This window comes from Tardiphaga robiniae (assembly GCF_001618955.1).
Lineage (GTDB): Bacteria > Pseudomonadota > Alphaproteobacteria > Rhizobiales > Xanthobacteraceae > Tardiphaga > Tardiphaga robiniae_A.
In genome coordinates, this window is the sequence record NZ_LVYV01000053.1 from 1 (window position 1) to 230,686 (window position 230,686).

Below are 230,686 nucleotides of genomic sequence, written 5' to 3' on the forward strand. Positions count from 1 at the left end.
ACTGTTCGATCAGACAAAACAGGCGAGATGCCCATGCCGGGTTACGGCCGATCGGGCCTGGAATCTAACGGGCTATCTCCGCCTGCCGTCACTATGCGCGTGACAGATCGACAGATACAGGAATCTCGACCTGTTCAGCGCAAAACACTTCGGGATTCCGGGTTCGCGTCCGGCAAGTGCCGGCCGCGCCCCGGAATGACATCGTGCGGGGCGTGCCCGCGCGATGTCACTTCACCCTTGCGAGGAAATACGCCAGCTCCACGATCTGCGCCTCGGAGATGGACTGCATCACATCGGCCATCGTCGCGTCATAGCCGTGGCGGGAGTTGTCCTTGTATTCGCGCATGGTCTTGGCGAGATAATCTTCGCGCTGATTGGCGATGCGCGGAATGTTGTCGCGGCCGGAGAAATCTGCGTTGTGGCAACTATCGCAGCGGAATTGCGAGGTCAGCGCCTTGGCGGCCTGCATCCGCGCGGGATCGCTAGCGATCCCCTGGGGATCGCCCGCCTCCAGCGCCGCCGGCTTCGGCAGCGTGGCCAGATAATCCGAGAACAGGCGCAGGTCGTCATCGGTGAAATCCTTCACCATGTCGTTCATCGGCTCCGCGACGCGGAGCTTCTCGCGAAACATGTAGATCTGGATCAGGGAATAAGCCGGCTGCTGCGCACCGAGCGACGGCGTGTTCTCGGTTTCGGAAACGCCCTTCTCGCCGTGACAGGCAAGGCACGGCGCGGCACGCTCGGTGATGGATTCGGCTGACAGGGACGATGTAGCGAGGCACGACAACGAGACGAGCGAGAGGGCGATGACTGCAAACGGGCGCATCGGAGGCTTCTTTCTTTTGGACCTGGCTCGTCATTCCGGGGCGCTGAAGCGACAACGTCGCGCAAGCGAACCCGGAATCTCGATGTGAGTCACACTGCAAGATTCCGGGTTCACGCGCGCGGAGATGCGCACGTGCCCCGGAATGACAGTGCTTGGCTATTTCGCGCCCGCCACCTTCTGCTTGCCATAGGTGATGCGATAGATCGCGCCGTTCCAGTCGTCGGAAACCAGCATCGATCCATCCTTCATCTGCAGCACGTCGACGGGGCGGCCGACATATTTGTTATCCTCGATGAAGCCGGTGAGGAACGGCTCGACAGACTTTACCGTGCCATCCTTGTTCAGCTTCGCGACAACGACATCACCGCCGAGCTTCGTCGTCTTGTTCCAGGAGCCATGGCGCGCGATGAAGATCGCATCCTTGTAGGCCACCGGGAACATCCTGCCGGTGTAGAACCGCATGCCTAATGCCGCCGTATGCGAACCGAGCAGGCCGACCGGCGCGGTGTAGTCGGCGCAGGACTTGCCCCAGCCGAATTCCGGATCGAGGATATTGCCCTGCAGACAATATGGCGCGCCGAAGTCTTCACCCGCCTTGGTGACCCGGTTGAGTTCATCCTCGGGCACCGCTTCCGACATCCAGTCGCGGCCGTTGTCGGTGAAGTACATCTGCTTGGTGGTCGGATTCCAGTCGAAGCCGACGGTGTTGCGGACGCCCTTCACATAGACCTCGGCGCCGGTGCCATCGAGATTCATGCGGCGGATCTGGCCATGGGCCTCGTCATGCAGCACATTGTTGCCGGGCTGGCCGACCGGCACATAGAGCTTGTTGTCCGGCCCGATGCCGATGAACTTCCAGCCATGGGCTTCGTCCTTTGGCAGGTTGTCGTAGATCATCACCGGCTTCGGTGGATTTTCGAGATTGTCTTCGACCTTGTCGATCTTCGAGATCTTCGACAGTTCGGCGATGTAGAGCGTGCCGTCCTTGAAGGCGAGACCGTTCGGGCGATAGAGGCCGGAGGCCAGCACCTTCACCTGGCGCTTGCCGTCCTTGTTCATGATAGCATAGACCTTGTCGACGAGGCGCGAGCCCACAAAGACCGTGCCCTTGTCGCCTTCGCGCATCGAGCGCGCATTGGCCATGCCGGCGGCATAGACTTCGATGTTGAAGCCCGCGGGCACCTTCAGCTTCGCCGTCGGCAGCTTGTCGACGGCGGACGGAATCGGCGGCGGCGCGACCGGCGCGAGCTTGGCTGCTGCGGCGCCATCAGGACGGCCGATCAGCGGCGAGCCGGGCGGCAGTGCCGGCGCGGCGGCAACGGCTGGCGCTGCTGCAGGTGCCGGTGTTGCAGGTGATGTATCGGATTGCTGGGCAAAGGCGCCGCTTGCAAAGACGCCGATGAACGCACTGGCAAGCAATGCCTGACGTGCGGACGTGTAAACACTCATGGATCTCTCCCCTTTTTTACGGAAGCCTTCTTTGCTCGCAGCACATGAGATGCACCGCCCCCGAGGCTTTCCGGATCGCACTGTTGGATATTTTTATGGCGCTACGCAATCAAAACATGACGCGCGAGCAAGTCTACGCGGATTCCCGCAATCGACTTTCTCGTTTGAGCATCATCTCTCGACAAACGATCTCGTTTGTCGGCGAAAACCGGCATCCACTTTTCGGGATCATGCTCTAGTGCCGCGTCGCGGACTCGTCGGTGGCATCGAGCAGCGCTTCGGTGAACGGAAATTCGAGCACGATCTCGCCGTCCTTGTCCGTGACTTCCAGCACCGCCTTGAGCAGATCGCTCGGCGTGCCCTCGGAGTGCAGCAATTGCAGGATCATCGACCGCGCCACATCCCAGGCATGATCGGGATTCCGCAGTTCCTCGCCTTCGGGATCGACCACCAACTCGTCGTTGATGCGTGTGTTGAAGAAATAAAGCGGCATGGCAATTCTCTTGGCACTGGGCTTGGGCGCGGACGCAGAATACCTCAGACCACGCGAATATCCCGGAAGATGCGGCGGGCTGAGTACGAATCGATGCCTTTCAACCAAAGGCCTTCGCTATCTATGGAACGTTCTCGCCAATGCAATGTTGCAGCGCAATCGATTGTGCATTGCACGCATATTGTACCCCCACCGCTTCACATTGTGATGACGAAGTTGTTGGCGAACCTTTGAGCAGGGATTAGAGTTGTGGTTATGCAGTACCTGACTGCAGACAAGCGGGAGAGAGATATGGCCTGGAAAGCACCGAAGATCATCGAAGTTGCAGTCGGCATGGAAATCAACATGTACGCCTGCGCGGCGCGCAAGTAAGACGTGAGCTCAAGCTAAGATCTTAAGTTTTGGGGCGCCTTCGTCACTGATGGGCGCCCCGCGTCTTTTTACGAGACGCGAATTGGCCGGGATTCAGGGCGATCTCATGTTGCGTGTTGTCGTTCTTGGAGCCGCGGCCGGCGGCGGTGTTCCGCAGTGGAATTGCGGATGCCGGATTTGTTGCGCGGCGCGCAGCGAGCGGCCCGAACTGCAAAGCGGCCAGGCCTCTATCGCGGTGTCCACCGACAATGCCAACTGGTTTCTGGTCAATGCCTCGCCGGACCTGCGGCAGCAGGTGACCGATACGCCCCAGCTTCATCCCCATCCGGAGCATCTGCGCCACTCGCCGATCGCCGGTGTGATCCTCACCAATGGCGAGGTCGATGCGGTGGCCGGGCTCTTGTCGATGCGCGAAGGTTCGCCATTTACAATCTATGCGCATATGCGTGTGCTGGCGATCCTGAAAGCCAACAGCATCTTCAACGTGCTCTCGGACAAAAACGTGCGCCGCGAAGCCATCGAGATTGATTCGTCTTTCGAACCGAAGCTGCAGGACGGCACGCCATCCGGCCTCGAAGTGCTGCCCTTCACCGTGCCCGGCAAGAGCGCGTGGTATCTCGAAGGCCAGGCACATCCGGCCGGTGAGGATGGCGACGGCGATACGCTGGGTCTGCGGATCGCCGAGAAGGCCACCGGCAAGCATTTCTATTTCATCGCCGCCTGCGCGCGGGTGACGCCCGAACTGAAAGCGCGCATAGCAGGCGCGCCGCTGGTGTTCTTCGATGGCACCGTCTGGCGCGACGACGAATTGATCGCCGCGGGATTGGACCACAAGACCGGACAGAGCATGGGGCATCTGTCGATGTCCGGCGCGCAGGGTGCAATCAGCGAACTGGCCGACGCCAGCATCGGCAGAAAATTCTTTCTGCACATCAACAATTCGAACCCGGCGCTGCTGCACGATTCCACCGAGCGCGCCGCACTGACCACCGCCGGCTGGCAAATCCCCGGCAATGGCATGGAGATCACGCTGTGACTGCGATCGGCGCCAACGCCATTTCCGCCTATTCGATTTCAGCAACAGTGCCGCTCGACAATGCCGCGCAACTGGAAGAGACGCTGCGGCATATCGGCGCGACGCGCTATCACAGCCTGCATCCGTTTCATAAATTGTTGCACGGCGGCAAGCTCAACAAGGGCCAGGTGCAGGCCTGGGCGCTGAACCGCTACTATTACCAGAGCACGATCCCGATCAAGGACGCGGTCGTGATCTCGCGCTTCCGCGACCGCGCCACGCGGCAGGAATGGCGGCATCGCATCGAGGATCACGACGGTGATACCGGCGCAGAAGGCGGCATCGAGCGCTGGCGGAAGCTGACTGAAGGGCTCGGCCTCGACTCAGCCTATGTGGAATCCACCGAAGGTATCCTGCCAGCAACGCGCTTTGCCGTGGAGGCCTATGTGCATTTCGTGCGCGACAGGACGCCACTCGAGGCCATCGCCTCGTCGCTCACGGAACTGTTCGCGCCGAACCTGCATGAGGAGCGCATTTCGGGGATGCTGAAGTATTATGACTTCGTCAATCCGGATATCATGAGCTATTTCAGCCGCCGCCTGACCCAGGCGCCCCGCGATGCCGGCTTCGCGCTGGATTACGTCAAGCAGCATGCCACCACGCCGGCCGAGCGCCGCGCGGTTTGCAATGCACTGATCTTCAAGACCAATGTGTTGTGGGTGCAGCTCGATGCGCTGTATCATGCCTATGTGGATGGCCACGTGCCGCCGGGCGCGTTCGTCCCGGCCAAGTAAGAAGGCAACGATGACGGAGTTGCGCAGCAATCGTCGGATCAGTGTCAGCGAGGCCAGCAAGCCGATCTTGCCGCGCCACGCCAGGCTGAAGTTCGACGAGACGCGCCAGCGCTGGGTGATCCTGGCGCCGGAGCGCGTGCTGGCGCCGGACGATATTGCCGTCGAAATCCTGCAGCTTTGCGATGGCGAACGTAACGTCGCCGATATCATCGACCTCCTGGTGGCCAAATATGCCGCGCCGCGCGACGATATCGGCACCGATGTCGTGGCCATGCTGCAGGACCTCGCCGACAAGGGCTTTCTCACGCAAGCGCGGGAGAAGACAGCATGAGTCCTACGCTTACCGACGCCAGTCCCGTCTTCACCGATCCCGCCGACAGTCTCGCGATCATGGAGCGCACGCGCTCAACCGCAGAGACCTTCGGCATTCCCCTCGCCGTGCTGGCTGAACTCACCCATCGCTGCCCGCTGCAATGTCCATACTGCTCCAATCCCGTGGAGCTCGACCGCGGCAGCACCGAGCTGACCACCGACGAATGGAAGAAGGTGCTCTCGGAGTTGGCCGAGATCGGCGTGTTGCAGATCCACTTCTCCGGCGGCGAACCGACCGCGCGCAAGGACATCGTCGAACTGGTGCAGCATGCGACGGATGTGGGTCTGTATTCCAATCTCATCACCTCGGCGGTGCTGCTGACGCTCGACAAACTCTCCGCGCTCGCCGATGCGGGGCTATGCCATGTGCAGATCAGCTTCCAGGGCAATGAGCCCGTGGTGGCCGACCGCGTCGGCGGCTATCGCAATGGCCACGTGAAGAAGCTCGAAGTCGCCAAATGGACGCGCGAGCTCGACCTGCCGCTGACCGTGAATGCGGTGATGCATCGGCAGAACCTGCATCAGCTCGCCGATATCATCCAGATGGCCGTCGATCTCGATGCCGACCGGCTGGAGGTCGCGAATGTGCAATATTACGGTTGGGCGCTGAAGAACCGCGCCGCCCTGATGCCGACCATCGATCAGATCGACGAAACCAGCCGCATCGTCGAGGATGCGCAGGTGCGCCTGAAAGGCATTCTCGATATCGACTATGTCGTCCCGGACTATTACGCGCTGCGACCGAAGAAATGCATGGGCGGCTGGGGCCGGCAGTTCTTCAACATCTCTCCATCAGGCAAGATCCTGCCCTGCCATGCCGCCGAAACCATCACCGGGATGGAATTCGAATCCGTGCGCTCCAATCATTCGATCGCCTGGATCTGGCAGAATTCCGAAGCCTTCAACCGCTATCGCGGGACCGGCTGGATGCCCGAGCCGTGCCAGAGCTGCGAATTCAAGGAAATCGACTTCGGCGGCTGCCGCTGCCAGGCCTTTGCGCTGACCGGTGATGCCGGCAATACCGATCCCGCCTGCACGCTGTCGCCCCGCCACGCCGAAATCTTCAAACTGGCCGAGACGGAATCCACTGAGGGCCGTGACCGCTTCATCTATCGCAACTTCAAAGGCGGCACACTGGAGCCGGACGCGGACGACGTCCATGGCCGCTGATGTCCCCGCCCCGGCGAGCGCGGACCTGTTCGCGCCGCTGACCTCGGAACATCTCGATGTCGGCGACGGTCACGCAATCCATGTGGAGAGCGTCGGCCGCAGCGACGGCATTCCCGCAGTCTATCTGCATGGCGGCCCCGGCTCCGGCTGCCAGCCCGATCACCGCCGGCTGTTCGATCCGCAGCGTTTTCACACCGTCTTGTTCGACCAGCGCGGCGCCGGCCGCAGCAAGCCGAAAGGACTGCGCGAGGCGAATACGCTGCCGCATCTGATTGCGGATATGGAAACGATCCGACAGACATTCGGCTTCGACAAATGGCTCGTGGTCGGCGGCTCCTGGGGGGCAACGCTGGCGCTCGCCTATGCGCAGGCGCATCCAGATCGCGTGACCGGCATCGTGCTGCGCGCAACGTTTCTCGGCACGCGGGAAGAATTGCATGATGTCTTCAACGTCATGCTGCCGCGGCATTATCCCGGCCTGCATGGAGATTTTCTGAGCGCCCTTCCCGAAGCCGAGCGCGCCGATCCGCTGCCGAACTTCTATCGCCACATTCTCGATGCCGATCCGGCCGTGCATGTCCCGGCGATCCGCGCCTGGGGCGGCACCGAAGCCATCCTCTCGGAAATCGCGCCGAAGCGCGCGCGGCTCGACCGTGCCGAACTCGGCAACACCACGCGGCCGATGCCGGCCACGCCCGCAATGGAAGCGCATTACTTCAAGCACGACTGCTTCATGCGGCCGCAGCAGCTCATGGAAGACGCGGGCAAACTCACCGGCATTCCCGGCGTCATCATTCAGGGCCGTTACGACTTCCTCTGCCCGCCCGCCACATCGCACGCCCTGGCCAGGCGCTGGACGGATGCCGAGGTGCGCATCGTTGAAGGCGCCGGTCACAGCCTGTATGACCCCGGCATGCGCGATGCGGTCATGAAGGCCATCGCCGACGTGGCGTCGAAATTGAAATAGGACTTCTGGAATGCCGATCAAAGGCACGGGAATGTTAATGACGTCGATGGATATCGACGCCAGCCATGAGCAGGAATTCAACGCGTGGTACGACCGCGAGCATCTCGCCGAGCGCGTCGCCATCGAGGGCTTCGTCGAGGCGAGGCGCTATGTGGCCGTGAACGCCAGGCCGAAATATCTCGGCCTGTATTCGACCAGGACCTTCGATGTGCTGGACAGCGACGCCTATCGCACGGCGCTGGCGAACCAGACCAAGTGGTCGCTGACCAATATCGGCCGCTTCCAGAACATGCTGCGTTCGGTGGCGCGGATCACTGTCAGCCGCGGTCAGGGCCGCGGCGCGGCGCTGGGACTGGTGCGCATCCGGCCACCCGCCGAAGGCGCTGACAAACTACGCAGCGCTATCGAAGCACAACTCGATCCTGGCGATATCAACGGCATCATCTCGATGCATCTGATGGAGAGCGATCCCCGGTTGTCGAAGCCGCTGACCGACGATCCTGCCGCGCCCAATCCCGCCGCCCGCGACTGGTATGTGATGATCGACGGCACGGATGTAGAGGCCGTCGCCTCGACCATGAAGGGCCGCTTCGATGCGGCCATCACGGCGGCAAAGGCGGAGCTGATTTCCGAGGGGACCTACCGGCTGATGTGGGATCTCGCGAAGAGCGATCTTTAAAATCGTGAGCTAATGTTGCCTTCTCAACCTCTCCCCCGCTCTTTGCGGGGAGAGGTTGACCAGCGAAGCTGGTCGGGTGAGGAGCATGGCACGTCGAAGCTACACATTCATCGTCTCGGATCGGGCTCTCCATCGACCCGCATCTGCACGATGTTTTGGACCGTCGTGCCCTGCCCCTCACCCCATCCCTCTCCCCGCGCAGAGCGGGGAGAGGGAGCGCACCTACAGCGCCCCGCAGCTAGGACGCCGATCTCTCTTTGAACGCATCCCGCTTCTGCCGCGACCAAGGTGAACTGGTCCGCAACGGGCCGCTTACCTTGCGAGACGTCGATGACCATCCGTGTGCTGTCCCTTCTGGTTCTCACCGCCACCCTGATCATCGGCAGCCCGCTGGCTCGTGCCGAGGACGAGCCGGCCAAGGTCGATGCGGTGAAGTCAGCCGAATTCAACAAGCGCATGTTTGCCGGCCCGCTGGGTCCGAAGCTGACCTATGCCTGCTTCGTCCGGCGCTATGACGCCGAGCATCTGGCGCGGCATCCCAAACAGAAGGTCAGCACCATGAAGCTGCTGGTCGTCGCCGGGCATCCGCCCGAAGAAAGCTATACGCCCTACTCGTTCCGGCTCGGGTTCAAATATCGCCATCGCAAAGGCGACTGGGATTCCAGCGGCTCTTGCGGCCAGATCCAGGATACCGACAAGGGCCAGGAGGTGAAGTTCGCATGCAGTGTCGATTGCGATGGCGGCGGCATCGCGATCGGCCTGGCCAAAGACATCGACGCAACGCTGGTGCGGGTCGAGCGGGTCCGCATCTGGCAGAACAGCAAGCCCGATGAAGAACCCGGCACCGATGCGCTCACCGGCGGCGAAGATGACAAGATTTTCCGGCTCGACCGTACGAGTCTAAAGGAATGTGAATCCTTGATCACGGACCGCAAGGAACTCGCGGCAATGCGCAGCAAGTGAGCGTGATTGACGCCAAACCGGAGCAGGTCATGAACCGACGCAGCCTCATCTGGACTGCCCTGTCCTCGATCGGAGCGGGAGCGTTCGCCTCGCGGGCCAACGCGGCTGCGACTGATGCGACGACGCCCGCCAAGCTCAAGGTCGTCTACCACCTCGCCGATGCGGACCGGGTGAATTTCGCGCTCGGCAATATCCAGAATCATGTCGACGGCGTCGGCGGCCCCGACAACGTTACCATTGCACTGGTCGTGCTTGGCCCGGCGCTGAAGTCATTTGCTCGGGCTTCCGCCAATCCCGACATTACCGCGCGGGTTAGCAAATTCACCAAGGCCGGCCTGCAACTGGCCGCCTGCAGCAACACCATGAAGGCGCAGGATGTGACGCTGGACGGCCTGCTGCCGGGATTCACCATCGCCGACCGCGGAGGTGTGGTCCGGATCGCGGAGCTGCAGTCGCAGGGCTATCTCTACATTCGTCCGTGAGCCCTCCCGGCGCATCGAACCGACGCACAAAATTTGCACAATTGTCATGCCGCCGGGCCAATCTGGCGAACACGGAATTGCGATCCCGCGAGTGTGAGCCTGAATGGAACCGTTCGGCTTGCCATGCGTAGGGGTTTGGGGCGATCATTGGAACCGGGCCGCGGAGCGTTGCGCGCGGCGATTGGCCTTTGGATAATTACGAACAGAACAAGGCATCATGAATCCCGTCAAAGCACTCGAATCCCATGGTCAGGCCGTCTGGCTGGACTTCCTCGCCCGCGGCTTCGTCGCCAAGGGCGACCTGAAGAAGCTGATCGACACCGATGCCGTGAAAGGCGTGACGTCGAATCCGGCGATCTTCGAGAAGGCGATCGGAAGTTCGGACGAATATGATGCCCCGATCGCGCAGGCCTTGAAGTCCGGCGACAAGTCGCCTGCCGACCTGTTCGAGTACATTGCGGTCGAGGACATCCAGCATGCCGCCGATGTGCTGAAGCCGGTTTACGACATGATGAAGGGCGACGATGGCTTCGTCAGCCTCGAAGTCTCGCCCTATCTCGCCAATGACACCAAGGGCACGGTCGCCGAGGCGGAGCGCCTGTGGTCGAGCGTGAAGCGCCCGAACCTGATGGTGAAAGTACCGGCGACGCCGGAGGGGCTGCCCGCGATCCAGCAGCTGATCGGCGAAGGCATCAGCATCAATGTCACGCTGCTGTTCGCGCAGAAGACCTATGTCGAGGTCGCGCAGGCCTATCTCAGCGGTCTGGAGAAATACGTTGCCGGCGGCGGCGACCCCTCGCATGTGGCGAGCGTCGCCTCGTTCTTTGTCAGCCGTATCGACGCACAGGTCGACAAGCAGCTCGACGACAGGATCGCCAAGGCCAATGATCCATCCGAAAAGGCGCGGCTCAAGGACTTGAAGGGCAAGGTGGCGATCGCCAATGCCAAGCTGGCCTATCAGGAATATCTGGAGCTGTTTGCCGGCCCGCGCTGGGAAAAACTGAAGGCAAAAGGCGCCAAGCCGCAGCGTCTGCTCTGGGCTTCGACAGGCGTGAAGAGCAAGGACTATCGCGATACGCTCTATGTGGAAGAGCTGATCGGCAAGAACACCGTCAATACCGTGCCCCCTGCCACGCTGGACGCCTTCCGCGACCACGGCGAAGTGCGCGACAGCCTCGAAGAGAATGTCGAGGACGCGAAGAAGGTGCTGGCCGATCTCGCCAAGACCGGCATCTCGCTCGACGCGATCACAACCCATCTTGTCGAGGACGGCGTCAAGCTATTCGCCGACGCGGCCGACAAGCTCTATGGCGCCGTGGCGCACAAGCGCGCGACATCGCTTGGTGGTGGCATCGGCGCGCAGAAGCTGGCGCTGGGCGACGGCATCACGAAGAAGGTCGCAACCTCGACCGAAGAGTGGCGCAGTCAGGCAAAGATCCGCCGGCTCTGGCACAAAGACAAATCGGTCTGGACCGGATCGGATGAAGACAAATGGCTGGGCTGGCTGAACAGCGCCTTCGGCGAGAAGGCCAAGCTCGCCGACTACAACGACTTCGCCAATTGGGTGAAGGCGCAGGGATTCACCGATGCGGTCGTGCTCGGCATGGGCGGCTCCAGCCTCGGGCCGGAAGTGCTGGCGCAGACTTTTGCCAAGGTGTCGGGCTTCCCGAAGTTGCATGTGCTGGATTCCACCGATCCCGCACAGGTACGCGCCATGGGCGCCGCGGTGAAGATCGCGACCACGCTGTTCATCGTCTCCAGTAAGTCCGGCGGCACCACCGAGCCGAACGTGATGAAGAATTACTTCTTCGAGGAGGTGACCAAGGCGGTCGGCGCCGACAAGGCCGGCGGTCACTTCGTCGCCATCACCGATCCCGGCTCATCGCTGGAGAAGGTCGCGAAGACCCAAAAGTTTGCCCGCATCTTCCATGGTGATCCCACCATCGGCGGCCGCTACTCGGTGCTGTCGCCGTTCGGTCTGGTGCCGGCGGCTGCGGCCGGTGTGGATCTCGCCAAGCTGCTCGATCTCACGCTGTCGATGGTGCGCTCCTGCGGACCGGACGTGCCGCCCGCTGAAAATCCCGGCGTCCAGCTCGGACTCGCGATGGGCAATGCAGGCCTGGACGGCCGCGACAAGGTCACGATCCTGTCCTCAAAGAAAATCGCCGATTTCGGCGCATGGGCCGAACAGCTCATCGCCGAATCCACCGGCAAGGACGGCAAGGGCCTGATCCCGATCGATGGCGAGACGCTGGGCGAACCCTCCGTCTATGGCACCGATCGCTTCTTCATCGATCTGCGCACATCGGGCGAAGACGACAAGGGACATGACGACAAGCTCGACGCGCTTGAAAAGGCCGGCCATCCCGTTGCGCGCATCGTGATGCCGTCCATCGATCATCTCGGCCAGGAATTCTTCCGCTTCGAAATCGCGACGGCCGTCGCGGGATCGATTCTGGGCATCAACCCGTTCAACCAGCCGGATGTCGAGGCCGCCAAGATCAAGACGCGCGAGCTGACGGAATCCTTCGAGAAGACCGGGGCGCTGCCGCCGGAGACGCCGGTGGTGTCGTCGAAAGAGGCCGATCTCTATACCGACGACAGCAACGCCGAACTGCTGAAGAAGGCCGGCGCCAATAGCGATCTGACCTCGTGGCTGAAGGCGCATTTCCGCCGCGTCACGCCCGGCGATTACGTCGCCCTGCTGGCTTATGTGGAACGCGACGGCGCGCATATCGACACGCTGCAGCAGATGCGGATGGCGGTGCGCGACAAGAAGAAGGTCGCGACCTGCGCCGAATTCGGACCGCGCTTCCTGCATTCCACCGGGCAGGCCTACAAAGGCGGGCCGGATACCGGCGTGTTCCTGCAGATCACAGCGGACGATGCCAAGGATCTCGCCATCCCGGATTACCGCGCCTCGTTCGGTGTCATCAAGGCGGCACAGGCGCGTGGTGACTTCGGCGTACTCACGGATCGCAACCGCCGCGCCCTGCGTGTCCATCTCAAGGGCGATCTCAAGGCCGGACTTGCTGTTCTCGACAAGGCGATTACTGCCGCATTGAACTAAACGACGACTCGCATGGCCCGGACATTGCTTCGGCTCATGCGCAATTAATAAAGGACATCACACAATGCAGCTCGGGATGATCGGCCTCGGCCGAATGGGCGGAAATATTGTCCGCCGCCTGATGAAGAACGGTCACAGTGCCGTCGTCTACGACAAGGATGCCAAGGCCGTCAGCGGCCTCGCCTCCGAAGGTGCCACCGGCGGATCGTCGCTCGAAGATTTCGTCAAGAAGCTCGACAAGCCGCGCGCGGTCTGGGTGATGCTGCCCGCCGGCAAGATCACCGAAACCACCATCGATGCGCTGACCAGGCTGCTGGAGCCCGGCGACACCATCATCGATGGCGGCAACACCTTCTGGCAGGACGACGTTCGCCGCGGCAAGGCGCTGAAGGAGAAGGGCCTGTATTACATCGACGTCGGCACCTCCGGCGGCGTCTGGGGGATTGATCGCGGCTACTGCATGATGATCGGCGGCGACAAGACGGTCGTCGATCGCCTCGATCCGATCTTCAAGACACTGGCACCGGGCATCGGCGACATCCCGCGCACGCCGGGCCGCGACAACAGCGATCCGCGCATCGAGAACGGCTATATCCATGCCGGCCCGGTCGGCGCCGGACACTTCGTCAAGATGGTTCATAACGGCATCGAATACGGACTGATGCAGGCCTATGCCGAAGGCTTCGACATCATGAAGAACGCCAATATCGAGGCGCTGCCGGAAGCGCACCGCTTCGATTTGAATTTGCCTGACATCGCCGAAGTGTGGCGCCGCGGCAGCGTGATCCCGTCCTGGCTGCTTGATCTCACTTCCATGGCGCTCGCCAAGAACGAGACCCTCGACACTTATTCGGGCTTCGTCGAGGATTCCGGCGAAGGCCGCTGGACGGTGAATGCCGCCATCGACGAGGCCGTCCCCGCTGAGGTTCTGACTGCTGCGCTGTTTGCGCGGTTTCGCTCGCGCAAGGAGCACACATTTGCAGAAAAGATTCTATCCGCGATGCGCGCCGGTTTCGGCGGCCACAAAGAGCCAGATCAGCATCCGGATCCAAAACGGCAGGACGCGCCTGATATCATCAAACCAAAGGCGTAGCCCGCATGACCGAGATACAAGCTCCAGGCCCTGCCAAATCCAAGAAGAAGCCAGACCCCTGCGCGTTCGTGATCTTCGGCGTCACCGGCGATCTCGCCCACCGGCTGGTCATCGCGGCGCTGTATAACCTGCAGGCGGCCGATCTTCTGCCGGAGAAATTCTGCGTCGTCGGCATCGCCCGCAAGGACATGACCGGCGCGGAACTCCGCGACGACCTGATGAAGGGCCTGAAGCAATATGCGACGCGCCCGGTCGACGACGCCATCGCGCAGAAGCTGCTCAATTGTGTCACCTGCATCGAAGCCGATCCGGGCGAGCCGGAATCCTTCGATCGCATGCGCGAACAGCTCGACAAACTCGAGGAAGCGCGCGGCACCGGGGGCAATCGCCTGTTCTATCTGGCAACGCCGCCGTCGGCCTTCGCGCCGATCGCGCGCCAGCTCGGCCGCACCGGCATGCTGAAGGAGAATGGTTCGTGGCGTCGTCTTGTAGTCGAGAAGCCGTTCGGCACCGACCTCGCCTCCGCCAAGGCGCTGAACAACGAGCTGCTCGGCCTGATGAACGAGCAGCAGATCTACCGAATCGACCACTATCTCGGCAAGGAGACGGTGCAGAACATCCTGGTGCTGCGCTTTGCCAATGGCATGTTCGAGCCGATCTGGAATCGCAACCATATCGATCACGTGCAGATCACCGTGGACGAGAAACTTGGCGTCGGCCATCGCGGCTCGTTCTATGACGCCACCGGCGCGCTGCGCGACATGGTGCCGAACCATCTGTTCCAGCTGCTGTCGTTGGTAGCCATGGAGCCGCCCGCGCGTTTCGAGGCAAACGCGGTTCGCTCCGAGAAGGCTGACGTTCTCGCTGCCATCACCACGCAAACCGAAGAGGAAGCGCTGAAGAATTCGGTACGCGCGCAATATGTCACCGGCCATGTGAGCGACGACGATATCGGCGACTATCTCAAAACGAAAGACGTCAAGGAGGGCAGCACCACCGAGACCTATGCAGCGATGAAGCTGTCGATCGACAACTGGCGCTGGGCCGGCGTTCCCTTTTATCTGCGCACCGGCAAGGCACTCGGCATCAAGCGCACCGAAGTGGCGATCAAGTTCAAGCAGGCGCCATTCGCGATGTTCCGCGACATGTCGGTGGAAAGCCTCGCGGAGAACTTCCTCGTCATCGCCGTGGAGCCGAATGAAGGCATCTCGCTGAAGTTCAATACCAAGGTGCCCGGCCCTGCCGTGGAGATCGACGGCGTCGAGATGAAGTTCCGCTACAAGGACTACTTCCAGGCCGCGCCGGCGACGGGCTACGAGACGCTGATCTATGACTGCATGATCGGCGACAACATCCTGTTCCAGCGCGCCGACAGCGTGGAAGCCGGCTGGCGCGCCGTGCAGCCGTTCCTCGATGCCTGGAAGAAGGCCGGCAAGGATGGGCTGAAGACCTACAACGCCGGCAGCGAAGGTCCCGAAGAAGCCAACGACCTGCTCAAGCGCGATGGTCGTAGCTGGCGCGTGCTGAGCTGACGCCATGACAGCGCCCAATCGCCATATCGTCGTGGTCGAAGATGCGGTGGCGCTCGCCGAGGCCGCAGCCGACCGGCTGATCGAGCGCATCGAAGCCAATCCCGGCCGCATCGCCATCTGCATGACCGGCGGATCGAGCCCGAAGCGGCTCTATGAACTGCTCGCCACCGAACCCTATCGCAGCGAAATCCCCTGGGATCGCGTGCACTGGTTCATCGGCGACGACCGCTTCGTGCCGTCAGGCGATCCGCTCAACAACATGACCATGGCGCGAACTGCGTTTCTGGATGCATGCGCACCGCTTGCGAATGTGCACCCGATCAAGACCGACGTGGCCAATCCGGATGAAGCCGCGGCGCTCTATGCGCGCGAGCTGCAGTCTTTCTACGGCACCGACAAGCTCGATAAAGCCAAACCGCTGTTCGATCTGGTGTTGCTCGGCGTCGGCCCCGACGGCCATGTGGCGTCGCTGTTTCCCGGCTATCCCGCCATCGAAGTCAAGGATCGCTGGGTCGTCGGCGTGCCCGAAGCGCATGTGAAGCCGTTCGTGCCGCGCGTCAGCCTGACGCAGCCGGCGCTGGCCTCATGCCGCGAGATGCTGTTCCTGATGAGCGGCGAGGACAAGCGCGCGATCCTGACGCGCGTGCTAAAGGGCCAGGATCTGCCAGCCAACCGCGCGAGGTCGGACGGCGAAACCGTGTGGCTGTGCGACAAGGCCGCCCTGCCGGACGACGCGCGTGGCTGACACCGTGCCCAAGACTCTGGCACCCAAGGCTCTGGTGGTGATGGGCGTCTCCAGCTCGGGCAAGAGCACGATCGCGAAGACGCTTGCTGAACGCCTCGGCTGGCGCTTCGCCGATGGTGACGATTTTCACCCGAAGGCGAATATCGAGAAGCAGCGCGCCGGCCAGCCGCTCACCGACGACGATCGCTGGCCCTGGCTGCAGAGCATTGCCGACGAGATCGATCGCGCCATCGCGTCCGGCGAGAAAATCGTGGTTGCCTGTTCTGCGCTCAAGCGCGCCTATCGTGATCTGCTGTTGCACGGCCGCGACGACATTCGCATCGTCTATCTCAACGGCTCCAAGGAGTTGATCGCCAAACGCATGGCGGCACGAAAGAATCATTTCATGCCGCCGACGCTGCTCGACAGCCAGTTCAAGACGCTCGAAGTCCCTGGCCCAGACGAACGCCCGATGACAGTATCCATCGACGACGATGTCGACGGCATCGTCTCCGCCATCATCAAACAACTGCCGGCCTGAAGGATCAGACCATGACCAAGATCGCTCTCGTGGTGTCCGATGTCGATGGCACGCTGGTCACCCACGACAAACGCCTCACCGACACGGCCAAGGCGGCCGCGAAGAAACTGGAAGACGCCGGCATCGGTTTCACCATCACGTCGAGCCGCCCGCCCGTCGGCATGCGCTTCCTGGTAAAGCCGCTGGGGATCACGCTGCCGATCGGCCCGTTCAACGGCAGCTCAATGGTGGACGGCGACCTCAACCCCATCGTGCAGCACCTGATCCCGGAATCCGCCACCAAGCGCGCCATTGAAGTGTTGGAAGACCACGGCGTCGATATCTGGATTTTCACCAATGACGAATGGGTGATCAAACGCGACGACGGCAAATATGTGCCGCATGAGCGCGACACCATCCAGCATGAGGCCGTGATGGTGGATGACTTCTCGCCCTATCTCGCCAAGGCCTGCAAGATCGTCGGTGCGAGCGCCGACTTCCCGCTGCTGGAACGCTGCGAGGGCGTCATGCAGAAGGCGCTGGGCGATACGGCTGTCGCGGTACGCTCGCAGAACTATTATCTCGATATCACGCCGCCCAATCAGAACAAGGGCACCTTCGTGCAGGCGATGGCGCAGCGGTTGGGCATCTCCCTTGAGGCCATCGCCACCATCGGCGACATGCGCAACGACCTGCCGATGTTCAAGGTGTCGGGCATGTCGATCGCCATGGGCAATGCGAGCGACGATGTGAAATCGCAGGCGACGGATGTGACATCGTCGAATGAAGCGGAAGGCTTTGCGGGAGCGGTGGAGATGATTTTGAAAAGGAATGCGGGCGGCTGACGCGCAGGCGCAATGGCCTCCCTCCCCCTTGCGGGGAGGGTCGGCCGAGCGAAGCGGAGGCCGGGGTGGGGGTGCCACAAGCGACGGCGCTTGTGGCACCCCCACCCGACCGGCCTTCGGCCGGCCACCCTCCCCGCAAGGGGGGATAAGAAAGAGCGCCCTCGCCTCAGCCCTACTTCGCCCGCTCCACCTTCTTCTCCTGCGGACGCTTGGCGCTCGCCAGATTATGCGCCACGGCGATCAGCGCGATATGGGTCAGCGCCTGCGGGAAGTTGCCGGTCTGGCGTTTGACGCCGCTGTCATATTCTTCCGCAAGCAGGCCGACATCATTGGCGATCGCAACGACGCGATTGAACAGCTCTTCTGCCTTGGCGATCTCGCCCATCTTTATATAGGCCTCGGCCAGCCACAGGCTGCAGGCGAGGAACGCCCCCTCGGCGGGCTGCACCTCGCCGGTGACCTCGCGCGGATCGTGGCGCAGTACGAAGCCGTCGCGTATCAGATATTTCTCGACCGCTGCAATCGTGCCCTTCACGCGAGGATCGTCGGCCGGAAGAAAACCCAGAGCCGGCAGCAACAGGATCGCGCCATCGAGCACGTCCGCGCCATAGGATTCCACGAAGGTGTTTTCGCGGGGATCGAACCCTTTCTCGCAGACGTCGCGATGAATCTCCTTGCGCAGCGCCTTCCACGTGTCGATAGGGCCTTCGAGATTGAAGCTCTCGGCGCTTTTGATGGCGCGGTCGAACGCAACCCAGCAGCCGACTTTCGAGAGCACATAGTGCTTGCCGGGGCCGCGGCGCTCCCAGATGCCGTGATCGGGCTTATTCCAGACCGAGGCGAGATGTTCGAGGATCACGCATTCGACCGCCCAGGTGTCACCATCGAGTTCTAGTTTGGCGACGCGGGTCTGATGGAAGGCATCGATCAGTTCGCCATAGACGTCGAGCTGCAATTGCGCATGCGCGGCATTGCCGACGCGCACCGGCAGCGCGCCGCCATAGCCGGGCAACCAATCGGCCTCCCATTCGAGCAGGCGGCGCTGGCCCATGATGCCATACATGATCTGCATCTCGGCCGGTGCGCCGGCGACAGCGCGCAGCAGCCAGCGATGCCAGGCGCGCGCCTCATCGGTGTAGCCGCTGTTCATCAGCACCAGCAGCGTGAGGGTGGCATCACGCAGCCAGCAGAAACGATAGTCCCAGTTTCTGGAGCCACCGAGCTTTTCGGGCAGCGACGTGGTCGGCGCCGCGACGATGCCGCCGGACGGCGCATAGATCAGCGCCTTCAGCGTGATCAGCGAGCGCATCACGAGATCGCGGTGCTCGCCTTTATAGGTGCAGCGGCTGCTCCATTCCTTCCAGAATTCTTCGGTGTCCTTTAGTGCCTCGTCGACATTGATCGGCGCAGGCACTTTCAGATGCGAGGGCCCATAGGTCAGCACGAACGGGACGCTGTCGCCCTGCTTGACTTCGAATTTCGCGACGGTCGTGAGGTTCTCGCCATGGGTCTCGATGGGCGTGTGCAGCACGGTCATGTCAGGCCCGCAAATCGCCAGCACTCCGCCGTCCTTGTCGCGCTTCACCCAAGGGATGGCCGCGCCAAATCCGAAGCGGATGATCAGCTCCATCCGGACCGTCACCGTGCCGCGATCGCCGCGGACGATGCGCACCACATCGGAGGCGGCGCCGCGCGGCGGCATGAAGTCGATCAGCGTGATAGCGCCGTCGTCCGTCTCCAGCGTGGTTTCCAGAATGAGGGAGTCGCCGCGATAGCGCCGTTTGCACGCCTTGATCGGAGCGTCGGGCGTGATTTGCCAGCGGCCGTGATCCTTGGTGCCGAGCAGCGCGGTGAAGCATGCGTCGGAATCGAAGGCCGGCCAGCACAGCCAGTCGATCGATCCGTTGCGGTTGACGAGAGCGGCGGTCTCACAATCGCCGATCAGCGCGTAATCTTCGATATTGCTGTACAATGTCTTTCCGCCACCTGACAAAATTTACGTCAATGCGGACGAACTCCTGTCCGCGGTTGCAATGTGCAGCGCGTCACGATCGATCGAAGTGGCCATCGTCTCCACCGTGGCGGGCAGCCGCTGCCGCCAGTTCGGGTGCTCATTGATGGTACCGGGAATATTCGGCTGATCGATCACACCCAACAGGTCTTCCAACGCGACGGCCAGCAAACGGGTCCGCGTGCGCGCGAGAAAGTGAGCGACGGCGTAGAAGTCTTCGGTATTGATGCCCTGCGCCCGCAGCGCCTCGCCGAGCATCTGCAGCGCGTAACGGCGGGCATCGTCGCTCTCGCCGGGATCGATGCCCAGCGAGCGCTTCAGCTGCAGATCGTACAGGCTCCGCCAGCCGGCATAGGTCGGCAGATCGTGGGTATTGAAGGTTACCAGCGCATTCGGCTGGTAATAATCAACGCCGCGGAAGGCATAGCGTTCATCACGCTCGAACATCATGACCAGATACGACCATATGCCCCACGATGCGAGATGATCGCGGAAGCCGTCTGGCACGGTACCTAGGTCCTCGCCGATCACCACGCAGCGATTGGCGACGCTCTCCTGCGCCGTCACAGCCAGCAGTGCTTCCAGCGGCATCTTCACATAGGCACCATTGTCGGCGTCATAACCATGCGGCACGACGTAGAGGCGATTGAGGCCGAGCACGTGATCTAGCCTGACGGCGCCGGCATAGCGCATCGACGCGCGCAGCATGTCCTTGAACGGTGCAAAGCCCTGCACTTCCAGTCCTGCGGCATTGAAACCGGCCAGGCCCCAGTTCTGTCCGGCAGGCTGCAGCGCGTCCGGCGGCGCGCCGACGGAGAGATGACGCGAGATCGCAATCTGTTCGTTCCAGGCATCGAAGCCGCCTGATTGTACGCCGACGGCGACGTCGAGATAGAGGCCGACAGGCATGCCGAGCTTAGTCGTTAGATCGAAACAAGCCTTGAGCTGCAGGTCGGCATTCCACTGCACATATTCGATATAGGTGACTTCCTTGCCGTCCGGTCCGGCGCGGAAGGCGTCACAGGTCGCGTCATCGGGCAGCAGCCATTCCGACGGCCAGTCCCACCACGCGGTCTGGTGCTGATGGCGCAGCACTTCGAAACAGGCAAAGCGTGTCAACAGCGGCGCACGCTCGGCGCGGAAGGCGGCGAAGGCCTTCTGACGCCCGGATGTCGGATCGGCATAGAAAGCCTCGAAGGCCGCGCGCATGCCCTTCGACTTCGCCGCGGCGATATCAGGGTAATCGACGAACTTGCTGTCGCGCAGCCTCGACAGCGTGTCGCCGCTGTCATTGGCCGCATATTCGGGCAACGCCTCGACATCGATATAGAGCGGATTGAGAAACAGCCGGCTGTTCGGCGAATACGGGCTGCATTCGGCCGGCCGGTCGTCGAACAGCGCATGCAGCGGATTGAGCCCGACACCGCCGGCGCCCATACTGGCGGCCAGTTTGATCAGGTCCTGCAGATCGGTGAAGTCGCCAATGCCCCAGTTGCGCTCCGAACGCACCCCATAGAGCTGTACGGCGAGAATCCAGGACCGATCGAATTCGCCGGGGAATGCCTTGGACGGTGCCACGATGAACGGCGCTTCGTCGGGGAATTTCTTGGCGTCGATCAGCCTGAGCCTGTGCACGCCGGCCGGCAGATCCCGCGGCCAGGTAATCTCGCGCCCCTCCGTCGTTCCCTCGGCGATAACCTTAACCCCGTCGAGGATTTTCCAGCTCAGGGGAAACGTGGCAGCCTCATTGAGGACCGTGCGGGCCCCCTCTCCGGCCCGGACCACAACCGGACTCTCCACAAAACGGTGCGGCGTGCGCACCGGCATCGCGTCCAGAATGAGCTTAAGGGCGGCTTCGCCTGTGGTGTGCCACTGGCCCTGACCGTCGTGAAAACCGGTCTGGATTCCCAGTTCGGCAGCTTTGGTGAAAAGGTCCATTCGGCACGCTGTTTGCAGAGCAACAATCGAAAGTTGCTGGGAAATTTCTGAATTTGCGGAAGAGGATAGCCGATTTCAACGCGTCGATCTAAGCTGAGTTCCATGGGGAACCAAACCCCTGTCACGGGGCTTTGTATATGATCGCACCGTCTCTTTTTGAAAAATCGAACAGGGACGACACCTCATGTTGATGGCATCACCGTGAACAAAACATCCCAAATCGTGGACACCGCCGGCATCGGCGCGGCCTTCCATATCGAAAACATCTACCCGATCATCGACGCCGGCCGTTTCCCGGTCAAACGCATCGTGGGCGAGCCGATCGCTGTCTATGCCGACCTGTACCGCGATGGTCACGAGATCATCGCCGCAGCGGTTGTCTGGCGCCGCGAGCAGGACCGCGAGTGGAATCGGGTCCCCATGACGCTGGAAGTCAACGACCGCTGGGGCGGCTCATTCACCCCCGATGGCATCGGCCGCTATGTGTATGCGATCGAGGCCTGGACCGACGAATTCGCGACCTGGCGCCACGGCTTCGAGCTGAAGCTGAAGGCCGGACAGGATGTCACGCTGGATGCGCTGGAAGGCGCCGGCCTGATGACCAAGGCGCAGAATGGAGGGCCCGAGGCTTCGGCGCTCATCCTCAAACAATGCGAGAATTTTCTGCAGACCGGCGACAATGAGCCACTGCTGTCACCTGAACTGCGCACCGCCATGGCCGAAGCGCAGTTGCGCCCGGACCTGACGCGCTCGCCGCTGCTGCCGCTGATGATCGACCGCACCCGTGCCCGCAACGGCGCGTGGTACGAGATGGTGCCGCGCAGCCAGAGCACGGTGCCCGGCCAGCACGGTACCTTCCGCGACTGTATCGCTAGGCTGCCTGACGTGCAGGCCATGGGCTTCGACGTGCTGTATTTCACGCCAATCCACCCCATCGGCAAGACCAACCGCAAGGGCAAGAACAATTCACTGACCTCCGAGCCCGGCGATGTCGGCAGCCCCTATGCCATTGGCGGCGCCGAGGGCGGCCATGACGCGATTCATCCTGAACTCGGTACCATGGAAGATTTCCATGCGCTGATCGCTGCGTGCAAGGAACACGGTCTGGAAGTGGCTATCGACGTCGCCGTGCAGTGCTCGCCGGATCATCCGTGGGTCAAGGAGCATCCGGACTGGTTCAAGCGCCGGCCGGACGGTTCGATGAAATATGCCGAGAACCCGCCGAAGAAATACGAAGACATCCACAATCCCGACTTCGACTGCGAGGACGCGGGATCGCTGTGGAACGCGCTCCGCGACATGCTGCTGTTCTGGTGCGATCAGGGCGTGAAGATCTTTCGCATTGACAATCCGCACACCAAGCCGCTGCGGTTCTGGGAATGGGCGATCCATGAGGTGCAGATCAGGCATCCGGACGCGCTGTTTCTGGCGGAGGCCTTCACGCGTCCGAAGCTGATGAAGGGCCTCGCCAAGCTCGGCTTCTCGCAATCTTACACTTACTTTACGTGGCGGACGCAGAAGTGGGAGATCGAACAATATCTCAACGAGCTGTGCGGCTATCCCGAGCGCGAATTCTATCGCCCGAACTTCTTCGTCAACACGCCGGACATCCTGCCCTATCACCTGCAATCCGGCGAAGCCTGGATGTTCAAGGCGCGGGTGGCACTGGCGGCCGCGCTGTCGTCGACCTATGGCATCTATAACGGTTTCGAATTGCTCGAACACGAGGCCATCCCGGGCAAGGAGGAATATCTGAACTCGGAGAAATACGAGATCAGGACCCGTGACTGGAACGCGCCGGGCAATATCAAGCCCTACATCACCGCGCTCAATCACGCGCGCCGCGCCAACTCGGCGCTGCAGCAGACATCGAACCTGCGCTTCATGCCGGTCGACAACGACAACATCATCGGCTTCGTCAAGGAGTCGGTGGATGGCACCAACACCGTTGCCGGCGCCATCGCGCTGTCGCGCGATCCCTATGAATTCTGGCTGCCGATCGACACGCAAGTCACAGTCGATGACGAAAAGCGCAACGTCGCCGCCGTCGAGAACATCATTACCGGCGAGCGCCATGGCGTCGAATGGGGCGGCATCCGCCTGCGTCTCGATCCCCAGCGCGATCCCGCCATCTTCTTCCGTTGCCTCGCCTGAAAGCGTTGACATGAACGTAATGACCGATATCGACGTCAAAGCGAAACAGCGTGCTGAGGAGATCGACAAGCTCTGGTACAAAGACACGATCATCTATCAGCTGCACGTGAAGACCTTTGCCGACAGCAACAATGATGGCATCGGCGATTTCGCGGGCCTCACCGAAAAGCTGGATTACCTGCAGGATCTCGGCGTCACCACCCTGTGGCTGATGCCGTTCTATCCGTCGCCCGGCCGCGACGATGGCTACGACATCGCCGACTACGGTACGATCCATCCCGACTTCGGCACGATGAAGGATTTCAAGCGCTTCATCCATGAAGCCAAGCGCCGTGGCCTGCGTGTCATTACCGAACTCGTGATCAATCACACGTCCGACCAGCATGACTGGTTCAAGCGCGCACGCCGCAGCCCGGCAGGCTCGTCCGCGCGCAATTGGTATGTCTGGAGCGACACCGACCAGAAATACGACGGCACCCGCATCATCTTCACTGACACCGAGAAGTCGAACTGGACCTGGGACCCGGAAGCCAAGGCCTATTACTGGCACCGCTTCTTCTCGCATCAGCCGGATTTGAATTTCGACAATCCGCGTGTCGTCTCCGCCGTGGTGCAGGTGATGAAACGCTGGCTGGATGCCGGCGTCGACGGATTCCGCCTGGACGCGATCCCCTATCTGGTCGAGCGCGACGGCACCAATAACGAGAACTTGCCGGAGACCCACAAGGTCATCAAGCATTTGCGCGCCGAACTCGACGCCTATGCGCCGGGCAAATTATTGCTGGCCGAGGCCAATCAGTGGCCGGAGGACGTGCAGGAATATTTCGGCAACAGTGATGAATGCCAGATGGCCTATCACTTCCCGCTGATGCCACGCATCTATATGGCGCTGGCGCAGGAGGACCGTTTCCCGATTACCGACATCATGCGCCAGACGCCGGATATTCCCGGCGATTGCCAGTGGGCGATGTTCCTGCGCAATCACGACGAACTGACGCTGGAAATGGTCACCGACGTCGAGCGCGACTATCTGTGGTCGACCTATGCGAACGATCCGCGTGCGCGCATCAATGTCGGCATTCGCCGCCGCCTGGCGCCCTTGATGGACAACGATCGCCGCAAGATCGAGCTGCTGGATTCACTGTTGCTGTCGTTCCCTGGCACGCCGATCATCTACTACGGCGACGAGATCGGCATGGGCGACAACATCTATCTCGGCGATCGCAACGGCGTGCGCACACCGATGCAATGGGCGCCGGACCGCAATGGCGGCTTCTCGCGCGCCGATCCCGCACGGCTCTATGCACCGCCGATCATGGATCCGATCTACGGCTACGAGTCCGTGAACGTGGAGGCGCAGTCGCGCAGTCTGTCGTCGCTGCTGTCGGCGACCAAACGCCTCATTGCTGTCAGGAAATCAACACTCGCTTTCGGTCGCGGCACCATGACCTTCATTCGCCCCGACAACCGCTCCGTTCTCGCTTATGTGCGCCAACTCGGGGACGAAGCGATCCTCTGCGTCGCCAACCTGTCGCGCGCCGCGCAGGCCACCGAACTCGATCTGTCGCCGTGGAAGGAACGCGTGCCGCTGGAAATGCTCGGCCGCACCAAATTTCCGCCGATCGGCGATCTGCCTTACATGATCACGCTGGCCCCTTACGGCTTCTACTGGTTCCAGCTGCAGTTGCGCGATGTCTCCGAACATTCGCAGCCGCCGGTGGTGCCGGAATTCGAAACGCTGGTGGTGCCGCTTGGCTCGACCTGGATGACTCTCGCCCGTACGCGCGGTGTGTTCGAGCGCGACGTGCTGCCTTCCTTCCTGGCGCGCAGCCGCTGGTATCCGGAGCGACAGCCAAAGGCGATCCAGCCCGTGCTTACCGGCGCGATCCCGTTCTGCGAGATCGGCGACAACCGTCCATGGCTGGTGCTCTTCGAAACCACGCAGCGCAATGTGGCGACGCGCTATCTGCTGCCCATGCAGATCGAGTGGACCCGCTTCGACCGCGAACGCTACAATCCGAAGGCCTTTGCCGCGGTTCGTCAGGGCGCGCGCGAAGGTACCCTGCTCGACGTCGCCACCGACCACATCTTCATTGCGCTGCTGCTGCACAATTTGCGAATTTCACTCACGGTCGAAGAAGAGGGGAACCGTCTGGAATTCCGGCCAACGGCCAAGCTTGCCGAAAAGCCGGCTGCGCCGCTGGAGAACATCCGTGCGGTCGAGACCGAACAGTCCAACAGCACTGCATTGGTCGACAACGATTACGTCGTGAAGATCTATCGCAAGCTGCAGGCTGGCATCAATCCGGAGATCGAGGTCAGCCGTTTCCTGACCGACATCGCCGGCTTCACCAATACGCCGGCTTTGCTTGGCAGCGTCGAATTGGTCGAGAGTGATCAGCGCACCGCCGTCGCCATCGTGCATGCCTTCGTGCAGAATCAGGGCGATGCCTGGACGGTGACATCGGCCTATCTTGACCGTTTCGCCGATGAGCAGCGTCTGCTGGCGGTGGATGACCACGCGCCGCACAGTGAAGAGCAGGTGCCATATCTGCTCTATATGTCGCAGACCGGCCGCCGCGTCGCCGAGATGCAGATGGCGCTGGCCAGCCGCGACGACATCCCGGATTTCAAGCCGGAGCCGACGTCGCCCGACGATGTCAGGCTCTGGATCAATGAAATCGTCACGCGTGCGGAGCCGGTATTTAGTGCGCTCGCCCAACGTCGCAATGCTGCAAGGGATTCGGATCGCGCGCTGATCGATCAGGTGCTGGAACTGCGCAACGGCTTGCGGGGGTGGCTGACTGAGCTTCTGCCGGAGAATATCGACGGACTGAAGATCCGCCATCACGGAGATTTCCATCTCGGCCAGATGCTGATCGTCAAGGATGATATCTTCATCATCGACTTCGAGGGTGAACCGCGCAGGCCGATCGATGAGCGCCGCCGCAAGGCGCCCGCTGCACGTGATATCGCCGGGCTCATTCGCTCGATCGATTATTCGGCAACGGCAGCGCTGGAACGGGCGCTCAAGGTAACTTCGGACGACACCGGCAAGCTGGCTGCCGCACTGGACGCCTGGCGGGAACGTGCCACCACTGCATTCGTTGACGCCTATCGCGAGACCATGACCGATGCGCGGCTGTGGCCGGCAGGCGCGGGAGCCACCAAAGAAATGCTGAACTTCTTCCTTCTGGAAAAGGCGCTGTATGAAATCGAATACGAGCTCGCGCACCGGCCAGATTGGCTGCGGGTGCCACTGACTGGCATTCTGCGCATTCTAAATCAGTATTCTGAGGAGGCCGTATGACCAATTTGCCCGCGGAGGCCTACGCAATCGTCGAAGGCCGCCACTCCGATCCATTTCACTATCTCGGCCCCCACAAGGAAGCCGACAAGACGGTCGTGCGTGCTTTCCTGCCGGAAGCTGTGAAGGTCGATGCCATTGATGATCACGGTGCGACGACCGCGTTGGAGCGTGTGCATGATGCCGGGCTGTTTGTCGGTGCGCTGGCCAACGGCTCAACCAAATATCAACTGCGGGCGCGTTATGGCGACAGGTCCATCGATCTTGAGGACCCTTATCGCTTTCCGCCAATCCTGACCGAATTCGATCTCTATCTGCTCGGTGAAGGCACCCATCAGCGGCTCTATGACAAGCTCGGCGCCCATCCGATGGTGCTTGAAGGCGTCAGCGGCGTCGGATTTGTGGTGCTCGCCCCGAATGCAAAACGCGTCAGCGTGGTCGGCGATTTCAACTTCTGGGATGCGCGCCGCCACCCGATGCGCGTGCGCGGCGCCGGCTACTGGGAGCTGTTCGTTCCCGGTGCCACGCCCGGCGATCACTACAAGTTCGACATTATCGGCCCGCATGGTCAGTTGACGCAGAAATCCGACCCGATGGCCTTCGCCGCCGAACTGCGGCCCTCCACGGCATCGATCGTGCTCGACGAAACCAGGATCCCGCATCCGCGCCCTGCCCCAGATCACATCAATGCGCTGAACAGGCCGATGTCGATCTATGAGGTGCATCTGGGTTCGTGGCGCCGCAAGGGCGACAATGACTGGCTGACCTATCGCGACCTCGCGGAGACGCTGCCGCGCTATGCTCGCGATCTCGGCTTCACCCATGTGGAATTCCTGCCGGTCAATGAGCATCCGTTCGACGGCTCGTGGGGCTATCAGCCGACCGGCATGTATGCGCCGACCAGCCGCTTCGGTACGCCGGCAGAATTCGCATGGCTGATCGACGCCTGTCATGCCGAGGGGCTCGGCGTGCTGCTCGACTGGGTGCCCGGGCACTTCCCGGACGATCCGCACGGCCTCGGTAATTTCGACGGCACGGCCCTTTATGAACATGCCAATCCGCTGCAGGGCCGGCACATGGACTGGGGCACCCTGATCTACAATTACGGCCGGACGGAAGTGGTGAACTTCCTCGTCTCCAACGCGCTGTTCTGGCTTGAGCGCTACAACGTGGACGGACTCCGCGTCGATGCCGTCGCCTCGATGCTGTATCTCGATTACAGCCGCGAAGCCGGCGCCTGGATTCCGAACAAATATGGTGGCCGCGAGAATATCGAGGCCGTCAGCTTCCTGCGCCGCTTCAACACCGAAGTCTTCGCCAAATTTCCGAATGCTACCACTGCAGCGGAGGAATCCACTGCATGGCCGCAGGTGTCGCGCCCCGTCGATTTCGGTGGGCTCGGCTTCGGCTACAAGTGGAACATGGGCTGGATGCATGACACGCTGAATTACATCAGCAAGGATCCAATCTATCGCAAGTACCAGCACAACGACATTCTGTTCGGGCTGCAATACGCCTTCTCGGAAAATTTCGTGTTGCCGCTATCGCATGACGAAGTCGTGCACGGCAAAAAATCGATCCTCGGCCGCATGCCCGGCGACGACTGGCAGCGGTTCGCCAATCTGCGTGCGTATTACGGCTTCATGTTCGGACATCCCGGCAAGAAGCTGATGTTCATGGGCTGCGAATTCGCCCAGGAGCGTGAATGGAATCACGACAGGTCGCTGGACTGGCACCTGCTGGAGCAGGACAAGCATGCTGGCATTCATTCGCTGATCCGCGATCTCAACGAGCTGTATCGCAACCAGCCGGCACTACATGAACTCGATTGCGATCCCGCCGGCTTCGAATGGATGATCACCGACGACGCCGGCAACAACGTGTTTGCGTGGCTGCGCAAGGGCGCCAACCCGCGCACGCAGTGCCTCGTGGTCGTGAACTTCTCGCCGAACGTCTATCATGATTACTGCGTTCGCGTGCCGTTCACCGGCACCTGGCGCGAGGTGTTGAATTCCGACGCCGCGCATTATGGCGGCAGCAATGTCGGCAATTCGGGCGAAGTCATTGCCAAGGGGCTTGTCCCCGAACTCAGTCTGACCCTTCCACCGCTCGCCGCACTTTTTCTCGTACCGGAATTCTAGAGCATGAGACTATCCGCCGGCATGCCCTCCCGCCTCGGCGCAAGCTGGGACGGACGGGGGACCAACTTTGCCTTGTTCTCTGCGAACGCTACCAAGGTCGAACTATGTCTGTTCGACAGCCAGGGGCGGCGCGAGCTCGAGCGCATCGAACTGCCGGAGTATAACGAGCACGTCTTTCACGGCTATCTCAACGATGTCTCGCCGGGCCAGCTCTATGGCTATCGCGTGCACGGGCCCTATGAACCGGAGCATGGGCACCGCTTCAATGCGCACAAGCTGCTGCTCGACCCCTATGCCAAGAAGCTGGCCGGGCGTCTCGTTTGGAGCGATGCACATTTCGGCTATCGCACCGGCTCGTCGCGCGAGGACCTGTCCTTCGACCGCCGCGATAATGCGCGCGGCATGCCGAAGGCCGTGGTGGTCGACGAGACCTTCAACTGGGGTCGCAAGGAAGCGCGCCCCAGTATACCCTGGGAAGACACCATCATCTATGAGGCTCATGTCAAAGGCCTGACGCAGATACGCAAGGATGTTCCTCCGGGGCTGCGCGGGACCTATCGCGGACTGTCGTCGCCGTCGATGATCGAGCATCTCAAACGGCTTGGCGTTACCACCATCGAGCTGCTGCCGGTGCACAGCTTTGTCGATGACCGCCGGCTGGTGGAAATGAAGCTGGTGAATTACTGGGGTTACAACACCCTCTCCTTCTTCGCCCCGGAAGCGCGCTACGGCACCGACAATCCGCTCGATGCGTTCCGCACGACGGTCGCGCGGCTGCATGACGCGGGCATCGAGGTGATGCTCGACGTGGTCTATAACCACACCGCCGAAGGCAATCATCTCGGCCCGACGCTGAGCTATCGCGGCATCGACAACGCCTCCTATTACTGGCTGATGCCGGACAATCCACGATTCTATGACGACTTCACGGGCTGTGGCAGCTCGATGAACCTTACGCATCCGCGCGTGTTGCAGATGGTGATGGATTCATTGCGCTACTGGGTCGAGGTGTGTCACGTGGATGGCTTTCGTTTCGACCTTGCAACCACGCTGGCCCGCGGGCCGAATGGCTTCGATCGCAATAGCGGCTTCCTCACCGCCATCCGGCAGGACCCTGTCCTCGCGAACGTCAAAATGGTCGCCGAGCCCTGGGATCTCGGCATGGGCGGCTACCAGGTCGGCGCATTTCCGTCGCAGTGGTCGGAATGGAACGACAAATATCGCAGCGCCATGCGCCGCTACTGGAGCGGCGAAGGCTCGCTGATCGGCGAAGTGTCCAGCCGCATGACAGGTTCGTCAGACGTGTTCAACCATGACGGCCGCAAGCAGCGCGCCGGGATCAACCACGTCACCGTGCATGACGGTTTCCCGCTTGCCGACCTCTTTGCCTATAACGAGAAGCACAACGAGGCCAATGGCGAGGACAATCGCGATGGCTCCTCGGATAACCTCAGCAACAATTTCGGCGTCGAGGGCCCGACCGACGATCCCGAGCTGCTAGCGCTGCGCCGACAGCTGCGCAAGAACCAGCTCGCCTGTCTGTTCCTCGCGCAGGGCGTGCCGCTCCTGCTGGCCGGCGATGAGGTCGGCAACACGCAGGGCGGCAACAACAATACCTATTGTCAGGACAATGAAATCGGCTGGGTCGGATGGGACAATCTTGGCGACAAGGACGACGATCTCACCGACTTCATCGGTCATATGGCGCAGCTACGACAGCGCTTTCCGCAGATCACCACCCAGCGCTGGCTCGACGGCCGCCGCACCGATGGCAGCTATGGCGTGCTGTGGCTGACGCCCTCGGCCGACGAGATGACTGAGACGGACTGGGCGTTTCCCGACGGCCGTTTCCTCTCCTATGTACTTAGCGCTTCCGGCGACAACACCAATCCGATCTTCATCGTACTGAACGCTGCGCCCGAGGGCATTCCGTTCAAGCTGCCGAAGATGCTGGAATACAAGAACTGGCGGCAGGTGCTGAACACCGCCGACGAAAAGCTTTCCATCGCGATCCTGCCCCCCGGTAGCGACATCGATGCGCCGCCGCGCTCGGTGCTTGCCTTTGCGGGGACGCCAGCATGAGCGCTCATTCGTTCGGACCACGGCTGACTGAGAAAGGCGCGATCTTCCGCCTCTGGGCGCCGGCTGCGCAACGCGTCGACGTGGTGCTTAGCGATCAATCCCATCCCTTAAAGCCTAGCGATGACGGCTGGTTTATCGCGGAGGTCGCAGGTGTCGAGGCTGGCGACACCTATCGCTTCAGGATCGACGACAAGACCGACGTGCCCGACCCGGGCGCACGCTTTCAACCGAACGACATCGCCGGCCCGTCGCAAGTCATCGATCACAGGACATATGCGTGGCGCGCGGCGGACTGGCGCGGGCGGCCGTGGGAAGAGACCGTTCTGATCGAGACGCATATCGGCACCTACACGCCGGAAGGCACCTACCGCGCCATGATCGACAGGCTCGATCATCTCGTCGCCACAGGGATCACCGCACTCGAACTGATGCCGCTCGCCGATTTTGCCGGCAAGCGCAACTGGGGCTATGACGGCGTATTGTGGTACGCGCCGGATGCGATGTTCGGCCGCCCGGAGGACCTGAAGGCCTTGATCGACGAAGCGCATCTGCGCGGGCTGATGATGTTTCTCGACGTCGTCTACAATCACTTCGGGCCGGAAGGGAATTATCTCGGCCTCTATGCGCCGGACTTCTTCGGCGGCGCCGACACACCATGGGGTTCGGCGATCGACTATCGTCTGCCTGAAGTCCGCGCTTATGCCATCGAGAACGCCGTGGCATGGCTGCGCGACTATTGTTTCGACGGACTGCGGCTCGACGCCGTTCACGCCATCGTCGAACAGGGCGAGATCCCGATGCTGCATGAGCTGAGCCGCGAAGTCGGCAAGCTCGCCGCCGATACCGGCCGGCACATCCATCTCGTTCTGGAAAACGACGACAACCGTGCCACACTGCTCGATCCCGCCACCAACCCGCCGCGCGGCAAATATCGCGCGCAGTGGAACGACGACTATCATCACGCCTGGCACGTGCTTCTGACCGGCGAGGATAGAGGTTATTACAGCGACTACGCGCAAAACCCACTCGATCATATCGTGCATGCGCTCGGCTCCGGATTCGCCTATCAGGGACAACCCTCAGCGCATCGCGCGGGCGCTGAACGCGGCGAACCATCAGGCGAACTCGCACCGGCGGCCTTCGTGAATTTCCTGCAGAACCACGACCAGATCGGCAATCGCGCGCTTGGCGATCGGCTGGAGACCTTGGCCAGGCCCGAGGCCATCGAAGCTGCGCTGACCGTTACATTGCTGGCGCCGATGGTGCCAATGCTGTTTCAGGGCGAGGAATGGGGCTCGAAAGTGCCATTCCCGTTTTTCTGCGATTTCGAAGGCGATCTCGCCAATGCCGTGCGCAATGGCCGCAAGAAGGAATTCGCCAGCGCCTACGAAAAGTATGGCGACGAGATTCCCGATCCGCTGGACGAGAGCTCCTTCCGCTCGGCCTTCGTGGATTGGGGCAATCGCGAAACGACCACGGGTAAGAAGCGGTTGACGCTAGTCCGTGAGCTGCTCGCATTGCGCAAGCAGCATATCGTGCCGCGCCTCGCTGGCGCACGGTTCGGCCAGGCTGAGGCGAGTGACGACGGTTTGCTCACGGCCTTCTGGAAGATGGGTGACGACAGCAGGCTGCATCTCACGGCCAATCTTTCCGACAAGGCCATCAACGCAGCTCCGCCGAGCACAGGCACGACAATCTGGGGCAACACCAGCACCGGCGTGGGGACGCCGTGGTCCGTCATATGGCGGATCGGAGACAGATAATGGCGCCAGCGATTCCCATCGCGACCTACCGTATTCAACTCACTAAGGATTTCGATTTCGATGCCACCGCGGGCATCGTGCCCTATCTGAAAGCGCTCGGCATCACCCATCTCTATGCCTCGCCATTCATGAAATCGCGCGCGGGCTCGACCCATGGCTATGACATTGTCGATCACACCAAGCTCAATCCGGAGCTGGGCGGCGAAGACGGCTTCGAGCGCTTGAGTGCCGCGCTGAAGGCCAACGATATCGGCCTGATCCTCGACTTTGTGCCCAATCATGTGGGTGTGCATTTCGCTGACAATCCGTGGTGGCTCGACGTGCTGGAATGGGGACAGGCCTCGCCGCACGCCGTCTCCTTCGACATCGATTGGGACACCCTGCCCTATCGCGCACGCAGGGGTGTGCTGCTGCCGATCATCGGCAGCTCGTATGGCCAGGCGCTGGACAATGGCGAGATCGAGCTGAAATACGACGCCGAGGAAGGCAGCTTCTCGGCCTGGTATTTCGAACATCGGCTGCCGATCGCACCGGAGCGCTATAGCGAGATGCTACGCACCATCGTCAAGGAAGCCGATGCCGGCAACACGCCAGCCGGCCGGGCAATCCTGACACTGGCGGCCAAGCACAAGGGCCTCCGCCATCCCAACCGGCGGCAAGCACCAGCCTTCAAGCAGCAGCTGGCGTCGATCGACGGCACTGCCGAGGTTATCACGCGCGGCCTCGACGCCTATCGCGCCGGGCTGGATCGGCCCGCCCAGATTCAGGCCATGCACATGCTGCTGGAGCGCCAGCACTACAAGCTTGGCCAATGGCGTCTTGCTTCGAGCGAGATCAACTACCGCCGCTTCTTCGACGTCAATACGCTGGCTGGTCTGCGTATCGAGGACGCCGATACGTTCGAGGCGATCCATTCGCTGGTCAAACGGCTGATTGCCGAAGACAAGCTGCAGGGGTTGCGGCTGGACCACATCGACGGCCTTCACGATCCCTCGCAATATTTCCAACGGCTGCGCCGGCTGATCCGCGAGGCGCATGGCAACAGTACCAAACCGTTCTATGTCGTAGTGGAGAAGATTCTCGGCGAGCACGAGAAGCTGGTGCCTTTCGCCGGCGTGCATGGCACCACCGGCTATGAATGGCTCAATGTGATCACGCAGGTACTGGTCGAAGAAAAAGGCCTAGAACCACTGGGCGAAACTTGGCGACAGGTGAGCAACGTCTCGCCGAAATTCGAACCGCAACTGGTGGAAGCCAAGCGCCGCGTGCTCGATACGCTGCTGCTCAGCGAATTCACCGTGCTGACGCGTCTGCTGGCACGGATCGCCAACGGACATTATTCGACGCGCGATTTCTCTGCCGACACGCTGCGTCAGGCTTTCGAACTCTACGTGCTGCATTTCCCGGTCTATCGCACCTATCTCTCCACCGCCGGTCCATCTGCCCTAGACCGGCAACTGATCGCCACGACCATCGAGAAGGCTCGCGCCGACTGGTTCGCTGCCGACGAAGGCTTGTTCGACTTCCTGCGCGACGCTCTGACGCTGGACCTGCTGAAGCCCGGCCGCCCCGCGCATAGCAAGCCGCGGGTGCGACGCTTTGCATTGAAGGTACAGCAGTTCACCGGGCCGACGATGGCGAAGTCGCTCGAAGACACTGCTTTCTATCGCTATCATCGCCTGCTGGCGTTCAACGAAGTCGGCGGCGAGCCGGCAGCGGAAGCGATACCTGTCGCCACGTTCCACGAGATAATGGTCGCGCGCGCGCGCGAGCGGCCGCATGGCATGACCTCGACCGCCACTCACGACACCAAGCGTGGCGAGGATGCCCGCGCGCGTTTGCTGGCGCTGGCCGAAATGCCCGGTGAATGGGCCAGTACGGTCAGTCGCTGGAAGGTGCTGAACGCGCCGCATCTGGTGGTCTACGGCGAGATGCGCGCGCCCTCCGCGGCGTTTGAGTATATGTTGTACCAGGCGCTTATCGGCGCCTGGCCGCTCGGCGGGCAGGACAATTCCTTCCTCGAACGCATGCAGGCCTATGCGCTGAAGGCGGCGCGCGAGGGCAAGCAGGAAACGAGCTGGCTCAACCCGAACGACGCCTATGAGAAGGGTCTGCGCACGTTTCTGGAGCGCATTCTCGACCCGGCCCAGTCGCCGGAATTTCTTGCAGCGCTTGAGACCTTTGCCAAACGCACATCGCTGATCGGCGCATTGAATTCACTCAGCCAGATCACGCTGAAAGCGACCATTCCCGGCATGCCGGACTTCTATCAGGGCACCGAATTCTGGGATTTCTCGCTGGTCGATCCCGATAACCGCCGCCCGGTGGATTTCGCCGAACGCGCGAAAGTGCTGGAGATACTGCAGCAGCCGGATTGGGCAGCGCTGGCGCAACACTGGGATGATGGCCACATCAAGCTCGCCTGGACGCGCGAGCTGTTGAAACACCGCACCGAGATGGCAGCCGTCTTCACCGATGGCGATTACGAACCACTTGAAGTGACCGGACCTCATGCCGCGCACATCATCGCCTTTGCTCGGCGGCATCAGCGCGACGCGGCGATCGTCGTGATCCCGCGCGCCTTTTTCGAAGCGACGCAAGGCGGGCGGCATTGGCCGGAGGCAACGGCCTTCGACGCGACAGTGATCGCGCCCGGCTACATCGTTGAAGGTTCTCCGCCAAAGAACGGTGCGAGCGAGCTTTCCGTTGCCAAACTCTTCAGGCAGATTCCGATGGCGATCGTAAAGGCACATGCCGCGCCGAAACGCTTTCGTTCGACGCGTTTGCGATAGCACACACGACAAGGCCGCCCGGGATCAACGGCCGGACGGCCTGGCGGATATCGTGCCGACTCGAGAAAGGTCGGTTCCCTTCCTCCGCGTGCTCAAAGCTTTTCATCAAATTATTTGCGAGTGGTTTACGATCAAACTCGCGTGCGCCGCACTATCGCAGGATATTTTTATGCTGCACTGCAGCAGGCATTGAAGATGTGTGAGATTCTCTGCACGCCCCAATCGCCGCTTCAACTCTTTTTCGTGAGCAGCAGATTTCCGCGCGATTTGATCGCTGCCTGCGCCACTTCGGCGAAGCGCTGCAGCAACCAGGGCAGCACCACTTCAACGGTGACATGATCCTCGGCCACATCGACATGACCGGACGCCGCCTGCCCCATGGCACGGACGCGGAAGATCATCCGGTCGCCGTCCCAGCGCTCCTCGTCAACTTTCAACATTGGTACATTAGTTGCTGCGCGTGTCAGTCCTGTCTTGAGCCGGCGCGCAGCTTCCTCGCGGCCGAGCCTGTGCGGAATGGAAACGACGAGCGGTGCAGACATCTCATGATCCTTTGTTAGTTAAGGTCGATGTAAGCGCGAAATCGTCCAACGGTAGTCGTAATGAAGGTTTCAACCCTGGAACCTTGCGGGCGCCTGCGCGTTTTTACCGCATGAAGGCAGCCGGCTCGTCCGTCTGCCAGGCTGAGGAGACATTCATGTCCATTGGTACGATTATTCTGATCATCCTGATTATCGCCTTGCTTGGTGGTTTCAGCGGTATCGGCGGCGGTCCGTTCTACGGCACCGGCTATTACGGCGGCGGCGGTCTCGGCCTCATCGTGGTGATCCTGCTGATCCTCCTGCTGCTTGGTAAGCTGTAAGAGCGAATATTGATTTCAAGGCGCGCGATCCGGAAGGGTCGCGCGCTTTTCCATGCACGTACGCTCTCACCGTCATCACCCGCGAAAGCGAGTAATGACGGTGAGAGTCATTTCATTTTCCCGATCGCCGCCTTGATCGACGACGCGGCATCCTCGTAACCCGCCCACGCCTTGCTCTTCGCCAGTAGCGCCGGGACGCTCCGCACGGTGAAATTCTTCGGATCCAGATCTTTACGCAGCTGTGACCATGTCAGCGGCATCGACACCGTGGCACCCTTACGCGCCCGCGGCGACAGCACCGAGACCGCGGTCGACATCCGGTCATTGCGCAGATAATCGAGGAAAATCTTTCCACCACGCAGCTTCTTCGACATGTTGAGCAGGTAGCGCTCAGGGTCGTCGCTGGCCATCTGCTGGCATACGGCCTGCGCAAAAGTCTTCGCCGTCTTCCAGTCGACCTTGTCCTTCGCACCATACAGCAGCGGCGCCACCACATGCAGGCCCTTGCCGCCGGTCGTCTTGCAGAAACTCTCCATGCCAAGGCTCGAGAGCCGTTCGCGCATCTCGCGTGCCGCATCCATGACGGCAATGAACTCCACATCAGGCGCCGGGTCGAGATCGAACACCAGACGCCCCGGTGTATCCGGAGCATCAGGCGCGCAATTCCACGGATGCAGTTCGAGCCCGCCGATCTGCGCTACGGCCGCAAGACCCTCGACGCGATCGATCTGCAGGTAAGGCTTGCGGTCGCCGGAGACTTTCACCAGTTCGAGCAGGTTCGATGTCCCCGGCATTGCGTGGCGTTGGAAGAACTGCTGCCCGTCGATGCCGTCGGGTGCGCGCACGATCGAACACGGGCGGCCCTTGAGATAGTCCATCATCCAGTTGCCGACGGTTTCGAAATACGCCGCGAGATCGCGTTTGGTGACCGGCTCGCCATCGCCAGCATCCGGCCATAGCTCCTTGTCGGGTTTGGAAATCGATACGCCCATGACAACGGCATTGCCTGCCGCAGCTTTTGCGGGCGCGGCTTTTCTTGCGGAGCTTTTGGCAGTCTTCTTCGCGCCACGCTTCGGTGTCGGCTCAGCAAGTTCGGTCTTCTTGGGAGTTTCGGCCTCGACCTCATCGGCCGGCTTGTCCTGCCGCAGCCCCTTGAACGACGCCTGACGGACCATGCCGGCGCCGGTAAAGCCTGCGAATTCGATCTCGGCCACCAGTTCGGGCTTGAGCCAATGCACGTCCCGGCCACCCGGTGGCGTCTCCTTGCCGCCGAACGGGCTGGTCTTCGCCGCCGCTTTCTTCAATGCCGGCATGATGCGCGTGACCTTGTCCTGGCCGAAACCAGTGCCGACCACGCCGACATAAGCGAGATGACCGCCTCTGTTGACGCCGACCATCAGCGAGCGGAATTTGCCGTTGGTGGTCTTCCATGCGCCAACCACAACCTCGTGGCCCGCGCGGCATTTGGCCTTGGTCCAGTTTTGCGAGCGGCCGGACACATAGGGCGCCGACAGCTTCTTGGAGACGATGCCTTCCAGTGACAGTTTGCACGCCGACTGCAGGATGGCGTCGCCGCCCGTCTCGAAATGATCGACGTAACGGATCAGGCCTTCCTTGCGGCGACCACGGGCCTTGTCGAGCAGCGCCTTCAATCGCTCCTTGCGCTCGCCGAGCGGCAGCTTCCGCAGGTCTTCGCCTTCGGCGAACAGAAGGTCGAACACGAAAAAAATGAGCGTATCGGTCTCGCCATCCGACAGCGCCGCCTGCAGCGCCGCGAAATCCGGCGCGCCGTGGGCATCGAGGCCGACAATCTCGCCATCGACGATCGCATCCGGCAGGCCGGTGGCCTCCCTGGCGATGGCCTGAAACTTCTCCGTCCAGTCGAGCCCCTTGCGTGTCTTCAGCGTGGCCGCACCGTCTTCGACGCGGATCTGCACGCGATAGCCGTCGAACTTGATCTCATGCGCCCAGCCATCCGCGGAGGGCGGCCGATCCACGATGGTGCAAAGTTGAGGTGCCACGAAGCCGGGTATCTTTGCGACCTTGACCGGCTTCACGGAGGTTTTGGCTACCTTCTTTGTCACGGCGCTCTTTGCTGCAATCTTCTTGGTCGCACGCTTGCCGACATCCGCCTTGGTCTTCACACCCTTCTTCGCACGCGCATCAGCAGCACTCCCCTCGCTGGAATCCCACACCGCATCCGGCTTGATCTTCGCCGTCTTAACAATCATGAACGGCTTCGGCGCCTTGCCTTTTCCTGACGCGATGGCACTCATGCTGCGGCCAGACGCCACTGACTTATCATCGTCGAGGGTAGTGTTGGCCTTGCCCTCCCTCACAAACTCATCGCGATGCTTGATCAGCAACCAGTTGGTGCGCTTGCCGCCATTGCGGTCATGCTTCATGCGCACCAGCACAAAGCCGCCATGCAGCTTCTCGCCGTCCAAAGTGAATTTCAGATCGCCTTGCTTGAAGCCCTTTTCCGGGTCGTCACTCTCCCAATAGCCGCGGTCCCACAGCTGCACCGTGCCGCCGCCATATTGCCCTTTGGGGATGGTGCCTTCGAAATCGCCGTAGTCGAGCGGATGGTCCTCTACCTCGACAGCGAGGCGCTTGTCGGCGGGGTCCATCGATGGCCCGCGAGTCACGGCCCAGGACTTGAAGACGCCGTCCATCTCCAGCCGCAAGTCGTAATGCAGCCGCGTGGCATCGTGTTTCTGGATCACGAAGCGGCGACGCTTCGCCGGCGCGACCACGATCTGACCGGAGGGCTCATTGGTGAGCGCGAAATCACGTTTCCGGCGGTAAATCGATAGCTGCTTGTCGGCCACACCGTCCCCCACTCAACGCATTGGGCGCATGATCCGGCCCGGAACTAAAACCGACAACTGCCGTTGAAGTTCCTGGAAATCCGCGCAGGCGCAATACTTTGCGGCCTGTGCGGTTTATTTGTAGATCGAGTTGGAGGACGAGTATGGCCCCGCCCCGCGCCTATTGGAAAGGCTCTCTCAAGCTGTCGCTCGTCACCTGCCCGGTGGTGCTGTATCCGGCCGCGACCTCGGTCGAGAAAACAAAATTCCACATGATCAACCGCGAGACCGGCAACCGGCTGAAACAGCAGATGGTGGATGCCGAGACCGGCGACATCGTGGAGAAGGAGCAGAAGGGCCGTGGCTACGAGATCAGCAAGGGCGAATATGTCGAGATTGAGAAGGAAGAGCTCGAGGCCGTGCAGATCGAGAGCAATCACACCATCGATATCGATAATTTCGTGCCGCGCGACGAGATTGATCGACGTTATCTGAACAACCCCTATTACATCGCGCCCGACGGCAAGGCCGGCGCCGATGCGTTCGCCGTGATCCGCGATGCCATGAAGGACAAGGATCGCGTGGCGCTGGCGCGCATCGTGCTCACCAATCGCGAACACATCATCGCCATCGAGCCGCTCGGAAAGGGCCTGCTCGGTACTACGCTGCGCTTTCCTTATGAGGTGCGCGACGAAGAGGATTATTTCGACGATATCAAGTCGCCGAAGATCTCCAAGGACATGATCGACCTTGCGGTGCATATCCTCGACAGCAAGGCGTCGCATTTCGATCCCAGCAAGTTCAAGGATGAATATGAGACAGCGCTGAAGACGCTGGTGAAGCGCAAGGCTGCAGGCAAGCCGGTGAAGGTCGTCGAGAAGGAGGAGAAGCCGGACAACGTCATCAACCTGATGGATGCGCTGAAGGCGAGCCTCAAGGGTGGCAAGGGCAAGTCGACCAAACGCGCTTCGTCGTCACGACCACATGTGGCGCGCAAGCGTCCGGCCAAGAAGGCTGCGCGGTCATCGGCGCGACATCGCAAGGCAAGCTGAGAGCATGAAGGTTTTGGGAATGATCATAGGCGTCGCGTTGATGACGACCGAGGCAGCGCAGGCACAGCAACTGCAGACACGGGAATGCAACGCCTCGAATATCGCCTTCGTCGCCGAAGCCATCGCAAAAATGGCCGATGGCAAGCAAAAGAAGACCGCTTCCGACGAAATCGGCCTGGCCAGCGAAGCAATGGTGGAGGGCAAGGACGATGAATGCAAGGACCACCTGCTGAAGGCGACCCTACAGACAAAGTGACCTGCAGGTCACCGTCGATCTGACTGAGATCAAGACTTCTTCTTCGAGGTCTTTCTGGATTTCCTCGTCTTCTTCGTAGTTTTCTTAGCTGCCTTCTTGGCCGCGGTTTTCTTCTTCACCGTCTTTTTCTTCGGCGCCTTCGGCACTTTCTTGCCCTCGGCGCGAGCTTCGGACAGGCCGATGGCGATCGCCTGTTTGCGGCTGGTCACCTTCTTTTTCGAACGACCACTTCTCAGCGTGCCGGCCTTCGCCTTCTTCACCGCTCGCGCGACCTCCGCGGCGGCCTTCTTGGAATATTTCGCCATTCCATGCTCCCGTTATGATCGAAAAGTTCAATCGTCATCATCGGCGATCGTTCCGGGTGGGTGATGTACGAACGGACGCACTTATGAAATCCCTATAACGCGGTACCGCCGCTCATCTCGTTTTCAAACGGGCGGCCGATCATCTTGCAGACATTCGCTCAAGCGAATGAACTGGAGACTGCAAGTGATCACCATCGAACCTCCCTCGTGTAGCTCATCCCTCGTTTTCATCGGCAAGAACTGCCGCGGCCAGTGGGTCGCGCAAGAGCAAAACGGCCTGTTCGGCGGTCTGTTCGTCAGTCGCGCGAATGCCGTGCGCTACGCGCTGTTCGAGAACGGTCATCGCCCCGAAGCTATCATCGAGATGGCGGGCCTCATCGAACTCGATATGAACGCCCTGCCTTTCACGGCAGCAACCCGTGTCGAACTGTCACAACAACGGCGTGTCGCCTGAGCTTCGCGCATGTCCACAGTTGCTCTTCGGGCTCATGCCCTCCCGCAAGCTCATGCCTCCCATCACGCCAACGACTGGCTGCACGGCATCATCGCTGATGTGCCGACGCCGTTCGACGCGCATGGCACGCTCGATCTTCTCACTTTCGCGCGGTTGTGCGAGCGACAGGTCTACGCCGGCGCTGGTGCCATCGTCGTCGGCGCGACCACCGGCGAAGCCGACACGCTCACCTCGAACGAGCGCATCACGCTGATCCGGACTGCCGCCGGCGTCGCCCGCGGACGCATCCACGTCATTGCCGGCGCGGGATCGAACTGCACCAGCCGCGCCATTGAATCGACGCGGCTGGCATGGGCCGCCGGCGCCGATGCCGTCATGTCGGTCGTGCCGTATTACAACCGCCCGACGGCAAGTGGCATCGCAGCGCATTTCCGCGCGATCCTGGAGGCGACATTGCTGCCGGTCATCGTGCACGACGCCCCCGCGCGTTGCGCACGTGCGCTGGCGGACGACACGCTGCTCGGTCTCGCCGCTTCGCCAAGGCTGATCGGCCTGCGCGACGACACCGGCGACGCCGGCCGCCTGGCGCGCTTGCGGCCGCTGCTGCCGGCGGGTTTCCGGATGCTGACAGGACAGGACGCCGCGGCATTGCCTTATCTGCTGCTCGGTGGCGATGGCGTGGTCTCGGCGATGGCCAATGTGGCGCCACAGCTCTGCCGCGGCATGTATTACGCGGCCCGCCAGGGATGCCCCCGCTATGCGACGACCATCTCCGACATGCTGGCGCCACTCGCAGAAGCCCTGCCGCCGGATCAGGTCGCATCGGCGGTGAAATTTGCATTGAGCTTGCGGGGATTGGGGAATGCCGCCGTCCGCCTGCCGCTGACGGAGCTCACCGAGACCGAGCAGCAGCAGGTCTATTCCGCGATGGAAGCGATCTGGGCGCAGCCTGACGACGCGCCGCCCCTGCGCCGCGCCCGCTAGGATTGCGGACGCGCCCGTTCGTTCTTCTCACGACATTTCGGGCCGGGTCCGCGCATATAATGCGCGGCCGGCCGATAGACGGCAGGTCCAATGACGAAACGCCATAGCCGGGCGAGGATGCCCGGCATGATGGTCGCATAGGTGGCGATGCGCGCGAACAGCGCTGCAGAACGGTCTTCCCTCATGGCACGCTCCGGCGATCCGGAAGCACCGGCGTATCGGCGGCGCGCACACGGACGCGCGCCAGTTCACGCCGCGCGCGGCGCATCTTGTCGGCCACCAGGGCCATGTGGATGGCGGCGAAGAAGCCCTTGATGTGGTTACGCGTCAGCCTGATGGCTACGCAGAGCCGTTTCCACTGGACATCGCCCGAGTGATGGACGATCGGCGGCTGATTGCGGCTGATGAGATAGGAGCGATAGGCGCTGTCAGCCGAGAAATCGTGCAGCTGCGTATCGCGATTATAGAACATCGTCATGGTCGTTGTCCGTCTTCTCAACTCCCTGGCGCATGAGCGCGTCGGGATGATGAGAAGATGCGGACATCGCCATATGAAATCGAGACGAGCAGCCGCGCTCGTTCATAAGCGCGGCATATAGATCAGGCTGGTGCCCAACAGGAATATCAGCTTTTGGCCATGCAGTCTTCGATGTAGAACCAGCGGTCGTCGCCGGCGAGACCCTTGACCTTGACGTCCTTGCGGCAAGCCTTGAGCTTGCCCTTGTTGGCGCTCCACTTCGCCTTCATGTCCTTCAGACTCTGCTTGTTCAGCTTCATCTTGGCGGGCGCAGCAGGGGTTGCCGGCGTCGCAGGCGCCTGTGCCGAAGCAACGCCCATTGAAGTCACAACGAACAGTGCGGCCACGAGGCCCGTAGTGATGCGTGTCATCGTTATCCCCGAATGTGCTTGTTTTGAAGATTGTTCGTCAGATGTGAAACGGGACCGGAAGCTTGCGCTGCCGATCCCGCGCAGGTTTTACTGGAAGATGCGCACGGCGCTCTGCAGCGTCAGCCAGACGCCCCAGCACAGCGGGATTCCGACGAAAGCCCAGAAGGCGATGGCGCTGCCATCGAAACCGCCCTTGCCGATCCCGTAGGAACCACCACTGGCCGATGCCGCAGCAGCACCCTTGGCCTGTAGTGCTGCGACTTCCTCCGGCTTCATGAACCAATGCGGCGCCAGCGGCCTCACCAGCATGTTGCAGATCAGGCCGAGCACCAGCATGCCGGCGAGGATATACATCGTGAAATCGTAGACCTGCGCCCGCGGCACGCCGGCGGCGATCTGGAATTCACGGATGTAGTTCACCACCACCGGACCGACGATGCCCGCCGTCGCCCAGGCCGTCAGCAGCCGGCCGTGGATCGCGCCGACGAACTGGGTGCCGAAGATGTCGGCGAGATAGGCAGGGATCGTGGCGAAACCGCCGCCATACATCGAGAGGATGACGGCGAAGGCCGCGACGAACAGAACCTTGCTGCCCATCGCCGCGAAGGTCGGCACCAGCGCATACATGATGATGCCGAGGATGAAGAACGTGTAGTAGGTGTTCTTGCGGCCGATCTTGTCCGACAAAGACGCCCAGAAGAACCGGCCGGCGATGTTGAACAGCGAGATCAGGCCGGCGAAACCGGCGGCAATGCCGGCGATCGTGGTCTTCTGTGCAGCCGAGAGCTGGCTGAAGGAGAGGTCAGGCGCACCGATCAGCTTGCCGGCGAAGATTTCTTGCAGCATGGGCGATGCCATGCCGATGACGCCGATGCCGGCGGACACATTCAAGCAGAGCACGCCCCAGATCAGCCAGAACTGCTTGGTCTTGTGCGCATTGTCGAGATGCACGTGGCCGGTGGTGATCATCGCATTCGCCGTAGCCGGCGGGGTCCAGCCTTCCGGCTTCCAGTTCGGTGGCGTGATGCGATAGGAGAACGCACCAATGGTCATGAACACGAAGTAGATGACGCCCATGGCCAGGAAGGTCTGCCAGACGCCGACATCGGTTGGGGTCTTGAAATAGTTCATCAAGAGGTTAGCGAGCGGCGAGCCGATCATCGCGCCGCCGCCGAAGCCCATGATCGCCATGCCTGTCGCCATGCCGCGACGATCCGGGAACCACTTCACCAGCGTCGATACCGGCGAGATGTAGCCGAGACCGAGACCGATGCCGCCGATCACGCCGGAGCCGATCCACAGCAGCCAGAGCTGATGCGTGTAGACGCCGATCGAACCGAGCACGAGACCACCGCACCAGCACATCGCCGAGACGAAGCCGGCCTTGCGCGGACCGACGCGCTCGAGCCAGCCACCCCAGATCGCGGCGGAGACGCCCAGCAGCACGAAGAACAGCGTGTACATCCAGCCGAGGCTGGCGACCTTCCAGTTGCAGGTCGTGGTGAAGAGTTCGGTGGCGAGGCTCATGCCGTCGCACACTTCTTTCGAGGCAGGTGTCGTGATCGCCTGCGACAGCGGCAGCCAGAACACGCTGAAGCCGTAGGCCATACCGATGCAGAGATGGATACACAGCGCAGCAGGTGGAACCAGCCACCGGTTGAAGCCGGCGGTCGCAATGATGCGTTCGCGTTCCAGCAATCCTGGCTTGGTGCCAGACAGTGTTCCGGCGTTGCCCACACTTGTCATGAAAGTTCTCCCCTGCAGCCGACCCTTCTGAGCCGGTCTACGATTTGAAAAAGTCGCTTCGTCAATTCCCCTGCGGCGCGCGGACAAAGATTCACGCGCACTCGCACTTTGGAACAGGGCCAGAAGCGACCGCGGGAGTCGATAGTCCAAAGGTATCAGGAGCGTAAATTTCTCAATGATTTCCACTGCATCGCAGCAACTCAATCGCGATTTGCAATCGCAGCATTTCGTTTTTCGATGAAGAAAACGATCACGTCACCGCTGCGTTCGGAGGCTTCGATCTGATCGCCGCTTTGTTGGATCAACGCAGGGATGTCGACCACTGCGAGGGGGTCCGTGCAGTGGACTTCGAGCCGATCACCCACCGACAGTGCCTTCATCGCCTTGCGCGTCATCAGCGCCGGCAACGGGCATTTCAATCCGGTCAGGTCGAGCTTGGTCACGGGCATCGCGCGATTCCACTTGGTGCAACTGCGTTATATCGGGCTGACGTCAAATGTCATATGCAGCGGTATGGCGATGACGAACACATATCCGGCCACTCCGGGCGTGCTTCTCGCGGGCGGTCTCGCGCGCCGGATGGGCGGCGGCGACAAGCCGATGCGTGAGATTGGCGGCACGACGATCTTGGCCCGCGTGATCGCGCGCATCGCACCGCAATGCGACGGACTGGTGCTGAACGCCAATGGGGATCCTGCGCGGTTCGCGTCCTTTGCCCTGCCGGTGATTGCCGACGACGTTGCGGATTTCCCCGGCCCCCTTGCCGGCATTCTCGCAGGCCGGGAATGGACGGCCGCCAACCGACCGGACGTCACGTGGATGCTGAGTGCCGCCGGCGATTGCCCGTTCCTGCCGCGCGATCTCGTCTCGCGTTTACATCACGCCCGCATCGCGGAGAATGCGCAGCTTGCCGTCGCGTCATCGGCCGGACAGTCGCATCCCGTCATCGGACTGTGGGACGTCGCCCTGCGTCACGAGCTGCGCGATGCACTCGTCAATGAAGGTATCCGCAAGGTCGGACGCTGGACGGCACGCTATCGCCTCGCCACCGTGGAGTGGCCAGCCGATCCCGTCGATCCATTCTTCAATACCAATACGATGGACGACATCGCCGAAGCCGAGCGGCTTGCATTGCTCGACGACCGGGGCTGACCTAAGCTCACTTCCATCACGCGGCCGAAGTGTCGCGACATATGGGAGAAACTTTATGCGCGGTACTTCGCTGTCCGTGATCTCTGGTCTTGCATTCGCATTCCTCGCCTCAACCGCCTCGGCGCAGATTTCCGACGACGTCGTCAAAATCGGCGTGCTTACCGACATGAACGGCCCGGCCTCGACGCCATCCGGCCAGGGCTCGGTGACCGCCGCGCAAATGGCCGTGGATGATTTCGGCGGCACCGTGCTGGGCAAGCCGATCAGCATCATCATCGGCGATCATCAGTTGAAGCCCGATATCGGCGCCAGTCTCGCGCGGCGCTGGTATGATGTCGATCAAGTCGACATTATCGTCGACGTGCCGGTGTCTGCCGTTGGCCTTGCCGTTCAGAACGTCGCCAACGATCGCAAGAGACTGTTCATCACCCATTCGACCGGCGCCGCGGACTTCCACGGCAAATTCTGCTCGCCCTATACGATGCAATGGGTATTCGACACCCGCGCGCTCGCCGTCGGCACCGCGCAGGAAGTGGTGAAGCGCGGCGGCGACAGCTGGTTCTTCATCACCGACGACTTTGCCTTCGGCCATGCGCTGGAGCGCGACGCATCTGCCGTCGTCACCAAGACCGGCGGAAAGGTGATCGGCTCAGTGCGCCCGCCGTTCGGCGCGTCGGACCTCTCGTCCTTCGTATTGCAGGCGCAGGCCTCAAAGGCCAAGATCATCGGCATTGCCGGTGGACCGCCGAACAACATCAACGAGATCAAGACCGCCGGCGAATTCGGCGTGTTCAAGGGCGGTCAGCAGATGGCCGCGCTGCTGGCGCTGATCACCGACATCGACTCGCTGGGCCTGCAGACCGCACAGGGCCTGCTGCTGACGACCGCTTTCTACTGGGACATGGACGACAAGACCCGCGCCTGGTCGAAGCGCTTTTTCGAGAAGACCAAGCGGATGCCCACCATGTGGCAGGCTGGTGTCTATTCCTCCACCATGGTTTATCTCAATGCCGTCAAGGAAGCCGGCACCGACGAACCGCTGAAGGTCGCTGCCAAGATGCGCGAGAAGCCGATCGAGGATTTCTTCGCGCGCAACGGCAAATTGCGCGAGGACGGCTTGATGGTGCACGACCTGATGCTGGTACAGGTCAAGTCGCCCGAGGAATCGAAATATCCGTGGGACTACTACAAGATCCTCGCAAAGATTTCCGGCGAGGAAGCATTTGGACCGCCAGACCCGGCTTGTGCATTGGGGAAGAAGTAGAAGGCACACAGATGTCTCTGATCTTCCCTCTCCCCTTGTGGGAGAGGGTGCCGGAGCGCAGCGAAGGCGGGAGAGGGTAGCAGCCAAGCGCGGTGCCTGTGGTGCCCCCTCTCCCGTCTGCGCGCCTTTCGGCGCGCATCCACCCTCTCCCACCTGCGAAGCTTCGCTTCGCGGGGGAGAGGGAAAGCAAGAGAGCTTCACTACGCTACTTCACCAACCCAATTTCCCGATAATACTTCAGCACGCCCGGATGAATCAGCGCCACATCAGGTGCTGACGCCATCGTATTCGATGCTGTCGTCTCCTTCGCCTGCGCCAGCCGCGCGCCGAGCGTGGCCTCGGCGCCATGCAGCGTTTTCGCCAGCCGATAGGCGACCTCATCCGGCAGCGTTTCGCGCGCCAGGATGTAGCTCCACGAGCCCACCGACGCGATCGGCACCGGCTGGTTCGGATAGCTGTTGGCGCCCACCAGCATCGGCTTGAGGAAGGTGTGCTTGGCACGGATCTGCGCGATCTCCGCCGCACCGGGCGCAATGAAGCGCGCGCCGCCGGGGCTTTCGCTCATCGCCTTGAAGCCGGGCCAGCCCAATCCTGCGCCCCATAATGCGGCGACACGGCCGTCCTGCACCATCGCCGGACCGTCGCCGGCGCGGTCGAGATAGACCGCCTGAAAATCCTTGTCCTGATCGAGGCCGATCCCGTCCAACACATAGCGCGACAGGAACACGAGGCCGGAGCCTTTCGCACCGAAGGCGATCGGCTTGCCGACAAGATCGCGAATCGTCCTGTAAGGACTGTCGGCGCGCACCACAAACATGCCGGGATTGGAATAGAGCGCGGTGATGATCCTCAGCTTCGTCGGCGCCCGGCCGATGCCCTTGAACGCCTCATAAGCGGGCTCGCCGGCCACCAAAGCGAGATCGAGCTGGCCGGCTTCGAGCAACGGGATGTTCTCGGTCGAGCCTTTTGTATTGCGCGTCACGAGCGTCAGCGACGGATCAGCCTTGTTCATCACCTCGGCAAAGGCGTCGCCATAGAGCGGGAAGCCGCCGCCGGGCGTCGCCGTGCCGAGGCTAAGACTAAGACCTGGCGTGGTGGTCGACATCGGTTTGGCTCCCTCCTGCGCAGTGGCCGTCGTGACAGTCAGGAATGCTGCGCAAACAAGCGGCATCATTTTCATGGGCACCTCGACGTCGATCAGCCTGCATCGTTCGACCAAGCTTGTAGGCAAAATCCGAATTCTATGAAAGCATGGAGGTAACGGGTGGCAAGCCCGATCGAACGACGTCGCGCATCAGCGCTGCGATTTTCATGTCTGGGAGGAACTATGATCGCTTTTCTGCGTGCTGCTGTGCTGTGTCTCGTCGGCCTCGCGAGCCTTACCACGACGACCCTCCCCGCCTCTGCCGCCGGTTATCCGGATCGCCCCGTGCGCTGGTTGATCGGCTTCGCTGCCGGCGGCCCTGTCGATATCGTGGCGCGCATCATGGCGCAGTGGCTGTCGGATCATTTCGGCCAGCAATTCGTCGTGGAAAACCGCGCTGGATCGGGCGGCAATCTGGCCGCCGCCGCGGCCGTGACCTCGGCGCCGGATGGCTACACGCTGTTGTTCGTCGCGCCGAACAACGCGATCTCGGCCTCACTCTACAAGAAGCTGCCTTACGATTTCATCCGCGACACCGTGCCGGTCGCCAGCATCATGCAGCTCACCAATATGCTGGTGGTGTCGAATGGCATGCCCGTGAAAACGGTCCAGGAGTTCATCGACTACTGCAAGGCCAATCCGGGCAAGATCTCCTATGCGTCGTCGGGCAATGGCACCTCGGTGCATATGTCAGCCGAATTGTTCAAGGCGATGACCAAATGCGACATGATCCACGTGCCCTATCGCGGCTCGGCGATCGCCTTTCCCGACATCATCTCCAACAAGGTGCAGTTGATCTTCGACAACCTGCCCACGGCGCTCGAACAGTCGCGGGGCGGCACCGTCCGCGCGCTCGGCGTCACCTCGCCGCAGCGCTGGCCCATCGTGCCGGATGTCCCGGCCATTGCCGAGACGGTGCCAGGCTTCGAGTCCATCGGCTTCTACGGCATCTCCGCGCCGAAGGGCACGCCGCCGGAGGTCATCGCCACCCTCAACAAGGCCGTGGGCGAAGCGCTGAAGGATCCGAAGCTGATCGCACGGCTCGCCGAGACCGGCGGCGTGCCGAAGCCGATGACGCCCGAGGAATTCGGCAAGCTCATTGCCGCCGAAACCGAGAAATGGCGCAAGGTGGTGGAATTCGCCGGCGTGTCAGTCGACTGAGCCAGGGCCGATTGATGCAGGGCGCCTGACCTAGACGCTCACCGCGACCATGGCGGGCAGCAGCTCAGAACTGCTGACCGCCCCGGCGACCAGATAGGCGAAGCCCAGCAAAGCCAGGAAGCCGAGGAAGAACAGCCCAAAGAGGATGATCGAGAGCTTCTTGGCGAAAGCCGAGATGTTGGTGAGGCCGAGACCGCCGGCAATCAGGGAAATGATCAGACAGATGACAGCCCAGCGAAACACCCGCGCCTCCCTACATTGAAATTGCGCAGACAAACGCCACCGCCCAGCCAAAGTTCCGCCCCGGGAACGCGGCATTGCCCACAGGCGATGGCCGATATAAGGAATGCCTGCACCGCCGTCCCCGGTTCTCAGACCCGCTGGACGCCGGCGGGGCCTGTAGCTCAATGGTTAGAGCCGACCGCTCATAACGGTCTGGTTGCAGGTTCGAGTCCTGCCGGGCCCACCACTCTTGTGGAATAATGTACGGACTACGAAAGAACGACTCGATATGGCCAACTCGGTGCATATGTCCGAGTGGGCGGCCAAGCACGATATCGACATGGAACGGTCATCGGGTCCCGCCGGCTGATATCAGCTGTTCAAACTCCTCCATTGTCTCCACCGGCAGGTGAACCCTCTCCTCATCCATATGATCGGGACGCGTGAACGCACCGCCGGTATCGAACCGGACAACGTCGAGCGGATGCGTCCGCAATCCTTCCCCCACCCGCGGCTCCGAGCGTCGATCGCGACAACGTATTCGACGAGCTCCGGATGGAGCGTCCGCCGGCGCTTCTTTTTTGGCGACTTTCGGTTTTGTAGACATGCGCCACAGCAGACGCGAAACGCTCCCGCCCGCTTGAGGCCAACCTTCTCGCGATCAAGCCAGCCATCTGCTGCGAGTCGGGACATCGCGGTGCGCACCACGCTGCCATCGATCTCCAGCATCTCCAGAAATGCCAGCAATGTGCCGAGCCACACCGATCCGCCACGCGGCAAGATCGCGTCGCCATAGAAGGTAATGATCAGTGAGCCGGTGCGTGAGGGTTCTCGCTTGAATCGGCTGATAATGCGAAATAGCGGATGCTGCGACATGACGCATCCGTAAAACATTGCGGCGCGATCACCAACCCGCCGCCCCCTGCATTTTGATCGATAGTATGAGATCCTCCGTGTACCGGCAGCCCGCCGCAAATATCTGGATCCCACGAAATGCTGGAGTTTTGTCCAGGTTTAACTGCCATGGCCAGTTTCCCATCGGTCGGCTTTGCGCCAGAAGCGGTCGTCGCAAGACTGCTCTGACCCAGCGCCGCCGTTCCGTCTCGACCTAACGAGGCGCAACGAAACCTAAAAACGCAATCATCATCTCGGTGGCGTGCCGGCGCCGCTGAGCTCTCCAGGACGGCGACGAAAGGTTAGTGCCGAACAAATGCGACAAGGTCGGCGCGTTGGAAATGTGGACATAGCTCATCGCTACCATGCTGACGTAAAGTTGAAGCGGATCGATGCCGCGCCGAAAGACCCCCTCCTTTTCACCTCGTGAAAGCACTTCCTTGATCGCCAGCAACAGTGGCGATGACAGCGTCGAGACGCGTTTAGACCGCGTCAGGAATTTCGCGCCAAGAAGGTTTTCGCTGGCGAGAATCCGAATGAAGAGCGGATTCGCCGCGAAATGGCTGTAGGTAAAATCAAAGAGCTTTATCATGGCCTCCAGCGGCGCCATGTTGTTCAGCTTGAGCCGCTGTTCCTGCACGCGGATATCGTTGAACACGGTTTCCAGCACCCGGATATACAGCGCATCCTTGCTGCCGAAGTAGTGATAGAGCATGCGCATATTGGCATCGGCGCCGCGGGCGATGGCATCGATCCGCGCGCCGGCATAGCCGTTCTCGGCAAATTCGGCGATCGCCGATTGCAGGATGCGTTCGGCGGTGGCCGCGGCATCGCGCGGCCGTTGCGCCGGCTTGGCCGGGCGCCCCCGCGCCGGTGCCGGCTTGGCGGCAACCGCCGTCTTGCGGTCCTTCGGTTGTGTCGCTGGCTTGGCCATCCGTCGCGTCTTCCCCAGAGCCGTCATTCGGCGTGGTCTTTCTTCAGGGCCTCAAGGGCTGCCAGCACCTTGTCCGGCGATAGTGGCAACGAGGTGATGCGGACGCCGACAGCGTCCTCTAGCGCATTTGCAATGGCACTGGCTACGCCGAGAATGCCGGCCTCGCCCACGCCCTTTGCGCCCAGCGGCCCGTGCGCCAGCCCCTGTTCGAGCGTCACCGATTCAAAGATCGCCGGAACGTCCGACATGACAGGCACCCGGTATTGTTGCGGGGTCATGCTGACCAGGCGGGCGCCATCAAATACGAGTTGCTCGAACAGTGCCTGACCCAGTCCCTGGATGGCGCCGCCTTCGATCTGGCCGCGCACCGCCTCGGGGACCAGGGCTCGTCCCGCGTCCGCGATCGACACCAGCTTGAGCACAGTGATCTTGCCGGTCTCGGTGTCGACCTCGATTTCGGCGGCGACCCAGTTCGGCATCCAGTAAACAATCGGGGCATTGAGCGCGGCGGCGGAATCCACCTCGACCTTGAATTCGCCGTCGCCGGAAAACTCCGCGCCCATGCCGCCGTAGTAGCCGCGCATCAGCACCACCAGCGGCGTGGCGGTGTTGCCGCGGACGACTTGGCCTTCGACAAGATCGAGTTCCTCCTTGGGGCAACCGAGTTGCCCGGCGGCGAAGGTCAAAACCTTGTCGCGCACCTCTACCGAGGCGCGCCGGATCGCTTCGCCGGTGACTGCCGTCGCCGAACTGGCGTGGGTGCCCTGGTCGAAGGCGGTCTGGTCGGTGTCGATCGCCGCCCGCGCGATCCGCTCCGGATCGAGCTTCAGCACCTCGGCCACGATGCGGCGGAACGCTTCGGTCGCGCCCTGCCCCATGTCGACCGTCGCGCAGTTGATGATCGCGCTGCCGTCGGCGGTGACCTTGACGCGGGCCTGGGCGAACCGGCCCTGGCCGCCGCCATCCTTGAAGCCAATCGACAACCCCTTGCCGCGCGACAGATGCCGCCTGCCCGGTGGCGCGCGGCTACCCCAATCAATCTTTTGCGCGGCCAGCTCCAGTCCCGCGACGAGATCGCAATCGATGGTACTGTCGCCTGCGCGATAGGGCTCGCCGGGCGACAGGAGATTGCGGCGCCGAATCTCGAACGGGTCAATGCCGAGCCGGCGCGCGATCATGTCGACCTGGCTCTCCGACGCCCACGATGCCTGGGTACCGCCGAAGCCGCGAAACGAGCCCGCCGGCACGGTGTTGGTGCGGACGGCGATCGCCCTGCTGTCGAGCGCCTGCCAGCGATAAGGACCGCCGATGCGATAGCCTACCTTGTCGGCAACCAGCGGACTGGCATCAGCATAAGCGCCACCATCCAGCACGATGTCGGAACGGCGGGCGAGGAAATCGCCGTCCCGCGATACGGCGGTTTCCAACCGCAACGTCGCCGAATGCTGCGACAGCGATGCAAAACCTTCATCCATTGTCTGCGTCAGCCGCATGGGCTTGTTGATCTTCAGCGCCAGCAGCACGACCAGCGGTTCGATCTTGCAATAGCTCTTGGCGCCGAAGCCGCCGCCGATCGGCAGCGTGCGGACCCGCACCGCGTGCTCGGGCAGGCTGCAGATCTCCGCTATTTCCTGGCGCAGCAGGAAGGGATCCTGGTTGCACGACCACACCTCGACGCCATCGCCAAGCGGACGCGCGGCGGTCACCGATGGCTCGAGGTGGACATGCGCCATCCGCGAGAACGCGAAGTCGTCGGTGAAAACGTGATCGGCCGCGGCAAAGGCGGCATCGAGATCGCCGAGCCGGTGATGAAATTCATACAGCACATTCGGTGCGTGCTCCATCGCGGTGGTCACGCTGACGCCGTGTGCCGGAATGCCGCCGCGGCTTGGCGTCTCGAACAGCAATGGCGCGCCGGTGGCCATCGCCTCGTCGGGCGTCGCGACTGCGACGAGCACGTCGTATGATACGGCGATCAGCGACAGCGCCCGGATCGCGGTGGCCGCGTCCACCGCAGCCACGGCGGCGACGGGTTCGCCGACGTGCCGCACACGGTCGATCGCGAGCAGCGGCTGGTCCTTGATCCACAATCCGTAGGTATGGACCGGGAGCCTGCGCAGGTCGTCGCCGGTGACGATGGCCAGCACGCCCTCCAGCGCCAGCGCCGGTGCCACATCGATCGCCACGATGCGCGCATGCGGATGCGGGCTGCGAAGGAGCTTGATCTCGGCGCCACCGGCTGTCGGCGTATCGACGAGAAAGAATGCTTGGCCGGTCACCTTGGCGGTTTCCTCCGGGCGCCAGCGCCGGCCATCAGGCGCTGCCCGACCCTTCATCGCGATGGCCCTGACGACGGCTTCCTCGATCACCTGATAGCCGGTGCAGCGGCAGACATTCGCGCTCATCCAATTGCGGATCTGCTCGCGGCTGGGTTCCGGATGGCGTTGCAGCAGGGCTTCAGCGAGCAGGATCATGCCGGGGGTACACATGCCGCACTGGAATGCGTGAGCCTCGACAAAGGCGCGCTGCATCGCGCTCGGCGCCGCGCCGGCCGGCTGCAACCCCTGCACTGTGGTGACGTTACTACCCGCCACCGTGTCGACCAGCGTGCTGCAAGACGTCACCGGCAGGCCGTCGACCAGCACGGTGCAGGCGCCACAGACGCCATGGTCGCAGGCGACGCGTACGCCGCTGCGCGCGCAGCTTTGCGACAGCGCGTCGGACAGCACGCGCGGCGCGCCTCTGGCGAGCGTCACTTGCTCGCCGTCGAGCGTAAAGGACAGCGTAGTCTCGGTAATGCTCACGCGGCGACCTCCCGGATCAGGCGGGACAGCAGAACCGACGCCACGGTCTCGCGATAGTTCGCGACCCCGAACCACGGCACCGTCGGCTCCGGCATCTGCCGGACCGCGCTCCGCGCCGTGCCGTCGGCTTGCGCATGCAGCTCAGACAATGCGACGCCGGCAACTGGCAGGTCGCAGGCGAACGGCCATCGATGGCACCCACCTATCACCGCGCACGCGCTCACCACCGCACCGCCGGCGCAATCAATGCGCAGCGCCACCGTCAGGATCGGCCGCAGGCTGCGATCATAGAGAAGCCGCCGCGTCGTCCCCGCCATCGGCAGAGGCACGCGCAGTTTCTCGACCAGGCCGCCGCGCTCGAAAAATGAATCCGCGGCCTCGCCGAACTTCCGCACCGCGATCATGTCGCCGCGAGAATCGCGTGTCGAATACACCATGGACGCGCCGAGCGCCGACAGCAGCACGGCGCCTTCGTAGCCGGACATCAGCGCGAGCAGATTGCCCGCCACCGTCCCCTGCATCCGAATCCGGATATTCGCGATCCGCTCCCAGCATCGCGCGAGATCGGGAAGCCATGCGAGCAGCACGTCACTGTTCGCCACGGCATCATGGCGGGCGCCCGCGCCGACCTCGATCGCGTCGCGCTGCGGCGACAGGCGGATGGCATCGATATCGGCGACGCCGCCGAGGAGCACCAATGCCGGGGGTGCCAATCCATCCTTCATGCGGTTGACGACATCGATCCCACCGGCCATCGCCATCGCCCCCGGCTCGCGGGCAAGCATCCCGCGCGCCTCATCGAGGTCACGGGGACGAAGCAACAGGAAATCGGGAATTCGGCTGCGCGATCGATGACTGGCGACATATGAAGAGTGTGACATGGCTTCCAATAATGTGGGCCGTTCCCAGTTTCGGCACCGGACTTGCAAAGACGTTTGCACCCTCCTTGCAAAGGGCCTGCCAACACAGAAGGCTTGCGTAATGACAGACAGACTTGGCTACCGTCTCAAGATCGGAATCGTAATTCCATCGACCAACACGACGGTGCAGCCGGAGACCGACGGAATGCGTCCGACCGGCGTCACCAATCACATCGGGCGCATTCATATTCCCGATCTGCCGCTCGGCAATGATGCGGAGTTCGAAACCATGGTCGACGCCATCGGTCCCGATCTCTATCCTTGCATCGACCGCGTGATGACCTGCAAGCCGACGCATCTGGTGATGGGGATGTCGATCCCGACATTCTGGGGCGGCAAGGCCGGCAGCGAGCGGTTGCTCGTCCGTCTCGAAGAGCGCGCGAAAGTGCCGGTCACCATGGGCTCCGCAGCATGTATTGCAGCGTTGAAGTGCTTTCCGGCCGTCAAACGCATCGGCCTTCTGACACCCTATCAACCGGTCGGCGACGCCAACGTAGCGCGCTATTTCAGCGACCATGGATACGAGATCGCCGCGGTGCATAGTTTGAAACGACCGAGCGAAGTGCAGATCGCCCACGCCACCGAGCTCGACATCATCGACGGGTTCAAGACGCTTGCGGCAATCGGCGTGGACGCCATCGTTCAGGCCGGGACGGATCTCGCGGCGATCGATCTTGCCGCTGAAGCCGAGCGATGGCTTGGCATTCCCGTGATTGCGATCAACGCCGCCACTTACTGGCGCGCGCTTCGCCGCAGTGGAATCGACGATCGCATGGACCACTGCGGTTCTCTTCTCGCACTTCACTAGTCGTCGCGGCGCTGTTTGCACAAGGTTCGTCCATCCGACGAGAAAAACGCGTGTCCCATAAGCAGAAACGCTGCAAAGCCCCCTCATCCGCTCGTGCCAACGCTTTCTCCGCACACCGCCCTTCACCACAAAATCCAACGATCATAGAGAGTTATCGTCATGCTCCATCTTCCCGGTGCCGTCAGGACCTGCTGCATAAGTAAGCATGTTATGCGTACATACCAGACCCCGTTGACCTCCCTCGCTCGACAGGCCCTGCAGCAGGAACCAGCGCAATGACCAGAAACGCCGAAGCACAACTCCGCGCCCTGGGCCTTGAACTGCCACCGGTGCCACCGGCGCGAGGCGCGTTCAAACCGTATTCGCGATCGGGGTCGCTTATCTTTCTCGCCGGCCAGATCTGCGAGTGGAACGGCGAGGTCCGCTTCGCCGGGCAGGTCGGGGTGATGCATGATCTGCCGACCGGACAGAAGGCCGCGCAACTGTGCGCGTTAAATCTGTTGGCTTCGCTGAGCCTTGCGCTCGATGGCGAGCTTGACCGCGTAGTTTGCTGCCACCGGCTAGGCGGCTTCGTTTGCGCGCAACCCGGCTATCCCGATGTCCCCAAGGTCGTGAACGGCGCTTCCGATTTGATGTTTGCCGTATTCGGCGAGCGCGGTCGCCATGCGCGCACGGCCGTCGGCGTCGCCACGCTTCCCGCCGGAGCCAGCGTCGAGGTTGATGGAATCTTCGAAGTGTCCTGACACCAAAATGAGCACGCGTCCAACTGGCACGTTTCTCGCTAGAGATCGTTCAGCCGTAAGTAAGCGTCTTCTGCATTCAAATCGTGCACTCACCCAGAAAGCAGTTCAGTCATGACCGATGATACGCGCCATCCTACCTCCCTCCCGCATACCGGCCTTACCCGACGCTCGGCGCTTAAGGCCGCCGCCGGGCTCGCCGTTGCCGGCGCCACGACACGTTTAGCAGCGCCGGCACTCGCGCAGGCCGCTCGGCCCGTCAAGCTGACGCTGCCGTGGCTGGCCAACGGCTCGACGCTGTTCACTTACGTCGCCAAGAACCAGGGCTTCTTCAAGAAGCGCGGCATCGACATCACGATCAGCCGCGGCTTCGGCTCGGTGGCAGCCGCTCAAGCGGTCGGCGCCGGCGAGTTCGATTTCGGCTTTATCTTCGCCGGCGGTACCATTCTCGGCGCCGCCCGCGGCCTTCCGCTAGTAGCGGTATCGACGCTTGGCTACGACGCGACGATGGGTATCGCCCTGCGCGGCGACAGCCCAATCAAGACGGCGAAGGATTTGCAGGGCAAGAAGATCGGCACCGTGCCGACCTCCGCGGAGTCGCCGTACTGGCCTGCGTTCGCGCGCAAGGCCGGGATCGATACCGGTGCCGTCACCATGGTCCAGATGGACAACCGGGTGCTTGAGCAGAGCCTGGTCAACAAGCAGGTCGATGCCATCACCGCGATCGGCACGTCCAGCATCCCCGTGATCATGGCCATGAAGGAGCCATGCCGTTTCATGCTGTGGAGCACGGCGGGCATCACGCTCTATGCCGGCCAAGTGGTGACGCGGCAGGATGTGTTCGCCAAGGACAAGGAACTGTGTCGCGCCGTCAACGACGCGCTGACGGAGGGATTGGCCTACGCGCTGAAGGATCCGGAAGCCGGCGTCGATATCTTCCTCAAGGAAATTCCGGAAATGGGCATCACCGCGGGCGGGAAGGAAAACGCCAGAATCTCGCAGGGTTTAATGCACTACACCGTAATTTCGAAAGAAGCCGAAACGCAGTCGATCGGCTATACCGACATGGCGAAGGCCAGCGAAATGGTCGACATGGTGATGGAATTCGGCGCGCCGAAGGATGCCAAGAAGCCGGTGGTCAGCGAGTTGTTCACCAACGAGCTGGTGGGTTCGGTGAAGTTCTCGCCGGAGGAATGGGCGAAGGTGAAGAAGAACGTCGCCGAATACGCCGCGATCCTCGGCTGATCGCATGCTGGCCCAGGTCGAGACATTCAAGGCGATCACCGCCGCGCGGGTTCGCAAGGTCTATGAAACCCCCTCCGGCCCGGTGGAAGCCGTGGCGGAGGTGGACTTTGAGATCGCACGGGGCGACTTCGTCTCCATCCTCGGTCCTTCCGGCTGCGGCAAGAGCACGCTGATGCTGATGATCGCCGGATTGGAGTCCACGACATCGGGAGCCATCACCCTGGACGGGCTGCAGGTGTCAGGACCGCAGACCGACGCCGGCATGATGTTTCAGGACCCAACGCTGCTGCCGTGGCGCAGCGTGCTGGATAATGTGCTGTTCCCGATCGACATGCGCGGCGCGGTATCTTCCGAAAGCCGGACGCGCGCCGAAAGCCTGTTGCGGATGGTCGACCTGTGGGCCTTTCGCGACAAGCGACCGCGCGAACTGTCCGGCGGGATGCGGCAGCGCGTGGCGCTGGCGCGCGCACTGGTCAACGACCCCCGCATCCTGCTGATGGACGAACCGTTCAGTGCGCTGGACGCCATCACCCGCGACGAGATGGGCTATGCGCTGGCCCGCATTTGGGACACCACGCGCAAGACTGCCATCTTCATTACCCACTCCATTCGCGAGGCGATCTTCCTGTCCGACCGCGTGCTGGTTATGGGGCGCCGTCCGTCTACCATCATCGAGGATGTCAGAATTCCGTTCGAGCGCCCGCGCGATCCGTCCATCGAGGCCGACCCGCGCTTCAACGAACTTTATCTTCATCTGAAGGCCTCGATTCACCGAACCACGGGTGTGCAGTGAACGGGATTGTAAACAATTCAGATCTGGCGCCGACGAGCGCGGCTTCCGCGCGGGCACCCCTGCCGGCGCCGAGTCGGCCGTCGCGCCTCGGCGTGCTGCGCGGGCAGGCCCGCTTGGTCGTGCTGCCGGTCATCGCCGCGGCGCTGGTGATCACGGGCTGGGAAGCCGTGGTCCGCATCAAGCAGATCCCCAACACGCTGCTGCCCGCGCCGTCCGCGGTGGCGATCCGTCTGACGGAGACGTTGCCGTTTCTGCTCGGCCAGGCCGTGCCGACGACGCTGGAAACCATCGCCAGCTTTCTGATCTCGATGGTGCTCGGTATCAGCCTCGCGGTGCTGATCTGCAAGTCGCGGCTGATGCGCGACGCGCTGTATCCGAACATCGTGCTGTTCCAGTTGATTCCGAAGATCGCGCTGGCGCCGCTGTTCATCGTCTGGCTCGGCATTGGCAGCACGTCGCGCATCACCTTCGGCGTGTTCATCTCGTTCTTTCCGGTGGTGGTAGCGACGCTGACCGGCCTGATGTCGGTCGACCGCGACCTGCTGCGGCTGTGCAAGGCCGTCGGCGCGGACGAGTCGCGGATCTATGCCAAGGTCCGGTTTCCCGCGGCCGTGCCGCATCTGTTTTCCGGACTGAAGATCGCCATCACCTTCGCCATGATCGGCGTCATCGTCGGCGAATTCATCACCGCGCAGGCCGGGCTCGGCTACATGATCCTGTTCGCGGCCTCGCAGGCCGAGATGACGCTGATCTTCGCGTCGATTGTCGTGCTCTGCGTGATCGGTCTCGTTCTCTACGGGATTATCGTCATGGCCGAAGCCCTGGCGCTCAAGAAGTATGGAGCCTGATCGATGGACTCATCCAGCCCGGCCATCGTCCTGTCGCACGCCGCGGATGCCGTGACGATCACGGCTGAACCGGAGAGCCTGACCATCGGCCTGGCGACCACGGCGCTGGTCGTGGTCGACATGCAGAATGCCTATCTGTCCAAGAGCGGCTATCTCGACCGCGTCGGTTTCGACGTCTCGACCAGTGCGCCGGTGATCGACAAGGCGGCAGCCGTTCTGGCGGCCGCGCGCGGTGCCGGCATGTTCGTCATCCATCTGCAGAACGGCTTCGACGCGCTGCAGACAGAAGCCGGCGGGCCGACGTCACCTGTCTGGCACAAGTCGAACGCGCTGAAATACATGCGCGCCAATCCGGCCGAGCGCGGCAAACTGATCACCCATGGCACCTGGGACCATGACTTCGTCGAGCCGATGCGCCCCGTCGCGGGCGAGGCGGTGATTGCCAAGGCGCGCTACAGCGGCTTTGCCGGCACCCACCTCGAACAACTGTTGCGTGCGCGCGGCATCACCACCATCGTGCTGGTCGGCGTCAACACCAATGTCTGCGTCGAAGCCACCCTGCGCGATGCCTATCATCGCGAATTCTTCGCGCTGATGCTTCCGGACGCCACCTTGCAGGCCGGATCCAATTCGATCTTCGAGGCAACGGTGTTCAATGTCACTCGCTTCTTCGGCTGGGTGACCTCAAGCGAAAAAATGATTGCCGCACTGGCGGCCTTACCCAAATGAGCATGACAATGCCGGATTTTCTCGATCGTCCCGACGGGCGCCTGGCCTACGAGGTCAATGGCAGCGGCCCGCCGCTGTTGCTGGTAACGGGGCTGGGCGGATCGCGGCGCTACTGGGCGAACGTGGTTCCGGCGCTGGCGCACGAATTCACCGTGATCACCCACGACCACATGGGCATCGGCGACAGCCAGGGCAACCGCATCGCGCACACGGTGGAAGCCCTGACCGATGACGTCGTGGCGCTGATGGACCACCTCGGACTTCCGCGGGCCAACCTGCTCGGTCATTCGACCGGCGCCGCCGTCGGTCAGATCCTGGCCCAGGATCATCCACAGCGGTTGCTCAAGCTGGTGCTATCTGCCGGATGGGCCGGTCCAGATCCTTATTTTGAACTGTGCTTCGAAGCCCGAAAATCACTGTTGCTGGGATCTGGCATCGCCGCCTACCAGCGCTCCTCCGCCATATTCCTGTACCCGCCGTCCTGGATCAGCGCGGATGCCGCGCGTCTTGAAGCGTTGCTGGCCGGCTTCATCGCGTCGACGCCCCCGGCCGATGTGCTTGCCGCCCGCATCGACATGATCATGGCGTTTAACCGCCGCGCGCGCCGGCAGGAGATCGCCGCACCGACCCTGGTGATCTGCGCCGCAGACGACCAGTTGACGCCGATGCATCTTTCCGAGGAGCTTGCCGCCGGCATCCCGCAATCACGGCTGGTGCGCCTCGCCTGGGGCGGCCATGCCTCATCGCAGACCGCTCCGGAAGACTTTCTGAACGCTGTGCTCGAGTTCTTGCGAACTTGATTGACATTCTCGATCCGAAAAACGCGGTCGCAAGGGATCCCAACGATTGGCGGCTTTGCGCCAGCAGCTGACATTCAGTGAGCATGTTCAGGGATGCTGCCTACTCGCCCCCGAGCCCCAGCCGGTTCGGCATCCGCTTCTCGACATTGAATTTCAAAAGCGCGGCAGACCGAAAGATGCCGTGGGCGAACTTGCCGTAAGGCAATGTCAGGAACAGCGCCATCACGGTGCCGAGATGGATCGCAAGCCATAGCGCCATGAAGCGCGTGTCGCGCAGCAGTAGCAGCGCAAAGCCGGTGGCGCTGACCAGCAGCAGCAGCATGATGAAGCCGCGGTCCATGGCATTCTGCTTGCTGTCGGCGCGTAGCGCATCGCGCTTGAGATTGAGCCACAGCAGTCCGATCGGACCGATGATGAGACCGATGCCGCCGAGCGAGCCGAGAATGACAGGTGCGCTGGTGAAGGCGTAGGGCGCGTGGAGATTCCACAGATAGTGATACAGCGTCGCCACGCAGGTTGCCGCGAAGCACAACAGGAATCCGCACAGCGTGAAATGGTGGAAGCGCCGTCGCCACAGCGTAAAATTATCATCTCCTTCGTTGCAACCGTCGCCATGCCCACCGCCGAGATAGCGCATCCGCGCCACGTCAGTGATGGCTTCGGCCACAGCCGGCATCCGCGCTCTGGCGGCCGCGGCGATATCGGCGGGATTGCCGTCTTTGGTCGGCGACACCTCGCGCCAGAATTTGACCACGCCGATCGCGAGCGCCAGCATCGCGAACAGGAACACGACGCCGAACAGCAGCGCCAAGAAGTTGTGCGGGAAGATCGCGTAGAAATTCCCGGCCAACGGTTCGTGGATCAAGCGGCCGTTCATCGCGATCGCCAGGATCATGAACAGCGCGAGACCGCCCGAGAGCGCGAAGGCGACCGTCAGTCCGGCGCGCTCATAGAGACGACCGAAAGCGCGCGGCCACGCATAGTCCTGATAAGTGCGCACGCGCACCTTGGCCATCGCCTGCGGGACATTGACTGCAAATTCATGCGGCGGCGCATATTGGCAAGCGTAAAGGCAGGAACCGCAGTTATGACAGAGATTCGCAAGGTAATGCGTATCGGCCTTTTTGAATTCGAGCCGCCGCGTCATCGCCGGGAACACCGCGCAAAATCCCTCGCAATAACGGCACGCGTTGCAGATCTGCATGACGCGTGCGATCTCGGCCTCGCCGGCGGTGAGCGCATCGGCGAAACTGACGCCGCCCTCGCAGGCGCCGCCGGCGACGGGCGCTTCCAGATCAGTGACCGGCGGCATAGTCGAGCTCCTCGTGGAATGTGGGATGGCGATGCCCAGCGCTCGCCGCGGCATTGACGCCGGCGATGCGGCCGAACGCCGTGCCGATGCTCATGCCGACGCCGGCGGTGTAGCCCTTGCCGAGCACATTGCCGGCGACCATCTCGCCGGCGGCAAACAGATTGGTGCTGGCGACGTCGTTGAAGCGGCAGGCCGCCGTGGCATCGGTCTTCATGCCGAGATAGGTGAAGGTGATGCCGGGCTTGAGCGGATAGGCATAGAATGGCGGCGTGTCGATCACACGGGCCCAGTGGGTCTTGGCCGGGGTGAGGCCGTCGGTGCGGCAATCGTCGAGCGCGGTGTGATCGAAGGTACCGGGACGGCAGGCCGCGTTATACGCCGACAGGGTCTCCATGAAGACCCCAGGATCGACGCCGATCTTCACCGCGAGTTCATCCAGCGTATTGGCCTTGGTGCCGTCGAACACCGGCGGCATAAAGCGGCCGATCGCCTTCTGGTCGATGATCGACCATGCGGTCTGACCGGGCTGCTGGGCGACGAGGCGGCCCCAGATCGCATAGCGCTTCGGCCAGAAATCCTCGCCCTCGTCATAGAAGCGCCTGGCCTCGCGATTGACGACGACGCCGAGCGAGACGCAATCGATCCGCGTGCAGATGCCGCCATCATAGAGCGGCGCGCGCGCATCGATGGCGACGCAATGCGCCTGCGTGGGATCGCCGATGGTATCGGCGCCGGCATCGATCATGAACTTCAGCAACACACCCTGATTGAAGCGGGTGCCGCGGATCAGGAAGTTCTCCGCGGTCCATTCACCGCGCTCGTTCTGCCCCCAGGCCTCGCGCTGCCATTCCAGATTCGATTCGAAGCCACCGCAGCCGAGCACGCAACTTTTTGCGGTGATGCGCTCGCCACTCTCGGTGATCGCGGCGACAAACGCGCCATCCTTCAGCTTGAGACTCTTCACAGGCATATCGTAGCGGATCGCGATACCCAGCGCCTCGGCGCTGCGATAATACGCATTCACCAGCGCCTTGCCGCCCCCCATGAAGAACGCATTGGTGCGCGCCACATGCAGCGCGCCCGACAAAGGCGGCTGGAAATGCACGCCGTGCTTGCTCATCCATGGCCGGCAGCGCGACGAGTGCCGGATCACCATCCGCGCCAGTGGCTCGTCAGTCATGCCGCCTGTGACCTTCAAGAGGTCCTGCCAATACTCTTCCTCGGGATAGGCTTCGACCAGCACGTCCTGCGGTTCGTCATGCATGCAACGCAGATTGCGCACATGCATGGAATTGCCGCCGCGCCATTCCTTCGGCGCGGACTCGAGCATCAAGACCGAAGCGCCTGCCTCGCGCGCCATTAGCGCCGAGCACAAAGCCGCATTGCCGCCGCCGATCACGAGCACGTCAGGCATGGATGTGGATGTCTTCACGCGATGGGCTCCGATGCGACGTGGCGCCCTGCGAGCCAGCCGAATGTCAATGCCGGACCGAGGGTGATGCCCGGGCCGGGATAGGCGCCTTCCATAACCGAGGCCATGTCATTGCCGCAGGCATAGAGGCCCGAGATCGGTCGACCGCCTGTGGCGAGCACGCGGGCCTGATCGTCGGTCACGATGCCGGCGGACATACCCAGATCCGCCGGCTGCACCGCAACGGCGTAGAATGGCCCATCCTTCAGCGGCGCGACGCACGGGTTCGGTTGCTGATCCGCATCGCCGAGCGAGCGCTGATACACATTGCTGCCGCGTCCGAAGGCTGGATCTTCCCCGCGTTCGGCATCCTTGTTGAAAGCGGCGACGGTGTGCTCGAGTGCCGTCGACGGCGCACCGATCTGTCTGGCGAGTTCGCCGAGCGTCTTTGCGCGCTTGAGATAACCGGACTGGACATCCGAGCTAACCGAAGCAGTGAACGGCTTGATCTTGCCGAGCCCGTATTTCCAGAGAAAGCGGCTGTCGCAGATCAGCCAGGCCGGGATCGCACTATTGGCATGCGCAAGCTGAGCGCGGACGAATTCATGATAGGAGACGGCTTCGTTGACAAAGCGCTGGCCGTTGCTATCGACAGCGATCAGACCGGGTTTGGCACGATCGGTCACCGTATGCGGATAGACGCCGCGGCTGCCATCGGCGCGGGTGAAAGTCGAGGCCGGCACCCAAAAGGCGCCGTCGCGGGTCGGCGCGGAGAGCTGCGCACCGATCGCCATCGCCAATCGCGCACCACGGGGCGCATCGCCGGCGGAAACCGTTGCTGTCAGCGCACCGGCACTGTCCGGCACGAAATCGCGACGCAAGTCTGCGTCATGTGAGATGCCACCGGTCGCCAGCACCACGCCGCGGCGCGCGCGCACACGATGCAGCCGCGCCGAGGCATCGCGCGTTTCCAGCATGGCGACGCGTCCATTGGCGTCGGCTTCCAGACGATTGACCGTGTTGCAAGTCCGGACGGTGACACCGAGATCCAGAGCGGATTTTAGTAACCGCGCCACCAGCGCATTGCCGAGATAGAGCGTGGTGCCGCGGCGCGCGCCGAGCCGCTGCAGCCCATATTTGAACAGCAGTTTCGCCACATGCAGCGCCGAGCGCGGCGACTTCGCCATGCGGCGCAGATGCGGGATGTCCTGACGGCTGATCATCATGCCGCCGAACAGCATGAATTCCGGCAGCGGATCGCGCACCAGCGCGAACGCCTTGCCGAGCGAGCGCGCGTCGAAGGGCACCGGCTCGAGCACGCGGCCGCCTGCCGTCGCGCCGGGCAGATCCGGATAATAATCGGGATAGGTGACGACGGGCTGCAAACGCAGGCTGGTGCGTGCTTCGAGATCGCGGATCGCCGCATCGCCGCTCGTGATAAACGTCTCCAGCCGCTGGCGGTCGGTGCCGGGCACCGTTTCGGCGAGGTAAGTACGCGCGGCGTCGAGACTGTCGGGGCGTTGCGCAGCAGCGGCCTTGTGATTGGCGGGAATCCACACCATGCCGCCGGAGATCGCCGTCGTGCCCCCCACAACGTCGGCCTGTTCCAAAAGTAAAACCGAGCAGCCCTGCGCGGCCGCGGTGCTGGCAGCGGTCAGGCCGCCGGCACCTGCGCCTACAACGACGACGTCGAAGACGTCTTCCGGTGCGTCAGGGCTCGCTGGTGTCATACCATGCCGCCGTTTGGCTGCACGATCTGGCCTTGCACCCAGGATGCCTGATCGGAGGCGAGAAAGCGCACGACCTCCGCGATCTCCTCCGGGCGCCCGATGCGGTTCAACGGACTGAAGGCGGCCATGCGCTGCTTCACTTCCTCGGTCTTGCCGGCATTGAAGAGATCGGTATCGACGGGACCGGGCGCGACGCCGTTCACGCGCACGCCGCGACCGGACAATTCCTTGGCCATCGCGCGCACTAGGCTCTCAACCGCCGCTTTGGTTGCCGCATAGGGACCGGTACCCGGCACCACATGACGCACCAGCGAGGTCGTGATAGCGACGATGGCGCCCTTATCCTTCACCTTGCGCGCGGCTTCAGCGAGCACGTTGAAAGCGCCGACCACATTGACATCGAGTAACTCACGGAAATTGTCCGGCGAGAAGGTCGTCAGCGGCGCGCCAGGAACGTTGATTCCGGCATTGGCGATCACCGCATGCGGCGCCGAACCGAAGTCGGCCTCGACCTGCTCGAACACTTTCGCGACCGCCGACGCATCGCGAATATCGACCTGATAGCTCTTGCCGGGACCCGATGTTGCCTTGGTCGCATAGGTCGAAGCGACCTGCCAGTCGGCATCCGCAAAGGCCTTGACACAGGCAGCGCCGATACCGCGCGAACCACCGAAAATGATTACAACGGGAGATGATGTCGACATGGGTTAGTCCTCAAAGGAGTTAGCTGAATTGGCGAAGAGTTCCACCCTCCCGGCGAGGGCATGGTGGGTCGAGCGCCGATGTTGGTTCGTGTTGTCAGGACGACGACGTTCCGTTCATGCGTTCGCGCGTTGCCGCGATGGTCGCCTCGATGCCACGCTGCAGATCGTAGCGCGGCGCGTAGCCGAGTTCGGTCCGCGCGCGGCTGATATCGAGCGCACCTTTCACCGCGCTCAAAACCTTGCCGCCGTGATGGTAAGGCCCGCCGTCGCCGACCGTGATCTTCGCGCCCGGAATGGCGCGATTGACGGCCTCGGCCGCGTCGCGCAGCGTCGGCGCTACGCCCGTCGCAATATTGTAGGCATCGTAACTGTGCTTCGACTTATCGAGCGCGAGCAGCGCTCCCGCAACAGTGTCGTCGATATAGACCTGATCGACCGCAAGATTTCCACCATCGGGCTGGTGGAACGGCTCGCCACGCAATGCCGCCTCCACGAAGGTTCGTGGCATTCGCAAGCGGGGCAGATGCGGGCCGTAAACCCAGCAGGTCCGCACATTGATGCATTCAAGACCATGGTCGCGTGAATAGACACGGCCATAATGTTCGGCGGCGAGCTTGGTAAGGCCGTAGATGCTGAGTGGCTTCTGCGGATGATCCTCGTCGATGACCGGGCTCAGGAAGTCGCCATAGGTCTCTTCGGTGCTGATATGGACAACACGCTTCACGCTACTGAGGCGCATTGCCTCGAACAGGTTGATCGCGCCCTCGATATTGACGCGCTGCGCCCTGATCGGGATATCGGCGGCTTGGATCACGCCGACGATGGCCGCGGTATGGATCACCGCGTCGGGACGATGCGTCTCGAATAGCCGCATCACCTGATGCCATTCGCCGAGATCGGCAACCACCGGGGTCAGCCGCTGATCGCACGCAGCAATGGCCGCGATCGACGGCGATACGCCAAGGTCGGTCGCGATCACGGCATCGCCGCGCTTCAGCAGCGCTTCGACGATGGCGCTGCCGAGCCAGCCGCTACCACCGGTGACGAGAATTTTCTTTCTCATGATATTCGCCTTTACCGCGGCTTCGGTTCGTCGTCCGTCGGCGGGCAGGTAATGACGAGGAAGGTCAGCGTGTCGGTGCCCGTACAGTGGAATTCATGCACCACGCCAGGCGGGATGTAGGTGACGTCATTGGCACGCACCAGGCGTCGCTCGCCGTCGACGGTGAGAATGCCCTCGCCGCTTAGCACGTGATAGATCTGCTCCTGCACCTTGTGCGAATGGCTTTCCACATGCGCACCTGGCTCATAGCAGGAGATGCGGTGGTCGAAGAAGCGGCTGCCGACAGTCTCGGGCGTCACGATCGCCTTCGACAGCGCCTGATTGAAATGGCCGGGATACTGGATCCAGAGCAGCTCACCGAGATTGCGGGTGACCGCGTATTTCTTCTGGCCGGCATCGGCGAAGGCGTTCGGTTCGGGAGAGACGAAGGTCATTGAAGTGCTCCTCAAGAGAATGCAGGCAGGCCGGCAAGCAAATGCCGCTGGTCATATTCTGCGACGAATCCCAGGCGTTCGGCTGCATGGGTCAGATCGTAAAGCGGCGCGAACGGCTGCTTGGCATAAATCTCCGGCGCACGGATCTCGACGCTCCCGCCATGCAGCCGGCGCAAGCGATCCAACGTCGGTTCCGGCGACAGCGTCACTTGTGCCGAGAGATAAAAGCGCTCGAACGCGCCGGGTTGCATCGGCAGTTCGAAGGCGAGCCGGAACGCACGGGCGAGGTCTCTGGGATCGATATGGTGATGCAGCGGCCCGCCACCGGCGGATGATGGCCCACCGACCATTGGGCCACGGTAATTGTCGGGATCCTTGGCGCGGGCAACGATCTCACCGACCATGTCGGGATAGGCGACGAATACGGTGCGCAGCGCCACCACCGACATCCCGCGCAAGGCGTAGGCGCGAACCAGATCCTCGCCCGCCACCTTGCTGACGGCATACGGATCGGTCGCCAGCAGCGGATGATCGAGATCGAGCGGCGCATAATGCGGCGCCAGCATCTTGCCCTCGCGCACCGTATAGCCGGCGACGGAATCACTAGAGCAGAACACCACGCGCTTGACGCCTGCCGCCTCTGCCGCATCGAGCACCGTGTAGGTGCCGAGCAGATTGACGCGCATGATGGTCTGGCCATCGCCCGACCAGATATTCGGGATAGCTGCGATATGCATGACGGCATCGGCACCGGCCGTGGCGCGCTGCACGAGCTCGGGTGATGTCACGTCGCCGACATGCCAGTCGATGTCGGCATCGCCATGGCGCCGGTCGAGACCGCGCACGCTATGGCCATGCGCCAGCAGGTCACGAACGACGAAGAGGCCGAGCAAACCGGCCGCGCCGGTGACGAGAATCGTGCTCATGCGCTCGCTCCTGCCTTGCAGGGCGCGAAGCCAAGCAGCTCCAGCGCCCGATGACTGCGCAGGATCGCGGCGTCGGGATCGTGGTCGAGAATCTCCAGCGTCACAGCGCCTTCGAAACCGACGGCATCGAGTGCCTTGACCACGTCCGCAAAAGGCACGGTGCCAGTGCCGATCGGATCATGCCGCCATTTGTCCTGGCCGGTATCCGAGAAATGGACGATGCGCAGCAGATCGGAAAGCTGCCTGACGCCAGCAGCGGGATCTTCATCGATGAAATGCGCATTGGCAGCATCGTAACAAACGCCGATGGCCGAAGACGTGAAGCCACGCACGAAGCGTTCCAGCGCTGCGGCATCAGGGAACGCCGCGAACGGCACATTTTCGATCGCGAGACCAACGCCGCGATCCTCGGCACGCGGCAGAAGTTGCGAGACCCCCTCGCCGACCCAGGCGAAGCGGTTCTCGACGCTCGGCGGAAATAGTGGGCTCATCCGGCCCGGCACCACCACAACCGTCTCGGCACCGATATCGGCCGCAAGATCGATGGTGTCTTCGAACATCCTCACCGACGCCGCGCGGGCGCGTGAAAATGGACTGGCAAGATTGTGATCGAGGCTCGGCAGGTTGATCGCCGTCTTAGTGGCACCGATATCCTGCAGAACCGCACGTAGCTCGCGCCGTGCTGCCGACCCAAAATCGTCGAATGACAGATGCGGCGGCTGCAACAGGAACTCGATCTGACGATAGCCGAGCTTACCCAGACGGCGCACGCAGTCCACCGCCGGGATCGACCAGATATAGCCGTAGGTGTTGACGCCGATGTCACGTGCCATCAGACGGCTCTCAGGCTCGGAGTAAGATCGACGGCTTTGGTGATCCCCAGCAGCCGCTCCTGCAGCGCGACATCCGCCGCCAGCGTTTCCGCGTCGCCACTGAAGGCCACCTTCCCATTGACCAGGACATAAGCCCGATCCGCCATCGCCAGCACGCTCTCGGCATGATGTTCGACGATCACGAGGCTGGCCTTGGTGGTGAGCTTGGCCACGGCTTCGCGCACTTCCTGCACGACCGCAGGCGCAAGACCTTCGAACGGCTCGTCGAGCAGGATCAGCCGGCTCGGTACCATCAGTGCGCGCGAGATCGCCACCATTTGGCGTTCACCGCCGGACAGATTCTCGGCACGCTGTCGCATCAGGAGACGCAGCTTTGGAAACAGGTCACAGATCTCTTCCTGCGAGGCGCCTCCACGGCGTGCCGCAAGCTTGAGGTTTTCCTCAACGGTCAGGTTGGGGAACAGACGACGCCCTTCAGGCACCAGCGAGATACCGAGACGATTGATCTCGTCAGGACGCAATCCGCCGATCTCCTTGCCGTTGAAAGTGATACGTCCGGACGACAGCGGCAGCACGCCAGTGATGGCGCGCAGCGACGTGGTCTTGCCGACGCCGTTACGACCGAGCAACGCAACAACCTCGCCCGGCTGCACCGTGAGGTCCAACCCATCGAGCACCGTGCCACCGCCGTAACCGGCGCGGACACCCTCGACCTTGAGCAGCGGAGCCGCGGCAGTACCGATCTTTGGGATCGAGCGATCGGCAGCCGCGCGTGGCGGCGGAAGCGTCTTGCCATGGGCGCTACCGAGATAGGCGGCGATCACTTCCGGATGCCCTGCCACTTCGGCCGGCTTGCCATCGGCGATCAGGCGGCCCTGATGCAGCACAGTGATGCGGTCCGACATCGACAACACGCGATCGATATCGTGTTCGATCAGAAGCACTGCGTAGGATTTTGCGAGGCGCTGGATAAGTTGACCGACGACCTTGCGGTCGGATTCTGCCAAGCCTGCCAGCGGCTCATCGAGCAGCAGCAGCTTCGCTTCGGTCGCCAGCGATACGGCGATCTCAAGCAGCCGCTTTTCGCCATGGGCAAGCGATGCACAGGCCTCGCCTGCCCGATCCGCGAGACCCACGGCATCGAGCAGCGACCACACTTTGGCATTCGCGGCATCGTTGTCGTAGGCATCCCGCCAGTAACCGCCCCATTGCCGCTGCGCGGCCTGCACAGCGATACGCACGTTTTCGAACGCGGTCAGGTTAGGAAATACGCTCAGGATCTGGAAAGAGCGCGACATGCCGAGCCGGGCCCGCTTATGCGAGGCCAGATTCTGGATCGGCTTGCCTTCGAACAGCAATGCGCCTGAATCGATCCTGTGAACGCCGGTCAACAGGTTGAACAAGGTCGTCTTGCCGGCCCCGTTCGGACCGATCAGACTGTGCAAGCCAGTCCGGCTTACTTCCAGCGAGACATTGGCCTGGGTGACGATCGAACCAAAACGCTTCGAGACGTTCTGAATCACAAGGATCGGCGTCGATTCCTGCTGACTTGCTACCTCCGACACCAGCGGCGCTATCGTCGCCGGCCGTTCAGGAATGACGGCACGCGTCAGCGTCCAGCGGTTACGGCCGATGACGCGCTGGAAGATGCCCTGCACGCCCTCATGCGAGAGCAGCGCGAAAGCGATGATGATCGGCGCGAAGAACAGCCACCAGTTTTCAGTGAAGGCGCTAAGGCGGTCTTCAAGCGTGATGAAGATGATCGCGCCCCATAGCGGACCGAGGAAGTGATGTACGCCGCCCAGTGCCGCCATCAGCACGGGATCGCCGGCATGCTGCCAACTGAGATTGTTGGCGTAAACGCCCTGCAGCAACAGCGACATCAGCCCGCCGGCGACACCGATCACGCCGCCCGCCACGATCAAAGCGATCAGCTTTGTGCGGTACGTGTCGAAACCCAAACTGATCACGCGTTGCTCGTTGTCACGGATGGCCTGCATCAGGCGCCCGAAGGGCGCGTGGACGAGGCGCCACATGACCCAGCAGGTTCCGATGACCATCACCAGCGAGAAAATGTGGAACGACATCGCCGAGCCGAACAGCGGACGCTCCACATTCTGCAACCCATTTTCGCCGCCGGTCACAGCGGTCCACTTGAACGCGATTTCGAATGCGATCTGCGAACAGGCCAGCGTCAGCAGTGAAAAGTACAAACCGCGACGGCGCAGGATGATGGCGCCGACAACCAGCGCCAGCAGTAGCGAGAACACGATGGCAATGACCATGCCGGTAAGTTCGTTACCGCCGAGCATGCCACCGCCGATGGCGAGTGCGTAGCTGGCGCAGCCAAAGAAGAACGACGCGCCAAAAGGCACCAGGCCGAGATAGCCGATCAGGAAGTTCACACCGCCGGCATAGAGCGTATAGACGGCGATCTGCGTGATGCGATGGATCGGCATGCCGGTGGCCAGCGCGATACCGGTCGCGGCAAGGAGCACCACCGTCATAACGACGATGGGGTGATCCCAAAGACGGAACAGGATTGAGCGATTGGTTGTCATTCGAAGCGCTCCCAGCGCTCGCCGAACAGGCCACGCGGCCGGAGCAGCATGATTGCAAACATTAGGGCATACATCGAAGCTGCAGCAGCTTCGGGCTTGAACTGAATGGTGAGCGACGTGACGATGCCGACCGCAAGACCGGCAACCACCGCACCACGGAACGAGCCAAGACCGCCGATCGCCACCACCACAAAGGCGGGCATCACAGCATTGGCGGCCATCGACGGCGACACCGTCCACAGCGGTGCCGCCAGCACGCCGGCAATGGCGGCAAGCGCGCAACCGAGGCCGAATACGGCCGTCAACACGCGCGGCAGGTTGATGCCGAGCAACTCGACCATTTCAGGATCGCGGCTGCCGGCACGAAGAACGCGACCGTAAGGCGTCCATTCCAGGAAGGCCCACAGACCGAGTAGCGTGGCTATCGTGGCGCCGAGCACGGCGACGCGGTATTTTGTAATCAGCAACGGGCCGATCTCGACGATGCCAACCAGGAACGGCGGTGGATTGAACGGTTTGCCGTCCGCCCCCCAGGCGAAGCGGATCAGCGCTTCAATGAGGAGAGCCAATGCAAACGTCACAATCAGACTGAGCAGCGGCTCCTTGCCGTAGAGGCGACGAATGATTGTCACCTCCACCAGCATGCCGACCAGACCGACCAGAACCGGCGCAAATATCACCGCCGGCCAGCCAAACAGCTGGAACAGCTCCCATGCCGCATAGGCGCCCAGCGCGAAGAACGCGCCGTGCGCAAAGTTGATCACACCGAGCAATCCGAACGTGATGGAAAGTCCCACGGCAATCAGGACGTAGATAAAGCCAAGGACGAGTCCATTGGCCGTCTGTGAGACGAGGGTATCAAGCATGTTTCCACCCGTTCGGAAGCTATGACGCGACGAGAAGAAGGGTTGCTATGCCGGCTCAGAGAGCCGGCATGTTGCAACCAACTTCTTCCTTGGTGCCGAATGCCTTCTCGGTATCGGCAGCTGATTCGGACGTGTTCTTCAGCACATCGAAGTAATCCCACTTGTCGGAGATCTGCTTCTTGACGCCGACGATGACCGCAGGGCGCACCATCTGGTGATCCCAGTCGCGGAAGAAGAACGGGAACGCCTCTTCCGAGTTCTTCCACTTCTCGAGCTCCGTCACGATCGCCTTGGCATCGGTCGACTTGGCGGCTTCGATCGACTCGAGCAGAGCGCGCATACCCATCCAGCCGGACCAGGTCTTGTCCGATGGCGGCTCGTTGTACTTCTTCTGGAAGTCAGCGCTCATCTTCTTTTCGGCTTCGGTGTTCTTCGTATTTTTGAAGTACCAGGGCTTCACATAGATGCCGGTCGAAGCCTGGGTGCCGACATCCCAGAAATCGGTGTCGGTGACGGCGATCGCCGCATACGGGATCTTGTCCTTCATCCCCATCTCGTTCCACTGCTTCAGGAAGTTCGAGAAGTCGCCGCCCACGAGACCGCCGACAACCACGTCCGGCTTCGCCTGACGAATTTTCAGAATGTAAGAGCTATAGTCAGCGGTGTTGATCGGCACTTCATCGACGCCAACTTCGGTTGCGCCGACCTTCTTGAGCAGCGCGCGCGACGCACGCAGGATGTCCTGGCCGAACGCGTAGGACGCCGTGATGAAATAGACCTTCTTGCCGATCTGCGAGACATACGGCATCAGGCCTTCCATCTGCACAGGCACGGTGGCCTGGGTGCGGAAAGTGTAGCGGCTGCAGCTCTTTCCTGTGATTTCGCTGGCGGCGGCGCCGGTGAGGATCAGCGGAATCTTCTCACGATTGGCGACGCTCATCATAGCCAGCGCCGACGAGCTGTAATTGCCGCCAACCACGGCGACCACTTTATTCTCGTCGATAAGGCGCTGCATGTTCTGCTGGGAGACCTGCGGATTGGGTTCATCCAGCCAGACCAGTTCGATCGGGCGCCCGAGCACCTTGCGGCCAGCCTGCTCGACGGCAAGCTCGCTGCCGCGCTGCAGGTATTGACCGATCGCAGCACCTGGGCCCTGCTTAGAATAGATCAGGCCGATGCGGATCGGTTCGTTGGACTGAGCATTCGCAACCTCGCTCAATCCAAGACCGGACAGTGCTGCGACGCCCGCCATCGCACATATGAAGGACCGTCTATTTGCGTTCATTCTCATCATCCTCATTCCCTCCGGTGGTTTTTGCTTTGTTTTTGTCTTAGGTCGTGCGGTGCGGTTTGCCAAAGACCGGTTCCTTGTAGGGAATAGGAGGCAGCTCCCATGTGCCGGTCGATGGCGGCCGCACTTCTGAGTCGACATGCAGATCGATGACGCATGGCCGACGGTTTTTGATGGCAGTTTCCACGGCGCCGCGGAGATCCTCGCTGCGCGTGACGGTCACGCCGTCCGCACCGCAGGCACGTGCCCAGGCGGCGAAGTCGGGATTGTAGCGATCACCGCCGGGGCCCTGATTGCCCTTGTAGAAGGCGGTACCGAATTCACGTCCTTCGAACAGCCCGTATTGCAGATCGCGGATCGCGCCCCAGGCGAAGTTGTTCCAGACGATCCAGACGCAGGGCAGATCATATTCGACGGCCGTGGCGACCACATAGGGTGCCATCATGAAACCACCGTCGCCGACAACCGCCACGCAGGGACGATCGGGAGCTGCGAGCTGTGCGCCTAGAACGCCGCAGACGCCGAAGCCCATCGACGAATAGCCCCAACTGTTGAGCATGCTCTGCGTGCGCTTGGGCTTCCAGAACTGCATGAACCAGTTGTGATGCACACCGGAGTCGAGCGACAGGATGACATCATCCGGCAGTACGTCGAGCAGCGCGCCGACGACATATTCCGGACGGATCGGCGTGGTCACCGCGCTGAAATTCGGCCGAATGAAGGCTTCCCATTCAGCGGTCCAATTCGCGACTTCCTCACGCCATGCTCCAAAACCTTCGCGCGTGATCTCGCGGCGCTTCGGCAGCGCGGCGATAAGCTGCGCTGCGAACACCTTGGCATCCGCGATGATGCCGAGGGTCGGCGGATAGTTGCGGCCCAACTCTGCTGGATCGATATCAACCTGAAGCAGCTTCGTGCTTGGGAAATTCCAGGAATAGCCGGGATGCCAGCTCGACGACGAACGATCGTCGAAGCGCGTGCCGATACAGATCACAAGATCCGAGAAGCGTCCGGCCTGGTTTGCGGGATAGGCACCGTTGCGACCGATGAAGCCGAGCGTGAGCGGATCATCCGCGGGAACGCAACCCATGCCATTCGGCGAAGTGATGACCGGAATGCCGAGCTTCTGCTGCAGCTCGGAAATCTCCGGGCCGGCTTCAGCAAGCGTCGTGCCGTGCCCGATGAAGAAGACCGGACGCTTGGCCTGCGACAGCAGATCGAGCGCGATCTTGATGTCGTTGTCGCTGGCGCTGGGGCGATGACCGCCATGCACATGAGACAGCGCCGGCAGTTCGACGTCATCCTCTTCCTGGAAGACGTTGTAGGGGATGTCGAGATTGACCGGCCCCGGACGGCCCGTGACCATCGTATCGAAGCCCTGGCGCAACGCGAGCGGAAGCATGTCGACGCGGCTTGGCTGGAACGAGCGCTTTACGACGGGGCGCAAAACCTGGGCGAAGTCCGACTGATTGTGCGCGTAGAGTTCCTGAAACGGGCCGCGATTGGCTTGCGAGGTCGGCACGTTGGCGGTGATCGCCAGAAAGGCAGATGAATCCGACAGAGCAGTCGCCAGCGACATCACCATATTGGCCGATCCCGGCCCGGTCGACGTCAGCGTTGCAACCGGCTGATGCTTCACGCGAAAATACGCATCCGCCATATGCCCGGCGCACTGTTCATGACGCGGCGAGATCAGCTTGATCTTGTCGCGCACAGCGTGCAGCGCATCCAGGATGCCGACATTGCCGTGTCCGCAGATCCCGAAAACGAAGGGCACCTTCTGTTTGACGAGATATTCGGCGATAACTTCGCCACCCTTCATCTTAGCCATTACTTCTTCCCATCTTTTTTTTGTTCAAGGCTCTCAGGCCAGGATGGTGACCATACGTTCTTCGCTCATCTCCCGGATAGCGTAATGCGGACCTTCGCGTCCGAACCCGCTGTCCTTGGAGCCGCCATAAGGCATGACATCGACGCGCGAGCTCGGTGTCTCGTTAATGTGAACGCCGCCGACCTGCAGCTTGCGCGCGGCCTGCAGTGCAACATCGATACGCTTGGTGAAGATGCCGGTTGCAAGGCCGAACGGCGTTGCATTGACGCGTGCAATCGCCTCGTCGATCGCGTCGAAGGGAGCGATGCACAGCACCGGCCCGAACACTTCCTGGCAACCGAGTGGCGTGCTTGCATGAACATCCGTCAGCAGCGCCGGAGGAACCACAGCACCTTTGCGCTCGCCGCTGACAAGAAGACGCGCGCCACGTTCAACCGCGTGCGCAACCCACGACTCGATGCGCTTGGCCGACGCTTCGCTGATGACGGGACCGACCACCGTCGTGTCATCAGCCGGATCGCCATAGGGCAGCGCCTTGACCAGCGGAACAAGGCGATCAATCACCTGCTGCAGCAGCGGACGCTGTACCAGCAACATCTGGATCGAGGTACAGACCTGCCCTGCCTTGCGATAGCTGGCATTGATCACCTTTGGCAGCGCCACATCGAGATTGGCGTCATCGCAAATGATGCAATGCGCGATCGAACCGAGCTCCATCTGTGTCCGTCGCAGTCCGGCGGCCGACTGAATCGCGCGGCCGACTTCAGTGCTGCCGGTGAAGGCATAAAAGCGGACCAATGGCTCTTCGAGCAACCACTGCGCCACCTCGGCATCGCCATGCACGACCGACATCAAACCTGCCGGCAGGCCTGCTTCGAGGAGACATTCCGCCATGATGCAGGACGACATCGGCGTATGCAGCGACGGCTTGAGAACCAGCGCATTGCCGGCCGCGAGTGCCGGACCCACTTTATGCGCCACAGTATTGAGTGGCGCATTAAACGGTGTGATGGCGCAGACTACGCCGAGCGGCACGCGGAGCGTGAAACCAAGACGTCCGGCCTGCCCGGCGGCCCCTTCGATCGGGACCGTATGACCGCGGAAATTCCGCGCTTCCTCGGCCGACAGCCGGAACGTGTTGGCCGTGCGCTGAACCTCGCCCATCGCATCGCGGCGCGGGAAACCCGCCTCCTTGCCCAACACATCGGCGAGTTCCGACGCCCGCTTCTCGATCAATGCAGCGGCACGTTCGAGGATGGCGCCGAGCTCATGCGGCGTCAGTTTGCTGGCCTGAAATGCGGCATCAGCCGCGGCAATACAGTCCGAGATTTGTTCGCGTGACGGCAATTGAGCCTGCATGCACGGCATGAGATGGAACTTGTCCATCACTGCCACGGCCTTCGCGCCATTCGTCCAGTGGCCACCAATCAGCAGCCGGCACGTTGGCAAATCCGCCGCAGTTTGCGGGGCCAAGGCATCCGCCATTGCGTTCAACTCCCTCAGATTTTCTTGTCTCATTGCGGATTAGAGCCGAATTGACATAAGCGAAAATACTGATTTGCATTGGGTGCTATAAGGGATGCATATAGCTCCTCCCAAGTTCCTCCTTTCGCCGGTGTCCCATGGATCTGCGTCAGCTGCGTTATTTCGCCCAGATTGTTGAAAGCGGGAGTCTTTCAAAAGCTTCGCGTTGCCTGTTCGTGGCGCAACCGGCGCTGAGCCAACAGCTGGCCAAGTTGGAGGACGAAGTCGGTAAACCGCTCCTGAACCGCTCTGCGCGCGGCGTCACACCAACGGACAATGGGCTCGCGCTCTATCACCACGCACGCTTCATGCTGCGCCAACTCGACCAGGCCCTGTCGATTGCGCGCCAGGAAGCCGGTGAGGTCCGCGGCATGGTCTCGCTCGGCCTGCCATCGACAACGCTAGTCGCACTCGGCCTGCCATTGATGCGACGAATTCACGAGAAGTATCCGGGCGTTCTTCTCAATGTCGTCGAGGGGATGAGCGGGCACATCGCGCAGATGATGCGTCTGGGGCAGCTGGATCTGGCGATCCTCTTCACCAACGATGTTTCGTCGAAGCTCGACGCCACCGCACTGCTGGATGAAGAACTCTTCGTGCTGCTGCCGCGCGACAACACGCTCGTGCCGGCCGATCAAACCAGCATCACGGTCGCCGATGTCGCCAAACTCCCACTCATTCTCCCCACCAGCACACACGGCCTGCGGCGACGCGTGGTGGCGGAACTCGAGCGTCGCGATCTGACGCCGCATGTCGTTGCCGAGATCGACTCACTGACCTTGCTGATGAACTGCGTCTATGACGGGATGGGCGTCACGATCAAACCGATGTCAGCCCTTCAACATGAAGGCGAGCGCGGTCGGAACTGGCGCGCCTTGCGCATTTCCGACGCCAATCTCGCGCGCCGCAATTACATCTATTCGATCGGAAAGAGCTTGATGTCACCTGCGGCATCCGCGGTCGCGATTGAACTTCGCGATACGGCGCAGATGCTGGTGACGTCGGGAACGTGGCAAGGCGTCTCGCTAGTGGAACCTAAACAAGAGAGTCAGAGCGTGTTGCAGGTAGCGGCCGAGTGAATGGCGAGATCAACGACGCTGTGTTACGGCAATGTCGTCGATCCTTGGTTCTCAGCTCCACCGCAACGTCCGCTTTGCGCCAGAAGAATCCATCGGCACAGTTCTGCACCTGACCAGGCGCCGCTGCCGTTTCGTCTTCGATCTAACGAGACGGCACGAAAGCGAAAAACGCGATCCAACAACGCTTCCAGACTGTCGATATCGTTGCGAAATCGCATCCTAATACACCTCAGCAGCCCGAAAGCGCGGCTACCCCTGGCGTCGCCGTGGCACCCGTGGCATTGGCAGCCGCCATCATTCCGGGGGCGGCAAGGTTCATCGAGACGGTCTCATTGCAGGCCGTCGCATTCGGTGTAGGCATCGTCGCCGACGGGGCGATACTGGTATCGCCGAGGATGGCAGTCGGCGCCTCAAGCGTGCCGGGCAGGACGCTGGAAATCAGCGGAGTGGTGAGCGGCAACGATGAAGGGTCGCTTGGGCTGGTATTCCCGTTCAGGATACAGCTGCTGGAGTCCAGCGGGCTACCAACCGGCGTGGTCGGGGTGACCGTACCGGTCGCGCTACCGAGATTCGTCGTCGAGATCGTTCCCAGGGCGGCGGCGGGTGTCGCCGCACTTGGCGCTGTGGTTGGCGCGCAATTGATAACGGCGCCCGGCGTTGTTGGGTCCGACGCCAGCGGCACCGGAGCCAAGCTGGTATCCGCCGCCCCCGGAAGCGTCGCCGCGGAGAACGGACTCGGGCCGTTGAGCGGCGAGGAAACCATCGTACCAGGAGTGGTTGGAAGCCCCATCGACGTCGTGCCCATGGTCGAGACCTGCGCCAGAACCGCATCGCAGCCCAACAGCGATAGCATCAAAACGCCCAACAGTCGCACCATGGCTACGTTTTCTTTCCTGCTCACGCCGCCTGCTTGTGGGCCTTCACCTTCTGACCTTCGGCCAGATTCACCATCGGATTCAGTACCACCTCGTCGCCTGCCTTGATGCCATCACGCACTTCCAACGAGGTGCCAAAATCGCGCGCGATGACGATCTTGTGCATATGGACGATGCCGTGCTCGGCTACGGCCACTTGCGTGCCCCCGGCGTTGAAGATCACAGCATCTGCCGGCACGATAAAGGCCGGCGTCTTGCGCGGAACGTGCAGATCCACGGTGCAATAGATTCCCGGGCTGAGAGCCCCGTCCGGATTGGGGATGTCGACTTCGGTCAACAAGGTCCGGCTGCCGGGCTGCAACGCAGAGGCGATCCGCGTGACCGTGCCGTCAAACACCCGATTCGGAATTTCCGGAACGTGGACGCTCGCTTTCACGCCGGGAGTCACACCGAACGCCGCGTCCTGCGGCACGAATAGCTGAACGCGGACGACATTGCTGTGCATCAGCGTATACATGAACGTGGATCCGGACTGAACCAAGCTGCCATTGTCGATATTGCGCTGGGTGACAACCCCGTCAAACGGTGCGACCACGCGCTGATAGGCCTTCTCCTGCGTGAGAATCCGGATCTGCGCCTCTTGCGCGGCGATATTGGACTGCGCAACTCCGACCGCCGCCTGCTGGGCCGCCAGTGTCAGCCGGTCGTTGTCGCCCTGCTGCAGCGTCAGCCAACCCTGCTTCACAAGCCTGCTGTCCCGGCCGTTGGTGGCGTCCGCCAGATCGCGGCTGGCCTGTGTCTGCTGCAACGCAGCCTGGTTCTGCTTCAGCGTGGCCTGGGCTTGAGTGATTTGATGATCGAGTTCCGGCGCGGTGATTTCGGCCAAAAGGTCGCCGGCCTTGACCCGATCGCCAATGTCAACATAGCGCTTTTCAACATAGCCGCTGGTGCGGGCAAAGATATTCGCCGCTTCGAACGCCGTGGTGGTGGCCGGTAGTGAGATGTCGTTGCTGACGGTGCTGTCGCTGATAACCGCGACCTTTACGTCCGGGATGAGATTCCGGAGTTCCTTTGCTGTGTCCGCAACGGCCTGCTGCGCCTGCTCATGCCGCCAGAAGCCGAAGCCGAGACCGCCGCCGAGTAACAGCAGGACCGCCAGAACCAGCATCAGCCGGGCCTTTGAGCGAGGCCGCACCGGCGGCGGATCCGCCTGCCGATTTACCACGGACGGCCCCTCCTGCGTCCGCGCCTCATGCAACCTCTGAATCCCGGTCATGAACTAGCCTCCTCAAAGACGCCGTGTTGCGGCTGGCCGTCGACGCGTTTGCGCAACAGCGAAAACAAGTACGGCACGATCAAAAGCGTGGTCGGCGTCGCAAACAGCAATCCGCCGATCACCGCGCGAGCGAGCGCTGCATTCTGTTCCTCCCCGGCGCTGCCGATCGCCATAGGAATCATGCCGACGATCATCGCCGCAGCGGTCATCAGCACCGGCCGGATCCGGGTGTGGCCGGCTCTGATTGCGGCCTCGAACGCAGAATGGCCCGCGAGTTGCTGCTCGCGCGCGAAGGTAACCAACAGGATCGAATTCGCCGACGCCACGCCGACTGCCATGATCGCGCCCATCATCGACGGCACGTTCAGGGTCGTACCCGTGATGAACAGCATGGTGACGATGCCGGTCAGCGTCGCAGGTAGCGCCAGCATCACCACGAACGGGTCGCTAAAGTTCTGGTAGTTCACCACCATCAGGAGGTAGACGAACACGGCAGCGAACAGCAAACCGATACCGAGGTTGACGAAGGCATCGTTCATGCTCTGGATCTGCCCCAGTACGACAATGCTGTTTCCGGGCTTCATCTCCTTCTGCAAATCGGCCGTTACCTTGTTGATGTCGGCGGAGATCGCGCCGAGGTCGCGGTCCTGTGCGCTGGCATAGACGTCGTAGACCGGCTGTACATTGGCCTGGTTCAGGTTGGTGGGCAGCGGCTCGCGCTTGAAGGTCGCGACGTTGCTGAGCATTCCCGGCACCGGCTGGCCGCCGACGGTCAGCGTGCTCGACACCGGCGTATTGCCGTAGGCGTTGAGCGAATTGACTCGGTATTCGGGTGTCTGCACGGCGAGATAATAGGGAATTCCAGATGTCGGATCGGTCCAGAAGTTCGGCGACACCTGCGACGAGGAACTCAGGCTGACATTGATATTCGTCGCAATCGTACTGGCATTGAGTCCCAGCTGCGCCGCGCGGGTGCGGTCGATCTCGGTATAAAATGACGGCGCGTCAGTTTCCTGCTGAAGATGCGCATCGACAATGCCGGGGATCGCCGCGATGCGCTCCCGTAGCTTCTGCGCGATGGCAAGGTCACCGGGATCGTATCCGACGGTCCGGACGTCAATCTGCGCCGGCAGCCCGAAATTCAAAATCTGCGTTACGATATCGGCGGCCTGGAAGTAGAACACCTCTTCAGGGAATGCGGCCGGCAGCACTTCACGCAGCTTGCGGACATAATCCGCCGTAGGCTTGTGACCTTCTTTGAGCTCCACCTGGATAATGCCGTCATTGACACCGATGGTTGAGCCGTCGGTAAAGGCAAGATTATAGGGTCGCGCAGGCAGGCCAATATTGTCGACGATCAGACTGCGCTCGCTCTCCGGAACGATCTGGCGGATCTTGTCCTCCACCTGCTGAAAGATTTTTTCGGTGGCGTCGATCCGCGTACCGGCGGGGGCACGGACGTGGAGCTGGATCTCGCCGCCGTCGATCAGCGGGAAGAAATCGCGGCCGACTGAGACCAGCATGACGCCGCCGAGGCCGATGATCAGCACTGCAGCCACCGGCACGGCGACGCGATTCTTGAGTAACTGGGTCAGCAGCGCAACGTAGCCAGTACGCGTCCGCTCGAAGCCGCGCTCGAACGCACTCGACAGCCGCGCGAACAGCCCCTTCGGATGGCCATCGTCTGGGCCGTGCTTTTCGTACCGCAGCAGCAGCCCGATGGTGATCGGGGTGAGCGTCCGCGACAGGCCGTAGGATGCCAGCATGGCGAATACGACCGCCAGGCCAAGCGGCGTGAACAGATATTTCGCGGGGCCATCGAGGAACACCACCGAGGTAAAGACGCAACTGATAGCCAGCGTCGAGACCAGCGTCGGGATCGCGATGCCGGCTGCGCCATGCAGGGTCGCGTCCGGCAGCGCCATGTGCTCCTCGGTCAGCAGCCGATGCGTGTTCTCGATCGTCACCGTGGAATCATCGACCAGAATGCCGACCGCAAGCGCGAGGCCGCCCAGTGTCATCGTGTTGAGCGTCTCGCCGAGGAAATACAACACGACGAGCGACGACAGGATCGCCAGCGGGATCGAGATCATCACCACAAGCGTTGAGCGCCATGATCCCAGGAAGAGCAGGATCATCAGCGCCGTCAGGCCGGCTGCGATCGCACCTTCGTGCAGAACGCCCGTCACCGATGACTTGACGAATACGGACTGATCGAACAACTCGTTGATCTTTAACCCGGCGGGCGCTGCTGCCCGCGCCTGTTTAAGCACGTCCTTGACTGCGTTGACCACGGTCAGCGTCGAGGCGTTGCCGTTCTTGATGATACTCAACAACACCGAACGCCGGCCGTCCTGACGCACGATATTCTGCTGCACTGCCGACCCGTCGCGAACCTGGGCAACGTCTTTCAGAAAGATCGTCGCGCCGTTGACAAACTTGACCGGGATCATGTTGAGGTCAGCGATGCTGGCCGGTGTTGCGTTTGTACGCATCGTATACTGCTTGTCGCCGATCTTGGCCGTTCCGGTCGGCAGCGTCAGGTTCTGAGTGTTGACCGCGTTGACGACATCGAGCGGCGTCAGTCCGCGCGACAGCAGTTTATCAGGATCGAGATCAACCATAATCTGGCGATACTTGCCGCCCGCCGGCGTAGGTAGCGTCACGCCATGCACCGGCGCCAGCTGTTGCCGGACCCTGTAGATGCCGAAATCATACAACTGCTGTTCGTTCAGCGTATCGGAGTTGAGGCTGAGCTGCAGCACCGGAACGCTGGAGGCATTAAATTGCACCACGATTGGCGGCTGGATGCCAGGCGGCATCAGCGCACGGATCGCATTTGTAGCCGAAACGATCTGCGAAATTGCGAGGTCGAGATTAACGTCGGGTTGGAAGTAAATCTTCTGAATCGAGAGCCCGTTCAGAGTCTGTGCTTCGATATTCTTGATGCCGTTGACGTTGGCGCTGATGGAGTACTGGCTGTAGGTCGAGACCCGATCTTCCATCTCAGGTGTCGAGAGCCCCGTGTAGCTCCAGATCACCGTTACGACGGGAATTCGGATCTCTGGGAAGATGTCGGTCGGCATCGAACGGATGGCAACACCTCCGAGGAACAGGATCAGCACCGCCACCACGTAATAGGTATACGGAAATCTCAGTGCAAACCGCACGATGCCCATTGCTCGCTCCCAGATAGTCCGTCCGTGGATGAATCCTACGACTGCCCCTAAGCGCCGCGTGAAAGCTGAACCTCAGCAGCGGCAGATGTTCAGTGACTTATCGAGTTGTTCGTCGAGCAGATGCTGCCGCGCATCGAACGTTGAAAGTCGCTGCTGTTCGTCCGCGTTCGCATCTTCGTCTGACAGAAAGCCATTCGGGGTCGGCTGGGCGTGCCCCGCCGGAGCCGGCAGGGGTTTCGATGCGATGATCGACTCACGAGCCATAGCAGCATTCGGAGCTGCCGCGATGGCGATCAACGCGATGAAGACTGCTGACACTACTGGCGTGAGATTTGGGTGCATTGGATCATTCCTTCCTTGGCGCCAGACCGGATTGGCGATCCAGCGGCGCGCCATCGTTACGTCTTTGGAAGAAATAGTGATGCGATGCCACGGGCCAACTAAATAACGATTTAGGAAACGGTGCGCCGAGCAACGGACAGCGATCTCGCGGCGATGTGATCGCGGTCTAAACTTTTATCTCGGAAGCGTCAGGGAATCCGATTTCGATCACACATCCCTCCCCCGAAAAGATCGTCAACCGAAAGCCGTGCAATTTGGCAATCGTGGCAACAAGAGTAAGGCCAAGCCCAAGACCTGGTGTCTTGCGAAACGCATCGGAACGGTAGAACCGCCGCAGCACCGCACTACGCTCATGTTCGCTTATCCCCGCGCCGGTGTCCGTGATGCGCAGGATACTCTCGCCGTCCCCGGACACCGTCGTGATCTGGACCTGCCCACCCCGCGGCGTGAACTTGACGGCGTTATCGACCAGATTGGCGACCGCTTCCATCAGCAGGTCACGATCTCCCTCCACGATCGGGGCATGAACGATATCGGTGCGCAGCGTGATGCCCTTGTCTTCGGCGATCGGCGCATAGAGATCGCGGACCTCGTGCAGCAGTTCCTCCAGTGCGACCTTGCCGAACCCGGTGGAGCGACGGCTGTTCTCGATCTCGGCCAGCCTCAGAAGCGCCGCGGCAATCGCTAGCGACTGGTCCATGCTCGCGATAGCCTTGTCGACCACAGATCGCAGTTCGGGCAGCGTCCTGGCGTTGTTCCGGCCGCGCTCCAGCGCCAGGCGTGCCCGGGTCAATGGGGTCCGCAGGTCGTGCGCGATGTCATTGCCGACTCCGGCAATCGCGTGGATCAGCGTTTCGATCTCGTCCAGCATGCTGTTGACCATGCCGGCGAGTTGAGTGAACGGATCGCGACCGCGATTGACCGGGAGCCGTTCGTGCAGACTGCCCGCCACGATGCGCTGAATGCGCTCATTAACGCCGGAGATCCGACGTTCGGCGCGCAGACTGAGCAGTGCGCCCAGCGCGAGGCATAGCAGCAGAGCCGGGATCAGACCGAGAGCCAGAGCCTGGCTGACAACCATCAACAGCTGAATCGCCTCATCGACATAGCGGCCGATCACCAATATCTCGCCGTCCGGCAACTGCTGGCCGATGGCCTGAACGGTTATTTGCTCCGGGCCAGCGGGGCGCTGCCTTATGATCTCGACAGTCTGCACTGTGGCATCCAGCCGCAGCGTCGCCGGCGGGCGCTCGAGATTGCCGGCGACCCGGCTTCCATCCGCCCGGAACAGGCCGATGAAATGCACGTCGCGCGAATCCTGGCTGAGTTGAAGATGAAGCGCGTCGAGCCTGCGTTCATTCGGCAATGCCGCCACCGTTTGCAGCTGCAAGGCGATGACATGGTCGGAGCGGGTCACTAGCAGGCGGTCGGTCTTCCAATAGATGAAGCCGAACAGGACCAGCACGAACAAAGAAAGCGCGACAGCCGCGACCGTAGCGGCGCGGAAGGTTGAACTACTCGCAAACTCGGCCAGATTCATCGCGTGAGCGGCCCGTGAGGGACATTTGGACCGCCAACATAACGGATTTCCCGCGCTTGCACGATTCGTCATCGTCCGCCGGAATGACGCAATTCAATGCGTTGCCAGCGCCGGGGCGCGGGTGTGACGTAGATCGTGCGAAAGCTTGCGCGCCGCCGACTGCACCTTCTCGAACGCCCGCTGCTCGATCTGGCGGATCCGCTCGCGCGACAGCCCATAGTGCTGCGCGAGGTCTTCGAGCGTATCCGGCTCGTCGGCGAGATAACGCGCCTCGAAGATGTGCCGCTCGCGCGCATTGAGTACGTCGATCGCGCGCACCAGAACCTGACGTCGATGATCGATTTCGTCCTGCTCGACCGCGATCAGCTCTGGTGTGGGCGCCTGGTCGATCAGATAGTCCTGCCACTCGGTGGCGCCCTCGTCATCGTGCACCAGCGCGTTGAGCGAAGCATCACCGCCGAGCCGACGGTTCATGTCGACGACGTCCTTCTCGGGCACGCCCAGATCGGTGGCTATCAGGGTCACCTGGTCGGGCCGCAAGTCGCCGCCTCCCAATGCCGAAATCCTGCTCTTGGCCGAACGTAGCTTGAAGAACAATTTCTTCTGACTCGCGGTGGTGCCGATCTTCACCAGCGACCATGAGCGCAGGATGTAGTCCTGGATCGCCGCACGGATCCACCACACCGCGTAGGTGGAGAAGCGGAATCCCTTGTCCGGGTCGAACCCGTCAAGGGCCTGCATCAGGCCGAGATTGGCCTCCGACGTGATCTCCGACAGCGGCAGGCCGTAACCACGATAGTTCATGGCCATCTTGGCGGCGAGGCGCAAGTGGCTGGTGACAAGTTGCTCGGCTGCAGTACGGTCACCATGATCGCGCCAGCGTATCGCCAACACGTATTCCTGCTCGCGCTCGAGCATCGCAAAACGCCGGATGTCGGTTCGGTAATTCAGGGCGGTGCCGGCTGCCGCGGGCGACCGCAGCCCGATCCGAGTCGCCAGACCAGACGCCGGTGTGGAATACTCCGTCGACGTTCCATCGGTATTCATGTCAGCCCCTCCGCTATGATTGATCTGTTGCTGATCGATGTCCGGGGCCGATGTCACGGCCTTTGCGGACGATCCTGAAAAGATAGCGGCGGCGATCACGGGAACCATTAAATTACAGGTTAAGGATATAAATTCGAATTCAGGTTCGGCTTGCAGCACGAACAAAGCCGGCGTGACGTGGCTTCCGCAACGTCACGCCGGCGATGCCTTGCAGGACGGTTCGTCAGCTGCAGCCGGCGACCCAGGGATAATGGTTGGGATGCAGCGGGCCGTAAACATACGGACAGCCGTAGCCGTAGTCATCGTAGTAGCCCGGGAAGCCGAAGCCACGGCCGGTATGTCTGACGAGGTGATGTCCGGCAAAGGTGTGCGATCCGAATCCGCCTCCTCCGAAACGCTGGCCGCCTATTCCACCTACATGACCGGCGGCGATGCCGCCTGCCATATGGCCACCGCCGACACCGGGTCCGAAGCCGCCCATGTGACCACCACCGAAGCCGCCGCCAAAGCCGCCCATATGGCCGCCACCGCCGCCGAAACCACCACCGTGGCCTCCACCACCACCGCCGCCGCCCGCATCAGCGGCGGTAGCCAGCAGACTCAATGCCAGCGCAGCCGTTGCGAATACCTTGAATGTACGTCCTTTCATGATCTCATCCTTTCCATCGATGCCGCTGTTGCCGTGAACATCCATCCGGCGTCTAGGCAACAGCGCGATCTACGAAACATGGTGAGCGGGTACGGCGAGGCGATTAAAATGCGCTTTAGACAAATCACCTTTCCGGCAATGGACAGGCGATCTCCGCGACGCAGCCGGGACCGGTCGACAACGTCAGCCGGAAGCCGTGCAGCTTGACGATCGCGGAAACCAGGCTGAGGCCAAGACCAGTGCCGACGGTCCTGCGGCTCTTGTCGGAGCGATAGAACCGCCGCAGCACCGCTTCGCGCTCGTCTTCTCCAATGCCCGGACCGGTGTCCGATATTCTGATAATGACATCGCTGGGCCCTCGCACGAGCGCCAGCCGGACGCATCCGTGGGGCGGCGTGAACTTGACCGCGTTATCGACCAGGTTGATGACGGCCTCCTGCAGCAGATCGCGGTCGCATCGGACAATGGCATCGTCGTCGACATCGACGCGTAGGCTGACCTGCTTGTCTTCAGCGATCGGTTCGTAGAGGTCGCAGGCCTCATGCAGCAAACCCGCCAGCACCACATCGCCGAACCCCCTGCGGTCACCATAATGTTCGATCTCCTGGATACGCAGCAGGCTGGTGATAATGGTGAGCACTTCGTCAACGCCAGCGATCGCGCGGTCGGCGACCGCCTGCAGGTCCGCGACCGTCGTGGCATTGGCGCGGCCGCGCTCAAGGCCGACGCGGACACGGGTCAGCGGCGTGCGCAGATCATGCGCGATCTCGTTGCCGGTCCCCGCCATTTCGGTGACCAACACCTCGATCTCGTCGAGCATACCGTTGGCGATGATCGCCAGCTTGTCGAAAGGGTGGTCGAGGTTGGCCGTGGGAAGTCGCTCGCGCAGGTCAGCATCAATGATACGCCTGACCTGCGCATGGAGTTCATCGACACGACGCTGCACCCGCAGGCTGAGCACGCCACCGATCGCCAGGCTGAGGGCGCCCGCCACCGGCAGACCGAGCAGCAGGGCGCGGCCGATCGCTGCCGCCAGTTCCTTGAGTTCACCGCTATGGCGGGCGATGACCAACACTTGGCCGTCGGGCAAGCGGCGACCGATGGCGCGCACGGACATCGACTCCGGTTTGCGCGGATCGATCCTGACCACCTGCGTCGCATGAATCCGAGCGTCGATCGCCAATTGCGGCGGGATATCGCGCAGATTGCCGGCGATCCGTTTTCCGTCGGCGGTAAACAGACCGGCCAACCGGGTCCGACGCGGATCGGCCGCCAGGCGGTCCTCGATGGCGATGACCCTGCGCTCCGGCACGTCCGAAGCGATCGCCTGGCTCGCCTCCGCGATCGAAGCGTCCATGTCGGCCCGCATCGAACTGCCAGCCTCCCAGTACACGAAGGCTGAAAACAAAAGAATGCAGAGCGCAATCGCAATGGACGTCCACCGGAACGTCGTCGTGCGGACGAAATCAGGAAGGCGCACGAAGAATAAATCCTGCGCCGCGAACATTATGGATCATCGGCGGATCGCCCGGCGTGTCCACCTTGTGCCGCAACCGCCCCATATGGACATCGACAAGATTAGTGTCTGGGACGAATTTATAGTTCCAGACCTCCTCCAGCAACATCGCCCGCGTCAGCAGCTGCTCGTTACGCTGCATCATGTATTCGAGAAGGCGGAATTCCCGCGGCAGCAATTCGATCTCCCGCTCGCCACGCCGCGCGGTGCGTTCGATCAGGTCGAGTTCGAGCGGTCCCACCCGCAACATGGTTTCCCGCGTTTCGATTGGACGGCGCAACAGGGCCTCGATCCTCGCCACCAGTTCGACGATCGCAAAAGGCTTGGTCAGATAGTCATCACCGCCCATACGTAATCCGCGGACGCGATCATCGACCGCTCCAAGCGCGCTCAGGATCAGCACGGGCGTGCGAATCTGGTCATGCCGCAGCGCCTCGACGATGGTGAGTCCGTCCATTCCCGGTAACATGCGATCGACGATCATCAAGTCCGGCTTGATGAAGCGGGCCTTGTCGAGTCCCTCGATGCCGCTCGCGGCATGTTCGACCTCGAAGCCGCGCTGCGTCAGTTCGGCCACGAGTTCCTCGGCGGTCTCACTGTCGTCCTCGATCAGCAGAATCTTGGTCATCTGGAGTATCTCGGGCACCGTTTGATCTGAAGACACGATAAGGTGCGCACCCGCCGTAGCGTAACGGAAAACGTCGCCATTTTGCCGAAACTCGGTCATTTCGTCCATCCGGTGGGCCCAAACCTCGCCGTTGCGACAGGTACCGAAGATCCCGGGATCGCGTACGGCATTGCTCCGGCATCTGCATGTCGTGTCGCCATTATCTGCCGGGCCAAGCGGCGGAGCTTTTCCTCGTGCCCGTAGCACAGCACGGCCTGCGCCATGTCGATTACGTCCGGCCCTCGCGATACCAGTTCCGCAAACACATCCTGATCCCCGTCCGCCATCGGCCGGAGATTGATATCAGCGACCATCTTGTCGGACGCAGAACAGCTGTTGAGAGCGAGCGAACTCGCTCCAATGAAAACGGCCGCGGTGGCCGGGCGACGCTCAATCGCTGCCGGTTGAAACGGCGGCGACTTGTGCGGCGGACGCGCCACCGCAAATGCGGTTGCGGCAAGCAACAGCGATCCCCCTAGCGAGATCGCACATTGTCGAACGAACGACGTCAGAATTCCAAGCATCGACCCACCTGCGGACGGCCCTTACTGATGCAGCAGCCATCGGAACGCGCCCAGCCGGACGGCGGACCAATGGCCACAACATCTTCGAAAGGCTTGTGTTCTTCAATTAAATACGAATTTAACTTGCGACGCAGCGACGTCCCATGCGCAACGATTGCCGGCCAGACACCTGTCATCGACACCCCCGGCAGCGGCCGAAGCAGAGCGTCGGCCGATTCTTAAATCGCAATTTAATCGCTCCGCGGACTTTCTTCGCTATCTCGACCTTCATCGGCCGGCGCTCGTTTCGGCGGAGGCATACGGAGGGACTCCCTTGCCAGTAGTTTATATCAATCGTGTCGCAACGGCTGTGCCGCCTTACGACGTTCATGATGCCTTTCGCCGCTTCGCACAGTCGACGCTCCATCTGGCCAGCCCCCGTCAGGCGCGGCTGTTCGAACGCATGGCCGACAAGTCCGGTATCGAGCACCGCTTCTCGTGCCTTACGCCGAGCAACCGGCCGGAAGGCGACCATTTCGATGCCGGCGGCTTCTATGCCCGTAGTGATTTTCCCGATACGGCGACGCGGATGGAGCAATATGAGCGACACGCGCCCGAACTGGCGCAAGCCGCCGTCGATCGCCTGCATCTCGGAGCGGATCGTGACCGCATCACACACCTGATCGTCACCAGTTGCACAGGCTTCTCCGCGCCCGGCCTCGACCTCGATCTCATCGCGCGTTGCGAGCTTCCGACGACGGTCGAACGCACCGTGATCGGCTTCATGGGCTGCTACGCCGCCATCAACGCGCTGAAGCTGGCCTATCACATCGTCCGCTCCGAGGCGGCGGCGCGCGTACTGGTCGTCAACCTCGAACTCTGTACGCTGCATCTCAAGGAAACCGCCGATCTCGAACAGATGCTCTCGTTCCTGCTGTTCGCCGACGGTTGCGCGGCAAGCCTTGTGAGCGCCGAGCCGTCCGGCATCGCGCTCGACAGCTTCCACGCAATGCTGGTCCCCGATACCCGTGAATTGATCACGTGGAACATCCGCGACGCCGGATTCGACATGGTGTTGTCGGGACGCGTTCCGGCCGTCATCCAGGATGGCCTGCGGCAAAGCGGCGAGCGAATCCTCGCCGGCGCGCCCGCCACGTCAATTGACCTGTGGGCGGTGCATCCCGGCGGCCGGACCGTTCTCGACGCGGTGGAGCGAGCTTTTGCTCTCGCGCCGACGGCGCTGGCGGCGTCGCGCGACGTGCTGCGCCGTTATGGCAATATGTCGTCGGCCACGGTCATGTTCGTAATCGAGAAGCTGATGCGCTCGCGCGCGCGTGGCCGCAGCGGATGCGCGATGTCGTTCGGCCCCGGAGTGGTCGCGGAAACCATGCTGTTCCGGACTGGGGCGTGACACCATGAGCACATTCAGTACCACCCACGCTGTAGCAACGGACCTGTCGCAGCGGAGCACCGAAGCCGAATGGCTGGACAGTGCCGATGCAAGTCCGGAAGAGCTCGAACTTGTGCTGCGCGACCTCGCCCGCTTTAACGGCGCGATGCTCGGGCACCGGGCGGTGATCGCCTGGCTGGACGCCGCCATCCAGCGGATACCTGAAGGTACCGAGCTCACGCTCGTCGATGTCGGTTGCGGCTATGGCGACCTGCTGCGGGCGATCCGCAGCTGGGCCGCCGGGCGCGGCCGGCAGATCAAGCTGATCGGGCTCGATCTCAATCGCGAGACGGTCCGCATCGCGCAGTCGGCGACAGGAAACGATCTCAACATCGAATATCAGGTGATGGACATCTTCGACTTCATCCCGCCCTTCCCCATCGACTTCGTCGTCAGCAGCCTGCTCACGCATCATATGTCCGACAAGATGATCGTGACGTTCCTGCGCTGGATGGAGGGGACCGCGCAGCGTGGCTGGATGATCTATGACCTGCAGCGCCACCGGGTGCCGTTCCATTTCATCGGCCTGATGGGTTGGCTGACGCGGCTGCATCCCATTGTCATTCACGATGGCCGGATCTCGGTTGCGAGAGCCCTCACCCGCGCCGAATGGACGGCACGGTTACGCGATGCCGGGATTGCGCCGCGCGCGGTGCGCCTGCGGTGGTTCCTGTTCCGTTTCGTGATTGGACGCGTGCGATGATCCGGGTCGAGACGATCGTCATCGGCGGCGGGCCGGCCGGCAGCGCGGTAGCCTGCGGTCTGGCCGGTCATGGCCATGACGTCATGCTGATCGAGCGCACGGCCACCTCCCAGCATAAAGTGTGTGGCGAATTCCTCAGCGTCGAGACACAGCTGCTGCTACGGCGGCTGGGCGTCGATCCGCTGGCGCTCGGCGCCGTGCCGGTCGATGAGGTGGCATTGTATTCCTCGCGCCGCAGCGTGACCTCGGCACTACCGTTTCGCGGGCTGTCGCTGTCGCGCTATCGACTCGACGCCGCGCTGCTGCGACACGCGCATTTCAGCGGCGCACGCCTGCATCGCGACGTGACGGTGAAAACGGCGAGACCGGATGGATCCGGCTGGCTGGTCGTGTGCGACAACGGCCACACAGTCAGTTGCCGGAACCTCGTATTAGCCACCGGCAAGCTGGGTCTGCGCGGCATCGACGACACGCGCGACGGCTCGCAGGTCGGTTTGAAAATGCACCTGCGGCCTGCCCCCGACATTCGCCGAGCGCTCGAGGGCCGGGTCGAGCTTTACTTTCTGGAGGCCAGCTATATCGGCCTCGAACTGGTCGAAGACGGTATCGCCAACCTCTGCATGGTGCTGCCGGGTGAAACCATGAGCCAGTTAGGATCCGGTTGGCCCGCGCTACGCAACCATGTGGCGGCGGCGCTTCCCGCACTGGCGGAGCGGCTGGCAGACGCCGAGCCGCTGTGGGACAAGCCGAAGGCCGTGGTCTGTCCCAGCGGCGGGCATCTTCATCGCGAGCGAAACGCTGCGGCCTATCGGGTCGGCGACCGTCTCGCCCATATCCCACCCTTCACCGGTGATGGCGTTGCCATCGCCCTTGGATCGGCCGCGCTGGCGGTCGCGCATATCCGGGAGGGCCTTTCACCTGATGTCTATCTGGCAGCCGCGCGAAAACTCACGGCCGGTCCGATCCGACTGGCGAGCATCGTCTCCTGCCTTGCTGGCCATCGCATCAGCCGAAACCTGATGTTCGCCGCGGCCACGCGCGGCCCGGGCCTGATCGGCTCGATCGTCCGCCGCACCCGACTGACCCGCGCGCTGGATGGCCTTGACCCTGCCGTGCTGCCTACCCCGCCGCTCGTGAGCCCATGACGACCCTGCGCACCGAACTGCCCCTCGCGGACACCCGGACATGGCTCGGCTTTGTCCTGATGTGTCTTGGGATGTTCATGGCGATCCTCGACATTCAGGTCGTCGCAACATCGCTGCCGACCATTCAGAATGCCCTCGCCATCTCCCCGGAGACGATGAGCTGGGTCCAGACCTCCTATTTGATTGCCGAGATCATAGCCATTCCCCTGACGGGCTGGTTGACGCATGTGCTCTCAATGCGCTGGCTGTTTGCCGCCGCCCTCGCGCTATTCACGCTGGCGTCGATCGGCTGCGCCGCGAGCGGCACCTTCGCCGCCCTCGTGTCGTTTCGTGTGCTGCAGGGATTCGCGGGCGGCACGCTCATCCCGGCGGTGTTCGCCGCGGTCTTCCTGCTGTTCCCGCCGCGCAGCCAAGGTATTGCCACGACGATCGCCGGCATTGTGGCGGTGCTGGCGCCGACGGTCGGACCTGTGGTCGGCGGCTGGATCACGCAGACCTGGTCCTGGCACTGGCTGTTCCTGATCAATGTCGTTCCCGGGCTGATCGCTTGCGTTGTGGCGCCTCCTCTGCTGCCCCGGCAGCAGCTGAACTTTGGCGACCTTGCGGAAATCGATTGGCGGTCGCTGGTTCTGATGGCGATGTCGCTGGCCACTCTGGAGATCGGACTGAAGCAATCCCCCCATGATGGCTGGGTGTCGGTCACCTGCACGGGCCTGTTCACAATCAGCGCGCTCTGCGGCGGCCTGTTCGTCCGACGCACATTGCGCGCTGCCCATCCGGTCGTCCAGCTTGGCCCGTTCCGAAACCGCTCATTCGCGATCGGATGCGCGTTGAGCTTTTGCCTGGGCGTGGGCCTGTACGGCTCGGTCTATCTCATCCCGGTTTTTCTGGCTTACGTCAGGGGTCACGACGCCCTGCAGATTGGTTCGACGATGCTGGTGACCGGCGCCGCGCAACTGGCGATGTCGCCCATCGCCGTCGCGCTGGAACGGCGACTCAATGCGCGCTGGCTGACCGCCGCAGGTTTTGCGGTGTTTGGTATCGGACTCGCCCTCAGCATGTTTCAGACACGCGACACCGATTTCAACCAGATGTTCTGGCCACAGGTCGTTCGCGGCGTCGCCATCATGTTCTGCCTATTGCCGCCGACCCGCCTGGCGTTGGGTTCGCTGCCGGAAGCGCAGGTGCCGACAGCGAGCGGCCTGTTCAATCTGATGCGCAATCTGGGCGGCGCGATCGGCATCGCGCTGATTGACACCATCCTATACACCCGCGCTCACATCTACGCCGCTGCGTTGCATATGCGGTTGTTATCGGGAGACCCCACGGCGGCAACGGCCATTGGCCTCGATCCCGCATTGCTGACAAGCGGTCTCTCCGGCCCACCCACTCCTGCCATGGAAGCCCTGGTCCAGCCCATGATCGAAAAGACAGCCTTTGTCTGGAGTGTGAACGACGCTTGGGCAATGCTCGCAGCAACAGCGCTGCTTGCTGTGCTGCTGGTACCATTCGCATGGGTCGGGCGCGAACGGTAGTTCGGTCCGGGCGAGTGGCGCTGCCGCCGCCATCTCGAAAAGCGATAGACGTGTTACGGCATCTCCCTTTCAAGATGATCTCGTTTTCCGCACAAGAGATTATTATCGACCGGGCCGTGCCGCTCGCAAAGGCGCTCAGTACCGGGCACGCCACCCGTCAGGCGTCCGCTCATAACTACCGCGGAAATCGATGTTCTCCACGCAGTTGGCGTGCATGTCGGCCGCGGCCTGCAGACATTCCTGATAATCATAGTAGCCGCAGATCTGCGGTGCTCCCCCTGGACCATTGGATGAGCCCGGCAACAGACAGAACGGCGACGCGTCACGGTGCAGTGGCGTAGCTTCGGCGGGTTGCGGTCTCAGCGCTGCAAACGAAAGCGCGACGGCAACGGCAAAAGCCGCAGTGAGATACCTGGGTTGTCGATCGAAAATCATCATCCATCTCCATCTGCTGTGAACCTCAAAGCGTGCCGCTCGCGGTCCCGCAGTCGCATCGATCGGGAAATCGCGATTGCAAAGCCTGCAAGATGGGCAGCCGAGGGCTACGTTTCCGAGATCATCGTGCGCTGGAAATTCAAGATTTTCTTCGCACAGGTCTCATACCGAAGAGATAGGAAACTCTATGTATTTCCCGAATAAATACGTGTTTAACTTTCGAAAGCGCTCGGAGCGCGCCCGATCGACGTTCCCAATGAAGGTCTGACTGACAGCGGGAAGTCGACCTCTCGAATCTTCCGCAGGGTTTCCAAGAGGGGGCCATCATCTTCGGCACAAAGCGCCATTCACGCTTAAAAAGGGTAATTAGCCCGCCCAGCGTCCACGGTTGTGCCATTTCACGACGTTTGGTGACTACGACCTCAAGATACTGACTAGGCGACCACCATTCCCCCGGCTGCGTTGTCTTTCGATCAGCACGTAAAATGTCGGCTTCCAACGATTGCTGCGGGCTGCATCGTTCGTCACGACTGCCCCTGTCCGACTTAGAAGCGCGTACGATGTGCTCCAGGCCGAAACGCCAACACATGCTGTGCTCGATTTTGCCCTTGGTGGCGGGAGCGTCGCTTACGGAAAGTTGGGGCGACTGGTGCTCGGGACGATCGGGGTCATCTCATTGGGAGTCATCCCAATCATTGAGTGCCTCCATGGTAGGTTTCCTCTGGTGCGGATGGAGGTTCTGCACTTGATCAACGCAGATCAGTCGAAGCACTCCTTGCCCGTCGCATACTGGCCAGGACTCACGCCTTCCCTCGTGCAAACTTGAGGGTGTATCGAGGCAGGTCGGATCAGACCGGCATTTTCACACCACAGCAAGATGCCAACGGATATTGACGTGGTTGTTGTCAGAGAGGGCAAGAACTGGCTCGCTGTATCTCGTCGAAGCCTTCATCGTGCATTTGACGAGGTTCTGGGTATGGGACCGGTGACGTTCCTACGCCACAAGCGCTTGTGCGACATTCATTCTATCCTGCGAGAAAGCGATCCGACGCAAACCACAGTGGCCAAAGTCGCAATCGAACATGGATTTATCGAATTGGGGCGTTTCGCCTACTACTACCACACTCTTTTCGGAGAGCATCCGTCGAGGACGCTCGGCACTCGTCCCTCTACGCATCGCTCGCTGTTGCATGACATTAGCCCGGTTCCAGATCTGTGGCTTTGAAATTGCATCTCGGAGTCACCTAGCGCATCCAGGACGATGATCGCGCGCTTGATCACGGCCTTCAGGGCGGCGTGCAGTTGCTGCGTGTCATGCCGGCACCCATTGCGTATTGCCGGCTCTGTGGCACGATAAAGCGAATTTTCAGCAGTCGGTTTGTGTGCAAATGATCTTTGAGCCAATTCGATTGATGCCTGAGGCGCCCGGGCAAACCCCGGCGAAGAACCGCACGATCTTTTCTCTCCTGGCGGCGATTAGATGGGTCCAGCGTTACGTTGACAGCGAAGCCAAGACAACGCCGCGGTGGGCGAAGCTGATCGCTGTTCTTGATGAGGCGACTGTCGGGGAAATTGAGCCGCCCGACGTTCGAGCCGCGCTCCATGTCGCTTTGATGGCTGAAGGATGGGCGATGCCAGACGAGCTTGAGCAGCCAGATATATTCACATCTGGCCGAGTGGATTCCCCGTAAATCCACCGGTGGCGGCGCCACCTTCAAGTGGACGCCGACATCTGTCATAGTGCAAGCCTCACTGCTCGGAGAACGCTCATGTTGTTCCCTGTCGGTAGTCTATGGCTCGCAGCAGTTCTCGCGCTGGCATTTTGCACCAGCGCAAGCGCCGACGATGTGCTCTTCGAAAATGTTCGAATCTTCGACGGAAGAAGCGCCACTCTTTCCGCTCCGTCACATGTGCTGGTCAAGGGTAACGTCATCGAGCATATCTCTGCGGCGCCGATAGCAGCCGCAGACGCTCAGCGTGTCGCAGGAAACGGGTATACGCTGATGCCCGGCCTGATCGACAATCATTGGCACGCGATGTTGGTGCGGGTGACGCCGGCACAGGCTTTCGGTGACGTCGGCTACAACAATCTGCTGGCCGGCAACGAAGCGACTGACACTCTCATGCGCGGCTTCACCACGGTTCGCGATGTTGGCGGGCCGGTGTTCGGCCTCAAGCGCGCCATCGACGAGGGCATCGTCAAGGGCCCGCGCATCTATCCCTCAGGCGCCATGATCACCGTCACGAGCGGGCACGGGGATTTCCGTCAGCTGACCGATCTGCCACGCACGATCGGCGGCATGCTCACCCGCATGGAGCAGGTCGGTGGCGCGATGGTCGCGGACAGCCCTGACGAGGTACGCCTGCGCGCGCGCGAACAACTCATGCAAGGCGCCTCCCAGGTCAAGTTGACGGCGGGCGGCGGAGTGTCGTCACCTTTCAGTCCGGTCGACGTGACCACTTTCACCGAGGCGGAACTACGCGCCGCCGTTGAAGCGGCCGAGAACTGGGGCACATATGTCGCCGCGCATGCCTTTACTCCGGCTGCAATCCAGAGAGCCGTTGCCGCTGGCGTGAAGTGCATCGAACACGGCATGCTGATGGACGAGGCAACCGCCAGGCTGCTTGCCGAGAAGGGCATCTGGTTGAGCTTGCAGCCCCTCCCCGAGGACCTGAGGCTTGGCTTTCCGGAGGGGTCAGTCCAGCGAGCCAAGGCGGATGAGGTCTGGCCCGGCATAGCGAGGTCCTACGAGTTTGCCAGGAAGTACAAGATCAAGACGGCGTGGGGTACCGACGTGCTGTTCTCTCGCGCGCTGGCGCAGCAACAGGGCGCAATTCTGGCCTCGCTCACGCGCTGGTACACCCCCGCCGAAGCGCTGGTCATGGCGACATCGACAAACGCCGAACTGCTGGCACTGTCCGGCAAGCGCAACCCCTATCCCGGCAAGCTCGGCGTCGTGGAACAAGGCGCACTTGCGGATTTACTGCTTGTCGACGGCAATCCGCTGGACAACATCAACCTGATTGCAGATCCCGCGAACAACTTCAAAATCATCATGAAGGACGGCGTCATCTACAAGAACACTTTGAGCAAGTGAGCCTACGTCAAACCAGGCGATGTTATGCACAAATCCGTCGGAGTGGCGGGATTCCAGCGTCTGCCGCTAAAACCGATCGGGCGTCTCGGGCGTATCTTGGTTGCTGGGCCGCGATCGACGATGGCAGCTCATCTTGATCTGTCCCGCGCCAGTCGGAGGCGTAGTCGTTCCGAGACAAAGCAGGTGCCCGCATGCGCAGCCTCCTCTTTTTGATCGCTATAGTGATCGGCCTCGCATCGCCTGTCCGTGCTGCGGATGATGTCGCGGCGGCGCAGAAGATCATCAGCTCCCAAGCCGATGCGCTGGCGCGCGACGACGCTGTGACTGCCTATGGATTCGCGGCCCCCGGCATCCAGAGCATTTTCACCGATCCCGACAGCTTCATGGACATGGTGCGCAACGCCTATGCGCCCATCTATCGCCATCGCAGCTTCGAATTCACCGAGAGCAATACGTCCGGTGGCACGATCGAGCAGAAAGTCCATATCGTCGATGCCGATGGTGTGCCGTGGGATGCGCTCTACACGCTGGAGCCCCAGCCGGATGGCAGCCTGAAGATCAGTGGCTGCATGTTGCTGAAGGTAGGCCAGGCTGTGTGACACCTCACAGCGGCATTCACATTCGCACCTCACATCATCTATAATAGGTCCTGCACGTCTCTCGTCCTACGGTTGCTTCCCGGGTGAATTTGTTGCGGTATCTGTCCCTCAGCGCACTGTCTCCGATTGTCCTGGGCAGCCTGTTGGCGTGCGGGGTGTCGACCATCGCGATGGCTGACGCGCGTCGCCTATCCCTGATGCCTGATCCGCGCGGCGAGTTCATTCGGCTCTGCGCGCCCTTCATGGTGTCGCGCTATGCGCATCCCGAAGCGATCTGCGACTGCGTCCGCACCGCGCTGATCAGCGAAATCGGCGATCGCGATATTCTCGACGCTATCCTCTACGGCGTCACCGAGCGCGGCGTCCCCACGCTGAACCAGAACTGGCTGCCACCGGACAAACAAACCTTGATCCCGCGGACCATGACGGCGATTGCCGAGCCGACGCTTGATTGCATGTTCGGTAACGGACCGGCCAAACGCGCGCTCGAAAACGTACCGATCGATGGATTTCCGGCGATGCCGCCAGTGCAGGATCTGACGCCTTAAGCGACAGACGCGCCCGGCGCGAAAGCCGTGCGGCGACGCGCGCGCAACATCAGCGCCGTGATGATGGTGACGTTAAGCGCGTTCCAGGCAAGGCCGTTCATGAACGCTGCCGCGTAGGAACCCGTGGCGTCGAAGATGACGCCGGACATCCAGCCGCCAAGTGACATGCCTCCTACCGTGCCCAATATGACAATACCGACACGCGTAGCCGCCTGCGATGCAGGCATCGCCTCGCGGATGACGATGGCATAGGCCGGCACGATGCCGCCCTGAAACAGGCCGAACATCGCGGAGATGATGTAGAGCGAGGCAAGGCTGTCGAAGAACAGATAGAACAGCAGCGCGACGCCCTGCGCGATCGATCCCACCAGCAGCGTGCGGATGCCGCCGATGCGATCAGCGAGGAATCCCGAGCCGACGCGACTGATGATGCCAAAGGCAAGCATCAGCGACAGCATCTCGGCGCCGCGCGTCACGCCGTAGCCGAGATCGCCGCAATAGGCGACGATGTGGACCTGCGGCATCGCCATGGCGACACAGCAGCCGATGCCGGCCACGAAGAGAAGCGTTGTCAGCGTGTTGTTGCTGAGCTGGAGATCGACCTTGGGCGGCGGCGCATTGACGTGACTACGTCGTGTGACCGTACCCATCTGCGCGCGCAGAACCGCAAGCATCAGGAGCATCAGGACGGTCGTGACGACCCCGACACTGATATGCGTCGACCGCCAGCCAAAAGTCAGAATGCCCCAGCTGACAATCGGCGGCCAGAGCGTGCCGCCGATATAGCTGCCAGTCGCAGCGACAGTCACCGCAATGCCACGCCGGCGCTCGAACCAGTGCGACGCTTCCGCCATCAGCGGCCCGAAGGTTGCCGACGACCCTGCCCCGATCACCACGTGAATAAGATTGAACTGCCAGAGCGCCGTGGACCGCGACGCGAGAAGATAACCGGCACTCATCAGCACCGTCGCGAGCGCAATCGTGGCCACGATGCCAAACCGGTCCGTGAGCCTGCCGGCGATCACGCCGCCGAGGCCGAAGCCGACCATGGTCAGGGTAAAGGCCAGCGACGCCGCGCCGCGGCTGGCCGCGAAATCGGCCTGCACGGCCGGGAGCGCCACCACCACCGACCACATGCCCACTGACCCGAGCGAGCCGATGATCAAGGCAAGCGACAGCCGGATCCAGGCCTGACGGGAGTCAGGCAGGAACGGCGTCGAATCTGAAGTGGGGGTCGCGATCGTCACGGCGGCAACATCCTCGGCGTGTGCCCACAGGTCAAGCGATATGCCGAAGGATTAGGCATGCAGAAGCAGCGCAACAACAGCGGGCCGCCAAACTGGCTCCGGGCTTGTGGCAAAGCCGCGCAATAACGCCTCGTTAACCCTTTGCTAACCATACACACGGCAAAAATTGCCGAGTGGAGTCGCGTCTCGTCAGCTGACCGGGGGAATGCCCGTGGATGCCAGTGCGGTGCCTCACTTGCGGATCGGCGGCCCTTCGGCCGCTGCGCAGACGTTCGGCAGTCGCGAACGACATTCGCGCGGGGAAGCGGCATCGATGACGGATTTGATCGCGGGTCAGGGTCTGGGCGCACCCAAGAGCGGCGGTTTCGACTTCGCCAGCATCAAGACGAACGTCCTGCGCGGCGATATCGGCCTCGCATTTGGCGTTCTGATCATCCTTGTCGTCCTGATCATGCCACTGCCAGCCATCGTGATGGATCTGTTCCTCGCGATCTCCATCACCATGTCGGTGCTGATCCTGATGACGGCGCTGTTCACCCAGACGCCGCTGGAATTCTCGTCGTTCCCCACCGTGCTGCTGATCTCGACCATGTTGCGGTTGTCGCTGAACCTCGCCTCGACCCGCCTGATCCTGTCGCATGGCCACGAAGGCACCGCCGCCGCCGGCCACGTCATCGAGGCGTTCGGCAATTTCGTAATGGGTGGCAACTTCGTCATCGGCATCGTCGTGTTCGCGATCCTGGTGATCGTGAACTTCATCGTCATCACCAAGGGTTCGGGCCGTATCGCCGAAGTCGCGGCACGCTTCCAGCTGGACTCGATGCCCGGCAAGCAGATGGCGATCGACGCCGACCTCTCGGCCGGCCTGATCGACGAGGCCACCGCCAAGGCGCGCCGCAAGGACCTTGAAGACGAAAGTGGCTTCTTCGGCGCCATGGACGGTGCTTCCAAGTTCGTCCGCGGCGATGCCATTGCCGGCCTGCTCATCACCGCCATCAACGTCATCGGCGGGATCATCATCGGCGTCGCGCAGCAGGGCCTGTCGTTCTCGGAAGCCGGCCGCACCTATACGCTGCTGACCGTCGGCGACGGCCTGGTCACACAGGTTCCGGCGCTGATTGTCTCGACCGCCGCAGGCCTGCTCGTCTCGAAGGCGGGCATTACCGGCGCCGCCGACAAGACGCTGATCAAGCAATTCTCCGGCTATCCGCAGGCGCTGGGCATGTCGGCCGGCGTCATGCTGACGCTGGCGCTGCTGCCGGGCATTCCGATGCTGCCGTTCCTCGCGCTCGGCGGCGGCGCAGCCTATCTCGCCGTCACTGCCAACAAGCGCAACAAGATCGCCCGCGCGGAAGTCGCGCATCAGGCCGCAGCACCGGCCGCGGCCGCCGCCGCACAAGCCGCCGCCGCGGACGAGCCGATCTCCGCATCGCTGAAGATCGACGATCTCAAGATCGAGCTGGGCTACGCGCTGCTGCCGCTGGTCAATGGCCCGGACGGCACCGATCGCCTGACCGAACAGATCAAGGCGCTGCGCAAGTCGCTCGCTGTCGAAATGGGTTTCGTGATGCCGTCGGTCCGAATTCTGGACAACGTGCAGCTCGAAGCCAACACCTACATCATCAAGATCAAGGAAGTAGACGCCGGCACCGGCCGCATCTGGCCGAACCAGTTCATGGTCATGGATCCCGGTGGTAATCAGGTCAATGTCCCGGGCATTCACACGACAGAGCCGACCTTCGGCCTGCCCGCGACCTGGGTCGATGCCGGCCTGAAGGAAGAAGCCTCGCTCAAGGGCTACACCGTGGTCGATGCCGCCACGGTCTTGTCGACGCATCTGACAGAGCTGCTGAAGGGCAACATGTCGGACCTGTTGTCCTATGGCGAAGTCCAGAAACTCCTGAAGGATCTGCCGAAGGAACAAGGCGAACTGGTCAAGGACATCGTCCCCTCGCTCATCACCGTGTCGGGCATCCAGCGCGTACTGCAATTGCTGCTCACCGAACGTATTTCGGTGCGCGATCTCTCGACCATCCTCGAAGGCATTGCCGACGCCCTCGCCTTCTCGCGCAACCCCTCGACCATCGTCGAGCATGTGCGTGCGCGCCTCGCGCGACAGATCTGCGCGCAGAACACGTCCTACAACGGCTACCTGCCGCTCATCGCACTGTCGGCGCAGTGGGAGCAGGCCTTCGCGGAATCGATCATCGGCACCGGCGAAGAACGCAGTCTCGCGATGCAGCCGTCGAAGCTGTCGGAGTTCATGACCACCGTGCGCGATCGTTTCGAACAGGCCGCGCGCGAAGGCGAAGCGCCGGTGCTGGTCACCTCGGCCTCGATCCGGCCGTTCGTGCGCTCGCTGGTGGAACGGTTCCGCGCACAAACCACCGTGCTGTCCCAGGCGGAAATCCACCCCCGCGCGCGCCTGAAGACCGTCGGAAGCGTCTGAGTCGGCGGCAAGAGGCCAGCAACCTTGCCCGAAACCGATGTAAATTCGTCACAGACAAGAGATTTGCTAGAATGTCGCATCCCGAGGCCATTTCGGGGCGACGGCACGAATCACTCTCAACGCTCTGATAATAAATAATAATTTATGAATTTCAGGACCAAGCCGGGTGCTTCAATCGCGCCGGATCACGTCTTATCACTGCCTTGTGATCGACTATTTGGAACGGAACGACCCAACACCACGTTTCCTATGCGTGATGAGTTGAACCTGCCGACGCGGACACGACACAAACGGTCGTAGGCAGAGTAAGACGGCAGGGAGCGTTTCCAATGAACCACTCGATTTACAGCGCGGATCGCATGACCCACCTCAAGGTGGTGATCGTTGCTCTGGTCGCCGGTATCTTCGTGGCAGGCTTCGGAATCTCGGCCCGCATGAATGCTGACGAAGGCTACAGCCAGACCGCCAGCGCTCGTGTGATCAAAGCAGGCCAGCCGGTTGCTGTCACCACTTCGAACGCCAGCATGGTCCGCTAAGGAATTCAGGAATTCGCGTGGCGATGTCCCCCAAGGTCGTCAGGTGAATACATAGAAGCTCCACTTCCCCCCGAGTGGACTTCTGAATGGAAAACGCCCGCTCCCCACGGGCGTTTTTCTTTTGTGGGGTGCTTTCTTGCTTTCCCTCCCTCAAGCAGCGCAGCTGCGCAGTGGGAGGGATATTCTGCGCGCCAGCGCGCCATCACAGATCAAATTTCAAACAGCCACGCTCTCGCAGTCTCGCGGCGCTTGCGCGTCCGAGGTATGAGCAGTGCCCCTCATCAAACATGAGGGGTGGCGGCGCGCCGTGAGGCGCGAAGGGTGGTATCTGTCGCGATCCGCTCCACCGGAACGCCGGCAAGCTGCAACCGCGCAACGCCTCACGGCGCGCCACCGCGGCGATTTCTGTCCCCGGGACCGTTCTTCCGGGCAAAGGCGCAGAGCTCCGCACTCCGCTGATCCCGACGGTTTCCCGCCGTTCACCAATGCCACGTCCAGCCAGCATGAGTGGCAGACCCCCCCGTAGTGGGGCCGGACGGTGACCCAAGGCCTCCCGAGTGCGCGGGGTACGTCACCCCACACCCGCAGGCGCCGCAATCCAGATCCCACCTCAAGACGCCTCATGAAGCGCCCCTCGCGAACCGGATGAGCGGAGGATAATCCTGCTGGGGATATTGTCAAGATAAAATAGGAAGAAATGTTTAAGCCCTATTCTCTCGATTGTCATTCCGGGGGCGCTCTTGCGCGAGCCCGGAATCCATAACCACGATCGCGCGTATGGATTCCGGACCTGCCCCCAGCCGGCTACGCCTGTCGGGCGCGTCCCGGAATGACAGCCAGTGAGCTCAAAATCGCATCGCACCTAGCTGCGCGAACTACACTTTCCTCACCAAAGCCCAACACCGATAATCGCGGTGATCGCAATGACGTATTACGTCTATCTGCTGGCCAGCCGAAAATACGGCACGCTATACATTGGCGTGACGAACGACCTTATACGGCGAGTCTACGAGCATCGTAGTAAGGTGGTTGACGGCTTCACGCGACGTTATGACGTCGACAAGCTCGTTTGGTTTGAGGTCTACGATGACGTCCTGTCGGCCATTGCGCGTGAGAAAGAACTCAAGAAATGGCGCCGCGACTGGAAGATCCGATTGATCGAAGAGCAAAATCCAAACTGGATGGATTTGTATCCGGTGCTTTCCGGCTGACGTGGAGTTTATGGATTCCGGGCCCGCGCAAAAGCGCGTCCTCAGACACACCAATTGGTGTGTCGGGGAATGACAATTGAGAGGTTTGCATTACAGCGACTGCGCCGCTTTCATGCGCCCCGGAATGACCAACATTGGGGCCACTGCCGGATGACGAGAGAGCCAAACGATCACCGCGCCGGCGGCACCGTTTCGATCAGCTTGCCGGTGAAAACGATCGGGCCCGTGGCTGCACCGGTTGGCGAACCGCCTTCCGGCTCGACGGTCACGGCATAGGTGGCCTGATTGACGACGTCGGGATCATAGGCAGCGAGTGCAGCGCGCGATGTGAAGTCGTTGCTGCCGATCACGCCGAGCGAACGCGGACGCTGCAGCTTGTCGGACACAATCCAGAGCTCGTAGCTTTTGCCGGCCTGCGGTTCGGCGCCAACCTTGCGCACTGTAAAGTTTTTGGTCGCTGCATCGACAGTGAGGATGAATGCGGGTGACGCAGCGTCGGTCTGCAGCAAGGCGACGTATTGCGACTGAGCTGCTGCGGGCGGCGCGACCGGCGCTGGCGCCTGCACCACCTGCGTCGCTGCCTTCGGGCGTAAACCTGCCGGCAGCAATTCGGGGCGATAGGCCTGCACGGCGATCAGCGCAACAAGCATGGCGGCAATCGCGGTCATGCCGGTGGCGACACCGCGCCAGCGTTTTGCCTGGACCGAGAAATCAATCACATTCGAACGATCGAGCGTCGGACGGTCAACTGTCGAACTATCAATGGAAGATGGTTCAGCGACAGCTGCAGCGACCGGCTGCGGCGCTTCCGGATGCACGATCGCTTCTTGCGTATCGGCCAGACCGATCGCAACGCGGATTTTCTCCCAGACTTCAGGACGCGGCTCGACAAGGCCGACCATCTGATTCAAAACGCCGAGCTTGCGCTCCCACGCCTCGACCACCGCGGCAAAATCCTTGTCGACGGACATCATGGTCTCGACCTGCACGCGCTCTTCGGCACTGAGCGTGCCAAGCGCGTATTCCGCGGCAAGCGCGATATGGTCTTCGCTATAGGCCATCATGTCAGTCCCAGACACTCCCGGATGTCCATCATACTGCGGCGCAGCCACGTCTTCACTGTATTGACCGGCGCTTCGAACTTCGTCGCGAGTTGTTCGCGGCTCCAGCCATTGTAGTAAGCAAGCAGCACCAGTTTCTGCCGGTCCGGTTCAAGCCGGCCCACGCACTCCAACAAGCGCTTCAATTCTTCGGTCATTTCCTGACGCGCGAGCGGGTCAGGTGTATCGGCTGCCACTTCCATTGCAGCCGGCTCTTCCTCGATAGACGTTTCGCTTCTCTTGCGAACTACATCGATGGCCCGGTTACGAGCGATCGACGCCATCCACGTGATCGGCGAGGCAACACCGGGATTGAATTGCCCGGCGCTGTTCCAGATCTTGACATACGTCTCCTGGATGACTTCCTCGGCGAGATCCTGTCTGCGCAAGATACGGAGCACGACACCAAAGAGTTTCGCGCGCGTTGCTGCATAGAGTCGCTCGAAGGCGACTTCATCCCCTTTGGCAACTGCGGCAAGAAGCCAGACCAGTTCAGCCGGCGTCAGCATTACGTCTCCCCAACCTCAATATACCTTTCGCCTTACGGAGGTGCCGCCCGGCGGTATTACCTGTCGTAACATAGATTATAGCAAGCGGGCCATGTCGCTGTTTATGCTGTGGATAGACCACAAACAGCAAACCCGGACCTCGCGGCCCGGGCTTGATGACTTCAATCTTTGAGGCTCGTTGGCTCGCCGCTTCTGCGGATCAGGCCACTGCGCCGATGCGGGCACGCATCAGGCCAATGCTGTCGAGGTCGGCCTGTTCGCGTGCGTTCTCTTCGTCGCGCGCGCGGGCCTGGTCGCGCTCGTCGAGCAGTTCGACCTTCTTGAGTTCCTCGAATGCTTCACTCAGCAATGCCTTCGCGTCTTCGAGCTGAACACGCAGCTCATCGGCCGAACGCGTCAGGTTCTCGCGACGCTGGATCGCGGCCTTGGCGTAGGTCGGGTAGGCAAAGTGGGTGGGATCCTGAATACCGGCGCGATCCTGTTCGGTCTGGATCTCGCGCTCGAGATCGACCGACATGCGCTGGAAATCCGCGATCATGCCTTCGATCTGATTGACCCGGCGGCGCTTCTCATCGACCTGGAACTTCTTCAGGCGGATCAGGGTGTCACGTGACTTCATCGACTCATACTCCCCAGAAGTCCCAGTCTCAACGCGGGACACAACCGGCCGGCCGCAAGGGGCAGGCCGGCCGAAACTCGTCTCTGAGGGTCATGATGGCCTGACAAAGTTAGCGTTCCGTTTCCAAACTACCAACGATCTGTTGCAGTTGCTGATAACCTTGGGCCAGTCCGCAGACTTCGTCCTTCCGTTGTCGCAGGAATGCCTCAAGCGGCTCATGGAGCCGGATCGCCTCGTCCACTTCCGGACTGGAACCGGCGCGATAGGCGCCGAGCCGGATCAGCTCTTCCATATCCGAATAAGTCGCCATGATCTGCCGGGCCCGCGTGATCGTCGGCAAATAGGCCGGATCGCAGGACCGCGGCATGGTTCGCGACACCGACTTCAGGATATTGATAGCAGGATAGCGGCCGCGCTCGGCGATACCGCGTTGCATCACGATATGACCGTCGAGAATGCCGCGCACGGCGTCAGCAACGGGTTCGTTGTGATCGTCGCCGTCGACCAGCACCGTGAAGATGCCCGTGATGGAGCCTTCATCGGTGCCCGGCCCTGCCCGCTCCAGCAGTTTCGGCAGTTCGGTGAACACCGTCGGCGTATAGCCTTTTGCAGTCGGCGGCTCGCCGACGGACAGACCGATCTCGCGCTGCGCCATGGCGAAACGCGTGACCGAGTCCATCATGCACATGACGTCCTTGCCCTCATCGCGGAAGAACTCCGAGATCGACAGCGTCAGATAAGCCGCTTGGCGCCGCATCAGTGCAGGCTCGTCCGAAGTCGCCACGACTACGACGGCGCGTGCGAGACCTTCTTCGCCCAAGTCCTCCTGCAAGAACTCCTGCACTTCACGGCCACGTTCGCCGATCAGGCCGATGACCGACACGTCGGCATCGACATTACGTGCCAGCATCGACAGCAGCACCGACTTGCCGACGCCGGAGCCCGCAAAGATGCCCATGCGCTGGCCGCGGCAGCAGGTCAGGAAGGTATTGAGCGAGCGCACCCCGAGATCGAGCGGCGCGCCGACGCGTTTGCGAGAATGCGCCGGCGGCGGAGACGCGCGATATGGCATCGGTGCCGGACCCTGCAGCAACGTCCCCTTGCCGTCGATCGGCTCGCCCATGGCGTTCACGACGCGGCCGAGCCAGGCGATCGAGGGCCGCACCTGGCTGGCGGCATTGGCGATCACCGCCCGGCAGCCGCGACGTACGCCTTCCAGTCCGGCGAAGGGCATCACCACGGCGTTGTCGCCACTGAAACCGATCACCTCGGCGGGGATGGAACGGCTTGTGCCGGTCTCGATGGTAATTCGGGCACCGACCGACATCGCGTGGATCGGCCCGGCCACCTCAACCATTAACCCGCGAACACCGACCACCCGGCCGTAAATATTGACGCCATCGAGGTCAGTAATCTGTTCCGCAAGGGCTTTCATTGCAAAACCCTTAAGTTTCGCTTCATTGCCGGCTCGGCCTTAACCCCGTGTTTACCCGCATCGTTAATCATTACGTCACTGTCTTGGATGACTGAGAGCATTCGCGCCATCAGAATGAAGGGGCGAGTCGATGGAGTCGGTTAGGTCCGGCTCTTAATGTGGAGCTTGAGCGGGTACGGGTACAAAAAGAGTCTTTGCTGCAACATCTTATGGCGATTCGACAAAAATTGCACGATTAGAGCTTGCGCTGAAGAATCAGGTTTTGTTAACCATATCCAGTCAGGATCCGAATCAGTTGTTCGTAGGCGTTTTTTGGTGCCGCAAGTATGGCGGCCGACCTGACGCCCGGAGCGGCGACTAAAGGGGACTGGCATGCGCGTTTTGCTAATTGAAGATGATAGCGCCGTTGCGCAGTCGATTGAGCTGATGCTCAAATCCGAGAGTTTCAACGTCTATACGACGGATCTCGGAGAAGAGGGCGTCGATCTCGGCAAGCTCTACGACTACGATATTATCCTGCTCGATCTCAATCTGCCGGACATGTCCGGTTACGATGTGCTCAAGCAGCTGCGGGTGTCCAAGATCAAGACCCCGATCCTCATTCTCTCGGGCCTCGCCGGCATCGAGGACAAGGTCAAGGGTCTCGGCGTCGGCGCCGACGACTACATGACCAAGCCCTTCCACAAGGACGAGCTGGTTGCCCGCATTCATGCAATCGTGCGCCGCTCCAAGGGCCACGCCCAGTCGGTCATCCAGACTGGCGACCTGGTGGTCAATCTCGATACCAAGACGGTGGAAGTCGGCGGTCAGCGCGTCCATCTGACGGGCAAGGAATACCAGATGCTGGAGCTGCTCTCGCTCCGCAAGGGTACCACCCTCACCAAGGAAATGTTCCTCAACCACCTCTATGGCGGTATGGACGAGCCCGAACTGAAGATCATCGACGTTTTCATCTGCAAGCTGCGCAAGAAGCTGGCGAATGCTTCCGAAGGCCGCAACTTCATCGAAACCGTCTGGGGCCGTGGCTATGTGCTCCGCGAGCCGCACGAAGAAGAGATCCGCATCCCGGCTTGAGTTTCAAGCCGGCATAAGCGTCACTCCCCGAAAGTTCTCACGAAACCCCGCCAGCAGGCGGGGTTTTTGTTTGCGCGGATGAACTCTCCCATTGCTCGCCGAGACGAATACAATGAGCGGTATCGAGCGATGTCGCTTGAAGCGCATTCGGGGGCGGAATGGTTCTGCAATCTCTGGTCGGGCTGCCGGCCTTTCTGGTCTACTTCTGTACCGGCATCGTCGCCGTGATGCTCTATCTGTTCGTCTATCTGCGCGTGACCGCACATGACGAGTTCGCACTGATCCGCAAGGATTGCGCGCCGGCTGCGATCGCGCTCGGGCTCAGCCTGCTCGGCTTCGTGCTGCCGGTGGCCAGCGCCATCGTCCACTCCGCCAATGTGGTCGACTGCCTGATCTGGGCGATCATCGCGCTGATCGTGCAGATCGCCGTCTATTTCATTCTTCGCATTCCGGTGCCGCAATTGTCGGATCGCATAGCCAATGGCGAGATGGCCCCGGCCCTCTGGCTCGGCCTCGCCTCCCTTGCTGCCGGCGTGCTGAACGCTGCCTCCATGGTGTATTCGCCATGACCAGCGGGCCCGCAAAGAACTTCGGCAAGCGCCAACCCGTGCAACCGATGCATGAGGAAGCTCCGTCGCGCAAACGTTCCAACCATGTGGCGCTCCTGCTCATGGGCACCATGGCCCTGGGCGGCGGTGCCTATGCGCTGATGCCGAGCGAACATTGCGACCCGAACCGCGCGGCCATCGCCGGCCAGCAGCAGGAGTGTCAGCAGCGCAGTTCGTCGTCATCCTCCGGCGGCCATGGTTATTCAGGGGGCAGCAACAGTTCCTCCGGACGCAGCAACTTCGCCAGCACCGGATCGTCATCCAGCGGCGGATATGACAGCTCGTCATCCAGCAGCAGCCACGTAACCCATGGTGGCTTCGGCTCCTTCGCCTCGCATTTCTCCGGCGGCGGCTAGTTTTTCATGCAACGCATCGCATGTTCCGAGCGTGACGATTGGCAGGCCACAGCGGCCGCGACGGGCTTCGTATTTCATACCGAGGCCGGCGACCGCTATTGGGACGAGCGCGCCTACTACGCCTTCACGCTGGATGAGATCGAGCGTCAGATCGAAGCCCCGACCGCCGAACTCAACGCGATGTGCCGCGAGCTGGTGAGCCGTGCGGTCAAGGATGAGCGCTATCTGCGGCTACTGAAGATTCCGCAGGCCTACTGGACCTTCATCGCCGCAAGCTGGCAACGGAGCGATCCCAGCCTCTACGGCCGCTTCGATTTCCAGTTCGACGGCAAAGGTCCGGCAAAGCTGCTCGAATACAATGCGGACACGCCAACCTCACTGTTCGAGGCCGCGGTGTTTCAATGGACCTGGCTCGAACAGGCGATCGAGCGCCAGATCATCCCGAAGCGGGCCGATCAATACAACTCGCTGCATGAGCGGCTCATCGAGGCCTGGCGCAAGATCGGCGCCGACAAAGCCATTCATCTCGCAGCCGCCATGGACAATGCCGAGGACCGCGGCACAGTGCAGTACCTCGCCGATGTCGCGCAGCAAGGCGGCCTCACACCGGCGCTGATCGACATCAAGGACATCGGTTATGCCGACACCGGGCACTTCGTCGATCTCAAGGACCAGCCGATCGACCTGATGTTCAAGCTTTATCCGTGGGAGTGGATGTTCCGCGAGGCATTCGGCAGCCGTCTGAAAGGCGCATCGACGCGCTGGATCGAGCCACCGTGGAAAGCCATTCTGTCCAACAAGGGCATCCTGCCGCTGCTATGGGCGATGTTTCCGAACCACCCGAACCTGCTGCCGGCTTATTTCGACGATGATGCTGCAGCCACCGAGCTCGGCACATCCTATGTGCGCAAGCCGCTCTATTCGCGCGAAGGCGCCAATGTCACGCTGGTGAGCGGCGGCAGCGCCATCGATGCGCAGCCCGGTCCCTATGGCGAAGAAGGTTTCATTCGGCAGATGCTAATGCCGCTGCCGAACTTTGCGGATCAGTATCCGGTGCTGGGCAGCTGGCTGGTCGATGACGTGCCATGCGGGCTCTCGATCCGCGAGGATGAGAATCCGATCACCGGCAACATGTCACGCTTCATTCCGCACGCGATCCTGTGATGGCACTCAGCGTGCCGGCGAAGCTGCGGCCTTGAGACCCACAGGTGTCATGCTCGGCACGATCGACGGTGCGGCACGCAAAACGTTCGGGCGGTACAGGCCACGCTTGTCGGCATACGGCTTGAACGCATCGGTCAGACCGACAACGGTCTCTGCGGCACCCAGCGCCAGGAAGCCATCAGGCTCCGTGCACTTGGCCAGACGACCGAATATCTGCGTCTTCATCTCCTGATCGAAATAGATCAGCACGTTGCGGCAGAAGATGATGTCGAATTTGCCCATGCTGGAGAAGTCCTGCAGCAGATTGAGCGGCTTGTACTGGATCATCGACCGGATCTCCGGATTGATCTGCCACATCTCGCCGGTCTGCTTGAAGTATTTGACCAGCAGCTGGATCGGCAATCCGCGCTGGACTTCGAACTGGGTGTAGATGCCCGACTTCGACTTCTCGAGCACCTGCTGCGAGATATCCGTGCCGATGATCTCGATCCGCCATCCGGCGAGCTGGGCGCTCATTTCCTTGATGGTCATCGCGATCGAATACGGCTCCTGACCGGTAGACGCAGCCGCACACCAGATTCGCAGGCTCTTGCGGGCCGCACGTGCCTGGATCATCTCCGGCAGCACGACATCGCGCAGATGGTCGAATGGAAGCTTGTCGCGGAAGAAGAAGGTTTCGTTGGTGGTCATCGCCTCGACCACGTCGGACGCTAGCGTCGACGAGCCGTTCTTGATCTTCTGAACCAGCTCATCAAGGCCCGACAGATTGGCCTTGCGTGCGAGCGGCATCAGCCGGCTTTCGACCAGATACTGCTTGTCAGCAGACAGATCGAGACCCGAACGTTCCTTCAGGAACTTGCGCAGGAAATCGTAGTCTGCCGGTATCATGACCGATCTCCCGAGAAAAGACGAACCACTTTCGAACCGATCTGATTGAGCGGCAGGATAGCCGAGCAAATGCCCGCATTGGCGGCAGCGCCGGGCATACCCCACACCACGCTCGATGCTTCGTCCTGCGCGATGACATTGCCGCCAGCCGCGACGATATCCTTGCCGCCGCGCATGCCGTCCGAACCCATGCCTGTCAGCACGACGGCGAGGATGGCGCCGTGCCAGACGTCGATGGCAGACGTGAACAGTGGATCGACAGCAGGCTTGCAGAAATTCACCGGCGGACCGTCATCAAGCGCGATGGCAATGTTGGCACCCTGCTTGACGGCGCGCATATGCTTGCCGCCTGGCGCGAGGTAGATCTGACCGGCCTTGACGAGTTCGCCATCGACACCTTCGCGAGCCGGACGCTTGCTGGCGCGCGCAAGATGTTCGGCGAGAATGGTCGTAAAGGTCGGCGGCATATGCTGCGTGATCAGCACCGGCACCTTGTCGATCACAGCGCCGATTTCGGCAACCAGCGTCATCAGGGCCTGCGGACCGCCAGTGGACGAACCGATCAGCAGCGCGCGTGGCATAGTGGCACTGAAAGGACGCTTCACAAGCTGCGCCTGCGCGGCGATTGATGTGACGGACCGGAATGACGGCGCAGCCTCACGCGCCGCGGGAGATGGCACGATCGACGGCGTCGTCGCCGACTTGAGGCGGCGAACCTTCGCGCCAAGATGACGTATCTTCTGCAACAGGTCGTGCTTGAAGATGTCGGCTGCGGAAATCTCCCGGGTGCTCTCCGGTTTCGGAATGTAGTCGGCGGCGCCGAGTGACATCGCCTTGAAGCTGATCTCCGCGTTGCGGCGGGTCAGCGTCGACGCCATGATGATAATGAGATTCCGCTTCTTCGCCAGCAGCTGCGGCAGCGCCGAAATGCCATCGAGCTCCGGCATTTCGATATCGAGAATCGCAACGTCGGGATTGATGCGCTCGATCTGGTTGACGGCATCGAGACCGGTGCGGAGCGAGGCCGCGACGGCCATGTCCGGCTCGGCCTCGATCCAGCGTGAGATCAGGCCGCGAATGACCACGGAGTCGTCCACCACCATGACTCGCAGTGGCTCATACCGCGAATCGACAACAGGAGGACTTATCACATCAACACTCATGAACTCACCGGACGCAACACAACGCGACAAATGCACTGAAAAAATGCACAAACAAAAAGACAGGCGCCGGAAGTCAAATAAAGAATTCCGGCGTGGATTTTAGATCAGGCCGACTTCCTGAAACTTCGCCGACACGATTTCCTTGTCGAACGGTTTCATGATGTATTCGTTCGCGCCGGCGTGCAGGGCGCGCGCGATGTGAGCCACATCGTTCTCCGTCGTGCAGAACACGACCTTCGGAACGTCGCCGCCAGGCATACGGCGCAGGTTGCGCAGGAACTCGTAACCATCCATCACCGGCATGTTCCAATCGAGCAGAACAGCGTCCGGCAGGTTCTGCTTGCAGATTTCGAGCGCTTTCTCGCCGTCTTCAGCTTCGGTGATCTCGAAATCGAGACCTTCGAGAATCCGACGGGCGACCTTACGGATGACACTGGAGTCATCGACAACCAGACACGTCTTCATGTGAGCCTCATTTCCACCGCGGACAAAATTGTCCAAGTGCTGGTCTTAGGCGGCCAGCTTGTCAGGCGAGATTTCAAGGATGCGATCAACGTCGAGTACGACCATCAGTTGACCATCGAGACGATGGACGCCATCGGCCATCTTGGCCATGCGCGGATCCAGATTGACCGGGTTCACTTCACGGCTCTCATCGGCGAGCTTCAGGACTTCGCCGATCGAGTCGATCAGCAAGCCGTAAGATTCACCGCGGAGATCGACGCCCACAGCCATCGGCGGCTTGCCGTCATCGTTCTTCGGCAGGCCAAGGCGCGAACGCATGTCGATCGCGGTCACAATTCGACCGCGCAGATTGAGCACGCCGGCGACGTCGCTGGAGGACAGCGGCACGCGGGTCAGACGCTCGGGCATGAACACGTCCTGCACGCGCGAGATCGGCATGCCGAACAGCTGTCCACCGATCATGGTGGTCACGTATTCGGTGATCGCGCCGTCAGCGCTCGGAGCCTTGGTAGTGGTGGTGCTGGTCATTGCGATTTCCCTCACGCAGCCTGACGAACTTCAGTGGTTTGTTCTTTGAGCGCCGCAATCAGGCCGGGGCGATCAAACTTGGCGACGTAATCATGGAAACCTGCGAGGCGACCGCGCTCGATGGCCGCCGGGGAGATCATCGCCGACAGGGCGATAATTGGCGTGTGGCTCAGCCTCTGATCCGCCCGGATGGTTTCGGCGAATTCGAAACCGTTCATGTCGGGCATTTCGATGTCGGTGAGGATCACGTCGACCTCCTGACCTGAACGCAGGAAAGTCAAACCTTCCTGCGCGTTGGTGGCGACGCGCACCTTATAGCCCGCAGCCTTGAGCACGGGCGAGAGCATGTTGCGGAAGAACGCGGAGTCATCGACCAACAGCACCGACTGTGCCGTCGCGGAAACACGCATTTCCTTGCGGCTGAACCAATCGGCGAAAGCCATCGGCAGGAAGTGACCGACGTCGATCACTTCGGTCGCGAGACCCTTGATGACAGCCGAGCCGAGGATCCCCTCGCGACCGCTGGCCACTTCGATATGCAGCCGCTCTTCGACGATATCGACGATTTCGTCGACGACGAGACCCATCGAGCGACCGTCGTCTGCGAAAACGAGGATCGGCTGGGTGCCCGACGTACGGACGGTCACGCCTTCCATCTGCACCAGCGGCATCAGCTGATCGCGGTACTGGACCATGTAGCGACCGTTCGACAGCTCGACTTTGTCAACGGTCACTTCTTCGAGACGCGTGACGAGACCGAGCGGCACCGCCTTGGGCTGTGCGGAACCAGCGCGGAACACCAGCAGCGACGTCAGCTGTTCTGCATTCATCGCGCGCATCGCGGCATTCTCGTCGGCGATCTCGTGGGCGTTCGACGCCAGAGCACCAAGCTCCTGCGCGATGCCGTTCGGATCGACGATCATGATCACCGCGCCATCGCCCAGGATGGTGTTGCCGGAGAACATGCCGATGTGACGGAGCTTGGTGGACATCGGCTTGACGACGATTTCTTCGGTGTGGAAGACGCCATCGACGACGATGCCGAAGGTCTGGTTGCCCACCTGGGTCACGACGATGAAGCCGTTCTCCGGATCGGCAGAGCTGCCATCATCGATCTGCAGCAGCTTCTTCAGATGCATCAGCGGCAGCAACTTGTTGCGCAGGCGGAGCACCGGGGTGTCTTTGATGCGCTCGATGCGATGTTCGGAGTTGGCGCGCGCACGCACCAGTTCGACGACCGCGAGCTGCGGGATCGCGAAGCGATCACCACCGGCTTCAACGATCAGCGCCGACACGATGGCCAGCGTGAGCGGGATCTTGATGGTGACACTGGAGCCCTCGCCGGCCACCGACTTGATGTCGATGGTGCCGCCGATCTGATCGATATTGGTGCGTACCACGTCCATGCCGACGCCGCGACCGGAGACGCTGGTGACAGCGGCCGCGGTCGAGAAGCCCGGCGCGAAGATGAACTTGTGAATCTGCGCTTCCGACATCTTCTCGATATCGGCTTCGGTGGCCAGACCGTTCGAGATCGCCTTCGCCTTGATCCGCTCGGTGTTGAGACCGCGGCCGTTGTCGGCGATGCAGATCAGAATGTGGCCGCCTTCATGATAGGCGGACAGACGGATCGTGCCCTGCTCCGGCTTGCCTTCGGCAGCGCGCTCAGCCGGCGTTTCGAGGCCGTGATCCGCCGAGTTGCGCACCATGTGGGTGAGCGGATCCTTGATAAGGTCGAGCACCTGGCGATCGAGTTCGGTATCGGCGCCGTGCATCTCGAGTTCGATCTGCTTGCCGAGTTCGCCGGCCAGATCACGCACGATACGCGGCAGCTTCTGCCAGGCATTGCCGATCGGCTGCATGCGCGTCTTCATGACACCGTCCTGCAGTTCGGCCGTCACGGTGGACAGGCGCTGCAGCGGCACCTTGAATTCGGTGTCTTCATGACGACGGCTGATTTCCAGCAGCTGGTTGCGGGTCAGCACCAGCTCGGAGACCATGGTCATCAGATGTTCGAGCGTGTCGACATTCACGCGGATCGACTGGTTCGCGACCTTGTCAGCTTCTGGCTGGTCGACCTCGACCGCGGTCTTCTTGGCAGCAGGCTTCGGAGCAGCAGCCTTCGGCGCGGCGGGCTTTTCAGCAACCGGAGTCGGTGGCGCGACGGCGGCTGCAGGCGCAGGCGCGGCAGCTGCCGGCGGTGCGACTTCGATGGCGGTTTCCTGGAAGGCGCGCTCAAGCTCTTCGAGCGAGACTTCACCGGGACGCAGCTCACGCTCGAGGGTTGGAACGATCAGCGGGGCCGGCTCCGCAGCGACAGGCGCTTCCGGTGCGATCGGAGGTGCGGACTCAGTCATCGATTCCATGCCTTTTTCGACCATGTGATGCAGTTCGCCGATCAGATCTTCGTCGACGCCTTCAGGCTCCACTTCCGTGGCTTCGAGCTGACTGAGAATTTCCTTGATGCGATCGATCGTGGTCAGGATGAGCGTAACCGCCTCTCCGGTGACCGGCATTCCATCGCGGAATTTGCCCATGAGTGTCTCGGCGGCGTGGGCCAAAGCTTCGAGACGGGGCAGTCCGAGAAATCCGCACGTGCCCTTGATGGTGTGAACGAGACGAAAAATATTATCGAGAATTTTCGCGTTATTCGGGTCCTGTTCGAAGCGGACCAGCTGATTGTCAACCGTATCCAGGCTCTCGTTGGTTTCCGTCAAAAACTCGCGGAGAAGATCATCCATGAAAATAGGCCTTCACACTCCAGGCTCGCGACTTTCGCTACGCCTTTCGAAGTCTGGCTACTTTCCCCGCAAAGCGTTTAATATTAGTTGAGCATTCCCAAAAACAATGAATGCGACATTTAGCTATATGCTCGCACACGCACGAGCCCGCCAAACGGCGGACTCGTAAAGAGTTCATTAAGAGTTGAATGAGTTTGCGATCAGATCGCGGTGACGACGATGGCGTCGCCTTCGGGCACCAAGGTCACCTTGAGGCCGCAAGCCTGCGCCAGCAGCCGCGTGTAGTAGGGCTGCACGGCATGGGCATCGATGCTGCCAACTTGTTCCGAGGCCAGCATATCGACGATGGCCTGCGGCAGGCGCGCGTTGAGGCCTGCAGCGGTGATCTTGAACCCCTGCGGCTCACCTTCGCCGATGCCATCGATCTTGAGCACGCCGCCGCGCGGAATCGTCTGCTGTGCGATTACCAGCATGTTGAGCAACAGCTTGACCTTGTTCTTCGGCAGCAGAAGCCGCGGCAGATTCCATTCGATCTTGGTCTTGGCGTCTTCCAGATGACCGCGCGACATGGTCTGCGCGTCCCCAAGATCGATCTGCGCGCCAGCCGAGCCAGCGGCACCGAAGGCGAGCCGGCAGAACTGCAGGCGGGCCGATGCGGTCTTGGCGCTCTTCCGGATCAGATCGAGCGCGAATTCCTTGTCTTCCGGTTTGGGATTGTCATCGAGCACTTCGAGCCCGTTGACGATGGCGCCCACGGGGCTGATCAGGTCGTGGCAGACCCGCGAGCAGAGCAATGCCGCGAGTTCAAGGGCATCGGGGGCCGGACCTGGCGTGGGAGTGTCGGACATGAAATGCGCTCCTGGGGCCACACAGAATGAACGGCGAATCAAGCATTTGCTTTACGGTTAGATACACCGCAGATGGTGGCGCGACCACAACAAGGCTGGCACAGTCCACCGGTGCAACAGGCGCGTGTAGAAATGAACGGGGATGACATGCAGAGGATGAAGGCTGGTCGATGACGGATGATTCGCGACCTCGCATGGATGCCGCGCGGGCTGCCACCCTGATGGAGCCGCTGACCGAGCTCGCCGCACAGGCCGGCGCTGCCATCCTCAAGGTCAACCGCAATGTCATGACCGTGGATGGCAAGGCGGACGGCTCGCCTGTGACCGAAGCCGATCTCGCGGCCGACCATGTCATCGGCGAAGGACTGGCCCGGCTGTTTCCGGGAATCCCGTCGCTGTCCGAAGAGCGCCTCCATCTCGCCACGCCCCCCTATGCCGGCACACTGTTCCTGATCGACCCGCTCGACGGTACCAAGGAATTCGTCGCCGGCCGTCAGGAGTTCACCGTCAATATTGCATTGATCGTCGATGGCACTCCGCTGCTGGGTATTGTCGGTGCCCCAGCCCTCGGGCTGATCTGGCGCGGGCTGGTGGGGCGCGGCGCCGAACGTGTCGAACTCGCGCCAGACCTGTCCATCCGCAAGATCACACCGATCCAGACCCGCGCGGCGCCTGCTCCGGGCGCGGCATGGACCGCTGCGGTCAGCCGTTCCCATGGCGACCAGCGAACCGAGGCTTTCATCGCCAGCCGCCCCGGTGCTGTCAGACAGGAGTTCGGCTCGGCGCTGAAATTCTGCCGCGTGGCAGAGGGCCAGGCCGACATCTATCCACGGCTGGCGCCGACTTGCGAATGGGATGTGGCCGCCGGCCATGCCGTGGTGGTCGCTGCAGGCGGCAAGGTGACGGACACCTTTGGCAAGGCGGTTCGCTTCGGCGGCGACCGGGAAGACTTCATCGTGCCGGAATTCATCGCCTGGGGTGACCCCAGCGTGAGCACGCGCGGCTGAACCCGCACTATTTCGCGAGGATATCCTGCACGCCCGGCCAGCGCTTGCGCGCGCCGGGCAGATATTTGGTCGGTGCCGCAGCAAAGGCGTCGCGGGTCTCCTCGCGGCCGAACAGGTAAAGGCGTTCGCCCGTAATGAGCCACAAACGCGGATTGCCGGCGAAGGCGACCCCGCGGGCGACATCGACGGGATCATAGCCACCGAATTGCGGACCGTAGATGTCCGGATGCGCGGCGAAGGAGGCGCGGTTGCCCTCATTGCGGAAGCGCCAGACGGTGCCCTCTTCCGACATTTCGAAGTCCGGCTGCCCCAGCGTCGGGCGGCCTTCGGTGAAATAGGCCACTGGATCGAAACCGCTGATTGCGAGACCCGTATATCGGTCAGTGACCACGCGTTCACTGGTCGCAGCCTGCGCGCCCGCCGGGACCAGAGCGGCCGCCAGCAGCAGAATCAAGGCAATTCCACGGCTCCAGCCTGACAATTCCCGCCGTTGTGCCGTCATAGTTGATACCGATAGTATAGGGAGTCGGGGACAATGACTGCAGAGTTAAACCGTGCTTCTCAGCATCCGGTTAAAGCCGCGGTCGCAAATTTGAAATACCAGGGGTTCTTTTCATGACCTTCGCATCACGCCTGGCAGCGGTCGCGCTAGCCACGTTCACGCTCGCCTTCTCGCCGGCCTCTGCGCAGCAATCACCGCGCGGCCAGGCCGCACCGGACACCTACCGGTCCGAAGAACTCATGACGGCCGGGCACCGGTTTTTCGGCAACGTCTCGCGCGGCCTTGCTTCGGTGATCGAAAAGGCCGTCAGCCAGTGGGGGCTGCCGAACGGCTATATTCTGGGCGAGGAAGGCAGCGGCGCAATCGTGGCAGGCCTCCGTTACGGCGAAGGCACGCTCTATACGAAGAATGCCGGCGATCTACGCGTCTACTGGCAGGGCCCTTCGGTCGGCTTCGACTGGGGCGGCGACGGCGCCCGCACCATGACGCTGGTCTATAACCTGCCTGCCACCCAGGCGATCTATCAGCGCTTCGCCGGTATCGACGGTTCCGCCTACATCATCGGCGGCTTCGGCATGACGGCACTGACTGCCAACAACGTCGTGCTGGTGCCGATCCGTTCGGGTCTCGGCCTGCGGCTCGGCGCCAATATCGGCTATCTCAAATATACCCCCAGCGCGACCTGGAACCCGTTCTAAGCCCTCGATCGCGCAGTCCTGCGATCAAGCGCTTCTGAACGGCTGAATAAAGGTTAACGAGGCGTTACGCTGTCTTTGCCGGCGGTGCCATGGCATGCTAACCGCTGCATTTTGAGAGCGTGGGAGCATTCGTCATGGTTGAACCGATCATGTATCTGGCGATCGGTTTTCTGGTCTCGATGCTCTGCGGCCTGATGATCATGCCGCTGGTGCATAACCGCGCCGTCCGCCTCACCACCCGCCGGCTCGAAGCCGCGACGCCGCTGTCGATGGCGGAAATCCAGGCCGACAAGGACCAGTTGCGCGCGGAATTCGCCATGGCGGCACGCCGACTGGAAATGAGCGTCGACCAGCTCAAGAACAAGACCACCAGCCAGCTCGCCGAACTCGGCAAGAAGTCCGACGCCATCAACCGCATGAAGCTTGAGCTCGGCGAAAAGAACGCCACGATCTTCGCGCTGGAAGCCCGTGAAGCCGCCGTGAAGGAAAAACTCGGCCTCACCGAGGCCGACTTCACCAGCAAGACGGAAGCGTTGCGCGCCGCCGAACAGGCCCTGAGCGACAAGCAAAGCGAGCTCGCCAAGCTGAACCACGACCTCTCGGATCGCTCCATGGTGGCCGACACCCGCCAGGTCGAGCTCATCGCCGTGCGCGCGCAGGTCGAGGAATTGAAGGGCCGCGTCGGCGATGCCGAAAAGGATTTCGCCAATACGCAGCACCGGCTGGAGCTGCAGCGCGGCGAGTCCGACACCGCGACGCGCGAACTGACCGAGGCGCGCGCGCGCGTCGAGAATCTCAGCCAGCGCGTGACTGATCTCGATCAGCAGCTCACCATCCAGGTGCGCGAAGCCGAACAGCTCGGCGCCCGCGTCACCGATCTCGAGAGCCAGCTCTCGACCCAGACCAAGATCCTGGCAGAGCGCGATTTCGAGAACAGTCAGTTGCGCCAAGCCAATGAAGCCGCCGAACAGATCGCGCGCGACCTGCGCGTCGAACTCGCCGCCATGAACGGCGCCAAGGGATCCCCTGTTCTCGAGAAGCTGCGCGCCGAGAAGGCCGCGGTGGAGACCGAACTCGCCACCGCCCGCGAAGAGCGCGCGAAGCTGCAGCGCGACCTCAACGGCGTCCATCAGCAGGCCGAGAGCGCATGGGCCACCGAGCGCATGGAAAATGCCCTGCTGCGCGAGCGCATCAACGACATCGCCGCCGAAGTCGCCAAAATGGCGATGACACTGGAAGGGCCGAATTCGCCCATCGAGGCAATTTTGGCTGCCGAACCGACGCCTTCCGCCCAGCCACGCGCGGCCAATGACGCCGGTTTCGCGCCCAACAACACCCTCGCCGACCGGATTCGGGCGCTGCAGTCCCACGCCTCCCGCGCTCCGCAGCCCGGCTAGAGCCGCCCCGGGAACCGGATCGGCCCAACCGGCCGGATGGGAGACTTATTGTGCGGATGTGCGGCAGGGTTCGCTTGACACCCCTGCCCCCTATTCCCTAAATCGCGCCACTGACGTCAGTCCCCGCCGGGCATTACCGCCCGGCCTTTTGGTCTGTACGGCATCCCGGGCGCATAGCTCAGCGGGAGAGCGTTCCCTTCACACGGGAGAGGTCCAAGGTTCGATCCCTTGTGCGCCCACCACCTAACTGCTGATTTTCCTTATCTTTTTTGAATTAGGTATGATCGTTCTCGGCAACTGCCGGCAGAACGATACGCAAACATAACGCATGCAACCGGGGAAAAACTGCGGAGTTTTGTTCCGGGAACGTTCACTGCAGCACCACTAGTCAGGGGCGTGCAGCGACGGCGTCGCGCGCATCGACGAGGTTCAAATCCTGGACTCGCAACCACCGATACCGACATTCGCTGATAGTGGCTGTTTGACGAGTCCACCCTTGGCATTTTTAGCCAGATTCGTGGAAAACTCTCAAATTCAACCGGTTAGTGGCACTGGTTCGATTCCGGCCAGGGGCACCAACTAGGCTGTTCAAGCCCGTTCCAAAGCGTCCGCAACCGTCCGCACAGTGCTCGGAAACCGCCACATCGCCCCGTTTTCTACGCAGGCCTCGCAGGCAGGCTGAGTCAGAATCTTGGTTAAACAAGCTGGGCGTCTCGCCGGATTTGGGCAGCGATCGTCGCGCGGAGCCCAAGCAATGCAGTATTGTCAGCAGCGGCAGCGCGAGCGTTAGCCAGCTCAGCGTCCACCAGAAGCCGCCTTCGCCGATCAGGCTAGCGAGCAGCCCGAACACGGTCGATACCGCGAGGATGATCGGCCAAAGCCACTGCCGCCCGAACGTGCTCATGCGGCGGCCGCCAGCCGCTTTGCGATTGCACCGCTCACAGGCCGCCACCGCTTCGCCCACCACAGATACAATCCGCTGACGAGTACAGCGATCGTCACGATATCCAGCAACGCCCAGATGATCTTGAGCGGCAACCCGCCATAGTCGCCGAAATGCAGCGGCTGCGACATGAACAGCGCCGTCGCATACCACGGCATATCGCGCACGGAGACCACGCGACCGGACGATGCATCGGCGAGCGCGGGCTTCAAAACTCGGTTCGTGATCGGCGTGTTGCCGGTGAGGAAGACCGCCACATGGGACGGTGTCGCGAACGGCGTGCCTGGAAAGGCGACCGTCATGACATTCATCCCCGGCACCGCAGCGCGCACCTCGCTCAGCACGTCGTCGAGCGACGCACGCCTCGCCGCATTCACTGCTGGCTTGGCCTGCGACGCCATCTCGACGAGCTGACTCGCCTGCCAGGCCATTTCGATCGGCGCCGCCAGCGTGTTGATCACGCCGGTGAAGCTGACGACACCGAACCACGCCAGCGTGCCGATGCCGAGCAGGTTATGCAAATCGAGCCATCGCAGCCGGCGACCGCCATGTCTGCGGACAGCGCCGAAGTCGAGCCGCCGCGTGAACGGGCCATAGAGCACGACGCCCGAGACGATGGCGATGCACAGCAGCAGGCCCATGAAGCCGAGAAACAACGTACCCCAGATGCCGGCGAACATGTCGAGATGCAGCCGCAGCATCACATGGAGGAAGCCCTCATTGGGCTGCGGAATCTCGATTTGCCGCCCGGTCCGGGTGTCGAACACCTGATAGTGGAAGTCGGCGGGGTCCGTGGTCATCGCGGGCGCCGTCGGCACTTTCACGATGGGGTGGTCGCGGTCGTAAAACAGATAGGGCACCACCTGCCCCGGCCACGCGGCCAGTGCCCGCGCGACGACATCGTCCATCGAGGCCGTCCCCGGCGCCGTGCTGACGGTTTCGAGCTTGAGGTCTGGGCCGAGCTCATCCTTGAAGATCAGCGGCAGGCCGGCGACGCAGAGCAGCAGCGCGAAGATCGTGCAGACCAGGCTGCTCCAACGATGCAGCCACGACCAGACCCGGATCGTGCGCGGAGTCATTGCACCGCCGCGCCCGAACAGCACCGATTATGATCGTTACGCCTCACCACCGATACCGCATCCCCGCCAGCACTGTGCGGCGATTGGCGTATTGGCAGTAGAAGCCCGACGAGCAGCTCGAATAATATTCCTTATCGAACAGGTTGTTGACGTTCAGCGTCAGCGACATGCCCTTCAGGCTGCGGGTGAGATTACCCAACTCGTATTTTAGCGCGAGGTCCGCAACCGTATAGGCCGGCGTACGCAGGGTGTTGTAGTCGTCGCCGAAGGTAGAGCCGACATGGCGGACGCCGCCGCCAAGCGTCAGGCCTGTCACAGGCCCCGTGCGGAACGTGTAGTTCGCCCACGCCGAGCCGTAGAAATCCGGCACCGCCTGCGGGCGCATGCCGAGCAGGAGTGCGTCGGTGGATTTGGTGACGCGGGTGTCAAGGAAGGTCAACGCGCCAACCAGTTCGAGACTGTCGGTGAAGTTGCCGCGCACCTCGAACTCGGCACCGGTAGAGCGCACCTCGCCCTGCTGGACGAAGAAACCAGCGACGGCGGCAGGCGACTGCACGTTCTGCTGCCGGATGTCGAACACCGCCGCGGTGAGCAGGATCGGCAGGAACGTCGGCTGATATTTGACGCCCGCCTCATACTGCTCGCCGGTGGTCGGCACGAAAGGCGAATTGTTGACATCGACGCCGGCCACCGGCTCGAACGATGTCGAATAGCTCACGTAAGGCGCCACGCCATTGTCGAACAGATAGAGCAGCCCGGCGCGATAGGTCGTCTTGTCGTCGGCCTGGTTCGAACGCGACGACGCGATCCGGTTCTCCGTGCTCTGGTCCGCCCAGTCATGGCGGATGCCAAGGGTCGCACGCCAGCCGCCGAGGCTGATCTGGTCCTGCGCATAAAGGCCGGCCTGCGACAGGTTCTGGCCATTATTGATGAAGGTCGCGAAAGCGCCGACGGGCTGATAATAGATCGGATTGACCACGTCCAGCGCGGTCGCACCGCCGATCTCGTAGCGCCAGTTGCTGCGGGTTTCCTGATAATCCACGCCGGTGATGATCTTGTGCTGCAGGGCGCCGGTAGCGACGTCGAATTGCAGGCGATTGTCGGCCGACAGACCATTTACATTTTCCGTCGAGCGGATGGCCCAGCGCGGCAGCTGACCGGTGGCGGTCAGCGGCGCGTTCATCTGCAGCGACTGGAAGTCGATATCGACGTGCGAATAACGCATGCTGGATTGCAGGCTGACGACGTCCGTCAGTCGCTTCTCAAGCTGATAGCCGACGCCATATTGCTCGCGCCTGAAGCTGTCGAAGCCGGGATCGCCAACATTCAGCTTCGAATTCAGGTAGGGCTGATACTGCGCGGGCGCGAGCGACTTCGCATAGATAGAGTTGAAATAGCCGCCCTTCGGATCGTTCTGATAGTAGCTCTGGATCGTGAAGCGGGTGTCCATGTCCGGCGCCCAAGTCAGCGACGGCGCCACGGCGACGCGCTGCTCATCGACGCCGCCGTAGCGCGTGCCGGACGAACGGCCGATGGCGCTGAGGCTGTAAAGCCAGTGGCCTTCCTTATCCAGCGCGCCCTGGCTGGTGACGCCCGACTGGATGCGACCATAGCTGCCACCTTCGACGCGGAATTCGTTGAAGGGCGTGGCGCTCGGCATCCGGCTGACCTGATTGACGAGGCCGCCCGGGTTGCTCTGCCCGTACAGCATCGCGGAAGGCCCCTTCAGCACGTCGATGCGATCGAGCAGGAACGGATCGATGGCGGCGACGGCAAAGGCCTGGCCGCGTGGCAGCTTCAACCCGTCGAAATAGCTGACATAGCTGGTGGTGAGGCCGAACGAGCCAAATCCGCGCATAAAGATGCTGTCGTAGCGCGAATTGGTGTCGGCATCAGACAGCACGCCGGCGGTGTAGCGCAGCGCGTTACCGACGGTCTGTGCGTTCTGGTCGTCGATCTGGCGACGGGTGATGGTGGAGATCGACTGCGGCGTCTCCAGTACCGGCGTGTCGGTCTTGGTTGCGGTGCCCGAAGTCTTGTCGAGATAGCGGTCCGACGTATTGGTGGGGTTGCTCACGCTACGCGTCGGCCGCTGTGCCGCGGGCGCCGCCCGTCGTGCTGTGGCCAGCGGTGCGACGCGTGGACGCACGGCCGCGCGCCGCGCCGAGCGATTGGGCGGCTGCTGCACCGTCACCGGCGGCAATGCGACAGACGCATCCCGCGGCGCCGGCTGCGCTTCTGCGGGCAAAATACCCAGCGTTGCCGCAGCAAAAGCCGCCCACACGATCGATTGACGATTGCACCCCATCACATTCCCCAGCAGTTCCACATTGACGGGGCAAGCAATAAACGGGACGGGACCGTCCTGTCCATAAAGATTGCCAAATGCGGGCAAATCTGAAATTGGAATTGCTCGAAAGATTTACTTCACCGGAAGCACCAGAGTCAGGAGTGCGCATGCAGGGCGCATCGACCAACAAGGGCGGGCGTCCGCACAAGACCGGCAGCGAAGCCAAGTCGCTCCTCATCATCGAGACCGCGTCGCGGCTCTTCGCGCAGCAGGGATATGCCGCGACCTCGGTCGAGCAGGTGGTGGCCGCCTGCGGGATGGGCAAGGACACGGTGTATCGCCGCTATCCCTCCAAACTGGCACTGTTCGAGGGCGTGGTCGAACATGCGCGCGAACAAACTCAGGCGCATTTCCAGACAACGATGGCGGCGCAGAAGGGCGATGCACTGACGCAGCTGCGCGCCGCGGCCCGCTGGCTGCTGACTGTCAATCTCGATCCAACTCTGATCGCCTTCAAGCGGATCGCCTTCAGCGAGGCCATCGTGGTCGGGCAATCCGTCAACAAGCGGCCTGACGATCCGATCATGGACCGGCTGTTCGCGCTTATCCGCGGCGCGCAGGAGGCGGGCGAGATCGCGCAGGGGGATATCGGCGTGCTGGCAATGCATCTGCTCAACAGCATCGCCGTCGGGCCGATGATCGATGCTATGCTCGGCCAGACGACCTATGCCTCGACGCGCGCCCAGGACGCCTATTTCGAGAAAGCATGGGCGCTGTTTCTGGGCGGTGCCCGCGGCGGCATCGCGCCTCCAGGGAAGCCTGCCTGACGACGTCCGGGGATGACGGACGTGAGCCGCCCTCGCTTTTCATTCGCGCCGCCCGTTTGTGCTACGCCCACTCCCAACGATAATGATGAAAATTGCGGGAGAACGCGGACCATGAAGCTGCTCAATCCCGACGACCTTGTTGCCATCGATATCCACACCCATGCTGAGGAACCCTGTGGGTGTCACGTGGATATTGGGCCGGGCAGGGAGAACCAACATGTAGCAGCTGAGGCCCGTCGAGCTGAAACTAGCCAAAGATCTGTTCGAAATGAGCATCGGCTACGTTCTCGCCTTTACGAACGCCACCCGACGACTTCTTTCGCAGGGGAATGGGCGTCAACATCTTTGATGATGCCTACGCCACCTCAGGCGGGAGCAAAGGCGAACTGCTCGGGACATTTCTGGCGATTGCGGAGCGGAGGACGTCATCGCCATGCTCGAGACGCTCGATCGCGGCAACCTGCACGACCGCGCCATGCTGCTGACCGGCTTGGCCGGCGGGCTGCGGCGTTCCGAAGTGGTCGGCCTTGATGTCGGTCCAGAGCAGATAGAGGACGGCAGCGGCTGGGTCGAGATCCTCGACAAGGACATAGTTGATTGTACTTCACGGCTTACGCCGTCCCGTCAAGTTCGGCCGCGATCCTACCACGGCGGCCTGATCGACGAGTCCGCGCCTAAGGCAAGGCGCATAACGAGCTTCTGATGTTTGCACGCGGGGCATCTTGCGGCGGTAGGTCTACCGAATTCTTACGTTCGTCCGCCCCCTCTCCGCTCACTGGGAGAGATCTTCTCAAAGCGGAACATGTCCCAGGTCTCGGTCTGCTGGTCTCGGGTGATCGCGACGATGTGGAAGCCGCACTTGTTCACGTAGAAGGCAACGTTCCTGAGCGCGAAGGTAGGGCTCTGAAGCTCCCACACGCGAACGTCCTGATAGATCTGCTCGATTTTGCGCCAAATCCGTTGACCAAAGCCCTTGCCGTGATAAGCCGCGCTTAGCCCGAAGAGTTCAACCACTCCCCTTCTCTCGGCGCGATCGAACCGAATGAAAATCCCGCCGATGATGTCTTGACCCACCAAGATCTTGAATACGACGCCGTTGTCTCCGAAGAAGTCGCGTTGGCGGACAGGGTGCTGCCCGTCTCTTCCCGGCATCGCCTGGCCGCCATGGGATGCTTCAAACGTGTTTTGTAGTGCAACCTCCACGATGCGTTCAACAGTCGATAACTCGCTGATGTCGATCTCGCGCAGGATCAGGTCACCCATGTCGAATTGCTGCACGTCGCACGCTCCTTGATTGTGTTCCGCGTGATTGATGCGATTCATGTCATGCATCTTCGGAGGAAAAACAGAATGAGACTATTCTTCTGCAATTTGATCTCTATCTCGACGATGAATTCATCCGTTTCTACTCCCTCGCCAGCGCCGCCACCGGGTCAAGATGTGACGCATTGCGAGCCGGCCAAAAGCCAAAGACGACACCAATCAGACTTGAACAAAGGAACGCGGCGACGATCGAGGCTGTTGAATATACAACGCTGAAACTGGTGCTGAACATGCTGAGTGCGGCACCGAAGCCGAGCGCTATTGCGATGCCTAGAACACCGCCGATGAGACAGACCAGCATCGCCTCGATCAGGAACTGCTGGAGAATATCACCCTGGCGCGCGCCAACAGCCATGCGCACACCGATCTCGGAAACGCGTTCGGAAACCGAGACCAACATGATGTTCATCACGCCGATGCCGCCGACGATCAGCGAGATCACCGCGATCGCTGCGATCAGAAGCGTCATGGTCTGCGTGGTGCTGGTGATGGTCTTACGAATATCGTCGGTATTGAGGATGAAGAAATCCTTTCTGCCGTGCCGCTGCATCAGAAAGCGGGTCACATCCTGCTCGGCAAGCGTCGTCGCCACGTCGTCATTGATGCGCACGGTAATGCTGCGTAAGGAATGGCTTCCGACAAAGCGCGCTTGCACGGTCGTGTAGGGAAGATAGAGCGATGGATTCTGGTTCGAGCCGAAGCCGCCTTGGCGCGCCTGCACGACCCCGATAATGCGAAGCGGAACCTTTCCCGCCAGGATCACCTGTCCGACAGGACTGGTTCCGTCGGCGAACAGCGCGGTCCTGGTGTTCGCATCGATCACCACCTCCTGTGCCACTTTGCGCACGCTGGTGGCATCGAAGAAGCGGCCTTCGGAGAGTTTCATGCCGGCCGCGGAGAAATACCGGTCGCCGACTCCGTTGGTGAGCGCGCTCGCCTCCTTGGCGCCGAAGCGGATGGTGCTGGAAGTCGAGACGGTTGGCGTCACCGCCGCAATATAAGGCTGCTTCGCCAGTTCGGTCGCATCGGACACGACCAGCGTGGTAATCTTGCTGGACCGGGTGTCGCCAAAATCCTTGCCTGCAAAAATCTCCAGCGTATTAGTGCCGAGGCCGGAGATGTCCGCCAATACCCGCTGTTGCGAGCCTTGGCCGAGCGCAACGACGCTGACAACCGACGCGATGCCGATGATGATACCTAGCATGGTGAGAAAGGTACGCAGCTTGTGCGCCTGCATCGCCAGTAGGGCCATGCGAAAGGCTTCGCGGAAGCGGTCGAGCCAGGCCGCAAGCGACGACCTGCCGGATTGAGCAGGTTCTCTGCCATCGGATACGGCGGGCCGCGTGGAGGCCCTGTCATTCGTGCTATCGGATACGATCTCGCCATCGCTGATTTCGATGATGCGGCTGGCACGGCTTGCAACGGACATGTCATGCGTGACGATGACGACGGTCCGCCCCTCCGCGTGCAGTTCGTCGAGGATGCGCAGCACGTCCTCGCCACTATACTTGTCGAGCGCGCCGGTAGGCTCGTCGGCAAGGATGACATTGGCGTTATTCATCAGGGCGCGGGCAATGGAGACGCGCTGCTGCTGACCTCCGGACAATTGGCCGGGCCGGTGGTGCGTGCGGTCGGCCATACCGAGGCGGCTCAGCAAGGCGGCGGCCCGCGCGCCGCGTTCATTTCGATTGCGGTTGGCGTAAATCGCCGGCATCTCGACATTACCGAGAGCAGTCAGTTCATTGAGCAGATGATAGCGCTGGAAGATGAACCCGAAGTGCTCTCGTCTCAGCGCCGCCAGTTCGTCAGCGTTGAGGGATGCAGTTTCCCGCCCGGAGAAACGGTAGCTTCCCGATGTCGGTTGGTCGAGACAGCCGAGGATATTCATCAGCGTCGATTTGCCGGAACCCGATGCGCCGACGATCGCCACCATCTCGCCGGCTTCGATGGCGAGATTGATATCCTTCAGACCGGCTATGGTTGCGTCGCCCGAGGGATATTCGCGCCTGATGCCGGAGAGAGCGATGAGCGGCTGCACCATGACGCTAGAATCCCATCGGCGGGGGACCGCCCGGGCTTCGCGAATTCATCGTTGACGTCTGTGTCAAGGCCTCTCCGGTGACGACCCGCTCGCCTTCCTCTAGGCCGGCCTTAACTTCCGCCGTGACCTTGTTGTTGAGGCCTACCTTGATCTTTCGCTCGGACGTTGTACCATCTGTAGCCACGATGCGCACTGTGTAGCGGCCGGCAGCCTCTGCTGTGCCCAGCGCGGCGGCTGGAATCGTCAGGGCATTCTTCGCATTTCCGAGAACGATCTGGACCTCGGCCGTCATATAAGTTTGCAGCCGACCGTCTTCGTTAGGCACGTTAAAGGTCCCGTTGTAGTAGATAGCGCTCGACGAAGAGGAACTGGTGCACTGCGGGCTACGATCTGCTCCCGCGCGGCCTTGATACCGGCGATGAATGGCGCAGGCGACGAATCGGCGAAACTCGTCAGAGCCGGTGCCGCTTCGTGCGCGAAACGCTGTGCAGCAAACTTGGAATGCCGGATGGTGATTTGCTCGAAGTTCTCGACACCCCAGAGATTGCGATTCATGCAGACGGCGCGGAGATAGAACGATGCGATGCCCAGCGTCTTAGACCCGACTTCACTGTTCCAGCAATAGAAGCCCCGGAAATACAAGTCTGGCGATCCATCCGGTAAGTGTCCCGCCTCGATGGGATGGGTGTCATCCACCAGGAACAGGAACACGTCGCGGTCACTGGCGTAGAGCGTCGTCGCTTCGTTAGTGATGTCCACAAATGGGTTATGCGTCATCGTATTCCAGTCGAGCACGCCCGGCACCTTCCACCGTGTATCTCCGGTCCCATTGCCCGCGATCTTCATGACGGCGGCGACCAACTCGTGATCCCAGATGCGGCCATAATCTGGGCCCGTGACGGCACGAAGCTCGACACGACCGTCGTCGGCTTCCAATGTTTTCACCAGTTCGGCGCGATGCGACAGCAAGCCATGTTGCAGATTGATCGCGGCCAGCGGTGCAGGAAGCTGCCGCATATAGGATGACGGTGCACCGACGAGTGTACAGAGCTGCCCAAAGCTCCAATGCGTCGGCGCAACCGGCTCGTCTCGCCCCGGCACGATCAATGCTAGCCGCTCGGCATTGTCGCGGCTCGCCTCCACCCTGACGGCGCGGCTTTCCACGGTGCGGGCCTGTGCGAACTCGGCACGGCGGCGCACCGCGTCATGAAGATCGGTGAGGCTGAGAAAGCGCTCATCATCGGGACGGGAAAACCACTCCGACGACACACGGCCAATCCGCTGGCCGCGCGATACATCCACGCGAAAGCGGTCGGAAACAGGCTGCTCGTTCTGGGTCAGGGTTATCATGGTCATCGCTCATTCTCCTTTAGGTCTGGGTTGAAGCGCAGCGCTGCGCTGCAACCCTGCCCGTCGGCGAGACCGGGGTAGCAAGGGCAAGGGCGGCCGGAGTGGAGGGGGATCGCCCGCCCACAGGGGCGCGCGACGCGCGCGTCTGCACGCGCCTGGCGCTCATCATGTCGTCATGAAAATGCTGCGATGGCGCGGAAGACCGGGGAAACCACTCCGGCCGGCGCCGGAACGGTGCTTTACCCTTGCGCGCGCGAGGGCGGAGCCCTTAGCCATCATCCAACGACAAGAAAGCCGAAGGTCTCGGCCCTTCCTTCTGCGCGACGGTGGCCTAAGCGCAAAAAAAGCCCCGCCTCCGAAGAGGCGGGGCGCGTCGATCCGGTTGGATCAGTCGCCGTTGCGGCGGGACCAGATTAGCGTGAAGCTGTCATCGGCCTCCCCCTTCACCAGCGAGGCGTAAATCGGTGCCGGAAAGCTCGGATCGTCGAGCTTGACCGAGAGATATTCGCGATCGGTCTCCCGTGCGGTCTTCTTCCAGGCAGCGCCGAACTCGGTGGCGCCTGTCAGGATGCGATAGTCGGGCGCCTTGTCGTTTTCCTTTTCGGTCGCGACGAATGTCGCCTTGACGTTGAGCGTCAGTGTTTTGACCGAGCCGGTGAAGCCGTTATTCGACGCAGTGAAGGTTCCGATGGTAGCCATGGTGGTCTCCGTTCTGTTGTCGGGCCGCGACCATCGCAGCCTCGATGGCGGTCCTTGGCCCGGGGAGCGATCGGCCCGCAGCCGTCAGGCCCGCAGCACAGCGGAGGACGGCGGCAGACGGCTTTTTTGCCTCGCGAGGAATGCCGCCACTTCGCGGCAGGGGAAAAAAGCAGACGTAGCCGTTGCGGGAAAGCGATCGAGGCGCAGCCGGCCCTCGGGCTTGATCCGTCCATTCGAGGTTGCGTGTGACGCGCCCATAAACGGACTGATGGAGACAACCATGAGCGCTGCCATCGCCGCCGCACAAGGACATGGCATCACCAATCGCACAAAGACGCGCCCCCGCGCATCAAGGACAGCGAAGGCGTGACCCGGCGAACGATGGCGCGTGATTTCGCAGCGCTGCGGGCCGGTTTGGTGTGCCCTCAACCCGAGACCCTTGGAGTCCCGCTTGCAATTTCGATGTCAGGAACGAGCGATACACCCGTCACGATCTACGCCTCGTTGGTGAAAGGCGAGGCCGTCGATCAACGACAGCCAATATCGCAGTCGCGTCTAGGCATAATCAGCGGCGGCGTGCCGTCCTTCGGGCGGGTTCACTGGCGCCGGTATGGAACAGCAGGCAGCTGCGGTTTCGTTTGGCACCGTCCCAGCTAATGAACTCTCGGCTGAGATCGACGCAGCTGGTAAGCAGCCGTTTGGCGCTGGATACCTCGCTTGCTTCCTCACGAGTGAGTGGGTCTCATGGTTTTCGTCAAATGCTCAATGTCACGGACCACTTCTTGAGCGCGCCTTGAGAAAGGCAGTGCAGCGCTAGTCAAGAGCGGGCCGATTGCTCTCGGCCTCGCGCTACAGTTTGGGAGAGATCTCAGCAGAAAGCAGTGAACTTTCTGTCTTTTGCTGCCCGCTTCAGGCTTTAACGAGAGGGCAGCCGCCCTGGTCTTCCGGCCGGAATGCATCGGCCGCTGGGATCGTGCTCACAAGCTTAAAGTAATCCCACGGCCCCTTTGATTCCGCCGGGGTTTTGACCTGCATGACATACATATCGTGAATGACACGACCGTCCTTGCGAATCGCGCCGCGGCCGAAAAGCGGATCGTCCGTCGGCATGTCCTTCATGGCAGCAACGACGGCATCGGCATTCGACGAGTCAGTCTTTCTGACGGCTTTCAGATAGTGGATCAGCGACGAATAGACCCCGGCCTGCACATCGGTCGGCCGGCGGCCATCCTTGGCCATGAAACGATCCGAGAAGGCGCGCGTTCCTGCGTTCATGTCCCAATAGAACGGCTGAGTCAGGTACAGACCTTGCGCCGTTTTGAGTCCGAGCGAATGCACATCGGTCAATTGCAGCAGGAGAGCAACGAGCTTCTGCTTGCCGGCGGTGATGTTGAACTCCGAGGCCTGCTTGATGCTGTTGATGGTGTCGCCGACCGCATTGGCCAGCGCAATGACTTCGGAATTGCTTGCCTGTGCCTGCAGCAGGAACGACGAGAAATCCGACGTGTTGATGGGATGCCGCACAGCGCCAACCACCGTTCCGCCGCTGGCCTTTACGAGCTCCGACGCATCCCGCTCCAATGCGTGACCGAAAGCATAGTCCGCCGTCAGAAAAAACCAGCGCTTGTTGCCTGCTTCCGTGACTGCTTTCGCGGTGCCTCGGGCCAGCGACCAGGTGTCATACGTCCAGTGAATGGTATGCGGCGAGCATTTCGCTCCCGTCAGTTCGGTCGAACCCGGACCCGAACCGATGAACAAGGCATTGGAGTTGCGCGTGACCTCGCTGACGGCCAGCGCGACCGACGACACGGGAACGTCGAAGATGGCGTTGACACCTTCATTCTCGATCCACCGCCGCGCGATGCTGGCTCCGATATCCGGCTTGTTCTGATGATCGGCAAAGACGACCTCTATGGTCCAGCCGGGAAGCTGGGACGCGAATTCCTCGGCAGCGAGCTGAGCGGCCGTGACGGAGCCCTTGCCGTTCGCATCGGAGGCGAAGCCGGACATATCCGTCAGCACGCCGACCTTCACCCGCTTGCCACCAGCCTGGGCGAGAACCGAAGACGGCAACGTCATGGCGCCTGCCGCATAAAGAGAACCGATTGCAAACGTCCGTCGTGTGATGTTGGTCATAACGCGTTTCCCCTGTTTTTCAGTATGCGATGGGCAGTTTCCCTGCCTTGGTAGAACGTCAGATCAAGCTCAAGCAGATGGACTTGCTTCACTCGAGAAGCGCCGCCGTAACTCGTGCTTGATGATTTTCTGGGACGCTGTCCGAGGAAGCTCGTCGACGAACACGACCTTGCGCGGCTTCTTGTATTTTGCGAGCCCAGCCACACAATGATCGATGACGTCCTGCTCACTCAGGCAGTGGCCTTGCGCCAGTACGACGACCGCACATACCACTTCGGTGAATCGGGCATCGGGAATGCCAACAACCGCAGCTTCGACGATCTTGGGATGCTTGAGGAGGAGGTTCTCGATCTCACTCGGATTGATATTCTCGCCGCCGCTGCGGATCATGTCCTTCTTGCGACCGACAATGCGCAACGCCCCGTTCTCGATTGATCCGAGATCGCCTGTCCTGCACCACCCATGGACAAATGTCGTTGCGGTCGCTTCCGGCTTGCGCCAGTAGCCCAGCGCATTCGCAGGTGAACTAGTCCAGATTTCTCCAGCCTGCCCGGCCGGCACCGGCACGCCGTCATCGTCGCGGATCGACAGCTCGGCGAACGGGAAAGCACGGCCAACGGTGCTCGGCGCGTCGTAGCCTTGTCCCGGCCCGCTACAGGCGACAATCGGCGTCCCCTCCGTGAGACCGTAGACCTGCACGATATCCATCCAGCCGAAGCGTTCGCGCATTTGCTCGATCGCGGAAGGCAGCAGCGGATCGCCACCGCTGAAGACGCGCCGGATGCGACTGAGATCGATGTTGTCGATCTCAGTCGCCTGCAACATCTGGTAGATCATGGACGGAAACAACAGAATGTCGGTGACCTGCTGCCTGCTGGCAATCTGCAACGTCTGCCGAATGTCGAAATTCCGGCTCCGCAACACGACAACACGCCCACCAACTGCCAGTGTCGGCAGGGCGTAATTCTCCAGGGCACCGATGTGATACATCGGCCCGGTGACCATCGTCACCGTGCGGGGCGTCAAGCCCCACTCCATGACCTGCATGGCCGTCCACCAGGTCGTGGTCCCGTGGGACCACAGCGCTCCCTTCGGACGCCCCGTCGTCCCGGACGTATACATGAGCATGGCAGGTGTTTCGGGACACGGAAGCGGAAGCGGAAGTTCGCGATCCATACCGGATTCAAGATAGGACCAGGGCATCGCCCAGTCCGGGCTCGGCACTTCGTCACCAAACGCTATAAAGTTGCGGACCGGCAGAGCTGCGCAGCAATGCGCGATCCGATGCAGGATGTCCGTATTCGCGAGCAAAACTGTCGCACCGGAATCGTCGATGGCGTATTCCAACTCTTCCGCCGCGAGGCGAAAATTCAAACGAACTGCAATGGCGCCGATGCGCGTGATCGCGAAGTAAGCGATCCAGTATTCCGTGCAGTTGTAGAGCAGAATTCCAACCCGGTCGCCCGGTTGGACGTCAAGCTCATGCAGGGCATTGGCATAGCGATTGGCACGCTTTGCCAGATTCTCATAGCTCAGAAAATCTCCGTCATCGAAGGCGATGGCCGCATTTTGCGGCGAGAACCTCGCAGCGTCTCCAAAGCACTGACGGATGAAAAAAGAGATGTCCATAACAGCCAGTCTCGCTCAGCCTGCCAGCGCCCGGCGCTTCGGAAACGGAATTCCTGCGCTATGGGCGGTTGCCCCTCCATCGACGGGAACGATCACCCCCGAAACGTAGGAAGCCTCAGGCGAGGCCAGGAAGGCAATGACTTGCGCGACTTCGTCGGCCGTCGCCATGCGCTGCTGCGGCAGTTGTACCTGTCGGTCCGGGACATATTCTTCGCGCATCCCCTTCATCATGTCCGTGTCCGTCGGACCGGGTGCAACGCAGTTCACACGGATTCCATCACGACTGTAGTCAACGGCCCAGGTTCTTGTGAGAGCGGAGATCGCGCCCTTGCTTGCCGTGTAGGCATCCGCGTGCGGCATCGCGCGGATGGCTGCGACGCTGCTGACAAGAACAATCGCACCGTCCGCGCGGAGACGTGGCCGGAAAGCCCGCACAGCCAGCATCGTCCCGGTGAGATTGACGGAGATCGTCCGATGCCAGGCATCGAGTACGAGTTTTTCAGCCGGACCGTCGTCCGGACGCAGATTGATTCCGGCAGCGGGAACCAGTGCGTCGATCGGACCGATACGTTCCGCGACGGCCATCATCGCTTCGGGATCAGTGACGTCGCACGCGTGACTCGTCACGCCGGGAATCGTGCTCGGCCGACGATCGATGCCGTGAACCGACCAGCCCCGTGCGTGCAGGAGCGCGGCAGCGGCAGCGCCGATCCCTCCTGCGACCCCTGTAATGACCGCGACCCGCGGAGATTTGCTCATGTTGATCGGCTCCCATTGGCGGGCGTCTTCGCGCCGTCCAGGCGAAATACAGGCAGCGTCACATCGGCTCCGGCGACATCCTGAAAATCGACCTTGACCCGATCGCCGCAACGCGCGGTCTCCGCGTCGGGCCCGATCAGCCGGCTCATGAGCTGTACGCCCTCGTCCAGTCGCACGATGATCAGCACATAGGGCAGGTGTTCGCTGAAGCCTGTCGGTGCGCCGGCACGCTGTACGGTGATGGAATAGATCTCGCCCGTTCCCGCGGAATCCCGCCAGCCGAGATCCTCGCTCAGGCAGAACGGGCAGAACCGCTTTGGATACATGATGAGCCGGTCGCAGGCATTGCAGCACTGCAGAACGAAGCGCTTCTTTCGCGACGCCTCCCAATAGGGAGCGCTCCACGGAGTTGGGACGGGAAGTGCGTGGGCGAACGACATCAGCCGGGCTCCTTGGAAAGAATAGTGACGTGCGAGTCCATCCAGGTGCCGCCGGAGGCCGTTTCAACGGCGTTGACGGCATTCGCGACCTGGCGCTCTCCAGCCTTGCCCATGAGCTGACGAAAGGCTTCGACGAGAACTGCAATGCCGCCGCCTGCCCCGGTGTGTCCCTGGGAGAGCATCCCGCCATTCGTCGTCATCGGCATACGCCCACCGGGGGACGTATGCCCAGCCGCAACGAACGCGCCGGCCCGCTCGCCGCCGCACACGCCGAGCGCATCCATCGCGATGAGGGCAAAGACCGGATAGGAATCGTAGATCTGGGCGAGCTGGATATCCTGCGGGCGAAGGCCCGCCTCTGCATAGGCAGCATGCGCCGCTTCCGGAAACCCCAGCTTCGCCAGATCCGTATCCTGCGAGAGCGTATAGTGTGTCACCAGCGACGAATGCCCGCGCACGAAGACCGGCGTTTTCGTCATCTTCTGCGCATCCTGCGCCGATGCGACGATATAGGCGCTCGCACCATCCGCCAGCACGTTGCAATGCTTGGCTCGCAGCGGGTCGGCAATCATCTTCGATGCCAGCACCTCTTCCACCGTGAGCGGTTGCCGGAACATGGCGTGGGGATTCAACGCCGCCCACTTCCGCAGCGACACGCAGACCGCTGCGAGTTCTTCCTCGGTGGTGCCCGTCTCGTACATATAGCGCTGCGACACCAATGCGCCGACCGCATTCATGTTGTGGCCGTAAGGCGCTTCCCACTCTTCGGAAACGCCGGTGGTGGCGAAGAGATCGATGCCCGCCTGACGCGGCAGTGAACCAACCTTATCGGAGTGGAGGCACAACACGGTACGGGCCGCACCGGTCGAAACCAGAGCTTCGGCGACCGCGAGCATGCTGGAACTGCTGCCGCCGCCGGCCATCACCTGAACGTTCATCTTGGCGCTGCGGAGCATGCCGAGCTCCTCGCAGAGCCGCGAGAACACGAGGTCGACGTTGAAATGCCGGGACGCCAGAGCACCCGTCGGCATCACCACGTCGATATCGCGCGGCGACAGGCCGGCATCGAGAATGGCTTCGCGCGCCGCAATGACTGCCGCTTCGATTTCACTCCGATCGGAAAAACGCCCGGATGGCACTTCGCCAATGCCGACGACCGCGGCCGACGCAGATCTCCTGTGAGTGCTCAATCCTGTTTCCTCCCGGCATTGTCGGTTTGTCGTCGACGATCAATCGCCGACAGGTTGGTGCAAGCCGTAGATGGCCGGCCGGCCTCCCTCAACGTTCAAAAGTCCATTGATTGAGACTTTTTATGTTGGTATCGACATAGATGACGGCCAAGTTGCACGCCGCAAACACCCGAGAGACCGGCATTGGCGCGAAAACGGAAAAGCGAGAGTCTCTCAGCCACAACGGCACGTGCGTCGCCGTCTGCGCGGCAGGTATCCCGCAAACGAAACGGGCCTCCCTCTTCGGCGGATGCCGCCGAGCCACAAGCGTCAACCGACCTCACGCCCTCAGACTATTATCGCCGGCGCGAGAAGGAGCTGCTCGCACTTCAGGAGACGACTCTCGACCTGAACCGGCTGCGCAATACAAGCGAGGTCCTTGGCGCCATCGTCCGCCGCGCCCGCAGCCTCGTGGGCAGCGCAATCTGCTATCTGTCGGCATATGATCCCGAACGGCGGGATTTCTTCGTTCGCGCCATCGAGGGCGCGGTATCGAGACGCTTCGCCGACATCAGGGTTCCTCGCGACCTTGGTAGCTGCCATCCGATCATCGAAAGCAAGCGTCCCTTCGTCACAGCAAACTATCGGGACGACCCTCGCTTTATTCACGCCACAACGGTGGATACGGCCCTTGAAGGAGAGGGAATCGTATCGATGGCTGCCGTTCCCCTGCTGCTGGACGGACAAGTGCTCGGCATTCTCTATATCGCCGACCGCCACGCACGCGCCTTCGCGCCCGAGGAGGTCGCACTGCTCGTGTCGCTGGGGACACACGCTGCGCTGGCGCTGGAGAATGCCCGGCTGTTTGAGGAGACCCGCACCGCTCTCGAAGCACTGGAAATCAAGACCGCAGAAACTCAGGAAGCGATTGCTGTCCACGAACAACTCATCGCGCTCGTTGCAAGGGGCGGCGGCCTGGACGACGTGGCGCAAATGCTTGCAGCGATCCTTCACGCGGGCGTAGTTGTCCTGGACCACCAATACGAGACGGCATGTCTGGCCGTCGATCCTGCCGGCAATAACGTTGGCGCCAAGCTGGGCCAGGCCCGCAATCGAAGCCAACTGCTTCGCGCTCTGGGTGAGAGCCAGTCGATCGGCCGGTCGGTGTCCGTCACCTTCCAAGGCATTCCACCGAGCATCGCGATGACAATCATCAGCGCAACCCAAATCCTTGGTGCGTTGGTCGTCTGGCGCCAGGCTCCGCTCAGCGATCATGAGATTCGCACTCTTGAGAGAGGGGCGATCGTTTGCGGCATCGTCCTGTTGTCGCTGGATCGCGCCGCCAAGGGACTCGAGCAAGACGCCGCTGAACTCTTCATCGGATTGCGCAACCGCAACCCGGAAGCGTCTGTCGCCTTGACCCGCCAAATGGAACAGTGGGGCATGGATCCCCGCCAACCTGTAATCATGCTGCTTGTCGATATCGCTGACAGGATGGCGAGCCACGTCCTGCGGGTTATTAAGGGAGCATGTCCAACCCGCAGATTCATTGGCGGCGAATTGGAAGCGCGACTTTTGCTGCTTTGCCCGCCTGCAGATGCACCGCTCGTGGCAACGGCGGCTCAGAAGGCCGTTGAACAGCGGACAGGCTCGCGCATCAATATCCTGCAATCGGCTGAGTTCATGCCATCCACGGAGTTCCGGGATACATTCGCCAAAGCCGGCCGCTGCCTGGACCTGGTGAGAGTCCTCGCACGACAGGGCGCGATATGCACGCAAGACGAATTGACCGTTTATGCCGTCATGTTTGCCGAGCGATCCCGCGAAGAACTCGATGCGTATATCAGGCACACAATCGGCGCTTTGCTGGAGCAAGACAGGAAGCGAAACACAAATCTGACAGAGACCATGTCTTGCTACTTAGACAGCGGCTATAATACCGGCATGGCCGCCAGAACACTCGGGATTCACGAGAATACTCTTCGGCAGCGACTTGATAGCGTCGAGCGACTGCTCGGAAACTGGCGTACAGCCGGCAGATCCTTCGAGGTGCAAACAGCATTAAAGCTGCATATGCTCAGGCTCGGCCTTGCTACCAAATGAGACCTGAAAACAACCGCGTCAGCACAACAAGATGCCCCCAATGACACGGCGCAAAGACCGCATTGCGCCGATTTTGTTGAAAAACTCCCGCGTTGAAGCGTGGCGCCATCGCTGATTCAATCTCGGTATCGGCGGAGGCTGAATCGATGATGGGTTCACAGGAGACTGATCAGGCGGCTCTGTTCTACGAGTTCTCGCTGTAGCGACACGTTCCAGCCTCTCATCTGCTGAGGAACATCGACCGGTTCGTCGAGCTGTCAATCATTCGGAGCGAGCTGGCACCATTCTACAGTTCGACCGGACGGCCATCGATTGATCCCGAGCTGCTCGTCCGGATGCTGCTGGTCGGCTACTGCTACGGCATCCGGTCGGAGCGCCGGCTACGCGCGCGTCTGCACGCGCCTCGCATTCATGTCGTCATGAAAATGCAGCGACGGCGCGGAAGACCGGGGAAACCGCTCCGGCCGGCACCGGAACGGTGCTTTACCCTTGCGCGCGCGAGGGCGGAGCCCTTCCATGTCCTTTTGCAAGTAAAAAGACGTGCGAGAACCCTCGCCGTGCCGAAGGCACGGCGACAGAGAAGTCTTCTTTTCCTGTTGGATCGGGGGCGAAGCGCCGATGGCGACGGTCGATCAATCTTCCATTCGCGGGTTGGATACCGCATGAACGCTTTTCGTCGCGGCCTGCCTCTGACTTAGCACGGGCATCGGATTGAACCGGCCCACTGGGCTCTCGAGGATTGCCTGACCTTGCGCTCCGCCCCCGGCCGAACAGGTCGGCGGATTTACGCCTACGGCACCCCAGACCTCACGGCGTGACCGATCGCCCAAACAAAGCCGCTGAGTTCGCGGGCGATCGCCGTGATCACTACCGTGGGCTTCTTGCCTGCGGCGGCGAGCTTGCGATAGCGGCTGCAGAGACGAACCTGCGCCTTCCATGCAATGTCCCGCACTGGCTTTGGTTGACGCCCCACAATGTCGGTCTTGCCCGACGAGACGCGCGGCTGATAGCGATAACTCCAGGCTGCTTCCACCAGCATGCGGCGCGCCTCGCTATTGCCAGCCCGAGTGATCCCGCCGCGCCGGATGCGACTGCCGCTCGATTGCTCGGACGGCACCAGGCCGAGATAGGCCATGAGCTGGCGAGGAGACTCGAAGCGGCCGAGGTCGCCTACCGCCGCAACGAAGATCACGGAAGAGATGAGGTCGATACCGCGGACGGTCCGCAGTGCCTCAACCAACGGCGCCATCGACCAGTCTGACAACATCGCCGATATCCGCGCTTCGAGCTGATCGCGCCGATCCTGGGCGGCCCACACCGCTTCAACATAATCCTGGAAGACAATCTGGTGGGTGGTTTGCTCGAATGCTTGCGTCGCGAGCCAGCGCCGGTGACGCAGAGTCCAGTTCTTTTTACCTGGGCCGTAGCTCCGGCCACGACGGAGCAGGAAGGCGAGACACTGCTGGCGAGCACGCATCAGCTGCATGACGGCATCCATGCGAGCGCGGACGAGATCGCGGATCGCCTCGTGTACCGGATCAGGAACCCAGACCGCCGTCAGGTCGCCGAAGCGATGCTGCAGGGCGAGCTTCTGGGAATCCCTCCGATCCGTCTTGATCCGATCGCCCGGTTTGCGAGCAATCAGTGTCGGTGCCGCCACCGTGCAGCCGTGGCCAAGATCAACAAGTTGTCGGTAGATGCCATAACCGCATCCGCCGGCCTCGTAACAGAACTCCAAGCGACGGTCCTCATTGGCCAGTCGCTTGGCGAGTTTGGCAACATCCGTCGGCGTGTTGGGGATAGCGCCGATGAAACGGACTTCACCGTCCCGTCCCTCCTGGGCTGTGGTGACGGAAATGTTCACCTTGTGAACGTCGAGGCCAACATAAAGCGTCTTCTGCATGATCCCTCCGCGTGTCGAGACACCACGCACCCATGCGGTGCGGCATCTCGATTGTGAGGGATCGAGCGCCGGTCGTCACCGGGCACCCAAAGGACATACGGACTTAGCGATTATTATGCGAACGAGGAGACCGAAGGTCTTCCCCTTCCTTCTGCGCGACGGTGGCCTAAGCGCAAAAAAAGCCCCGCCTCCGAAGAGGCGGGGCGCGTCGATCCGGTTGGATCAGTCGCCGTTGCGGCGGGACCAGATTAGCGTGAAGCTGTCGTCCCCCTCGCCTTTCACCAGCGAGGCGTAGATCGGTGCCGGGAAGCTCGGATCGTCGAGCTTGACCGAGAGGTATTCGCGATCGGTCTCCCGTGCGGTCTTCTTCCAGGCCGCGCCGAACTCGGTGGCGCCAGTCACGATACGATAGTCCGGTGCCTTGTCGTTCTCCTTCTCGGTCGCGACGAATGTCGCCTTGACGTTGAGCGTCAGTGTCTTGACCGAGCCGGTGAAGCCGTTGTTCGACGCAGTGAAGGTTCCGATGGTAGCCATGGTGGTCTCCGTTCTGTTGTCGGGCCGCGACCATCGCAGCCTCGATGGCGGTCCTTGGCCCGGGGAGCGATCGGCCCGCAGCCGTCAGGCCCACAGCGCAGCGCAGGACGGCGGCAGACGGTTTTTTTGCCTCGCGAGGAATGCCGCCACTTCGCGGCAGGGGAAAAAAGCAGACGTAGCCGTTGCGGGAAGGCGATCGAGGCGAAGCCGCCCCTCGGGCCTGATCCGTCCATTCGAGGTTGCGTGGGACGCGCCCATAAACGGACTGATGGAGACCACCATGGCTGTTGCCATCACCACCGCACAAGGACCTGGCATCACCGGTCGCGCAAAGGCTTGCGCTCGCGCATCAAGGACAGCGAAGGCGTGACCCGGCGAACGATGGCGCGTGATTTCGCAGCGCTGCGGGCCGGTTTGGTGTGCCCTCAACCCGAGACCCATGGAGTCCCGCTCGCACTCTCGATGTCAGGAACGATCGATACGCCCGTCACGATCTGACCTCGCTGGTGAAAAATGAGGTCGTCGATCAGTCGGAACCGATATCGCAAGTCGCGCCACGGCATGATCCGCGGCGACGTCCCGTCCTTCGGGCGGGTTCACTGGCGCCGACCATAATGCGCCCTTCCCCGCTGGCTTCAGCTTGAAAAGTGTTTCACTTTCTGGAGTGCGCCCCGTCAAGGACGTGAGCATCGTGAGATTGGCCGCGCGCCCGATGGCGCGCGGCCAGAAATTTCGCCTGTCGCACGATGACAGACCGGGACCGGATAAGCGGTCCCGGTCATGCCGTTTACTCAGCAGCGACGGAATACGCGTCAGAGTTCGTCTCCGTGACGGCATCCGCTTGCGGGTGTTCGGCAGGCGCTTGGGCGACACGCGGTGCCCGCATCAGCGCCGGCAGCCAACCAGTTCCGACCAACAACTGCTCGGCAGCTTCCGCCATGTCCTGCTTCTTCATATCCGCGATCCGGTCAACGGCCTCGATGCTGACAGCTTCCCGCACGGCGGCAAGAATATGCGTCTTGGTGACGCGACCGAGATAGGTCTGCACGGACGGTGCCCAATGCGCGGCCATGTCAAGCGACACCGCCTCCGCCAGCCTGTTCGTCGTTGCCAGTGCACGGGGCCTACGCTCCGACGGCAGTCTCACCGCGTTGGTCGTCAGCGCGACGCAATGCGCAAACAGCGCCATGCGGCTACCGACGAAGGTGATGGCCAGACATGGCTGACGACACCGGACTATCGGCACATCGCCACCTTCAAAAAGCCTGTCGTCGATTTTAAACCGAGTCTATTCTCGGGCAGCTTGCCGGGTAAGACAATCCTTGTCGATGTTCTGCGCGTCGGACGAGGTACGATACGGTGGCCACGTGAGGACGCTCCGAACGCACCGCCGATCGAAAGCCATACAAAATGGAATTCAAGCAACGAACATTGATGCAGATCTCCAACATGATCTGCGGAAATTTCCAGGAAGGCGAGGCAAGTTACTTTCGCTATCGCAGCAGCAGCTATCTGACTGAATTCTTTCAGGATTGCGATACCGACTATGTGCATAATGGCACAACGAGGAATTACTGGGTCGCCGAGACATTGAAGGAGATCCTGTCCGACCCTCAGCCTACCGCGAATGTCCCTCCGGAAACTTTCGCCCGGGTGGTCCGCACGCTTATGGATCAGGGTGATGCCCATAACGAGGCATCGGAGCGTCCCAAGGCGCTTGAAATGCTGAACAGCGCACTAACCCGTGAAGGGTTCGAAGCGTTTTATGCCGAAGACAAGCAGTGCTACCTGCGCCACCTCAAGACCAATACCATTGCAGCGCCGGGGCCGAACCCGCACCGACCGTTCTCAGCCGCGGAACTGAAGCGCAAAGATCAACTTGTCGCCTTCCTTGAACAGGCATCAGAAGACGAGTTGATTGAAGAAGTGCTCTTGCCGCTGTTTCGGCAGCTCGGTTTCCATCGGATCACAGCAGCCGGTCACAAGGATAAGCAGCTCGAATACGGCAAGGACATCTGGATGAAGTTCACGTTGCCAACGCAGCACGTGCTCTACTTCGGAATCCAGGTCAAAAGAGGCAAACTTGACGCCTCGGGGACAACCAAGGCTTCCAGCGCCAATGTCGCCGAGATCCATAACCAGGCTTTGATGATGCTGGGACACGAGATTTTCGATCCCGACATCGGCAAGCGCGTCCTGGTCGATCATGCATTCATCGTGGCCGGCGGCGAAATCACCAAGGCCGCGCGCAACTGGCTCGGGAACAAGCTCGACGCGACCAAGAGATCCCAAATTCTCTTCATGGACCGCGAAGACATTCTCAATCTCTATGTCGTCACAAGCCTGCCACTTCCGACGGGAGCGCTGCCAGCGAGCGTGAGCGACGACAACGATGACCTGCCGTTCTAGGCATAATCGAACAATGTCCGCCATACGTTTGGGCCAGCTGTTTGCCTGCACGGAGCAAGGCGGTGCTTTCGTCGCCGAAGCTTCCGATGGTCGGCTCGTCGACATCAAAGACGTCTCCTCAGGTCTTGCATGCAAATGCATCTGCCCGGGCTGCGGCAGAGCGATGGTTGCCAAAAAAGGCGATGTGCAGACGCACCATTTTGCGCATCATGCGCAACTGGACGGACGATCATGTGTCTCCGCCGGCGAGACCGCGCTTCATAAGTTTGCCAAGCAAATCCTGGATCAACGACTTGAGATCGTTTTGCCAAAAAAGATTGTCACTCAGGGCGACGATCGGGAAATCGTGATCAACGAGGGAAAGTGGACATTCGACCAAGCACTTCTCGAGGCCAGGGACGGCAAGATCGTTCCCGATGTCGTTCTCCTCCTGCGCGACCGACGTTTGATCGTTGAATTCAAAGTGACTCACTCGTGCGACGATCAGAAGATTGCACGTATCAAGGCAATGGATGTCGGCGCCATCGAAATCGACCTGTCCCAGTATCGGGATTTCCTGTTGAACGACATCGCCGATCAGATTCTCTACGATGCGCCCCGCATTTGGCTGCATCATCCACACGAGAGCAACGCGCGAGAACGCCTCGCCGATAAAGCGCGGCAACGTGCGGACGAACGACTCCAGCTAATCAGGCGATACCGGGATGCGTATCGCCATCGTACGCCATCCAAAGCGACCGGCAACGGTGATTGCGAAGTTGCGGCCCGACGCGAAGGCCTCGGTGATCTCATCAACCTGCCGGTTGACGGCGCAGGCTGCTTTACTGTTCCCCTTGCTGAATGGCAGGCGGCGATTTTGCTAGCCCTTATTGCAGCAGTTGCACCTTTTCGAACCCGTAATGCACTCGCAACGCTCCGCAAAAACGGATGGCTCGACCAAGCCGTTGCTGATGTGCCGGACGAGATCGCGACAGCCGTGGGCGAAGACAACTTTCCTTTCAACTCTCCCGGTAGGACGGTTGAAGTCTTCCTGAAACGCCTCGAACAAAGGGGCTTTGTCCATTCAGGTCACACCGACACCTGGCGCCCCTCACATGTGCTGCTGGCGCGGGTCGATCAGGCGCGCGAGTTGCGGGAACGCCCGGCAACGCGGCTGGCCGAGGCCGAAAAGATCGTCGGCCAGATGCTCGGAAAACTTCCAGCGGAAGAAACAGCATCTTTCGTGTTCGACCAATGGTGGACCGCCAAAGCTCCCGCTCGAACCTATTCCCCCAGCGAGGCCGCCTCGTTCGACGACGCAACGTGGCACGCATTCCGTACCGATCTCACCAACATTACGACGCAAATCCAGTTCTCCCCTCGAGAAGGTCTCGATCTGATCGGCCTTCCCTATGAGGTAGAGCTGTCGCGCGCAGTGGAGCGCAAACGCCTGGATGAAGAGGAACGTGCGCGCGCCAGAGAAGCGCAGCTGGAGGCCGACAAGGAAGCGCGCGTCACACGGCTCAGAGATCGCGCAATCGAACTCCTCGGTGAGGAAGGGCAGACCTGGGTCGCGATACACAACCGGGATATTGGCGGACAGACACCGATCGGCGCGGCTGCAGCTGGCGAGACCAGCTATGACGAGGCCAACCGGGCGCTTAACCGAAGGCGACAGGAACTCGCCGCACAGGAAAAAGCCCGATACAAGAAAGACGAGGCGGTCGCGAAACTATTCGCCCTCGCGCAGACCCGATATTTCGACGTCGAAACCGCCGCGCTCTGGATACGAAGCAAACAGCGCGAGTTGGGCGGCAAATCACCCGAAGAATACACGGTCGACGACACAACGGGGCAGCGCTGCGCTCAATTGCTCCCAACCAAGCGATCGCGCCGATAAGCGGTAACGGCCCTTCTGGATGCCGCCCCCTTGGAGCAACCTTTCCCCATTTGCAATTTAAAAACGCCACCTTATATTCAGCGTAAGCGCCGTCATCGTCGGCGCGGCCGCTGCTATGGCGAAGGACCGTCGTCCAACGGATTTCTAACACCTGCGACCGAATCCTCATTACGGCCGCCAGGGACGAGCAGCGCGTCTCGACAAGGCCGAGATGAAGGACTTCGCGTGTACTCTTCCCACGACGGCGCAAAGAAGTGCGCCAAGGAATTGAAGCAGCTGTTTGCGGACAGCGGTTTCATCTATCCGTTGAATCAATGCCAAGGCGTTGTCGCCCGTGCCGGCGGCTTCCGCGATTGGCATGATCTCGAAGCAACCCTCAAGCAAAGCAACCAGACGATTGAGCCAAGCGCTTTTCGCAGGCGCTTGCTTGAAGCGCTGCCATATCCTTGCCGTCCGCCCGCACTCGCCTGGCTAGACAAGGATCCGGCGGAAACAACATCGGCCGCCGATACACCGCCGCGTTGGTATCGTGATGTTTTTCCTTACCTGATGGCCACGACTGCCTTGCACCGGAGCCGTACGGCATTGCTGCGTCCCGGCTCAGGAATCGGGCAGCGGTTGCGCGAGACGCTCGTCCTCGGCCTCCTCGTCAACACCAACGGCGGCACGCGCGTCGTCCCGCTCCTCGAGCCGGACACGCTCGCCTTTGTGTTTAATGGGACTCCAGAGACACTGTCCGGTGATCAGGCCAGGCACCCTCGATTCGACGTCGAAATCAAGGCGTTGATCCACAACGGCGTTCTGGATGTCCGGGACGGCGAGGTCAGAGTGCTCACGCCTGACGCCGCGGCTGTGATCGCGCGGGTCGCCGGCGACAAGGTCGGCAAGGCCGACTACTGGGCGAAAATCGGTGGCGACGGAGCAATCCGCGCGCTGCACGATGCCCTCGCGTCGATCGGAGTTCGGGATTCGCGGCGCGTGGCAGACGCCATCTCTCGCTTCGGGTCCGACGCCTACAATACACCGTCGGGGCCAGTGCTCGACTTGCTCACCAACCTGGCGGAACAGGGAGAAATCGAGACGCTGGCAAAAGCCTACACATTGTTCGCGACCATTCAGCCGGCAAGCGCACCTTTCGTGCGTGAGTCCATTCCGGCTAAAATCTCGTCTGGTTACCTGGCAAATTATCGGCGCCTGAATATGACAGAACTCTTGGCATGGGCAGACAGGCATCCGGATTGGCCGGACCAGCTCAAGGGTTCGGTTTCGAAGCCTGCGCTGTTTGCCGCGACCGTGAACGCGATGGTGGATTCGATCGCCGCAGCTTAGAATTCGTCTTACGCGGAGCCGCCGCACCAGGTGCGGCGGCTTTTCCATGCCAGAGACTGAGATTTGAAACATTCATAGCCGATATCAACGCGATGAACCGACCATCTAAAAAACATCACTTCGTCCCGCAGGCGCAGCTGCGTCATTTCGCAGGCGATACGGACGAACGTTTTATTTTCGTTTTCGACAAACAGACCGATCGTTCGTTCCGCACCTCGATCTTGAACGCCGGTTCCGAAAACGACTTCAACACGGTCAGTCTCGGCGAAAGCAAATGGAACTTTGAGGATCTATTCCGCGACGTCGATTCCCGATCGGCCCGTCTTGTCGGGAATATTCTGTCACATCGATCGCTGGCCTGGTTCGCGGTCGATGATCGCCTCGCCTTGGCCGATTCTTTGCCACGCAAATGCTTCGTACTCATTTCAGCAGAACCACCCCCGTCTATATTGCCTCACGCCTTCGCGAAGCGGTGCGCCAATTCGGTTACGATCCTGATGAAGATCCGGCTATGGCAATACCGAGCGATGCAGCGACACGACTGAGTTCAGTCAAGACATTCCTCAACCGAGACGAACACCTGGCCGCACTGCTCCGCCTCTATCCAGCTTTATACAGAACAAGCGACACAGACCCATTCGTGATTTCGGACCATCCCGTTACAACCGCAAACGCGTTTCCTTATGGAGATCGGGGACTCAACTCCCAGGGCATTCTGGTTTTCTTGCCGATTTCGCCGGAGTTCTCGATCGCGTTGCACTGCCCGACAATCGGGAAGCGCTACGAACTGGCCGACTCAGCGAGCCTCGCGGACGACCGGATGGAACGAATCCTCCAACATCGAGCGGGACTGAGGTCCGGCGACCCAATCGACATCGACAGCGATACGACCCTCTATCTCAATCACCAGCAGATCGCGCAAAGTGCCCGCTACCTCTATGCAGCAGCCGATAACTTCCGCGGCACACGTGAATTTTTAAGAGAACAGCCAGATCTCAGATCCGTTACCACGCACATACATGCCGGCGAAATGGGAGGTCCTCCTCCACAGCGTCCGCAAATGCCCGCGGGAACACATCTCGTCATTCACGGCCCATTCGATCACGGCATGCTCGAGATCCTGGAGATTGACGAAAACGGCGAGGGACTCACCGCACGCACCAGCCAGATCGCACTACTTGCACAAATGGCAGCAGATACCGGCCTGCTCCGGGTCGAACTCTACTTCGGTGGACGTTGCCGCCGCATAATGGGGCAAGCAATGATCGAGCCGGTCGGAGATTCAACCGACGGCTGGTTTCGCGTCGTGCACCGCGACCCCTCTTTGCGAGCGCTGGACAATCAACTCAGATACAGCCGCAGCTAAAATCCCCTCCCCGATCCGGCAGCATGAACCGTTGAACTTAAGCGGCAAGACGCGGCGTTTCCTCTGTACCCGTTTGACGGCCCAACTGCGGCATCCCATCGGCGAGAAAACATACCACACCCGGCGCGCGGTTATTGAGCTAAACACTCGGTTGGCAAGGCGACTGCACTCCATGCGGACATTCTAGCTCCGGCGCAGTGCGGTACGGTTTATATCGTGATTTCAATCACATAAGAGTTCGCAATTTTATTCTGAATGGCGCGCCAGAAAGGGTTCGAACCTCTGCCCCAAGATTCGTAGTCTGGACGTTTCGGAGCCGCGATCACGAATGTGGCGATCGTCCCAATATATTTGCATCCCGTCCGATTTCTACGCCATAGCTACCCAAATCCCCCAAGCACATTGGATCGCCCTTTCCCGCCTCACACGCCTCGGTTTCCATGTCGAAAACCCGATGTGGCTAGAGGCATGGAGATGGCGGCAAAGAACGAAAGGGCATCGGTTTATCCGCTCGCTTCCGCCGCACCTGAAGCACCAGGCCCGACGGTTAGCGCTCGGTTCGAAGATGCGGCCCTACGTCTAGCCCGCCTGATTAGCCACCGGATAGCCCACGAAGAGTTCGAGCAGCGACACAGCCGAAAAGCAAAAAGAGCAGCTGACTTTAAGAAGCGGAAAAGCCGGCATGACGATCCGAGTTGACGCAAGATCGCATGGCGGAGGATCGCCCATGACCGCGTCAGTCTATTCCATGGAGGGAGCGGCCAAGGCTCTTTTGAAGAGCCGCCGCTGGCTGCAGGAATGGCTGGGGCAGCATCCCGTGGATGAGAACGGAATCCCCTATTATTCGCCCCTTGGCCGATCCAAGACGTTCGACGATAATGATCTGGTTCGGATCCGTGCAGCCTGCAGGGAGGAAGAGCGATGCCGATTAAGCTCATCCCGCCCCGTGCGGGCAAAACCCCGTACTTCGCCGGCCGCGGCATCCACTTCGGTCGATATGTTGACCGAAGCACGAAGGCTCGCGAAAAGCGGGTCGCGCTCCAGGTCATCCGAAAATGGGAACGGGAAATCGAGCGTGGTGAATTTTCCACGCCAGGCGAAGCGACATTCGCCAGCGCCGTCGTCGCATACCTGAAAACGGGCGGCGACCCGCGGCCGACAGGGCCGCTCATCGAGTACTTCATCAAGTCGGACGGCAAGTCGACGCCGCTTCGCGAGATCAATCAGACCGTGATCGACACCTGCGCGCTGGCGCTGTTCCCCGATCACACGGCGGCAACCCGCAATCGCGAGGTTTACACGCCGATCTCGGCCATCTTGAAGAGCGCCGGACCCGACTTCGATTTCAAGATCCGCCGGCCGAAGGGCTCACGCGGCAAGGTCGTCACCGGCTGGCTGTGGCCAGAACAGGCGTTCCGGATCTTCGACGCCGCGGCGACGCTCGACGCCGAGTTCGGCATCTTCCTGCACTATCTCTGCTACACCGGCTGCCGCATCAGCGAGGCGCTGCGACTCACCTGCAACGAGCTGCGCGTCAGCGAGGCATTCGCTTTCCACCGCATCACTAAGAACGAGGATCCGCGCGCGGTCTTCTTGCCGCCGGTGCTGGTGGCCAGCCTCGCCAATCACCCCCGCGGCCTTGAGCGCGGCACCCAGCGTGTGTTCCGATTCCACCAGGGCGGATCCCTGCGCTACATGCTTCAAGCGGCCTGTATGATTGCCTGCGGCCTTCCTCAGCCAAAACGCGTTCGGAAAGGCAAGACGCCGCCTAAGCCGGCTTATGAACTCGACTTCGTCAACTTCCACACGTTCTGCCATACCTACGGCACCTGGATGCGCCGCTACGCGGGCCTCGACATCAAGGGCCTGGTCGGCACGGGTCGATGGAAGAGCGAACAGTCGGCGTCGCGCTACGCGCATGTGGTGCCGAGCGAGGATGCGGTGAAGGCGGCGGTGCTGCCGACAGCGAAGGGTTCAAAGGCTTCGGCATGACTCAAGCGCAACGGCAGTGGCACTGGGGCGAGTGTAACAAATACGCGGCCGAATGCATAAAGGCCGTGTCGTCGTTGACGGCGGCCAGCACACTCGCTCGAGCGGCAGACGTTATTGCAACTACGCTACCGACCTTCGACCATCTGGTGGTCGCGGCCCGGCGAAAGCTCGCCAAGGGCGACATAGACCTTGCCTTATATGACGTACGAACGCGCCATCTTCTAATTTGCGAGGTCAAGACCGTTTATGACAAACATAGGACGGTTCTCCATATGCACCAATTTGAAGACAAGAAGGTCAAGGTCGACCACGCGGTCAGGCAGTTGCGTGAGGCAGCAGAGCTTGTCGCCCAAAATCCCAATATGCACGGGCTATTTCACAAGAAACTTCCACCGCCGCGGCGAATCTCAAAAATGCTGCTCACCTGGTTCGATCCGGTAGATCTGACGGTGGGAACCATTGACGAAGATATCCTCAGCCTCAACTTCGCGACGTTTCGTTATTTATTGGGCGTTGCAAAAGGGGATCTTGACGATCTTGTTCGCGCGACCCGTGAATTGCGTAATGTCTGGTGCGTGGCGGAGAAGCGGCCGATTGATCTCCAGGTGGCGTTCAAACAAATGATCGAGGTGCAACTCCCGATAATCGACGCGAAAGACGAACTCGATGAGATCGACTTCTCGGGTCTGACGCGTGCCGAACTCGCCAAGATGCCAGCCCTCGAAAGCGGTTGGAGGAATTCGCCAGCGTCCCAGATCGTCAGTTTTCTGCGCGAAACGCGGGAAGCGCTTGAAGATCATGTCACCCCATCTGGTTGACTTCAGATTCTTGGCGGTCTGGCCGAAAGCGACCAACACCGGTCCGATATTTCGACCGATTGTTGCCAATGAATGAAGGGCAGCTATCGGGTTCGGAGGAAACGTCCCGGAACGGCAATAAGAAAGGCGCAAAGCAGACCCGCCTTTGCCCACGCTATTATGCGCTGGAGCGTCCCCATCCAGCAAAGCTGGCTTTACATCATCCTGAAAGTGCGCGCAGACCGGACCTGCGAGGCAGAGATGGAGAACTCCAGCTCGATGGGAGTGAGATACGGACGGGACAGGCAACAGCACGGCAACGAAAAACCCCGCCAACCTATTCATATTGACCATGCAACGTTCTTATCCGGCCACCTCGTCACAAAAGGAAAGCGCTGGATAACGCGAGTGGCAGCGCGCGCTTGTCGCCCTTGGCCAGTATGATGCTTAGGAGTCATTTCCCGATCGCCCATGCTGGACAGGCCGTAATGCAGGTTTTCGGATCAGGGCCGCGCCTCGATGCGCCACAAGGCGACGCCACGCGCCAGGCTGTGGCGGCGCTGCGCGGCTATGCTTATCAACTCTATGTGTCGAGCCTCGCTTGGCTCGCGCTCGGCGACGGGGCGATCCTTCACCTCGAAGTAGCCGAGGATTACTCTGTCACGACGCAGCAGGCGCTAGCAGGCACGCAAGTAAAGGATACCGCTGGCAGCGGCAACATTACCCTCCAAACGGAAGGGGTACGAACCGCGATCGATGCCTATGTCGACCTGGTCGCGCGAAATCCAAGCCGCACGGTCTCACTCCACTATCTGACAACCTCAGAGATCGGTCTCGAGCGCAATAAGGCGCATCGTATCGACGCGACACCGGCGCTTCATTATTGGCGGCGCGCGGCCGCCGGCGCAGACCCGGCGCCGCTCCGTGTGCTGATCGCTGCGCTCGATCTCAAGGAAGTCACCCGGATCCATCTGGAATCTCTATCGGACGAGGCATTTCGCAACGATTTCCTGCAGCGCATTCACTGGGACTGCGGCGCTCCGGGACTTTCCGACGTGCGCTCGGATCTGGAAGTAGGGTTTATCGAATATGTCGCCTCTGCCCGGCGACTGTCGAGCCACACGGCCAGAAATCTCACTTCTGCGGTGCTCGAACGCATCCTGCTGACTGCGGTCTCCAAGGAGGGACGCGCGCTCCGCCGCGCGGACCTGTTGGCACTGATCGATGAAGCCACGTTGGTCGCTGTGCCGATCGAGCAGCTCGCGGCCGCCTTCCAGGGCCCAGGCGCCACAAACACCATATCGCGCACGGAGTTACTGGTCCCGGCAAGCGATCTCCCGCTGCCCGCGACCTATGCACCACGCAACGCGCTGGTGGCAACGATAGACGCAGCCCGGCGCGCGTGCGGTCTTGCCATCGCGAGCGGCGCGACTGGGCTAGGCAAGTCGCTCGCGGCACGGCTCGTCGCGGCGCAGAGCGGCGCCCCCTGGTCGATCGCCGATTTCCGTCACCTGCCGCCTGCAGAAACCGCGGCGCGGCTCGCCCATTTGCAAGGCGAGCTGGCCGCGTCATCCGCGATGCACGTCATCCTCGACGATCTGAACGAACTCGACGACCCGGCCGTACGTGACGCACTGGCTCGCGTGCTCGCAAGCCTGAGGCGGCGCGACAAGACGGCGATTGTCACCACCTATCGCGCTCCGGCCAACACGACTCTGCACCAGCTAGCACCCGGCGCAGTGCCGCCCATCGATATGCCCTATTTCGACGAGGCGGAAGTGGGCGGCCTCGTGGCCGCCGCAGGCGGCGACGCTAAGTATGCGGGTTCGGTCTATCGTGCGGCCGCGAACGGCCACCCGCAATTGACGATGGCGGCGTTGCTCCATTTGAAAAGCAGGAACTGGTCGCGCGCTTCGATCTCCGCAGTGCTGGGCGGCCAGCTCCAGTCCGAGATCGGCGCGGAGAGGCGCGCCGTGCGGCAACGGCTGGTCGGCGCGCTGTCGGCCGATGCGCAAACGCTGCTGTTGCGCACGAGCCTGATCCGAGGGGGCTTCACCCGCAACCTCGCCATCCAGATCGCGGGGCTCGACCCCGCGGTAGCGCGCGGGGGCCTGGTACTCGACGAGCTGGTCGGGCCCTGGATAGAGCCATTCCGGCGCAACCGGCTTCGCGTCTCGCCCCTGCTTGAGGACGCAGCCGCCGACGTCTTCTCCGGGGCCGAACGCCGTGCCGTCCATCGCTGCGTGGCGGACGCGATGATGCGCGGCAAAGATATGGACGCTGCCGATGCACCGGCGGCCATGCACCATGCGCTCAACAGCGAAGAGACCGATCTAGTCGTCGCGTTCGCGCAGAGCGTGATCACTTGCAATTTCGAGATGATTGAGATGCTCGCACCGTTCCTGGCCGAGCTCATGTTCTTGCCCACAGACACGCTGATCTTCCCGCAAGACCTGGCTGCCTCGACGATGATGCGGCTCACCCAACTTCTTGTCCTTCTCCCCTATGGCTCGCCCAAGCGGGCACGCGCCTGCTGGGACGCGCTCGAACAGGAGCGGATCCATGTGAAGGGCGAGGAGCTGTTCGAGAGTTTCGCGCTCTCCAAGCTGCTGCTCCATCCGCGCACCGGCGAGCTGTTCGAGGATTGGCTTGAGATCCTGCTCCGGTTCGACCGGCTCTGCCAGTCCGAACCGCGGCTCGCCGCGACCAGCCGTAACTTCACGTCGAAGTCGGGCAGCAATCCCCATGTAAGCGGCGTTCTGTTCGCCGGCCAGCTACGCAACATCCAGACCATCGCCCGGTTCCGCACGATATTGGAGCGGCTCGAACGTGAAGATGCGGGGACAAGGGAGCGCCTCTTCTCGTCATTCCAGCCCGGCCGCGGCGACATCTCCGTCCTAGTCAATCATGGCTGGCTCAAGGAGTCACGGACCGAGGGCTTCGACTGGGAAGTAGCCCAACACGAATACGGCGTCTGCGCTGAACTGGCGATGCGCTGGGGCAATCCGATGCTTGCCTCGCGCTGCGCGATCGCGCAGGCCATGTGCATCGACGAAAATGGCGGCGATGCTGAACGCGCGCTCATCTGCCTGACCGAAGCGGAAGCGCGGATCGGGTTCGACGTCGCGTTCGGCCGCGCGCGTGCCAAGATCCATTGGCGCCGGCGCGATCATGCGGCCGCACTGCCGCTGCTGACTGCGGCAGCCGAGGCAGGCGGCCAGGACACCCTCGAGCGTGCCCATATCGCGCGCGAAGCGGGGATCAGCGCGGCGATACTTGGCGATTGGCCAGCGGCGCAGCTCTGGTTCGAACGCGCTCAGGCCGCCGCCGCGACGCCGGCCGAGATCCCATCGGTGCGGGCGATGGCGATCGGATTGCTCGCCGACACCGCGCAAGCGGCGTACCAGGCCGGACGGCCTGACATCGCCATTCTTAAGATGCGCGAAGCGCTGACGGCGCTGCCGACGATCGACGAAGAAGGAACGCTCGCCGAAGCGCATTGCCATCGGGTGGTGCGCCACGGCCTGCTCTGGCTCTACCGCGAGATCACTGGAACCAAGGCCGGCGGCCAGGAGGAAGTGGTCTATCAGCCCGGCGCCGCAAGCAATCCCGAACCGCTTGAGGCGATCCGTTCGCACCCGGTGATCGCGCTCGACCTCACCTTCTATTTTCTCGCCGAGGCCGACCACGAGCTCGCCGAACCGACTGGTTTCTACCGCGAATTTCGGTCCTTTTTGGTCGACGGCCCCATCCTCTCCTCGGAGATTTCGGCGGCGATCGCCGAGGACCATAAGGCGATCGCGACACACGACCCGACCGACTTCGTAGCACGCGTGCGACGGCACGCCTCGATGACGAGGATAATCTCATCGGGCGAGGCGCGCGAGGGCGTCGATCAACTCAAGAATCCCAAGCGCGGCACGATCCCGCTCGCTGTGATCGATGCGGATGCGCCAAGCGACATCCACCGCGCCGCCGAGGACTATATGCTGAGCTTCGCGACAGGTGCAGCGACGGCGCGCGCGTTCGATGCGATCGCCTCCATCGTCGAACAGGGCCTCGCGGCGCCAGAGGTCGCGGCGCTCCATCCGTTGCTGCGTCGCATGGACGGTGCGCTCGGCACCTTGACCTCCGACCGCGAAGGCGCCGCCAATTCGATCTGGGTGGTGCGAGACGATTTGTCGGGACGTCCCGCGGAGTTCTGTTGGGCGGCCGTCTGGCTGCTGTTCCACGTCAACAGCTCGAGGCTGCGCGACGGCGTCGCCCAGCCACTGATCGCGTGGATATTCGCCGGAACCGACCATCTGGTCCGCAACGCGCGGTTTCGTCTGTCGCTGCCGGCAACGACGGCACCGCCGGTCGAAGCGCTGCTGGCCGCGCCCGAGCGGACAATGGCCGCGGCGGCGCGGCTGCTGCTCGTCCTCGCACCCGCCGTGGCGACAAGCTTAATCCCGCAGGTCCGCTCGACGCTGGAAGAGATCGCCGGAATCGCTCCGGGCGTCGGAACCCAGGCACCATCAGGCTAATGCCGCATCGCATCACCAAACAACCAAGCTCCTATTGTGCACGCCTTCGACGTGGGCGTCGTTGAGTGGCCGCGACCCAAACGCCGCCGGCTCACCTGCAGGCGGCGAATATCTCTCGGCTGCCTGAGCTAATGAGGCGCCCTCCGTATTGATATCCACAGAAATCGGCGTCCGTTGTCTAGGGTTACCCTGCTTCGGCGCAAACGAAAAAACGTAAGCAAATATAAGCTTATGGGGTGGGTGACGCGGACCAGTTAGGAAACGCGGACTCGGCCCCTGCGAACGACGTGTATAGTCAGGTCACACCCCTTGCACCGCTCCAAAAAATCACCCTTATGAATCTTGCTTGTTTCCCGTGATTCGTAGCTCCCGAAGTTTAAATGGAGAGCTACGTCATGAATCGCCCGCCGAAATTCCGCATCAAGCTGTTTGGAGTCGATGTCAGCGCCGAAGGGGTACTGGGCATCGGAGGCGCTTGCTTTCTGGTCATCGCCATCATCGTCGCCACTCGCCTCTGATGTCGGTCAGTAAGTTGGCTTACGATGCGTCCGGCAGTCGTACAGGCCATCCTTGCCCGTCCCCTTTATGTTGGCGTTGTAGTACTTGCCCATGGACGGTGCCGCGAGAAAAGCCTCATAGGTGGCTACAGGCATCTCGCAGTAGGGGTAGTAAGTGGCGTTGAGCTGTACGACCATGAACTGTTGAGCCTTGTCATAGCAGGTGCGATTGACGAAGCTGCTGCGCGTGATCTCGGTGCACGCAAAGGTCTTGAGGTCCAGCTGGCCGTAATACTTCACGTCGACGGTCTCGGCAGTGGCCCAGGTGGCACCGGCAAGCGAAGTGCTGAGTAGCAGGACAAATCGAAGCATGGGGAATTACGATGTTCGAGAAGGTCGTGACCTGGCTGAAGAAGCCGAAGCCTCAGACTGAACCGGCCGAAGTGGAAATGAAAGAGCTAGCCGAGCTTATCGAGCACGGCGAGCCGGATGGCGAAACCTTGAAGCGCATGGCGAAGCTGTTGGGGCGGACGGATTAATTGACGCTGCTTGGGCGGCAGCATTTGCAGTTAGACTGCGGCTATTTATAGCCTGACGGAGACCGCCGTGTTCGGCATCACGACCCCGCTGCAGTTCTACCAGATCCATCACCGGATGAAGATCCCTCACCGCCTTCGTTGGGAAGGTAACGATTTACGTGGTACTTCGAGTGCGAAGCCATTCCTCCCTAAGAGCCAGAAACTCTAGGAAGCGCTCTTTTTGTTTCTCGGTGCCGACCTTTCGTGATCGTATGCTGCAGCTCGCGATCATGTTGATCAGCCCCGCAGACCTGTGTTCGTTATCGAATTGAAGCCAATAGTCGATCGTCCTTATATCAAGGTCGATTTCTTTCTCGTCGGTCCAATCCTTCTTGAGTGTCACGCGCTCTTGCCCGTTGACGATCTCGATATCAAAAGGAAATAGGTCGTCCCCCGGTTTGATCGGCTCAATCATATCGCTCACCCCATCCTGCCCGTTAGAGGGTGGCAGAGTTCACGACCGGCGCAATATTGCAGCTCCGAAAACCAAAGCCCCGCCGAAAACACGATCTGATCGAAGGTGAATAATTCAGTGAAATCGTTACCGCTTTGTCCGCGGACAGAGTTCCAGCAATTCAGCGATATGCTCGATCGCCGGTTCCGAACGAGATGTTCACCGAAGCGTATGGGACCGGCACCTGACGACGCTCATCATCGACCCTGTTTCGGATTCGTTGGAATTCGCTTGGACTCTGCAGTCGAATTCCGAGATTGCGGTCGAGTTCACTGAGACTGACGTATCGAGCATTCCGGAACGTTTCCAAGGCTACTTCAACACGATCTCTACAATGCAATCGGCCTGCTAAGTTGGGCCTTCTCTAGGTCGTTCCGATGAGATCCATTCATTCGATTGCCTTCCGGAAGTGCTGACTTCTCGAAGGATGGGCTGTTGGGGTCGGCGATCTGCTCGGGTTAGCGCTCGCGGAAAGCGCGGTTCATCTGGTCGGTAAAGGGCTTAGAGAGATAGGATGCGACCGTTCTTTCTTGGGTCGAAACAAACACCTCTGCCGGCATTCCCGGTACCAGCTTCATTCCATTCAATTGAACGATGGCATCCTCAGTCGGGAGCAAATTGACGTATGCAATATAGTGTTCCTGACCGTTCGTTGAATCCCGGGCCGAGGCAGGCGAGACCATAGTGACGCGGCCCTTCATCTCGGGCGTCGTGGTGCGGTTAAATGCGGTGAGGCGAATCCGGGCCGGTTGTCCTTCCCTTACCTGGTCAATGTCGGCGGGCGAGATCCTGATCTCGAACTTTAGTTCAGCATTTTGAGGAACGATCGTAGCGATCTTCGCGGCAGGCGTAATGACGCCGCCCACCGTGTGGACAAACAGTTCGTTGACGTAACCCGAAACCGGAGATCTGATTTCGGTGCGTGACAGACGGTCCTCGATTGCGAGCTTGCGTTCGCTCAATTCGGAAATGCGGGCATCCACGGTGCGCAGATCGCGCTGCGCCTCTGTGCTGGCATTCTGGTCTACAGCAATGATCTGGACCCTGATTTCGCTGGCGCGTACCTTGGCGCGGGCGATGCCGGCCGAGATCTCGCCGCGCTCACCCAATATCCGCGCCCAATCACGGTGCGCTGAGTAGACCCGCGTGTACTCAACAATCTTCTTCTCGAACAAAGCATCGAGCTTGTCTCGCTCAGCGCCAACGAGTTTTATCTCCTCCTCCTTGGCTACCTGCCGCGCTTCCATTCCCTTAATCTCTTCCAGGGTCTGGGTGATGCTGAGCTCCAATTGCTCCTTTTGGCTGTCCCTTCCGACCTTGTTACCCGTGAACAAACGGCTTTCTCCGTGCATCACGATATCCGCGGCGCTCGACACTCGCCCGAGATCGGCCGGAAATTCGATCGTCGGAAGGTTGTCGCGTTCCGCAATCAGTCTCGCCTGGCGGCCCAAGGCTTCGCCGAGCTGTGAGCGCACGATAAGAAGCTCCGCCCTGATCTGAACATCGTCCAGCGTCGCAAGAACCTGGCCTTCCCCGACCAGATCTCCCTGCCGTATCGCAAGCATTTTCACGATGCCGCCATCCCTATGCTGAACCTCCTTGAGATTCTGGTCCACCCTCACGATTCCGGAAGCAACGACAGCGCCCTCAAGACTTGCGATCGCCGCCCATCCGCCGCAACCGAACACCAGCAAGACTACCAGCGCCAGACCGCTCAGCACGCGGGGCCACAACCGGAATGACCGTTCCGCGGTGGGAGCAGCGGCGGATTGCGATCGATCCGCGGTGAACTCTTCCAATGGGTATTGTTTCATGGCCTGATTTCCTCGCCCACCTAAGTACCGATAATGGTAAACTGAAGCTGATGATGTCCGACTACTTCAATGGTGAAATAGTCATCGGCATCAGGCCGGTCGTGCACCTCGATCATCGTCCGCCTGTCACTGTCGATGTCCTCGAAGCGGAACCGCACCGGGCGTTTGTCGCCTTCCGCCAGATAGATGTCCTCGAACATGTCGGAGAGCGCTTCTTCGACATCCGCTTCGTCGGAAAAGCTGATCTCGTAAGTCGCAGCTACGATCCGGTCGCCCACCGTGAAGTCCGTGATCTTGCGGATCGTTATCGCCTGCTCATCTTCGTCTGCTCTTTGAAACTCGAACGTGTCGCAGCCGTCACCGCCCGTCATCGAGATTGAGGTTGATCCGCCAACGATATGGTCGTCACCCGACCCTGTAACGATCTCCTCGAATGCGGCGATCATATCCCGGCCGATATCGGCGCCTTCGGCCGTGCCCCTTCCGACGTCGACCGCGACGCTGTATATCGCAGTCGAGTAGTCCAGCCTGTCCTGCCCGCCGCCTCCGTCGTAGGTGTCATCGACTGAGTCGTTTGCGGCTATGACATGGTCGTCGCCGTCTTCGCCGTGAACAGTATCCCGACCGGTTCCGTCTGAAATTACATCGTTGCCGTCGTGCCCGAGCAGCTCATCGTCGCCCGCCGCTCCAACGATCACGTCGTTCCCCGCGCCTCCGGAGAGGCTATCGTCGCCGATGCCGCCATCGAGCGTGTCATTTCCGACATCGCCCCGAATTGTATCGTTGCCGATGCCGCCCAGCGCAATATCGTCCCCTGCGCCCCCCGAAATGAAATCGTCGCCATCCTCACCCACGATGATGTCGTTACCGTCTTCGCCATACAAGTGGTCGTTACCCGACCCGCCAAAAACGATGTCGTTGCCCAGGCCGGCGAACACCACGTCGTTGCCCGCTCCTGCATAGACAGTGTCATTTCCGGCGCCTGCGATAATGTGGTCGTCGCCGGAGCCTCCGAAGATGATGTCGTTGCCCCCACGGGCGTCGATGTTGTCGTCACCATCGCGACCATCGATACTGTCTGCACACGGCGTTCCCAAGAGATTATCATCCTCGGCGCTGCCCATGATCGGCGACGGCTCGATAACGCTGAAATAGGCTGTCTGCCGGACGGATGCCGTGCCGTCGCTGATGGTGTAGGTTAGTGTGACCTCACCAAGCATCCCGGCATCGCGGGCGAACACCCAGCCGCCATCTTCGGTTTGCGTAAGCGTACCCGACGTAGACGAAAGGCCCGTTATCCTCAGCCGATCGCCGTCCGCGTCCGTGGCGCCGGCCAGAAGGGCCAGCACCGAAATCATCAACACCTGGCAACCGGCCACGTCCTGTAGATGTACCGGACCATTGGTGCGCGGGCCCCGATTGCGAACAGGCTCCGGGGTGGAAATTACGGGTGGATCGCGTGGGGTGGGCTGCCTACCATCACCCTTGCTATCATCACCACCACCCCCACCACCACCGCTCCCGCCACCACCGTCCCTCGAGCTCGATGCAGTCGGCGAGCGAATATCGTTGCCCCGAAACGCGTCCCCGCTATCGGCTGTCGCGACCTTGACCGCAAGCGGTGCGGCCGGTTGAATTGAATCTGGATCAACCGTCAGGCCGCCGCCGTTCTCCCGGAAAAGACTGATCGGAATCACGTTGTCAGACGAATAGCGGGGGCGGCCGTCGCCCGGGGCCACTTCTTGGTCAGTTGCTGGCTCGTCAGTTGCAACGCCGACGTCGCCTTCGCCTCGTGGTTCGCTTTGATCATCATCGTCCAGCTTGCCGACCTGTTGCGTCTCGCGAGCCTCGATCGAGACCGGAAGGAAGCTCTTCAGATATGCCGCGCACCCCGTCAGAAACAACAGGAACGCCAGCGGCACGATATTGCGCTTACCTTGTTGCTTCTCGGCATAGTCCTCGTGGCTCGGTTGCGAGTGTTGCGATTGCGTTTGTTTGAGTCCCTTGGCTGTAATCATGCAGGCCTCCTTACTTGCGTTCGGAGTTCGTCAGAATCGGGTTCGGAAACGGATCGTGTTGCCGGCTGGAGTGCCGGCGTCATGATGTCGTGCTTGTCGCCGAACGCCGTCATGCGGCCGTTTTGCACGATGGCGACGAGGTCGACCGCGACCAGCGCGCTCGGACGGTGCGCGATCACGATGGCGATGCCGCCCCGGGCCCTGATGCCCTCGATCGCCTGGGTCAGAGCCGCCTCGCCCTCGCCGTCGAGGTTCGAATTGGGTTCGTCCATGACGACGACGAACGGATTGCCATAGAGCGCGCGCGCCAAGGCCACGCGCTGCCGCTGGCCCGCTGACAGCGCCGCGCCCTGGGGGCCGAGCTGCGTACGGTATCCGGCAGGCATTTTCAGGATCATGTCGTGCACGCCAGCGGCCTGCGCCGCCTCGACAACTTTCCGATAGTCAGGTTCAGGCTCAAACCGGCAGATATTCTCTTCGATCGTCGCATCCATCAGGCTGATTTCTTGCGGCAGATAGCCGATGTGCTGGCCGATCTCCTCCTCGCGCCATTGAGTGAGATCCGCACCATCGAGCCGGACGCCGCCGCGCAGCACCGGCCAGATGCCGGTGAGCGCACGCACCATTGTAGTTTTTCCGCCGGCGCTGGGGCCGATGATGCCGAGCGCCTGACCGGCCTCGAGCTCGAAGGCGACATCGCTGAGGATGATCTGCCCTGAACCTGGCACCGCGACAGTGATCTTCTCTACGGTGAGACGCTTGCTTGGCACCGGCAGCTTCATCGGCTGATCTGCGGCGGCAAGCGCCACGACCGTGTCGCGGAGCCGCTGATAGGCCATCCGCGCCGCGACGAACGATTTCCAGTTGCCGATCGCCAGGTCAACCGGCGCCAGCGCGCGCGCGGACGCCACCGAACAAGCGATGATGGCGCCGGCGGTGAGTTCGCCCTTGATCGTGAGATAGGCGCCGAGACCAAGCACTGCCGACTGCAGCAGCATACGCAGCACCCGCGACACCGCGGCAAATGTTCCCGTGATGTCGTTTGCCTTGGTCTGAAGCTCGAGATGCTCGCCATTGGCTTCGTTAAACCGGCTCACGGCGCGGCCGGCGAAGCCCATGGCCTTGAGCACTTCCGCATTGCGCGCGTTGCTGTCGGCAATGGTGTTACGTGCCATCGCTGCCTTCCGGGTGGAAAGGCTGAGCCGTTTCGTCATGACTTCACTGATGACGGTCAGCACCGTCAACACGAACGCACCCGCGAGCGTCAGCGCGCCCAGCATGGGATGCAGGAGGTAAATAAAGATCAGGTAGATCGGCATCCACGGCAGATCGAACAGCGCCGCCGGTCCCTGGCTGCCCAGAAAACCGCGAACCGTATCCACGTCCCGTCCTCGTTCCAGAGCTTCGGACGTCGAGAACCCGAAACGCGGCATGTCGATTGCCACTCGATGGGCCAACGGGGCTACCTTTCGGTCCAGCCGAGCGCCGACGCGCACTAAGACTTGGGAACGGATGGCATCGAAGCAGCCCTGGAAGAGATAGAGGCCGATGACCAGGCTCGAAAGCACCAGCAGCGTAGGAATACTGCCGCTGGTCAATGCCCGGTCATAAACCTGCATCATGTAAAGCGATCCGGTCAACGCCAGCACGTTGATCACCCCGGAGATCAGAAACAAAAATAGCACGATCCCCCGAAAGCCGCGGGTGAGTTCCGCAAGATTACGGCGCTTTGCGGGGGTAAGCTCTTTTAAATTGGCCATGTGATGCACCCGAACTAGGACGATGGCTGGAGGGGAGGACCTCGACTCATTGGGAGGCAGAAGTATCTGCCTCCCGTAATGTCGCCGGGCTCCTAGAGACCGAGGTTTGCGTTCGTCAGGTTCTGCCCCGAGATTTCGATCTTGAAGTCGGCATCGGCGTTGCCGTCGATGTTGCCCTGAACCACGGTGAAGTCACCGTCAGCACGCGACTCGAACGTTACCGCCAGCTGGCCTGCCGCGGTAAACGTCGCGCCGGAAACCAGTGTGAAGCTCTGGTCGCCTGCACTGCCCACGTTGGCATCGATCGCGGTCAGGTCGACACGGTCACCAGCCTCAAAGCCGACAACGGTATCGCCATCAGCCGACGATGCCGACAGGAACTTGAAGGTGTCGTTGCCGGCACCGCCGTGCATCACGTTGACCGCACCGCTTGCGGTAATGGTGTCATTACCGGAGCCGGTATTGACGTTCTCGATGCCCCAAATCGTGTCATTGCCGGTCTGGGAACTGGAAGCAGTGCCATTTGACAATGGACCGGACCCAAGGTTGACCGTGACGTTCGCGGTCGCCGCCGACATGTCGAGCGTGTCGACGTCGGTGCCGCCATCGCTGTCGCCGCCGAAGTAGACGTCGTTGCCGTCGCCGATCTCGGCCACGATCAGATCGTTGCCGGCACCGCCGAATACCGCGTCGTCTCCCGCCCCGGCATTGATGAGGTCGTTGCCTCCGTCGCCGAAGATGCGGTCGGCTCCCGCATCGCCGTAGATGACGTCGGCCTGGCCGCCGCCGAACGCCTGGTCATCACCGGCGCCGGCGAAGATCACGTCGCGTCCGTCGCCGCCGCTGACGAAATCGGCGCCCTCTCCGGCCGAGATCGCATCGGCACCAGCATCGCCCGTAGCGACGTCGTCTCCCGCGAAGGCGATGATATTGTCATTGCCTGCCGTTCCGGCCAGCACGTCCGCCAAGGGCGTACCCGTCCGGACCACGCCGGTTACTGGAGCGGCCGTTCCAGTTCCACCAGTGGTGTCGGTGTCACCGTCGTCGTCGCAGCCGCTGTCGTCGTTGTCATCGTCGTTGCCGGCGGTATCGTCGTCATCATCGTCATCGTCGTTACCAACCTGCGGCATGCCGTCGGTGGCTGTGAAGATGATGGTGTGGGTGCCGTTGGTCATGGTGGTCACACCATTCGCGTCGGTGGTCGAAGTGTAGTCGGCCGCCGTCGCACCGTTGGGCAGCTCGATCACATCCTGGGGGCGCAGGTTCCCGATGATGGTGTCGTTGCCACCGTTCGACCTGAAGACGATGCGGTGCGCCGACGTCAGCGACGAGATGTCGATGGTGTCGTCGCCGACGTCCCCATCGATGGTGATGGTACTGAAGTTCAGGCTGGTGGCACTGAAGTCGCCGATCACCTGGATCGTGTCGCCGCCATTAACACCCCCGCCCGCACCGCCAGGTGTCGTCACGTTGAGGGTATTGACCCGGATTTCCTCGATATTGTCGAGTTCAGCGATCACGGAAGCGTTGGTAGTTCCGTTCCTGGTGATGACAATTTCAGTGGACGCCAAGAGTTGCGCTGCCCGTGTGGCTTGTGCCGCAGGTGTACCGGCTGCCGCAATCCATGCAGCACGGGCGTATATGCTGAAAGTCTCCGCACCGGCGACGCCGTTCAGGACGAAGGTATCAACGGAGGTATCTACTGGACCAGCGCCGGTGGTTCCGCCGTCGACCCGATCGCGCCCGTCAGTACTGGTTTGGGTGATCGTGTCACTGTCGGCGCCACCGTTCACGACATCGGTTCCGGCACCGCCGTTGAGCGTGTCGTTGCCGGTGCCGCCGTTGACGGTGTCGTTGCCGCCACTGCCGTTCAGGATGTCGTTTCCACCATTGCCATTCAGAGTGTCGGCGCCGCCGAAGACGATAAATGGGCTGACGCCATCGGCGATGTCGTCGCCAGCGGTCCCGTTGAAGGTGTTGTTGGTGGCTGGAATACCATCCCAATCCACGCCGACCGGCCCGGTCGGCGCCGAGAACACGGTTTCAAGCGTGCCAGCTCCATCCGTAAACTGGACTCTGACGCGCAGCTGAAGGCCAGCCTGATCGCCGAACGAGGTCAACAGGTTGTTGTCCGGCGTAAAGCTCGCGGTCGTCGCCCCGCCGATGTTGGTCCAGGTCGTGCCGTCCGGCGAAGACTGCCACTGATAGCCGAACGGCCCGAGGCCATTGGCGTCCGCGATCGTCGCGGTGAGGCTCAGCACCTGCCCTTCAGTCGGCGTCAGATCGTTGATCACCACCGTACCAGTTGCCGGCGTATTGACGGCTTCCGGCTCCACGTTATTGAGCAACACCGTGAACTGGCGTGAGGCGATCCGCCCGGCCGGATCAAGGGCAGCCGCGGTGGCGGCGTCAACGTAGCTGTCGATGACGATCTGATACTCGTTATCGACCTCGTAGTTGAGATTGCTCGGTCCGCCGTTTGCGACCTGGATCTGCTGCACGCCGCCGACGGTGGCGAGCTTGAAGCGTCCCCCCGCGCTGTCACTCATGACGTGGGTCAGGACAACGATGTCGCCGTCGGTCGGCCCACCCGGAGTCTGGTCGGGATCATAGTCCGGGTTGAACGGGATCGAGGTCGCGACGACCGTGTTGGTCCCGCTGTTCTCGTTCACACGGAACGCCGGGGTAGCCCCGTCCGTTGCGACGGAGATAATCGTCTCGGTCGCGCCGGTATTGTCCTGGAACACCGCGACCGCCCGCAGGATGTGGCCAGGGTCGACCGACCGTACGGTGTAGCTGTCGCCGGTCGTGATCTTCGTCCAGCCTGCGTTGCCCCCGGTTTCGGTCGTCTGCCATTCGAAGGTCAGCCCGACCGGCAGGCCATTCGGCCCGAGGGGGATGCCATCCAAATCGGCGAAGCCCGATAGAGACGCCTTCAGCACCTGCCCAACATAGGGCGTGACCAGTGCCGGCGTCGCAGGATTGCCGTCGAGGTCGAAGGTGGTCGAAACGTCCGCGGGATTGACGAGCTTGTTCTGCAGGTCGGCGATCGTCACCGTGCCCGTTGCGAGCCGGTTATTGCCGCCAATCACGATTGTCGCATCGGCGAACCGAAGCATCTCGATGTTCTTGAGAAGGTCGATGTCGTCGGTGAGCGCGCCGCGGCTGCTGGAGAGCTGCAGCGGCAGACCGTCGGGACCGGTGATGATGGCGCCGACAGCGCCGGTATCCTTGTCCCTGACGGAGATGAAGCCGTCGCCATTCACGTCATGCGCTTGCACGAGCAAATTGCCGCTGTTGTTCGTGCCATCAGTGACACGCCCTTCGATCTCGTACTCGGCCAGCGTGCCCTGGAAGATCGCCGTATCGACGTCGGTTTCACCAGCGGCGACCGTTCCATCGAGGATCTCGCGGACGATGCTCATCTCGCCGGGGTTGATGGTCCGGTTCAGCAGCAAGGACGTCAGGGAAGCGCCGCCGAATGCTACACTGGCAAAGTTCGGGCTGCCGTCCGCATTGGTGTTGTAAACCTTGCCGGCAAACTCACCCATGACCGTCGTATCGGTGGTCATCGACTCGGCCGAGTAGGTCACCCCATCATGGACAATCTTGATGCGCACGTTCAACCATGCGTCGCCATCGAGGATGTCGTAGCCGCCACGTCCGCGCAGGAAGTCGTTGCCGTCGCCGCCCATCAGGATGTTGCCGTCCCGATAAGTCGTAGCCGGCAGCGATGTCGTTCCAGGGATAGGCGAGGCGCTGCCGAACAACGTCTGGCGGGCGCCGGCGAACCATTCCTGCATTCCATCGATCCGGTCGATGCCTTCCTGGGTCAGCAGGTGGTCGGCAAACAACTGCGTCGGCACGGAGTCAGGTGCGGAAGAACCGCCCCCTTTGTGTCCACGATCGTCGCCGTCCAGGACGTCGCTGTTTTTCCAACCCGAGAGAGCCTCGGTCTGGTCGAAGCGATCACGGAGCACGTCTTCAGGAATGGTCGTGAAGATCGGGATCTGCAGATCGAACCGAATGGCGGAGTTATCGTTCTTGGCGATGCCCCAGTCGAAGCCGAACATGCCTTCATAGCGATAGACGCTGGGGCCGGAGCCCATGATGTCGTCGCCCGACTCTGCGTCGTAGTCGGTTTCGTCGCCATGACCGAACAATACGTCGTGGCCGATGATCGGGCTGTTGAAGAAAAGCTCCGAGTTCTCGCCGGCGATGGTGTCGAAACCTCCGCCGCCTTCCATCCAGTCGTCGCCCTCGTTGCCGAGCAGGAAGTCCTTGCCCATGCCGCCGAGAATGAAGTCGGTCTCGGTGCCGCCGAAGACCTCAGAAGCATCCTGGCCGAGCACGATATAGTCCTGGCCCTGGTCGCCGAACAGCAAGTCCGCGCCACGGGCGGCGGTGATGACGTCGTTGCCCTGGTTGCCGCGCAACACGTCGTCGCCGAACGGATCTTCAATGATGTCGTCGCCTTCGCCGCCGAACACGTCGTCGGATTCCGTGCCGCCGTTGAGGTAGTCGTTACCGCCATCGCCCCACAGGGTGTCGATGCCGCTGTCGCCCCAGATATTGTCTGCGCCTTCGGTCCCGCCGAGCACATAATGTTCGCCGCCTAGCGCCCTGAGGGTGCCGCCGACATCATGGGTAATTCCAGTCAGGGGATCAACGATAGTGGCGCCGCTGTAGGTGCGCACGACTTTGGGGCCGAGGATAGCTTCAGTGACGGGATTGCTTCCGTCCCAAATGGGGTCGATCCCCGCTCCTTCGATTTTGGGCGTGGAGGGGTCGTCAGCGCCAGGATTATAGTCTGTCTGCGCGATGCCGCGATCGAGTTCGATGAAATGGTCCGGCGTGGTGAAAAGCGCGCCGTTCAAGTGCGTCGAATAGATGCCACCGAGGTCGGTGTTGCGCATCACGATGTCGGAGAAGGTATTGGGCTCGAGGTTGTTGAGGAAGTTGGTGCCTTGCGTCCGGCTCAGGTAATACATGCGGTCGCCGAACTGCAGCTGCTCCATCTGGTACTCGAACACGTAGTTGAAGGTCGTGCCCAGCATGCCGCCGAACTCCGGGCTCTTCTCGGCCAGGCCACCGATCCACAGGTCGATCAGATTGACGCCGGTGGTTGCAGCCGGCCCGTTCAGGAAGGCGATGCGATCGGCGGGCACCGAACCATCCGCATCCGGACCATCGACGCCAAACACCAGTTCCTCCGCCGCCGCGCGCTTGTCCGCCAGCGTCGTAGCGCCTGTAATGCTCGCATGCGTGCCATAGGCCGCGATAAAGTTGACGACCGAGGCCGCATTCTTGATATTCATCGCGAAGTCGGCCCAGCTTTCGTAGGGCTTGAGATCAGCAAGGCCGGTGTCGTTGTACAGTTGCTCCCGGGTTTGGTTAAGCGACGGAATCCCCGTTTCACGGCCACGTGCAATGTTCAGCACCGCCAGGTCGAGCGGCAGGCCCAACAACTGGCTGCGCACGTTGGTGACGATGAACTCGTCCATCGCGTTGCCGACGTCGCGTGACAGGCCGCGGATGATGTTGGCGTTGATCGTTGCGAGATCGTCACCGCTGCCGATGTACTGCTGCGGGTTGAGGAACACCGCGAGCAGCGTCTTCTGGTTCGCCTCGCCGTTGACCGTGGTCAGATCATTCTCCAGGCGATCAACGGTACCGGTCAGCATCGAGTGTCCGAAGCGATAGACCGTGTGCGCAAACTCGGCCACGATCGACGGGTCGACGTCGGGGCTGGTGTTGAAGATAAAGGGGTCCACCATCGGCTGGATGCGGCGCGCGAACTCTTCGAACACCATGTGCTGATATTGCATCTCGGTGCCGAAGCGCGCGGCCTGGAACAGGCGATCGCCGTCCCACACCAATCCGGTGTCACTGGCGGGAACCGCCGCCACGTCAACCAACAGCCATTCGTTTATGAAGGCCAAATCTCCGCTTGCGAGAATCGTCGCCTTGTTCGCGTCGACCAGGCGGTTGTGCTCGGAATGGAAGATGGAGTGAACAGCCGTGAGCGCAATGTTCTCGTTGCCGCGGCCATCGCCGGTGACGAAATGCGCATTGAGCATCTCGTCGTCGTAAGTGCTGGCCAGTCCATCATCACCAACACCGGGATCCGTGTCAGCCACCTGAGCCGCGTCCGGGACGTGATCTCCATTGGAATCGTACATCCCCGGCGCTGCGTGGTGTGCGATATCGTTGAGGAACGCGTGGCCGGTGCGCAAGACAGTCGAGTCTATAGTCGCACCGAGGGCGGTGCCCTGCTTCACGACATCGTCTAAGGTGTTCAGAATTCCGTCAGCGCCGGCGCTGACGATCATCTGCGCATAGCCGGCGTTGGCCCCGGAGGCGACCGGAATGAATTTGCCGTATTGGTCGGTGAGCAGGAGCGGTACGTTGTGCACGTCGAAGTCGGTCAGCTGGATGCCGAGCATCGTCAGCGCTTGCGCCTTGACTTCGGCCCAGTTGCCGATCGCGCCATTGACCGATCCATTCGCGGTGCTACCGTCCAGCATTTTGCCGGTGCTGACTGCACCGTTTGCAGTCATTTGATACTCCCGCAGGAACACCTGGTGCGAGGCGTGCGATGTATAGGTCTGGTTCTGGTCGACGAACGAAGTCGTGGTGTTTTCTTGCCCGGTCACGCCGTCCACAGTCTTGGGTGTCGCACGCGTCAGCGCCATAAACTGCAGGTGCGGGGGCAGATTGTCCGCAGCCTCATTGCCAGCGGTGCCCGGATCATCGACGAGGATGCCATCAGCACCGGCAATCAGCGGATCGTCCGCCTGCAGCGGGACCAACACCGTACCGTTGCCGCCCTTGGTGACGAGATCGAGGCCATGGTCGAAGAACTGCCCGAAGAACGTCATCCACGCATTGAAGCCGGGCGACAGGCCGATGTCGGGCGATTGGTTCGGAATGGTTTGAAGATCGGCGTTGGTGATTTCGAGGTCGACAAGCGGATCAACGACGCCGCCAGGTGCGACCGGGTTCCTACCTGGATGATCTGCCTCGAACTGCTCGAGGGACAGCGGATTGCCAAGGTAGGCTGCAATCGCCGCCGGGTTGTTGACCGACATATCGACGATCAAATTGGAAATGATGCGCGGATCCGCATCGACGACGGTGCCCGGAATGCCGTAATTTCCCTGAACCTCCCCCGGGTCCTGAACGCCATTTCCGTTGAGATCGATCCAGTCTCCGTCTGTTTCATTCCGGTAGACCGGATCGGTCAGCCGCGGAAACAGGGTGTCTGCCGCACCGAAGCTGGTCTGACCAGCGACCAGGCTGTTGAAGCTGCCGTCGACTGTGCGCAGGCCGAACGGTGCTATTGCGGCGTCGGCGGCCGAGAGACCGTAGGCATCCATGATCGCCTGCTGAATCGACACAGGTGCGACGGCTGGCGTATAGCCAAGGGAAGTCGCCTCCGCGATCTTGATCTGCCGCAGGATGAACTCGAGGTCGGCTTTGTTGACGGTAAAGCTGGTGGCCATGGCGTGTCTCCCTGCCCTTTGCTGACAACGTGAGGCATATGGCCCACGCTGATCGAGGTCCGTTCTCTACTTCATCAGAAAGGTTGCGGAGGCAGCCTGTAAGGGAACAATGTCCCGACAGGCTCTGGGCTAGATGTCCTCCCAAGAGGTAGGAGAAATGTCCCGAAAGAGTTCGGGACAAACGTCCCGAGACATTTGTCAACTAAGGTGGTTTCATTATCCGGCACCGTTAGCGTTATGGACTTTAGCCGGGCGGGCTGCATTCTCCCCGGATCTGCTTTATATTTCGCGTTGGTTTATCGCCTACGGAAACGAGAACCATGTTAGACCGCGTGGAATTTTCGCCCGCTATTCCTCCCGGAAACAGAACGATGATTTGGCCGTCTGACAAGATTGGCTCCAAAACTTCTTCCTTTGGCCTTGCTCATCAATTTGTCCTGGCTGCCGCCATAACGATAGCTGTCTCCATGGGATTGCTAGCGCTCGCAATCTCGCAACGCATCGAAACCAGCATGATGCAAACCGCCGCCGAAGAAGGCGCCCTCTTCATGGAGGTCTTCCTCGGTCCGGCGGCTCAGGAGCTTGCTACCTCCCGCACGCTGTCTCCGGAGAGCGTCAAAAAGCTGGACGAGCTGCTCGAAGGAAGGCTCGGCGAGCGGATGAGGCTAATCAAGATCTGGTTGCCTGACGCGACGTTGGCGTATTCGACCAATAAGGAAACCATTGGCGCGAAATTTCCGTCGCTTCCGATCGCGGCAGCTTTTGAAGGCAAAGTCTCCGGCGAGTTCGACTATCTGGACGAAGTCGACAACGCGACGGAACGTCACCTGCACGTTCCTCTCATCGAGATACACGCGCCACTATTCCGTGCAGGAACAAAGGAGATCATAGCCGTCGGCGAAGTATACAATGACGGCCGGAGACTTGCGGCCGACTTGCATTCGATCCGATTGTTTTCGGTCGGAATTGTCGGCGCTGTCACTGCGCCGATGATGCTCATACTGTTTCTAATAGTTCGTCGCGCTACAAATATGGTCAGAGACTATCAGACGTCCCTCATGCAAAATGTGGCTGAGGCGAAAAGTCTCGCCTCGCAGAATGACAAATTGCGCCGTATCGCGGATGATGCCCGCCTGGAGGCTGCAAACTCCAACGAAAATCTGCTTGCCCGGATTGGACGAGATCTGCATGACGGCCCGATTCAGCTTGTCAGCCTCCTGATACTGAAGCTTACCGATCCAACCACCAAGAGACGGGCTGAGGCCGGACACCGCGACCCACCTGATCCTGCTATTGAAACCCTGACCACTCGGATTCTTTCCGAGCTCCGCAGCATCTCAACCGGTCTCGTGTTGCCCGAACTGGAGGGATTGACGCCCAATGAAATCCTAACGCTCGCCGTGCGAAATCATGAGGAAGCAACGGGGACAAGTGTCAGCTCTCAAATTGGTGCCCTGCCCGCCGACCTCGCGCTGCCATTAACGACGTGCCTATACCGGATCGTCCAGGAAGGGCTGAACAACGCTTTTCATCATGGCAAAGGGAAAGGACAGCGCGTCGAGGTTTGGGCGGATAAGCGATCCATCGTTATTGCTGTAAGCGACAGCGGTCCGGGGGTCGTCGCCGATCTTGCAGGTCGGCGCAGTAGGGCCGGTCTTGGCATCGCAGGTTTGCGTAACCGTGTGGAAGCTCTCAAAGGAACCTTCGAGTTTATCTCACAGCCTGAAATTGGAACTCAAATCCGGGCGAAACTTCCCGTCGCTTCGTCATCTAATAAAAATGTGAACTAACCCCACTTGGCGATCTAAAGCTGCGCTCCTCGTTAGACACGGTTGCCCCGTAAAGATTACGCTGAGGATAAAACAAACTGAAAGAACGGCCTGCGACCAATTAATATTAATCTTGTATGAACATCGACGTTTACATTTGCCGCTTGATCGAGCAAAATTTGTGACCCGGCAATGTTTGGTATTTTTTTTGTAATATTGTATTGCAGGAGTTCCGACTATGGTTTCCCTTGCTTTGGTGGACGACCACCCCCTGTTAATTGAAGGGATCGTCTCGCTCCTGTCGCGCGCGGATGGCTTCGAGATACTATCGACGGGTTCGTCGGCCAGAGACATTATCGATATTTCGTCCCGTCTCCATCCAGACGTCATCATTGTTGATCTGAGCATGGCAGGTGATGTCTTCGCGGCGATCGCAACGTCGATCAAGCTGTCGCCAAACACGAAAGTCGTGGCATTCACTGCCGCAACCGGCGTAGACTCGGCGATCCGCGCACTCGACGCTGGCGCAAACGGATACGTATTGAAGGGCAGCAACGCGCAAGAGCTGATCCATGCCGTTGAGTCGGTTCGCCAGGGCGAGACATACATTACGCAGAATTTCGCGAGCCAGGTTATCGCGGCCTTGCGAAACGCACCGCTGCGGCGCGTGGCGGCTGAAGTCGTCCAATTCAGCATCCGCGAAGACCAGATCGTTCGGCTGTTGTTGCGTGGAAGGACCAATAAGGAAATCGCCATTTCGCTAAAGATCAGCGAGAAGACCGTCAGAAATTACATGACGATTTTGATGCAAAAACTTAATGCCCGTAATCGCCTCGAAGTGGTCATTGCGGCGCAAGCGCTGTCTGAACAAGAACATATCCGATCTGCGGAAATCCAACCTCGGCAACCGCGCTTGCTCTCTTGACTGTGCGCAACGGGTCTGCCCCGGCACACGATGTACAGCCAACGTTCTTGCAGCCGATCCTACCGTTGTGCAGCGCCCGGGCTTCCCGCATTCTTAAGTTCAGGCCGACAATCTCGCAAAACCACCCTGACAGATAACTACAGGGACTGCCCGTCCCAGAGCGCGCCCTTAGTTATACTGATTTTAAGTAACAAGGTGCGCGCGGAAAATAAGAGTGACGGCCGTTGAACGTTAGCACGACCCGCAAAGACAAATAACGGCTAGGGGATTGCCTTGGTCAGACCTTCGAACGGCGTCACAGGCATCATTCGGCTGGCTTGGGGACGCTGCTGCCAAACTCGTACACCATCAGTGCAGGAGTTCTCATCATGAGTGTCACAGATCAACCCAAACGTTTCACCCAGCCGCTAAATGGAACGCAAGCGTCCACAAGCCACGAACCGCAGGTTTTGACGGAAGTCTTGAGGGCGCCCGGTGCCAACTCGTCAGACGAAGCACCCCAGATCGGCTCCGCCCAACCGACCGCCGTCATGGCAAGGGCCAGTCGCGACGCCGCAACACTGCGGAACGCATGGGCATTCACCCAAGTGGTCGGCGTACTGATGCATTCCCCACATTACAGTCGCTATACACTGAGTGATCTTGAATGGCTGGTCATTCCACCACTGCTGGCTGGACAATTCCGAATTGGCGAGGCTAAGGCGGACAAAAATCAGAGAACAGTCATGCCGGTGGCCGTAGCCCTGTGGGCTTCCGTCTCGTCGGAGGTGGACAAGCGGTTGATGGAATCCGAAGAGGTGCTCCAGATGAAGCCCGAGGAGTGGAAATCTGGTGACATTCTGTGGATCCTTCATACGGCGGGAGAAACTCGATTTGTCCGGCAGGTCGTAGACGAGTTGACTAAGACGACTTTGAAGGGCCGCCAGGTTAAGGTGCGCGCATACGACCCTGCGGGAAAATCAAAAATCCACGTCCTGGGTGCCTCCGTGCAGTCTTAAGACGCTGCTCCTTGCCGACTAAGTTCGACAGCTCTAACTTGCCAAGAAATGCAAAGGACCTAGTGCCTTAGCATCGTCTGTCTGCCGTAGTGAACGGCGACGACCGCGACCGCACTCGTATGGACTGAGATGGCTTGGCCAGCTGCAACGGCATCAAATCTAACGGCCACACTCCTGCACAAAGGTTCGCGTGCGCCGTTAATGCATCACGGGCGGACGCTCGTATCTTTTCGCTGCGATTACGGCCTCACGCCGATTGCGAACCTTGAGCTTGTGCCAAAGGTCTATCATGTGTTTTTCGAGAGTCGTTTCGCTGATCCGAAGCGCTATCGCGATCTCCGCGTCGTTCTTTCCAACCATGAGCAACCGCATGATCTGGCGCTCCCGAACGTTGAGTATGAGGGCTTTAGCTGCCTTTCGCCTCAGAGGTGCATCTCGCAGCTTCGCTATCACGTCGTTTGCGAAGAGCCTCGTGATGTAGGTTTCTCCGACTTTAGCCGACTTGATTGCTTGTACAAGCTCGGCTGAAGTACTGCCCTTCATGACATATCCGGTTGCGCCGGCATCGAGCGCCAGGATTGCTGGCTCTACACCTTCCGCTCCGGTGAAAGTTACAACTCTGGTATTGGGAGATATCCGAATTGCCGTCGTGATCACTTTGCAAACGTCGTCGTCCATTAAAAGATCAACGACGATAACTTCTGGCTCATGAGACTCGCAAATATCAAGGATATCCTGCGCCGACTTCCCTGTTGCAACGACCTTGAAATCTCCAGAGCGAGACAATAGCTGTACCAACCCCTCAAGCATGAGAGGGTGGTCGTCTACCAAAGCTACCGTAATCAGAGGCATCGCAACCTTCCGCGCCTGTCACACCCTTCATACGCTGACTTGAGCCCGCATTCAACGACATTGCATTTCAGCAGGTGAATGTTAAGGCGACATTTAGGCGATAGTCGCACCGCGATGCGTTGCTGGGCAAGTGATCAAGCAATGCAAAGTCGAAAATCCCAACAAGCATGATTGGGCGCTCCTGCCGATTTCTTTCAGTTGAAGTTAGAGTCCGGCCCTCTAAAGGACCGCCAGCCGCCGATAGCCGACTGCAGTTGGCTAGCTCGCGCAGTTGAACGTGTAGTTCGGCATCGGGCGCCCGCGCACGACGTCCGCGGCCGAATTTGGCCTTCTGGCTATACAGCGTCGCTTCCAAGTCGCCGTGCTTGCGCGCCAGATCGGCGGCTTTCACCCCTCATGCTCGCGCTATCCGAAGCCATATCGCTTGGCACACGATCACGGACACGCGACGCCTGCTCGTCACCCGCAATCGCATCGCGCTGGACACCGGAGCGTATGGGACCGGACACCTGACGACGCTCATCATCGACCCTGTCTCGGATTCGCTTGATTTCGCCTGGACTGTACAATCGGATTCCGAAGTCACGGTCGAATTTACTGGGCCTGACGTCACGAGCGTTCCGGAAGGTCACCAAAATTACTTCAACACGATCTCTAAGACGCAATCGGCGCGATAGGTTTGACCTTCTAAGTCGTCTCGATGAAATCACTGCAATCGATAGCCGTGAATGAGGTACGGACTTTCCTGAAGGTCCGTAACCCCGATGGTGCTGCAAAACCGCGCTGCAGGACGTCACCGTCTTCATGCTCCATGACCCGCCTCGACACGTTGCGGCTGCTCGTGTCGAGCATCAAGGCGTGTGTGAAGCCCGTCTGGATTGATCGGCCGTTCGCGTTCTTCGCGCACGCGCATCTGCACGGCTAACCCTAAGGAACGATCGGGCGGCCCTTCCCGCTCAGCGTTGATCGGCGGCGCCGGAGCGCCTGTCGGCGAGCGGCAGCGTCACGCGCACCGTGAGGCCCCTCCCCGCGTTGCCGTCCACGCTATGGAGATCGATGGTGCCGTCGTAACGATCTACAATGCGCCGGACGATCGACAGCCCCAATCCGGTCCCGTCACCGCGGGGCCGGACTCCGCGGAAGAACGGCTCGAAGATGCGTTCCATGTCCTGCCCCAGGATACCGGGCCCGCTGTCTTCTATCTGAAGCACAGCCGCGCCATCCCTGTTGTGCAGGCTCACGTCGATGGTGCCGCCCTCCGGCGTATATCTGATGGCATTGTCGATGAGATTGCGCGCCAGCATGGCAAGCGCGAGCGGTTCGGCCCGCAGCGCGGCGGCATCGACATGGGTGAATCCGAGATCGATGCCGGAATGCCGTGCTTCCGGAAGCAGATCGGCAACCACCTCCTTGACGATGCGGTCGAAGGCTTCCTCCGCCAGCGCGGCGGACGGCGCCTGGTCGTATCTGGCGAACGCGAGGAGCTGTTCCAGCAGGTGCGCGGTCCGGCGAATCCCCGATCGGAGCGAATCCATCCGTTGCCGGGCGTCGTCCGACAGCGTGGACCGGTCGAGGTTGTCGGCCTGCAGCGACAAAGCGGTGATCGGACTGCGCAGTTCATGGGCCGCGTCGGCGACGAACCGTCTTTGCCGGTCAAACATGGTCGCGATGCGGTCGAGCAGGCGGTTGATGGAGTCGACGAAGGGAAGCAGCTCCTTCGGAATTCCTTCGGTCGGCAGCCGTTCGAGATGATCGGTCTGTTTGGCATCTAGTGCCTCCGCCAGTCGTGATAGCGGGCGCAGGCTCCGATCCACGACGATGCCGATCAGCAGCATCAGTCCGGGCACCAGAAGACCCAGGGGCACGATCGTCCGAAGCGCGCTGTCCTGGGCGACTTCGTCGCGGCTGGCCGTCGGTTGGCCGACGGCAACGCGGGTGCCGTCGCTTCGCGTCCGGACGAAGACCCGCCACCGCTCTCCCGCCCGCGTGACGGTCTGAAGGCCGTCGGGTAGATCAGGCGGCAGTGGATGCCTCGCGCTCGGCGCCGCACCGTCGGCACGGGACGTCAATTCCTCGACGACGAGCCTCGCCTCTTCGTCAACGCCCGGATCGCCGGGCTGATCGGTCAAGCGGCTCTTCGCCGCCAGCGACGCGACCTGCAGCAGCACGGAATCCTGAAGCTCGATCGCTTCGTCGAACGCCCATCGGAAGGCGAGATAGCCCGCCGCCAGACCGGTTCCTATAATGAAGACGGTCAGTCCCGCAAAGAGACGGCCGCGCAGCGAAGACATCAACATGGCCGGTCCACCATCCATCCAACGCCGCGAACGTTCCGGATGGCCGCCGCTCCGATCTTCTTGCGTATGGCATGGATCAGGAATTCGACGGCATTGCTCTCGACCTCTTCGTTCCAACCGTAAATATGCCGCTCGAGGTCGATGCGCGACAGGATGGTGCCCGGCCGCAGCAGGAGGGCTTGCAGCAACGCGAATTCCCGTGCGGTCAGCCGCGATATCTCGCCCGCGTGCGCCACTTCGTGGGTCGCGGGATCCAGGCTGATCGCTCCGTTGCTCAAGACCGCGGATCCGCCGCTTCCCTGCCGCCTCAGGATCGCCCGCATGCGCGCGAGCAACTCGCGCATCTCGAACGGCTTGACGATGTAGTCGTCCGCCCCGAGGTCAAGCCCCCGGATCCGGTCGTCGATCGCGTCGCGCGCCGTCACGATGATCACTGGCAACCGATGTCCCGTCTTTCGGAACTGCCTCAAGACCTCGGTCCCGTCCGGGGTCGGCAGCCCCAGGTCCAATAGCACGAGGTCGTAGGTCTCGGCGCTCGCAGCTTCGATGCCGCTCCCGCCGTCCGTAACCCAGTCGACGGCGTATGAGGCGTCTCTGAGTGCCTGGACGACGGCCGCGCCGATCATCCGGTCGTCCTCGATCAAAAGAATGCGCATGTCCATCCTTCAGGCGACCGAGGGCGGATACCGCCACCGGTCGCGGTCGCAAACTAACGAGGTTCAATCTGCCTTGTCACCTTCGTCGTCGGAATCCGCCGCATCCTTCGTCGATGCGATCACCGTGCCCGCGTCCGCATCGATCCTCACGTCGAACATGTCGGTGCCGCCGGCGACTTCTACATCGTAGGCCCACCGCCCGTCCTTGCCCTTTTCGTATTCCGCCCGGACCGCCTTTCCGCCCGCATGTTTTTCGGCGGCCGCGACCGCGGCTCCCATCGATGTCCTGGCTTGTGCCACGTTACCCGCCTCGTGGGACGCCGTCCTGGCGTCGTCAGCAAGAGCGGTCGCGGAAGTCATGACGGCAGCGGCGCAAACGATCATCTTCAGCTTTTTCATTTTATCTTCTCCAAAAAGCCCCTCGCTCCGTCTGACCCAAGTCACTTAGCGGCACCTTAGCCCTTTTCGGCCTGACGAGCGCGCACGACCGTTCACAGGCAGATCTCCTTCTAAGTCGTCGCTAAGTCCGCAGTCCTAACGATGAGGAAGGGCGCACGAACTTCGACGGCGCCGCAAAGGGGAACGACATGAATGTCGCCGAACAACACACTGCCCGTTTTCGAAACAAGGTCCCCCAGGTGACGCTCGTATTTTGGGCGATCAAGGTCATGTCCACGACGGTCGGCGAGACCGGCGCCGACTATCTGGCGGTCCATGCCGGTTTGGGCACTGCCGCGACGGACGGCATCACGCTGACGTTGTTGGTCGCGGCATTGACGCTTCAGATGCGGATGTCGCACTACGTCCCCTGGATCTACTGGCTGACCGTGGTGCTGGTCAGCGTCGTCGGCACTCAGATCACCGACGCGCTCACCGATGCAATGGGCGTGAGTCTCTACGTCAGCACGCCGATTTTCGCGGCGACATTGGCCGCGACGTTCGCGCTCTGGTTCACAGCGGAGCGAACGCTCTCGATCCACACGATCGTCACGGCACGGCGCGAGCTGTTCTACTGGACCGCCATCCTTTTCACGTTCGCCCTGGGCACGGCGGCGGGCGATCTTGCGACCGAGGCCGTGGGTCTCGGTTTCAATCTTGGCGTCGTCGTCTTCGGCGCGATGATCGCCGTCGTCACGGCGGCGTACTACCTCGGCGCGAACGCGGTATCGTGCTTCTGGGTCGGCTACATCCTGACAAGACCTCTCGGAGCTTCGCTCGGCGATCTGCTTTCTCAATCGCGCGAATATGGCGGGCTGGGTCTCGGCTCGGTCTACACCAGCCTCGGCTTTCTCACCGTCATCATTGCGCTTGTCGCAGTCCTCACGCTGCACCGTTCGACGATCATGAACGAGCGGGCATGAGCCTATCAACACAAACCTGTCGAAAATGGAGATCGAACATGTCGACCCGAATGACCTTTCTTAGGATTGTCCTGTCGTTGCTGCTTGGTGCGAGTCCGCTGTCCGGCGCGCTTTTCTCGGCGCCGTTCGTCGGCGGGGCCGCCCAGGCGCAGGCGCCGAAATTGGGAAACCTCGCATCGTTCCGGACCATCGTGGCAGACAGCAAGGCTTTGCTGGACAAGAACGATCTCCCCGGCGCGAAGGCGCGCCTGAAGGATCTCGAGACGGCTTGGGACGAGGCGGAAGCCGGATTGAAGCCGCGCGCTGCCGCGGATTGGCACACGCTCGACAAGGCGATCGACCGCGCACTCACCGCGGTCAGGGCCACGTCGCCGGATCTCGGCGCGTGCAGGTCCGCGGTCGACGACGTCGTCATCACGATCGATCGGGTCGCAGGCAAACCCTAACCAAAGCAGATTCTCAGACGCTTCATCGAAACAGGAAGACACTCCATGCAGTATCGTTCGAAGGACAGCCCGAACAAGCTACCCGCCGTCACCTTGGGCTTCTGGGTCGTCAAGATCGCAGCAACCACGCTGGGGGAAACCGGAGGCGATGCCGTCACGATGTCGATGCATCTGGGTTATCTCGTCGGAACGGCGATCTTCGCGACACTCTTCATCGTCGCCGTAGCCGCCCAGATCAGCGTCCGGAGATTCCATCCATTCCTTTACTGGGCGGTCATCGTGGCGACGACGACGGCGGGCACGACGCTCGCCGACTTTGTGGACCGGTCTCTCGGCATAGGATATCTCGGCGGTAGTTCGCTGCTTCTCGTTCTACTGCTGCTGTCGCTCGCGGTCTGGTACCGCGCGCTAGGCACCGTGTCGGTGGAAAGCGTCGTCACGCCGAAGGCGCAAGTATTCTATTGGACGACGATCATGTTCTCGCAGACCCTGGGTACCGCACTCGGCGACTGGATGGCTGATTCCACGGGATTGGGCTATAGCGGCGGGGCGCTGGTTTTCGGAGCAGCCTTAGCCATCGTCGTAGCAGCCTACTACTGGACGGACGTCTCCCGCACGGTTCTGTTCTGGGCAGCCTTCATCCTCACACGTCCGCTAGGCGCCACGGTCGGCGACTTCCTGGACAAACCACTCGCCAACGGCGGCCTCGCCCTGAGCCGATACGCCGCCACCGCGGTGCTCGCTGCGTTCATTGTCGCCTGCATCGCCCTGATTCCGCAGCGGGCGGGACGGCATCCGGCTTGAACGTCCCGACGCATCCCGACATTCGGTCCGGGACGTGGCTGCCGCTCGTGCCCCTACGATGCATCTCCCCCGGGGCGCCAGCTGTGGCGAGACATGTCGCCTGCCATAGGCCTCCTGCGAGGGCGTCCGGGCACGTCGGTTCAGTTCGTGACTCCGTCGGACAAAAAGAATGACGGCGGTGTCGCGCGCTGGGCCGTCGACGTACAGGGGCGCCTTGCGGAGAAATTGCAGTCCCGCTTCGGGATGGTCGCGATCACTTCAAAGGTCCATGCGGCGCTACCGACGACGACGAGAATCCATGCGCATGCAACACCGTTCAGCAGCATCCTGTGAGCGTAGTCGTCCTCGTCCGCTTGTAGCGGCTTGCGGGGGAACGGAATGACGTTGTTCGGCTGGTCCATGGCTCATCGATCCGCTCCGGCAAGGTTATCCTTCTGAATGGTTCGCGGCAACCGGAAACCGGGGTCGGCACTGGTGTCTCGAGTTTTTGCCGTTCGTTCCGCCCCGACGGACAACTCTTGGACGGGCGCGGAATGGCGTCATCCACCGCAAGCCGTTGCACTTGCAGGTGGGTAGAACAGCCGACGCGCGCGCGAAACCTTCCAAGGATTCATTACTAGCGAGAACGCGGTCACTGCTTCATTCCTCCGAACCGGCCGTAGAGCGCCGGCAGCACGACGAGCGTCAGAAGCGTCGCCGTGATCAGGCCGCCGATGACGACGGTCGCAAGCGGCCGCTGAACCTCGGCGCCCGTGCCGGTCGCCAGCGCCATCGGCACGAAGCCCAGCGACGCGACGAGCGCGGTCATGACGACAGGCCTGAAGCGTGTCAGCGCTCCGTCCCGCACGGCTTCGCCGACGGGCATTCCGTCGCCGATCAATTGCCTGATCCGGGTAAGCATGACGAGACCGTTCAGCACGGCGACGCCGGACAACGCGATGAATCCGACGGCGGCGGAGATGGAAAAGGGCATGCCGCGGAGCCAAAGCGCGGCAATGCCGCCCGTCAACGCCAACGGCACCGCGCTAAAGACCAAGAGGGCATCCCTGAACGAGCCGAGAGCGCCGAACAGAAGCAGATAGATCAGCGCGAAGCAGCCCGGCACGACGAGCATCAGCCGCTGGCGCGCGACCGCGAAATTCTCGAACTGACCGCCCCATGCCAGATAGCTTCCGGGCGGCAGCTTCACTTGCTCCGCCACCTTGGCCTGCACCTCGCCGACCAGAGATCCGATGTCGCGGCCCCGTACCTCCGCCGTCGCAACCACGCGTCGCTTGCCGTTTTCGCGGCTGATCTGGTTCACGCCGTCCGTCTGCTCCAGCGTCGCGATGACGCCGAGCGGGATCGACGCCGTGGGTCCTCCGTCGCTGGTGCGTGGCAACGGTACCGGCAGATTCCGGATCGCATCGACGTCGTTGCGCAGCACATCGTTCAGACGGACGAGTATCTGAAACCGCCGGTCTCCCTCAAAGACCAGTCCGGCAGGTCGACCGCCGACCGCGGTCTCGATGACGTCCTGAACGTCCGCAAGATTCAGCCCGCGCCGGGCGATCTCCGCCTTGTCGATCCTGATTTCGAGAAACGGCAGGCCGGCGGTCTCCTCGACCTTGACGCTTTCCGCGCCTTCGACGGTCCGAAGCACGTCGGAAATGCGGGAAGCGGCCGTCTGCATCGCGCCGAAGTCGTCACCGAACACCTTGACCCCGAGATCCTCTCGCACGCCGGCGATGAGTTCGTTGAAACGCATCTGGATCGGCTGGGAGAAACCGAGCTTGTTGCCGGGCAGCTTGCTCGCTTCGGCCTCGATCTTCGCGATCAGGTCCTGCTTGGTCATCGAAGGATTCGACCACTCCTTCTGCGGCTTGACGATGATGTAGGTGTCGGACGCATTGGGGGGCATGGGATCGGCCGCGAGATCCGGGGTACCCGTCCGCGAGAACGTGAACGCCACTTCGGGAATCCTGCTGATCAGCTTCTCGATCTGGAGCTGCATCGCCTGCGATTGCGTAATCGACGTGCTCGGAACGCGCTTCACCTCCATGACGATGTTCTTTTCGTCCAGCGTCGGGGTGAATTCCTGGCCCAGGGTCGAGAAGAGGATCAGCGCGCCGGCGAACAGGAGCGCCGCCGCGACCGCGATCGGCGCAGGACGGGCCATGACCCGCGACAGCAGCGGGACGTAGGCCGATTTCAAGCCGTGAACGATGAAGTTCTCCTTCTCGCGCACCGGGTTCGTGATCGCGATCGCGATGGCCGCGGGAACGAAGGTCAGGGACATGACGAACGCCACGGCCAGCGCGATCATCACGGTCAGCGCCATCGGCTCGAAGGTCTTTCCTTCGACGCCGGTGAAAGCGAGGAGCGGCGCGTAGACGAGGATGATGATCGCCTGCCCGTAGACCGTGGGGCGGATCATCTCGATCGTCGAAGCTGAAACGGTCTGTAGTCTTTCTTCCCGGTTCAACGTCCGCCCGAGTTCGGTCTGCCGCTCCGCGAAATGGCGCAGGCTGTTCTCCGCGATGATCACCGCACCGTCGACAATGAGGCCGAAGTCCAGAGCGCCGAGGCTCATGAGGTTTGCGCTGATGCGCCCGCCGAGCATGCCGGTGGCCGTAATCATCATGGTGATTGGGATCACGCATGCCGTCACCAAGGCGGCGCGGAAATTGCCCAGCATCAGAAACAGCACAGCCACGACGAGCAAGGCGCCCTCGGCCAGATTGGTCGCCACGGTCCGGATCGTCGCATCGACCAGTTCGGTGCGGTTCAGCACAGTCCGCGCCCGGATGCCGGACGGCAGCGTCTTGTTGATCTCATCGATCTTCGCGCCGGCGGCCGCCGCCACCGTCCGGCTGTTCTCGCCGACGAGCATCAGCGCCGTTCCCAGAACGATTTCATGCCCGTTCGAACTCGCGCTGCCCGTGCGCAATTCCCTACCGATCGCCACCTCGGCGATGTCCTGGACGCGTACCGGTACCCCGCCGCGGGTGCTGACGACGATCCGGGCGATGTCGTCGGCATTCTCGACCCGCCCCGCGGCGCGCACCACAAGGCCTTCTCCGTTCTGCTCGATGTAGTTCGCGCCTCGGCTCGCGTTGTTCTTCTCGATGGCCGTGATGATCTGGTCCAGCGTGATGCCGAGCCCGATCAGCTTCTGCGGATCCGGTTGGACCTGGAACTGCTTGACGAAGCCGCCTATGGCGTCCGCGCCGGCGACGCCCCGCACGCTCCTCATCTGCGGCCGGATGATCCAATCCTGCACGGTGCGGAGGTAGACTGTCCGATTGAACTCGTCGGCCAGGCGCTCTCCCTCGGGTGTGAGATAGCTGCCGTCGCTCTGCCAACCCGGCTCGCCGTCGCGGACCGGCGCGCCGGTCCCCGGTTTCTCGAACTCCACGGCCCACCAGTAGATCTCGCCGAGGCCGGTCGAGACTGGCCCGAGACGCACGTCCACGTTGGGCGGCAGAAGCGACCTCGCGTCGTTGACGCGCTCGTTCACCATCTGCCGGGCGAAATAGATATTGGTGCGGTCCGCGAAGACCACGGTAATCTGCGCGAAGCCGTTGCGCGAGAACGATCGCGTCGCTTCCATGCCGGGGATCCCGGCCAGCGCCGTCTCGAGCGCGACCGTGACCTGCTTTTCGATCTCGAGCGGCGTCAGTGCGGGCGCCACCGCGTTCACCTGGACCTGGACGTTGGTGACGTCCGGCACGGCATCGATGGGCAGGCGGGTCAGGGACCAGATCCCCGACAGCGTGGCTGCGAGCACCAGGAACAGGACCAGCCAACGGCGGCGGACCGAGAATTCGACGATGCGTTCGATCATCAATCCTCGTCCGTCGGCTTGGAGAGCTCCGCCTTGAGTGAGAACGAGTTGGAAGTCGCGACCCGCTCGCCGGGCTTCAGGCCGGACGACACCTCGACCGACGCGCCGTCACGCTGGCCGAGCACGACGTCCCGCTTCCGGAAGCCGTCCGCGGTCCTGACGAAGACGGCCTTTCGGCCCGCCACGCTCTGGACGGCCGTCATCGGCACGACCACCGGCACCGCACGCTCTTCGACGGCGATCGCCGCGGTCACGAAAGCACCCGGCCGCCACATCCGCTCCGGGTTGTCGATTTCCGCCACGACCCGCGCGGACCGGGTTTCCTTGTCCAGCACCGGGTTCACGAACCTGACCTTCGCCGTCCCCACGACTGAACCGCCGGCGACGGAGATGCGAACGTTCTGGCCTTCATGGACGCTCGCGAGGTCGTTCGCTGCAACGCTCATCTCGATCCAGACCTTGCCCAGATCGACGAGGACGAACAGTTCGGGCGACTGGCTGTCCCGTCCGATGGCCGTGCCGATCTCGACCTTGCGCTCGACCACGCGTCCCGAGATCGGCGCACGCACGGCCTGAAGCCGCAACGTTCCCTCCGGCGCCGTCGGCGTGGCGGCGACCTCGGTGTCATCCAGACCGAGAGCGAGGAGTTTCTGACGGGCAATGTCGAAACGCATACGGCTCTGCGCGGCGGCGCTGCGCGACTTGATATACTGCTGCTCGGGAATGGCACGTCCCTCGGCTAGCCCTTTGTCGCGGCCCGTCAGTTCCTGCTGAAGATCGTCGGAGAGTTTCGAAGCGAGGTATTCGCTCCTCGCCTCGGCGACCTCCCTGCTTTCGATCATGCCGAGAACTTCGCCGCGCGCCACCTCGTCGCCGATGTTCTTGCGGAGCTCCGAGACCGTGCCGGCCAGCTTGACGGTCACCCGCGCGACGCGATCGGTATCGGGAATGATCGCGCCCGGCACAACCAGCCTCTTCGCCACAGTGCCGGGGCCTGCATCGCCCAGCCCGATCTCCGCGGCCTGGATGCGTTCGTCGTCCATGGGAACGTCGCTTCGGTCCAGTGTCTTGGCTTCGCTCTTCGCGGCAACGGGAGCGTCGGTCTTTCCCGTGCTTACGGGCGCGCGCAGCACCAGCATTGCGAATGCGATGCCTGCGGCGAACACGACGCCGGTGATGCCGAGTCTGTAGATGTTGCGCGCCATCGGTGGTCCCTAGATCCGGCGTCAGAGGTATCGCGAGATCGACTTGAATTCGGCGAGCGACACATCCGTCGGCCGCCCCTTCCCGTTCGTCGCCGCGTCCAGGCAATGATCAATGTGATCGTGGATAAGGGTCCGCTTGGCCTCCCCGACCGCCTTCTCGACGGCATGAAGCTGCTGCGCGAGATCGACGCAGGATCGCCCCTCATCGAACATCTCGATGACGCGCCGCAGATGCCCCTCGGCGCGCTTCAGCCGTTTGACGATGTCCGGATGGCTGTCGTGCAAATGCTCTTTGCCCATACGACTCGACCTCCAGAAGGAGGCTCCTTTGCGCACGACGCCCGCCCAGTTCGCGGCGGTCGTCAATTTGACCCCTATAGGGGGATACCCTATATTAGGATCCTGTCGCATGTGCTGCCCGGCAAGTCAAAGCTGATGCGCACTTTTTCGCCCATCGCGACAACTCGACGCGGACCGCAGGAGCGCCTCGCCTGCGGATATGGACGCCACATCAGAATGGATGATGCCAATGCTGCGCGTGTTTGCGAACCGGACGTACCGTCATCTATTCGCCGCCCAGGTTGTCGCGCTCATCGGCACCGGGCTCGCCACGGTCGCACTCGGATTGCTGGCGTACGATCTCGCCGGAGCCGAGGCCGGTGCCGTGCTCGGGACCGCGCTGGCCATCAAGATGGTGGCCTATGTCGGCGTGTCGCCGATCGCCGCCGCCTTCGCCGAACGCTTTCCCCGCCGCGGCATGCTGGTCGCACTCGACCTCGTCAGGGCCGTCGTGGCGCTCGCGCTGCCGTTCGTCGACCAGATCTGGCAGGTCTATGTTCTTATCTTCGTGCTGCAGTCCGCCTCGGCTTCCTTCACGCCCACGTTCCAGGCCACCATTCCGGACGTCCTTCCGGAAGAACGCGACTACACGCGAGCGCTATCCCTCTCGCGCCTCGCTTACGACCTGGAAAGCGTCGTCAGCCCGATGCTCGCAGCGGCCCTGCTCACCGTCATCGGCTTCCATACGCTGTTCGCGGGAACAGTCGTCGGCTTCCTCGCCTCCGCGGCCCTCGTCGTATCCGTCGTGCTGCCGAGTCCAAAGCCAACCGAGCGCCGCGGCATCTACGACCGCACCACCCGCGGCATGCGCATCTACCTCGCCACGCCGCGTCTGCGCGGACTGCTGGCGCTCAACCTCGCCGCTGCCGCCGCAAGCGCGATAGTCATTGTCAACACGGTCGTACTCGTTCAGGCCGGGTTCGGCCTCGCGCAGCGGGAGACGGCCTTCGCCCTCGCAGCCTTCGGAGCCGGGTCCATGGTCGCCGCGTTCCTTCTGCCCCGGCTGCTGGACAGCATCACCGATCGCCGGGCGATGGCGACCGGCGCAGTGACGCTCGTCCTTTGCCTGGCCGCCGGCAGCGTCCTTCCGAGCTACACGCTGCTGCTCCCCCTATGGTTCGTCCTGGGTCTTGGATATTCGCTCACCCAGACGCCGTCCGGACGCCTGCTGCGCCGATCGAGCCAGGCCGAGGACCGGCCGGCGCTGTTCGCCGCCCAGTTCGCCCTCTCCCACGCATGCTGGCTCGTCACCTATCCCGTTGCGGGATGGGTCGGCGCCAAGGCCGGCATGCCGATCGCCTTTCTGCTTCTTGCCACAATCGCCGCGGCTGCCGTCATCGTCGCCCTCGCTCTCTGGCCGGCCACCGATCCGGAGAAGCTCGAGCACGTCCACGACCAGCTTCCACCCGACCATCCGCACGTCGCCGGCGCGGGACGCTCCGACACCGGCTACCGGCATGCGCATGCCTTCGTGATCGACAGCCATCACCCCGAATGGCCCCGCCCGGCCTGATCGGTCCTTGCGAAAATCGGCATCACCTCGATGGGAGTGGACATCGAATTCAGCGCGGGCGGAAGCGCGATCAAGCGGCGGCATTCGCTCCCGTGACGAACGGACCGTACGCGGGACCGATTTGGGAGGTATCCGACCGTACCCGTCATGACCGCTGCCCGCGCTTTGCGACGCGTTCCAGCAGCTTCGCCTCACGCCGGGGACGGTCTGACAGGATCTCACGTCGGCGATGATCGGTCATCTTCCGCCAAAGACGGATTTCGTCGGTGGTGCGGAAGCAGCCGGTGCACATGTCCCTCCTGCGGTCGAATTGGCAGACGTCGATACAGGGGGATGCGACGCTCATGTGCCGGTCTTGCGCTGGGCGCCCCTGTCATCGGCCTTTTGAGGCGCCGGAAGCAGGCGCGCCGAATTCAGGATGAACGCCAGTTCCGAGACGACGTGAATTGCCGCCGCGAGCAACGGGTTCAGGAATCCGAAGGCTGCCAGCACGATGCCAAGTGTGTCTACGCCGATGGTGCCGGCGAAATTTTGCCAGATGATGCCGCGTGTCCGACGCGCGACCGCGAGAGTTTCGACGAAACGAACGAGATCATTGCCCAGCAGCACGACGTCGGCGCTTTCCTGCGCCACGTCAGTCCCTGACCCCATGGCGACGCCAACGCTGGCCTCCGCGAGTGCCGGAGCGTCGTTGACTCCGTCACCTACCATGGCGACCGTCCGCTTCGACGAGACGAGATTCCGGACGAAGGCCAGCTTCTGCTCCGGAAGCATCTCAGCCTCGATCTCGGTGATGCCAAGGGCCGCGCCGACGCCCTTGGCCACAGCCGCCGCGTCGCCCGATAGCAGGACCGTCCGGATACCCATCGCCCGCAGCGCGTCGATTGCACGCTTCGCCTCCGGACGCACGGTGTCGGCCACCTCGATCCGACCAAGGAAGCGGCCGTCATGCGACACGTAGATTTCGGACGATGTGCCATCACTTCCGGATGACGACGGCATGACGACGCCGTTTTCCTCCAGCCACAGACGGTTTCCGACGAGGGTGTGAAAGCCGTCGCTGCCGGTTCGAATGCCACGTCCGGGGCTGTACGAGAACTCCTGCGGTTCGGCGACCGTCCGCCCTGCCTTCAGGGCGTAATCGACGATGGCCTTGCCCAGCGGATGCTCCGAGCGCGATTCGGCTGCGGCAGCCACGTCCAGCAACTCGCTTTCCGTGATGCCGCTTGCGGGAGCGAGGCGCTGCACCTCCGGACGCCCAAACGTCAGGGTCCCGGTTTTATCGAGAACGACGGTATCGACCTTGCCCAGCGTCTCCAGGTGGACACCGCCCTTCACGATGGCCCCCAGACGCGCGGACCGACCGATGCCGCCGAGGATCGCGAGCGGCGTGCCTGCGGCAATTCCACAGGCGCCAGCGACGATGATGACCGAGATCGTCGCATACATGTCTCGCGTCAACACGTAAGTTAGTACGGCGGCGCCGAGCGCGAAATAAACGAGATAACCAGCCAGTCGGTCCGCAAGGCGCTGAACGGGGGCGCGGGACTTCTCGGCTCGCTCCACCGCTTCGATGATCTTGCCGTAAGACGTGTCACGGCCAATCCGTTCTGCGGCGACTTCGAGAGCCCCCGACTGGTTGATCGTTCCAGCGAAGACCCTCGTCCCGGCGACCTTCTCGACCGGCATGGATTCTCCGGTGATGGAAGATTCATTGACGAACGAATTTCCGGAAACGACCGTCCCATCGACCGGGATACGGCCTCCAGGAGCAACCAGAATGGCGTCGCCGACCGCAAGGGTCTCGGATGCGACCGTCTGAATCGAGCCAGCGCGCCGCACGGACACGTCTCGCGGCAGAAATTCCAGCAAATCTCGGATAGCCTTACGCCCGCGTCCTACGGTCAGCCCCTCCAGGACTTCAGCAACTAGCACGAAAAGGGTGATGACCAGCGCCGTAAAGAACTCGCCTATCGCCGCCGCCGCGACGATCGCAATCGTCATCGACAATTCCATCGTCATGCGGCGTTGGAGGACGTTTTCTAAAGCTTCTTTCAAGATTGGCCAGCCTCCGATCAGGAGGCCCAGAACGCCGATCACGCTGACGGCGGGGAACGGCTCCCAAGCTCGGAACCAAACTGCCGCCGATGCCACGGCAACGACGGCGATCCGGACCATCTCGGTCCGCTCGAACGCATCATGGTGGTCATGGCCGTGATGATCGTGGTCGTCATGGTCATGATCATGGTGATCATGATGATGCAGACCGCTACCGGTCGCCGCACCGGGGGCGGTCGTGCGCGCGTCTGCGGCATCCGCCAAAGTAGACCGCGCCTGTCCGATGTTTGCCATGTCCTCTTACTCTCCTGGTACCGAGATGCGCAAACGGCCTATCGATCTCTTGTAATATAACCCCCTACCCTATATAACTCCAGACGACAAGTTCCGCGATTTCTATGTTATCGTCAGTTCAAGTACTGGAACCCACGGAGCGCGACCGCGTGCATACGATTAAGGACAAGAACAAGCTTCTGGCGCGCGTGCGTCGGATCAAAGGTCAGGCTGAGGCGCTGGAACGAGCGCTGGAAGCAGAGCTTGGCTGCGCCGACGTACTGATGCTGGTCTCGTCCATGCGTGGAGCAGTAAACGGTCTGACGGCGGAGGTCATGGAGGACCATATCCGCAACCACATCGTCGATCCGGATAAGGAAAACACGAAGCGCGCCCAAGGCGCGGCGGAGCTCATCGAGGTTCTACGAACCTATCTCAAGTAACAGCGAGCACCCGATAGTCCAGGCATCATTTCGCGTGCGGTCCACCCGTGACTGTCGTCGTGACGACAGTCACCGTTAGGCGGGCAGAGAAAGATGGCGACGCCTCAGATCCTGAACGGCGGGCTTTGTTGGTCGCGCGGCAGAACAGAGTGAGCGAGGGCTTCGCGCGACTGTCTCCGACGTAGAATAGACTCGTTTGTAAATCGTGTTCGAGAACGATTGCTTATCGCACAACATCACCAGCGAATTGTCGCATTCGAGTCCTTTTGATTTGTGAACCGTGCTGGGGCTTCGGGGAGCTGGTTGGGGGCGTGAACGAGCGATGGCGTGAACCTCTGCGCAAGTCCACGCGGCAACCGCCCTGTTAAATCTATCGTTCCACCGTCAAAGGATACGGCGAAATTCGTTCTCCGGCGCCGGATCAGCGCGGCCCTTTCTCCGCGTCGGACATCAACGGCCTTTTGGGCCGCCTGGCACTGGGATACTGGGGCCGTGGTCGTCTTTGGACAAAGCGCGCACAGAGGCGGAGCGTGACTACGAGGCGAAGAACGGCACCCCGTTTGATCCAAGTGAACCGGAAGAAGAAAACGTCGCCAGCGCAAGGTTCGCTCGCCCCTCAGCATCGCGGAACTCAGGCGGTTGGGGCCGACCTTCTGGTGGGTCACAGTCGTCGCCACGGTATTCACGCTTGCGCGATTCAGCGAGGCATTTCTGATCCTGAAGGCGCAAGCAGTCGGACTTCCGGTCTTTCTCATCCCCCTGGTGCTGGTGGTGATGAACATTGCCTATGCGGTCATCTCGTATCCGGTGGGAGCTCTTTCGGATCGCATGGAACGCACGACTTTGCTGATCATCGGCTTTGCGCTGCTGATCGCGGCGGACCATGTTCTCGGGTTTGCGACCGGCCTGTTCGGCGTCGTGGTTGGCGTGATCCTGTGGGGCGCGCATATGGGATTTACGCAAGGATTACTCGCCGCCTTGATTGCCGACAGCGCGCCAGCCGAATTGCGTGGGACCGCGTAAGGCGTTTTCAACCTGTTTGGTGGCGTTGCCCTGCTCGCTGCGAGTGTGGTGGCCGGTGCACTTTGGGATGCCGTTGGCTCACGCGGCACTTTCCTTGTGGGTGCATCCATCACAGCGCTCGCACTCGCCGGGCTGGTCACGATCCGGCATCGCCTGCAGCCTCAAAGCGGGGCTACCGTCGTGTGCGCCGACCCCTGAGATTTTCTCGAGACCAAAGGAGGCAAGGCGAGCGTCACAACCATCGCGAAGACGAGATACGACGACGGAAGGGACATGCCGATCATCGCGGCGGCGGCACCGGCGCTATCCTCCGTGACCCTGGTGAGCAAGGCTCTGAGGCTGCGGGCAGTCCGCCTGTAGCGGCGCCCCCATCAACGGCCTTTCGGGCCGCCCTGATAGCGCCAGGATGATGGAACGCGGTCCGCGCTCGGCTCTTCCTGCGCACTGGACCGTGCGCCGCCATAGGCGAAAGCGGAACTCAGATCAGGCTGCGTGGCGACGATACGGGATTGAGTGCTCCGCCGTGCTTCATTCGGCCAGTAGCTCTTGTCCGAGATCGTTGAGCCTGCGTGCGCTACGGCGGATATCGCAGCGAGCGGCAGCAAGAGTGAAATCGTAAGGATGCTTTTCTTCAACATTGTCGAACTCCATTATGTGATCAAAGCGCTTCGAATGCGCTTCTGATAATGAGTTCGGAGCTGATGCTCTGCCGGTTACAGGCTCACGGTGACGTGAAGAATGACGTATTACCAACGCAACAGCCGCGGTCCCAATGCCGCGCCTGCGAGGGTGCACAGCGCAATCGTGCCGCCATACCACACCGCGACAAACGGCAATGAATCGTCCGTGCAATGAAGAGCGTACGCCATCGCGCTCACCCCGCCTGCAACGAGGCCCGCGACGGCCCCCGTTCGTGCGAGATCTGTCGGCGCTCCTCTTCGCACCGCCCAGATGGAGATCGCGAAAGGAACGATCGCAATGATCGGAACGGAGAGAAGGCATTCCAGCCATTCGTCTCCGAGAATCATCGTGTCCCAGTGCGACCGGGGCGCAAGCCCAAGGCTTATCGCGGCAAGCGCGATGATGGCCAGGAACGGTAACGCGACTAGGAAGGGCTGCGTCCTTCGTTCGCCGCCCGGGCGCACTAGCTTCGTCAGATAGACCAACGCCAGACCGACGATTCCTACCGTGAAAGCGAGCTTCACGAAGAGGAAGGTCAATGCACGTTCCTCCATCAAATCGGCGCGAACGCCGAACACTACGCATGCGATGACCAGCGCCGCAATCCCGCTTGCCGCACCGGCCAAGCTCAGCGTGCGAACGAGCGTGGTGCGGGCGACCGGCTTTGCGTCGATGCTTAGCATTTCCACCAATTCGTCGGTTTTCATGCCCGCGTCTCCTTAGCGATCAGGGCCGCCAGCGTTTTCAGGCCACGGTGAATGTTCACCTTGACCCCAGACTCCGATATGCCGCATCGTTCCGCGGCCTCGGCAACACTCTGCCCGTCCAATTTCACAGCCACGATGGAGCATCGCGTCTTCTCAGGCAGCCGTTGCATGAGCCGTTTGAGATCGAAGCTGCTCTCGGCGCTGAGATTGTCGTCGTGTGCCATGACCTCGTCCGCTTCGTCGATCGGAACGTCGGTCAGCGAAGTGCGGTTCCTTCGCAGGAAGTCGATCAACTTGTATCGGGCGATCGCGTGCACCCACGGCGTCAGCGGCTCGAGGGGATCATAGGTGTGCCTCTTGAAGTGGACCGCCAATACCGCCTCCTGGACCAGATCCTCCGCCTCCGCAGCCCCCCTCCCTATTCTGGCGAGCTTGCCCTTGTAGTAAGCGCGTAAATGCCGACTCAACCGATCGAGCAGGACGCGGTGCGAGGCCGCGTCGCCGTTGAGGCTAGCCAACATAAGAACTTTGAGCTCGATTTCGGGGCTCGTCATGAGCGCGCCTTCATCATGAGTTCGCAGCGCCGACGGTTCCGGTTACAGGCGACGGCGTAGAAACCGAAAAAATTGCACCGAAGCGAATCCGAGTTCGGCCGGGGTAGTTTTCCGTTCATTCTGCTGCCTGCGAGCGGTGCAATTCGTCCACTCCCGTACCATCATGCAGGGCTTCCGGAACCTCGGCGCCCGGGCCACGGGGCAGCCTGAATCCCTTGATCAAGGCATAGACGGCCGGGATCACGATGAGCGTCAGGATGGTCGACGAGATCATGCCGCCGATCATCGGCACCGCGATGCGCTGCATGACCTCCGACCCGGTTCCAGTGCTCCACAAGATCGGGATCAGGCCTGCCATGATGGCGACGACGGTCATCATTTTTGGGCGAACCCGCTCAACCGCGCCCAGCATGATCGCGGCATTCAGGTCGGAACGCGTGAACGGTTTGCCTTCCGCGGCCCGCGCGGCCTGAATCTCCTTCATCGCATGATCGAGATAGATCAGCATGATGACGCCGGTCTCCGCAGCGACTCCGGCCAGCGCGATAAAGCCGACGGCGACGGCGACGGAGAAATTGAAGCCGAGCCACCACATCAGCCACAGTCCGCCGACGAGGGCGAATGGCAGCGACAGCATCACGATCAGGGTCTCGGTCAACCGGCGGAAATTCAAATAGAGCAGCAGGAAGATGATCAGCAGCGTGACGGGCACCACGATCTTCAGCCGCGCCGTCGCACGCTCCAGATACTCAAACTGGCCGCTCCAGACGACGTAGTTTCCGGGCGGAAACTGGACGCTGGCGGCCACGGCCGCCTTGGCATCGGCGACGTAGCCGCCGAGATCGCGGTCGCGGATATCGACGAAGATGTAGACCGCGAGCTGACCATTTTCGGTCCGGATCGATGTGGGTCCACGCGTCAGTTTGATCGCGGCGACTTCGCCCAGGGGAACGGTCCCTCCGCCCGGCATCGCCACCAATACGTCGCGGGCGATCGACTGCGGATCGCTGCGCAGATCGCGCGGATATCGCAGATTGACGCCATAACGCTCGCGGCCTTCCACGGTGGTGGTGATGGTTTCGCCGCCCAAGGCGGACGACACTGTGTCCTGCACATCGCTGATCATGAGGCCGTATCGCGCAAGCGCTTCACGATCGGGCACGACGTCGAGGTAGTAGCCGCCGATGACGCGTTCGGCATAGGCGCTCGACGTGCCCGGAACCGCCTTCACGACGGTCTCGATCTGCCGTGCGAGTTTTTCCATTTCAACGAGATCGGTGCCGAGAACCTTGATTCCGACCGGTGTGCGAATCCCGGTCGCAAGCATGTCGGTGCGAGCCTTGATCGGCATGGTCCAGGCATTGGAGACGCCAGGAAACTGCAAAGCTTTATCCAGTTCGGCAATGAGACCATCGACGGTCAGACCAGGACGCCATTGCTCCTTCGGCTTGAGATTGACGATCGTCTCGAACATCTCGGTCGGAGCCGGATCTGTCGCGGTCTCGGCCCGGCCTGCCTTGCCATAGACCGAAGCCACTTCCGGAAACGTCTTGATGATCTTGTTCTGGGTCTGCAGGATTTCCGCCGCCTTGGTCACCGAGAGACCCGGCAACGTCGTCGGCATGTACATCAGCGTGCCCTCGTTCAGGCTCGGCATGAATTCTGTCCCGAGCTGCCGCGCTGGCCAGAGGCTTACCGCCAAAGCCACGAGCGCCAGAACGATTGTCAGAGTCTTGGCCTTCAGCACGCCGCGGATCAGCGGACGGTACACCCAGATCAGGAAACGATTAATCGGGTTCTTGTGCTCCGGAACGATCTTGCCGCGCACGAACAGCACCATGAGCGCCGGAACCAACGTGATCGAGAGGATCGCCGCCGCCGCCATAGAGAACGTCTTGGTGAATGCGAGTGGGCTGAACAGACGCCCTTCCTGGGATTCCATGGTGAAGATCGGCAGGAACGACACCGTGATGATCAGCAGGCTGAAAAACAAGGCGGGCCCGACTTCGCTCGCCGCCTCGATGAGCACTTCAAGGCGCGGCTTGTCGGGTGGCGCCCGTTCGAGATGCTTGTGAGCATTCTCGATCATGACGATGGCGCCGTCGATCATGGCGCCGATCGCAATCGCAATTCCCCCGAGGCTCATGATGTTCGAGCCGATACCAAGCACCTTCATGGCGCCGAACGCCATCAGGATCCCGACCGGCAGCATGACGATGGCGACGAGCGCGCTGCGCACGTGCAGCAGGAACACGATGCAGACGAGCGCGACGACGATGCTTTCCTCCGTGAGGGTCCGCTTCAGCGTCTCGATCGCGCTATGGATCAGGTTGGAGCGATCGTAGACCGGTATGATCTCGACGCCCTTCGGCAGCGCCGACGCCATTTCCGCCAGGCGCGCCTTCACGTTGTCGATGACATCCAGCGCGTTCTGCCCAAAGCGTTGCAAGGCGATGCCGCTGGCGACCTCGCCTTCCCCGTTAAGTTCGGTGATGCCGCGTCGCTCGTCCGGACCGAGTTCGACCCGCGCCACGTCCTTCAGCAGCACCGGTGTACCCTTATCGACCTTCAGCACGATGTTGGAGAGATCGGAGAGGCTTTTGACGTAGCCCCTGCCCCGCACGACGAATTCGAACTCCGAGAGTTCGACGGTGCGTCCGCCAACGTCCATGTTGCTACCACGGACCGCATCGCGCACCTTCGCGAGCGGGATGCCGAGCGACCTTAAACGGTTCGGATCGACGACAATGTTATATTGCTTGACGAAGCCGCCGACGCTGGCCACCTCCGCGACGCCCTCCGCCTTGGAAATGCCGTAGCGGATGGTCCAGTCCTGGATGGATCGCAGGTCGGCCAGCGACTTATCCTTGGACTGCAATGCGTACTGATAGACCCAGCCGACGCCTGTGGCATCGGGTCCCAATGTCGGCGTCACGCCAGCGGGAAGCTTGCGCGCCGCAGCGTTGAGGTATTCGAGAACACGCGAGCGCGCCCAGTAGATGTCTGTGCCGTCCTCGAAGATGATGTAGACAAACGAGACACCGAAGAACGAGAACCCACGGACTACCTTCGACTTCGGCACCGTTAGCATGGCCGTCGTCAGCGGATAGGTGACCTGGTCCTCGATGACCTGCGGCGCCTGGCCTTTGTATTCGGTATAGACGATCACCTGGGTGTCGGAGAGGTCGGGGATCGCGTCGAGCGCCGAGTGTTGCAGGGCGTAAATGCCGCCGGCTACGGCGAAGACCGTGCCGATCAGGACCAGCATCAGGTTGCGGGCCGACCAGTCGATGAGGCGCGCGATCATTGCGGTTTCTCCCCGGTATCGAGGCCCTTGAGCGCGGCCTTCAGGTTGCTCTCGGCATCGATCAGGAAGTTTGCGGAGACGACGACTTTTTCGTTTTCGGCAAGACCCTCCTTGATCTCAATCCACCCCCCACCTCGGCGCCCCAGCTTCACGGGGCGCGGTTCGAACCGGCCATCGCCCTTGTCGAGAAGGACGAGCTGTCGCTCGCCGCTGTCGAGGACGGCGCTGCTGGACACGGTCACGACAGGAGCTTCCGTCCCCGTGGCGATTTCGACGTCCGCATACATGTCCGGCCGCAGCACCTCGTCCGGATTAGGAAGTTCAATCCTGATCCGCGCGGTACGCGTTTCTGCCTTAAGGTGTGGATAGATGACAGTGACCTTGCCGATGAAGGGGCGATCGGGATAGGCGCGCGGACGCACGGTGACCTTTTGCCCGACTTCGATGAGTGCCAGATCGCGTTCGGCGACATCGACCATCACCCAGACCACGTTATGATCGGCAATCCGGAACAGAACCTCGCCCGGTGCTGCTCGCATGCCGTTAACCGCAGTACGTTCCACGATCTCGCCATCTTGCGGTGCAGGCCAGATGACATAGACCGGCACCTCGCGCGCACGCTCTATGTCAGCAATAAACGTTTCCGGCGCACCGAGGTTCTCAAGACGACGACGCGCGCCTTTCAATGCTTGAATTGGAAGTGCACCGGTCGCCCGCCCATCGAGTGCTGACAAATATTCAGCGGCGGCGCTTGACAGGTTTGGACCATAAATCCGCATCAACGGCTGGCCCTTGTGAACATGAGTGCCGGTGGTGACGTTCTCGACGGTGTCGATGAAACCTTCGAATCGCAGCGACACCACCGATTTGCGGCGCTCGTCTTCTTCAACCGTGCCGGGCGCCCGAACCATCGTGTTCAAGGTGCGGAGCTCCGCTACCTCGGTCTGAACGCCTGCTTTCTGAAGCTTGCCAGCACTGACTTTGACGGACGAGTCATCATCCTGCTCGCCCTCATAGACAGGGAGATAGTCCATCCCCATGGAATCTTTCTTCGGGGTCGGCGATGTATCCGGAAGGCCCATCGGATTGCGGTAGAAGCGGATGCGCCCCGGCTGACCGCCTTTCGCAGTCATGGTCTCGGGAGCCTTCTCCTCGAAGCTCACGTCTTCGCTGCTTCTGATGGCTAGATATTCCCTGCCGGAGGCTGTCTTCTTGGGTGCAGGGGAATAGTTCGGTGCACCGTCCGGATCACGGTAGTAGACGATCGGTTCCGTCGCTGCCGGCTGGGCGGGACTTGGATCTGCCGTTGCAGGAAAGATGGCGGAAAACCATCCGGGAAGCGGACCGTTCGACCGTCCGACGGCCACTCCCGCCACTCCGGCAACCAGGACTGCGGACACGATCAATAGAGCACTTACAGGACGTCTCATAGCGAGCCTCCCGCCAGACGTTCCATGTCGGCGTATTTGGTTTGCAATTCCACCTTGAGCTTCAGTAAGTCGAGCTGGATCGCCCGATACCTTCGCTCCGACTCGAAGACCGACGAGAGATCGGACGAGCCTGCCTGGAAACCATTGCGGGCGTTGTCGATCGAGGAGCGAGCTGGGGGCAACAGGCGCGACGTGTAGATCTGCACGACCTTGCGCAGCGCATCGACGCCGAACCAGGCGTCGGCGATCTGCCCGTCAATCCGCAGCCGCAGCGCTTCGTTGCGGGCTTGCGCGGCGCCGAGGCGCGCTCCTGCCGCACGCTGCTCGGCGTCCTTGACCTCATAGTGCAGCGGCAGCTTGACGCCGAGCGTGAACTCGCCGGTATCCTCGGTGCCGGGCCGCTGCACGTATTTTGCGCCGACATTCACGTCGGGATAGTAGTTGAGGTCGGTGAGCGATTTGATCTGGGCCGCGGAATTGCTTTGCGCCCCGGCCAGAGCCAGCATCGGGTTTGCCGATCGTCCGAGAGCCTGGGCTTGCGCGAGGCTGACGGGCCTGACCGTCCGGAAGCCGGTCGGCGCCGCCAACGGGGCCAGCGCAGGACGCCCGATCAGTGCATTGAGCCGCGCTGCGGCGGACTTCTGTTCGCCCTGCCGCCGGACGACGTCGCCCTCCGCGGTGGCAGCTTCCATCTCGGCCTTGATGACGTCCTGCCGGTCGACCGATGTCGTGCCGTACCGCGATCGCAGCAGACCGAGCAACTCGTCATATCGCCGTTTGATCTCGGTCGCTATCCCGACAGCTTCATAGGCGGCATTGTATTCGCCATGTGCGGCAACGACCTGCGCGATGAGTTCGGTCACGGTCGCGCGCCCCTGGAATTTTGCGGCGTCCGCGTCCGACTGCGCGATATTGCGTTCGAGGCCGTATTTGCCCCAGAGCTTGATCTCCTGGTCGAAGCCGATGCGGCGCTGTCCGACGCCCTGCCGGTTGACGTCCCAAGCCTCCAGAATGAGGGTCGGGTCGGCCATGACGCCCGCCGTTCCGACCTTGCGGACCGCGGCGTCGAAGTCGAGCGAGGCGGCAGCCACCGTCGGATTGAGACGTTTGGCGATTGCGACGACGCTCTCCACCGTCGCTCCAGGCATAGTTTGCTCGGCAGCCGCCACAGGATGCGACCACAGTAATGCTGTGGCCGCTCCGATGGCTACAAACCGCATGATTACCGCCGGGCGGATCACGGCGTGGCCTTGAGGATGAGCTTGTTTTCGACCGTCCCGGTCTCGCCCTGGACCTTGGCGCCCAAGGACAGTTGCCAGCCGCCTTCCATCGTCACGGCGGCCTTGAACTTGTAGACGCCGGGTTCGGTGCTCGGCATCGCGTCGATCGTGGTCTTCATCGACTCCATGCCGTCCGGCGCCATGTCCAGCCTCTTGGCGAAGATCACGGCGTCGGAGACCGGTTTTCCGTCCGGCTTATGGACAAGGCGCACTGAAATGACCACCTCGCCTTTCTTCACGGTTTTGTCGACGAGCTGGAATTCGTAGTCCTTGATGTCGGCGCGAGCGGCTGTTGCCGAAGCGATCATGGCAACGCCGATGAGCACGGCCCGGAGGGCGCGCGCGCAAGTGTAGCTCTTCATTTTGAAATCCTCGATGTCCTGATGTACCGCGCAGGGCGGCATGCATGTTCATCCGCACGGCTTTAGGCCGATGCGGCAGCAGACGGCGTGGTGACGCCGATCAGATCGAGATTCGAGGAGGATGGTCCGGAGGGACGCCGACCAAGCCGTCAGCGGTCAAGTCGTCAAAGCCAAAGAACAGCCTGCGGATCTGGAATGGAGCCTGAATACCATCCGACGGGGACGGCACGACCTGAGCAACCGTCAGCATGCACATCGCAATGAGCGGGCAATCCTTGCAGTCGTCGGTCTTGTTTCCGTCAGGACAACACGGCATGTCCGCGGACATCGCCGACATGTCTGTCAATTCCGCCGCAGCAAGCCGCTTCGCCGCCGCAGGCGCGGCCAGCGGTGCAAACGAAAGCCCGACGATCACGAAGACCGCAAGCACTTGACCGATGGTGCGGCGAAGATTCATGAGTTCACCATCACACGAAGACGGGAACTTTGGAAGGACTGCCACTTCACATGTTCGCCAGCCGTCTCGGATCACTCATTTTTCGTTAATACACCTGCTCAGAGAGCGATTTCTGTCCCAAGAAACCGCAGAAAGATCTGCTGTCCAGCTGTTCCAAAGAGCACCACCTCGTACTTCCGCGGCTTTCCGCCCTCCACCGGGGGAACCGGCCGGCATTCCCGGAACCGCCAGGCCGACGGCGGTGGGGCGCGTCTCAAGCAGACGTCGTATAGCCGCAGCGGGTACGTGGCCTTCGATGACGTAACCTGCGATTTTGGCGGTATGGCACGCACCGAGATCCGCCGGTACGCCAAGCCGGGTCCGGAGTGACTGCAGATCAGCCGTCTCCTCGACGGATACCGTAAAACCACTGCTCCGCAGATGGCGTATCCAGCCTTCGCAACAGCCGCAGTTCGGATCTTTATGAACGAGAACGGTGGAGGCCTCGGCAGCGCTCGAGAAATCCGGCGCGACTGCTCCCGCTGCGAAAATCGCGAGCAAGCTGCGTCGTGTCAAAGTCATCGGTACATCCATCATCGATATTACCTCAGCGAATCGGCTTTCAAAAATTGCTCTTGAGCAAATATTAAGCATCGGGTCACGCTTCAGTTATGGTGGTGAGAGATCGGTTGATCGCCATAACCGCGGAGTTGGGCATATCGGGTCATCTGATCGCCAGTTAACAAAGCGGCTGTCGACAGGTGATATTTGAGGTGGGTTTCGCGGAGTGCGCCTTGCGTGGCGGAGATAGACGCCGTCGAGACCGCCAGACTTTCCAACGTGACGGTGCGGGACGAGAATTGCCTGTCCAATTCCAATTCCTGTTGGATCAAATTCGAGCCAAGAGGAAGTGCTTCAGACTTCATACGATCAAACAACGCTTTGATGCCACCGCGTTGATCAGAAGTCAGTTCGAGCTTGTCGGCCAACTCCAGGACGTGGGAAGGACCCGGATACCCGTTCAATTCGGCTGCGAGTGCCAGTCCCATTCCGCGACCAGCGTTCAAGTCCGCAACCTCCCGGTCCGAAAGTGCCTTTATGGAGCGCTTCTGCATTCCGGAATAAAGCGTCTGCGAGAAAGCTGCCGTCGATGCAAATAATAGAAGTGCGGTTAGTACAATTGCGCGGCGCATGGATTACGTCCTCCCTTATGTGTGAACAGTGTCGATGAGGTTGAAAAACCCAAAATCACAAGAGCGTACTGATCCTCCGCTCCATGATAGAATTTACGTTTCAGATGTGTGCCTCAAGTAGCGACGAAGTTTGCAACGTGGGACCATCTCCATGTAGGTCTCCCGAGACCACGTAGAAGACCGAGGCGCCCGACGCGATCAGGACGGCGACCAAGCTGCGATCCATCTCATTCTCATCCGATTCCTCCCTGAGTTGCGCGGTTGCCCGCCGAAGCTTTTCCAGCGGGCGCCGGCGCGTCGAGCGCGCGCGACCATGTCCGGTAGAAGGCCACGGCGGTCATCACCGAGATTCCGATGACGCTCACCGCGATCTGGGCGATCAGGGCGTTGGAGTACATCTCGAGGATGAAGTGTCCGACGAATGACAGGAAAATGCCCACGCAGAACACCTCCAGCGAACGCTGTCCGCAGACGATGAGCGGCCTCAGCGCATCGGAACGCAACACGTCCCAATCCTCGGGAACGATGCGCACCAGAACGATCATGAGGGCGAGCAGATGAAGGACCCGATAGGGCGCCAGGTTCGTCTTGTCGTTGGGATCGAACAGGTCCACCAGTCCGGACGGGAGCATCCAGGTCGAAGCGAAACGGACTGCGAGCGTCACGACCATCGCGAAGATCAAGTATATCAAACTGATCGATACCATCAGCTTCGACATGACGAGTGACTTCACGCGCTCTCCTCCGCCCATCGCCACCCAGGCTCCGATCGTGAACAGGAACTGCCAGGCGAAGGGATTGAAGTACCACTCTCCCGACGGCCATGCCGGGAGGTTCAGGCCGAACCAACGGCTCGCGAGATAGACGCCAGCCGAGGCCGCTAGGGCCGAATCCGGATGGCGCATCATGACGGCCAGAAGCGGCGGGAAGCCCGCCATCAGCACGATGTAGAGCGGCAGCACATCGAGATTCAGCGGCTTGAACTTCAAGGCCAGCCCCTGCGTGAGAGTGGCGACCGGCTGCTCGATCAGCCACTTGACGTTGAATTCGTCGAGAAGGTGCGAATGGCCGCGCTGCGCGATGAAACCGATGGCGACCGCATAGAACACGAACAGCAGGATGTGCGCGACGTAGAGTTGCCAGACGCGCCTCAACAGAAGCGCTGCCCCCGCGAGCACACCCTGCCTCGCCATCCTACGCGAGTAGACAAAGGCCGCCGTGTACCCCGAGATGAACACGAAGATATCCGCGGCGTCGCTGAAGCCGTAGTTCCTCGTCGTCAGCCAAGCGACGGCGTTGTTCGGAATGTGGTCGAGGAAGATCGCCCAGTTCGCGAGGCCGCGGAACAGGTCGAGACGCAGATCGCGCCCCTTCGTAGCTTTGTCGGCCGTGATCGTCATGAATCGCCTTGTTTGAAGAAAGGACCGGCCGAAGCACTTCGCCGGAAGCCGCGCACGATGGGTCCAACCGATCCGACCGGTCCCTTCGTCGGGTTCAGGCCGCTTTCGCCGGTCATTGTCCGATCGCCGGCCGGATCGTTCCGAGGACGCTCACGCTCAAGAGAACAAGCAGGCCCAGGCCCTGCTCGCTGAGCACGTGCGTCCGCAATTTGCTCCGCCAGACGTCGGAGGCACCAACGCCTCCGCGTCCGGACGCTTCCAAGGCTGGCACCAGCCAGAACCGGTTTGCCGCAGCGAGCGCCAGCATCCCCGCAAAGAACGCCAGTTTCGCCATGAGGATCTGCCCGTAGGCGCTGTGGAGCAGGCTGGATACCGAGCCGACGAGGAGCCAGCTATTCACCAGACCGGTGCCCACCAGCGTCGCCACGGCGGCGTATCCCATGCCCGAAAAGCGCATCAGCACGCCATCGATGTCGGAGGCGGCACGGCCCGCCCTGATCCCGGCGTAGCCGAGCAGGATGAAGCCGAGCGGCGCCAGCCCACCCAGCCACGCGCCGGCGGCGAGCAGATGCGCGGCGTCGGCCGCCACATGCACCAGGCCTTCCCAGCCTTCTTCGATCTGGGAGTGCCCGGCACCGGCGAGTGAAGCTAGAAGTCCGGCGGCGAGGAAGGACGTCACCAAATCCCGACTTACGCTCGGCCGCGACGCGACCTGCAGGAGCGTGACGGCGACGAGTACGGTCGCAACGAACATGCGCACCGTCCAGACGACGCCGAAGCCGGTCTCACGGACGACCGAACCGACGATCTCGGGATCGACGACGTCCGCCAGCCCGCCGCTCATGTTGGCGACGGCGAGGACGAACCAGGCGAGGCCGCTCACCAGGGCGAGGACCGCCGACCAGAGAAGGACCCGCCTCCTCCACCGGCCGAGCGTCTCGGGCTCGGCGCCGGCGTAGGCGTAGAGTGGAAAGAACGCCGCTCCAGCCAGCGTGGTCGACGCCACGTAATGCAAGAAGCGTGCGACGACGAGCCCGAGATCGATCATCAGCGCGCCACGCCGAAAGTGTAGCTGCCCTTCACTTTGTGGGTATCGTCGGACACGGCATGCCATTCGACCCTGTAGTCGCCAGGCGTCAACTGATCCTTGAGGGGCACGATCATCAGCTTCTTGTTGGTCGGATCGGTCGTCGCCTTCCCGGTCGCGATCGCCTTCCCGTCCTGGTCCTTCAGTTCGATGCCGGAAAACTGCGGGATGACGCTTTCGTTGAACAGGATGCGGATCTGCTTCGGTGGCGCCGAAGACTTCCCGGCGGCGGGCTCGGCCGACTGAAACTCCGGATGGGCGTAGGCGACGCCGGCGCCGAGGGTTGCTGCAATTAACGTGACGGCAGCGATCGAGGTCTTGTTGAACATTGGTCTTCCTTTTGGTGATGCGGATTTTGTGTGTGGGTTTCAGTGGACGTCCAGAACGAGCACGGCGAGCTTCCGGGACCGGCACCGCTCAGCCTTCCGTTGCCGCGATCGTACGTGAGCGACGGTTCTGCGCAGGCAAGTCCTTCCTGGCTCCGTTTCCTTTGCACGGCGACGACGATGGCCCCTCCGCCGCCGGGCCATCGGCCGGTGGCGGAGGGCGTCCGTCGGGTTACTTGCTCTTCTGGATCTTTGTGATGGCGATGCCGTCGCTGCCGCGCTCGGCCGTGAACTGGACCTTGTCGCCGACCTTGACCTGCTTGAGCATCGCGGAATCCTGAACCTTGAAGACCATCGTCATGCCGTCCTCGTCCATGCCGAGGTTCTTGATCGCGCCGTGCTTGAGCGTGATCTTCTTGGCGGTCTCGTCGACCTTCTTCACTTCACCGTTGACCATCGCGTCCTGGGCGAAGACGGCGGACGAAGCGACGAGCGAGAGCGAGAGGATGCATGCTGCGAGTTGGTTGTTGGTCATTTTCTTTCCTTTCGGGGTTGGACTACTTGACGACGACAGTGCCGATCATTCCCGCTTCGCGGTGACCGGGTATCAGGCAGGAGTATTCGAACTCGCCCGCCTTGGTGAACTTCCAGACGAGATCGCCTGTCTTCTTGGGAGCCAGCTTCTTGGCGTTGGGATCGTCGTGCTCCATGTCAGGAGCCTTCTTCATGGACTCGGCGTGCTTGAGGTTCTCTTCGGTAGTGGCCAGAACGAATTCGTGATCGAGCTCGCCGCTGTTGCGCAGCACGAACTTGATCTGTTCGTCCTTTCTGACCTCAACCCTGCTCGGAGTGAACAGCATCTTGCCGCCGGCTTCGGTCATGGTGACCTGCACGATCCGCGCGGGCTTCTTTGCGTCGCCCGGCTCGCCGGTCGAAAACGTTTCATCGTGCGCGTGACTTCCGTGATCCGCCTCCGCCACGACGGGGGCGGAAGCCAGCAACGCGGCCAGCGCCACTGCTCCCGCGGTCAATATTGCTTTCATCGTCTTCTCCTTCTGTGTGAAGCCTTGCGTTCCACCTATTCGGAAGCGCCTACATTCCCTTCATCCCCTTCATGTTCATTCCCTTCATGGGCTTCGGTTCGGTCGCCTTGGTCTTCGTCTTGTCGTTGACCTGGCGCGGCGCCTCCTTTTGCGGCGCCGCGACTTCGTAGGCGACCGTTCCGGGGGGATGCTTGTAGGGACCGGGATCCCTGTAGTCGTCGCGCGCGAGGCCTTCCCGGATCTTCATGACGGTGAACATGCCGCCCATCTCGATAGGGCCGAACTGCCCGGAGCCGGTCATCATCGGCAGCGTGTTGTCGGGCATCGGCATCTCCATCTCGCCCATGGCACCGCCGGTCGTTCCCATCACCATCGCGTCGGGAGCGAGCTTGCCCAGGACCTTCGCCAGATCCTTCTTATTGACCCCGATGAGATTGCGGACGTCGTGTCCCATGGAGTTCATGGTGTGATGCGACTTGTGGCAGTGGAACGCCCAGTCGCCGGGATTGTCGGCGGTGAAGTCGAATGCGCGGATCGATCCGACCGGGATGTCCGTCGTCACCTCGGGCCACTGCGCGCTCTCGGGCACCCAGCCGCCATCGGTGCAACTGACCGCGAAGCTGTGGCCGTGCAGATGGATCGGATGGTTCGTCATGGTGAGGTTGCCGACCCGGACGCGGACCCGGTCGCCGAGACGCACGGCCAACGGATCGATGCCCGGGAAGACCCGGCTGTTCCACGCCCACATGTTAAAGTCGGTCATCTCGGTGACCTTCGGCAGATAGGTGCCGGGATCGATGAGATAGCTGCTCATGATGAAGACGAAGTCGCGGTCGACGGGCCGGAAGGATCTGTCGCGCGGATGCACGACGATCATACCCATCATGCCCATCGCCATCTGGACCATCTCGTCCGAATGCGGGTGGTACATGAACGATCCGCTGTGCTTCATCTCGAATTCGTAGACGAAGGTCTTGCCAGGCGGGATGTGCGGCTGGCTCAGGCCGCCGACGCCGTCCATGCCGCTCGGCAGGATGACGCCGTGCCAATGGACCGTGGTATGCTCGGGCAGCTTGTTGGTGACGAAGATCCGGACTTTGTCGCCTTCGACCGTCTCGATCGTCGGCCCCGGAGACTGGCCGTTATAGCCCCACAGGTACGCCTTCATTCCTTCCGCGAACTCGCGCTCGACCGGCTCGGCGACCAGATGGAATTCCTTCCAGTCGCCGTTCATGCGCCACGGCAGCGTCCAGCCGTTCAGCGTGACCACGGGATTGTAGTCGGGGCCGCTGGTCGGATACAGCGGTGGCTGCATCGTGACCTTCTCCATCATCGGCGCTTCGGGAATGGTCACCGCCTGGGCGCGGCCGGTGACGGCGGCCGCGCTGGCGAGCGCCGTAGCGGTGCCGAGGAAGTTTCGTCGGGACAACATCGGAGTCTCCATTTTAATGCCCTCCGCCGCCGGAAGCCTGGGCGGTCGTCGAAGATTTGGACTGGGATTGCGCTTCGCCGCCGCCGCCGCCGTTGACCGCGGTCTGTAGTTCGGATTGTGCGAGCCAGAAGTCGCGCTTGGCCTCGATGGCGGCCCGCAGCGCTGCGATGCGCTGCCGCGCCTCCGTGAGGAGCGCGAACACGTCGACCTGCATGCTGCTGAAGCGCAACTGCATCTCCTCGGAGATGATTTTGCGCAGAGGCAGCACTTCGCGCTGGTAGTGCCCCGCGATGTCGTAGGTCGAGCGGTAGACCCGGAATGCATCGCGCGCTTCGGAGCGGACGTTGACCGCCTTCTCCGTCAGCAGGTTGAAGGACTGGTTGTAAGTCTCGGCGGCCTGGCGCACGCGCACCTCTCCGCCATCGTAGATCGGAATCTGGAACTGGATGTCGAAGCCCCGTTCGCGGAACGGCGCACCTTCGGGATCGCGGGTCTTGCGGTCGATCCCCGCGACGTCCAGCATCGTCACGAAGCGGCTGGCCTGGGTGAGGTTCAGCGACTTCGCCAGCGCGGCGAGTTCGATGCGCGCGATCTGCAGATCGATGCGGTGGGTAACGGCGTCGACCTCAATGCCGGGTAGTGACAGCGGACGGCGCGGCAGAGTTGGAAGCCGCTGCGGCAGCTTGATGCCGATGTCGCCGTCCCAGAGCCCCAGAAGCCGGATCAGCCGCTCGCGGGAGCTCGTCGCGTCCTGACGGACCGTCGCCAGATCGGCCGTCGTCTCCGCGTAGAAGACCTGCTCGCGGGCTTGGTCGAGCTTGTTAAGCGACCCGGTCTCGCCGAGCTTCTGTGCGAGCTGGGCGGTGGATTCGGCCGTCGACTTGGCGTCGTTCAGAAGACCGATGAGTTCGTTGGCCGCCACCGCCCGGTAGTAGGCCCTGCGGACGTCGGCGGCGAGCCGCAGCGTTTCTTCGGCGGCGCGCAATTGGGCCTTCCGGAAGCGTTGGCGGGCGATCTCCGACCGAAACGGCAGCGTCGCCAGCGCCAGGATGTCTCCGACGATCTGCCGCTCGATCTCGACCGCTCCGCTTCCGGAGATGCGGGATATGGAAAAGGTCGGGTTCGGCGGGAGACTATCGGCGACGAGATCCGTCTCGGCGAGCGCCAGTTCGTTGTAGGCGGCCTGAAGACCCCGGTTGCTCAGCAGCGCGACCTGCACCGCGCTGTCCACGGTGAGCGTCCGACGGAGGAGTTCTTTCACGGCACCATCGGCGCGCTGCGCGTCGTCCTGGGTCCTGATCGAGATGACGTCCTTCTTGATGGTCTCGCCGGCGACACCGGCGACCACGCCCATGCCTGCATCAGGTGAGAAGGTGGCGCACCCGGACAGGAAGAGTGAGGAGAACAGGAAGGCGGCCGCTGCGGGCTTGCAGCCGCGGCGCACGGTCGGAATCTGCGAGATGTGATGCTTCTTCGGCATGTTCACTCCTACTGGCCGGACTTCGGCGCGGGAGCGACACGGTCGTTCTGCTCCCTCCATGACGACGGAGCGACCGGACGAAGGCTGGTATAGGGAGCAACAGTCGAGCGGTAGCCGACTCCCGCCACCCTTGCCGAAGGATCTGCCGGATCGGCACCGGCCAAGGGCACCGTCGTCGGCAGGCAGCCCCCCAGAGTGAGAACGCCTGCGGACGCAGCGACCAACACCGATTGTCGTCTATCGAATAGTCTCGCGGCCACCGAACGAACGGCGGCGAGCTTCGCCCCAAACTGCGCAAACATGTTATTTTCCCGAAATGACGATGGACCACAGGCGCGCTCACCCTCGTCGGGTGCGGCACCGCGTCGAAGCGATCAAATCAGGCGATGGGGGGACGGTAGTGTTCGGCGGGGGCGTTATCGGCCACAGCACGGTAGCTGGTCACGATGCGGACCACGGTCGGCATCGAAGGCATCGCGATATCGAATAGGGGCGCAGGCATCGCGGAGACGCACATCAGCGCGCAGCACTGGCCGCTGGTCGTGTGCGGGCCATTCTTGGATGGAGCTTTGTCGCCGTCCATGGCGGCCGACATCGATGACTGTTCGTCGTCGTCGAACATCGCCATCGAATGTGCCGACGAGTGACCGTCCATCTGTCCGTCGATATGGGCGTGCATCGGCTGAACGGCTTCATCGTGCATATGCATCGAGCCCGACACGACGCCTTCCATGGTCATGCAGGGCACCACGGCGTGCTCGCCCGGCAAGGCGTAAGACAGCGTCGGCGCCATGATACACAACAGATAGACCAGGGCGACAATCCACCCTGCTTTCATCCGCCGGTTCCTGGTGAGCCTGACGAGCATTTCGTGTCAGTTGCTTTCGATCATTCGAGTCGATCCGCGAACCTTATCCGCGAATGTCTGGCACGCCAAGCCGGAAGACGTCCCGCAGGTCATCGTTCCGCCCTTCCGACGACGGCCATCAGTTCCGCGATTTTCCGGCGCTGATCGGCCTTGTCGCCGCTCGCGATCGCGTGCTCCACGCAATGGGAGACGTGGTCCTTAAGTACCTCTTCCTCGACGCGGCGGAGCGCGGCACGGACCGCCGAAATCTGCGTCACGATGTCGATGCAGTAACGGTCCTCCTCTACCATCTTAGAAAGGCCGCGTACCTGTCCCTCGATCCGGCTGAGACGCTTCTGGCAGGAAATCTTGATGTCTTTACGCATCGGGCCTATATACCCCTACAGGGTATGGGTTGCAAGTTACGAAGGAGACCTAGATGACCGCGACGGAAAAAGCAAATTCGACCGGTGGCTGCGGTTGTTCACCGAAAGCATCGGCCGTTCCGGAAGCGGCGGCTCCCAGTGCGGAATGTTGCGGCGGCGCCTCGGGACATGGCGCTCATAGCCACGACGCACATGATCACCATCCCGCTTCTGTCGGCGACAATAAGGCGGTCGACCCGGTCTGTGGCATGACCGTTAATCCGGAGACGAGCAAGCACCGGTTCGGGCACGGCGGCGAGACCTACCATTTCTGTTCCGCAGGCTGCCGGACCAAATTCGCCGCCGCTCCGGAACAATACCTTCATAAGTCCTCGATAGGACAGCAGCCGGCCGCCGCACCGGTGGGGACCATCTACACCTGCCCGATGCATCCGCAGATCCGTCAGGTCGGACCTGGAAGCTGTCCGATCTGCGGAATGGCGCTCGAACCCGAAACCATCAGCCTTGACGATCAGCCGAACCCCGAACTGGCGGACATGACGCGACGTTTCTGGATCGGTCTCGCGTTGGCGTTGCCCGCAGTCGTCCTGGAGATGGGCGGCCACCTCATGGGAGATCACGGTTGGGTCGATCCGACGCTGTCGAATTGGATCCAGCTTGCATTCGCCACGCCGGTCGTGCTGTGGGCTGGGTGGCCGTTCTTCGTGCGCGGCTGGCAATCGCTCGTCACCCGCAACCTCAACATGTTCACGTTGGTCGCGATGGGGACCGGCGTCGCCTACGTCTACAGCCTGGTCGCCACCGTCGCCCCTGCCGTCTTCCCGCCGGCGTTCCGGATGCATGGTGGCGCGGTCGCCGTCTACTTTGAGGCCGCAGCGGTGATTACTGTCCTGGTCCTTCTCGGCCAGGTGCTCGAACTGCGCGCACGCGAGGCGACGTCTGGGGCGATCAAGGCTCTCCTCGATCTCGCGCCGAAGACGGCGAGATTGGTGGACGAAACCGGCCAAGACCATGAGGTCGCGCTGGACAGCCTCACCGTCGGTGACAGACTGCGTGTGCGACCCGGCGAGAAAGTGCCTGTCGATGGCGTCATGATCGAAGGCCGATCCTCGCTCGATGAATCCTTGGTGACCGGCGAGTCCATGCCCGTCACCAAGGACGTCGGCGCCAAGGTCATTGCAGGCACGCTGAACCAATCCGGCGGGTTCGTGATGCGCGCTGAGAAGGTAGGCCGTGACACGCTGCTTTCCCAGATCGTGCAGATGGTGGCGCAGGCCCAGCGATCCCGCGCCCCGATCCAGCGATTGGCCGACCACGTGGCAGGATGGTTCGTGCCGGCCGTGATCGTCGTGGCCATCGTCGCCTTCGCTGCATGGGCTTGGTTCGGTCCGGAGCCGCACTTCGCGTTCGGTCTCGTCGCCGCCGTGAGCGTTCTGATCATCGCCTGCCCATGTGCCCTCGGCCTTGCCACGCCGATGTCGATCATGGTCGGCGTGGGACGTGGCGCCCAGGCCGGCGTCCTCATCAAGAACGCCGAGGCACTGGAACGGATGGAAAAGGTCGACACGTTGGTGGTCGACAAGACGGGAACGTTGACTGAGGGCAAGCCGAAGGTGGTTGCGATCGTCCCTGCTTCCGGCTTTGAAGAAACTGAGATTCTGAAGCTCGCAGCGAGCGTGGAGCGATCAAGCGAGCACCCGCTCGCTGACGCCATCGTGCGGGCGGCGAAAGAACGAAACCTGGACCTCATCAATGTCGCGGAGTTCGACTCCCCGACGGGCAAGGGCGTCACGGGCAAGATCGACGGCAAGGTGGTGTTACTCGGCAACGCCAAGTTCATGGCGTCGTCGGGTATCGAAACCGAGTCAATGGAGGAGCAGGCAGAAAAGCTGCGCGGTGACGGCGCGACCGTCGTCAACATCGCGGTCGACGGCAAGCTCGCCGGTATCCTCGCCATTGCCGACCCGGTCAAAGCCTCGACGCCGGAAGCGTTGAAAGCGCTGGCGGTCGAGGGCATCAAGGTCATCATGCTGACCGGCGACAACCAGACCACGGCGAACGCGGTCGCGAAGCACCTTGGCATCTCCGAGGTCGAAGCTGAAGTCCTGCCGGATCAGAAGAGCGCGGTTGTCACAAAGCTGCAGAAGGCCGGGCGGGTCGTCGCGATGGCGGGGGACGGGGTGAACGACGCCCCTGCCCTTGCCGCAGCGGACGTCGGGATCGCGATGGGAACGGGAACGGACGTCGCGATGGAGAGCGCCGGCGTGACACTTCTAAAGGGAGATCTCGGTGGGATCATTCGCGCTCGCCGTCTTTCGCAAGCGACCATGAGCAACATCCGGCAGAACCTATTCTTTGCATTCATCTACAATGCGGCGGGCATTCCAATCGCCGCAGGCGTCCTCTACCCGACGTTTGGCATGCTACTCTCGCCGATCATCGCGGCAGCGGCTATGGCCTTGTCTTCTGTGACGGTGGTTGGAAATGCCCTGCGATTGCGCTCGACGCACCTGTGACAGGTCTGGGACGAGACGTGCCACATCGACGGGATTCTCGCCCAACATGATCACGCCCTTCAAGTCGGCGTCACTCGTTAGGCCTTGGCAACGGTCGAAACGTCGCTCGCCCGAGGAAGCATCGATAATGCGATCAGGGCGGCCAAACTCATCAGCGATGAGACAACGACGACCGACCTGCCCATAGGTTCGAGGAGCAAGCCGAATCCGAGCGGAGCCAACGCCTGAGCAATTCTTGAAGGAGCGCCGATCAGGCCCAGCCGATATGCGTAGTCCTTCGGACCGAAGATCGCCAACGGCAAGGTCCCGCGCGCGATCGTGAGAATGCCGTTGCCGGCGCCGTGAAGCAGTGCGAATGCCGCCGCCGCTCCTCCACCGAATGCACCGATCACGCATGCTCCGATGGGATGCGTGATACAGGCAAGACGGGTCGAGACCAGAGGATGGAAACGGTTGAGCAATCCGGCTTCCATGATGCGGGCCACAACCTGAGCGGGACCGATCATCATGCCCGCGAAGACGGCCTGGGCCGGTGTGGCGCCGAATGCTTCGACGATGCGTGGAAGATGCGCCGCCATCGCCGATGTCACCGTCCAGGCAGCAGCGAAGGCAAACGACAGAAGAACCATCGTCCGATCGATGGCAATGTGAGGCTTTACGGCTGGACCTTGCATCCGAAGTGTCGGAGTTTCTTTCGGTAGGAAGATGAAATTGAGCGGTAGCCCGATTAGAATATGGGCAGCCGCCCAAGCGTAGCACGTGCCGCGCCATCCGATGGTCTCCAGCCCCCATGCGCTCAGGGGCCAGCCGACGGTGCTCGCAAAACCAGCTATTAGAGTGATTCCCGTGATGGCCCGGCGGGCTTTGTCCCCGTAGATGCGACCGAGAGCTCCGAAGGCAGCGTCGTAGAGACCAAGACCCATACCTATTCCGAGCAACAGCCAGGCGATTCCTAGAAACCACAGCGATGTCGAAGCACCGAGCAGAGCAAGTCCGCCAGCAAACAGGACGTTCGATATGCAAAGGATCTGCCTCCCACCGACCCGGTCGATCTGCCGCCCGACGCGGGGTCCCAACAATCCAGAGATGACGAGCGACGCCGAGAACGCCGCGAAGAACCAGTTGTTGGATATGCCGAGATCGCGCGCGATAGGGTCGGCGAGGATCGCGGGCAAGTAGTAGCTGGACGCCCAGGCGAGCGTCTGCGACGTACCGAGCGAAAAGATGATAGGAAGCTGACGATCGCTCATGCCGACTTTCATTTCTGAATTGCTTGGTGATTTGCGCTTGCTGTCCGCGACCACGCCAGAGCCACGGGTCCCAGCAGTATGCCCGCCGCTAGAACTCCGAATGCGGGCAACCATGCCGACGCCACGTGCGGTCCCCCGGCCGCGTCGAGCGCGGCACCGACGGCCCATGCTCCCAGCGCCGAGAACCCGAATCCGACCGTCGAGTGAACGGCCATTGTTGCACCACGGTTCTCGGGATTGGCCGACATCGCCATGCCAGCAGTCAGCGCGCCGGAGTCGGCGGGGACAGTGATCGCATAGAGCAAAATCAGCGGCAGCAGTAGCCAAGGAGAGCCGTCCGCGCAAATACCTATCAGGAGCGCAACTGCGGCCGATGCGAACATGATGGTCGTTAGGGCGCGGCGGCGACCGACGCGCAAGGCGACTTCGTTGCCCAAGACGCTGGACGGCATCGCCAATATCGAGAATGCGAAGCTGATGGCGATCGGGGTGAGCAGCGTACCGCCTCCCCCCTTGGCCGCAACGAACGTCCAGAAAGCAACGAGCCACGTTCTGATACCATAGAGCTCGAAGCAATGGGCGCCGTAGCCAAGTATGAAACCCATGGCAGATCTGTTCTGGAAGACTGGTCCGAAATTCAGTAAACGCCCTTTGCTAGGCGTCGGAGTCATCGGCTTCAGGAGCAGACAGACAAACATCATCGCCAACGGACCGGCCGCCGTAACGTAAAACGCCGCTCGCCAGCCGAAGCTCTCGGCCACTAACTGCGAGACCAGAAAGGAAAGCCCAACGCCGAGCGAGAAGCTCGACGTGTAGAACGTGACAGCGCGGGACGAGTCGCCCGGATCCAGTCTGTCGGTCAGCGCCTTGAGGCCCGGCATGTAGGCACCCGCAAAGCCGATGCCTGCCAACGCCCAAAGTGCGGCACCGGACCACAGCCCCTCCGCGAACAATCCGAACATCAGCGTCGCGAGGGCACTTAAGGCCGAGCCGGCAATCAAAACGATGCGGGCATCGATCCTGTCCGTCAGCGTAGCCAGGAACGGGACCGCGAGCATGTAGCCCGCCGCATAGCTGCCCGCCAACGATCCGGCGTTCGCCCCGGTCAATCGCCACTCGGGAATCAGGAACTGCGCAAGAATGGAAGGCACCACGACGTGCGGCAGCAAACTACCGAGCTGCCCCAGACACATCGCGATGATGGCGGGACGCCCCCGCAAGTTGCCGAGACGGATCACTCCCTGCGATCCACAAACAATGAGCGCGTCCCGCGCGGCAGGCCGTGAACGCACCCGCTAACGATCATGAACATCCGCACCCCGATTTACCGTCCTGCTTCGCGACGGCATCGGCGACGCAGCAAGCATTGTCTACTGTCGGTGCGGGCCCGCCGCAACACGTGGTGACGTCGGCCGACGAACGTGAACACACGCCGGTTTCCGGAAGGACAAGTTCAACCCGTCCAGCGGCGTCATGGTCCCCCGCGATCTGCGCCGTGATCGAACGCAACTGTTCGTAGCCTGTAATCATCAGGAACGTCGGCGCGCGTCCGTAGCTTTTGATGCCGGCAAAATAAAACCCAGGTTCGTCTTGCGCCAGCTCACGCGCGCCATGAGGACGAACGGTGCCGCAACTATGCTCGTTCGGATCGATCAATGGTGCCAGAGCGATCGGACATTCGATGGCGGGGTCGAGTTGGATGCGCAACTCGCGCACAAAAGCCAAGTCGGGACGGAAGCCTGTCGCTACGATAAGCTCGTCGGCGACGATCTTACGCCCGCAGCACGCCGATCCGGCTGCGATCCGGAGGCCCCCGTTTTCCAGGCTAATATGGGTCGTCTGGAAGGCTGGCTCGACCTTGATGTCACCCGCCGCGACCAAAGCCGCAAACGCGACTCCCAATTCTCCACGAGCCGCGAGCTTATCGTTGGCGCCGCCGCCGAAGGCCTTGGCCGGATCCGCGCCACGCAGGAGCCAGATGACTTCCGTCCCCGGTGCCTCAGCTTTCAGACGCGCGAGGTCCGTCAGGGTGCCGATCGCGGAGTGGCCCGCCCCCAGCACAGCAACCGTCTTGCCAGCATAACGGGCCCGGTCTGCTCCGAGCACGTCGGGCATCGCATACGCGATCTTGCCGGCTGCCTCCTTTTCGCCAATGGCAGCGAGACCGTTGGCACCCGCCGGGTTCGGCGAGGCCCATGTTCCGGAAGCGTCGATCACGGCGTCGGCCCGGGCGACCCGCTCTCCCAGCCCTTCCGGATATCCAGTGTTCTGATAGTGGATCTCGAATGGCGCGAGGTCGCGGCCCTTGGTCTTGAGCTTGTCGAAGCCCTGGCGACTGATATCGGTGACTTTGCTTGACGTCAGAATATGCGACTTCAACGGCGTCTTCGTCGCCAGGGGCTCAAGGTACCGCTCAACCAGTTCGGATCCCGTCGGATATTGATCGGGAGCCGGCGAATTCCACCCGGTTGCCTCAAGCAGACGTCCTGCTGCGCGATCGACGTTGTACTCCCACGGCGAGAACAATTGCACGTGGCCCCATTGCCGGATCGCATGACCCACCTCAGCGCCTGCTTCGAAGACGATCGGCGTCATGCCTCGTTCCAGTACATGAGCGGCAGCGGCAAGCCCAACTGGACCTGCGCCGATGACCGCGACAGTCTTTGGTTCAGTCATTCATTCCTCCCATAATACCAGAATTATAGAATTAAAGGTCTTTGATAGATCAAGCGGCGTCTTTTGCATCCTTGCATTCGACGGCGTCGGCGCAGCACTCGGCAACGAGAAAATCCACCAAGCCGCGCATCACGTCGTAGTTTGCATGACAAACGAGCGTCGTCGCCTCCCGGACCTGGGTGATCAGCCCGGCAGCCACCAGCGTCTTGATGTGATGCGACAGCGTCGAAGGCGCTACCTTCAGCTTGTCTTGAAGGCGACCGACCGGCAAACCGACCTCGCCCGCTCTAACCAGCGCGCGATAGATCTTTAACCTGGTCGGGTTGCCCAGCGCCTCAAGGCGATTTGCAGCATCATCAATTTTCATCTGATAAATGTCCGCCTTTTCCGAACCGCAGTCAACTATTATTCTAGAAAGACAGAAATTATATATCTGGTTGAGTATTCCTTCGTGTGAACCGTTCAGTTCAAATCTCTACCAGCGTTTTTCTCAGCGCGGCCTCGATTTCCAGCGCCGTCTGGCGCGCTCCGCGCATTACTCCAATGAGGGTAGCCGAGGCGAAGCCGGTCCACTCCCCGTAGCCGACGAGCCACAGGCGCGGCTCGGAGATCGATCGCGTCCCCTTTACAGCAACCTTGCCGTCGCTTTCGATGATGTTCAGCGGCCGCAAGTGCTCAAGCGCCGGAGCGAAGCCCGTGCACCAGATCACGGCATCGACCTGGCTTTCGGTGCCGTCGTCCCAGACCACGCCCGACGCTGTGAAGCGGACAAACGGTCTCACCGAGGTCAGGACTCCCCTCGCCCGGGCCACCTTCACCGCTGGGATCATGACGACGTCGCCGAGGCCTCTGGTCGGAGTCGCTGCCGCCCCGTTGTCCTGCAACGCCTCCCATCTGGCGGTCGCCCGCTCGAAGAGGACCCGCCCATCCACGTCGTCCGGAAGGAAGGTAGGCTCCCGCAAAGTGACCCAAGTCGCCCGCGCCACCTGAGAGACCTCGGCGAGGATTTGAGCTCCGCTGTTGCCGCCGCCGACGACCAGGATGCTTTTACCTGCAAACTCCTCGGGTCCTTTGTAGTTGGCGGAATGGAGTTGAGACCCTTGGAATCGCGTCTGGTCGGGATAGTCCGGCACGACCGGTGCCCGCCAAGTACCCGTCGCGCTGACCACGGATCGCGCCTTCCATTCCCCGCGGTCGGTGACTGCGGTCAGGTAGTCTGGCGCAGAAAGCACGGCCTTCACCTGGACTGGGCGCTCGACGGGCAACTTGTAGCGCTCTTCGTATTGCGAGAGGTACCGAACTACTTCGCCCCGCCCGGGATAGGTCTGATCCCCTACGGGCATCGGCCAACCGGGCAGCGAACTCCACTGCGCCGGAGAGAACAGCGTCAGCGATGGCCAGGCATGCGTCCACGCTCCACCAGGCTCGGTCTCGCCGTCGAGGATCGAAAACGACAGGCCGCTGCGCCGGAGGAAGTATCCCACCGCGAGACCCGACTGGCCGCCGCCGATGATGAGTACGTCCTGCATCTGGCCTTGCGGCCCGTGGGTCTCCACCCGGAACTCCCGTCTGGTGTCAGATTATATTGCAGTAAGACCGAACATTGCTGCTAGATTTAGAACCACAATAAAGAAGAAAAACGGGGAGGTTCATGGATCAACATCCGGACCGTCGCTTTGGCAGGCGAGAAATACTTCTTGCCTCCGCCGGCATGCTCTTGGGAGCCGTGACGAGCTCCGCCGCCGAAAGTCGGTCGCGGGCACCTATCCGATTCGGCCTCACCCCGGTCTTCCTCACCTCGGACCTCGAGTTGTTGGGACGCCTCCAGTCTTATCTGCAGCAGGCGACCGGTTACCCCGTCGACTTGGTTATGCGGCGGACCTATCAGGAAATAACAGCGTTGCTGACGTCGGGGCAACTCGACGCCGCGTGGATCTGCGGCTTCCCCTTCGTCATGCATCGCAGCGAACTTCAACTGGTCGCGGTGCCGCTCTGGCAGGAGAAGCCGCTCTATCAATCGTACCTGATCGTCGACCGCGACCGGCAGGCCGAGGGCCTGTCAGACCTTCGCGGAGACGTACACGCATTTTCCGATCCAGACTCCAATTCCGGGTTCCTGGTGACGCGCGCGGCGCTCGCAGAGCAACGCGTTCGGCCTGAGGCATTCTTCTCGAAGTCGATGTTCACCTACGGGCACCGCGACGTTATCCGCGCCGTTGCTTCCGGTCTGGCCGGTTCGGGATCGGTCGATGGCTATGTCTACGATGTCGTCGCTCAGATGGAGCCGGAGCTCACGGCGGGAACGCGTGTTCTGAAGGCTTCAGAGTGGCTGGGCTTTCCGCCGATTGCGGCGCCCAGACTCCCCACCGACGCCGACCGCCTTAAAGAACTGACGCGGGCCCTGCATCGCATGCGTCACGACCCCGAGGGCCGGGCCGTGCTTGGACTGCTGAAACTCGATGGCTTCGAAGCCCAAGAGGCCAAGCTCTATGATCCGATCGCCGCCAAGGCAGCCTTGATAGCTGAGGCAGGTTAGCCATGCTTACGCTGCAGCCCTCCTTGCCGATCACGTTGAAAGTGCCGCTTGCGGTAGCAGCACTGATGATGCTGGTCGGTGCGGTCATCTCCGAGCAAGTACTTTCCAGGCTCGCGGAGACACAGGAACGCCATCTGGCCGAACTCTCGCAGAGCTATCTCGACGGACTGTCTTCTGCGATTGCCCCCTCCATTCTGCGCGAAGACAATTGGGAAGTGTTCGACGCCATCGAACGTACCCAGGCGGTCAACAAAAGTTTGCACCCCAAAGAGACGATCGTCACCAACGCCGACGGGGCGGTGATCGCCGCTTCGAACCCGAAGGTTCATCCCATCGGCACAGTTATCCCTGTGTGGCGCGCACGGGATGCGAGCAACGAAAGCTTCAGCTTCAGGGCGGGCGCCGACGACGCCAAAGCCGTCCGGACCCTTTCCTACCCTGGACGGGTCGCCGGTATCATCTACGCGACATTCGACACACGCCACCTCGCCTCCGAACGGCGAGACGTCGTGCTTGCGCTTTTGCTGACGAACGGGATTCTGACATCGCTACTGGCTGCGGCCGGCTGGCTTCTCGTCACGCGGATGATGCGGCCTGTTCGTGTGTTGTCCGAACACCTGGGAGTCGCGCATGCGACGTCCGCGTTGCCTATTTCGGACGAGATCGTCGCCAAAACGCGAGGTGAATTCGGCCACCTCTTCCGCGCATACAACTCACTTGTCCGCTCCATGAAGGAGAAAGAAGAACTAGCCAAGCGGCTCGCCGAGGAAAAACGCCTCAACAGCCTGGGACGGCTTGCGTCAGCGGTGGCGCATGAGATTAACAATCCTCTTGGCGGGATGTTCAACGCGCTGTCCACCCTGAAAGCTCATGGCCATCTGAAGAACGTCCGCGACGTCAGCCTGGGACTGCTGAACCGTGGCCTGGTGGGAATTCGCGACGTCGTCCGGACTACGCTCACCGTCTACCGCTCCGACGGCGCGACCCGCGACCTCCAACATGCGGACATCGACGACCTCGGCTTGCTGATCGGTCCGGAAGCGCGGCGAAAGTCCGTCGAGATCGTCATCGCAAATTCGTTGAACGGCGCAATGCCGCTGCCGAGCACGCCAATACGGCAAATCGTGCTTAATCTCGTTCTGAATGCTGTCGCTGCTGCGCCCGCGGGGTCGGTCGTGAACGTGGCCGCGGCGGCCGATGACACGGGCCTCTCGATCGTCGTGACGGACCGCGGCCCCGGGATGCCTCCGGAAGCCGCCGATATCCTTCTGAGCAGTTCAGGGTCACCGCCGCCCTACGACGGCGGAGGCCTGGGTCTGTGGACGATCAGCAGGCTGATCGCGGATCTGGGGGGAACTGCCGTCGTGCAGAATCCAGCGATCGGCGGCACTGTGGTTTCCGTGAACATCCCGACGGCAACGGCGGAGTTATCCAATGTCGCTTGAAACACGCATGGTCGGGCTGGTCGAGGACGATCAGATCATGGGCGAGAGCATCGTCCAGCGGCTTTCCCTCGAAGGCGTGACCGTAAAATGGTGGCAGCGCGGCAAGGACGCGGTGCGGGAGATGCCCGACAGCAAGCTGGAAGCCGTGATCTGCGACATCAGGCTCCCGGATCTGAATGGTGAGGACGTCTTCCGTGCGGCTGCCCGGTCGTCACACGTGCCGCCATTCCTGTTCATCACGGGCTATGGCGACATCGATCAGGCGGTCAGGTTGATGCGCGCAGGCGCCGCGGACTATTTCATGAAGCCCTTCGAAATGGATGACTTCCTCGTCCGGATCGGGGAATTGATGGGTCCGAGCGAAGTTGCGGGCGCGAACGTTCTGGGCGTGTCCCCCAAGATGAAGGATCTCGAACGACTGTTAGCCCGCGTCGCCAAACTCAGGTCGACGGTACTGATCTCAGGGGAAACCGGGAGCGGCAAGGAAATCTCCGCCAGATTCCTCCACGCGATGTCTGGAGTTGAAGGCCTACCTTTCATGGCGGTGAACTGTGCGGCCATTCCTGCGGACCTTCTCGAAAGCGAATTGCTCGGTCACGAAAAGGGCGCGTTCACCGGCGCCTCGCAGCGGCACCTCGGATACGCCGAACGCGCCGCCGAAGGCGTATTATTTCTCGACGAAATCGGAGAACTGCGACCGGAGTTGCAGGCAAAACTGCTGCGGCTGATCGAACAGAAAACTTTCTTCCGCGTCGGAGGCGAGAAGCCCGTCCCGTTTTCCGGCCGCCTCATCGTCGCGACGAACGCAGACCTGTCGAAAATGGTGAAGGATGGTCGGTTTCGCGAGGACCTCTATTACAGGATCAACGTGGTGTCGGTGAAGATTCCGTCGCTGCGGGAGCGGCCCGAGGACATACCGTGGTTGATGGATCTCTTTTTCTCGGAATTTGCGAACCGGATGGAAACGCCCCTGAAGGGCATTAGCAGTTTGGCAGAAGAAGCGGCGCTCTCCTATGACTGGCCGGGCAACGTTCGAGAACTGCGCAACCGGATGGAGCGCGCGGTCGGCCTCGCACTCGGGCAATGGGTCATGCCAGGAGACATGTTTCCGGAGCACGGCATCGACTTTGCAGGCGAAGAAAGGCAGATGGGATCTCTGGAGGACATCCGGTCCAACGCCGAAAAGCGCCATATCATTCGCGCGCTGTCGGCCACCAGTGGCGAGGTTGGCGCGGCTTCGCGGCTCCTCGGCATCGGCCGCACGACGCTTTGGGAAAAGATGCGGCGACTTGGTTTGAATGGCAACAATCTCGACGTCACCTTGTGACAAAGGCAACATGTGAACCTTCACGCAACGTCGAATTTCATATACGGTGTGTGACAGACCGTGGGAGTTGAACATGCAAGATCGTACCCAAGTCTCAATGACTCCGCGCGAGCGTTTCATGCGAATGGCTCAGGATGAAATGTTGGAGTTCGAGAAGCGCGAAGGCGCGCTTCGTAGAAAGGACCGCGAAGAACGCGCGGCCCAACTGAAACTCCCTCTCGACGTAGACGATTTGCATTAGGCGTCAGAGCCTCCTCAGTGGGCGGTTTTCGTGTTTTGAAAGGTCCACCGAGACACTACCGACAATTACCCCGAACGGGTGTTGCGCAGTGTCATGGTGCCACGCTCAGCCTGATAGCCAGTGCCGCAAGCGTCACCAGCAAGACGGGAAGCGTCAGCAATACTCCTACCTTGAAATAGTAACCCCATCCGATCTTGATGCCCTTCTTCGCAAGGACGTGAAGCCATAGCAGCGTCGCAAGCGATCCTATCGGCGTGATCTTGGGTCCGAGATCGCTTCCTATGACGTTGGCATAGATCATCGCCTCCTTCACCAGGCCGGTCGCCTTCGATGCATCGATCGAAAGAGCCCCGACGAGCACGGTAGGCATGTTGTTCATGACCGAGGAAAGCAAGGCTGTCAGGATGCCAGTCCCGAACGCGGCGCCCCATACGCCTCCGTCCGCAAACCGATCCAGGATGCCAGCGATGTACGCCGTCAATCCGGCGTTGCGTAGTCCGTAGACGACGAGATACATGCCGAGCGAAAAGATAACGACCTGCCACGGAGCATCGCGGAGGACCTTTTTCGTGCTGATGACGTGGCCATGGGCGGCGATCGCCAGGAGCAAGATTGCACCGGCCGCCGCCACTGCACTCACGGGTACCCCTAGCGGCTCAAGTCCGAAGAAACCCAACAGGAGAAGCGCGAGCACGACCCAACCCGCCCGGAAGGTCGCACGGTCGCGTACTGCGTCCGCGGGCTTTCTAAGTTGAGCGACATCGTAACCGGCAGGGATGTCCCGCCCGAAGAACAACAGCAGCACAGCCAAGGTGGCGACGATGGACGCGATATCGACCGGCACCATCACCGCTGCATAGCGACCAAATCCGACCTTGAAGAAGTCGGCCGAGACGATGTTGACCAGATTGGAAACCACCAATGGAAGGCTGGCGGTATCGGCAATGAATCCCGCCGCCATCACGAAAGCCAAGGTGGCTTTGTCACTATATCCAAGAGCAAGCAGCATCGCGATCACGATCGGGGTCAGGATCAACGCTGCGCCGTCGTTCGCGAACAGAGCGGACACAGCGGCACCTAGCAGCACGAAGAGGATGAAGAGCTTGCAGCCGCGTCCGCCGCCCCACCGCGCGACATGAAGGGCAGCCCACTCGAAGAACCCTGCCTCGTCCAGAAGGAGACTGATGATGATGATCGCGACAAAGGCGGCGGTCGCATTCCAGACGATGTGCCAGACCACAGGAATATCGCCTAAGGATACGACGCCGGTCAGCAACGCGACCGCCGCGCCGGCCGCCGCGCTCCAGCCGATGCCTAATCCCCTGGGCTGCCAGATCACCAGACCGATGGTCGCGAGGAAGATGAGAAGAGCAGCGATCATCGGGTAGCCGCGACGTTAGGAACCCGGAGCACGCCGAGGAAGTGTCGCAATGGCCCCAAGGCGGCGACATTGAGCGAATAGCACACCCTGGGCCGCTCGATCTCACCGACGATGATGCCCGCGGCCTTGAGGATTCTCAGGTGTTCAGACGTGGTTGACTGCGCCAGCCCAATTTCTTCGACGATATCGCAGCCGACGCAGGTGTCGCGTCGGGCGAGCAATTGCAGAATGGCGATGCGTGCAGGATGAGAAAGTGCCTTCGCCACGGCGGCGATCACTGCGTTTTCATCAGTTTCCGGTTCGCTCCGGGCGCGCGCGGCGGTCATCATGTGGTCGCTCCAATCGTCAATCGTCGATCAACGATATAAATCAGGTTTCTGTATTTGCAAGCGCGATAGCGCCCTCGCGTTGCCGTCGGAATCGCGAACGGACGGCGCCGCACCATGTTCGGATTTCGGAACGTCTAACAGCGCTGTTTCACGTCGTGCGTCGGCGGGGCCGTTGAAATGATGCACGTTTCGCTACTGGCCCGTGGCGTGCAGTAGCGAGGATGTCCGACCGGATAAAAGATCATCGGGAGAAAACAAATGAAAAGGTGCGACAACCTTGTGGATGCGGGCCGCCGCCGGTTCTTGAGCGGCGCCGGCGCTGCGACAGCCGCGGTGGCGGTGACGTCGCTGGTCGCCTCCAAGGCTGAGGCCGACACTCCTTCGGCTCTCGTCAAATATCCAGCCAACCGCTTGGCGAACGTCAAAGATCTCAAGCTCAACGAACCGCTCGACGTCGCTTACCCCGACGAAAATGCGCCCGGCGTTCTGCTGAAGATCGGCCAGCGCGTCCAGGGCGGCGTCGGCCCCGACGGCGACATCGTCGGCTTCACGACGCTCTGTCCCCACAAGGGCTACCCGCTCACATTCAACGGCGCCGACAAGACGATGAACTGTCCTGGCCACTACTCACGCTTCGACTGTGAAAAGGGCGGCCAGCAGGTCTGGGGGCACGCAACCCAGAACCTGCCGCAGTACGCACTCCGCGTCGACGAGAAAGGCGACGTCTACGCGGAAGGCGTGGACGAACTGATCTACGGCCGTCTTTCGAACACCCTCTGAAGGAGAGCAGACATGAGCTACAAGCGCCAGATCGGCCGCCTGCCCATCATTCCCGCCGACGCCAAGGAACACAACGTTGTCTGCCACTACTGCATCGTGGGGTGCGGCTATAAGGCCTATTCCTGGGACGCCCGGTACGAAGGCGGGAGCAAACCCGACCAGAACAAATTCGGCGTCGATCTTTCAAAGCAGCAGGAGGCCGACACGCCAGCGTGGTATTCGCCGTCGATGTACAATGTCGTCAAGCAGGACGGCCGGGACGTGCATATCGTCATCAAGCCCGACAAGGAGTGCGTCGTAAATTCCGGACTCGGCTCGGCGCGTGGCTCCCGGATCGCCGAGATGAGCCATTCCCGCCAACGCAATACCCAGCTCCAACGACTGACGGATCCGCTTGTCTGGCGCTACGGTCAAATGCAGCCCACCAGTTGGGATGATGCGCTTGATCTGGTCGCGCGCGTCACCGCCGCGGTGATCGCCGATCAAGGCGAGGACGGCCTGATCGTATCGGCGTTCGATCATGGCGGCGCCGGTGGCGGCTATGAAAACACTTGGGGGACCGGCAAGCTCTACTTCGGCGCGATGAAGGTCAAGAACATCCGCATCCACAACCGGCCTGCGTACAATTCGGAGGTTCACGGCTCCCGTGACATGGGTGTCGGCGAACTCAACAATTGCTACGAAGACGCCGAACTCGCCGACACCATTCTCGCGGTCGGAACGAACGCTCTCGAAACCCAGACGAACTACTTCCTGAATCACTGGGTGCCCAACCTGCGCGGCACCTCTATCGACAAGAAGAAAGCTGAGTTCGGAACGGAGCCCGTGGACAAGGCACGTATCGTGATTGTCGATCCGCGGCGGACCGTGACCGTCAACGCGTGCGAGGTCGAGGCTGGCAAGGACAACGTGCTGCATCTGGCGATCAACTCCGGCACGGACCTCATCCTGTTCAACGCCTGGCTTACCTACGCCGTCGACAAGGGCTGGATCGACAAGCCTTTCATCGCCGCGTCCACGAAGGACTTCGACAAAGCCATTGCAGCCAACAAGGTCTCGGTGGCCGATGCCGCCAAAACCACCGGCCTCAGCGAGGCAGAGATCATCAAGGCGATCACATGGATGGCGGAACCAAAGGCTGGGGGCGCCCGACGCCGTACCATGTTTGCCTATGAGAAGGGGCTGATCTGGGGCAACGACAATTACCGGACCAACCAGTCGCTGGTGAACCTCGCGCTGGCGACCGGCAATATCGGCCGCCCCGGCGGCGGCTGTGTCCGGATGGGCGGCCACCAAGAGGGCTATTCCAGACCCTCGGACGCCCATGTGGGCAAGCCCGCCGTGTATGTCGATCAGTTGCTGATCAATGGCAAGGGAGGTGTCCATCACATCTGGGGGTGCGACCACTACAAGACGACCCTGAACGCGATGGAATTCAAGCGGGTCTACAAAAAACGCACCGACATCGTGAAGGATGCGATGAATGCCGTTCCTTACGGAGACCGCCCGGCCATGGTGAAGGCGATTGCCGATGCCATCAAAAACGGCGGTTTGTTCGCGGTCGATGTTGATATCGTCCCGACGAAGATTGGCGAGGCATGTCATGTGATGCTGCCCGCCGCGACGTCAGGCGAAATGAACCTGACCTCGATGAATGGTGAGCGCCGTATGAGGCTCACGGAGCGCTACATGGACCCGCCGGGCAACGCCGTGCCGGACTGCCTGATCGCGGCGCGCATCGCCAACAACATGGAGCGCGTGTGGCGCGAATTGGGTAAGAGCGACATCGCCGACAAGTTCAAGGGCTTCGACTGGAAGACAGAAGAAGACGCCTTCATGGACGGCTATGCCAAGAACGAAAAGGGCGGCGAGTTTGTAACCTACGCGCGACTGCGGGCCATGGGCACTAACGGCTTCCAGGAACCCGCCGTGCGCGTGGATTCAAGCGACGGGAAAGAAAAGATCGTCGGAACAAAGCGCCTTTTTGCAGATGGCAAGTTCAACTCGAAGGACGGGAAAGCCACGTTCGCTTCGGCTCAGTGGCGCGGACTTCAGGCTTCCGGAAAGCAGGCCGAGAAGGACAAGTTCGCCTTCCTGATCAACAACGGACGCGCGAACCTTATCTGGCAGAGCGCCTATCTGGACAAGGAAAATGAATTCGTGATGGACCGCTGGCCATATCCATTCATCGAAATGAACCCTCAAGACATGTCGGATCTCAAGCTCAAGAACGGAGACCTGGTGGAAGTGTTCAACGACAACGGCTCGACCCAGGCAATGGCCTATCCGACCCCAACTGCCAAGCGGAAGCAGGCCTTCATGCTATTCGGATTTCCGACCGGCGTCCAAGGTAACGTGGTGTCGAAGGGCGTGAACGAACTCGTTATTCCAAACTACAAGCAGACCTGGGGCAACATCCGGAAGATCTCGGATGCTCCGGAAGGAGTCCGGCATCTGACGTTCAAGTCGAAGGAGTATTCGGTCTGACAGCAAGGCGGGGTCTCCGGACCCCGCCTTGCCTTTGAACTCCAATCCATGATTGCTCAAATTCACAATACATCCCGCCGCGCTTCAGAAGATTGTCTCGCCGATCTGAGCGCCCTGCTCTCACCGTCGGAAGCATTGGAGAACATTCTCGCTGGCTTGCGTCCGATACACGGTGACGAAATCGTCCTAACGTCGCAGGCGACGGGTAGGATTGTCGCTGTCGATGTCGTCTCCGACATCGCGCTACCTCGTTTCGACAATTCCGCGGTCGATGGCTTCGGTGTCCATGCTGCAGATCTCGACCGTGACGGAGGCCTATCGTTACGGCTGGATGGAGCGGTTCATGCAGGCCGCACTGGACCTGCTGTTCTCGTTCCGGGAAGAACCATCCGGGTCCTGACGGGAGCCGAGGTGCCGCCAGGTGTCGCCGCCATCGCCATGGAAGAGCACACCCACCACCACGGAACCGCGATCGCGTTCGATGCCGCTCCAGAGATCGGCAGCAATATCCGCCGTGCGGGCGAGGACGTGGCGGCGGGCACGATCGTGCTGCGCCGCGGATCGATCGTCGATTCTCGGCATCTGGCCATGCTCGCCGCCTGCGGCGTGCGGCAGGTTCGCGTGCTTCGCCGCTTGCGGGTCGGCGTCATGTCTACCGGAAACGAACTCGTCGAACCCGGACCTGGAATTGCCCCAGGTCTGATCACCGACAGCAATCGCCCGATGTTGCTCTCCCTGCTTTCCAGCCCCGCCATGGACGTCGCCGATCTCGGCATCACGGCCGACGATCCCGACCGTTTATCGGGCGAACTAACCCGAGCAAGCGCCCGTTTCGATCTGCTCATCTCAACTGGCGGTGTGTCCGGCAGCGAGGCCGATTACATGCATCCCGCCCTCCTCTCTGCTGGTGGCCGCTGCAGGGCCATGCGCCTTGCGTTGCGGCCGGGCAAACCGATCTCGGCAGGATCCTTGGGAGCGATGCGCGTGATCTGCCTGCCCGGAAATCCAGTGGCTGCGCTTGTCGGCTATCTTCTCTTCGTACGCCCTCTCGTTCGCAGACTAATCGGAGCGCCACCTGGAGCCCCGTCGCCGCCGGCGCGAACGGCAGAGACGTTCTTTCACAAGCTGGGGCGCACGGAATTCGTGCCGGTTTCCGTGGTCGGATACGCTGACGACGGAATGCCCCTCTTGCGAAAGCTAGGACGCGGAGGATCCGCTCGTTTACTTCCGATCGTTCAGTCAGACGGATTCGCCCAGATAGCCGCCGACGTCGGTCACGTTCCGGAAGGCGGACTGGTGATCTACCATCGCTTCGACTCCATCCTTCAACTCTGAGAAATCAACATGATAAGGAGCGTTGCGATGGCGACCGTCAGGCACCAAAGTCGCTCTTCAGATACTTTCCGATCCTGTCGATGAGACTTGCTGGAAGCGGCACGTAGTTCAGAGCCGCGGCTTCGGCACCACCGTTCTCAAGAGACCACCTGAAGAAGTCGATCGCTACCTTGGATCTGACATGCTCCTTCGGCTGCTTCGGCAACAGGATGAAGGATGTCGCCGTGATCGGATAGGCATTGTCGCCGGGTGCGTCGGTCATGATCTGATAGAAGTCCTTTGCACTTCCCCAATCCGCGCTGTCCGCAGCGGCTTGGAACGACTGAGCATCCGGCTGCACGAAACGTCCGGCACGATTCTGGACGAGACCGTAGGCGAGCTTGTTCCGTACGGCGTACGCATACTCGACGTAGCTGATGGTGTTCTTGGACAGGCCGACGTAAGCCGCAACCCCCTCGTTTCCCTTGCCACCGACTCCTACGGGCCAATCGAGAGCGACACCTTGGCCTACGGTGGCCTTCCATTCCGGACTTACCTTGGAGAGGTAGTTAGCGAAATTGAAGGTCGTGCCGGATCCATCGGTTCTGTGGACCACCGTGATCGCCGAGGTCGGTAGTTGCAGATTAGGATTGAGGGCCTTCAACGCCGGATCGTTCCAGTTCTTGATCTTGCCCATGAAGATGTCGGCCAGAACGCTTCCCGTGAAATGCATCGCGCCCGGCGCGACGCCTTCGAGATTCACGACCGGGACCACCGCACCTATCACCAGCGGAAATTGGCCAAGGCCAGCCTTCGCCAGTTCATCTGGCTGCAGCGGCATGTCGGAGGCTCCGAAATCCACCGTGCCCGCCTTCACCTGCTGCAATCCAGCGCCCGAACCATTGGAGACGTAGTTGATCTTGTTGCCGG

The 230,686-nt window shown here is 61.6% G+C and carries 192 protein-coding genes, 2 tRNA genes and 8 pseudogenes (1 of these 202 cut by a window edge); 87 read left to right on the forward strand and 115 right to left on the reverse strand.

Features of this window, described 5'->3' with window-relative positions; genetic code table 11:
* Window positions 1-226: 226 nt before the first annotated feature.
* From A4A58_RS24105 to A4A58_RS24120, 3 genes are all read right to left on the reverse strand, one after another.
* A complete protein-coding gene (locus A4A58_RS24105) occupies window positions 227-826 on the reverse strand; it encodes a c-type cytochrome (RefSeq protein WP_068736959.1) in 600 nt (199 codons plus the stop codon).
* Between the two features lie 156 nt (window positions 827-982).
* Window positions 983-2,275, reverse strand: coding sequence for a PQQ-dependent sugar dehydrogenase (locus tag A4A58_RS24110; RefSeq protein WP_086937139.1), 1,293 nt, complete (start codon window positions 2,273-2,275; stop codon window positions 983-985).
* A 235-nt stretch (window positions 2,276-2,510) separates the two neighbouring features.
* Window positions 2,511-2,768, reverse strand: a complete 258-nt coding sequence (locus tag A4A58_RS24120; protein ID WP_068736963.1) for a DUF6894 family protein — start codon at window positions 2,766-2,768, stop codon at window positions 2,511-2,513.
* Between the two features lie 291 nt (window positions 2,769-3,059).
* On the opposite strand from A4A58_RS24120, the gene pqqA reads away from it, so the two are divergent.
* From pqqA to A4A58_RS24195, 15 genes are all read left to right on the forward strand, one after another.
* Window positions 3,060-3,140 carry a pyrroloquinoline quinone precursor peptide PqqA gene (gene pqqA / locus A4A58_RS24125; RefSeq protein ID WP_068737434.1) on the forward strand — a complete coding sequence of 27 codons (81 nt, stop codon included), beginning with the start codon at window positions 3,060-3,062 and terminating at the stop codon, window positions 3,138-3,140.
* A 106-nt stretch (window positions 3,141-3,246) separates the two neighbouring features.
* On the forward strand, window positions 3,247-4,176 hold the full coding sequence (gene pqqB / locus A4A58_RS24130) for a pyrroloquinoline quinone biosynthesis protein PqqB (protein ID WP_068737436.1): 930 nt from the start codon (window positions 3,247-3,249) through the stop codon (window positions 4,174-4,176).
* A gap of 20 nt (window positions 4,177-4,196) precedes the next feature.
* Window positions 4,197-4,949 carry a pyrroloquinoline-quinone synthase PqqC gene (gene pqqC / locus A4A58_RS24135; RefSeq protein ID WP_068737438.1) on the forward strand — a complete coding sequence of 251 codons (753 nt, stop codon included), beginning with the start codon at window positions 4,197-4,199 and terminating at the stop codon, window positions 4,947-4,949.
* Window positions 4,950-4,959: 10 nt separating this feature from the next.
* On the forward strand, window positions 4,960-5,280 hold the full coding sequence (gene pqqD / locus A4A58_RS24140; RefSeq protein ID WP_068736965.1) for a pyrroloquinoline quinone biosynthesis peptide chaperone PqqD: 321 nt from the start codon (window positions 4,960-4,962) through the stop codon (window positions 5,278-5,280).
* Entirely contained in the window at window positions 5,277-6,491 is a 1,215-nt protein-coding gene (gene pqqE / locus A4A58_RS24145) for a pyrroloquinoline quinone biosynthesis protein PqqE (protein WP_068736967.1), read from the forward strand. The genes pqqD and pqqE overlap by 4 nt, the downstream gene beginning before the upstream one ends.
* Window positions 6,481-7,458 (forward strand): prolyl aminopeptidase, encoded by a 978-nt coding sequence (gene pip, locus A4A58_RS24150; protein WP_068736969.1) that lies wholly within the window; start codon window positions 6,481-6,483, stop codon window positions 7,456-7,458. Before pqqE ends, pip begins: the two co-directional genes overlap by 11 nt.
* A gap of 10 nt (window positions 7,459-7,468) precedes the next feature.
* Window positions 7,469-8,137, forward strand: a complete 669-nt coding sequence (locus tag A4A58_RS24155) for a DUF4286 family protein (RefSeq protein WP_068736971.1) — start codon at window positions 7,469-7,471, stop codon at window positions 8,135-8,137.
* A 330-nt stretch (window positions 8,138-8,467) separates the two neighbouring features.
* Window positions 8,468-9,100, forward strand: a complete 633-nt coding sequence (locus A4A58_RS24160; RefSeq protein ID WP_086937140.1) for a hypothetical protein — start codon at window positions 8,468-8,470, stop codon at window positions 9,098-9,100.
* A gap of 29 nt (window positions 9,101-9,129) precedes the next feature.
* Complete coding sequence (locus tag A4A58_RS24165; RefSeq protein ID WP_068737440.1) at window positions 9,130-9,582, forward strand: DsrE family protein; 453 nt, start codon at window positions 9,130-9,132, stop codon at window positions 9,580-9,582.
* A gap of 217 nt (window positions 9,583-9,799) precedes the next feature.
* A complete protein-coding gene (locus A4A58_RS24170) occupies window positions 9,800-12,652 on the forward strand; it encodes a bifunctional transaldolase/phosoglucose isomerase (RefSeq protein WP_068736973.1) in 2,853 nt (950 codons plus the stop codon).
* 64 nt (window positions 12,653-12,716) lie between these two features.
* The gene (gnd, locus tag A4A58_RS24175) at window positions 12,717-13,745 is read left to right on the forward strand and encodes a phosphogluconate dehydrogenase (NAD(+)-dependent, decarboxylating) (protein WP_068736975.1); all 1,029 of its coding nucleotides are present in this window, start codon (window positions 12,717-12,719) and stop codon (window positions 13,743-13,745) included.
* Between the two features lie 5 nt (window positions 13,746-13,750).
* Window positions 13,751-15,277, forward strand: a complete 1,527-nt coding sequence (gene zwf, locus A4A58_RS24180; RefSeq protein WP_068736977.1) for a glucose-6-phosphate dehydrogenase — start codon at window positions 13,751-13,753, stop codon at window positions 15,275-15,277.
* A 4-nt stretch (window positions 15,278-15,281) separates the two neighbouring features.
* Window positions 15,282-16,022, forward strand: a complete 741-nt coding sequence (gene pgl / locus A4A58_RS24185) for a 6-phosphogluconolactonase (RefSeq protein WP_068736979.1) — start codon at window positions 15,282-15,284, stop codon at window positions 16,020-16,022.
* A 40-nt stretch (window positions 16,023-16,062) separates the two neighbouring features.
* Window positions 16,063-16,542, forward strand: coding sequence for a gluconokinase (locus A4A58_RS24190; RefSeq protein WP_068737444.1), 480 nt, complete (start codon window positions 16,063-16,065; stop codon window positions 16,540-16,542).
* An 11-nt stretch (window positions 16,543-16,553) separates the two neighbouring features.
* Window positions 16,554-17,366 carry a Cof-type HAD-IIB family hydrolase gene (locus A4A58_RS24195; RefSeq protein ID WP_068736981.1) on the forward strand — a complete coding sequence of 271 codons (813 nt, stop codon included), beginning with the start codon at window positions 16,554-16,556 and terminating at the stop codon, window positions 17,364-17,366.
* A 172-nt stretch (window positions 17,367-17,538) separates the two neighbouring features.
* Here A4A58_RS24195 and A4A58_RS24200 read toward each other — a convergent pair whose 3' ends face one another.
* A complete protein-coding gene (locus tag A4A58_RS24200; protein WP_068736983.1) occupies window positions 17,539-19,338 on the reverse strand; it encodes a glycoside hydrolase family 15 protein in 1,800 nt (599 codons plus the stop codon).
* Between the two features lie 24 nt (window positions 19,339-19,362).
* A complete protein-coding gene (malQ, locus tag A4A58_RS24205; protein WP_068736985.1) occupies window positions 19,363-21,315 on the reverse strand; it encodes a 4-alpha-glucanotransferase in 1,953 nt (650 codons plus the stop codon).
* A 201-nt stretch (window positions 21,316-21,516) separates the two neighbouring features.
* Here malQ and A4A58_RS24210 point away from each other — a divergent pair, with 201 nt between their 5' ends.
* The 6 genes from A4A58_RS24210 to treY are packed head-to-tail and all read left to right on the forward strand — an operon-like array spanning window position 21,517 to window position 35,554.
* Window positions 21,517-23,469, forward strand: a complete 1,953-nt coding sequence (locus A4A58_RS24210; RefSeq protein WP_068736987.1) for an alpha-1,4-glucan--maltose-1-phosphate maltosyltransferase — start codon at window positions 21,517-21,519, stop codon at window positions 23,467-23,469.
* A gap of 10 nt (window positions 23,470-23,479) precedes the next feature.
* Window positions 23,480-26,779 (forward strand): maltose alpha-D-glucosyltransferase, encoded by a 3,300-nt coding sequence (gene treS / locus A4A58_RS24215; RefSeq protein ID WP_068736989.1) that lies wholly within the window; start codon window positions 23,480-23,482, stop codon window positions 26,777-26,779.
* The gene (glgB, locus tag A4A58_RS24220) at window positions 26,776-28,917 is read left to right on the forward strand and encodes a 1,4-alpha-glucan branching protein GlgB (protein WP_068736991.1); all 2,142 of its coding nucleotides are present in this window, start codon (window positions 26,776-26,778) and stop codon (window positions 28,915-28,917) included. Before treS ends, glgB begins: the two co-directional genes overlap by 4 nt.
* A gap of 3 nt (window positions 28,918-28,920) precedes the next feature.
* Window positions 28,921-30,999: a glycogen debranching protein GlgX gene (gene glgX, locus A4A58_RS24225; protein WP_068736993.1), complete on the forward strand. Its 2,079-nt coding sequence runs from the start codon at window positions 28,921-28,923 to the stop codon at window positions 30,997-30,999.
* Window positions 30,996-32,762, forward strand: a complete 1,767-nt coding sequence (treZ, locus tag A4A58_RS24230; RefSeq protein WP_068736996.1) for a malto-oligosyltrehalose trehalohydrolase — start codon at window positions 30,996-30,998, stop codon at window positions 32,760-32,762. Before glgX ends, treZ begins: the two co-directional genes overlap by 4 nt.
* Window positions 32,762-35,554 carry a malto-oligosyltrehalose synthase gene (gene treY, locus A4A58_RS24235; protein WP_068736998.1) on the forward strand — a complete coding sequence of 931 codons (2,793 nt, stop codon included), beginning with the start codon at window positions 32,762-32,764 and terminating at the stop codon, window positions 35,552-35,554. Before treZ ends, treY begins: the two co-directional genes overlap by 1 nt.
* Before the next feature lie 230 nt (window positions 35,555-35,784).
* Here treY and A4A58_RS24240 read toward each other — a convergent pair whose 3' ends face one another.
* Window positions 35,785-36,096, reverse strand: coding sequence for a polyhydroxyalkanoic acid system family protein (locus tag A4A58_RS24240; protein WP_068737000.1), 312 nt, complete (start codon window positions 36,094-36,096; stop codon window positions 35,785-35,787).
* A gap of 155 nt (window positions 36,097-36,251) precedes the next feature.
* Between A4A58_RS24240 and A4A58_RS24245 the strand changes: the two genes are divergently transcribed.
* Window positions 36,252-36,416 carry a DUF3309 family protein gene (locus A4A58_RS24245; protein WP_081422059.1) on the forward strand — a complete coding sequence of 55 codons (165 nt, stop codon included), beginning with the start codon at window positions 36,252-36,254 and terminating at the stop codon, window positions 36,414-36,416.
* Between the two features lie 107 nt (window positions 36,417-36,523).
* Here A4A58_RS24245 and ligD read toward each other — a convergent pair whose 3' ends face one another.
* The gene (gene ligD, locus A4A58_RS24250; protein ID WP_068737004.1) at window positions 36,524-39,247 is read right to left on the reverse strand and encodes a DNA ligase D; all 2,724 of its coding nucleotides are present in this window, start codon (window positions 39,245-39,247) and stop codon (window positions 36,524-36,526) included.
* 143 nt (window positions 39,248-39,390) lie between these two features.
* Here ligD and A4A58_RS24255 point away from each other — a divergent pair, with 143 nt between their 5' ends.
* Window positions 39,391-40,278, forward strand: coding sequence for a Ku protein (locus tag A4A58_RS24255; protein WP_068737006.1), 888 nt, complete (start codon window positions 39,391-39,393; stop codon window positions 40,276-40,278).
* 37 nt (window positions 40,279-40,315) lie between these two features.
* Window positions 40,316-40,534: a hypothetical protein gene (locus tag A4A58_RS24260; protein WP_139069933.1), complete on the forward strand. Its 219-nt coding sequence runs from the start codon at window positions 40,316-40,318 to the stop codon at window positions 40,532-40,534.
* A gap of 29 nt (window positions 40,535-40,563) precedes the next feature.
* Here A4A58_RS24260 and A4A58_RS24265 read toward each other — a convergent pair whose 3' ends face one another.
* Window positions 40,564-40,839, reverse strand: coding sequence for a DUF6496 domain-containing protein (locus A4A58_RS24265; protein ID WP_068737010.1), 276 nt, complete (start codon window positions 40,837-40,839; stop codon window positions 40,564-40,566).
* A gap of 184 nt (window positions 40,840-41,023) precedes the next feature.
* Between A4A58_RS24265 and A4A58_RS24270 the strand changes: the two genes are divergently transcribed.
* Window positions 41,024-41,293, forward strand: coding sequence for a hypothetical protein (locus tag A4A58_RS24270; RefSeq protein ID WP_086937145.1), 270 nt, complete (start codon window positions 41,024-41,026; stop codon window positions 41,291-41,293).
* A 9-nt stretch (window positions 41,294-41,302) separates the two neighbouring features.
* Window positions 41,303-42,277 carry a 4-hydroxy-tetrahydrodipicolinate synthase gene (gene dapA / locus A4A58_RS24275; protein WP_081422039.1) on the forward strand — a complete coding sequence of 325 codons (975 nt, stop codon included), beginning with the start codon at window positions 41,303-41,305 and terminating at the stop codon, window positions 42,275-42,277.
* On the opposite strand, the gene A4A58_RS24280 is transcribed toward dapA, so the two are convergent.
* The 5 genes from A4A58_RS24280 to A4A58_RS24300 form a co-directional block, all read right to left on the reverse strand.
* Window positions 42,274-42,462: a hypothetical protein gene (locus tag A4A58_RS24280; protein WP_068737014.1), complete on the reverse strand. Its 189-nt coding sequence runs from the start codon at window positions 42,460-42,462 to the stop codon at window positions 42,274-42,276. The two genes, dapA and A4A58_RS24280, sit on opposite strands and share 4 nt — an antisense overlap.
* Window positions 42,459-42,755: a hypothetical protein gene (locus A4A58_RS24285; protein ID WP_192855933.1), complete on the reverse strand. Its 297-nt coding sequence runs from the start codon at window positions 42,753-42,755 to the stop codon at window positions 42,459-42,461. Before A4A58_RS24285 ends, A4A58_RS24280 begins: the two co-directional genes overlap by 4 nt.
* Window positions 42,756-42,901: 146 nt before the next feature.
* The gene (locus A4A58_RS24290; protein WP_068737016.1) at window positions 42,902-43,165 is read right to left on the reverse strand and encodes a hypothetical protein; all 264 of its coding nucleotides are present in this window, start codon (window positions 43,163-43,165) and stop codon (window positions 42,902-42,904) included.
* 87 nt (window positions 43,166-43,252) lie between these two features.
* Complete coding sequence (locus A4A58_RS24295) at window positions 43,253-44,911, reverse strand: OFA family MFS transporter (protein WP_068737018.1); 1,659 nt, start codon at window positions 44,909-44,911, stop codon at window positions 43,253-43,255.
* A 200-nt stretch (window positions 44,912-45,111) separates the two neighbouring features.
* Complete coding sequence (locus A4A58_RS24300; RefSeq protein WP_068737020.1) at window positions 45,112-45,360, reverse strand: sulfurtransferase TusA family protein; 249 nt, start codon at window positions 45,358-45,360, stop codon at window positions 45,112-45,114.
* A gap of 70 nt (window positions 45,361-45,430) precedes the next feature.
* Between A4A58_RS24300 and mobA the strand changes: the two genes are divergently transcribed.
* Together mobA and A4A58_RS24310 are read left to right on the forward strand one after the other, a co-directional pair.
* Window positions 45,431-46,063: a molybdenum cofactor guanylyltransferase MobA gene (gene mobA / locus A4A58_RS24305; protein ID WP_068737448.1), complete on the forward strand. Its 633-nt coding sequence runs from the start codon at window positions 45,431-45,433 to the stop codon at window positions 46,061-46,063.
* 55 nt (window positions 46,064-46,118) lie between these two features.
* Window positions 46,119-47,327: an ABC transporter substrate-binding protein gene (locus A4A58_RS24310; protein WP_068737022.1), complete on the forward strand. Its 1,209-nt coding sequence runs from the start codon at window positions 46,119-46,121 to the stop codon at window positions 47,325-47,327.
* Window positions 47,328-47,532: 205 nt separating this feature from the next.
* Here A4A58_RS24310 and A4A58_RS24315 read toward each other — a convergent pair whose 3' ends face one another.
* The gene (locus A4A58_RS24315) at window positions 47,533-48,507 is read right to left on the reverse strand and encodes a TAXI family TRAP transporter solute-binding subunit (RefSeq protein ID WP_068737450.1); all 975 of its coding nucleotides are present in this window, start codon (window positions 48,505-48,507) and stop codon (window positions 47,533-47,535) included.
* A gap of 147 nt (window positions 48,508-48,654) precedes the next feature.
* Here A4A58_RS24315 and A4A58_RS24320 point away from each other — a divergent pair, with 147 nt between their 5' ends.
* Complete coding sequence (locus tag A4A58_RS24320; protein WP_068737024.1) at window positions 48,655-49,632, forward strand: Bug family tripartite tricarboxylate transporter substrate binding protein; 978 nt, start codon at window positions 48,655-48,657, stop codon at window positions 49,630-49,632.
* Between the two features lie 30 nt (window positions 49,633-49,662).
* On the opposite strand, the gene A4A58_RS24325 is transcribed toward A4A58_RS24320, so the two are convergent.
* Window positions 49,663-49,875: a DUF1328 family protein gene (locus A4A58_RS24325; RefSeq protein WP_068737025.1), complete on the reverse strand. Its 213-nt coding sequence runs from the start codon at window positions 49,873-49,875 to the stop codon at window positions 49,663-49,665.
* A 150-nt stretch (window positions 49,876-50,025) separates the two neighbouring features.
* Between A4A58_RS24325 and A4A58_RS24330 the strand changes: the two genes are divergently transcribed.
* Window positions 50,026-50,101: transfer RNA gene (locus tag A4A58_RS24330), tRNA-Ile, on the forward strand.
* Between the two features lie 352 nt (window positions 50,102-50,453).
* Here A4A58_RS24330 and A4A58_RS29845 read toward each other — a convergent pair.
* From A4A58_RS29845 to A4A58_RS24350, 4 genes and pseudogenes are all read right to left on the reverse strand, one after another.
* Window positions 50,454-50,730, reverse strand: a pseudogene (locus A4A58_RS29845) (phenylacetic acid degradation operon negative regulatory protein PaaX); the annotation flags it as partial.
* A gap of 232 nt (window positions 50,731-50,962) precedes the next feature.
* Window positions 50,963-51,682: a TetR/AcrR family transcriptional regulator gene (locus A4A58_RS24340; RefSeq protein WP_068737029.1), complete on the reverse strand. Its 720-nt coding sequence runs from the start codon at window positions 51,680-51,682 to the stop codon at window positions 50,963-50,965.
* Window positions 51,683-51,705: 23 nt separating this feature from the next.
* Window positions 51,706-54,486, reverse strand: coding sequence for a molybdopterin-dependent oxidoreductase (locus tag A4A58_RS24345; RefSeq protein ID WP_068737032.1), 2,781 nt, complete (start codon window positions 54,484-54,486; stop codon window positions 51,706-51,708).
* Complete coding sequence (locus tag A4A58_RS24350) at window positions 54,483-55,367, reverse strand: FAD binding domain-containing protein (RefSeq protein ID WP_283804908.1); 885 nt, start codon at window positions 55,365-55,367, stop codon at window positions 54,483-54,485. The genes A4A58_RS24345 and A4A58_RS24350 overlap by 4 nt, the downstream gene beginning before the upstream one ends.
* Before the next feature lie 100 nt (window positions 55,368-55,467).
* Between A4A58_RS24350 and A4A58_RS24355 the strand changes: the two genes are divergently transcribed.
* From A4A58_RS24355 to A4A58_RS24385, 7 genes are all read left to right on the forward strand, one after another.
* Entirely contained in the window at window positions 55,468-56,214 is a 747-nt protein-coding gene (locus A4A58_RS24355) for a maleate cis-trans isomerase family protein (RefSeq protein WP_068737036.1), read from the forward strand.
* A gap of 275 nt (window positions 56,215-56,489) precedes the next feature.
* Window positions 56,490-56,957, forward strand: a complete 468-nt coding sequence (locus A4A58_RS24360) for a RidA family protein (protein ID WP_068737038.1) — start codon at window positions 56,490-56,492, stop codon at window positions 56,955-56,957.
* Window positions 56,958-57,068: 111 nt separating this feature from the next.
* A complete protein-coding gene (locus tag A4A58_RS24365) occupies window positions 57,069-58,199 on the forward strand; it encodes an ABC transporter substrate-binding protein (RefSeq protein ID WP_068737040.1) in 1,131 nt (376 codons plus the stop codon).
* Between the two features lie 4 nt (window positions 58,200-58,203).
* A complete protein-coding gene (locus tag A4A58_RS24370; RefSeq protein WP_068737043.1) occupies window positions 58,204-58,992 on the forward strand; it encodes an ABC transporter ATP-binding protein in 789 nt (262 codons plus the stop codon).
* On the forward strand, window positions 58,989-59,840 hold the full coding sequence (locus tag A4A58_RS24375) for an ABC transporter permease (RefSeq protein WP_081422042.1): 852 nt from the start codon (window positions 58,989-58,991) through the stop codon (window positions 59,838-59,840). The genes A4A58_RS24370 and A4A58_RS24375 overlap by 4 nt, the downstream gene beginning before the upstream one ends.
* A gap of 3 nt (window positions 59,841-59,843) precedes the next feature.
* On the forward strand, window positions 59,844-60,569 hold the full coding sequence (locus A4A58_RS24380; protein ID WP_068737044.1) for an isochorismatase family protein: 726 nt from the start codon (window positions 59,844-59,846) through the stop codon (window positions 60,567-60,569).
* Window positions 60,570-60,577: 8 nt separating this feature from the next.
* A complete protein-coding gene (locus A4A58_RS24385; RefSeq protein WP_158005738.1) occupies window positions 60,578-61,369 on the forward strand; it encodes an alpha/beta fold hydrolase in 792 nt (263 codons plus the stop codon).
* Between the two features lie 100 nt (window positions 61,370-61,469).
* On the opposite strand, the gene tcuB is transcribed toward A4A58_RS24385, so the two are convergent.
* The 13 genes from tcuB to A4A58_RS24450 form a co-directional block, all read right to left on the reverse strand.
* Complete coding sequence (gene tcuB / locus A4A58_RS24390) at window positions 61,470-62,681, reverse strand: tricarballylate utilization 4Fe-4S protein TcuB (RefSeq protein WP_081422044.1); 1,212 nt, start codon at window positions 62,679-62,681, stop codon at window positions 61,470-61,472.
* Window positions 62,665-64,095 (reverse strand): FAD-dependent tricarballylate dehydrogenase TcuA, encoded by a 1,431-nt coding sequence (gene tcuA / locus A4A58_RS24395; protein WP_068737048.1) that lies wholly within the window; start codon window positions 64,093-64,095, stop codon window positions 62,665-62,667. The genes tcuB and tcuA overlap by 17 nt, the downstream gene beginning before the upstream one ends.
* Window positions 64,096-64,109: 14 nt before the next feature.
* On the reverse strand, window positions 64,110-65,822 hold the full coding sequence (locus A4A58_RS24400) for an FAD-dependent oxidoreductase (protein WP_068737050.1): 1,713 nt from the start codon (window positions 65,820-65,822) through the stop codon (window positions 64,110-64,112).
* Window positions 65,819-66,526 (reverse strand): SDR family NAD(P)-dependent oxidoreductase, encoded by a 708-nt coding sequence (locus A4A58_RS24405; protein WP_068737052.1) that lies wholly within the window; start codon window positions 66,524-66,526, stop codon window positions 65,819-65,821. Before A4A58_RS24405 ends, A4A58_RS24400 begins: the two co-directional genes overlap by 4 nt.
* A 94-nt stretch (window positions 66,527-66,620) precedes the next feature.
* Window positions 66,621-67,589, reverse strand: coding sequence for an NAD-dependent epimerase/dehydratase family protein (locus tag A4A58_RS24410; RefSeq protein WP_068737054.1), 969 nt, complete (start codon window positions 67,587-67,589; stop codon window positions 66,621-66,623).
* 11 nt (window positions 67,590-67,600) lie between these two features.
* Complete coding sequence (locus A4A58_RS24415; protein WP_068737056.1) at window positions 67,601-68,023, reverse strand: cupin domain-containing protein; 423 nt, start codon at window positions 68,021-68,023, stop codon at window positions 67,601-67,603.
* A gap of 11 nt (window positions 68,024-68,034) precedes the next feature.
* On the reverse strand, window positions 68,035-68,949 hold the full coding sequence (locus A4A58_RS24420) for an NAD-dependent epimerase/dehydratase family protein (RefSeq protein ID WP_068737057.1): 915 nt from the start codon (window positions 68,947-68,949) through the stop codon (window positions 68,035-68,037).
* On the reverse strand, window positions 68,946-69,782 hold the full coding sequence (locus A4A58_RS24425; RefSeq protein ID WP_068737060.1) for a sugar phosphate isomerase/epimerase family protein: 837 nt from the start codon (window positions 69,780-69,782) through the stop codon (window positions 68,946-68,948). The genes A4A58_RS24420 and A4A58_RS24425 overlap by 4 nt, the downstream gene beginning before the upstream one ends.
* Entirely contained in the window at window positions 69,782-72,343 is a 2,562-nt protein-coding gene (locus tag A4A58_RS24430) for a branched-chain amino acid ABC transporter ATP-binding protein/permease (protein ID WP_068737062.1), read from the reverse strand. Before A4A58_RS24430 ends, A4A58_RS24425 begins: the two co-directional genes overlap by 1 nt.
* Window positions 72,340-73,209 (reverse strand): branched-chain amino acid ABC transporter permease, encoded by an 870-nt coding sequence (locus A4A58_RS24435; RefSeq protein WP_068737064.1) that lies wholly within the window; start codon window positions 73,207-73,209, stop codon window positions 72,340-72,342. The genes A4A58_RS24430 and A4A58_RS24435 overlap by 4 nt, the downstream gene beginning before the upstream one ends.
* Before the next feature lie 55 nt (window positions 73,210-73,264).
* Entirely contained in the window at window positions 73,265-74,494 is a 1,230-nt protein-coding gene (locus A4A58_RS24440) for an ABC transporter substrate-binding protein (RefSeq protein WP_244499860.1), read from the reverse strand.
* A 46-nt stretch (window positions 74,495-74,540) separates the two neighbouring features.
* Window positions 74,541-76,331: a thiamine pyrophosphate-binding protein gene (locus A4A58_RS24445; protein ID WP_068737068.1), complete on the reverse strand. Its 1,791-nt coding sequence runs from the start codon at window positions 76,329-76,331 to the stop codon at window positions 74,541-74,543.
* Window positions 76,332-76,364: 33 nt separating this feature from the next.
* On the reverse strand, window positions 76,365-77,816 hold the full coding sequence (locus tag A4A58_RS24450; RefSeq protein ID WP_068737070.1) for an aldehyde dehydrogenase family protein: 1,452 nt from the start codon (window positions 77,814-77,816) through the stop codon (window positions 76,365-76,367).
* Window positions 77,817-77,953: 137 nt separating this feature from the next.
* Here A4A58_RS24450 and A4A58_RS24455 point away from each other — a divergent pair, with 137 nt between their 5' ends.
* Window positions 77,954-78,934: a LysR substrate-binding domain-containing protein gene (locus A4A58_RS24455; RefSeq protein ID WP_068737072.1), complete on the forward strand. Its 981-nt coding sequence runs from the start codon at window positions 77,954-77,956 to the stop codon at window positions 78,932-78,934.
* A 229-nt stretch (window positions 78,935-79,163) separates the two neighbouring features.
* On the opposite strand, the gene A4A58_RS24460 is transcribed toward A4A58_RS24455, so the two are convergent.
* From A4A58_RS24460 to A4A58_RS24500, 9 genes are all read right to left on the reverse strand, one after another.
* Entirely contained in the window at window positions 79,164-79,811 is a 648-nt protein-coding gene (locus A4A58_RS24460) for a hypothetical protein (RefSeq protein ID WP_139069934.1), read from the reverse strand.
* Window positions 79,812-79,831: 20 nt separating this feature from the next.
* Window positions 79,832-81,085, reverse strand: a complete 1,254-nt coding sequence (locus A4A58_RS24465) for an efflux RND transporter periplasmic adaptor subunit (protein ID WP_068737076.1) — start codon at window positions 81,083-81,085, stop codon at window positions 79,832-79,834.
* Window positions 81,082-84,264, reverse strand: a complete 3,183-nt coding sequence (locus A4A58_RS24470) for an efflux RND transporter permease subunit (RefSeq protein WP_068737078.1) — start codon at window positions 84,262-84,264, stop codon at window positions 81,082-81,084. The genes A4A58_RS24465 and A4A58_RS24470 overlap by 4 nt, the downstream gene beginning before the upstream one ends.
* Window positions 84,265-84,336: 72 nt before the next feature.
* Window positions 84,337-84,660, reverse strand: coding sequence for a hypothetical protein (locus A4A58_RS24475; RefSeq protein WP_068737080.1), 324 nt, complete (start codon window positions 84,658-84,660; stop codon window positions 84,337-84,339).
* A 112-nt stretch (window positions 84,661-84,772) separates the two neighbouring features.
* Window positions 84,773-86,146, reverse strand: coding sequence for a sensor histidine kinase (locus A4A58_RS24480; protein WP_068737082.1), 1,374 nt, complete (start codon window positions 86,144-86,146; stop codon window positions 84,773-84,775).
* A 93-nt stretch (window positions 86,147-86,239) separates the two neighbouring features.
* Window positions 86,240-87,193 (reverse strand): RNA polymerase sigma factor RpoH, encoded by a 954-nt coding sequence (rpoH, locus tag A4A58_RS24485; protein ID WP_081422060.1) that lies wholly within the window; start codon window positions 87,191-87,193, stop codon window positions 86,240-86,242.
* Window positions 87,194-87,416: 223 nt separating this feature from the next.
* Window positions 87,417-87,842, reverse strand: coding sequence for a hypothetical protein (locus tag A4A58_RS30945; RefSeq protein WP_068737459.1), 426 nt, complete (start codon window positions 87,840-87,842; stop codon window positions 87,417-87,419).
* A gap of 124 nt (window positions 87,843-87,966) precedes the next feature.
* The gene (locus A4A58_RS24495) at window positions 87,967-89,349 is read right to left on the reverse strand and encodes a sensor histidine kinase (RefSeq protein WP_068737084.1); all 1,383 of its coding nucleotides are present in this window, start codon (window positions 89,347-89,349) and stop codon (window positions 87,967-87,969) included.
* Window positions 89,309-89,986: a response regulator transcription factor gene (locus A4A58_RS24500; protein WP_068737461.1), complete on the reverse strand. Its 678-nt coding sequence runs from the start codon at window positions 89,984-89,986 to the stop codon at window positions 89,309-89,311. Before A4A58_RS24500 ends, A4A58_RS24495 begins: the two co-directional genes overlap by 41 nt.
* 876 nt (window positions 89,987-90,862) lie before the next feature.
* Between A4A58_RS24500 and A4A58_RS24510 the strand changes: the two genes are divergently transcribed.
* From A4A58_RS24510 to A4A58_RS24525, 4 genes are read left to right on the forward strand one after another with little or no spacing between them, the layout of a single operon-like run.
* A complete protein-coding gene (locus A4A58_RS24510; protein ID WP_068737088.1) occupies window positions 90,863-91,939 on the forward strand; it encodes a type III polyketide synthase in 1,077 nt (358 codons plus the stop codon).
* A gap of 4 nt (window positions 91,940-91,943) precedes the next feature.
* Window positions 91,944-92,681 carry a methyltransferase domain-containing protein gene (locus A4A58_RS24515; protein WP_068737090.1) on the forward strand — a complete coding sequence of 246 codons (738 nt, stop codon included), beginning with the start codon at window positions 91,944-91,946 and terminating at the stop codon, window positions 92,679-92,681.
* Entirely contained in the window at window positions 92,678-93,826 is a 1,149-nt protein-coding gene (locus A4A58_RS24520) for an NAD(P)/FAD-dependent oxidoreductase (protein WP_068737092.1), read from the forward strand. The genes A4A58_RS24515 and A4A58_RS24520 overlap by 4 nt, the downstream gene beginning before the upstream one ends.
* A complete protein-coding gene (locus tag A4A58_RS24525; RefSeq protein ID WP_244499861.1) occupies window positions 93,823-95,361 on the forward strand; it encodes a DHA2 family efflux MFS transporter permease subunit in 1,539 nt (512 codons plus the stop codon). Before A4A58_RS24520 ends, A4A58_RS24525 begins: the two co-directional genes overlap by 4 nt.
* 135 nt (window positions 95,362-95,496) lie before the next feature.
* On the opposite strand, the gene A4A58_RS31865 is transcribed toward A4A58_RS24525, so the two are convergent.
* A complete protein-coding gene (locus tag A4A58_RS31865) occupies window positions 95,497-95,799 on the reverse strand; it encodes a DUF3551 domain-containing protein (protein ID WP_068737094.1) in 303 nt (100 codons plus the stop codon).
* 922 nt (window positions 95,800-96,721) lie between these two features.
* Here A4A58_RS31865 and A4A58_RS29850 point away from each other — a divergent pair.
* A pseudogene (locus A4A58_RS29850) lies at window positions 96,722-97,021 on the forward strand (helix-turn-helix domain-containing protein); the annotation flags it as partial.
* A 61-nt stretch (window positions 97,022-97,082) separates the two neighbouring features.
* On the opposite strand, the gene A4A58_RS30500 reads toward A4A58_RS29850, so the two are convergent.
* Entirely contained in the window at window positions 97,083-97,535 is a 453-nt protein-coding gene (locus tag A4A58_RS30500) for a hypothetical protein (RefSeq protein WP_139069936.1), read from the reverse strand.
* Between the two features lie 30 nt (window positions 97,536-97,565).
* Between A4A58_RS30500 and A4A58_RS24545 the strand changes: the two genes are divergently transcribed.
* From A4A58_RS24545 to A4A58_RS24555, 3 genes are all read left to right on the forward strand, one after another.
* Window positions 97,566-98,894 (forward strand): metal-dependent hydrolase family protein, encoded by a 1,329-nt coding sequence (locus A4A58_RS24545; protein ID WP_068737100.1) that lies wholly within the window; start codon window positions 97,566-97,568, stop codon window positions 98,892-98,894.
* 191 nt (window positions 98,895-99,085) lie between these two features.
* Entirely contained in the window at window positions 99,086-99,493 is a 408-nt protein-coding gene (locus A4A58_RS24550; protein WP_068737102.1) for a DUF4864 domain-containing protein, read from the forward strand.
* A gap of 170 nt (window positions 99,494-99,663) precedes the next feature.
* A complete protein-coding gene (locus A4A58_RS24555; protein ID WP_139069937.1) occupies window positions 99,664-100,041 on the forward strand; it encodes a hypothetical protein in 378 nt (125 codons plus the stop codon).
* Here the strand turns inward: A4A58_RS24555 and A4A58_RS24560 are convergent.
* Window positions 100,038-101,288, reverse strand: coding sequence for an MFS transporter (locus A4A58_RS24560; protein ID WP_086937141.1), 1,251 nt, complete (start codon window positions 101,286-101,288; stop codon window positions 100,038-100,040). The two genes, A4A58_RS24555 and A4A58_RS24560, sit on opposite strands and share 4 nt — an antisense overlap.
* Before the next feature lie 211 nt (window positions 101,289-101,499).
* On the opposite strand from A4A58_RS24560, the gene flhA reads away from it, so the two are divergent.
* From flhA to A4A58_RS24575, 3 genes are all read left to right on the forward strand, one after another.
* A complete protein-coding gene (gene flhA, locus A4A58_RS24565) occupies window positions 101,500-103,737 on the forward strand; it encodes a flagellar biosynthesis protein FlhA (protein WP_086937142.1) in 2,238 nt (745 codons plus the stop codon).
* Between the two features lie 329 nt (window positions 103,738-104,066).
* A complete protein-coding gene (locus tag A4A58_RS24570) occupies window positions 104,067-104,273 on the forward strand; it encodes a hypothetical protein (RefSeq protein WP_068737106.1) in 207 nt (68 codons plus the stop codon).
* 923 nt (window positions 104,274-105,196) lie between these two features.
* Window positions 105,197-105,484: a GIY-YIG nuclease family protein gene (locus A4A58_RS24575; protein ID WP_068737108.1), complete on the forward strand. Its 288-nt coding sequence runs from the start codon at window positions 105,197-105,199 to the stop codon at window positions 105,482-105,484.
* 170 nt (window positions 105,485-105,654) lie between these two features.
* On the opposite strand, the gene A4A58_RS24580 is transcribed toward A4A58_RS24575, so the two are convergent.
* From A4A58_RS24580 to fliI, 4 genes are all read right to left on the reverse strand, one after another.
* Window positions 105,655-106,545 (reverse strand): anti-sigma factor, encoded by an 891-nt coding sequence (locus tag A4A58_RS24580; RefSeq protein ID WP_068737469.1) that lies wholly within the window; start codon window positions 106,543-106,545, stop codon window positions 105,655-105,657.
* Window positions 106,545-107,093, reverse strand: coding sequence for a sigma-70 family RNA polymerase sigma factor (locus A4A58_RS24585; protein WP_068737110.1), 549 nt, complete (start codon window positions 107,091-107,093; stop codon window positions 106,545-106,547). The genes A4A58_RS24580 and A4A58_RS24585 overlap by 1 nt, the downstream gene beginning before the upstream one ends.
* 199 nt (window positions 107,094-107,292) lie before the next feature.
* A complete protein-coding gene (gene fliJ, locus A4A58_RS24590; RefSeq protein ID WP_068737112.1) occupies window positions 107,293-107,712 on the reverse strand; it encodes a flagellar export protein FliJ in 420 nt (139 codons plus the stop codon).
* A 109-nt stretch (window positions 107,713-107,821) separates the two neighbouring features.
* Window positions 107,822-109,147 carry a flagellar protein export ATPase FliI gene (fliI, locus tag A4A58_RS24595; protein ID WP_068737114.1) on the reverse strand — a complete coding sequence of 442 codons (1,326 nt, stop codon included), beginning with the start codon at window positions 109,145-109,147 and terminating at the stop codon, window positions 107,822-107,824.
* Between the two features lie 372 nt (window positions 109,148-109,519).
* Here fliI and ctrA point away from each other — a divergent pair, with 372 nt between their 5' ends.
* From ctrA to A4A58_RS24615, 4 genes are all read left to right on the forward strand, one after another.
* Window positions 109,520-110,221, forward strand: a complete 702-nt coding sequence (gene ctrA, locus A4A58_RS24600; RefSeq protein WP_068737116.1) for a response regulator transcription factor CtrA — start codon at window positions 109,520-109,522, stop codon at window positions 110,219-110,221.
* 158 nt (window positions 110,222-110,379) lie between these two features.
* On the forward strand, window positions 110,380-110,790 hold the full coding sequence (locus A4A58_RS24605) for a DUF350 domain-containing protein (RefSeq protein WP_068737118.1): 411 nt from the start codon (window positions 110,380-110,382) through the stop codon (window positions 110,788-110,790).
* Window positions 110,787-111,185: a hypothetical protein gene (locus tag A4A58_RS24610; protein WP_068737120.1), complete on the forward strand. Its 399-nt coding sequence runs from the start codon at window positions 110,787-110,789 to the stop codon at window positions 111,183-111,185. The genes A4A58_RS24605 and A4A58_RS24610 overlap by 4 nt, the downstream gene beginning before the upstream one ends.
* Window positions 111,186-111,191: 6 nt before the next feature.
* A complete protein-coding gene (locus A4A58_RS24615) occupies window positions 111,192-112,349 on the forward strand; it encodes a glutathionylspermidine synthase family protein (RefSeq protein ID WP_068737122.1) in 1,158 nt (385 codons plus the stop codon).
* Between the two features lie 6 nt (window positions 112,350-112,355).
* On the opposite strand, the gene A4A58_RS24620 is transcribed toward A4A58_RS24615, so the two are convergent.
* From A4A58_RS24620 to chpT, 6 genes are all read right to left on the reverse strand, one after another.
* Window positions 112,356-113,237 carry a CheR family methyltransferase gene (locus tag A4A58_RS24620; protein ID WP_068737124.1) on the reverse strand — a complete coding sequence of 294 codons (882 nt, stop codon included), beginning with the start codon at window positions 113,235-113,237 and terminating at the stop codon, window positions 112,356-112,358.
* Complete coding sequence (locus tag A4A58_RS24625) at window positions 113,234-114,400, reverse strand: protein-glutamate methylesterase/protein-glutamine glutaminase (RefSeq protein ID WP_068737126.1); 1,167 nt, start codon at window positions 114,398-114,400, stop codon at window positions 113,234-113,236. The genes A4A58_RS24620 and A4A58_RS24625 overlap by 4 nt, the downstream gene beginning before the upstream one ends.
* A gap of 99 nt (window positions 114,401-114,499) precedes the next feature.
* Entirely contained in the window at window positions 114,500-114,865 is a 366-nt protein-coding gene (locus A4A58_RS24630; RefSeq protein WP_068737128.1) for a response regulator, read from the reverse strand.
* Window positions 114,866-114,910: 45 nt separating this feature from the next.
* Complete coding sequence (locus A4A58_RS24635) at window positions 114,911-115,393, reverse strand: chemotaxis protein CheW (protein ID WP_068737130.1); 483 nt, start codon at window positions 115,391-115,393, stop codon at window positions 114,911-114,913.
* Between the two features lie 11 nt (window positions 115,394-115,404).
* Window positions 115,405-118,134 (reverse strand): hybrid sensor histidine kinase/response regulator, encoded by a 2,730-nt coding sequence (locus A4A58_RS24640; RefSeq protein WP_068737132.1) that lies wholly within the window; start codon window positions 118,132-118,134, stop codon window positions 115,405-115,407.
* Window positions 118,135-118,334: 200 nt separating this feature from the next.
* Window positions 118,335-118,982, reverse strand: a complete 648-nt coding sequence (chpT, locus tag A4A58_RS24645) for a histidine phosphotransferase ChpT (RefSeq protein WP_068737134.1) — start codon at window positions 118,980-118,982, stop codon at window positions 118,335-118,337.
* Between the two features lie 194 nt (window positions 118,983-119,176).
* Between chpT and cysQ the strand changes: the two genes are divergently transcribed.
* Entirely contained in the window at window positions 119,177-119,989 is an 813-nt protein-coding gene (gene cysQ / locus A4A58_RS24650; protein WP_244499862.1) for a 3'(2'),5'-bisphosphate nucleotidase CysQ, read from the forward strand.
* Window positions 119,990-119,996: 7 nt separating this feature from the next.
* Here cysQ and A4A58_RS24655 read toward each other — a convergent pair whose 3' ends face one another.
* Window positions 119,997-120,491: a YHS domain-containing (seleno)protein gene (locus tag A4A58_RS24655; RefSeq protein WP_068737138.1), complete on the reverse strand. Its 495-nt coding sequence runs from the start codon at window positions 120,489-120,491 to the stop codon at window positions 119,997-119,999.
* 113 nt (window positions 120,492-120,604) lie between these two features.
* Between A4A58_RS24655 and A4A58_RS24660 the strand changes: the two genes are divergently transcribed.
* The 3 genes from A4A58_RS24660 to A4A58_RS24670 all read left to right on the forward strand — a co-directional run bounded on the left by A4A58_RS24660 (window position 120,605) and on the right by A4A58_RS24670 (window position 122,828).
* On the forward strand, window positions 120,605-121,189 hold the full coding sequence (locus A4A58_RS24660) for a DUF1134 domain-containing protein (protein ID WP_068737140.1): 585 nt from the start codon (window positions 120,605-120,607) through the stop codon (window positions 121,187-121,189).
* A 134-nt stretch (window positions 121,190-121,323) separates the two neighbouring features.
* The gene (locus A4A58_RS24665) at window positions 121,324-122,586 is read left to right on the forward strand and encodes a hypothetical protein (protein ID WP_068737142.1); all 1,263 of its coding nucleotides are present in this window, start codon (window positions 121,324-121,326) and stop codon (window positions 122,584-122,586) included.
* Between the two features lie 167 nt (window positions 122,587-122,753).
* Window positions 122,754-122,828, forward strand: a tRNA-Val gene (locus A4A58_RS24670).
* A 263-nt stretch (window positions 122,829-123,091) separates the two neighbouring features.
* On the opposite strand, the gene A4A58_RS29855 is transcribed toward A4A58_RS24670, so the two are convergent.
* Genes A4A58_RS29855 through A4A58_RS24680 form a run of 3 tightly spaced genes read right to left on the reverse strand, consistent with a single transcriptional unit; the run spans window position 123,092 to window position 126,916 of the window.
* On the reverse strand, window positions 123,092-123,490 hold the full coding sequence (locus A4A58_RS29855) for a hypothetical protein (RefSeq protein WP_081422048.1): 399 nt from the start codon (window positions 123,488-123,490) through the stop codon (window positions 123,092-123,094).
* Complete coding sequence (locus A4A58_RS24675; RefSeq protein ID WP_068737471.1) at window positions 123,487-124,608, reverse strand: PepSY-associated TM helix domain-containing protein; 1,122 nt, start codon at window positions 124,606-124,608, stop codon at window positions 123,487-123,489. The genes A4A58_RS29855 and A4A58_RS24675 overlap by 4 nt, the downstream gene beginning before the upstream one ends.
* A gap of 43 nt (window positions 124,609-124,651) precedes the next feature.
* Window positions 124,652-126,916: a TonB-dependent siderophore receptor gene (locus A4A58_RS24680; protein WP_068737473.1), complete on the reverse strand. Its 2,265-nt coding sequence runs from the start codon at window positions 126,914-126,916 to the stop codon at window positions 124,652-124,654.
* Window positions 126,917-127,065: 149 nt separating this feature from the next.
* Between A4A58_RS24680 and A4A58_RS24685 the strand changes: the two genes are divergently transcribed.
* Window positions 127,066-127,725, forward strand: coding sequence for a TetR/AcrR family transcriptional regulator (locus A4A58_RS24685; protein ID WP_068737144.1), 660 nt, complete (start codon window positions 127,066-127,068; stop codon window positions 127,723-127,725).
* A gap of 418 nt (window positions 127,726-128,143) precedes the next feature.
* Window positions 128,144-128,356 (forward strand): annotated as a pseudogene (locus tag A4A58_RS29860) (integrase); the annotation flags it as partial.
* A 116-nt stretch (window positions 128,357-128,472) separates the two neighbouring features.
* Here A4A58_RS29860 and A4A58_RS24695 read toward each other — a convergent pair.
* The 10 genes and pseudogenes from A4A58_RS24695 to A4A58_RS24740 all read right to left on the reverse strand — a co-directional run bounded on the left by A4A58_RS24695 (window position 128,473) and on the right by A4A58_RS24740 (window position 139,292).
* Entirely contained in the window at window positions 128,473-129,048 is a 576-nt protein-coding gene (locus A4A58_RS24695) for a GNAT family N-acetyltransferase (protein ID WP_158005740.1), read from the reverse strand.
* Between the two features lie 82 nt (window positions 129,049-129,130).
* Window positions 129,131-131,089: a MacB family efflux pump subunit gene (locus A4A58_RS24700; protein ID WP_068737150.1), complete on the reverse strand. Its 1,959-nt coding sequence runs from the start codon at window positions 131,087-131,089 to the stop codon at window positions 129,131-129,133.
* Between the two features lie 4 nt (window positions 131,090-131,093).
* Window positions 131,094-131,381, reverse strand: a complete 288-nt coding sequence (locus A4A58_RS24705; protein ID WP_068737152.1) for a hypothetical protein — start codon at window positions 131,379-131,381, stop codon at window positions 131,094-131,096.
* Between the two features lie 86 nt (window positions 131,382-131,467).
* Window positions 131,468-132,439 (reverse strand): annotated as a pseudogene (locus A4A58_RS24710) (DUF932 domain-containing protein); the annotation flags it as partial.
* A gap of 387 nt (window positions 132,440-132,826) precedes the next feature.
* Window positions 132,827-133,138, reverse strand: coding sequence for a DUF736 domain-containing protein (locus A4A58_RS24715; protein ID WP_068737154.1), 312 nt, complete (start codon window positions 133,136-133,138; stop codon window positions 132,827-132,829).
* Window positions 133,139-134,047: 909 nt separating this feature from the next.
* Window positions 134,048-135,217, reverse strand: coding sequence for an ABC transporter substrate-binding protein (locus tag A4A58_RS24720; protein ID WP_068737475.1), 1,170 nt, complete (start codon window positions 135,215-135,217; stop codon window positions 134,048-134,050).
* Between the two features lie 126 nt (window positions 135,218-135,343).
* Complete coding sequence (locus tag A4A58_RS24725; protein WP_068737156.1) at window positions 135,344-136,903, reverse strand: class I adenylate-forming enzyme family protein; 1,560 nt, start codon at window positions 136,901-136,903, stop codon at window positions 135,344-135,346.
* Window positions 136,904-136,918: 15 nt separating this feature from the next.
* Window positions 136,919-137,662: an SDR family oxidoreductase gene (locus A4A58_RS24730; protein ID WP_068737158.1), complete on the reverse strand. Its 744-nt coding sequence runs from the start codon at window positions 137,660-137,662 to the stop codon at window positions 136,919-136,921.
* Window positions 137,659-138,102 carry a Zn-ribbon domain-containing OB-fold protein gene (locus A4A58_RS24735; protein ID WP_081422049.1) on the reverse strand — a complete coding sequence of 148 codons (444 nt, stop codon included), beginning with the start codon at window positions 138,100-138,102 and terminating at the stop codon, window positions 137,659-137,661. Before A4A58_RS24735 ends, A4A58_RS24730 begins: the two co-directional genes overlap by 4 nt.
* Window positions 138,102-139,292: a thiolase family protein gene (locus tag A4A58_RS24740; RefSeq protein WP_139069939.1), complete on the reverse strand. Its 1,191-nt coding sequence runs from the start codon at window positions 139,290-139,292 to the stop codon at window positions 138,102-138,104. The genes A4A58_RS24735 and A4A58_RS24740 overlap by 1 nt, the downstream gene beginning before the upstream one ends.
* A gap of 183 nt (window positions 139,293-139,475) precedes the next feature.
* Between A4A58_RS24740 and A4A58_RS24750 the strand changes: the two genes are divergently transcribed.
* Both A4A58_RS24750 and A4A58_RS29865 read left to right on the forward strand, forming a co-directional pair.
* Window positions 139,476-141,374 carry a helix-turn-helix domain-containing protein gene (locus A4A58_RS24750; RefSeq protein ID WP_081422050.1) on the forward strand — a complete coding sequence of 633 codons (1,899 nt, stop codon included), beginning with the start codon at window positions 139,476-139,478 and terminating at the stop codon, window positions 141,372-141,374.
* Window positions 141,375-141,520: 146 nt separating this feature from the next.
* Window positions 141,521-141,772, forward strand: a pseudogene (locus A4A58_RS29865) (transposase); the annotation flags it as partial.
* Window positions 141,773-142,164: 392 nt separating this feature from the next.
* Here A4A58_RS29865 and A4A58_RS24755 read toward each other — a convergent pair.
* The 3 genes and pseudogenes from A4A58_RS24755 to A4A58_RS24765 form a co-directional block, all read right to left on the reverse strand.
* On the reverse strand, window positions 142,165-143,277 hold the full coding sequence (locus A4A58_RS24755) for an IS110 family transposase (protein ID WP_068737168.1): 1,113 nt from the start codon (window positions 143,275-143,277) through the stop codon (window positions 142,165-142,167).
* A 222-nt stretch (window positions 143,278-143,499) separates the two neighbouring features.
* The gene (locus A4A58_RS24760) at window positions 143,500-143,811 is read right to left on the reverse strand and encodes a DUF736 domain-containing protein (protein ID WP_068737170.1); all 312 of its coding nucleotides are present in this window, start codon (window positions 143,809-143,811) and stop codon (window positions 143,500-143,502) included.
* A 787-nt stretch (window positions 143,812-144,598) separates the two neighbouring features.
* Window positions 144,599-145,006 (reverse strand): annotated as a pseudogene (locus A4A58_RS24765) (chromosome partitioning protein ParB); the annotation flags it as partial.
* A gap of 215 nt (window positions 145,007-145,221) precedes the next feature.
* Here A4A58_RS24765 and A4A58_RS24770 point away from each other — a divergent pair.
* The 8 genes and pseudogenes from A4A58_RS24770 to A4A58_RS31705 all read left to right on the forward strand — a co-directional run bounded on the left by A4A58_RS24770 (window position 145,222) and on the right by A4A58_RS31705 (window position 158,627).
* The gene (locus tag A4A58_RS24770; protein WP_068737175.1) at window positions 145,222-146,220 is read left to right on the forward strand and encodes a hypothetical protein; all 999 of its coding nucleotides are present in this window, start codon (window positions 145,222-145,224) and stop codon (window positions 146,218-146,220) included.
* 13 nt (window positions 146,221-146,233) lie between these two features.
* The gene (locus A4A58_RS24775; RefSeq protein ID WP_068737176.1) at window positions 146,234-148,099 is read left to right on the forward strand and encodes a hypothetical protein; all 1,866 of its coding nucleotides are present in this window, start codon (window positions 146,234-146,236) and stop codon (window positions 148,097-148,099) included.
* A 225-nt stretch (window positions 148,100-148,324) separates the two neighbouring features.
* On the forward strand, window positions 148,325-149,428 hold the full coding sequence (locus tag A4A58_RS24780; protein WP_068737178.1) for a hypothetical protein: 1,104 nt from the start codon (window positions 148,325-148,327) through the stop codon (window positions 149,426-149,428).
* Window positions 149,429-149,520: 92 nt separating this feature from the next.
* Window positions 149,521-150,794, forward strand: a pseudogene (locus A4A58_RS24790) (DUF4238 domain-containing protein).
* Between the two features lie 921 nt (window positions 150,795-151,715).
* Window positions 151,716-152,786 carry a tyrosine-type recombinase/integrase gene (locus A4A58_RS24795; protein ID WP_068737184.1) on the forward strand — a complete coding sequence of 357 codons (1,071 nt, stop codon included), beginning with the start codon at window positions 151,716-151,718 and terminating at the stop codon, window positions 152,784-152,786.
* A complete protein-coding gene (locus A4A58_RS24800) occupies window positions 152,783-153,604 on the forward strand; it encodes a hypothetical protein (RefSeq protein WP_068737186.1) in 822 nt (273 codons plus the stop codon). The genes A4A58_RS24795 and A4A58_RS24800 overlap by 4 nt, the downstream gene beginning before the upstream one ends.
* Before the next feature lie 467 nt (window positions 153,605-154,071).
* The gene (locus A4A58_RS24805; protein ID WP_068737188.1) at window positions 154,072-158,109 is read left to right on the forward strand and encodes a hypothetical protein; all 4,038 of its coding nucleotides are present in this window, start codon (window positions 154,072-154,074) and stop codon (window positions 158,107-158,109) included.
* Window positions 158,110-158,504: 395 nt separating this feature from the next.
* The gene (locus tag A4A58_RS31705) at window positions 158,505-158,627 is read left to right on the forward strand and encodes a hypothetical protein (protein WP_283804907.1); all 123 of its coding nucleotides are present in this window, start codon (window positions 158,505-158,507) and stop codon (window positions 158,625-158,627) included.
* A 6-nt stretch (window positions 158,628-158,633) separates the two neighbouring features.
* On the opposite strand, the gene A4A58_RS24810 is transcribed toward A4A58_RS31705, so the two are convergent.
* Window positions 158,634-158,978 (reverse strand): KTSC domain-containing protein, encoded by a 345-nt coding sequence (locus A4A58_RS24810; protein WP_068737191.1) that lies wholly within the window; start codon window positions 158,976-158,978, stop codon window positions 158,634-158,636.
* Between the two features lie 11 nt (window positions 158,979-158,989).
* On the opposite strand from A4A58_RS24810, the gene A4A58_RS30950 reads away from it, so the two are divergent.
* Window positions 158,990-159,145, forward strand: a complete 156-nt coding sequence (locus A4A58_RS30950; RefSeq protein ID WP_158005741.1) for a hypothetical protein — start codon at window positions 158,990-158,992, stop codon at window positions 159,143-159,145.
* Window positions 159,146-159,299: 154 nt separating this feature from the next.
* Here the strand turns inward: A4A58_RS30950 and A4A58_RS24815 are convergent, their stop codons facing one another.
* From A4A58_RS24815 to A4A58_RS24835, 5 genes are all read right to left on the reverse strand, one after another.
* Entirely contained in the window at window positions 159,300-159,599 is a 300-nt protein-coding gene (locus A4A58_RS24815; RefSeq protein ID WP_068737193.1) for a hypothetical protein, read from the reverse strand.
* A 497-nt stretch (window positions 159,600-160,096) separates the two neighbouring features.
* Window positions 160,097-161,452 carry an HlyD family type I secretion periplasmic adaptor subunit gene (locus A4A58_RS24820; RefSeq protein ID WP_068737195.1) on the reverse strand — a complete coding sequence of 452 codons (1,356 nt, stop codon included), beginning with the start codon at window positions 161,450-161,452 and terminating at the stop codon, window positions 160,097-160,099.
* Window positions 161,453-161,472: 20 nt separating this feature from the next.
* On the reverse strand, window positions 161,473-163,470 hold the full coding sequence (locus tag A4A58_RS24825) for a calcium-binding protein (protein ID WP_068737197.1): 1,998 nt from the start codon (window positions 163,468-163,470) through the stop codon (window positions 161,473-161,475).
* Window positions 163,467-165,230 carry a type I secretion system permease/ATPase gene (locus A4A58_RS24830; RefSeq protein ID WP_068737198.1) on the reverse strand — a complete coding sequence of 588 codons (1,764 nt, stop codon included), beginning with the start codon at window positions 165,228-165,230 and terminating at the stop codon, window positions 163,467-163,469. The genes A4A58_RS24825 and A4A58_RS24830 overlap by 4 nt, the downstream gene beginning before the upstream one ends.
* 92 nt (window positions 165,231-165,322) lie before the next feature.
* Window positions 165,323-172,735, reverse strand: a complete 7,413-nt coding sequence (locus A4A58_RS24835; protein ID WP_068737201.1) for a peroxidase family protein — start codon at window positions 172,733-172,735, stop codon at window positions 165,323-165,325.
* A 320-nt stretch (window positions 172,736-173,055) separates the two neighbouring features.
* On the opposite strand from A4A58_RS24835, the gene A4A58_RS24840 reads away from it, so the two are divergent.
* The 3 genes from A4A58_RS24840 (at window position 173,056) to A4A58_RS24850 (ending at window position 176,427) form a co-directional block, all read left to right on the forward strand.
* Window positions 173,056-174,525: a sensor histidine kinase gene (locus A4A58_RS24840; protein WP_244499863.1), complete on the forward strand. Its 1,470-nt coding sequence runs from the start codon at window positions 173,056-173,058 to the stop codon at window positions 174,523-174,525.
* A gap of 217 nt (window positions 174,526-174,742) precedes the next feature.
* On the forward strand, window positions 174,743-175,429 hold the full coding sequence (locus tag A4A58_RS24845; protein WP_068737205.1) for a response regulator: 687 nt from the start codon (window positions 174,743-174,745) through the stop codon (window positions 175,427-175,429).
* A 368-nt stretch (window positions 175,430-175,797) separates the two neighbouring features.
* Complete coding sequence (locus A4A58_RS24850; RefSeq protein WP_139069941.1) at window positions 175,798-176,427, forward strand: toxin-activating lysine-acyltransferase; 630 nt, start codon at window positions 175,798-175,800, stop codon at window positions 176,425-176,427.
* Window positions 176,428-176,625: 198 nt separating this feature from the next.
* On the opposite strand, the gene A4A58_RS24855 is transcribed toward A4A58_RS24850, so the two are convergent.
* The 4 genes from A4A58_RS24855 to A4A58_RS24875 all read right to left on the reverse strand — a co-directional run bounded on the left by A4A58_RS24855 (window position 176,626) and on the right by A4A58_RS24875 (window position 180,631).
* The gene (locus tag A4A58_RS24855; protein WP_068737209.1) at window positions 176,626-177,279 is read right to left on the reverse strand and encodes a response regulator; all 654 of its coding nucleotides are present in this window, start codon (window positions 177,277-177,279) and stop codon (window positions 176,626-176,628) included.
* A 956-nt stretch (window positions 177,280-178,235) separates the two neighbouring features.
* Entirely contained in the window at window positions 178,236-179,576 is a 1,341-nt protein-coding gene (locus tag A4A58_RS24865; protein WP_244499864.1) for an ATP-binding protein, read from the reverse strand.
* Window positions 179,570-180,232, reverse strand: coding sequence for a response regulator (locus tag A4A58_RS24870; protein WP_068737477.1), 663 nt, complete (start codon window positions 180,230-180,232; stop codon window positions 179,570-179,572). Before A4A58_RS24870 ends, A4A58_RS24865 begins: the two co-directional genes overlap by 7 nt.
* 63 nt (window positions 180,233-180,295) lie before the next feature.
* Entirely contained in the window at window positions 180,296-180,631 is a 336-nt protein-coding gene (locus A4A58_RS24875) for a PepSY domain-containing protein (protein WP_068737215.1), read from the reverse strand.
* 188 nt (window positions 180,632-180,819) lie between these two features.
* Between A4A58_RS24875 and A4A58_RS24880 the strand changes: the two genes are divergently transcribed.
* Genes A4A58_RS24880 through A4A58_RS24890 form a run of 3 tightly spaced genes read left to right on the forward strand, consistent with a single transcriptional unit; the run spans window position 180,820 to window position 182,843 of the window.
* Window positions 180,820-181,593: a COG4705 family protein gene (locus tag A4A58_RS24880; protein WP_068737217.1), complete on the forward strand. Its 774-nt coding sequence runs from the start codon at window positions 180,820-180,822 to the stop codon at window positions 181,591-181,593.
* A gap of 38 nt (window positions 181,594-181,631) precedes the next feature.
* Window positions 181,632-182,039: a histidine kinase gene (locus tag A4A58_RS24885; RefSeq protein ID WP_068737219.1), complete on the forward strand. Its 408-nt coding sequence runs from the start codon at window positions 181,632-181,634 to the stop codon at window positions 182,037-182,039.
* A 45-nt stretch (window positions 182,040-182,084) separates the two neighbouring features.
* Window positions 182,085-182,843 carry a COG4705 family protein gene (locus A4A58_RS24890; RefSeq protein ID WP_068737221.1) on the forward strand — a complete coding sequence of 253 codons (759 nt, stop codon included), beginning with the start codon at window positions 182,085-182,087 and terminating at the stop codon, window positions 182,841-182,843.
* A gap of 140 nt (window positions 182,844-182,983) precedes the next feature.
* Here the strand turns inward: A4A58_RS24890 and A4A58_RS24895 are convergent, their stop codons facing one another.
* The 4 genes from A4A58_RS24895 to A4A58_RS24910 all read right to left on the reverse strand — a co-directional run bounded on the left by A4A58_RS24895 (window position 182,984) and on the right by A4A58_RS24910 (window position 188,174).
* The gene (locus A4A58_RS24895) at window positions 182,984-183,244 is read right to left on the reverse strand and encodes a hypothetical protein (protein WP_068737223.1); all 261 of its coding nucleotides are present in this window, start codon (window positions 183,242-183,244) and stop codon (window positions 182,984-182,986) included.
* Window positions 183,245-183,474: 230 nt separating this feature from the next.
* The gene (locus A4A58_RS24900; protein ID WP_068737225.1) at window positions 183,475-186,669 is read right to left on the reverse strand and encodes an efflux RND transporter permease subunit; all 3,195 of its coding nucleotides are present in this window, start codon (window positions 186,667-186,669) and stop codon (window positions 183,475-183,477) included.
* Window positions 186,669-187,874: an efflux RND transporter periplasmic adaptor subunit gene (locus A4A58_RS24905; protein WP_068737227.1), complete on the reverse strand. Its 1,206-nt coding sequence runs from the start codon at window positions 187,872-187,874 to the stop codon at window positions 186,669-186,671. The genes A4A58_RS24900 and A4A58_RS24905 overlap by 1 nt, the downstream gene beginning before the upstream one ends.
* Before the next feature lie 21 nt (window positions 187,875-187,895).
* Window positions 187,896-188,174, reverse strand: a complete 279-nt coding sequence (locus tag A4A58_RS24910) for a metal-sensing transcriptional repressor (RefSeq protein WP_068737230.1) — start codon at window positions 188,172-188,174, stop codon at window positions 187,896-187,898.
* A 229-nt stretch (window positions 188,175-188,403) separates the two neighbouring features.
* On the opposite strand from A4A58_RS24910, the gene A4A58_RS24915 reads away from it, so the two are divergent.
* The gene (locus A4A58_RS24915) at window positions 188,404-189,726 is read left to right on the forward strand and encodes an MFS transporter (protein WP_068737232.1); all 1,323 of its coding nucleotides are present in this window, start codon (window positions 188,404-188,406) and stop codon (window positions 189,724-189,726) included.
* Window positions 189,727-189,871: 145 nt separating this feature from the next.
* Here the strand turns inward: A4A58_RS24915 and A4A58_RS24920 are convergent, their stop codons facing one another.
* Both A4A58_RS24920 and A4A58_RS24925 read right to left on the reverse strand, forming a co-directional pair.
* Window positions 189,872-190,072, reverse strand: coding sequence for a DUF1289 domain-containing protein (locus tag A4A58_RS24920; RefSeq protein ID WP_068737234.1), 201 nt, complete (start codon window positions 190,070-190,072; stop codon window positions 189,872-189,874).
* Entirely contained in the window at window positions 190,069-192,078 is a 2,010-nt protein-coding gene (locus tag A4A58_RS24925) for a heavy metal translocating P-type ATPase (protein WP_068737236.1), read from the reverse strand. Before A4A58_RS24925 ends, A4A58_RS24920 begins: the two co-directional genes overlap by 4 nt.
* Before the next feature lie 104 nt (window positions 192,079-192,182).
* On the opposite strand from A4A58_RS24925, the gene A4A58_RS24930 reads away from it, so the two are divergent.
* Together A4A58_RS24930 and A4A58_RS29880 are read left to right on the forward strand one after the other, a co-directional pair.
* The gene (locus A4A58_RS24930; protein WP_068737240.1) at window positions 192,183-192,500 is read left to right on the forward strand and encodes a metal/formaldehyde-sensitive transcriptional repressor; all 318 of its coding nucleotides are present in this window, start codon (window positions 192,183-192,185) and stop codon (window positions 192,498-192,500) included.
* Window positions 192,501-193,100: 600 nt separating this feature from the next.
* A pseudogene (locus tag A4A58_RS29880) lies at window positions 193,101-193,523 on the forward strand (MFS transporter); the annotation flags it as partial.
* Window positions 193,524-193,894: 371 nt separating this feature from the next.
* Here the strand turns inward: A4A58_RS29880 and A4A58_RS24940 are convergent.
* The 20 genes from A4A58_RS24940 to A4A58_RS25025 all read right to left on the reverse strand — a co-directional run bounded on the left by A4A58_RS24940 (window position 193,895) and on the right by A4A58_RS25025 (window position 211,474).
* Window positions 193,895-194,161, reverse strand: a complete 267-nt coding sequence (locus tag A4A58_RS24940) for a hypothetical protein (RefSeq protein WP_068737243.1) — start codon at window positions 194,159-194,161, stop codon at window positions 193,895-193,897.
* A gap of 108 nt (window positions 194,162-194,269) precedes the next feature.
* Window positions 194,270-194,911, reverse strand: a complete 642-nt coding sequence (locus tag A4A58_RS24945; RefSeq protein WP_068737244.1) for a DUF1109 domain-containing protein — start codon at window positions 194,909-194,911, stop codon at window positions 194,270-194,272.
* Window positions 194,908-195,465 (reverse strand): sigma-70 family RNA polymerase sigma factor, encoded by a 558-nt coding sequence (locus tag A4A58_RS24950; protein ID WP_068737246.1) that lies wholly within the window; start codon window positions 195,463-195,465, stop codon window positions 194,908-194,910. The genes A4A58_RS24945 and A4A58_RS24950 overlap by 4 nt, the downstream gene beginning before the upstream one ends.
* Window positions 195,466-195,580: 115 nt before the next feature.
* Window positions 195,581-198,772 (reverse strand): efflux RND transporter permease subunit, encoded by a 3,192-nt coding sequence (locus A4A58_RS24955; protein WP_068737247.1) that lies wholly within the window; start codon window positions 198,770-198,772, stop codon window positions 195,581-195,583.
* Window positions 198,769-200,202 (reverse strand): efflux RND transporter periplasmic adaptor subunit, encoded by a 1,434-nt coding sequence (locus A4A58_RS24960; protein ID WP_068737249.1) that lies wholly within the window; start codon window positions 200,200-200,202, stop codon window positions 198,769-198,771. The genes A4A58_RS24955 and A4A58_RS24960 overlap by 4 nt, the downstream gene beginning before the upstream one ends.
* Window positions 200,199-201,350 (reverse strand): TolC family protein, encoded by a 1,152-nt coding sequence (locus A4A58_RS24965; protein WP_244499866.1) that lies wholly within the window; start codon window positions 201,348-201,350, stop codon window positions 200,199-200,201. Before A4A58_RS24965 ends, A4A58_RS24960 begins: the two co-directional genes overlap by 4 nt.
* Window positions 201,351-201,439: 89 nt before the next feature.
* Complete coding sequence (locus A4A58_RS24970) at window positions 201,440-201,844, reverse strand: FixH family protein (protein WP_068737479.1); 405 nt, start codon at window positions 201,842-201,844, stop codon at window positions 201,440-201,442.
* 100 nt (window positions 201,845-201,944) lie between these two features.
* A complete protein-coding gene (locus A4A58_RS24975; protein ID WP_068737253.1) occupies window positions 201,945-202,301 on the reverse strand; it encodes a hypothetical protein in 357 nt (118 codons plus the stop codon).
* A 75-nt stretch (window positions 202,302-202,376) separates the two neighbouring features.
* On the reverse strand, window positions 202,377-202,934 hold the full coding sequence (locus A4A58_RS29885) for a DUF411 domain-containing protein (RefSeq protein WP_349509591.1): 558 nt from the start codon (window positions 202,932-202,934) through the stop codon (window positions 202,377-202,379).
* An 11-nt stretch (window positions 202,935-202,945) separates the two neighbouring features.
* The gene (locus tag A4A58_RS24980; protein ID WP_068737255.1) at window positions 202,946-203,473 is read right to left on the reverse strand and encodes a hypothetical protein; all 528 of its coding nucleotides are present in this window, start codon (window positions 203,471-203,473) and stop codon (window positions 202,946-202,948) included.
* Between the two features lie 233 nt (window positions 203,474-203,706).
* A complete protein-coding gene (locus A4A58_RS24985) occupies window positions 203,707-204,873 on the reverse strand; it encodes an OpgC domain-containing protein (RefSeq protein WP_068737257.1) in 1,167 nt (388 codons plus the stop codon).
* 112 nt (window positions 204,874-204,985) lie between these two features.
* Complete coding sequence (copD, locus tag A4A58_RS24990) at window positions 204,986-205,921, reverse strand: copper homeostasis membrane protein CopD (RefSeq protein ID WP_068737258.1); 936 nt, start codon at window positions 205,919-205,921, stop codon at window positions 204,986-204,988.
* A complete protein-coding gene (gene copC, locus A4A58_RS24995; RefSeq protein WP_068737260.1) occupies window positions 205,921-206,289 on the reverse strand; it encodes a copper homeostasis periplasmic binding protein CopC in 369 nt (122 codons plus the stop codon). Before copC ends, copD begins: the two co-directional genes overlap by 1 nt.
* A 229-nt stretch (window positions 206,290-206,518) precedes the next feature.
* Complete coding sequence (locus A4A58_RS25000; protein ID WP_068737262.1) at window positions 206,519-206,821, reverse strand: copper-binding protein; 303 nt, start codon at window positions 206,819-206,821, stop codon at window positions 206,519-206,521.
* A 22-nt stretch (window positions 206,822-206,843) separates the two neighbouring features.
* Entirely contained in the window at window positions 206,844-207,329 is a 486-nt protein-coding gene (locus tag A4A58_RS25005) for a cupredoxin domain-containing protein (protein WP_081422052.1), read from the reverse strand.
* 49 nt (window positions 207,330-207,378) lie between these two features.
* A complete protein-coding gene (locus tag A4A58_RS25010; RefSeq protein ID WP_068737483.1) occupies window positions 207,379-208,761 on the reverse strand; it encodes a multicopper oxidase family protein in 1,383 nt (460 codons plus the stop codon).
* A gap of 13 nt (window positions 208,762-208,774) precedes the next feature.
* On the reverse strand, window positions 208,775-210,241 hold the full coding sequence (locus A4A58_RS25015) for a TolC family protein (protein WP_068737264.1): 1,467 nt from the start codon (window positions 210,239-210,241) through the stop codon (window positions 208,775-208,777).
* An 8-nt stretch (window positions 210,242-210,249) separates the two neighbouring features.
* Window positions 210,250-210,543 (reverse strand): hypothetical protein, encoded by a 294-nt coding sequence (locus A4A58_RS29890; RefSeq protein ID WP_081422053.1) that lies wholly within the window; start codon window positions 210,541-210,543, stop codon window positions 210,250-210,252.
* Window positions 210,544-210,620: 77 nt separating this feature from the next.
* The gene (locus A4A58_RS25020) at window positions 210,621-211,079 is read right to left on the reverse strand and encodes a hypothetical protein (RefSeq protein ID WP_068737267.1); all 459 of its coding nucleotides are present in this window, start codon (window positions 211,077-211,079) and stop codon (window positions 210,621-210,623) included.
* Window positions 211,080-211,198: 119 nt separating this feature from the next.
* Window positions 211,199-211,474: a metal-sensitive transcriptional regulator gene (locus A4A58_RS25025; RefSeq protein ID WP_068737269.1), complete on the reverse strand. Its 276-nt coding sequence runs from the start codon at window positions 211,472-211,474 to the stop codon at window positions 211,199-211,201.
* 53 nt (window positions 211,475-211,527) lie between these two features.
* On the opposite strand from A4A58_RS25025, the gene A4A58_RS25030 reads away from it, so the two are divergent.
* Window positions 211,528-213,990: a heavy metal translocating P-type ATPase gene (locus A4A58_RS25030; protein WP_068737271.1), complete on the forward strand. Its 2,463-nt coding sequence runs from the start codon at window positions 211,528-211,530 to the stop codon at window positions 213,988-213,990.
* Window positions 213,991-214,067: 77 nt separating this feature from the next.
* Here A4A58_RS25030 and A4A58_RS25035 read toward each other — a convergent pair whose 3' ends face one another.
* The 5 genes from A4A58_RS25035 to A4A58_RS25055 all read right to left on the reverse strand — a co-directional run bounded on the left by A4A58_RS25035 (window position 214,068) and on the right by A4A58_RS25055 (window position 219,445).
* Complete coding sequence (locus A4A58_RS25035; RefSeq protein ID WP_068737485.1) at window positions 214,068-215,240, reverse strand: MFS transporter; 1,173 nt, start codon at window positions 215,238-215,240, stop codon at window positions 214,068-214,070.
* Window positions 215,241-215,248: 8 nt separating this feature from the next.
* The gene (locus A4A58_RS25040) at window positions 215,249-216,433 is read right to left on the reverse strand and encodes an MFS transporter (protein WP_192855936.1); all 1,185 of its coding nucleotides are present in this window, start codon (window positions 216,431-216,433) and stop codon (window positions 215,249-215,251) included.
* A gap of 109 nt (window positions 216,434-216,542) precedes the next feature.
* Window positions 216,543-217,916 carry an NAD(P)-binding domain-containing protein gene (locus A4A58_RS25045; protein ID WP_068737273.1) on the reverse strand — a complete coding sequence of 458 codons (1,374 nt, stop codon included), beginning with the start codon at window positions 217,914-217,916 and terminating at the stop codon, window positions 216,543-216,545.
* Window positions 217,917-217,965: 49 nt separating this feature from the next.
* Complete coding sequence (locus tag A4A58_RS25050) at window positions 217,966-218,283, reverse strand: ArsR/SmtB family transcription factor (RefSeq protein WP_068737275.1); 318 nt, start codon at window positions 218,281-218,283, stop codon at window positions 217,966-217,968.
* A gap of 100 nt (window positions 218,284-218,383) precedes the next feature.
* Entirely contained in the window at window positions 218,384-219,445 is a 1,062-nt protein-coding gene (locus A4A58_RS25055) for an ArsO family NAD(P)H-dependent flavin-containing monooxygenase (RefSeq protein ID WP_068737490.1), read from the reverse strand.
* A 122-nt stretch (window positions 219,446-219,567) separates the two neighbouring features.
* Here A4A58_RS25055 and A4A58_RS25060 point away from each other — a divergent pair, with 122 nt between their 5' ends.
* The 4 genes from A4A58_RS25060 to A4A58_RS31195 all read left to right on the forward strand — a co-directional run bounded on the left by A4A58_RS25060 (window position 219,568) and on the right by A4A58_RS31195 (window position 223,465).
* The gene (locus A4A58_RS25060; RefSeq protein WP_081422055.1) at window positions 219,568-220,452 is read left to right on the forward strand and encodes a substrate-binding domain-containing protein; all 885 of its coding nucleotides are present in this window, start codon (window positions 219,568-219,570) and stop codon (window positions 220,450-220,452) included.
* 2 nt (window positions 220,453-220,454) lie between these two features.
* Window positions 220,455-221,897 (forward strand): sensor histidine kinase, encoded by a 1,443-nt coding sequence (locus A4A58_RS25065; RefSeq protein ID WP_068737279.1) that lies wholly within the window; start codon window positions 220,455-220,457, stop codon window positions 221,895-221,897.
* On the forward strand, window positions 221,887-223,224 hold the full coding sequence (locus A4A58_RS25070; protein ID WP_068737281.1) for a sigma-54-dependent transcriptional regulator: 1,338 nt from the start codon (window positions 221,887-221,889) through the stop codon (window positions 223,222-223,224). Before A4A58_RS25065 ends, A4A58_RS25070 begins: the two co-directional genes overlap by 11 nt.
* A gap of 73 nt (window positions 223,225-223,297) precedes the next feature.
* Window positions 223,298-223,465, forward strand: a complete 168-nt coding sequence (locus A4A58_RS31195) for a hypothetical protein (RefSeq protein ID WP_192855934.1) — start codon at window positions 223,298-223,300, stop codon at window positions 223,463-223,465.
* 91 nt (window positions 223,466-223,556) lie between these two features.
* Here A4A58_RS31195 and A4A58_RS25075 read toward each other — a convergent pair whose 3' ends face one another.
* Window positions 223,557-224,843 carry an arsenic transporter gene (locus A4A58_RS25075; protein WP_433993655.1) on the reverse strand — a complete coding sequence of 429 codons (1,287 nt, stop codon included), beginning with the start codon at window positions 224,841-224,843 and terminating at the stop codon, window positions 223,557-223,559.
* Window positions 224,843-225,175 (reverse strand): ArsR/SmtB family transcription factor, encoded by a 333-nt coding sequence (locus tag A4A58_RS25080; protein ID WP_068737286.1) that lies wholly within the window; start codon window positions 225,173-225,175, stop codon window positions 224,843-224,845. The genes A4A58_RS25075 and A4A58_RS25080 overlap by 1 nt, the downstream gene beginning before the upstream one ends.
* A gap of 258 nt (window positions 225,176-225,433) precedes the next feature.
* On the opposite strand from A4A58_RS25080, the gene A4A58_RS25085 reads away from it, so the two are divergent.
* From A4A58_RS25085 to A4A58_RS25100, 3 genes are read left to right on the forward strand one after another with little or no spacing between them, the layout of a single operon-like run.
* A complete protein-coding gene (locus A4A58_RS25085; protein WP_068737288.1) occupies window positions 225,434-225,955 on the forward strand; it encodes an arsenate reductase (azurin) small subunit in 522 nt (173 codons plus the stop codon).
* Window positions 225,956-225,967: 12 nt separating this feature from the next.
* Complete coding sequence (locus tag A4A58_RS25090; protein WP_068737290.1) at window positions 225,968-228,442, forward strand: arsenate reductase (azurin) large subunit; 2,475 nt, start codon at window positions 225,968-225,970, stop codon at window positions 228,440-228,442.
* Window positions 228,443-228,490: 48 nt separating this feature from the next.
* The gene (locus tag A4A58_RS25100) at window positions 228,491-229,777 is read left to right on the forward strand and encodes a molybdopterin molybdotransferase MoeA (protein WP_081422056.1); all 1,287 of its coding nucleotides are present in this window, start codon (window positions 228,491-228,493) and stop codon (window positions 229,775-229,777) included.
* A gap of 37 nt (window positions 229,778-229,814) precedes the next feature.
* Here the strand turns inward: A4A58_RS25100 and pstS are convergent, their stop codons facing one another.
* Window positions 229,815-230,686 carry the 3' portion of a phosphate ABC transporter substrate-binding protein PstS gene (pstS, locus tag A4A58_RS25105; protein ID WP_068737295.1) on the reverse strand. Its footprint extends 145 nt past the window's final position, so the window shows 872 of its 1,017 coding nt (coding positions 146-1,017); its start codon lies beyond the right edge, outside the window — the gene reads right to left on this strand; the stop codon is at window positions 229,815-229,817.

Excerpts from the sequence above, each read along its gene's own strand:
- A4A58_RS24675 (WP_068737471.1), bottom strand. The coding sequence starts at position 124,608 with ATGACTCCGCGCACGATCCGGGTCTGGTCGTGGCTGCATCGTTGGAGC.
- dapA (WP_081422039.1), top strand. The coding sequence starts at position 41,303 with ATGTCCACAGTTGCTCTTCGGGCTCATGCCCTCCCGCAAGCTCATGCC.
- A4A58_RS24680 (WP_068737473.1), bottom strand. The coding sequence starts at position 126,916 with ATGGGGTGCAATCGTCAATCGATCGTGTGGGCGGCTTTTGCTGCGGCA.
- A4A58_RS24900 (WP_068737225.1), bottom strand. The coding sequence starts at position 186,669 with ATGATCGAACGCATCGTCGAATTCTCGGTCCGCCGCCGTTGGCTGGTC.
- glgB (WP_068736991.1), top strand. The coding sequence starts at position 26,776 with ATGACCAATTTGCCCGCGGAGGCCTACGCAATCGTCGAAGGCCGCCAC.
- A4A58_RS30500 (WP_139069936.1), bottom strand. The coding sequence starts at position 97,535 with ATGACAGATGTCGGCGTCCACTTGAAGGTGGCGCCGCCACCGGTGGAT.
- A4A58_RS24660 (WP_068737140.1), top strand. The coding sequence starts at position 120,605 with ATGACCTTCGCATCACGCCTGGCAGCGGTCGCGCTAGCCACGTTCACG.
- A4A58_RS24885 (WP_068737219.1), top strand. The coding sequence starts at position 181,632 with ATGTCGACCCGAATGACCTTTCTTAGGATTGTCCTGTCGTTGCTGCTT.
- A4A58_RS24800 (WP_068737186.1), top strand. The coding sequence starts at position 152,783 with ATGACTCAAGCGCAACGGCAGTGGCACTGGGGCGAGTGTAACAAATAC.
- A4A58_RS24850 (WP_139069941.1), top strand. The coding sequence starts at position 175,798 with ATGAGTGTCACAGATCAACCCAAACGTTTCACCCAGCCGCTAAATGGA.
- A4A58_RS24855 (WP_068737209.1), bottom strand. The coding sequence starts at position 177,279 with ATGCCTCTGATTACGGTAGCTTTGGTAGACGACCACCCTCTCATGCTT.
- A4A58_RS25060 (WP_081422055.1), top strand. The coding sequence starts at position 219,568 with ATGGATCAACATCCGGACCGTCGCTTTGGCAGGCGAGAAATACTTCTT.
- A4A58_RS29855 (WP_081422048.1), bottom strand. The coding sequence starts at position 123,490 with ATGAGCACGTTCGGGCGGCAGTGGCTTTGGCCGATCATCCTCGCGGTA.
- A4A58_RS24300 (WP_068737020.1), bottom strand. The coding sequence starts at position 45,360 with ATGCCCGTGACCAAGCTCGACCTGACCGGATTGAAATGCCCGTTGCCG.
- A4A58_RS24805 (WP_068737188.1), top strand. The coding sequence starts at position 154,072 with ATGCAGGTTTTCGGATCAGGGCCGCGCCTCGATGCGCCACAAGGCGAC.
- A4A58_RS24940 (WP_068737243.1), bottom strand. The coding sequence starts at position 194,161 with ATGTTGAAGAAAAGCATCCTTACGATTTCACTCTTGCTGCCGCTCGCT.
- A4A58_RS24435 (WP_068737064.1), bottom strand. The coding sequence starts at position 73,209 with ATGCTTGATACCCTCGTCTCACAGACGGCCAATGGACTCGTCCTTGGC.
- A4A58_RS24430 (WP_068737062.1), bottom strand. The coding sequence starts at position 72,343 with ATGACAACCAATCGCTCAATCCTGTTCCGTCTTTGGGATCACCCCATC.
- A4A58_RS24525 (WP_244499861.1), top strand. The coding sequence starts at position 93,823 with ATGACGACCCTGCGCACCGAACTGCCCCTCGCGGACACCCGGACATGG.
- A4A58_RS24795 (WP_068737184.1), top strand. The coding sequence starts at position 151,716 with ATGCCGATTAAGCTCATCCCGCCCCGTGCGGGCAAAACCCCGTACTTC.
- A4A58_RS24870 (WP_068737477.1), bottom strand. The coding sequence starts at position 180,232 with ATGCGCATTCTTTTGATCGAGGACGACCGGATGATCGGCGCGGCCGTC.
- A4A58_RS24555 (WP_139069937.1), top strand. The coding sequence starts at position 99,664 with ATGGCTGACGCGCGTCGCCTATCCCTGATGCCTGATCCGCGCGGCGAG.
- A4A58_RS25080 (WP_068737286.1), bottom strand. The coding sequence starts at position 225,175 with ATGATGACCGCCGCGCGCGCCCGGAGCGAACCGGAAACTGATGAAAAC.
- A4A58_RS24240 (WP_068737000.1), bottom strand. The coding sequence starts at position 36,096 with ATGTCTGCACCGCTCGTCGTTTCCATTCCGCACAGGCTCGGCCGCGAG.
- A4A58_RS24840 (WP_244499863.1), top strand. The coding sequence starts at position 173,056 with ATGTTAGACCGCGTGGAATTTTCGCCCGCTATTCCTCCCGGAAACAGA.
- A4A58_RS31195 (WP_192855934.1), top strand. The coding sequence starts at position 223,298 with ATGCAAGATCGTACCCAAGTCTCAATGACTCCGCGCGAGCGTTTCATG.
- A4A58_RS24415 (WP_068737056.1), bottom strand. The coding sequence starts at position 68,023 with ATGACCTTCGTCTCTCCCGAACCGAACGCCTTCGCCGATGCCGGCCAG.
- A4A58_RS24770 (WP_068737175.1), top strand. The coding sequence starts at position 145,222 with ATGGAATTCAAGCAACGAACATTGATGCAGATCTCCAACATGATCTGC.
- A4A58_RS24460 (WP_139069934.1), bottom strand. The coding sequence starts at position 79,811 with ATGGTGCGACTGTTGGGCGTTTTGATGCTATCGCTGTTGGGCTGCGAT.
- A4A58_RS24120 (WP_068736963.1), bottom strand. The coding sequence starts at position 2,768 with ATGCCGCTTTATTTCTTCAACACACGCATCAACGACGAGTTGGTGGTC.
- A4A58_RS24965 (WP_244499866.1), bottom strand. The coding sequence starts at position 201,350 with ATGCCTGGAGCGACGGTGGAGAGCGTCGTCGCAATCGCCAAACGTCTC.
- A4A58_RS25005 (WP_081422052.1), bottom strand. The coding sequence starts at position 207,329 with ATGAAAGCAATATTGACCGCGGGAGCAGTGGCGCTGGCCGCGTTGCTG.
- fliI (WP_068737114.1), bottom strand. The coding sequence starts at position 109,147 with ATGAAAGCCCTTGCGGAACAGATTACTGACCTCGATGGCGTCAATATT.
- A4A58_RS24820 (WP_068737195.1), bottom strand. The coding sequence starts at position 161,452 with ATGAAACAATACCCATTGGAAGAGTTCACCGCGGATCGATCGCAATCC.
- A4A58_RS24930 (WP_068737240.1), top strand. The coding sequence starts at position 192,183 with ATGTTATCGTCAGTTCAAGTACTGGAACCCACGGAGCGCGACCGCGTG.
- A4A58_RS24620 (WP_068737124.1), bottom strand. The coding sequence starts at position 113,237 with ATGATACCGGCAGACTACGATTTCCTGCGCAAGTTCCTGAAGGAACGT.
- A4A58_RS24625 (WP_068737126.1), bottom strand. The coding sequence starts at position 114,400 with ATGAGTGTTGATGTGATAAGTCCTCCTGTTGTCGATTCGCGGTATGAG.
- A4A58_RS24640 (WP_068737132.1), bottom strand. The coding sequence starts at position 118,134 with ATGGATGATCTTCTCCGCGAGTTTTTGACGGAAACCAACGAGAGCCTG.
- A4A58_RS24255 (WP_068737006.1), top strand. The coding sequence starts at position 39,391 with ATGGCCCCGCCCCGCGCCTATTGGAAAGGCTCTCTCAAGCTGTCGCTC.
- A4A58_RS24605 (WP_068737118.1), top strand. The coding sequence starts at position 110,380 with ATGGTTCTGCAATCTCTGGTCGGGCTGCCGGCCTTTCTGGTCTACTTC.
- pqqA (WP_068737434.1), top strand. The coding sequence starts at position 3,060 with ATGGCCTGGAAAGCACCGAAGATCATCGAAGTTGCAGTCGGCATGGAA.
- A4A58_RS24825 (WP_068737197.1), bottom strand. The coding sequence starts at position 163,470 with ATGATTACAGCCAAGGGACTCAAACAAACGCAATCGCAACACTCGCAA.
- A4A58_RS24865 (WP_244499864.1), bottom strand. The coding sequence starts at position 179,576 with ATGTTGATGTCTTCGCTGCGCGGCCGTCTCTTTGCGGGACTGACCGTC.
- A4A58_RS24500 (WP_068737461.1), bottom strand. The coding sequence starts at position 89,986 with ATGACCAAGATTCTGCTGATCGAGGACGACAGTGAGACCGCCGAGGAA.
- A4A58_RS24285 (WP_192855933.1), bottom strand. The coding sequence starts at position 42,755 with ATGACGATGTTCTATAATCGCGATACGCAGCTGCACGATTTCTCGGCT.
- A4A58_RS30950 (WP_158005741.1), top strand. The coding sequence starts at position 158,990 with ATGTTCGAGAAGGTCGTGACCTGGCTGAAGAAGCCGAAGCCTCAGACT.
- A4A58_RS24295 (WP_068737018.1), bottom strand. The coding sequence starts at position 44,911 with ATGACAAGTGTGGGCAACGCCGGAACACTGTCTGGCACCAAGCCAGGA.
- A4A58_RS24905 (WP_068737227.1), bottom strand. The coding sequence starts at position 187,874 with ATGGCGCGCAACATCTACAGACTCGGCATCACCGGCGTCGTGTTCGCC.
- A4A58_RS24280 (WP_068737014.1), bottom strand. The coding sequence starts at position 42,462 with ATGAGGGAAGACCGTTCTGCAGCGCTGTTCGCGCGCATCGCCACCTAT.
- A4A58_RS24610 (WP_068737120.1), top strand. The coding sequence starts at position 110,787 with ATGACCAGCGGGCCCGCAAAGAACTTCGGCAAGCGCCAACCCGTGCAA.
- A4A58_RS31705 (WP_283804907.1), top strand. The coding sequence starts at position 158,505 with ATGAATCGCCCGCCGAAATTCCGCATCAAGCTGTTTGGAGTCGATGTC.
- A4A58_RS24405 (WP_068737052.1), bottom strand. The coding sequence starts at position 66,526 with ATGTCGACATCATCTCCCGTTGTAATCATTTTCGGTGGTTCGCGCGGT.
- A4A58_RS24945 (WP_068737244.1), bottom strand. The coding sequence starts at position 194,911 with ATGAAAACCGACGAATTGGTGGAAATGCTAAGCATCGACGCAAAGCCG.
- A4A58_RS24545 (WP_068737100.1), top strand. The coding sequence starts at position 97,566 with ATGTTGTTCCCTGTCGGTAGTCTATGGCTCGCAGCAGTTCTCGCGCTG.
- A4A58_RS25020 (WP_068737267.1), bottom strand. The coding sequence starts at position 211,079 with ATGAAAGCAGGGTGGATTGTCGCCCTGGTCTATCTGTTGTGTATCATG.
- A4A58_RS25030 (WP_068737271.1), top strand. The coding sequence starts at position 211,528 with ATGACCGCGACGGAAAAAGCAAATTCGACCGGTGGCTGCGGTTGTTCA.
- A4A58_RS24975 (WP_068737253.1), bottom strand. The coding sequence starts at position 202,301 with ATGAATCTTCGCCGCACCATCGGTCAAGTGCTTGCGGTCTTCGTGATC.
- A4A58_RS24195 (WP_068736981.1), top strand. The coding sequence starts at position 16,554 with ATGACCAAGATCGCTCTCGTGGTGTCCGATGTCGATGGCACGCTGGTC.
- A4A58_RS24955 (WP_068737247.1), bottom strand. The coding sequence starts at position 198,772 with ATGATCGCGCGCCTCATCGACTGGTCGGCCCGCAACCTGATGCTGGTC.
- A4A58_RS24925 (WP_068737236.1), bottom strand. The coding sequence starts at position 192,078 with ATGGCAAACATCGGACAGGCGCGGTCTACTTTGGCGGATGCCGCAGAC.
- A4A58_RS24265 (WP_068737010.1), bottom strand. The coding sequence starts at position 40,839 with ATGGCGAAATATTCCAAGAAGGCCGCCGCGGAGGTCGCGCGAGCGGTG.
- A4A58_RS24775 (WP_068737176.1), top strand. The coding sequence starts at position 146,234 with ATGTCCGCCATACGTTTGGGCCAGCTGTTTGCCTGCACGGAGCAAGGC.
- A4A58_RS24520 (WP_068737092.1), top strand. The coding sequence starts at position 92,678 with ATGATCCGGGTCGAGACGATCGTCATCGGCGGCGGGCCGGCCGGCAGC.
- A4A58_RS25065 (WP_068737279.1), top strand. The coding sequence starts at position 220,455 with ATGCTTACGCTGCAGCCCTCCTTGCCGATCACGTTGAAAGTGCCGCTT.
- A4A58_RS30945 (WP_068737459.1), bottom strand. The coding sequence starts at position 87,842 with ATGAAAGGACGTACATTCAAGGTATTCGCAACGGCTGCGCTGGCATTG.
- A4A58_RS24470 (WP_068737078.1), bottom strand. The coding sequence starts at position 84,264 with ATGGGCATCGTGCGGTTTGCACTGAGATTTCCGTATACCTATTACGTG.
- A4A58_RS24365 (WP_068737040.1), top strand. The coding sequence starts at position 57,069 with ATGACCGATGATACGCGCCATCCTACCTCCCTCCCGCATACCGGCCTT.
- pip (WP_068736969.1), top strand. The coding sequence starts at position 6,481 with ATGGCCGCTGATGTCCCCGCCCCGGCGAGCGCGGACCTGTTCGCGCCG.
- A4A58_RS25070 (WP_068737281.1), top strand. The coding sequence starts at position 221,887 with ATGTCGCTTGAAACACGCATGGTCGGGCTGGTCGAGGACGATCAGATC.
- treZ (WP_068736996.1), top strand. The coding sequence starts at position 30,996 with ATGAGCGCTCATTCGTTCGGACCACGGCTGACTGAGAAAGGCGCGATC.
- treS (WP_068736989.1), top strand. The coding sequence starts at position 23,480 with ATGAACGTAATGACCGATATCGACGTCAAAGCGAAACAGCGTGCTGAG.
- A4A58_RS31865 (WP_068737094.1), bottom strand. The coding sequence starts at position 95,799 with ATGATGATTTTCGATCGACAACCCAGGTATCTCACTGCGGCTTTTGCC.
- copD (WP_068737258.1), bottom strand. The coding sequence starts at position 205,921 with ATGATCGATCTCGGGCTCGTCGTCGCACGCTTCTTGCATTACGTGGCG.
- A4A58_RS24875 (WP_068737215.1), bottom strand. The coding sequence starts at position 180,631 with ATGAAAAAGCTGAAGATGATCGTTTGCGCCGCTGCCGTCATGACTTCC.
- A4A58_RS24400 (WP_068737050.1), bottom strand. The coding sequence starts at position 65,822 with ATGACACCAGCGAGCCCTGACGCACCGGAAGACGTCTTCGACGTCGTC.
- A4A58_RS25045 (WP_068737273.1), bottom strand. The coding sequence starts at position 217,916 with ATGACTGAACCAAAGACTGTCGCGGTCATCGGCGCAGGTCCAGTTGGG.
- A4A58_RS24830 (WP_068737198.1), bottom strand. The coding sequence starts at position 165,230 with ATGGCCAATTTAAAAGAGCTTACCCCCGCAAAGCGCCGTAATCTTGCG.
- A4A58_RS24615 (WP_068737122.1), top strand. The coding sequence starts at position 111,192 with ATGCAACGCATCGCATGTTCCGAGCGTGACGATTGGCAGGCCACAGCG.
- A4A58_RS24160 (WP_086937140.1), top strand. The coding sequence starts at position 8,468 with ATGACCATCCGTGTGCTGTCCCTTCTGGTTCTCACCGCCACCCTGATC.
- A4A58_RS25035 (WP_068737485.1), bottom strand. The coding sequence starts at position 215,240 with ATGAGCGATCGTCAGCTTCCTATCATCTTTTCGCTCGGTACGTCGCAG.
- A4A58_RS25050 (WP_068737275.1), bottom strand. The coding sequence starts at position 218,283 with ATGAAAATTGATGATGCTGCAAATCGCCTTGAGGCGCTGGGCAACCCG.
- A4A58_RS25055 (WP_068737490.1), bottom strand. The coding sequence starts at position 219,445 with ATGCAGGACGTACTCATCATCGGCGGCGGCCAGTCGGGTCTCGCGGTG.
- A4A58_RS24420 (WP_068737057.1), bottom strand. The coding sequence starts at position 68,949 with ATGAGCACGATTCTCGTCACCGGCGCGGCCGGTTTGCTCGGCCTCTTC.
- A4A58_RS24880 (WP_068737217.1), top strand. The coding sequence starts at position 180,820 with ATGAATGTCGCCGAACAACACACTGCCCGTTTTCGAAACAAGGTCCCC.
- fliJ (WP_068737112.1), bottom strand. The coding sequence starts at position 107,712 with ATGAAGTCACGTGACACCCTGATCCGCCTGAAGAAGTTCCAGGTCGAT.
- mobA (WP_068737448.1), top strand. The coding sequence starts at position 45,431 with ATGACGAACACATATCCGGCCACTCCGGGCGTGCTTCTCGCGGGCGGT.
- pqqE (WP_068736967.1), top strand. The coding sequence starts at position 5,277 with ATGAGTCCTACGCTTACCGACGCCAGTCCCGTCTTCACCGATCCCGCC.
- A4A58_RS24320 (WP_068737024.1), top strand. The coding sequence starts at position 48,655 with ATGATCGCTTTTCTGCGTGCTGCTGTGCTGTGTCTCGTCGGCCTCGCG.
- A4A58_RS25025 (WP_068737269.1), bottom strand. The coding sequence starts at position 211,474 with ATGCGTAAAGACATCAAGATTTCCTGCCAGAAGCGTCTCAGCCGGATC.
- A4A58_RS24380 (WP_068737044.1), top strand. The coding sequence starts at position 59,844 with ATGGACTCATCCAGCCCGGCCATCGTCCTGTCGCACGCCGCGGATGCC.
- A4A58_RS24720 (WP_068737475.1), bottom strand. The coding sequence starts at position 135,217 with ATGACGTTGCCGTCTTCGGTTCTCGCCCAGGCTGGTGGCAAGCGGGTG.
- A4A58_RS24450 (WP_068737070.1), bottom strand. The coding sequence starts at position 77,816 with ATGGCGGATGCCTTGGCCCCGCAAACTGCGGCGGATTTGCCAACGTGC.
- A4A58_RS24730 (WP_068737158.1), bottom strand. The coding sequence starts at position 137,662 with ATGAGCAAATCTCCGCGGGTCGCGGTCATTACAGGGGTCGCAGGAGGG.
- chpT (WP_068737134.1), bottom strand. The coding sequence starts at position 118,982 with ATGTCCGACACTCCCACGCCAGGTCCGGCCCCCGATGCCCTTGAACTC.
- A4A58_RS24695 (WP_158005740.1), bottom strand. The coding sequence starts at position 129,048 with ATGAATCGCATCAATCACGCGGAACACAATCAAGGAGCGTGCGACGTG.
- A4A58_RS24985 (WP_068737257.1), bottom strand. The coding sequence starts at position 204,873 with ATGACGATCACGGCCGACAAAGCTACGAAGGGGCGCGATCTGCGTCTC.
- A4A58_RS24110 (WP_086937139.1), bottom strand. The coding sequence starts at position 2,275 with ATGAGTGTTTACACGTCCGCACGTCAGGCATTGCTTGCCAGTGCGTTC.
- A4A58_RS24705 (WP_068737152.1), bottom strand. The coding sequence starts at position 131,381 with ATGACGGCCGAGGTCCAGATCGTTCTCGGAAATGCGAAGAATGCCCTG.
- A4A58_RS24425 (WP_068737060.1), bottom strand. The coding sequence starts at position 69,782 with ATGGCACGTGACATCGGCGTCAACACCTACGGCTATATCTGGTCGATC.
- A4A58_RS25085 (WP_068737288.1), top strand. The coding sequence starts at position 225,434 with ATGAAAAGGTGCGACAACCTTGTGGATGCGGGCCGCCGCCGGTTCTTG.
- A4A58_RS24835 (WP_068737201.1), bottom strand. The coding sequence starts at position 172,735 with ATGGCCACCAGCTTTACCGTCAACAAAGCCGACCTCGAGTTCATCCTG.
- A4A58_RS24635 (WP_068737130.1), bottom strand. The coding sequence starts at position 115,393 with ATGACCAGCACCACCACTACCAAGGCTCCGAGCGCTGACGGCGCGATC.
- pqqB (WP_068737436.1), top strand. The coding sequence starts at position 3,247 with ATGTTGCGTGTTGTCGTTCTTGGAGCCGCGGCCGGCGGCGGTGTTCCG.
- pqqD (WP_068736965.1), top strand. The coding sequence starts at position 4,960 with ATGACGGAGTTGCGCAGCAATCGTCGGATCAGTGTCAGCGAGGCCAGC.
- A4A58_RS29890 (WP_081422053.1), bottom strand. The coding sequence starts at position 210,543 with ATGTTTGCGCAGTTTGGGGCGAAGCTCGCCGCCGTTCGTTCGGTGGCC.
- tcuB (WP_081422044.1), bottom strand. The coding sequence starts at position 62,681 with ATGCCGCCGGTCACTGATCTGGAAGCGCCCGTCGCCGGCGGCGCCTGC.
- A4A58_RS24290 (WP_068737016.1), bottom strand. The coding sequence starts at position 43,165 with ATGACACGCATCACTACGGGCCTCGTGGCCGCACTGTTCGTTGTGACT.
- malQ (WP_068736985.1), bottom strand. The coding sequence starts at position 21,315 with ATGGACCTTTTCACCAAAGCTGCCGAACTGGGAATCCAGACCGGTTTT.
- A4A58_RS24895 (WP_068737223.1), bottom strand. The coding sequence starts at position 183,244 with ATGGACCAGCCGAACAACGTCATTCCGTTCCCCCGCAAGCCGCTACAA.
- A4A58_RS24445 (WP_068737068.1), bottom strand. The coding sequence starts at position 76,331 with ATGGCTAAGATGAAGGGTGGCGAAGTTATCGCCGAATATCTCGTCAAA.
- A4A58_RS25015 (WP_068737264.1), bottom strand. The coding sequence starts at position 210,241 with ATGCCGAAGAAGCATCACATCTCGCAGATTCCGACCGTGCGCCGCGGC.
- A4A58_RS24455 (WP_068737072.1), top strand. The coding sequence starts at position 77,954 with ATGGATCTGCGTCAGCTGCGTTATTTCGCCCAGATTGTTGAAAGCGGG.
- A4A58_RS24760 (WP_068737170.1), bottom strand. The coding sequence starts at position 143,811 with ATGGCTACCATCGGAACCTTCACTGCGTCGAACAACGGCTTCACCGGC.
- A4A58_RS24630 (WP_068737128.1), bottom strand. The coding sequence starts at position 114,865 with ATGAAGACGTGTCTGGTTGTCGATGACTCCAGTGTCATCCGTAAGGTC.
- A4A58_RS24655 (WP_068737138.1), bottom strand. The coding sequence starts at position 120,491 with ATGACGGCACAACGGCGGGAATTGTCAGGCTGGAGCCGTGGAATTGCC.
- tcuA (WP_068737048.1), bottom strand. The coding sequence starts at position 64,095 with ATGCCTGACGTGCTCGTGATCGGCGGCGGCAATGCGGCTTTGTGCTCG.
- A4A58_RS24410 (WP_068737054.1), bottom strand. The coding sequence starts at position 67,589 with ATGAGAAAGAAAATTCTCGTCACCGGTGGTAGCGGCTGGCTCGGCAGC.
- A4A58_RS24960 (WP_068737249.1), bottom strand. The coding sequence starts at position 200,202 with ATGAGACGTCCTGTAAGTGCTCTATTGATCGTGTCCGCAGTCCTGGTT.
- A4A58_RS24580 (WP_068737469.1), bottom strand. The coding sequence starts at position 106,545 with ATGGCCTATAGCGAAGACCATATCGCGCTTGCCGCGGAATACGCGCTT.
- copC (WP_068737260.1), bottom strand. The coding sequence starts at position 206,289 with ATGTTCAACAAGACCTCGATCGCTGCCGTCACGTTAATTGCAGCAACC.
- A4A58_RS24755 (WP_068737168.1), bottom strand. The coding sequence starts at position 143,277 with ATGCAGAAGACGCTTTATGTTGGCCTCGACGTTCACAAGGTGAACATT.
- A4A58_RS24350 (WP_283804908.1), bottom strand. The coding sequence starts at position 55,367 with ATGTCACACTCTTCATATGTCGCCAGTCATCGATCGCGCAGCCGAATT.
- glgX (WP_068736993.1), top strand. The coding sequence starts at position 28,921 with ATGAGACTATCCGCCGGCATGCCCTCCCGCCTCGGCGCAAGCTGGGAC.
- treY (WP_068736998.1), top strand. The coding sequence starts at position 32,762 with ATGGCGCCAGCGATTCCCATCGCGACCTACCGTATTCAACTCACTAAG.
- A4A58_RS24315 (WP_068737450.1), bottom strand. The coding sequence starts at position 48,507 with ATGAAAATGATGCCGCTTGTTTGCGCAGCATTCCTGACTGTCACGACG.
- A4A58_RS24550 (WP_068737102.1), top strand. The coding sequence starts at position 99,086 with ATGCGCAGCCTCCTCTTTTTGATCGCTATAGTGATCGGCCTCGCATCG.
- A4A58_RS25090 (WP_068737290.1), top strand. The coding sequence starts at position 225,968 with ATGAGCTACAAGCGCCAGATCGGCCGCCTGCCCATCATTCCCGCCGAC.
- A4A58_RS24700 (WP_068737150.1), bottom strand. The coding sequence starts at position 131,089 with ATGGTGCAGCCGCTCATCGCTCTCTCCGGCATCAGGCGCGAATATCCC.
- A4A58_RS24310 (WP_068737022.1), top strand. The coding sequence starts at position 46,119 with ATGCGCGGTACTTCGCTGTCCGTGATCTCTGGTCTTGCATTCGCATTC.
- A4A58_RS24570 (WP_068737106.1), top strand. The coding sequence starts at position 104,067 with ATGAACCACTCGATTTACAGCGCGGATCGCATGACCCACCTCAAGGTG.
- A4A58_RS24385 (WP_158005738.1), top strand. The coding sequence starts at position 60,578 with ATGCCGGATTTTCTCGATCGTCCCGACGGGCGCCTGGCCTACGAGGTC.
- A4A58_RS24480 (WP_068737082.1), bottom strand. The coding sequence starts at position 86,146 with ATGAATCTGGCCGAGTTTGCGAGTAGTTCAACCTTCCGCGCCGCTACG.
- cysQ (WP_244499862.1), top strand. The coding sequence starts at position 119,177 with ATGGATGCCGCGCGGGCTGCCACCCTGATGGAGCCGCTGACCGAGCTC.
- A4A58_RS24685 (WP_068737144.1), top strand. The coding sequence starts at position 127,066 with ATGCAGGGCGCATCGACCAACAAGGGCGGGCGTCCGCACAAGACCGGC.
- A4A58_RS25000 (WP_068737262.1), bottom strand. The coding sequence starts at position 206,821 with ATGACCAACAACCAACTCGCAGCATGCATCCTCTCGCTCTCGCTCGTC.
- A4A58_RS24355 (WP_068737036.1), top strand. The coding sequence starts at position 55,468 with ATGACAGACAGACTTGGCTACCGTCTCAAGATCGGAATCGTAATTCCA.
- A4A58_RS24815 (WP_068737193.1), bottom strand. The coding sequence starts at position 159,599 with ATGATTGAGCCGATCAAACCGGGGGACGACCTATTTCCTTTTGATATC.
- A4A58_RS24735 (WP_081422049.1), bottom strand. The coding sequence starts at position 138,102 with ATGTCGTTCGCCCACGCACTTCCCGTCCCAACTCCGTGGAGCGCTCCC.
- A4A58_RS24515 (WP_068737090.1), top strand. The coding sequence starts at position 91,944 with ATGAGCACATTCAGTACCACCCACGCTGTAGCAACGGACCTGTCGCAG.
- A4A58_RS25100 (WP_081422056.1), top strand. The coding sequence starts at position 228,491 with ATGATTGCTCAAATTCACAATACATCCCGCCGCGCTTCAGAAGATTGT.
- A4A58_RS24190 (WP_068737444.1), top strand. The coding sequence starts at position 16,063 with ATGGGCGTCTCCAGCTCGGGCAAGAGCACGATCGCGAAGACGCTTGCT.
- A4A58_RS25010 (WP_068737483.1), bottom strand. The coding sequence starts at position 208,761 with ATGTTGTCCCGACGAAACTTCCTCGGCACCGCTACGGCGCTCGCCAGC.
- A4A58_RS24170 (WP_068736973.1), top strand. The coding sequence starts at position 9,800 with ATGAATCCCGTCAAAGCACTCGAATCCCATGGTCAGGCCGTCTGGCTG.
- A4A58_RS24845 (WP_068737205.1), top strand. The coding sequence starts at position 174,743 with ATGGTTTCCCTTGCTTTGGTGGACGACCACCCCCTGTTAATTGAAGGG.
- A4A58_RS24360 (WP_068737038.1), top strand. The coding sequence starts at position 56,490 with ATGACCAGAAACGCCGAAGCACAACTCCGCGCCCTGGGCCTTGAACTG.
- A4A58_RS24340 (WP_068737029.1), bottom strand. The coding sequence starts at position 51,682 with ATGGCCAAGCCAGCGACACAACCGAAGGACCGCAAGACGGCGGTTGCC.
- A4A58_RS24715 (WP_068737154.1), bottom strand. The coding sequence starts at position 133,138 with ATGGCTACCATCGGAACCTTCACTGCGTCGAATAACGGCTTCACCGGC.
- A4A58_RS24950 (WP_068737246.1), bottom strand. The coding sequence starts at position 195,465 with ATGACGAGCCCCGAAATCGAGCTCAAAGTTCTTATGTTGGCTAGCCTC.
- A4A58_RS24810 (WP_068737191.1), bottom strand. The coding sequence starts at position 158,978 with ATGCTTCGATTTGTCCTGCTACTCAGCACTTCGCTTGCCGGTGCCACC.
- A4A58_RS24165 (WP_068737440.1), top strand. The coding sequence starts at position 9,130 with ATGAACCGACGCAGCCTCATCTGGACTGCCCTGTCCTCGATCGGAGCG.
- A4A58_RS24980 (WP_068737255.1), bottom strand. The coding sequence starts at position 203,473 with ATGCGCCGCGCAATTGTACTAACCGCACTTCTATTATTTGCATCGACG.
- A4A58_RS24465 (WP_068737076.1), bottom strand. The coding sequence starts at position 81,085 with ATGACCGGGATTCAGAGGTTGCATGAGGCGCGGACGCAGGAGGGGCCG.
- A4A58_RS24495 (WP_068737084.1), bottom strand. The coding sequence starts at position 89,349 with ATGTTCGCGGCGCAGGATTTATTCTTCGTGCGCCTTCCTGATTTCGTC.
- A4A58_RS24585 (WP_068737110.1), bottom strand. The coding sequence starts at position 107,093 with ATGCTGACGCCGGCTGAACTGGTCTGGCTTCTTGCCGCAGTTGCCAAA.
- A4A58_RS24105 (WP_068736959.1), bottom strand. The coding sequence starts at position 826 with ATGCGCCCGTTTGCAGTCATCGCCCTCTCGCTCGTCTCGTTGTCGTGC.
- A4A58_RS24575 (WP_068737108.1), top strand. The coding sequence starts at position 105,197 with ATGACGTATTACGTCTATCTGCTGGCCAGCCGAAAATACGGCACGCTA.
- A4A58_RS24475 (WP_068737080.1), bottom strand. The coding sequence starts at position 84,660 with ATGGCGCGCCGCTGGATCGCCAATCCGGTCTGGCGCCAAGGAAGGAAT.
- A4A58_RS24245 (WP_081422059.1), top strand. The coding sequence starts at position 36,252 with ATGTCCATTGGTACGATTATTCTGATCATCCTGATTATCGCCTTGCTT.
- A4A58_RS24890 (WP_068737221.1), top strand. The coding sequence starts at position 182,085 with ATGCAGTATCGTTCGAAGGACAGCCCGAACAAGCTACCCGCCGTCACC.
- A4A58_RS24970 (WP_068737479.1), bottom strand. The coding sequence starts at position 201,844 with ATGAAGAGCTACACTTGCGCGCGCGCCCTCCGGGCCGTGCTCATCGGC.
- pgl (WP_068736979.1), top strand. The coding sequence starts at position 15,282 with ATGACAGCGCCCAATCGCCATATCGTCGTGGTCGAAGATGCGGTGGCG.
- A4A58_RS29885 (WP_349509591.1), bottom strand. The coding sequence starts at position 202,934 with ATGCTTAATATTTGCTCAAGAGCAATTTTTGAAAGCCGATTCGCTGAG.
- A4A58_RS24910 (WP_068737230.1), bottom strand. The coding sequence starts at position 188,174 with ATGGGCAAAGAGCATTTGCACGACAGCCATCCGGACATCGTCAAACGG.
- A4A58_RS24920 (WP_068737234.1), bottom strand. The coding sequence starts at position 190,072 with ATGAGCGTCGCATCCCCCTGTATCGACGTCTGCCAATTCGACCGCAGG.
- A4A58_RS24725 (WP_068737156.1), bottom strand. The coding sequence starts at position 136,903 with ATGGACATCTCTTTTTTCATCCGTCAGTGCTTTGGAGACGCTGCGAGG.
- A4A58_RS24155 (WP_068736971.1), top strand. The coding sequence starts at position 7,469 with ATGCCGATCAAAGGCACGGGAATGTTAATGACGTCGATGGATATCGAC.
- zwf (WP_068736977.1), top strand. The coding sequence starts at position 13,751 with ATGACCGAGATACAAGCTCCAGGCCCTGCCAAATCCAAGAAGAAGCCA.
- A4A58_RS24370 (WP_068737043.1), top strand. The coding sequence starts at position 58,204 with ATGCTGGCCCAGGTCGAGACATTCAAGGCGATCACCGCCGCGCGGGTT.
- A4A58_RS24915 (WP_068737232.1), top strand. The coding sequence starts at position 188,404 with ATGCTGCGCGTGTTTGCGAACCGGACGTACCGTCATCTATTCGCCGCC.
- rpoH (WP_081422060.1), bottom strand. The coding sequence starts at position 87,193 with ATGAATACCGATGGAACGTCGACGGAGTATTCCACACCGGCGTCTGGT.
- A4A58_RS24440 (WP_244499860.1), bottom strand. The coding sequence starts at position 74,494 with ATGAACGCAAATAGACGGTCCTTCATATGTGCGATGGCGGGCGTCGCA.
- ctrA (WP_068737116.1), top strand. The coding sequence starts at position 109,520 with ATGCGCGTTTTGCTAATTGAAGATGATAGCGCCGTTGCGCAGTCGATT.
- A4A58_RS24665 (WP_068737142.1), top strand. The coding sequence starts at position 121,324 with ATGGTTGAACCGATCATGTATCTGGCGATCGGTTTTCTGGTCTCGATG.
- gnd (WP_068736975.1), top strand. The coding sequence starts at position 12,717 with ATGCAGCTCGGGATGATCGGCCTCGGCCGAATGGGCGGAAATATTGTC.
- A4A58_RS25040 (WP_192855936.1), bottom strand. The coding sequence starts at position 216,433 with ATGTGTCTGGGGCAGCTCGGTAGTTTGCTGCCGCACGTCGTGGTGCCT.